General features: G+C 42.4%; 259 protein-coding genes and 1 other annotated feature (1 of these 260 cut by a window edge). Of the genes, 18 read left to right on the top strand and 241 right to left on the bottom strand.

Annotated features, from left to right (window positions below):
• From UFB30_RS06010 to UFB30_RS05515, 100 genes are all read right to left on the bottom strand, one after another.
• A protein-coding gene (locus tag UFB30_RS06010; protein ID WP_322420784.1) for a GntR family transcriptional regulator crosses the window boundary here: on the bottom strand, window positions 1–97 show its 5' portion. 629 nt of this gene lie to the left of the window's left edge; only the first 97 of its 726 coding nucleotides appear in the window; it begins with the start codon at window positions 95–97; the stop codon falls past the left edge of the window.
• A 402-nt stretch (window positions 98–499) separates the two neighbouring features.
• Window positions 500–2,842, bottom strand: a complete 2,343-nt coding sequence (locus tag UFB30_RS06005; protein ID WP_322420783.1) for an FtsK/SpoIIIE family DNA translocase — start codon at window positions 2,840–2,842, stop codon at window positions 500–502.
• Between the two features lie 83 nt (window positions 2,843–2,925).
• Window positions 2,926–4,593: a ribonuclease J gene (locus tag UFB30_RS06000; protein WP_322420782.1), complete on the bottom strand. Its 1,668-nt coding sequence runs from the start codon at window positions 4,591–4,593 to the stop codon at window positions 2,926–2,928.
• Window positions 4,594–4,741: 148 nt separating this feature from the next.
• Window positions 4,742–5,635 carry a 4-hydroxy-tetrahydrodipicolinate synthase gene (gene dapA / locus UFB30_RS05995; protein ID WP_322420781.1) on the bottom strand — a complete coding sequence of 298 codons (894 nt, stop codon included), beginning with the start codon at window positions 5,633–5,635 and terminating at the stop codon, window positions 4,742–4,744.
• Between the two features lie 5 nt (window positions 5,636–5,640).
• Entirely contained in the window at window positions 5,641–6,825 is a 1,185-nt protein-coding gene (locus tag UFB30_RS05990; protein ID WP_322420780.1) for an aspartate kinase, read from the bottom strand.
• Between the two features lie 27 nt (window positions 6,826–6,852).
• Window positions 6,853–7,896: an aspartate-semialdehyde dehydrogenase gene (locus UFB30_RS05985; RefSeq protein WP_322420779.1), complete on the bottom strand. Its 1,044-nt coding sequence runs from the start codon at window positions 7,894–7,896 to the stop codon at window positions 6,853–6,855.
• 100 nt (window positions 7,897–7,996) lie between these two features.
• Window positions 7,997–8,596, bottom strand: a complete 600-nt coding sequence (gene dpaB / locus UFB30_RS05980) for a dipicolinate synthase subunit B (RefSeq protein WP_322420778.1) — start codon at window positions 8,594–8,596, stop codon at window positions 7,997–7,999.
• Between the two features lie 4 nt (window positions 8,597–8,600).
• A complete protein-coding gene (gene dpsA / locus UFB30_RS05975) occupies window positions 8,601–9,485 on the bottom strand; it encodes a dipicolinate synthase subunit DpsA (protein ID WP_322420777.1) in 885 nt (294 codons plus the stop codon).
• 16 nt (window positions 9,486–9,501) lie between these two features.
• Entirely contained in the window at window positions 9,502–9,786 is a 285-nt protein-coding gene (locus tag UFB30_RS05970; protein WP_322420776.1) for a YlmC/YmxH family sporulation protein, read from the bottom strand.
• Between the two features lie 204 nt (window positions 9,787–9,990).
• Window positions 9,991–11,226: a M16 family metallopeptidase gene (locus UFB30_RS05965; protein ID WP_322420775.1), complete on the bottom strand. Its 1,236-nt coding sequence runs from the start codon at window positions 11,224–11,226 to the stop codon at window positions 9,991–9,993.
• A gap of 159 nt (window positions 11,227–11,385) precedes the next feature.
• Window positions 11,386–13,500: a polyribonucleotide nucleotidyltransferase gene (gene pnp / locus UFB30_RS05960; RefSeq protein WP_322420774.1), complete on the bottom strand. Its 2,115-nt coding sequence runs from the start codon at window positions 13,498–13,500 to the stop codon at window positions 11,386–11,388.
• 125 nt (window positions 13,501–13,625) lie between these two features.
• Window positions 13,626–13,895 (bottom strand): 30S ribosomal protein S15, encoded by a 270-nt coding sequence (gene rpsO, locus UFB30_RS05955; protein ID WP_322420773.1) that lies wholly within the window; start codon window positions 13,893–13,895, stop codon window positions 13,626–13,628.
• Window positions 13,896–14,037: 142 nt separating this feature from the next.
• On the bottom strand, window positions 14,038–14,979 hold the full coding sequence (gene ribF / locus UFB30_RS05950; RefSeq protein ID WP_322420772.1) for a bifunctional riboflavin kinase/FAD synthetase: 942 nt from the start codon (window positions 14,977–14,979) through the stop codon (window positions 14,038–14,040).
• Window positions 14,980–14,992: 13 nt separating this feature from the next.
• Complete coding sequence (gene truB / locus UFB30_RS05945) at window positions 14,993–15,904, bottom strand: tRNA pseudouridine(55) synthase TruB (protein ID WP_322420771.1); 912 nt, start codon at window positions 15,902–15,904, stop codon at window positions 14,993–14,995.
• 81 nt (window positions 15,905–15,985) lie between these two features.
• Entirely contained in the window at window positions 15,986–16,330 is a 345-nt protein-coding gene (gene rbfA / locus UFB30_RS05940) for a 30S ribosome-binding factor RbfA (protein ID WP_041122438.1), read from the bottom strand.
• Window positions 16,331–16,365: 35 nt separating this feature from the next.
• A complete protein-coding gene (locus UFB30_RS05935) occupies window positions 16,366–16,578 on the bottom strand; it encodes a DUF503 family protein (RefSeq protein WP_435390795.1) in 213 nt (70 codons plus the stop codon).
• A gap of 65 nt (window positions 16,579–16,643) precedes the next feature.
• Window positions 16,644–18,791, bottom strand: coding sequence for a translation initiation factor IF-2 (infB, locus tag UFB30_RS05930; RefSeq protein ID WP_322420769.1), 2,148 nt, complete (start codon window positions 18,789–18,791; stop codon window positions 16,644–16,646).
• A gap of 13 nt (window positions 18,792–18,804) precedes the next feature.
• Window positions 18,805–19,113 carry a YlxQ family RNA-binding protein gene (locus UFB30_RS05925; RefSeq protein ID WP_322420768.1) on the bottom strand — a complete coding sequence of 103 codons (309 nt, stop codon included), beginning with the start codon at window positions 19,111–19,113 and terminating at the stop codon, window positions 18,805–18,807.
• On the bottom strand, window positions 19,110–19,385 hold the full coding sequence (rnpM, locus tag UFB30_RS05920) for an RNase P modulator RnpM (RefSeq protein ID WP_322420767.1): 276 nt from the start codon (window positions 19,383–19,385) through the stop codon (window positions 19,110–19,112). The genes UFB30_RS05925 and rnpM overlap by 4 nt, the downstream gene beginning before the upstream one ends.
• Window positions 19,386–19,399: 14 nt before the next feature.
• Entirely contained in the window at window positions 19,400–20,524 is a 1,125-nt protein-coding gene (gene nusA, locus UFB30_RS05915; protein WP_322420766.1) for a transcription termination factor NusA, read from the bottom strand.
• A gap of 21 nt (window positions 20,525–20,545) precedes the next feature.
• Window positions 20,546–21,013, bottom strand: a complete 468-nt coding sequence (rimP, locus tag UFB30_RS05910; protein ID WP_322420765.1) for a ribosome maturation factor RimP — start codon at window positions 21,011–21,013, stop codon at window positions 20,546–20,548.
• Between the two features lie 136 nt (window positions 21,014–21,149).
• Window positions 21,150–25,457, bottom strand: a complete 4,308-nt coding sequence (locus UFB30_RS05905; protein ID WP_322420764.1) for a PolC-type DNA polymerase III — start codon at window positions 25,455–25,457, stop codon at window positions 21,150–21,152.
• A gap of 61 nt (window positions 25,458–25,518) precedes the next feature.
• Window positions 25,519–27,234, bottom strand: a complete 1,716-nt coding sequence (locus UFB30_RS05900) for a proline--tRNA ligase (RefSeq protein ID WP_322420763.1) — start codon at window positions 27,232–27,234, stop codon at window positions 25,519–25,521.
• Window positions 27,235–27,260: 26 nt separating this feature from the next.
• Window positions 27,261–28,535, bottom strand: coding sequence for an RIP metalloprotease RseP (gene rseP / locus UFB30_RS05895; RefSeq protein WP_322420762.1), 1,275 nt, complete (start codon window positions 28,533–28,535; stop codon window positions 27,261–27,263).
• 83 nt (window positions 28,536–28,618) lie between these two features.
• Window positions 28,619–29,770 (bottom strand): 1-deoxy-D-xylulose-5-phosphate reductoisomerase, encoded by a 1,152-nt coding sequence (gene dxr, locus UFB30_RS05890; RefSeq protein ID WP_322420761.1) that lies wholly within the window; start codon window positions 29,768–29,770, stop codon window positions 28,619–28,621.
• Between the two features lie 19 nt (window positions 29,771–29,789).
• Window positions 29,790–30,584 carry a phosphatidate cytidylyltransferase gene (locus UFB30_RS05885; protein WP_322420760.1) on the bottom strand — a complete coding sequence of 265 codons (795 nt, stop codon included), beginning with the start codon at window positions 30,582–30,584 and terminating at the stop codon, window positions 29,790–29,792.
• Complete coding sequence (uppS, locus tag UFB30_RS05880) at window positions 30,581–31,375, bottom strand: undecaprenyl pyrophosphate synthase (protein WP_322420759.1); 795 nt, start codon at window positions 31,373–31,375, stop codon at window positions 30,581–30,583. Before uppS ends, UFB30_RS05885 begins: the two co-directional genes overlap by 4 nt.
• A 143-nt stretch (window positions 31,376–31,518) precedes the next feature.
• Complete coding sequence (gene frr, locus UFB30_RS05875; RefSeq protein ID WP_322420758.1) at window positions 31,519–32,076, bottom strand: ribosome recycling factor; 558 nt, start codon at window positions 32,074–32,076, stop codon at window positions 31,519–31,521.
• Window positions 32,076–32,801 carry a UMP kinase gene (pyrH, locus tag UFB30_RS05870; RefSeq protein WP_322420757.1) on the bottom strand — a complete coding sequence of 242 codons (726 nt, stop codon included), beginning with the start codon at window positions 32,799–32,801 and terminating at the stop codon, window positions 32,076–32,078. Before pyrH ends, frr begins: the two co-directional genes overlap by 1 nt.
• Before the next feature lie 77 nt (window positions 32,802–32,878).
• Window positions 32,879–33,760 carry a translation elongation factor Ts gene (gene tsf / locus UFB30_RS05865; protein ID WP_322420756.1) on the bottom strand — a complete coding sequence of 294 codons (882 nt, stop codon included), beginning with the start codon at window positions 33,758–33,760 and terminating at the stop codon, window positions 32,879–32,881.
• A gap of 90 nt (window positions 33,761–33,850) precedes the next feature.
• Window positions 33,851–34,567, bottom strand: a complete 717-nt coding sequence (gene rpsB, locus UFB30_RS05860) for a 30S ribosomal protein S2 (RefSeq protein ID WP_039808933.1) — start codon at window positions 34,565–34,567, stop codon at window positions 33,851–33,853.
• Between the two features lie 179 nt (window positions 34,568–34,746).
• On the bottom strand, window positions 34,747–35,196 hold the full coding sequence (locus UFB30_RS05855) for a hypothetical protein (RefSeq protein WP_322420755.1): 450 nt from the start codon (window positions 35,194–35,196) through the stop codon (window positions 34,747–34,749).
• A gap of 12 nt (window positions 35,197–35,208) precedes the next feature.
• Complete coding sequence (locus UFB30_RS05850; RefSeq protein ID WP_322420754.1) at window positions 35,209–35,517, bottom strand: hypothetical protein; 309 nt, start codon at window positions 35,515–35,517, stop codon at window positions 35,209–35,211.
• A gap of 13 nt (window positions 35,518–35,530) precedes the next feature.
• Window positions 35,531–36,301 (bottom strand): FliA/WhiG family RNA polymerase sigma factor, encoded by a 771-nt coding sequence (locus UFB30_RS05845; RefSeq protein ID WP_322420753.1) that lies wholly within the window; start codon window positions 36,299–36,301, stop codon window positions 35,531–35,533.
• A gap of 153 nt (window positions 36,302–36,454) precedes the next feature.
• On the bottom strand, window positions 36,455–36,943 hold the full coding sequence (locus UFB30_RS05840) for a chemotaxis protein CheD (protein ID WP_322420752.1): 489 nt from the start codon (window positions 36,941–36,943) through the stop codon (window positions 36,455–36,457).
• A 1-nt stretch (window position 36,944) separates the two neighbouring features.
• On the bottom strand, window positions 36,945–37,574 hold the full coding sequence (locus UFB30_RS05835; RefSeq protein ID WP_322420751.1) for a chemotaxis protein CheC: 630 nt from the start codon (window positions 37,572–37,574) through the stop codon (window positions 36,945–36,947).
• A complete protein-coding gene (locus tag UFB30_RS05830) occupies window positions 37,571–38,011 on the bottom strand; it encodes a chemotaxis protein CheW (protein WP_322420750.1) in 441 nt (146 codons plus the stop codon). Before UFB30_RS05830 ends, UFB30_RS05835 begins: the two co-directional genes overlap by 4 nt.
• A 42-nt stretch (window positions 38,012–38,053) precedes the next feature.
• A complete protein-coding gene (locus UFB30_RS05825; RefSeq protein ID WP_322420749.1) occupies window positions 38,054–40,030 on the bottom strand; it encodes a chemotaxis protein CheA in 1,977 nt (658 codons plus the stop codon).
• Window positions 40,031–40,037: 7 nt separating this feature from the next.
• Window positions 40,038–41,111 carry a protein-glutamate methylesterase/protein-glutamine glutaminase gene (locus tag UFB30_RS05820; RefSeq protein WP_322420748.1) on the bottom strand — a complete coding sequence of 358 codons (1,074 nt, stop codon included), beginning with the start codon at window positions 41,109–41,111 and terminating at the stop codon, window positions 40,038–40,040.
• A 9-nt stretch (window positions 41,112–41,120) separates the two neighbouring features.
• Window positions 41,121–41,978, bottom strand: a complete 858-nt coding sequence (locus UFB30_RS05815; protein ID WP_322420747.1) for a MinD/ParA family protein — start codon at window positions 41,976–41,978, stop codon at window positions 41,121–41,123.
• Window positions 41,978–43,078 (bottom strand): flagellar biosynthesis GTPase FlhF, encoded by a 1,101-nt coding sequence (flhF, locus tag UFB30_RS05810; protein ID WP_322421524.1) that lies wholly within the window; start codon window positions 43,076–43,078, stop codon window positions 41,978–41,980. Before flhF ends, UFB30_RS05815 begins: the two co-directional genes overlap by 1 nt.
• Window positions 43,079–43,080: 2 nt before the next feature.
• Window positions 43,081–45,114, bottom strand: coding sequence for a flagellar biosynthesis protein FlhA (gene flhA, locus UFB30_RS05805; RefSeq protein WP_322420746.1), 2,034 nt, complete (start codon window positions 45,112–45,114; stop codon window positions 43,081–43,083).
• A gap of 19 nt (window positions 45,115–45,133) precedes the next feature.
• A complete protein-coding gene (gene flhB, locus UFB30_RS05800; protein ID WP_322420745.1) occupies window positions 45,134–46,213 on the bottom strand; it encodes a flagellar biosynthesis protein FlhB in 1,080 nt (359 codons plus the stop codon).
• A gap of 3 nt (window positions 46,214–46,216) precedes the next feature.
• On the bottom strand, window positions 46,217–46,993 hold the full coding sequence (fliR, locus tag UFB30_RS05795) for a flagellar biosynthetic protein FliR (RefSeq protein WP_322420744.1): 777 nt from the start codon (window positions 46,991–46,993) through the stop codon (window positions 46,217–46,219).
• A gap of 2 nt (window positions 46,994–46,995) precedes the next feature.
• Entirely contained in the window at window positions 46,996–47,265 is a 270-nt protein-coding gene (fliQ, locus tag UFB30_RS05790) for a flagellar biosynthesis protein FliQ (RefSeq protein ID WP_039808906.1), read from the bottom strand.
• Window positions 47,266–47,279: 14 nt separating this feature from the next.
• Entirely contained in the window at window positions 47,280–47,945 is a 666-nt protein-coding gene (gene fliP / locus UFB30_RS05785) for a flagellar type III secretion system pore protein FliP (protein ID WP_322420743.1), read from the bottom strand.
• Window positions 47,938–48,576 (bottom strand): flagellar biosynthetic protein FliO, encoded by a 639-nt coding sequence (locus UFB30_RS05780; RefSeq protein WP_322420742.1) that lies wholly within the window; start codon window positions 48,574–48,576, stop codon window positions 47,938–47,940. The genes fliP and UFB30_RS05780 overlap by 8 nt, the downstream gene beginning before the upstream one ends.
• Before the next feature lie 5 nt (window positions 48,577–48,581).
• Window positions 48,582–48,944 carry a chemotaxis protein CheY gene (gene cheY, locus UFB30_RS05775; protein WP_322420741.1) on the bottom strand — a complete coding sequence of 121 codons (363 nt, stop codon included), beginning with the start codon at window positions 48,942–48,944 and terminating at the stop codon, window positions 48,582–48,584.
• 21 nt (window positions 48,945–48,965) lie between these two features.
• Window positions 48,966–50,129 (bottom strand): flagellar motor switch phosphatase FliY, encoded by a 1,164-nt coding sequence (gene fliY, locus UFB30_RS05770; protein ID WP_322420740.1) that lies wholly within the window; start codon window positions 50,127–50,129, stop codon window positions 48,966–48,968.
• Window positions 50,119–51,117, bottom strand: a complete 999-nt coding sequence (fliM, locus tag UFB30_RS05765) for a flagellar motor switch protein FliM (protein ID WP_322420739.1) — start codon at window positions 51,115–51,117, stop codon at window positions 50,119–50,121. The genes fliY and fliM overlap by 11 nt, the downstream gene beginning before the upstream one ends.
• Before the next feature lie 32 nt (window positions 51,118–51,149).
• A complete protein-coding gene (gene fliL, locus UFB30_RS05760) occupies window positions 51,150–51,587 on the bottom strand; it encodes a flagellar basal body-associated protein FliL (RefSeq protein ID WP_322420738.1) in 438 nt (145 codons plus the stop codon).
• A complete protein-coding gene (locus UFB30_RS05755; protein WP_322421523.1) occupies window positions 51,577–51,801 on the bottom strand; it encodes a flagellar FlbD family protein in 225 nt (74 codons plus the stop codon). Before UFB30_RS05755 ends, fliL begins: the two co-directional genes overlap by 11 nt.
• Window positions 51,802–51,851: 50 nt before the next feature.
• Entirely contained in the window at window positions 51,852–53,087 is a 1,236-nt protein-coding gene (locus UFB30_RS05750) for a flagellar hook protein FlgE (RefSeq protein ID WP_322420737.1), read from the bottom strand.
• Between the two features lie 67 nt (window positions 53,088–53,154).
• On the bottom strand, window positions 53,155–53,517 hold the full coding sequence (locus tag UFB30_RS05745; RefSeq protein WP_322420736.1) for a TIGR02530 family flagellar biosynthesis protein: 363 nt from the start codon (window positions 53,515–53,517) through the stop codon (window positions 53,155–53,157).
• Window positions 53,518–53,530: 13 nt separating this feature from the next.
• Window positions 53,531–54,160, bottom strand: a complete 630-nt coding sequence (flgD, locus tag UFB30_RS05740; RefSeq protein WP_322420735.1) for a flagellar hook assembly protein FlgD — start codon at window positions 54,158–54,160, stop codon at window positions 53,531–53,533.
• 3 nt (window positions 54,161–54,163) lie between these two features.
• Window positions 54,164–55,411 carry a flagellar hook-length control protein FliK gene (locus UFB30_RS05735; protein WP_322420734.1) on the bottom strand — a complete coding sequence of 416 codons (1,248 nt, stop codon included), beginning with the start codon at window positions 55,409–55,411 and terminating at the stop codon, window positions 54,164–54,166.
• 24 nt (window positions 55,412–55,435) lie between these two features.
• Window positions 55,436–56,038: a MotE family protein gene (locus UFB30_RS05730; protein ID WP_322420733.1), complete on the bottom strand. Its 603-nt coding sequence runs from the start codon at window positions 56,036–56,038 to the stop codon at window positions 55,436–55,438.
• Between the two features lie 5 nt (window positions 56,039–56,043).
• Complete coding sequence (gene fliJ / locus UFB30_RS05725; protein WP_322420732.1) at window positions 56,044–56,490, bottom strand: flagellar export protein FliJ; 447 nt, start codon at window positions 56,488–56,490, stop codon at window positions 56,044–56,046.
• Window positions 56,490–57,818 (bottom strand): flagellar protein export ATPase FliI, encoded by a 1,329-nt coding sequence (gene fliI / locus UFB30_RS05720; RefSeq protein ID WP_322420731.1) that lies wholly within the window; start codon window positions 57,816–57,818, stop codon window positions 56,490–56,492. The genes fliJ and fliI overlap by 1 nt, the downstream gene beginning before the upstream one ends.
• The gene (gene fliH / locus UFB30_RS05715; RefSeq protein ID WP_322421521.1) at window positions 57,815–58,579 is read right to left on the bottom strand and encodes a flagellar assembly protein FliH; all 765 of its coding nucleotides are present in this window, start codon (window positions 58,577–58,579) and stop codon (window positions 57,815–57,817) included. Before fliH ends, fliI begins: the two co-directional genes overlap by 4 nt.
• A gap of 1 nt (window position 58,580) precedes the next feature.
• On the bottom strand, window positions 58,581–59,594 hold the full coding sequence (gene fliG, locus UFB30_RS05710; RefSeq protein ID WP_322420730.1) for a flagellar motor switch protein FliG: 1,014 nt from the start codon (window positions 59,592–59,594) through the stop codon (window positions 58,581–58,583).
• A gap of 11 nt (window positions 59,595–59,605) precedes the next feature.
• Window positions 59,606–61,195, bottom strand: coding sequence for a flagellar basal-body MS-ring/collar protein FliF (gene fliF, locus UFB30_RS05705; protein WP_322420729.1), 1,590 nt, complete (start codon window positions 61,193–61,195; stop codon window positions 59,606–59,608).
• 33 nt (window positions 61,196–61,228) lie between these two features.
• Window positions 61,229–61,501 carry a flagellar hook-basal body complex protein FliE gene (gene fliE, locus UFB30_RS05700; protein WP_322421520.1) on the bottom strand — a complete coding sequence of 91 codons (273 nt, stop codon included), beginning with the start codon at window positions 61,499–61,501 and terminating at the stop codon, window positions 61,229–61,231.
• Between the two features lie 61 nt (window positions 61,502–61,562).
• On the bottom strand, window positions 61,563–62,021 hold the full coding sequence (gene flgC, locus UFB30_RS05695; protein WP_322420728.1) for a flagellar basal body rod protein FlgC: 459 nt from the start codon (window positions 62,019–62,021) through the stop codon (window positions 61,563–61,565).
• A complete protein-coding gene (gene flgB, locus UFB30_RS05690; RefSeq protein ID WP_322420727.1) occupies window positions 62,021–62,410 on the bottom strand; it encodes a flagellar basal body rod protein FlgB in 390 nt (129 codons plus the stop codon). The genes flgC and flgB overlap by 1 nt, the downstream gene beginning before the upstream one ends.
• A gap of 467 nt (window positions 62,411–62,877) precedes the next feature.
• Window positions 62,878–63,657 carry a GTP-sensing pleiotropic transcriptional regulator CodY gene (gene codY / locus UFB30_RS05685; RefSeq protein WP_322420726.1) on the bottom strand — a complete coding sequence of 260 codons (780 nt, stop codon included), beginning with the start codon at window positions 63,655–63,657 and terminating at the stop codon, window positions 62,878–62,880.
• 70 nt (window positions 63,658–63,727) lie between these two features.
• On the bottom strand, window positions 63,728–65,140 hold the full coding sequence (gene hslU / locus UFB30_RS05680; protein WP_322420725.1) for an ATP-dependent protease ATPase subunit HslU: 1,413 nt from the start codon (window positions 65,138–65,140) through the stop codon (window positions 63,728–63,730).
• 12 nt (window positions 65,141–65,152) lie between these two features.
• The gene (gene hslV, locus UFB30_RS05675; protein ID WP_322420724.1) at window positions 65,153–65,695 is read right to left on the bottom strand and encodes an ATP-dependent protease subunit HslV; all 543 of its coding nucleotides are present in this window, start codon (window positions 65,693–65,695) and stop codon (window positions 65,153–65,155) included.
• Window positions 65,696–65,714: 19 nt separating this feature from the next.
• Window positions 65,715–66,611, bottom strand: coding sequence for a tyrosine recombinase XerC (gene xerC, locus UFB30_RS05670; RefSeq protein WP_322420723.1), 897 nt, complete (start codon window positions 66,609–66,611; stop codon window positions 65,715–65,717).
• Window positions 66,612–66,671: 60 nt separating this feature from the next.
• Window positions 66,672–67,976, bottom strand: coding sequence for an FADH(2)-oxidizing methylenetetrahydrofolate--tRNA-(uracil(54)-C(5))-methyltransferase TrmFO (gene trmFO, locus UFB30_RS05665; protein WP_322420722.1), 1,305 nt, complete (start codon window positions 67,974–67,976; stop codon window positions 66,672–66,674).
• 63 nt (window positions 67,977–68,039) lie between these two features.
• Window positions 68,040–70,121, bottom strand: a complete 2,082-nt coding sequence (gene topA, locus UFB30_RS05660) for a type I DNA topoisomerase (RefSeq protein WP_322420721.1) — start codon at window positions 70,119–70,121, stop codon at window positions 68,040–68,042.
• A gap of 355 nt (window positions 70,122–70,476) precedes the next feature.
• Window positions 70,477–71,343 carry a DNA-processing protein DprA gene (gene dprA / locus UFB30_RS05655; RefSeq protein ID WP_322420720.1) on the bottom strand — a complete coding sequence of 289 codons (867 nt, stop codon included), beginning with the start codon at window positions 71,341–71,343 and terminating at the stop codon, window positions 70,477–70,479.
• A 66-nt stretch (window positions 71,344–71,409) separates the two neighbouring features.
• Window positions 71,410–72,312: a succinate--CoA ligase subunit alpha gene (gene sucD / locus UFB30_RS05650; protein WP_322420719.1), complete on the bottom strand. Its 903-nt coding sequence runs from the start codon at window positions 72,310–72,312 to the stop codon at window positions 71,410–71,412.
• 18 nt (window positions 72,313–72,330) lie between these two features.
• Window positions 72,331–73,491: an ADP-forming succinate--CoA ligase subunit beta gene (gene sucC, locus UFB30_RS05645; RefSeq protein ID WP_322420718.1), complete on the bottom strand. Its 1,161-nt coding sequence runs from the start codon at window positions 73,489–73,491 to the stop codon at window positions 72,331–72,333.
• A gap of 120 nt (window positions 73,492–73,611) precedes the next feature.
• On the bottom strand, window positions 73,612–73,878 hold the full coding sequence (locus UFB30_RS05640; RefSeq protein WP_322420717.1) for an EscU/YscU/HrcU family type III secretion system export apparatus switch protein: 267 nt from the start codon (window positions 73,876–73,878) through the stop codon (window positions 73,612–73,614).
• A complete protein-coding gene (locus UFB30_RS05635) occupies window positions 73,875–75,563 on the bottom strand; it encodes a TP0910 N-terminal domain-containing protein (protein WP_322420716.1) in 1,689 nt (562 codons plus the stop codon). Before UFB30_RS05635 ends, UFB30_RS05640 begins: the two co-directional genes overlap by 4 nt.
• A 16-nt stretch (window positions 75,564–75,579) precedes the next feature.
• Window positions 75,580–76,338 (bottom strand): ribonuclease HII, encoded by a 759-nt coding sequence (gene rnhB / locus UFB30_RS05630; protein WP_322420715.1) that lies wholly within the window; start codon window positions 76,336–76,338, stop codon window positions 75,580–75,582.
• 72 nt (window positions 76,339–76,410) lie between these two features.
• Window positions 76,411–77,268, bottom strand: coding sequence for a ribosome biogenesis GTPase YlqF (ylqF, locus tag UFB30_RS05625; RefSeq protein WP_322420714.1), 858 nt, complete (start codon window positions 77,266–77,268; stop codon window positions 76,411–76,413).
• A 4-nt stretch (window positions 77,269–77,272) separates the two neighbouring features.
• Window positions 77,273–77,806, bottom strand: a complete 534-nt coding sequence (gene lepB, locus UFB30_RS05620; protein WP_322420713.1) for a signal peptidase I — start codon at window positions 77,804–77,806, stop codon at window positions 77,273–77,275.
• A gap of 107 nt (window positions 77,807–77,913) precedes the next feature.
• Entirely contained in the window at window positions 77,914–78,258 is a 345-nt protein-coding gene (gene rplS / locus UFB30_RS05615) for a 50S ribosomal protein L19 (protein WP_322420712.1), read from the bottom strand.
• Window positions 78,259–78,374: 116 nt separating this feature from the next.
• The gene (gene trmD / locus UFB30_RS05610; RefSeq protein WP_322420711.1) at window positions 78,375–79,112 is read right to left on the bottom strand and encodes a tRNA (guanosine(37)-N1)-methyltransferase TrmD; all 738 of its coding nucleotides are present in this window, start codon (window positions 79,110–79,112) and stop codon (window positions 78,375–78,377) included.
• On the bottom strand, window positions 79,109–79,621 hold the full coding sequence (rimM, locus tag UFB30_RS05605; RefSeq protein WP_322420710.1) for a ribosome maturation factor RimM: 513 nt from the start codon (window positions 79,619–79,621) through the stop codon (window positions 79,109–79,111). Before rimM ends, trmD begins: the two co-directional genes overlap by 4 nt.
• Window positions 79,622–79,623: 2 nt before the next feature.
• Window positions 79,624–80,016: a YlqD family protein gene (locus UFB30_RS05600; protein ID WP_322420709.1), complete on the bottom strand. Its 393-nt coding sequence runs from the start codon at window positions 80,014–80,016 to the stop codon at window positions 79,624–79,626.
• Between the two features lie 58 nt (window positions 80,017–80,074).
• Entirely contained in the window at window positions 80,075–80,308 is a 234-nt protein-coding gene (locus UFB30_RS05595; RefSeq protein ID WP_322420708.1) for a KH domain-containing protein, read from the bottom strand.
• A 5-nt stretch (window positions 80,309–80,313) separates the two neighbouring features.
• Window positions 80,314–80,586, bottom strand: a complete 273-nt coding sequence (gene rpsP, locus UFB30_RS05590) for a 30S ribosomal protein S16 (RefSeq protein WP_322420707.1) — start codon at window positions 80,584–80,586, stop codon at window positions 80,314–80,316.
• 107 nt (window positions 80,587–80,693) lie between these two features.
• The gene (gene ffh, locus UFB30_RS05585; protein ID WP_322420706.1) at window positions 80,694–82,043 is read right to left on the bottom strand and encodes a signal recognition particle protein; all 1,350 of its coding nucleotides are present in this window, start codon (window positions 82,041–82,043) and stop codon (window positions 80,694–80,696) included.
• Between the two features lie 14 nt (window positions 82,044–82,057).
• The gene (locus tag UFB30_RS05580; RefSeq protein WP_322420705.1) at window positions 82,058–82,378 is read right to left on the bottom strand and encodes a putative DNA-binding protein; all 321 of its coding nucleotides are present in this window, start codon (window positions 82,376–82,378) and stop codon (window positions 82,058–82,060) included.
• A gap of 84 nt (window positions 82,379–82,462) precedes the next feature.
• Window positions 82,463–83,467 carry a signal recognition particle-docking protein FtsY gene (gene ftsY / locus UFB30_RS05575; RefSeq protein ID WP_322420704.1) on the bottom strand — a complete coding sequence of 335 codons (1,005 nt, stop codon included), beginning with the start codon at window positions 83,465–83,467 and terminating at the stop codon, window positions 82,463–82,465.
• 12 nt (window positions 83,468–83,479) lie between these two features.
• Window positions 83,480–87,040, bottom strand: a complete 3,561-nt coding sequence (gene smc, locus UFB30_RS05570) for a chromosome segregation protein SMC (RefSeq protein ID WP_322420703.1) — start codon at window positions 87,038–87,040, stop codon at window positions 83,480–83,482.
• On the bottom strand, window positions 87,040–87,786 hold the full coding sequence (gene rnc, locus UFB30_RS05565; RefSeq protein WP_322420702.1) for a ribonuclease III: 747 nt from the start codon (window positions 87,784–87,786) through the stop codon (window positions 87,040–87,042). The genes smc and rnc overlap by 1 nt, the downstream gene beginning before the upstream one ends.
• Window positions 87,787–87,943: 157 nt before the next feature.
• Entirely contained in the window at window positions 87,944–88,177 is a 234-nt protein-coding gene (gene acpP / locus UFB30_RS05560; protein ID WP_039808828.1) for an acyl carrier protein, read from the bottom strand.
• Between the two features lie 59 nt (window positions 88,178–88,236).
• A complete protein-coding gene (fabG, locus tag UFB30_RS05555; protein ID WP_322420701.1) occupies window positions 88,237–88,980 on the bottom strand; it encodes a 3-oxoacyl-[acyl-carrier-protein] reductase in 744 nt (247 codons plus the stop codon).
• A 1-nt stretch (window position 88,981) separates the two neighbouring features.
• Window positions 88,982–89,923 (bottom strand): ACP S-malonyltransferase, encoded by a 942-nt coding sequence (gene fabD, locus UFB30_RS05550; RefSeq protein ID WP_322420700.1) that lies wholly within the window; start codon window positions 89,921–89,923, stop codon window positions 88,982–88,984.
• Window positions 89,924–89,938: 15 nt separating this feature from the next.
• A complete protein-coding gene (plsX, locus tag UFB30_RS05545) occupies window positions 89,939–90,919 on the bottom strand; it encodes a phosphate acyltransferase PlsX (RefSeq protein ID WP_322420699.1) in 981 nt (326 codons plus the stop codon).
• Window position 90,920: 1 nt separating this feature from the next.
• Window positions 90,921–91,493, bottom strand: coding sequence for a transcription factor FapR (gene fapR, locus UFB30_RS05540; RefSeq protein ID WP_322420698.1), 573 nt, complete (start codon window positions 91,491–91,493; stop codon window positions 90,921–90,923).
• Between the two features lie 363 nt (window positions 91,494–91,856).
• On the bottom strand, window positions 91,857–93,929 hold the full coding sequence (recG, locus tag UFB30_RS05535; RefSeq protein ID WP_322420697.1) for an ATP-dependent DNA helicase RecG: 2,073 nt from the start codon (window positions 93,927–93,929) through the stop codon (window positions 91,857–91,859).
• Entirely contained in the window at window positions 93,901–94,788 is an 888-nt protein-coding gene (gene sdaAA, locus UFB30_RS05530; protein ID WP_322420696.1) for an L-serine ammonia-lyase, iron-sulfur-dependent, subunit alpha, read from the bottom strand. Before sdaAA ends, recG begins: the two co-directional genes overlap by 29 nt.
• 35 nt (window positions 94,789–94,823) lie before the next feature.
• Complete coding sequence (sdaAB, locus tag UFB30_RS05525) at window positions 94,824–95,486, bottom strand: L-serine ammonia-lyase, iron-sulfur-dependent subunit beta (protein WP_322420695.1); 663 nt, start codon at window positions 95,484–95,486, stop codon at window positions 94,824–94,826.
• Window positions 95,487–95,586: 100 nt separating this feature from the next.
• A complete protein-coding gene (locus tag UFB30_RS05520) occupies window positions 95,587–97,221 on the bottom strand; it encodes a DAK2 domain-containing protein (RefSeq protein WP_322421519.1) in 1,635 nt (544 codons plus the stop codon).
• Between the two features lie 54 nt (window positions 97,222–97,275).
• Complete coding sequence (locus UFB30_RS05515) at window positions 97,276–97,638, bottom strand: Asp23/Gls24 family envelope stress response protein (RefSeq protein ID WP_039808812.1); 363 nt, start codon at window positions 97,636–97,638, stop codon at window positions 97,276–97,278.
• A gap of 236 nt (window positions 97,639–97,874) precedes the next feature.
• Here UFB30_RS05515 and rpmB point away from each other — a divergent pair, with 236 nt between their 5' ends.
• Window positions 97,875–98,063, top strand: a complete 189-nt coding sequence (rpmB, locus tag UFB30_RS05510; protein WP_039808810.1) for a 50S ribosomal protein L28 — start codon at window positions 97,875–97,877, stop codon at window positions 98,061–98,063.
• Between the two features lie 63 nt (window positions 98,064–98,126).
• Here the strand turns inward: rpmB and spoVM are convergent, their stop codons facing one another.
• The 5 genes from spoVM to UFB30_RS05490 all read right to left on the bottom strand — a co-directional run bounded on the left by spoVM (window position 98,127) and on the right by UFB30_RS05490 (window position 101,010).
• Window positions 98,127–98,213 carry a stage V sporulation protein SpoVM gene (spoVM, locus tag UFB30_RS16620; RefSeq protein WP_039808808.1) on the bottom strand — a complete coding sequence of 29 codons (87 nt, stop codon included), beginning with the start codon at window positions 98,211–98,213 and terminating at the stop codon, window positions 98,127–98,129.
• 15 nt (window positions 98,214–98,228) lie between these two features.
• Window positions 98,229–98,864, bottom strand: a complete 636-nt coding sequence (locus UFB30_RS05505; protein WP_322420694.1) for a thiamine diphosphokinase — start codon at window positions 98,862–98,864, stop codon at window positions 98,229–98,231.
• A 101-nt stretch (window positions 98,865–98,965) separates the two neighbouring features.
• Window positions 98,966–99,619, bottom strand: a complete 654-nt coding sequence (gene rpe, locus UFB30_RS05500) for a ribulose-phosphate 3-epimerase (RefSeq protein ID WP_322420693.1) — start codon at window positions 99,617–99,619, stop codon at window positions 98,966–98,968.
• 4 nt (window positions 99,620–99,623) lie between these two features.
• On the bottom strand, window positions 99,624–100,505 hold the full coding sequence (gene rsgA / locus UFB30_RS05495) for a ribosome small subunit-dependent GTPase A (protein WP_322420692.1): 882 nt from the start codon (window positions 100,503–100,505) through the stop codon (window positions 99,624–99,626).
• 211 nt (window positions 100,506–100,716) lie between these two features.
• A complete protein-coding gene (locus tag UFB30_RS05490) occupies window positions 100,717–101,010 on the bottom strand; it encodes a YolD-like family protein (protein ID WP_322420691.1) in 294 nt (97 codons plus the stop codon).
• A gap of 180 nt (window positions 101,011–101,190) precedes the next feature.
• Between UFB30_RS05490 and UFB30_RS05485 the strand changes: the two genes are divergently transcribed.
• Window positions 101,191–101,493 (top strand): hypothetical protein, encoded by a 303-nt coding sequence (locus UFB30_RS05485; protein WP_322420690.1) that lies wholly within the window; start codon window positions 101,191–101,193, stop codon window positions 101,491–101,493.
• 16 nt (window positions 101,494–101,509) lie between these two features.
• On the opposite strand, the gene UFB30_RS05480 is transcribed toward UFB30_RS05485, so the two are convergent.
• The 61 genes from UFB30_RS05480 to UFB30_RS05180 all read right to left on the bottom strand — a co-directional run bounded on the left by UFB30_RS05480 (window position 101,510) and on the right by UFB30_RS05180 (window position 138,853).
• On the bottom strand, window positions 101,510–102,478 hold the full coding sequence (locus UFB30_RS05480) for an N-acetylmuramoyl-L-alanine amidase (RefSeq protein WP_322420689.1): 969 nt from the start codon (window positions 102,476–102,478) through the stop codon (window positions 101,510–101,512).
• Window positions 102,475–102,906, bottom strand: coding sequence for a phage holin family protein (locus tag UFB30_RS05475; protein WP_322420688.1), 432 nt, complete (start codon window positions 102,904–102,906; stop codon window positions 102,475–102,477). Before UFB30_RS05475 ends, UFB30_RS05480 begins: the two co-directional genes overlap by 4 nt.
• A gap of 364 nt (window positions 102,907–103,270) precedes the next feature.
• Window positions 103,271–104,053, bottom strand: coding sequence for a S1 family peptidase (locus tag UFB30_RS05470; protein ID WP_435390864.1), 783 nt, complete (start codon window positions 104,051–104,053; stop codon window positions 103,271–103,273).
• Window positions 104,054–104,348: 295 nt separating this feature from the next.
• On the bottom strand, window positions 104,349–106,055 hold the full coding sequence (locus UFB30_RS05465) for a right-handed parallel beta-helix repeat-containing protein (protein WP_322420686.1): 1,707 nt from the start codon (window positions 106,053–106,055) through the stop codon (window positions 104,349–104,351).
• Between the two features lie 15 nt (window positions 106,056–106,070).
• Window positions 106,071–107,213, bottom strand: coding sequence for a siphovirus ReqiPepy6 Gp37-like family protein (locus UFB30_RS05460; protein ID WP_322420685.1), 1,143 nt, complete (start codon window positions 107,211–107,213; stop codon window positions 106,071–106,073).
• 9 nt (window positions 107,214–107,222) lie between these two features.
• Complete coding sequence (locus UFB30_RS05455) at window positions 107,223–108,230, bottom strand: hypothetical protein (protein ID WP_322420684.1); 1,008 nt, start codon at window positions 108,228–108,230, stop codon at window positions 107,223–107,225.
• Window positions 108,231–108,241: 11 nt separating this feature from the next.
• Entirely contained in the window at window positions 108,242–109,147 is a 906-nt protein-coding gene (locus UFB30_RS05450; RefSeq protein WP_322420683.1) for a phage distal tail protein, read from the bottom strand.
• A gap of 3 nt (window positions 109,148–109,150) precedes the next feature.
• Window positions 109,151–112,231: a hypothetical protein gene (locus tag UFB30_RS05445; protein ID WP_322420682.1), complete on the bottom strand. Its 3,081-nt coding sequence runs from the start codon at window positions 112,229–112,231 to the stop codon at window positions 109,151–109,153.
• On the bottom strand, window positions 112,221–112,469 hold the full coding sequence (locus UFB30_RS05440; protein WP_322420681.1) for a hypothetical protein: 249 nt from the start codon (window positions 112,467–112,469) through the stop codon (window positions 112,221–112,223). Before UFB30_RS05440 ends, UFB30_RS05445 begins: the two co-directional genes overlap by 11 nt.
• A gap of 116 nt (window positions 112,470–112,585) precedes the next feature.
• Window positions 112,586–113,068 (bottom strand): tail assembly chaperone, encoded by a 483-nt coding sequence (locus tag UFB30_RS05435; RefSeq protein ID WP_322420680.1) that lies wholly within the window; start codon window positions 113,066–113,068, stop codon window positions 112,586–112,588.
• Between the two features lie 65 nt (window positions 113,069–113,133).
• Window positions 113,134–113,661, bottom strand: a complete 528-nt coding sequence (locus UFB30_RS05430; RefSeq protein ID WP_322420679.1) for a phage major tail protein, TP901-1 family — start codon at window positions 113,659–113,661, stop codon at window positions 113,134–113,136.
• A gap of 12 nt (window positions 113,662–113,673) precedes the next feature.
• Window positions 113,674–114,078: a DUF3168 domain-containing protein gene (locus tag UFB30_RS05425; RefSeq protein ID WP_322420678.1), complete on the bottom strand. Its 405-nt coding sequence runs from the start codon at window positions 114,076–114,078 to the stop codon at window positions 113,674–113,676.
• 390 nt (window positions 114,079–114,468) lie between these two features.
• A complete protein-coding gene (locus UFB30_RS05420) occupies window positions 114,469–115,140 on the bottom strand; it encodes a hypothetical protein (RefSeq protein ID WP_322420677.1) in 672 nt (223 codons plus the stop codon).
• A gap of 89 nt (window positions 115,141–115,229) precedes the next feature.
• Window positions 115,230–115,508 carry a hypothetical protein gene (locus UFB30_RS05415; RefSeq protein WP_322420676.1) on the bottom strand — a complete coding sequence of 93 codons (279 nt, stop codon included), beginning with the start codon at window positions 115,506–115,508 and terminating at the stop codon, window positions 115,230–115,232.
• Window positions 115,501–115,836 carry a phage head closure protein gene (locus UFB30_RS05410; protein WP_322420675.1) on the bottom strand — a complete coding sequence of 112 codons (336 nt, stop codon included), beginning with the start codon at window positions 115,834–115,836 and terminating at the stop codon, window positions 115,501–115,503. The genes UFB30_RS05415 and UFB30_RS05410 overlap by 8 nt, the downstream gene beginning before the upstream one ends.
• Window positions 115,837–115,841: 5 nt before the next feature.
• On the bottom strand, window positions 115,842–116,129 hold the full coding sequence (locus tag UFB30_RS05405; protein WP_322420674.1) for a nuclear transport factor 2-like family protein: 288 nt from the start codon (window positions 116,127–116,129) through the stop codon (window positions 115,842–115,844).
• Between the two features lie 11 nt (window positions 116,130–116,140).
• On the bottom strand, window positions 116,141–116,467 hold the full coding sequence (locus tag UFB30_RS05400) for a phage head-tail connector protein (RefSeq protein WP_322420673.1): 327 nt from the start codon (window positions 116,465–116,467) through the stop codon (window positions 116,141–116,143).
• Between the two features lie 4 nt (window positions 116,468–116,471).
• Window positions 116,472–116,756 carry a hypothetical protein gene (locus tag UFB30_RS05395; RefSeq protein ID WP_322420672.1) on the bottom strand — a complete coding sequence of 95 codons (285 nt, stop codon included), beginning with the start codon at window positions 116,754–116,756 and terminating at the stop codon, window positions 116,472–116,474.
• Between the two features lie 54 nt (window positions 116,757–116,810).
• Window positions 116,811–117,833, bottom strand: a complete 1,023-nt coding sequence (locus UFB30_RS05390) for a major capsid protein (RefSeq protein WP_322420671.1) — start codon at window positions 117,831–117,833, stop codon at window positions 116,811–116,813.
• A 24-nt stretch (window positions 117,834–117,857) separates the two neighbouring features.
• Window positions 117,858–118,172, bottom strand: coding sequence for a hypothetical protein (locus UFB30_RS05385; RefSeq protein WP_322420670.1), 315 nt, complete (start codon window positions 118,170–118,172; stop codon window positions 117,858–117,860).
• A gap of 17 nt (window positions 118,173–118,189) precedes the next feature.
• Window positions 118,190–118,789: a DUF4355 domain-containing protein gene (locus tag UFB30_RS05380; protein ID WP_322420669.1), complete on the bottom strand. Its 600-nt coding sequence runs from the start codon at window positions 118,787–118,789 to the stop codon at window positions 118,190–118,192.
• 164 nt (window positions 118,790–118,953) lie between these two features.
• Window positions 118,954–119,184 (bottom strand): hypothetical protein, encoded by a 231-nt coding sequence (locus tag UFB30_RS05375; protein WP_322420668.1) that lies wholly within the window; start codon window positions 119,182–119,184, stop codon window positions 118,954–118,956.
• A gap of 48 nt (window positions 119,185–119,232) precedes the next feature.
• Entirely contained in the window at window positions 119,233–119,427 is a 195-nt protein-coding gene (locus UFB30_RS05370; RefSeq protein ID WP_322420667.1) for a hypothetical protein, read from the bottom strand.
• A 39-nt stretch (window positions 119,428–119,466) separates the two neighbouring features.
• Window positions 119,467–120,486: a phage minor head protein gene (locus UFB30_RS05365; RefSeq protein WP_322420666.1), complete on the bottom strand. Its 1,020-nt coding sequence runs from the start codon at window positions 120,484–120,486 to the stop codon at window positions 119,467–119,469.
• The gene (locus UFB30_RS05360) at window positions 120,467–121,840 is read right to left on the bottom strand and encodes a phage portal protein (RefSeq protein ID WP_322420665.1); all 1,374 of its coding nucleotides are present in this window, start codon (window positions 121,838–121,840) and stop codon (window positions 120,467–120,469) included. The genes UFB30_RS05365 and UFB30_RS05360 overlap by 20 nt, the downstream gene beginning before the upstream one ends.
• A 9-nt stretch (window positions 121,841–121,849) precedes the next feature.
• Window positions 121,850–123,052 (bottom strand): PBSX family phage terminase large subunit, encoded by a 1,203-nt coding sequence (locus tag UFB30_RS05355; protein WP_322420664.1) that lies wholly within the window; start codon window positions 123,050–123,052, stop codon window positions 121,850–121,852.
• A complete protein-coding gene (locus UFB30_RS05350) occupies window positions 123,045–123,782 on the bottom strand; it encodes a hypothetical protein (protein ID WP_322420663.1) in 738 nt (245 codons plus the stop codon). The genes UFB30_RS05355 and UFB30_RS05350 overlap by 8 nt, the downstream gene beginning before the upstream one ends.
• Window positions 123,783–123,823: 41 nt before the next feature.
• Entirely contained in the window at window positions 123,824–124,102 is a 279-nt protein-coding gene (locus UFB30_RS05345) for a hypothetical protein (RefSeq protein WP_322420662.1), read from the bottom strand.
• Between the two features lie 141 nt (window positions 124,103–124,243).
• Entirely contained in the window at window positions 124,244–124,702 is a 459-nt protein-coding gene (locus UFB30_RS05340) for a DUF5662 family protein (protein ID WP_322420661.1), read from the bottom strand.
• Window positions 124,703–124,945: 243 nt separating this feature from the next.
• Window positions 124,946–125,401: a helix-turn-helix transcriptional regulator gene (locus UFB30_RS05335; RefSeq protein ID WP_322420660.1), complete on the bottom strand. Its 456-nt coding sequence runs from the start codon at window positions 125,399–125,401 to the stop codon at window positions 124,946–124,948.
• 237 nt (window positions 125,402–125,638) lie between these two features.
• Window positions 125,639–125,809, bottom strand: a complete 171-nt coding sequence (locus UFB30_RS05330) for an XtrA/YqaO family protein (protein WP_322420659.1) — start codon at window positions 125,807–125,809, stop codon at window positions 125,639–125,641.
• A gap of 10 nt (window positions 125,810–125,819) precedes the next feature.
• Window positions 125,820–126,047, bottom strand: coding sequence for a hypothetical protein (locus UFB30_RS05325; protein ID WP_322420658.1), 228 nt, complete (start codon window positions 126,045–126,047; stop codon window positions 125,820–125,822).
• Entirely contained in the window at window positions 126,044–126,244 is a 201-nt protein-coding gene (locus UFB30_RS05320) for a hypothetical protein (RefSeq protein WP_322420657.1), read from the bottom strand. Before UFB30_RS05320 ends, UFB30_RS05325 begins: the two co-directional genes overlap by 4 nt.
• A 13-nt stretch (window positions 126,245–126,257) precedes the next feature.
• Window positions 126,258–126,572: a hypothetical protein gene (locus UFB30_RS05315; RefSeq protein ID WP_322420656.1), complete on the bottom strand. Its 315-nt coding sequence runs from the start codon at window positions 126,570–126,572 to the stop codon at window positions 126,258–126,260.
• Between the two features lie 4 nt (window positions 126,573–126,576).
• Complete coding sequence (locus UFB30_RS05310) at window positions 126,577–126,765, bottom strand: hypothetical protein (protein ID WP_322420655.1); 189 nt, start codon at window positions 126,763–126,765, stop codon at window positions 126,577–126,579.
• Window positions 126,766–126,769: 4 nt separating this feature from the next.
• Window positions 126,770–127,237 carry a DUF1064 domain-containing protein gene (locus UFB30_RS05305; RefSeq protein WP_322420654.1) on the bottom strand — a complete coding sequence of 156 codons (468 nt, stop codon included), beginning with the start codon at window positions 127,235–127,237 and terminating at the stop codon, window positions 126,770–126,772.
• Complete coding sequence (locus tag UFB30_RS05300) at window positions 127,234–127,392, bottom strand: hypothetical protein (RefSeq protein ID WP_322420653.1); 159 nt, start codon at window positions 127,390–127,392, stop codon at window positions 127,234–127,236. The genes UFB30_RS05305 and UFB30_RS05300 overlap by 4 nt, the downstream gene beginning before the upstream one ends.
• A complete protein-coding gene (locus UFB30_RS05295; protein WP_322420652.1) occupies window positions 127,389–127,706 on the bottom strand; it encodes a hypothetical protein in 318 nt (105 codons plus the stop codon). Before UFB30_RS05295 ends, UFB30_RS05300 begins: the two co-directional genes overlap by 4 nt.
• Before the next feature lie 10 nt (window positions 127,707–127,716).
• The gene (locus UFB30_RS05290; RefSeq protein WP_322420651.1) at window positions 127,717–128,625 is read right to left on the bottom strand and encodes a hypothetical protein; all 909 of its coding nucleotides are present in this window, start codon (window positions 128,623–128,625) and stop codon (window positions 127,717–127,719) included.
• Window positions 128,626–128,681: 56 nt separating this feature from the next.
• Entirely contained in the window at window positions 128,682–128,978 is a 297-nt protein-coding gene (locus tag UFB30_RS05285; RefSeq protein WP_322420650.1) for a nucleoside triphosphate pyrophosphohydrolase family protein, read from the bottom strand.
• Window positions 128,975–129,553 (bottom strand): hypothetical protein, encoded by a 579-nt coding sequence (locus UFB30_RS05280; protein ID WP_322420649.1) that lies wholly within the window; start codon window positions 129,551–129,553, stop codon window positions 128,975–128,977. Before UFB30_RS05280 ends, UFB30_RS05285 begins: the two co-directional genes overlap by 4 nt.
• A 24-nt stretch (window positions 129,554–129,577) precedes the next feature.
• A complete protein-coding gene (gene ssb / locus UFB30_RS05275) occupies window positions 129,578–130,030 on the bottom strand; it encodes a single-stranded DNA-binding protein (RefSeq protein ID WP_322420648.1) in 453 nt (150 codons plus the stop codon).
• Window positions 130,031–130,160: 130 nt separating this feature from the next.
• The gene (locus UFB30_RS05270) at window positions 130,161–130,451 is read right to left on the bottom strand and encodes a hypothetical protein (RefSeq protein ID WP_322420647.1); all 291 of its coding nucleotides are present in this window, start codon (window positions 130,449–130,451) and stop codon (window positions 130,161–130,163) included.
• 78 nt (window positions 130,452–130,529) lie between these two features.
• Entirely contained in the window at window positions 130,530–130,955 is a 426-nt protein-coding gene (locus UFB30_RS05265) for a hypothetical protein (protein WP_322420646.1), read from the bottom strand.
• Window positions 130,956–131,846, bottom strand: coding sequence for a DnaD domain protein (locus tag UFB30_RS05260; protein ID WP_322420645.1), 891 nt, complete (start codon window positions 131,844–131,846; stop codon window positions 130,956–130,958). It lies immediately after the preceding gene.
• Window positions 131,847–131,889: 43 nt separating this feature from the next.
• Window positions 131,890–132,246: a hypothetical protein gene (locus tag UFB30_RS05255; RefSeq protein WP_322420644.1), complete on the bottom strand. Its 357-nt coding sequence runs from the start codon at window positions 132,244–132,246 to the stop codon at window positions 131,890–131,892.
• Between the two features lie 38 nt (window positions 132,247–132,284).
• The gene (locus UFB30_RS05250; protein ID WP_322420643.1) at window positions 132,285–132,452 is read right to left on the bottom strand and encodes a hypothetical protein; all 168 of its coding nucleotides are present in this window, start codon (window positions 132,450–132,452) and stop codon (window positions 132,285–132,287) included.
• A complete protein-coding gene (locus UFB30_RS05245) occupies window positions 132,449–133,276 on the bottom strand; it encodes a recombinase RecT (RefSeq protein WP_322420642.1) in 828 nt (275 codons plus the stop codon). The genes UFB30_RS05250 and UFB30_RS05245 overlap by 4 nt, the downstream gene beginning before the upstream one ends.
• A 15-nt stretch (window positions 133,277–133,291) precedes the next feature.
• Complete coding sequence (locus tag UFB30_RS05240) at window positions 133,292–134,236, bottom strand: YqaJ viral recombinase family nuclease (RefSeq protein ID WP_322420641.1); 945 nt, start codon at window positions 134,234–134,236, stop codon at window positions 133,292–133,294.
• Between the two features lies 1 nt (window position 134,237).
• Entirely contained in the window at window positions 134,238–134,447 is a 210-nt protein-coding gene (locus UFB30_RS05235) for a hypothetical protein (RefSeq protein ID WP_322420640.1), read from the bottom strand.
• Window positions 134,444–134,872, bottom strand: coding sequence for a hypothetical protein (locus UFB30_RS05230; protein WP_322420639.1), 429 nt, complete (start codon window positions 134,870–134,872; stop codon window positions 134,444–134,446). The genes UFB30_RS05235 and UFB30_RS05230 overlap by 4 nt, the downstream gene beginning before the upstream one ends.
• A gap of 96 nt (window positions 134,873–134,968) precedes the next feature.
• On the bottom strand, window positions 134,969–135,259 hold the full coding sequence (locus tag UFB30_RS05225; protein ID WP_322420638.1) for a hypothetical protein: 291 nt from the start codon (window positions 135,257–135,259) through the stop codon (window positions 134,969–134,971).
• A gap of 12 nt (window positions 135,260–135,271) precedes the next feature.
• On the bottom strand, window positions 135,272–135,481 hold the full coding sequence (locus tag UFB30_RS05220) for a YqaI family protein (RefSeq protein ID WP_322420637.1): 210 nt from the start codon (window positions 135,479–135,481) through the stop codon (window positions 135,272–135,274).
• A gap of 191 nt (window positions 135,482–135,672) precedes the next feature.
• Window positions 135,673–136,188, bottom strand: a complete 516-nt coding sequence (locus UFB30_RS05215) for a hypothetical protein (protein ID WP_322420636.1) — start codon at window positions 136,186–136,188, stop codon at window positions 135,673–135,675.
• A gap of 49 nt (window positions 136,189–136,237) precedes the next feature.
• Window positions 136,238–136,537, bottom strand: coding sequence for a helix-turn-helix domain-containing protein (locus UFB30_RS05210; protein WP_322420635.1), 300 nt, complete (start codon window positions 136,535–136,537; stop codon window positions 136,238–136,240).
• 18 nt (window positions 136,538–136,555) lie between these two features.
• Window positions 136,556–137,338, bottom strand: a complete 783-nt coding sequence (locus tag UFB30_RS05205; protein WP_322420634.1) for an antA/AntB antirepressor family protein — start codon at window positions 137,336–137,338, stop codon at window positions 136,556–136,558.
• A gap of 11 nt (window positions 137,339–137,349) precedes the next feature.
• Window positions 137,350–137,583: a hypothetical protein gene (locus UFB30_RS05200; protein ID WP_322420633.1), complete on the bottom strand. Its 234-nt coding sequence runs from the start codon at window positions 137,581–137,583 to the stop codon at window positions 137,350–137,352.
• Between the two features lie 191 nt (window positions 137,584–137,774).
• Window positions 137,775–137,954, bottom strand: coding sequence for a hypothetical protein (locus UFB30_RS05195; protein WP_322420632.1), 180 nt, complete (start codon window positions 137,952–137,954; stop codon window positions 137,775–137,777).
• An 86-nt stretch (window positions 137,955–138,040) separates the two neighbouring features.
• Window positions 138,041–138,397, bottom strand: a complete 357-nt coding sequence (locus tag UFB30_RS05190) for a hypothetical protein (protein ID WP_322420631.1) — start codon at window positions 138,395–138,397, stop codon at window positions 138,041–138,043.
• A gap of 1 nt (window position 138,398) precedes the next feature.
• Window positions 138,399–138,608, bottom strand: coding sequence for a hypothetical protein (locus UFB30_RS05185; RefSeq protein ID WP_322420630.1), 210 nt, complete (start codon window positions 138,606–138,608; stop codon window positions 138,399–138,401).
• 11 nt (window positions 138,609–138,619) lie between these two features.
• Window positions 138,620–138,853, bottom strand: a complete 234-nt coding sequence (locus UFB30_RS05180; RefSeq protein WP_322420629.1) for a helix-turn-helix domain-containing protein — start codon at window positions 138,851–138,853, stop codon at window positions 138,620–138,622.
• Between the two features lie 153 nt (window positions 138,854–139,006).
• Between UFB30_RS05180 and UFB30_RS05175 the strand changes: the two genes are divergently transcribed.
• The 4 genes from UFB30_RS05175 to UFB30_RS05160 all read left to right on the top strand — a co-directional run bounded on the left by UFB30_RS05175 (window position 139,007) and on the right by UFB30_RS05160 (window position 142,310).
• Window positions 139,007–139,393 carry a helix-turn-helix domain-containing protein gene (locus UFB30_RS05175; protein WP_322420628.1) on the top strand — a complete coding sequence of 129 codons (387 nt, stop codon included), beginning with the start codon at window positions 139,007–139,009 and terminating at the stop codon, window positions 139,391–139,393.
• A 372-nt stretch (window positions 139,394–139,765) separates the two neighbouring features.
• Entirely contained in the window at window positions 139,766–140,419 is a 654-nt protein-coding gene (locus tag UFB30_RS05170; protein WP_322420627.1) for a DUF4352 domain-containing protein, read from the top strand.
• A 179-nt stretch (window positions 140,420–140,598) separates the two neighbouring features.
• Window positions 140,599–141,084, top strand: coding sequence for an ImmA/IrrE family metallo-endopeptidase (locus UFB30_RS05165; protein WP_322420626.1), 486 nt, complete (start codon window positions 140,599–140,601; stop codon window positions 141,082–141,084).
• Window positions 141,085–141,089: 5 nt separating this feature from the next.
• Window positions 141,090–142,310: a tyrosine-type recombinase/integrase gene (locus UFB30_RS05160; protein ID WP_322420625.1), complete on the top strand. Its 1,221-nt coding sequence runs from the start codon at window positions 141,090–141,092 to the stop codon at window positions 142,308–142,310.
• A gap of 72 nt (window positions 142,311–142,382) precedes the next feature.
• Here UFB30_RS05160 and pknB read toward each other — a convergent pair whose 3' ends face one another.
• From pknB to UFB30_RS05105, 11 genes are all read right to left on the bottom strand, one after another.
• Complete coding sequence (gene pknB / locus UFB30_RS05155) at window positions 142,383–144,344, bottom strand: Stk1 family PASTA domain-containing Ser/Thr kinase (protein ID WP_322420624.1); 1,962 nt, start codon at window positions 144,342–144,344, stop codon at window positions 142,383–142,385.
• Window positions 144,341–145,096, bottom strand: a complete 756-nt coding sequence (locus UFB30_RS05150; protein WP_322420623.1) for a Stp1/IreP family PP2C-type Ser/Thr phosphatase — start codon at window positions 145,094–145,096, stop codon at window positions 144,341–144,343. The genes pknB and UFB30_RS05150 overlap by 4 nt, the downstream gene beginning before the upstream one ends.
• 26 nt (window positions 145,097–145,122) lie before the next feature.
• Window positions 145,123–146,454, bottom strand: a complete 1,332-nt coding sequence (gene rsmB, locus UFB30_RS05145) for a 16S rRNA (cytosine(967)-C(5))-methyltransferase RsmB (protein WP_322420622.1) — start codon at window positions 146,452–146,454, stop codon at window positions 145,123–145,125.
• Entirely contained in the window at window positions 146,447–147,382 is a 936-nt protein-coding gene (gene fmt / locus UFB30_RS05140) for a methionyl-tRNA formyltransferase (RefSeq protein WP_322420621.1), read from the bottom strand. The genes rsmB and fmt overlap by 8 nt, the downstream gene beginning before the upstream one ends.
• Window positions 147,379–147,870 (bottom strand): peptide deformylase, encoded by a 492-nt coding sequence (gene def / locus UFB30_RS05135; protein WP_322420620.1) that lies wholly within the window; start codon window positions 147,868–147,870, stop codon window positions 147,379–147,381. The genes fmt and def overlap by 4 nt, the downstream gene beginning before the upstream one ends.
• Before the next feature lie 15 nt (window positions 147,871–147,885).
• Window positions 147,886–150,270: a primosomal protein N' gene (gene priA / locus UFB30_RS05130; protein ID WP_322420619.1), complete on the bottom strand. Its 2,385-nt coding sequence runs from the start codon at window positions 150,268–150,270 to the stop codon at window positions 147,886–147,888.
• The gene (coaBC, locus tag UFB30_RS05125; RefSeq protein ID WP_322420618.1) at window positions 150,267–151,475 is read right to left on the bottom strand and encodes a bifunctional phosphopantothenoylcysteine decarboxylase/phosphopantothenate--cysteine ligase CoaBC; all 1,209 of its coding nucleotides are present in this window, start codon (window positions 151,473–151,475) and stop codon (window positions 150,267–150,269) included. The genes priA and coaBC overlap by 4 nt, the downstream gene beginning before the upstream one ends.
• A 125-nt stretch (window positions 151,476–151,600) precedes the next feature.
• A complete protein-coding gene (rpoZ, locus tag UFB30_RS05120; RefSeq protein ID WP_039808788.1) occupies window positions 151,601–151,828 on the bottom strand; it encodes a DNA-directed RNA polymerase subunit omega in 228 nt (75 codons plus the stop codon).
• 1 nt (window position 151,829) lies between these two features.
• Window positions 151,830–152,444 carry a guanylate kinase gene (gmk, locus tag UFB30_RS05115; protein ID WP_322420617.1) on the bottom strand — a complete coding sequence of 205 codons (615 nt, stop codon included), beginning with the start codon at window positions 152,442–152,444 and terminating at the stop codon, window positions 151,830–151,832.
• Between the two features lie 2 nt (window positions 152,445–152,446).
• Entirely contained in the window at window positions 152,447–152,710 is a 264-nt protein-coding gene (gene remA / locus UFB30_RS05110; RefSeq protein ID WP_039808784.1) for an extracellular matrix/biofilm regulator RemA, read from the bottom strand.
• A gap of 21 nt (window positions 152,711–152,731) precedes the next feature.
• Entirely contained in the window at window positions 152,732–153,601 is an 870-nt protein-coding gene (locus UFB30_RS05105; protein WP_322420616.1) for a YicC/YloC family endoribonuclease, read from the bottom strand.
• A 114-nt stretch (window positions 153,602–153,715) separates the two neighbouring features.
• Here UFB30_RS05105 and UFB30_RS05100 point away from each other — a divergent pair, with 114 nt between their 5' ends.
• Window positions 153,716–155,425: an Rqc2 family fibronectin-binding protein gene (locus tag UFB30_RS05100; protein WP_322420615.1), complete on the top strand. Its 1,710-nt coding sequence runs from the start codon at window positions 153,716–153,718 to the stop codon at window positions 155,423–155,425.
• Window positions 155,426–155,626: 201 nt separating this feature from the next.
• On the opposite strand, the gene pyrE is transcribed toward UFB30_RS05100, so the two are convergent.
• The 41 genes from pyrE to UFB30_RS04895 all read right to left on the bottom strand — a co-directional run bounded on the left by pyrE (window position 155,627) and on the right by UFB30_RS04895 (window position 200,528).
• The gene (gene pyrE / locus UFB30_RS05095; protein ID WP_322420614.1) at window positions 155,627–156,235 is read right to left on the bottom strand and encodes an orotate phosphoribosyltransferase; all 609 of its coding nucleotides are present in this window, start codon (window positions 156,233–156,235) and stop codon (window positions 155,627–155,629) included.
• A complete protein-coding gene (gene pyrF, locus UFB30_RS05090) occupies window positions 156,228–156,935 on the bottom strand; it encodes an orotidine-5'-phosphate decarboxylase (protein WP_322420613.1) in 708 nt (235 codons plus the stop codon). The genes pyrE and pyrF overlap by 8 nt, the downstream gene beginning before the upstream one ends.
• Window positions 156,907–157,845 carry a dihydroorotate dehydrogenase gene (locus UFB30_RS05085; protein WP_322420612.1) on the bottom strand — a complete coding sequence of 313 codons (939 nt, stop codon included), beginning with the start codon at window positions 157,843–157,845 and terminating at the stop codon, window positions 156,907–156,909. The genes pyrF and UFB30_RS05085 overlap by 29 nt, the downstream gene beginning before the upstream one ends.
• Window positions 157,838–158,602 (bottom strand): dihydroorotate dehydrogenase electron transfer subunit, encoded by a 765-nt coding sequence (locus UFB30_RS05080; protein ID WP_322420611.1) that lies wholly within the window; start codon window positions 158,600–158,602, stop codon window positions 157,838–157,840. Before UFB30_RS05080 ends, UFB30_RS05085 begins: the two co-directional genes overlap by 8 nt.
• A complete protein-coding gene (carB, locus tag UFB30_RS05075; protein ID WP_322420610.1) occupies window positions 158,599–161,790 on the bottom strand; it encodes a carbamoyl-phosphate synthase large subunit in 3,192 nt (1,063 codons plus the stop codon). The genes UFB30_RS05080 and carB overlap by 4 nt, the downstream gene beginning before the upstream one ends.
• Window positions 161,783–162,868, bottom strand: a complete 1,086-nt coding sequence (locus UFB30_RS05070; protein ID WP_322420609.1) for a carbamoyl phosphate synthase small subunit — start codon at window positions 162,866–162,868, stop codon at window positions 161,783–161,785. The genes carB and UFB30_RS05070 overlap by 8 nt, the downstream gene beginning before the upstream one ends.
• Window positions 162,865–164,133: a dihydroorotase gene (pyrC, locus tag UFB30_RS05065; protein ID WP_322420608.1), complete on the bottom strand. Its 1,269-nt coding sequence runs from the start codon at window positions 164,131–164,133 to the stop codon at window positions 162,865–162,867. The genes UFB30_RS05070 and pyrC overlap by 4 nt, the downstream gene beginning before the upstream one ends.
• The gene (locus UFB30_RS05060) at window positions 164,117–165,022 is read right to left on the bottom strand and encodes an aspartate carbamoyltransferase catalytic subunit (protein WP_322420607.1); all 906 of its coding nucleotides are present in this window, start codon (window positions 165,020–165,022) and stop codon (window positions 164,117–164,119) included. Before UFB30_RS05060 ends, pyrC begins: the two co-directional genes overlap by 17 nt.
• 285 nt (window positions 165,023–165,307) lie before the next feature.
• Window positions 165,308–166,630, bottom strand: coding sequence for a uracil permease (gene uraA, locus UFB30_RS05055; protein WP_322420606.1), 1,323 nt, complete (start codon window positions 166,628–166,630; stop codon window positions 165,308–165,310).
• Between the two features lie 118 nt (window positions 166,631–166,748).
• Window positions 166,749–167,285 carry a bifunctional pyr operon transcriptional regulator/uracil phosphoribosyltransferase PyrR gene (pyrR, locus tag UFB30_RS05050; protein WP_322420605.1) on the bottom strand — a complete coding sequence of 179 codons (537 nt, stop codon included), beginning with the start codon at window positions 167,283–167,285 and terminating at the stop codon, window positions 166,749–166,751.
• Window positions 167,286–167,445: 160 nt separating this feature from the next.
• Window positions 167,446–168,357: an RluA family pseudouridine synthase gene (locus UFB30_RS05045; RefSeq protein WP_322420604.1), complete on the bottom strand. Its 912-nt coding sequence runs from the start codon at window positions 168,355–168,357 to the stop codon at window positions 167,446–167,448.
• A complete protein-coding gene (lspA, locus tag UFB30_RS05040) occupies window positions 168,323–168,811 on the bottom strand; it encodes a signal peptidase II (protein WP_322420603.1) in 489 nt (162 codons plus the stop codon). Before lspA ends, UFB30_RS05045 begins: the two co-directional genes overlap by 35 nt.
• A 336-nt stretch (window positions 168,812–169,147) precedes the next feature.
• Complete coding sequence (gene ileS / locus UFB30_RS05035; protein ID WP_322420602.1) at window positions 169,148–171,925, bottom strand: isoleucine--tRNA ligase; 2,778 nt, start codon at window positions 171,923–171,925, stop codon at window positions 169,148–169,150.
• A 229-nt stretch (window positions 171,926–172,154) separates the two neighbouring features.
• Window positions 172,155–172,381: a binding site (T-box leader), on the bottom strand.
• Window positions 172,382–172,459: 78 nt separating this feature from the next.
• Window positions 172,460–172,969 (bottom strand): DivIVA domain-containing protein, encoded by a 510-nt coding sequence (locus UFB30_RS05030; RefSeq protein WP_322420601.1) that lies wholly within the window; start codon window positions 172,967–172,969, stop codon window positions 172,460–172,462.
• Between the two features lie 85 nt (window positions 172,970–173,054).
• Window positions 173,055–173,831, bottom strand: a complete 777-nt coding sequence (locus UFB30_RS05025; protein ID WP_322420600.1) for a YlmH family RNA-binding protein — start codon at window positions 173,829–173,831, stop codon at window positions 173,055–173,057.
• A gap of 128 nt (window positions 173,832–173,959) precedes the next feature.
• A complete protein-coding gene (locus tag UFB30_RS05020; protein WP_322420599.1) occupies window positions 173,960–174,235 on the bottom strand; it encodes a YggT family protein in 276 nt (91 codons plus the stop codon).
• Window positions 174,236–174,258: 23 nt separating this feature from the next.
• Window positions 174,259–174,669, bottom strand: a complete 411-nt coding sequence (locus tag UFB30_RS05015; protein ID WP_322420598.1) for a cell division protein SepF — start codon at window positions 174,667–174,669, stop codon at window positions 174,259–174,261.
• A 17-nt stretch (window positions 174,670–174,686) separates the two neighbouring features.
• On the bottom strand, window positions 174,687–175,358 hold the full coding sequence (locus tag UFB30_RS05010) for a YggS family pyridoxal phosphate-dependent enzyme (RefSeq protein ID WP_322420597.1): 672 nt from the start codon (window positions 175,356–175,358) through the stop codon (window positions 174,687–174,689).
• Window positions 175,359–175,360: 2 nt separating this feature from the next.
• Window positions 175,361–176,212 carry a peptidoglycan editing factor PgeF gene (pgeF, locus tag UFB30_RS05005; protein ID WP_322420596.1) on the bottom strand — a complete coding sequence of 284 codons (852 nt, stop codon included), beginning with the start codon at window positions 176,210–176,212 and terminating at the stop codon, window positions 175,361–175,363.
• A gap of 29 nt (window positions 176,213–176,241) precedes the next feature.
• The gene (locus UFB30_RS05000) at window positions 176,242–176,487 is read right to left on the bottom strand and encodes a YlmC/YmxH family sporulation protein (RefSeq protein WP_322420595.1); all 246 of its coding nucleotides are present in this window, start codon (window positions 176,485–176,487) and stop codon (window positions 176,242–176,244) included.
• A gap of 86 nt (window positions 176,488–176,573) precedes the next feature.
• Window positions 176,574–177,347: an RNA polymerase sporulation sigma factor SigG gene (sigG, locus tag UFB30_RS04995; RefSeq protein WP_322420594.1), complete on the bottom strand. Its 774-nt coding sequence runs from the start codon at window positions 177,345–177,347 to the stop codon at window positions 176,574–176,576.
• A 94-nt stretch (window positions 177,348–177,441) separates the two neighbouring features.
• Entirely contained in the window at window positions 177,442–178,152 is a 711-nt protein-coding gene (gene sigE, locus UFB30_RS04990; protein WP_322421518.1) for an RNA polymerase sporulation sigma factor SigE, read from the bottom strand.
• Between the two features lie 22 nt (window positions 178,153–178,174).
• Entirely contained in the window at window positions 178,175–179,008 is an 834-nt protein-coding gene (locus UFB30_RS04985; protein ID WP_322420593.1) for a sigma-E processing peptidase SpoIIGA, read from the bottom strand.
• A 218-nt stretch (window positions 179,009–179,226) separates the two neighbouring features.
• The gene (gene ftsZ, locus UFB30_RS04980; protein WP_322420592.1) at window positions 179,227–180,396 is read right to left on the bottom strand and encodes a cell division protein FtsZ; all 1,170 of its coding nucleotides are present in this window, start codon (window positions 180,394–180,396) and stop codon (window positions 179,227–179,229) included.
• Window positions 180,397–180,432: 36 nt separating this feature from the next.
• Entirely contained in the window at window positions 180,433–181,725 is a 1,293-nt protein-coding gene (ftsA, locus tag UFB30_RS04975) for a cell division protein FtsA (RefSeq protein WP_322420591.1), read from the bottom strand.
• Between the two features lie 193 nt (window positions 181,726–181,918).
• Window positions 181,919–182,779, bottom strand: coding sequence for a cell division protein FtsQ/DivIB (locus tag UFB30_RS04970; protein ID WP_322420590.1), 861 nt, complete (start codon window positions 182,777–182,779; stop codon window positions 181,919–181,921).
• A gap of 126 nt (window positions 182,780–182,905) precedes the next feature.
• Window positions 182,906–183,976 (bottom strand): putative lipid II flippase FtsW, encoded by a 1,071-nt coding sequence (ftsW, locus tag UFB30_RS04965; protein ID WP_322420589.1) that lies wholly within the window; start codon window positions 183,974–183,976, stop codon window positions 182,906–182,908.
• Between the two features lie 22 nt (window positions 183,977–183,998).
• A complete protein-coding gene (gene murD / locus UFB30_RS04960) occupies window positions 183,999–185,351 on the bottom strand; it encodes a UDP-N-acetylmuramoyl-L-alanine--D-glutamate ligase (RefSeq protein WP_322420588.1) in 1,353 nt (450 codons plus the stop codon).
• Window positions 185,351–186,325, bottom strand: coding sequence for a phospho-N-acetylmuramoyl-pentapeptide-transferase (gene mraY, locus UFB30_RS04955; RefSeq protein WP_322420587.1), 975 nt, complete (start codon window positions 186,323–186,325; stop codon window positions 185,351–185,353). Before mraY ends, murD begins: the two co-directional genes overlap by 1 nt.
• Window positions 186,326–186,603: 278 nt before the next feature.
• Window positions 186,604–188,097 (bottom strand): UDP-N-acetylmuramoyl-L-alanyl-D-glutamate--2,6-diaminopimelate ligase, encoded by a 1,494-nt coding sequence (locus tag UFB30_RS04950; RefSeq protein WP_322420586.1) that lies wholly within the window; start codon window positions 188,095–188,097, stop codon window positions 186,604–186,606.
• A 59-nt stretch (window positions 188,098–188,156) separates the two neighbouring features.
• Window positions 188,157–190,076: a stage V sporulation protein D gene (locus UFB30_RS04945; RefSeq protein WP_322420585.1), complete on the bottom strand. Its 1,920-nt coding sequence runs from the start codon at window positions 190,074–190,076 to the stop codon at window positions 188,157–188,159.
• A 109-nt stretch (window positions 190,077–190,185) separates the two neighbouring features.
• On the bottom strand, window positions 190,186–192,372 hold the full coding sequence (locus tag UFB30_RS04940; RefSeq protein WP_322420584.1) for a penicillin-binding transpeptidase domain-containing protein: 2,187 nt from the start codon (window positions 192,370–192,372) through the stop codon (window positions 190,186–190,188).
• On the bottom strand, window positions 192,369–192,722 hold the full coding sequence (ftsL, locus tag UFB30_RS04935) for a cell division protein FtsL (protein ID WP_322420583.1): 354 nt from the start codon (window positions 192,720–192,722) through the stop codon (window positions 192,369–192,371). The genes UFB30_RS04940 and ftsL overlap by 4 nt, the downstream gene beginning before the upstream one ends.
• Window positions 192,723–192,753: 31 nt before the next feature.
• Window positions 192,754–193,689: a 16S rRNA (cytosine(1402)-N(4))-methyltransferase RsmH gene (gene rsmH / locus UFB30_RS04930; protein WP_322420582.1), complete on the bottom strand. Its 936-nt coding sequence runs from the start codon at window positions 193,687–193,689 to the stop codon at window positions 192,754–192,756.
• Window positions 193,690–193,714: 25 nt separating this feature from the next.
• Window positions 193,715–194,146, bottom strand: coding sequence for a division/cell wall cluster transcriptional repressor MraZ (gene mraZ / locus UFB30_RS04925; protein ID WP_322420581.1), 432 nt, complete (start codon window positions 194,144–194,146; stop codon window positions 193,715–193,717).
• Between the two features lie 198 nt (window positions 194,147–194,344).
• The gene (bshC, locus tag UFB30_RS04920) at window positions 194,345–195,955 is read right to left on the bottom strand and encodes a bacillithiol biosynthesis cysteine-adding enzyme BshC (RefSeq protein ID WP_322420580.1); all 1,611 of its coding nucleotides are present in this window, start codon (window positions 195,953–195,955) and stop codon (window positions 194,345–194,347) included.
• A 79-nt stretch (window positions 195,956–196,034) separates the two neighbouring features.
• Window positions 196,035–196,421: a DUF3397 family protein gene (locus UFB30_RS04915; protein ID WP_322420579.1), complete on the bottom strand. Its 387-nt coding sequence runs from the start codon at window positions 196,419–196,421 to the stop codon at window positions 196,035–196,037.
• Window positions 196,421–197,317: a ketopantoate reductase family protein gene (locus UFB30_RS04910; protein ID WP_322420578.1), complete on the bottom strand. Its 897-nt coding sequence runs from the start codon at window positions 197,315–197,317 to the stop codon at window positions 196,421–196,423. Before UFB30_RS04910 ends, UFB30_RS04915 begins: the two co-directional genes overlap by 1 nt.
• Before the next feature lie 91 nt (window positions 197,318–197,408).
• A complete protein-coding gene (locus tag UFB30_RS04905) occupies window positions 197,409–198,947 on the bottom strand; it encodes an acyl-CoA carboxylase subunit beta (RefSeq protein ID WP_322420577.1) in 1,539 nt (512 codons plus the stop codon).
• A gap of 22 nt (window positions 198,948–198,969) precedes the next feature.
• Window positions 198,970–199,182 (bottom strand): acetyl-CoA carboxylase biotin carboxyl carrier protein subunit, encoded by a 213-nt coding sequence (locus tag UFB30_RS04900; protein WP_322420576.1) that lies wholly within the window; start codon window positions 199,180–199,182, stop codon window positions 198,970–198,972.
• Window positions 199,183–199,187: 5 nt separating this feature from the next.
• Entirely contained in the window at window positions 199,188–200,528 is a 1,341-nt protein-coding gene (locus UFB30_RS04895) for an acetyl-CoA carboxylase biotin carboxylase subunit (protein WP_322420575.1), read from the bottom strand.
• Between the two features lie 163 nt (window positions 200,529–200,691).
• On the opposite strand from UFB30_RS04895, the gene UFB30_RS04890 reads away from it, so the two are divergent.
• Window positions 200,692–201,168, top strand: coding sequence for an N-acetyltransferase (locus tag UFB30_RS04890; RefSeq protein ID WP_322420574.1), 477 nt, complete (start codon window positions 200,692–200,694; stop codon window positions 201,166–201,168).
• A 214-nt stretch (window positions 201,169–201,382) separates the two neighbouring features.
• On the opposite strand, the gene UFB30_RS04885 is transcribed toward UFB30_RS04890, so the two are convergent.
• From UFB30_RS04885 to UFB30_RS04870, 4 genes are all read right to left on the bottom strand, one after another.
• Window positions 201,383–201,967, bottom strand: coding sequence for an RsfA family transcriptional regulator (locus tag UFB30_RS04885; protein WP_322420573.1), 585 nt, complete (start codon window positions 201,965–201,967; stop codon window positions 201,383–201,385).
• A 205-nt stretch (window positions 201,968–202,172) separates the two neighbouring features.
• Window positions 202,173–202,925 carry an enoyl-CoA hydratase/isomerase family protein gene (locus UFB30_RS04880; protein WP_322420572.1) on the bottom strand — a complete coding sequence of 251 codons (753 nt, stop codon included), beginning with the start codon at window positions 202,923–202,925 and terminating at the stop codon, window positions 202,173–202,175.
• Between the two features lie 140 nt (window positions 202,926–203,065).
• On the bottom strand, window positions 203,066–203,239 hold the full coding sequence (gene rpmF / locus UFB30_RS04875) for a 50S ribosomal protein L32 (RefSeq protein WP_039808711.1): 174 nt from the start codon (window positions 203,237–203,239) through the stop codon (window positions 203,066–203,068).
• 59 nt (window positions 203,240–203,298) lie between these two features.
• On the bottom strand, window positions 203,299–203,844 hold the full coding sequence (locus tag UFB30_RS04870; protein ID WP_322420571.1) for a YceD family protein: 546 nt from the start codon (window positions 203,842–203,844) through the stop codon (window positions 203,299–203,301).
• A 230-nt stretch (window positions 203,845–204,074) separates the two neighbouring features.
• Between UFB30_RS04870 and UFB30_RS04865 the strand changes: the two genes are divergently transcribed.
• Window positions 204,075–205,280 carry a nucleotidyltransferase gene (locus tag UFB30_RS04865; protein ID WP_322420570.1) on the top strand — a complete coding sequence of 402 codons (1,206 nt, stop codon included), beginning with the start codon at window positions 204,075–204,077 and terminating at the stop codon, window positions 205,278–205,280.
• A gap of 274 nt (window positions 205,281–205,554) precedes the next feature.
• Here the strand turns inward: UFB30_RS04865 and UFB30_RS04860 are convergent, their stop codons facing one another.
• Both UFB30_RS04860 and UFB30_RS04855 read right to left on the bottom strand, forming a co-directional pair.
• Window positions 205,555–206,589 carry a SepM family pheromone-processing serine protease gene (locus UFB30_RS04860; RefSeq protein ID WP_322420569.1) on the bottom strand — a complete coding sequence of 345 codons (1,035 nt, stop codon included), beginning with the start codon at window positions 206,587–206,589 and terminating at the stop codon, window positions 205,555–205,557.
• The gene (locus tag UFB30_RS04855) at window positions 206,582–207,373 is read right to left on the bottom strand and encodes a patatin-like phospholipase family protein (protein ID WP_322420568.1); all 792 of its coding nucleotides are present in this window, start codon (window positions 207,371–207,373) and stop codon (window positions 206,582–206,584) included. The genes UFB30_RS04860 and UFB30_RS04855 overlap by 8 nt, the downstream gene beginning before the upstream one ends.
• A gap of 120 nt (window positions 207,374–207,493) precedes the next feature.
• Between UFB30_RS04855 and UFB30_RS04850 the strand changes: the two genes are divergently transcribed.
• Complete coding sequence (locus UFB30_RS04850; protein ID WP_322420567.1) at window positions 207,494–208,582, top strand: hypothetical protein; 1,089 nt, start codon at window positions 207,494–207,496, stop codon at window positions 208,580–208,582.
• Window positions 208,583–208,597: 15 nt separating this feature from the next.
• Here UFB30_RS04850 and coaD read toward each other — a convergent pair whose 3' ends face one another.
• The 3 genes from coaD to UFB30_RS04835 all read right to left on the bottom strand — a co-directional run bounded on the left by coaD (window position 208,598) and on the right by UFB30_RS04835 (window position 210,148).
• Window positions 208,598–209,083, bottom strand: coding sequence for a pantetheine-phosphate adenylyltransferase (coaD, locus tag UFB30_RS04845; RefSeq protein ID WP_322420566.1), 486 nt, complete (start codon window positions 209,081–209,083; stop codon window positions 208,598–208,600).
• A complete protein-coding gene (rsmD, locus tag UFB30_RS04840; RefSeq protein ID WP_322420565.1) occupies window positions 209,073–209,642 on the bottom strand; it encodes a 16S rRNA (guanine(966)-N(2))-methyltransferase RsmD in 570 nt (189 codons plus the stop codon). Before rsmD ends, coaD begins: the two co-directional genes overlap by 11 nt.
• A 215-nt stretch (window positions 209,643–209,857) precedes the next feature.
• On the bottom strand, window positions 209,858–210,148 hold the full coding sequence (locus UFB30_RS04835; RefSeq protein ID WP_322420564.1) for a hypothetical protein: 291 nt from the start codon (window positions 210,146–210,148) through the stop codon (window positions 209,858–209,860).
• A gap of 103 nt (window positions 210,149–210,251) precedes the next feature.
• Between UFB30_RS04835 and UFB30_RS04830 the strand changes: the two genes are divergently transcribed.
• Window positions 210,252–210,647 carry a DUF7147 family protein gene (locus UFB30_RS04830; protein WP_322420563.1) on the top strand — a complete coding sequence of 132 codons (396 nt, stop codon included), beginning with the start codon at window positions 210,252–210,254 and terminating at the stop codon, window positions 210,645–210,647.
• Window positions 210,648–210,687: 40 nt separating this feature from the next.
• Here the strand turns inward: UFB30_RS04830 and UFB30_RS04825 are convergent, their stop codons facing one another.
• Window positions 210,688–210,963 carry a YlbG family protein gene (locus UFB30_RS04825; protein ID WP_204728594.1) on the bottom strand — a complete coding sequence of 92 codons (276 nt, stop codon included), beginning with the start codon at window positions 210,961–210,963 and terminating at the stop codon, window positions 210,688–210,690.
• A gap of 79 nt (window positions 210,964–211,042) precedes the next feature.
• On the opposite strand from UFB30_RS04825, the gene UFB30_RS04820 reads away from it, so the two are divergent.
• Both UFB30_RS04820 and UFB30_RS04815 read left to right on the top strand, forming a co-directional pair.
• The gene (locus UFB30_RS04820) at window positions 211,043–211,357 is read left to right on the top strand and encodes a hypothetical protein (protein ID WP_322420562.1); all 315 of its coding nucleotides are present in this window, start codon (window positions 211,043–211,045) and stop codon (window positions 211,355–211,357) included.
• Between the two features lie 73 nt (window positions 211,358–211,430).
• Window positions 211,431–212,333: a glycerophosphodiester phosphodiesterase family protein gene (locus UFB30_RS04815; RefSeq protein WP_322420561.1), complete on the top strand. Its 903-nt coding sequence runs from the start codon at window positions 211,431–211,433 to the stop codon at window positions 212,331–212,333.
• A gap of 59 nt (window positions 212,334–212,392) precedes the next feature.
• Here the strand turns inward: UFB30_RS04815 and UFB30_RS04810 are convergent, their stop codons facing one another.
• Together UFB30_RS04810 and ylbD are read right to left on the bottom strand one after the other, a co-directional pair.
• The gene (locus UFB30_RS04810; RefSeq protein WP_322420560.1) at window positions 212,393–212,839 is read right to left on the bottom strand and encodes a YlbF/YmcA family competence regulator; all 447 of its coding nucleotides are present in this window, start codon (window positions 212,837–212,839) and stop codon (window positions 212,393–212,395) included.
• Between the two features lie 50 nt (window positions 212,840–212,889).
• Window positions 212,890–213,213, bottom strand: a complete 324-nt coding sequence (gene ylbD / locus UFB30_RS04805) for a spore coat protein YlbD (RefSeq protein WP_322420559.1) — start codon at window positions 213,211–213,213, stop codon at window positions 212,890–212,892.
• A 72-nt stretch (window positions 213,214–213,285) separates the two neighbouring features.
• Between ylbD and UFB30_RS04800 the strand changes: the two genes are divergently transcribed.
• Window positions 213,286–213,759: a PaaI family thioesterase gene (locus tag UFB30_RS04800; protein WP_322420558.1), complete on the top strand. Its 474-nt coding sequence runs from the start codon at window positions 213,286–213,288 to the stop codon at window positions 213,757–213,759.
• A 260-nt stretch (window positions 213,760–214,019) separates the two neighbouring features.
• On the opposite strand, the gene UFB30_RS04795 is transcribed toward UFB30_RS04800, so the two are convergent.
• Entirely contained in the window at window positions 214,020–215,096 is a 1,077-nt protein-coding gene (locus tag UFB30_RS04795) for a CAP domain-containing protein (RefSeq protein ID WP_322420557.1), read from the bottom strand.
• A gap of 206 nt (window positions 215,097–215,302) precedes the next feature.
• On the opposite strand from UFB30_RS04795, the gene UFB30_RS04790 reads away from it, so the two are divergent.
• Together UFB30_RS04790 and ytvI are read left to right on the top strand one after the other, a co-directional pair.
• Complete coding sequence (locus UFB30_RS04790) at window positions 215,303–215,662, top strand: YugN family protein (RefSeq protein ID WP_322420556.1); 360 nt, start codon at window positions 215,303–215,305, stop codon at window positions 215,660–215,662.
• A gap of 116 nt (window positions 215,663–215,778) precedes the next feature.
• The gene (ytvI, locus tag UFB30_RS04785) at window positions 215,779–216,837 is read left to right on the top strand and encodes a sporulation integral membrane protein YtvI (RefSeq protein WP_322420555.1); all 1,059 of its coding nucleotides are present in this window, start codon (window positions 215,779–215,781) and stop codon (window positions 216,835–216,837) included.
• Between the two features lie 64 nt (window positions 216,838–216,901).
• Here the strand turns inward: ytvI and UFB30_RS04780 are convergent, their stop codons facing one another.
• The 7 genes from UFB30_RS04780 to cyoE form a co-directional block, all read right to left on the bottom strand.
• Window positions 216,902–217,363, bottom strand: a complete 462-nt coding sequence (locus UFB30_RS04780; RefSeq protein WP_322420554.1) for a DUF420 domain-containing protein — start codon at window positions 217,361–217,363, stop codon at window positions 216,902–216,904.
• A 24-nt stretch (window positions 217,364–217,387) separates the two neighbouring features.
• Window positions 217,388–218,308, bottom strand: coding sequence for a cytochrome c oxidase assembly factor CtaG (gene ctaG, locus UFB30_RS04775; protein ID WP_322420553.1), 921 nt, complete (start codon window positions 218,306–218,308; stop codon window positions 217,388–217,390).
• Window positions 218,309–218,447: 139 nt separating this feature from the next.
• Entirely contained in the window at window positions 218,448–218,777 is a 330-nt protein-coding gene (ctaF, locus tag UFB30_RS04770) for a cytochrome c oxidase subunit IVB (RefSeq protein ID WP_322420552.1), read from the bottom strand.
• A gap of 4 nt (window positions 218,778–218,781) precedes the next feature.
• On the bottom strand, window positions 218,782–219,411 hold the full coding sequence (locus UFB30_RS04765; protein ID WP_322420551.1) for a cytochrome (ubi)quinol oxidase subunit III: 630 nt from the start codon (window positions 219,409–219,411) through the stop codon (window positions 218,782–218,784).
• Window positions 219,411–221,303 carry a cytochrome c oxidase subunit I gene (gene ctaD / locus UFB30_RS04760; RefSeq protein ID WP_322420550.1) on the bottom strand — a complete coding sequence of 631 codons (1,893 nt, stop codon included), beginning with the start codon at window positions 221,301–221,303 and terminating at the stop codon, window positions 219,411–219,413. The genes UFB30_RS04765 and ctaD overlap by 1 nt, the downstream gene beginning before the upstream one ends.
• A gap of 26 nt (window positions 221,304–221,329) precedes the next feature.
• A complete protein-coding gene (gene coxB / locus UFB30_RS04755; protein WP_322420549.1) occupies window positions 221,330–222,442 on the bottom strand; it encodes a cytochrome c oxidase subunit II in 1,113 nt (370 codons plus the stop codon).
• Between the two features lie 81 nt (window positions 222,443–222,523).
• A complete protein-coding gene (gene cyoE, locus UFB30_RS04750) occupies window positions 222,524–223,438 on the bottom strand; it encodes a heme o synthase (protein WP_322420548.1) in 915 nt (304 codons plus the stop codon).
• Window positions 223,439–223,835: 397 nt separating this feature from the next.
• Between cyoE and UFB30_RS04745 the strand changes: the two genes are divergently transcribed.
• Complete coding sequence (locus tag UFB30_RS04745; protein WP_435390794.1) at window positions 223,836–224,759, top strand: COX15/CtaA family protein; 924 nt, start codon at window positions 223,836–223,838, stop codon at window positions 224,757–224,759.
• A 30-nt stretch (window positions 224,760–224,789) separates the two neighbouring features.
• Here the strand turns inward: UFB30_RS04745 and pyc are convergent, their stop codons facing one another.
• The 3 genes from pyc to UFB30_RS04730 all read right to left on the bottom strand — a co-directional run bounded on the left by pyc (window position 224,790) and on the right by UFB30_RS04730 (window position 229,903).
• On the bottom strand, window positions 224,790–228,233 hold the full coding sequence (gene pyc, locus UFB30_RS04740; RefSeq protein ID WP_322420547.1) for a pyruvate carboxylase: 3,444 nt from the start codon (window positions 228,231–228,233) through the stop codon (window positions 224,790–224,792).
• A gap of 28 nt (window positions 228,234–228,261) precedes the next feature.
• Window positions 228,262–229,503, bottom strand: coding sequence for an FtsW/RodA/SpoVE family cell cycle protein (locus UFB30_RS04735; RefSeq protein ID WP_435390862.1), 1,242 nt, complete (start codon window positions 229,501–229,503; stop codon window positions 228,262–228,264).
• A 118-nt stretch (window positions 229,504–229,621) separates the two neighbouring features.
• The gene (locus UFB30_RS04730; RefSeq protein WP_322420545.1) at window positions 229,622–229,903 is read right to left on the bottom strand and encodes an Fpa/YlaN family protein; all 282 of its coding nucleotides are present in this window, start codon (window positions 229,901–229,903) and stop codon (window positions 229,622–229,624) included.
• Window positions 229,904–230,082: 179 nt separating this feature from the next.
• On the opposite strand from UFB30_RS04730, the gene UFB30_RS04725 reads away from it, so the two are divergent.
• Complete coding sequence (locus tag UFB30_RS04725; RefSeq protein ID WP_322420544.1) at window positions 230,083–230,583, top strand: peptidyl-prolyl cis-trans isomerase; 501 nt, start codon at window positions 230,083–230,085, stop codon at window positions 230,581–230,583.
• Window positions 230,584–230,686: the final 103 nt, after the last annotated feature.

Raw genomic sequence — 230,686 nt, 5'->3', positions numbered from 1 at the left:
AGCGTTCTTTTTCCTTATAAACGCCTTTTTCGATATCTTTCTTCAGACGATCTATGACCTGAAGATACAGATGCCGATTATCTGATTTAATAGTCATATGAAGACACCACCAACTCTTTTGACATCAGACATCTGATGTATTTCATTCCTACTAATCGAAAATACTATAACACTTTTCTTTTATAAAAGGAATACAATTGTGTAGTTTTCACAAAAATTCTTTCTATTTGATTACATAATAATTACATTTGTTACAACATTATAAAGAACAGTGAAATGAAGCCCTTTTCATTGGTAATTAAAGGTATTTAAATAAATCTTTCTAACGTTATAGTATTTTTGAAAGCGGTAACAATAGTATATCCTATTCTATTAATTCTTGTATATAGGTCAGACCTCGAATGTCTGATTTTTTTTATAACTATGAATAAAATCACGAAACACTTATTTTTATAGATCAAAAGGGTGAGGCAAATGCGCCTCACCCTGCTTTAATTCTCTATTCCTCTTCAACTTTACCTTTTAATACTGTTCTGGGCTTACTGCCTTCATACGGTCCCACAACCCCCTGCTGCTCCATGGCATCGATTAATCTGGCAGCACGGGTGTAACCAATACGGAATCTCCTTTGCAGCATGGATACCGAAGCTGTCTGCATATCGACAACAAGATCCACTGCTTCGCCGTATAATTCATCATCAGATTCTTCAGGTTTGGTTTCATCTACTTCGTCAGGTATCATTTCTTCCTGATATTGTGCTTTCTGCTGTTCAATCACAGCATTTACCACTTTTTCAACTTCATCATCGCTCAAAAATGCACCTTGTACTCTTACAGGTTTGTTAGCGCCAACGGGCATAAACAGCATATCCCCCCGGCCGAGAAGTTTCTCAGCTCCACCGGTATCCAAAATCGTCCTTGAGTCAATCTGTGACGAGACTGCAAACGCAATTCTCGATGGGATATTAGCTTTAATCACCCCTGTGATGACATCTACAGATGGTCTTTGAGTGGCGATTATTAAGTGAATGCCTGCTGCACGTGCCATTTGTGCAAGTCTTGTAATGGAGTCTTCAACATCACTTGAAGCCACCATCATCAGATCTGCCAGCTCATCCACGATTACAACAATAAAAGGAAGCTGGGGCTGTTTTTCTTCATTTTTCTCGTTATGTTTCCTTACATACTCATTGTAGCCTTCAATATTTCTTGTGCCTGTATGAGAAAACAGATCATATCTTCGTTCCATTTCACTTACGACTTTTTTAAGTGCCTGAGATGCTTTTCTGGCGTCTGTTACAACAGGTGCCAGCAGATGAGGGATCCCGTTATAAACATTTAATTCGACCATCTTAGGGTCAATCATCATGAGCTTTACTTCATGCGGTTTTGCGCGCATCAGAATGGATACGATAATGCCATTAATACAGACTGATTTACCACTTCCTGTTGCTCCTGCCACAAGCATGTGAGGCATTTTATTCAGTTCAGCGGCAACAGCTTCACCGGTAATATCTCTACCAAGCCCAATCAGCAGCTTGGCATCATCTCGTTTACTTTTATTCGCTTCAAGCACTTCTCTTAACGATACCATTGCGACTTCAGTATTCGGTACTTCGATTCCGATTGCGGATTTACCTGGGATCGGAGCTTCGATACGGATATCTTTCGCTGCAAGCGCCAGTGCAAGGTCATCATTTAAATTAACGATTTTACTGACCTTAACGCCAACATCCGGATGTACTTCATACTTTGTTACAGCCGGACCAAGGTGAACCTGGGTCACTTTTGCTCTGACACCAAAGCTTTGAAAAGTCTTTTCAAGTTTTGAAGCATTTTTCTGTATTGCTTTGTATTCACTGCTCTGATCAGCATGCGGAGGTACAGCCAGAAGATCTAATGCAGGTATCTGATATTCCTTGTTCTCCACTTCTTCAACGCCCGGTGAAGAAGTAAACTCTTCAAGAGCAGGATCAGGCAGCTCTTCCTCAGAATCCATTTTATCATCAGGCTGATCTGTTGCTGTTACTGCATTCTGTACAGGAGCTGCTTTTTCGGCAAAACTGGATATTAACGGCTCAAAGCCCTCGGGCTCACTTTCTGTTTCTTCCGGTATTGCTTCAGGTTCTTTTGGTTTTCTCGAAGCAGTCCGCCTTGAAATTTGAGTCTGTTTTCGTTTTGCATGTTTTGCTTGCTGTTTTTCACTGAACCACTCTGTCACGATGGTTATTAACCCTTTCAGCTTTTCTGCGATCCAGCTGACAAACATTCTTCCCGTCTCTCCAATTGATTTACCGGACAACATGATCAGTCCAATAATCATCAGCGTAGCGGCTGCAACCTTTGAACCGGCAGATCCAAACAGCAGATTGAAAATAGCATAAATCAATGCACCAATCATACCTGCACCCGCATTTACATTAAATTCATCAGTCAGAATCGTATGTGTCTGAACCAGAACGCTATTGTTTGTCATGAGTTGATCACGTTCGAGCTGATCAAACAGTAATACATGGCTCAAGAGAAAAATGCTGATCAGGATGAACATGCTTCCCAGGATTCTGGATCCTTTAAATGAAGGAAACCCTCTGTATAAAATGGCGTAGACTGACAGCAGGATAATGGCTACCGGAAACAGCAGCTGAAAATTCCCGATCAGGTACGTAAAAATCAACGTAAGTATTTGACCGGCTGCACCCAGCTGAAAGGCAGCAATCAAAGCAAGCGCAATCATAACGATGCCTGTCAGTTCATATGTAAGGGGTGTATTTTTTTTACGCGTTCTTGCCTTTTTTCTGTCTTGAGGCTTTCTTTTAACTGGTTTTCTTTTGGCTTCAGCCATATGATCTTCCTCCTTTTCCGGCTGAAAAAAACAGACAGAAAAATTCTGCCTGTTTTTGATTAAATCGTTCAGTCATTTTCAGATTATACTTCCATAATGATCGGTAAAATCATCGGACGGCGTTTGGTACGAGTGTAAAGCAGATGATTCAATGAGTCTCTGATCTCCTGCTTGATACCAGACCAGTCAAATGTACGGTTTTCAACGTTTTTCTCAACAATATTTCTGACAGCAGTTACTGACTCTTCCATCAGCTTTTCTGATTCTCTGACATAGACAAATCCGCGTGAAATGACTTCAGGCCCTGCAGCAATTGTTTTTGTCTTGCGGTTCAGTGTGACAACAACCAGCAGAACGCCATCCTGAGACAACAGTCTTCTGTCACGCAGGACAATGTTTCCTACATCTCCTACACCTTTACCATCAATCAGCACATTGCCAGTCTGAATCCGGCCGCTCATCTTCATCTTACCTGACTGGTATTCAACAATGTCACCTTTATCAGCAATAAATATATTGGAACGCGGAATACCCATTTCTTCAGCAAGACGTCCATGAGTAATCAAATGACGATATTCTCCCTGAATCGGAATAAAATATTTAGGCTTCATTAAGTTCATCATCATTTTTAAGTCTTCCTGGCTGCCGTGGCCTGACACATGGACATTCTTACTTGATGTCAGAACGTTAGCCCCTGCTTTTGTCATTTCATTCACAGAACGATACAAATAGACTTCCATTCCCGGAGACGGCGTAAATGTAATTAATACTGTATCACCCTCCTGAATGTTCACAATCGGATGAGTCTGATTTGCCATAGATTCCATGACTTTAAAAGGTTCGTCATGCGTTCCGGATAAAATAATGACAATTTCATCATCATTGTACTGATCAATTTCATGCGGCTTAATGCGAGTTTCCTCTTCATATGATAAATGCTCAAGTCTTGAAGCAACATTCACTACACGTTCAGCCGCTTCTCCTATGACAGCGACTTTTCTTCCTGAAGCAGCTGCGGCATCAAAAATTTGCTGAATACGAATCAGGTTTGATGCATAACATGTGACAATCACTCTTCCATTTGCCTGACTGATACTGTTCGAAACATGCTTTTCAATGACAGCTTCAGATGTCGTATGTCCCGGCTTTTCAGCTTCAGTACTATCTGAAAGCAGCGCAAATACACCTTTATCTCCAAGCTTCGCCATTTTTCCGATATTCGAGGCATATCCACCCTTCGAAGCCTGGTCAAACTTGAATTCACCAGTATGTACAATCGCACCTTCTGACGTATGAATCGCAATACCGAGTGAATCAGGGATACTGTGCGTGGTATTAAAGAACGTCACATTAACAGAATCAAATTTCATATTACTTTTCTCATGAACAGTATAGAACTTCACGCGCTCTTTAAATCCATATTCTTTTAAAAGCGCTTTTGCAAGTGCAACTGTCAGTTTTGAGCCGTATACAGGCACTTTTACCTTTTCAAGTAAATAAGGAAGCGAGCCAATAGAATCATCATGACCGTGCGTCAGGAAGATCGCTTTTACCCGCTCTTTATTTGCTTCAATATATTGAAAGTCCGGAATGACAATATCGATACCGAACATCTCATCCTCAGGAAACATTAACCCTGAATCAATAATAAATAAATCTTCGTCCACTTCAATGACGTACATGTTTTTTCCTATCTCGCCTACACCGCCGAGAGGAATAATTTTTACCTTTTCGTTTTTATCTTTAGACAAACTGATTTCCTCCTACAAAAATGTTATCCGATCTTTTGAAACAGCTGTGTTCATTATACTGTAAGATTGGAAAACTGTACATGTATTTGTGATCCTTCAAAAATAGAAAGGTCTTTTTCCGGATCGGAAAAAGACCTTCTGATGATCTTTATGAAATACGGGACATTGCTGTTTGAAAATGACTGACTGCATTTAGCAGCTCGATTTCTTCATTTTGATCAAGCTCCACTAACGGCAGCCTTACACCTCCGCATAATATTCCCTGATGATTTAATGCTGACTTAACCGGTGAAGGACTCGGCTGAGCAAACAATGCTCTAGTTAAAGGCAGCAGCAGCTGGTGAATGGAAGCTGCTTTTGAAAGTTCTCCATTCAGAAAGCAACTGATCATCTTCTGCATTTCATTTCCTGCTACATGAGAGGTAACTGAAACAACGCCTGCTCCTCCAATTGATAGAAGTGGCAAAGTCAGTCCATCATCGCCGCTGTATACAGAAAATTGATCATCTGTACCTGCGATAATCTCTGTCATCTGGTCCAGGCTGCCACTTGCCTCTTTCACTGCAACAATATTAGGTACCTTAGATAGCTCAATGATTGTTTCCGGTTCAATATTGACAGCTGAACGCCCGGGGATATTATAAATCATGACAGGCAGCCCAGCATGATTTGCTATTTCTTCAAAGTGTTTTTTTAACCCCGCCTGACTCGGTTTGCTGTAATAAGGTGCCACAAGCATGATTGCGTCCACCCCAGCGTCTTTTGCAGCCAGTGACAGACTGATGCTGGATTCAGTGTTATTTGTACCTGTACCTGCTACAACCGGTACTCTGCCGTTGACAATGTCTACAGTTGCTTTAAATAGCTCGATTTTTTCTTTTGATGATAATGTTGGAGATTCTCCCGTTGTGCCTGCCACAACGAGCGAATCTGTTCCATTGTCTATCAGGTGATTAATAAGATTTTCCAATCTGCTGTAATCAATGTGATTGTACTGATCAAATGGGGTAGCCATTGCAGTGGAAACTCTGCCAAAATTCATCTTCTTCACTCCTGTATGGTTACTAGTTCATTTTTTATAAAAAACTGATGCAGCAGCTGCTGGGCCAATGCTGACTTGTCACTGTCAAGCAGGATCCAGAACGTTAAATGACTGTCAGCTGTCTGCCAGATACTGATTTGATTTTTTGTCAGCAGGGTTACGATTGAAGAAGCTACTCCTGGACGTCCTGCAATACTGCTTCCGATTAATGCAATCTTGGACACGTGCTCTCTGGATTTGAAGTATATTTGCTGGTTGTTCAAGATCATTTTCAAATCAGCATAATCTTCCTGCTGAATGGTAAACTTTACTTCAATCGGCTGAATTGAAATCAGATCTATACTGATCCCTTCTTCAGCAAGTAATCTGAAAATAGAATCACAGTCCTGTGCCTGCACAGATATCTGAACAAGGTTCTCAACAGCGGTTACAGAGTGGATGGAATCTGTTGAATCTTCAGATGAACCAATCCACGTTCCACCTTCCCCCGATAAATCACCTGTCCAGACAGGAATTCTTCCCTTCCTTGCCCATTCAACTGCTTTCGGGTGAATGATTTTAGCTCCCTGATGAGCAATATGAAAAGCCTCATCATAGGACAGGCGATTCACAACCGCGGCATGATCGACAATACGAGGATCCCCACTCATAATACCAGCCACATCCGTATACAGTCTACATACTGCAGCATTGATGCTTGCTGCGATTGCACATGCGGATGTATCACTACCGCCGCGACCGAGAGTAGAGGTTCTTCCTTTATCATCTTCCCCCTGGAAGCCTGGAACGATAATCACATCTGTATACTTTAATGCTTCTAGAAGAACCTGGATATTGACTGAGCTGATATCAGCGTTATATGTCTGCCGGGTTTTGATTCCCGCCTGTTTACCTGTCAGGATTTCACTGTTAACTCCTTCGTAGTGAAGAGCGGCAGAAAATACAGCCGCTGATATGAGTTCCCCGCATGACAGTAAAAGAGATTTCTGGTGGGACGGCAGATCACGTGAATCAGTCAGTGAGAGCAGGGTATCTGTGGCATACGGGTCTCCCATTCTGCCCATAGCTGATACAACGGCAATCACCTGGTGTTTACGCTCTAATTCACGTTTTACATTCAGAACTGCTGCTTCCCTTTTATATGATTCAGATAAAGAAGTACCACCGAATTTCAACACTGAAATTGGCAAAGTTACGCTCCTCTCTGAGAGTGCGCATTATACAAGTTTTAGTTTTATCAGACTTTCTGCGATTTGTACTGAATTCCACGCAGCTCCTTTTAATAGGTTATCTGACACAATCCACATATGGAATCCATGATCCTCATCGGGATCTTTTCTAACTCTGCCGACAAATACATCTGTTTTGCCTGCTGCTGTGCTAGGCATCGGGTATTCCTGCTGATCAGGGTTATCCTGCAGTGTAACGCCAGGAGCTTCTGACAGAATTCTGTGAATATCAGCCGTATTTTTCCCTTTTTCCGACACTTCAATATAAACAGATTCTGCATGCCCTGTTTCAACCGGGAGTCTTACACAGGTAGCTGAGACCTTAAGCTCCGGCATATGCATGATTTTCTTGGTTTCATTAATCATTTTCATTTCTTCAAATGTATAGCCGTTTGTATCAAATACATCAATTTGCGGAACAGCATTAAAAGCGATCTGATAATGCTTCTGATCACCTTTAACAGGTAAAACATTTGCTTCAGGCTCTTCACCATTCAGAATTGCCTGTGACTGTGTTTTCATTTCATCAATTGCCTGTACGCCTGCGCCCGAAACTGCCTGATACGTAGAAACAATCACTTTCGTCAGTCCAAGCTCTTTTCTGATCGGCTCAAGCGCCGCAACCATTTGAATCGTTGAACAATTCGGATTTGCAATAATACCTTTATGCTGCTGAAGATCCAATTCATTCACTTCAGGAACGACCAGCGGAACATCCGGGTCCATTCTGAATGCGCTTGTATTATCTATAACAATTGCGCCGCGTTTTGCCGCTTCAGGAGCAAGCTGTTTTGAAATGCTTCCTCCTGCAGAAAACAGGGCAATATCAATTCCTTCAAAGCTTTCTGGTGTTGCTTCTTCTACAGTTACCGGAGCACCTTTGAACTGTATCGTCTGACCTGCAGATCTGGCTGATGAAAGGAGTTTAATTGTTTCGACTGGAAAATCCCTCTGCTCAAGCATTGAAAGCATCTGAGTTCCGACTGCTCCTGTTGCACCTACTACTGCTACATTGTATCCTGTACCTTTCATAATAAAAACTCCCTTCTACTCTTTCCCTGTGATGCGTTAGACAGGTAAAGCGCTAATGTGTATTCATACAACACATTGTATCATTTATTCTTTCAATTTCTCAATCTCTTTTACTCAAAGAACGTAAGGTTATGACAGGCTGATGCTGCCTTCCTTTAATTGCCTGCACAACCGTCTCAGGAATTTCCTCCATATGTGCGACTAATGAGTTCGGTTTATTCTCTGGATCATCCTGACTGAATGGGACAAAAAATAAATTCTTTGCAGCCATCAGCTTCATCAGATTCATCCCGTTCAATCCAAGACCATCATTGGTTGATATTGCGGTGACGACCGGTTTATGATTACGCATAGTCGCTTTAGCTGCCATTAACACAGGTGAATCTGTCAACGCATTGGCGAGCTTGGCAAGAGAATTCCCTGTCAATGGTGCAATCACCATACAATCGAGTGGTGTAGCCGGTCCAAGCGGTTCAGCTTCTGCTATTGTTCTGATACATGGGTGACCGGCTGCCTTTTCAATTTTTTTGACCCATTCTTCACCCTCGCCGAATCTTGTATTAGTTGTCTGCATCGTGAAGCTGACAACAGGTATAATGTCAGCGCCCATTTCCTTCAGTTTTATTAATTGCGGTAATGCTAAATGATAAGTGCAGTGGGAGCCAGTAAATCCAAAACCAATTCTTTTTCCTTCCAGCATCTGCTTACTCTCCTTTTTCAATAATCTGATCGAGAATAGCCTTAGCCAGTATTTCACCGGCTGTCTTTGGTGCTATCAGTCCGGGAAGGCTTGGCGCTTCTAAGTAATTTATATTTTTCTGCCTGGCCAGTTCCTGCTGTCTGACAGCTGGATGAGAAGCAAGTTCGATAATAAAGATACCTGGATGACATGCAGATAAAGTTCTTTCATTGATCAAGTCCAGACCCGGGATTGTATTAATCCAAACATTGGTGTCAGTTAAGTATTCATCTAAGTTTTTTAATGACTCTGCACTAACACCCAGTTCATGCATTCTTGCAATCTCTGCTTTTACAACTGATAAAGCGGTGACATTCGCACCGAGCGCATGAAGGACCCTGGCAGCAGTTACTCCTACCCTTCCACATCCGGTAATGGTTATATTTGCACCATGAATTGTATAATCTGTATGCTGGATCATCAGCCAAAGTAATCCTTCAACGGTTGGAATTGAGTTTTGAATGGCAATATCATCCTGCTCAAACAGACAGATAAACTCTTTTGCACTTTCAGACGTCCATGGTGTTTGAATACCTGAAAATAATAAGCATTTTTCCGGTGTTCTTTTCAACAGATCGTGACTGATGGTGAGATTAGAGGCACTGAAAGAAGATTTAATTTCCCCGCTGGATGAAATCCCGCTGACCGGAAAAATCAGTGCATCAAGCGCTTCATAAGGGATCTCCCCAATCAGTACTTTCCTGTATCCCGGCTCAGTCAGATTTAACTGATCAAAGCCGCATAAAAAAACTTCGGCACCTTTTTTGCATAATGCTTCAGCGATCACAAGCTGTCTTGCGTCGCCTCCAATGACAGCTGTTTTCTTTCCGATTAAGCCCTCTCTATTCACCAAGCATCCACTCACTTCATTCTTCTTTATTCTCCGGTATATTATGTAATTGCTGCTCTACTTGTGATTGTTTTCCTTTAATAAGAATCAACTCTTTCCCTACTGCATGAACACTTTTCCACGGAATTGCATACTCATCTTTTGACCTGTTAAAAGGATTTGTTTTTCCAGCCGGAACCAGTATATTGATGATCTCTCCTGTTTCATCATTAAACTCAACATCAGCATTACCCAAAATCCCCATTCTTTCTGCCTGATCTATATTAATCATTTCTTTACGGTAAAGTTCACTCATTCTCATTATATTTCCTCCCCTGTTTTGAATGTCTTACATGATTAAGCAGACCGGTTTACTGGTCTCCACAATGCTATTCGCCGCAACTGACAGCCAGACAGAAACAATCATGGACTAACCGTCAATAAAGTTGCTGATCTTCAAATATATGCTTAACTTTAAGAAATATAAAAAAAGGATGAGACACATATGTCCCACCCTTAACAGCATTTATATTGAAACTTTTTCTCCCTGGGGTGATATAACGGATGAAGCAAAGCTGCCTCCGAGGATCTGATCCGCCACCCTTTTAACAGACGCCTGTGATACCTGATCAATTTTTTCAATCAGTTCATCCATTGAACGGTGTCTGCCAAGCATTAATTCATTTTTACCGTTTCGGCTCATTCTTGCATTTGTGCTCTCAAGGCCCAGTACCAGATTACCTTTTAACTGTTCTTTAGAAGAGTCAAGTTCATCATCTGTTAAGCCATCTGCCTTTAACTTTGCTGTTGTTGACTGGATCGTTTCGTAAAGGGCGTCCAGCTGCTCAGCTCCTGTGCCGGCATAAATTGTTAACAGACCGCTGTCACGATGGGCTGAATGGTAGGAAAAGACTGAATAAGCAAGTCCTTTATCTTCTCTGACATCCTGAAACAGTCTTGATGACATACTGCCGCCCAGCACGTTATTCATGACGATCAGGCTGTAAGTATCCTCATGCCCGATCGGAAGACCGTCGAACCCGAGACACAGGTGTGCCTGTTCAGTTTCTTTTCTTCTTGATAAATGGTGATTATAAAAGACAGGCTGTTCATTTTTATTTCTATCATTTAAAGAAGAAGTATAGTCACCGAATAACGCTTCGATCTCTTTTATAAATTCTGGACCAATATTTCCGGCAACGGAAACCACTACATCTTCAGGACGGTACATCTCGTACACATATTTCTTCAGGTCATCACTTGAAAATGACTTTAATGTAGACTCAGTTCCAAGGATCGGGAAACCAAGAGGATGGTTGCCGTAAACTGCTTCTCCAAGCAGATCATGCACGATATCATCAGGTGTGTCCTCATACATTTTAATTTCTTCAAGTACAACATTTTTTTCTTTTTCCAGCTCATCTGCATCATACACTGAGTTAAAGAACATGTCTGCAAGCACTTCTAATGCATGCTTCGCATGATTATCCAGTACTTTTGCGTAATAACATGTATATTCCTTGGATGTAAATGCATTGACATGTCCGCCAATTCTGTCAAATTCCTCTGCAATTTTTCTTGCAGAACGTTCTTTTGTGCCTTTGAACAGCATATGCTCTATAAAGTGGGAAATACCGTTATTATGCTGATTTTCATCCCTGGAGCCTGTACCGATCCAGATTCCTACTGCAGCAGATCTTACTGAAGGTATGTGCTCATATACAATTCTTAAACCATTTTTACAGGTGTGACGTGTAATCATAAAAACATCTCCTAAACTTATTGCACTTAATGAAACATTTTACTATGGTTATCGATTTTTTTCATCTGTGAAAGCTTTAAAACCGGTAAACTTAGTCTGTTTCATCTTTTTCACGATTAAATTGCATAGAAAAACCGGCTGAAGCAGCCGGTTTTTATCTTATTTCTGTTCTTCTCTTTCTTTCTGCTCTTTCAGAACAGCTTTTCGGGACAGGTTTACACGTCCCTGATTATCAATTTCTGTTACCTTCACTTCAATCTGGTCTCCAAGTGAAAGAACATCTTCCACTTTGTTCGTACGTTCTTCCTGAAGTTCAGAAATATGCACAAGCCCATCTTTACCACTGAAGATCTCAACGAAAGCACCGAACTTCTCAATGCGTTTCACTTTTCCAAGGTAGTTTTGCCCTACTTTTGCTTCTCTGACCATATCTTCGATGATTTGCTTCGCTTTCGCGTTCATTTCAGAGTCAGCTGAAGCAATGAAGACTGTGCCATCCTGCTCGATATCAATTTTAACGCCTGTTTCTTCAATAATCTTATTGATTGTTTTACCACTTGGTCCAATGACGTCGCGGATTTTGTCAGGATTAATTGATAGCTGAATAATTTTTGGTGCGTATTCAGAAAGTTCTTTTCTCGGTTCACTGATTGTAGCAAGCATCGAATCCAGAATGTGCATTCTGCCTTCTTTTGCCTGCATCAGTGCTTCTTCAAGAATTTCTTTTGTCAGACCTTCAATCTTAATATCCATTTGAAGTGCCGTTACACCTTTAGCTGTACCCGCTACTTTAAAGTCCATGTCACCAAGGAAATCTTCCATTCCCTGAATATCAGTAAGAATTGTATAATCCTCTCCTGATTTTACAAGACCCATCGCAATACCCGCTACAGGAGCTTTCAACGGTACACCTGCATCCATCATTGCAAGCGTACTTGCACAGATACTTGCCTGTGAAGTTGACCCGTTAGACTCAAGTACTTCTGATACAAGACGGATCGTGTAAGGGAAGTCCTTTTCATCAGGAAGAACTTTTTCAAGTGCACGTTCACCAAGTGCACCGTGACCGATTTCACGACGGCCCGGTCCGCGGATTGGACCTGTTTCCCCTACGCTGAATAACGGGAAGTTGTAATGGTGCATGAATCGCTTGGATTCTTCAAGACCAAGACCATCAATAATCTGAACATCACCCAGTGGTCCCAGTGTCGCAATACTAAGCGCCTGAGTCTGACCGCGGGTGAAAAGACCGGATCCGTGCGTTCTTGGCAGCGTTCCAACTTCTGATGACAGCGGTCTGATTTCATTTGGCTTACGGCCATCCGGACGAAGCTTGTCCTGTGTGATCTGGCGTCGGACTTCAGCTTTGACCATCTGATCAAGTGCTTTTTTCGCATCTTTCACGTAGTCCTCATCTGCTTCTTCCTCTTCAAGAACAGCAAGCACTTCATTTTTCACAGTGGAGATTGCTTCATCTCTCGCATGCTTTTCGTGTGTCTGTACAGCAGAGACCAGCTTTTCTCCGGCCATCTCCTGCATTCTGCCCACTACATCAGCATCAAGCTCTGCAAGCACGATCTCTCTTTTTTCTTTACCGCATGCTGCAACAATCTCTTCCTGGAATGCAATCAGCTTTTTAATTTCTTCGTGACCGAACATAATTGCTTCAAGCATCTTTTCTTCTGATACTTCAAAAGCGCCTGCCTCAACCATATTGATCGCATCTTTTGTACCTGCAACAATTAATTCCATTTCACTCTTGTGCTGCTGTTCAATTGTCGGATTGATAATAAACTCTCCATCAATTAATCCAACCATTACACCGGCGATCGGTCCGCCAAATGGAATATCAGAAACACAAAGTGAAAGTGAAGATCCAAACATTGCTGCCATTTCAGATGAGCAATCCTGATCTACACTCATAACCATACTCATAATCTGAACATCATTACGGAATCCATCCGGGAATAAAGGACGGATCGGACGGTCAATCAGACGGCTTGTTAATACAGCACGCTCACTTGGGCGTCCCTCACGCTTAATAAATCCACCCGGAATTTTACCGACTGAATACATTCTTTCTTCATAATTAACGGTTAATGGGAAGAAGTCGAGCGGCTTTGGCTCTTTAGAACCAACTGCCGTACTTAGTACAACTGTATCGCCATATCGGATAAGTGCAGCTCCACTTGCCTGCTTTGCGAGTTGACCAACTTCAACTGTAAGTTCTCTTCCTGCCCAGTTGGTTGTGAAAACCTGTTTCTTCTGATCCATCTAAAAACCCCTTTCTGTGTTAAACATAGGAAATCATTTTTGCTGCTCTTTTCACTATGTACAAAATGTATCATTTTTATCCTAATAAAAAAGCGGGACGAGGCCCGCTTTTCATCATTGCATTCTTATCGACGAAGACCAAGCTTGTTGATTAGTTCGCGGTAACGAGCTACGTCGTTATTACGAAGGTAAGCTAACAAGTTACGGCGACGTCCTACCATTTTGAATAGTCCGCGACGTGAATGGTGGTCTTTCTTATGAGTACGAAGGTGCTGGTTCAGGTTGTTGATATCTTCTGTAAGAATCGCAACCTGTACTTCTACAGATCCTGTATCTCCTTCGTGAGTGCGGAATTCCTGAATGATTTCGTTCTTGCGTTCTTGAGTAATAGCCATAGTAAATAGCCTCCTAAAATTTTTTTAAAATCCCCAGTTACCGAGCAGACGGCGGAGTAACCGCGATGCCAAGCAAAGGTTCATTCGTACATGATTATACTACCATAAGCAAAATGCTGTTGCAACCTGCAGTTACACAGGCTTACCGCTTAAGAATTTCTATTGCACTGTCTTTATCTTTTTCAATTTGCGCAATGAGTTCATCTATACCATTAAACTTCTTTTCACTCCTGATCCGCTCTATCCACTGCACCCGGACATTCTCACCGTAAATGCTGTCGTTAAACTCGAAAAGGTGCACTTCAACACTCAGCTGCGCCTGATCCGGATCATTAAATGTAGGTTTATATCCTACATTGCAGACACCATCATACCATGTATGATTTACATTCATTTTTACTGCATATACGCCTGGTGACGGGATCAGCAGTCCATTTTCAATGTCAATGTTAGCAGTGGGAAAGCCGATTTTGCGTCCGCGCTTTTCACCATGCACGACAAGCCCTTCTGTTTCGTGTGGCATCCCAAGCAGCCGCGCCGCTTTTCCGGGCTGCCCCTGCGATAACAGTTCACGTATTCTTGTTGAACTGATCTTTTCATTTTCATCTGTCTGTTTTTCAACTGTAGTGGATGTGAATTTTCCACGTGCATGAAACGGAAGAGTTTCCATTTTGCCTCGTCCAAACTTACCATAGGAATAATCAAACCCGGCTGTAACATGCACAGCATTTAATCCGATTAAGTACTGATCAACAAATTCCTGAGGCTCAAGCGACGCAAAGGCTGATGTAAATCGTACAACAAGTAAGTAATCAACACCTAAAGCTTCGATCTTTTTTATTTTTTGATCTAAAGACGATAAGTACTGCACACTGCTTTTTTTGGCACTCAGTACAACCGAAGGGTGAGGGTCAAAGGTCATCACAGCACTTTTAATTCCATTTTCTTTCGCATAATCGATTGCCTTCTGAATGACTTTACGGTGCCCGAGATGAACACCGTCAAAAAAGCCGAGTGCAATTGAGATCGGAGGAAAATCTTCCTGTTTCATTTCATGCGGATGGTGAAGCGTATATACTTTCATGACAATTCCTTTCTCATCCTGTCCAAATCACTTTTACTGGCTTCATCATTCCAGCCTTTTCCGGATGTAGGTGATAAATAGCCAAAACTTTCTGCTGATCAAATACAGCTACCGGCTCTCCCATTTCTGCGGGCCAATCGGGAGTCACTGGTAATACCGCACCATGTTTCACTTTACTAGCAACTGTATCACTTACTGAGATCTTCTTCAATCCGGATAAACCGAGTTCCATTGGTTTTAATACAGCCTGCTGATCAGAAAGTGCTGCCAGCTCTTCCAGTGTGACGCAGTCAGAGGCTGTAAATTGGGCAGAGGAAGTTCTTGTTAATTTTGACATATGCCCAGGGTATCCAAGGTATTCCCCGATCATTACAGCCAGCGTTCTGATATATGTACCTTTACCGCAGGAGATATCCGCTTCAAACATAAAAGTGTGATTGGATTCGTCAAAATGAAGAGAAGACTCATCGATCGCAATTTCATTAATACGCACGACTCTCGAGGGACGTTCGATTACTTTACCTTCTCTGGCATATTCGTACAGTCTTTTCCCATTTACTTTAACTGCAGAGTACATAGGAGGCGTCTGTTCAATATCCCCCCTAAGTTGTACTGCAGCTTTCTGCAGCTGTTCAAGCGTAAATGGTTGATCAACTGTTTTCTTTTCAATTACTTTCCCTGAAGCGTCTTCGGTTTCAGTTGATTCACCGATCACAATTTGTGCTCTGTAGGATTTTCCTGCTTCAGTTATGTATTCTGCGATTTTCGTGGCCCGGCCAATACAAATTGGCAGAACACCATCAACATCAGGGTCAAGTGTACCAGTGTGACCTACTTTTTTCGTTTTTAGAATTTTTCTGACTTTAAATACGCAGTCGTGGGAAGTCATACCGGGTTCTTTCCAGAGTGGTAGTATGCCGTTCATCATCATTACTCCTGTTCATTTTAGTTATCCGGATTTCCATTCAAAAAAAGCAGACAGAATGTAATCTGCCTGCCATTTTTCTTATTCACGTTCCTTTAAATCACGAATCAATGATTCAATCCGGTTACCCGTTTCAATTGATTCATCGAATTCAAATAACAGTTCAGGTGTCTTTCTCAGCCTGATTCTCTGTCCAATTTCAGAACGGATAAATCCTTTTGCTTTAGCAAGGCCGCGAAGTGTGTTTTCACGCTGTTCTTCATCACCAAGTACTGTAATGTATACAGTCGCCTGCTGAAGGTCACCTGTGACTTCAACATCGGTTACTGTTACAAAGCCGATTCTCGGATCTTTAATCTTACGGCCAATAATATCGCCAAGCTCTTTCTTCATTTGTTCTCCGACTCTGTTTGAGCGCAATGACATAACATGCCACCTCTTATCAAGAAGATTTGTTTCCGTTAAAGTCTTTCTATCTCGGCAGCAACGGGTTCCCACTCCGGAAAAGATTCCATCAGTGATATTGCCCGTTTAATTTCAATTTCAGCAGCTGCATAATCTGCAGCTGCTGAAACCAATTCAATTACTGTTCGCTGCCACTTATCCTGATAGTCTGTCTCAGCAGCGGAAACATTATACTTTTGCTTTACCCTCGTAAGGACCCGTTTTAACACAGATCTCTTATCTTTTAATGAGTGTGAAAGAGGCAAGTGAAATTCACATTCAGCTCTGACAATCATCAGCGTTTGATTTCTTCCATCACAAACGCTTCAAAAATGTCCCCTTCTTTTACATCATTATAGTTTTTAAGTGTAATACCACACTCGTAGCCTTTTGCTACTTCTTTGGCATCATCTTTATAACGTTTCAGCGTATCGAGTTCGCCTTCAAATACGACGATGCCGTCACGGATTAATCTGACGCCGCTATCACGCGTAATTTTACCTTCTGTTACATAACTTCCGGCAATTGTTCCAACTTTTGAAACTTTGAATGTCTGACGGACTTCAGCCTGACCGATCACTTTTTCTTCATATTCAGGGTCAAGGAGACCTGTCATTGCAGACTCAATCTCTTCAATGACCTTATAAATAATTCTATGAAGTCTCACGTCAACTTGTTCTGCATCTGCTGCACGTTTTGCATTTGCATCAGGACGGACGTTAAATCCGATTACAATTGCATTAGAAGCGGCAGCAAGCGTAATATCAGATTCTGTGATCGCACCAACTGCTGTGTGAATGATTTTAACATTAACACCTTCGACCTCAATCTTAAGCAGTGAAGCAGCTACTGCTTCTACAGAACCCTGAACGTCACCTTTAACAATTACATTCAGATCCTTCATCTCGCCCTGTTTCATTTGTTCGAACAGGTTATCAAGAGATACACGCGTCTTTTCTCCACGCTGGGCCTGAAGTGCCTGTTGAGCACGTGATTCACCGATAGAGCGTGCTGTTTTTTCGTCTTCAAATACAACAAAACGGTCACCGGCAAGCGGCACATCATTCAAACCTGTAATTTCAACAGGTGTTGATGGTCCAGCTTCTTTCACACGGCGGCCAACATCGTTGACCATCGCACGAACACGGCCGAACGTAGTACCCACAACAATCGGATCTCCAACGCGGAGTGTACCGTCCTGTACAAGAAGTGTGGCAACTGATCCACGGCCTTTGTCAAGCTCAGCTTCAATCACTGTACCCATTGCACGGCGAGTCGGATCTGCTTTTAATTCTTCAACTTCCGACACAAGAACGATCATTTCAAGCAGGCTGTCAATGCCATCGCCTGTCAACGCTGATACAGGAACGAAAATCGTATCCCCGCCCCATGCTTCCGGTACAAGACCATGTTCAGTCAGCTCCTGCATAACACGATCCGGGTTAGCTGAAGGCTTGTCCATTTTATTCACTGCAATAATGATTGGTACTTCTGCTGCTTTCGCATGATTGATTGCTTCAACAGTCTGAGGCATCACACCGTCATCAGCTGCAACAACAAGAATTGTAATATCCGTTACCTTTGCACCACGTGCACGCATTGTTGTAAAAGCAGCGTGTCCAGGTGTATCAAGGAAAGTGATTTTCTTGTCATCGTTTTCGATCTGGTAGGCACCGATATGCTGTGTAATACCACCAGCTTCGCCTTCAGTTACCTTTGTTTTACGGATTGAATCAAGAAGTGTAGTTTTACCGTGATCGACGTGTCCCATAATTGTTACAACTGATGGACGTTCTACCAGCTTATCAGCATCTGATTCTTCCTCGAAATATGTTTCCAGATCTGTTGAATCAACAAGAATTTCTTCTTCAACCTCAACACCGTAATCCTCACAGATCAGCTCAATTGCATCTTTATCAAGTTCCTGATTTACTGTTGCCATAACGCCAACCATGAAGAGCTTTTTAACAACTTCAGAAGGTTCTCTGTGAAGTTTTTTCGCAAGCTCTGCTACTGTAAGAGACTCCGTAAAAGTAATTTTTTCAGGAAGCTCTCTAGGCTTCATTGGCGTTGGAGTGAATGGCTGCTTGTTCTTTTGGTTACGGTTGTTCTTACCGCCTCTGTTTTGTCCCGGGCGCTGCTGGCCGCGGCCTTTGCCACCCTGCTGGCCGCCTTTACCGCCACGGTTACCCTGTGGTCCGCCACCCTGGCCTCCACGGTTTTGCTGACCGCCTGTGCGGTTTTGGTTTTGAGGCTTATTTTGAGGTTTGGCAGATTGACTCTGACCTCCTGTATAAGCTTTATCCAGTTTCGCTACAGCATCACTTTCCAACGCTGCCATGTGGTTTTTCACTTCAATATTCATCGTTTTTAATTTATCAATTACTTCTTTACTGGTGACATTCTGTTTTTTTGCGTATTCATATACACGTACCTTACTCATTCGTTCACCCCCGTTAAGATTCGTCGAGCAGTGAGATCAGTTTATCGGCGAAGCCTTTATCAAGAACAGCAACTGTTACTCTTGCGTCCTTGCCGATCAGTTGTCCAAGTGTATAACGGTCATTCACCATTCTGACTGGAACGTGGTAGTAAGATGCTTTATCCGTCACTTTTTTCTGCGTGTTGGCAGAGGCATCTTCTGACAGTAAAACAAGCTTTGCTTTACTGTTTCTGATCTCTTTTACTACTAATTCTTCGCCGGATATTACTTTTCCTGCCCGAGTCGCAAGACCCAATAATGACATCCATTGCGGCTGTCTCATTTGTGTCCCGCTTCCACATATGCAAGAAGCTCGTCATACAGTTCATCCGGTACTTCAGCTTCTAAGTGGCTTGCTAATACATTTTTCTTTCTGGCTTTCAATATTGCTTCTTTATCTTTAGATAAATATGCGCCGCGTCCTGATTTCTTTCCGGTAGGATCAATTGATACGATCCCTTCTTTTGAACGGACGATGCGGATCATTTCTTTTTTTTCTTTCATTTCATGCGTTGCAACACATTTCCGTAAAGGTATTTTACGTTTCTTTGTCACTGGAATGAACTCCTTTACTCGATGTCGTCATCCGGATATGAGAATGAATTTTCCATATCTTCATCTGAGAAAAGCGGCTGATCATCGCGTGGGAAAATACCCATCTCACGTGCATCTGTTTCACTCTTAATATCGATCTTCCAGCCTGTCAGCTTCGCTGCAAGTCTTGCGTTCTGTCCGCGCTTTCCGATTGCCAGTGAAAGTTGATAATCAGGCACAACTACAGTAGTTGCCTTATCTTCTTCGTTCACCTGTACATCTACAACCTTCGAAGGGCTGAGTGCATTCGCAACAAATACAGTCGGGTCTTCTGACCATTCAACAATATCAATCTTTTCACCCTTCAGTTCATTGACGACTGCCTGTACACGGCCACCCTTGGCACCGACACATGCACCAACTGCATCCACTTCTTCATTATCAGAGTGCACTGAAATTTTAGAGCGGTCTCCTGCTTCGCGTGATACTGATTTGATTTCTACTGTACCGTCAAAGATTTCAGGTACTTCAATTTCAAACAGACGCTTAAGCAGTCCCGGATGTGTTCTTGAAACAAAGATCTGAGGGCCCTTAGTTGTTCTCTCAACTTTTGTAATATAAACCTTAATCCGGTCATGCGGCTTATATGATTCATTCGGCATTTGCTCATTTAAAGGAAGCAATGCCTCAATTTTGCCTAGCGCCACATATATAAATCTGTGGTCCTGACGCTGAACAATACCAGTCATGATATCATCTTCACGGTCAACAAATTCAGTATAGATGATGCCTCTTTCTGCCTCTCTGACACGCTGTGTGACAACCTGCTTTGCAGTTTGTGCTGCAATACGGCCAAAGTCACGCGGTGTTACTTCAAGCTCAACAATATCTCCAACTTCATAAGCAGGATCAATTTCGTGTGCATCATCAATTGAAATTTCAAGTCGTGAATCAAATACTTCATCTACAACTTCTTTTCTGGCAAATACACGCATGGATCCGTTATCAAGGTTTAAATCAACACGGACATTCTGTGCCTGATTAAAGTTGCGCTTATAAGCAGATACAAGTGCTGCTTCAATTGCATCAATCAGTACATCGCGGTCAATACCTTTTTCTTTCTCAAGATATGTGAGCGCATCGAGTAATTCAGTACTCATTTTTTTCTCTCCTTTCACCGGTTAAAATGTAACGGCTAATCTTGCTTTAGCAACTTTTTCTTTCGGAACTGTGATTTCTTTTTTTCTCGTTTTGATGGTCACTGTGATATTCAGTGATTCTCCATCATAATTGTCCAGTACGCCTTCTATTTCTTTCATGCCATCGATTGGCTCATATGTTTTTACATATACCTGTTTGCCAATTGCATTGTGAAAGTCCTTTTCCTTTTTCAGAGGGCGCTCAGCACCTGGAGACGAGACTTCAAGAAAATAGTTCTGCTGAATTGGATCGAGCTCATCCAGTTTCTCACTTAAACGTTCACTCACAATCCCGCATTCTTCAATATCAACGCCGGACTCTTTATCGATGAACACACGAAGAAACCAGTTAGATCCTTCCTTCACAAACTCCACATCTACTAGTTCAAGGTTCATATCCTCTAGAATTGGGTTTACAAGTTCTTCAGTTAGTTCTGTAATTTTACTCATCTGTTTCCTCCATCATTCTCTGAAAAATGCCTGAAACAACACAAAAGAGCGGGCGGCACCCACTCTTTTGACGTCAGAGTTATCTAAAACATTTCCGTGAATATAATACCATATATTGCGAACCCGTGCAAATGGCTTAAAATAGCGATAATTGATTCTGATCAGGCAGACCGGCAAGGCACCCCTGAGAATCCAGATACTCAATAATTGTCTTAGAAACCTTCCCGCGCTTTTGAAGATCCTCTTTCGAAAGAAACTCCCCATTTTTTCTGGCTTCAACAATATTGATCGCGGCATTCGTTCCAAGACCGGGGATCGCATTGAATGGCGGAATTAATGAATTGCCTTCAATCTTAAACTCTTTGGCATCTGACTTATAAAGGTCCACTTGTTTAAAAGTATAACCTCTTTCAACCATTTCAAGACACAGTTCAAGCACTGTCAGCAAACTTTTTTCCTTCGGTGAAGCATCAAGGCCTTTTGCATTGATTCCTTCAATCTTCGCCTTGATCGCCTGGGACCCGGCTGCCATTGCTTCAAGATCGAAATCCTCTGCACGCACAGTAAAGTAAGCTGCATAGTATAAAATCGGATGATGCACTTTGAAATAGGCGATTCTAACAGCCATTAATACGTAGGCTGCTGCGTGAGCTTTTGGAAACATATATTTAATCTTTTTACATGAATCAATATACCAGTCAGGCACACCGTTATTTTTCATTTCCTCTTCCCACTCAGGTGATAGGCCTTTTCCTTTACGGACAAACTCCATAATTTTAAAAGCCAGTGAAGGTTCAAGTCCCTGATAGATCAGATACACCATAATATCATCACGGCAGCCGATTACATCTGACAGCTCACAGATCCCATTATGAATCAGTTCCTGAGCGTTACCGAGCCATACATCCGTTCCGTGTGAAAGTCCTGAAATCTGAACAAGCTCCGAGAATGTGGTCGGTTTTGTATCCTCAAGCATCTGTCTGACAAACCGCGTTCCAAACTCAGGAATGCCAAGTGTTCCGGTTTTACACATAATCTGTTCCTGAGTTACACCGAGTGACTCGGTTCCGCTGAATATTTTCATCACTTCAGGGTCATCAGTCGGGATGGTCTTCGGATCGATTCCGGACAGATCCTGCAGCATTCTGATCACTGTCGGATCATCGTGACCGAGTATATCCAGCTTCAAGAGGTTGTCGTGGATTGAATGGAAGTCAAAATGAGTTGTTTTCCATTCAGATTCACTTGAGTTTGCAGGAAACTGAATCGGTGTAAAATCGTAAATATCCATATAATCAGGAACAACGATTATACCGCCCGGGTGCTGACCGGTTGTCCGCTTAACCCCTGTGCATCCGCCAGCCAGCCTTTCAACCTCTGCTCCTCTGAAATGAAGGTTATTGTCACCCGCATATCCTTTTACATAACCGAAGGCCGTTTTATCAGCAACTGTACCGATTGTACCTGCACGGTAAACGTAGTCTTCACCAAAGAGTACTTTTGTGTAATTGTGCGCTACAGGCTGATATTCGCCACTGAAGTTCAAGTCAATATCAGGAACTTTGTCACCTTTAAAACCAAGGAAGGTTTCAAAAGGAATATCCTGACCGTCTTTTATATAAGGAACATGACACTCAGGACAGTCCTTATCATCAAGGTCAAAACCTGAACCTACAGAACCGTCATTAAAAAACTCGGACTGCTTACATTCAGGACAGACGTAATGAGGCGGCAGCGGGTTGACCTCTGTGATCTCTGTCATTGTTGCAACAAATGAGGATCCGACAGAACCCCGTGAACCTACCAGATACCCGTCGATCAGCGATTTTTTTACGAGTTTGTGAGAAATCAGATAGATAACCGCAAAGCCGTGACCAATAATACTTTTTAATTCTTTCTCAAGCCTTGCTTCTACAATTTCAGGCAGTTCATCGCCATAGATGCTTCTCGCCATCCCATAACTCATCTCACGCATTTCTTCATCTGCACCTTCAATTTTAGGTGTATAGAGTTCATCTTTGATTGGCGTGACTTCTTCAATCATGTCAGCAATTTTATTTGTGTTATCTATAACGATTTCTTTCGCTTTGTCTTTACCTACAAATGCAAACGCATCAAGCATTTCATTCGTTGTTCTGAAATGAACATCAGGCAGCTTGTGACGATTTAAAGGGTTCGCTCCGCCCTGGGAAGCAATTAGAATCTCTCTGTAAATTTTATCTTCCTGATTTACATAGTGAACGTTACCAGTTGCCACTGCCGGGATATTCATTTTATCTGCAAAACCTACAACCTTCTGAATGATCTCTTTCAGATTCTCTTCATCTCTGACTAACTCTAAGTCTATTAAATGCTGATAGGCTGCAGGAGGCTGCACTTCAATGTAATCATAAAAATCAGCTAGCTCTTCCACTTCTTCAGGTGATTTTTGCATCATCCCTTCGAAGATTTCACCTTTATCACAAGCTGATCCGATCAATAGACCTTCTCTGTGTTTATTCAAAAGTGACCTTGGAATCCGCGGCACCCGGTAAAAATACTCAAGGTGTGAGATCGATACAAGCTTAAACAAATTTTTAAGACCGGCCTGTGTTTTAGCTAAAATCGTAATGTGATTTGGTCTTGCACGTTTGAAGGCATCCCCTTCACCCATATAATCATTCAGCTGATTATGATTTGTAATGCCTTTTTCTTTAGCTTCTTTTAGCAGTCTGGCCAGAATATAGCCTGTTGCTTCCGCATCAAAAATGGCACGGTGATGCTGGGTAAGCTCCACGTCAAACTTCTTCGCAAGTGTATTCAATCTGTGATTCTTAAATTCCGGATGTAAAAATCGTGCAAGTTCAAGTGTATCAATGACCGGATTAGCTGCTTTCTCCATACCGGCACGCTTATATCCCACATTAAGAAAGCCCATATCAAAAGAAGCATTATGCGCAACTAGCGTATCATCCTGACACCATTCCTTAAAGTCAGCAAGTACTTCTTCTATTTCAGGTGCGTCCCTGACCATATCATCTGTAATTCCTGTAAGGTTGATCGTTGTAGCAGATAATGGGTGGTGAGGATTTGCAAATCGCTCAAATCTGTCCACGATTTCCCCTTCTTTTACTTTAACTGCAGCAAGTTCAATGATTTTATCGTAAACCGCTGATAATCCTGTTGTCTCAACGTCAAAGACAATATACGACTCTGTTTCGAGCTCTCTGTCAGATGTGTTATACGCAATCGGCACACCGTCGTCTACCAGATTTGCCTCAAGCCCGTACAGGATCTTAATATCATTTTTAGCACCTGCAGCATGCGCTTCAGGAAATGACTGTGCGACAGCATGATCAGTGATGGCTACTGCTTTATGACCCCATTTTTTTGCCTGGGATACAAGTGAAGACACTGAAGATACAGCATCCATCTGACTCATCGGCGTATGCAAATGAAGTTCTACACGCTTTTCATCAGAAGTATCCTGTCTGAGTGATGGTTCAATCTCCATCACATCCTGAGCGATCATCACCAGATCTCTTACAAATGTGTCATTTTGTATTGAGCCTTTTGCTCTGACCCACATTCCTTTTTTAAGCTGCTGCATAATAGCTGCATCTTCTTTGTCACGTGAGAACATTTTAACAAGAATAGAGTCTGTGTAGTCTGTCACTTTAAATGTTAGAAGTGATCTTCCACTTCTGAGTTCTTTTACTTCTGCATCAAATACAAGTCCCTGAATCGCAATTTTCCGCTCCTCTTCCTGGATCGTCTTAATCGCGACCGGTTCGTCAGGTTTAATTGAATACCCGATTGCAACCGGTCCGGTATGTGTATCTGCAGCATTTTTCTGTTCTTCAAGCTTCTGCATTTCAACAAGTGCCTGCTTTGCCCACTCTTCTTCTTCTTTCTTTTTAGACTCAACAAAGGCTTCATACTCTTCATTGGCCCCTTCCTGTGATACTTCAGTATGGAGGACAAATGGACCGAAACCCCATTTTTCAAATGCGCTGTTTAAAATGTCTGCGTATTTGTTTTTGATTTGCATACCTTCTGTTTCATTAGACACTTTTATCGTAATTTTGTTTCCATTTACTTCAGGTTTTTGTACAGTTAATAGTTTTAACAGAGGCGGTGCAATTCCCTGCAGCTCTTCAAGGCAGGTTTCCCAATAATCAAGAACTGTATCTGCAGACACATCTGCATCAGCCAGTCTGATCGTAAATGAAACCTGTGCAATATGCTGAAATGACTGATTGAGTCTTGCAGTGAAATCCTTCATCACCTGACAGGGAACCACTGACCTCAGCTGAAAAACAAAATGCCACTTTTTTTCTTTTTTATGGACAGCAAGCTTTTCTATTTCAGCTTCTTCAAAATGATCCGCATAAAGATCACCAGTCATATTTAATTGAGTCAATAACAGCCGGAACTTTTCCCTTTTTGACAAATCTGTACTCATAGTTCCTCCTTTTTGGGACAGCAAAGGCTGGTGCATGCACCAGCCTCAGGTTTTTAAATGTTTAAGCGTTAGAAGCCTGGCGAAAAATTTCCTGCAGCTTATCAGTCAATTCTTCTTTCTGCACTTCGTAAGACTCACCATTTTTTCTGATTTTAATTTCAACGATTCCTTCAGAAGCGCGTTTACCGACAGTGATACGCACCGGCAGCCCCATCAGGTCTGAATCGGCAAACTTCACACCGGCACGTTCTTTGCGGTCATCAAGCAACACATCATAGCGGTAATCAGTCAGCAGTTTGTATAGCTCTTCTGCTGTTTGAGACTGCGCTTCATCTTTCATATTTACCGCAATTAAATGAATATCGTAAGGCGCAATATTCGTTGGCCAGATCAATCCATTTTCATCATTGAACTGTTCCGCCATTGCTGCAAGTGTACGTGATACACCAATACCATAGCAGCCCATAATCATCGGGTTTGAACGGCCGTTTTCATCAAGGATTGTAGCATTCATCGGCTCACTGTATACTGTACCAAGTTTGAATACGTGACCCACCTCAATTCCACGTGCAAATTGAATTGTTCCGTTTCCATCCGGAGAAGGATCTCCTTCTACTACTACCCGGATATCGGCATATTGGGAAACTTCAAAATCTCTTCCTGTCTGCAAATGCTTATAATGTACGCCTTCTTTGTTTGCACCGGCAACAATATCACCCATTGCTTCCACGGCATGATCAGCAATCACAGTTACTTCTTCGGAAAGACCAACCGGTCCGATCGAACCAGGCTTGACACCTGTATACTGTATTGTCTCTTCCTCTGTTGCAAGCTCGGCAACGCGGCCGTTTACCGCATTTTTCACTTTTACATCATTTACTTCATGATCTCCGCGCACTAACACAAGTACCGGCTTTTCATCCACAATAAACAGCATGGACTTCACAGTGCTTTCTTTTTCAGCACCGAGAAAGTCAGCAACAGATTCAATTGACTTCTGTTCAGGAGTTTCAACTTCTTCTTTTTCTTTTCCACTGTGGCTCTGCTTTTCATATTGTTTATTGACTGCTGCCATTTCGAGATTCGCTGCATAATCTGATGAATCAGAGTATGCGATTGTGTCTTCACCAATTTCTGAAAGGACCATAAATTCATGATTATCCTTCCCGCCAATTGCACCGGAATCCGCCAGTACTGCACGGAAATTCAGGCCACATCTGCGGAAGATATTTTTATAAGCTTCAAACAGCCTGTCATATGCTTCATCAAGGCTTTCCTGTGATGCATGGAAAGAATAAGCATCCTTCATCAGGAATTCACGGCCACGCAGCAATCCGAATCTCGGACGCTTTTCATCGCGGTATTTTGTCTGGATCTGATAAAGCGTTAACGGGAGACGCTTGTAAGACTTCACTTCATCACGAAGGAGGCTTGTAATCATTTCCTCATGTGTTGCACCAAGAGCAAATTCCCGTTCATGACGGTCTTTCATCCTCATAAGTTCCGGACCATAAGTGAACCATCTTCCTGATTCTTCCCACAGTTCCGAAGGCTGAAGTGCAGGCATCAGCATTTCGACACCGCCTGCAGCATTCATTTCTTCGCGTATAATATCTTCTACTTTTTGAAGCACTTTTTTCCCGAGCGGTAAAAATGAATAAATACCGCTTGCATTTTGTCTGATATATCCCGCTCTCAGCAGAAGCTGATGACTTTTCACATCAGCTTCTGCTGGCGTTTCTTTTAATGTTGGAATTAACGTTTGACTTTGCCTCATTTATAGCACCTCTATTTTCTCTCTGCTTATAAGAAATACCGCTGAATATCGTTCCATGTGACAACGATCATGAGCAGCATTAATAATGCGAACCCTACAAAATGAACCATGCCTTCCTTTTGCCTGTCAATCGGTTTTCCACGCAGTGCTTCAAATCCGAAGAACAGCAGTCTCCCGCCATCTAATGCAGGAAGCGGAAGTAAGTTCATGATCCCAAGGTTAATACTTAATATTGCACCCCACTGCATCAGCTGATAAATCCCGGCTTTCGCCACTTCTTCAGTACTCTTATAAATACCGACAGGACCAGCCAATGCATCAATTGAAAATTGACCCGTAATCAGATCACCGAGAAGGTCAAAAATGGTGACTGTCCAGAAATAAGTCTGTTCAGCGCCGTATTGTATACTCTGGAAAATACTTGGCGATTCAATCCTCGGGTTGTAAACACCAATGATCCCCTGGGAAATGGTTTCTTCCCCCTGTTCAAACGTTCTTTCTTCAGGTGTGACATTAAAGGATAAAGATTCATCGCCTCTTTGCACATCGATTGTCAGTTCTTCACCAGGTGATTCACTGACAATACCTGTAAGATCCGCCCATGATGAAATTTCCTCACCTGATATAGCAATTACTTCGTCCCCTTTTTCAAGCCCGGCCTGATCTGCAGGGTCGTCAGGGACAATGTCACCCAGTACAGCTCTGTCTACAGGAATCCCTGCAGACATACCAATAATGGATAATACGATAAACGCCAGCACAAAGTTCATTGCAGGTCCTGCAAAAATTGTTAAGAAACGCTGATACAGTTTTTTCGAATTAAACTGCCGGTTCCAGGGTGCGATCTGTGTTTCCACACCATCTTCAATAAATACAGCCTTTTCAGAGAGCTCGAACCTTTGAAGGGTTTCTTCTCCCTCTTCGTAGCCTTTAATATAAAGTTCCTTCTCCAGATCAGCCTCAGCAACTTCAATGACCCGGAGATCAGGATAGCGGTCTTTATTATTCAGAACCACTTTTTCAACTTTTTCATCCTGACCCATAATAAGTCCTGCTCTGAAACCGGGTTTCAGTTCCATCAGTTCTGCATCTTCCCCTGCCATTCTGACATAGCCGCCAATCGGGAGCAGACGCAGCGTATACTGTGTTTCATTACGTTTGAAAGCTAACACTTTCGGTCCCATTCCTATTGCAAATTCACGGCAGAGTATACCCGCTCTTTTAGCAAACACAAAGTGCCCAAGCTCATGGAAAAATACAAGTGCACCGAAAATAACTATAAATGCGATGACTGAATTCATCGTCATACCACCTTTAACATAGTTGTGTCCGTAATATCAGACTTTAACCTATTGTAGCACGTTCCAAAAATGCGGGTGTACAATCAGCCTTTAAATTCCGCAAGAATTTTTGAACGTGTTTCCTGATCAACTGATGTAATCGTTCTAAGATCAGGGCTTTGTATCGCATGATGGAATGACATCGCTTTTTCAATGACATGTTCAATATCCAGAAAGCTGATTTTTTCTTTTAGAAATAGTGCAACTGCTGCTTCATTCGCTGCATTCAATACAGTAGGCATCGTACCGCCTGTCCGGCCTGCCTGATAGGCAAAATCCAGACATCTGAAGCGCTCGAGGTCCATTTTCTCAAAATGAAGCTTTCCAATTTCCTCAAGTCTCAGCCTGCGGTCTGTTTTATGAAGATAACGGTCAGGATAACTTAAAGCATATTGAATCGGCACTCTCATATCGGGTGTGCCAAGCTGTGCCATGACTGAACTGTCATGAAACTCTACCATTGAATGTATGATACTTTCTCTATGCTGCAGTACATCTATTTTTTCATAGGGTAAATCAAACAGCCATTTTGCTTCAATCACTTCAAGCCCTTTATTCATCATACTGGCTGAATCAATCGTAATTTTTGCACCCATAGACCAGTTGGGATGATTCAGTGCATCCTGAACAGTCACATTTTTAAGTTCAGCGCGCGACAGATCCCTGAAGCTTCCGCCTGAAGCGGTGATGACCAGGCGTTCAATATTTTTGTGACGTTCACCCTGAAGCGCCTGAAAAATGGCAGAATGCTCACTGTCTACAGGCAGAATTGTGACACCATGCTTTTCAGCTGCATCCATGACGAGATGCCCTGCTGTCACAAGCGTTTCTTTATTTGCAATGGCGATTATTTTTCCCGCCTCAATGGCCTGTAAAGTCGGCTCAAGACCTACACTTCCAAGAACCGCATTAACAAGAATATCCGTCTCAGGATGAATGGCTGTTTCTACAAGTCCTTCATGTCCTGACAACACCTTAACTTTACCTATGTATTCACCTGCTAATCGTTCTGCATCTTCTTTTGACTGGACAGAAACGAGAGAAGGGTTGAATTCTTCTATAATTTTTCTTGCCTGATCAATATTACGGCCCACAGAAAAAGCTTTAAGTGTAAAGCGGTCCTGATGGGCACGTAATACATCAAGCGTCTGAAGCCCGATGGATCCCGAAGCACCCAATAATGAAATCTTTTTCATAGAGTTAAAAGCTCCTTCATCAGATTAGTTGCAGAATATGCATCAGCGGCAGTACAAATAACAGACTGTCAAAGCGATCTAACAGACCACCGTGACCTGGCAGGATGTTTCCTGAATCTTTTACGCCATAATGTCTTTTTAATGCTGATTCTACAAGGTCGCCAATTTGCCCGAAAGCAGATAGAATGACACTTGCAATGAGCAGATACCAAAGTGTTGTATCGAGCGGTACGAGGAAGTAAAGAATCAGCACACCTGCAAGCGCACTTACGATCCCGCCGATAAAACCTTCTACTGTTTTATTCGGGCTGATATCCGGCCATAATTTTTTCCTGCCCATAGACTTGCCTATAAAATAAGCGCCGGAATCAGTGGACCAGATGATGACAAGCGCATAAACAACCCAGAAAATCCCTGAATCCGCATCTCTTGTCTCAATAAAATAGTAAAATCCAATTCCCACATACAGCATTGCAAAAACAGCAAATGCAGCATCATCAAATGTGAACCGGTTCTTTTTAAGCACGGTATACACAAGCAGAAGTAATACTGATAATAAAGCAGTTTCAATTTTTGAGTAGTTAAGCTGATTTAATAAGTCATAATATTCATTTGGTAATAGGAAAATCCAGAGTGTAATCATTGAGATAGCACCGGGAATGGAACGGAATTGTATAGACCGCATTCTTAACACTTCATATAATGCAACCGTTGCGATGAAGTACGTCCCAATCACAAACAGCAGTCCGCCAATCCAGACGACCGGTATAAATAACGCAGCCGCTAATACGCCTGTAATAATTCTCTGCTTCATTTCAAATCCTCACTTTTCAAGCCGCCATATCGTCTTGAGCGCTTTTGAAAGCCTTCTATCGCTTCAATTAAATGCTCTTCTTTAAAGTCCGGCCACAGTACATCAGTAAACCAGAACTCAGTGTATGCGAGCTGCCAGAGCATAAAGTTACTTAATCTGATCTCGCCGCTTGTTCTGATTAACAGGTCAGGATCTCCAAGTTGCGGTGTCATGAGATAAGAATCAAAGAGTTCATCTGTTAATTCCTCAGGTGACACTTTTCCGTCTTTTACGTCTGAAGAAAATGATTTTACTGCCTGAATAATTTCATTTCTGCTGCCGTAATTTAACGCGAAGTTTAAAACAAGACCATCGTTATGAGCGGTCTTCTCAATTGCCTGATCTACGGCTCTCAGTGTATGTGCAGGTACCTGGTCACGGTCCCCCATCATCTGTACCTGTACATTCTCCTCAATCAGTTCAGGTAAAAACGTGCCCAGAAATTCCTCAGGCAGTTTCATTAAAAATTCCACTTCTAACTTCGGTCTGACCCAGTTTTCCGTAGAAAAAGCATATAGTGTGAGGGCTTTAACCCCAAGCTCATTTGCAAGCCTTGTAATCGGCTTTACTGTTTTCATACCTTCATGATGTCCTGCCACCCGCGGCAGCGCTCTTTTATTTGCCCATCTGCCATTGCCATCCATGATAATCGCAATATGGTCAGGTATCTTGTAATTTTTACATTCGTTGATTCTTTGTGAAAGGGACTCCGGTTCTTTCAGGGATGTCCACCTTTTCATTTTCTCGAGCATTGTATTTCCCCCATCAGGTGATTGCATATTTTATGCTAGTCCTATCATATCAAATATATACTTGAAAATGTTGCCTTGTTTTGAAAAGGGGCCTTAACGAAGAAAACCCCCTACACAGTAGAGGGCTTTCTAAAAAGATTTGATTAAACCTCAAGGATTTCCTGTTCTTTTACTTTCGCAAGCTCATCAATTTTTGCAATGTGTTCATCAGTAAGCTTCTGAACATCATCGCTGTATCCACGCAGATCATCTTCAGTGATGTCCCCAGATTTTTCCTGCTTTTTAAGGTCATCATTCGCATCGCGTCGGATGTTTCGGATACCCACTTTCGCTTCTTCCGCTTCTTTTTTCACCTGTTTCGCAAGTTCGCGGCGTCGTTCTTCAGTAAGTGCCGGGATTGTGATACGGATCAGCGAACCATCATTAGAAGGATTTAATCCAAGATCTGATTTCTGAATTGCCTTTTCAATATCTCCAAGTGCAGTCTTATCATAAGGTGTGATCTGAAGCAGTCTTGCTTCAGGAACAGAGATAGAAGCTACCTGGTTAAGCGGTGTTGGTGCACCGTAATACTCCACCTGAATTTTATCAAGCAGAGAAGCGCTCGCACGACCTGCTCTGATACTTGCAAGATCCCGTGAAAAAGATTGGATTGCTTTAGACATTTTGTCTTTTGTTTCATTCATTGTCTGTTGAGCCATTATTTTTTCCCCCTGACAACTGTACCGATTGATTCACCAAGAGCGGCACGTTTAATATTTCCATTCTCCATAATTGAGAATACTATGAGCGGGATATCATTGTCCATACATAAGGATGAAGCTGTTGAATCCATTACAGCCAGACCATCTTTTAATACATCTAAAAATGACAGTTCATCGTATTTCACTGCGTCAGTATCTACTTTAGGATCTGCAGAATATACGCCGTCCACATTATTTTTAGCCATTAAAATGACTTCCGCTTCAATTTCAGCAGCTCTCAGTGCAGCAGTTGTGTCTGTTGAGAAATACGGATTACCTGTTCCTGCTGCAAAAATGACTACACGCTTCTTTTCAAGATGTCGAATGGCTTTTCTTCTGATATACGGTTCTGCTACCTGACGCATTTCAATAGAAGTCTGTACGCGGGTCTGTACCCCGGCATTTTCAAGACTGTCCTGTAATGCGAGTGAATTCATCACTGTAGCAAGCATTCCCATGTAATCAGCAGATGCACGGTCCATTCCCATTTCACTGCCGATCTTACCGCGCCAGATATTACCGCCACCTACGACGACAGCTACCTCGACACCAAGATCAGACAATTCTTTAATCTGTTCAGCTACTGACTTAATAATCGGTGGATGAATACCAAAACCTGCTTCTCCTGCGAGTGCTTCACCACTTAACTTTAATACCACTCGATTGTATCTTGATTTACTCATAGAGTCCTCCCGTATGGTTCATTTTTTCCAAAAAAGAGGGAACACAAAGTGTCCCCGCTTGTCGTTTCAATCAACGATTATTTTTTCACCTGGCTCATTACTTCATCAGCGAAGTTGTCCTGGCGCTTTTCAATACCTTCTCCAACTTCATAACGAACGAAGTCAGACAGCTGTGCGCTGTTAGAAGCAAGGAATTCTTTAACCTTTTGATCAGGGTTCTTTACGAATGGCTGATCTACGATGCAGATTTCCTCGAAGTATTTGTTCAGGCGGCCTTCTACCATTTTAGCAACGATATTTTCAGGCTTACCTTCTTCAAGTGCTTGCTTTGTAAGAATTTCACGCTCTCTGTCAGCTTCTTCCTGAGAAACCTGGTCACGAGAGATGAACTTAGGGTTAAGTGCAGCAGCGTGCATTGCAACGTCTTTTGCTACCTGCTCTTCAGTTGTACCTTCTACTACTGAAAGAACACCAATTCTTCCGCCCATGTGAAGGTATTCACCGAATACAGCGTTGTCTTCTTTTGTGCGGACAGCAAAACGGCGAAGACTGATCTTCTCACCGATCTTACCTACTGCAGCTGTAATGTAGTCTCCTACCTTCTGGCCGTTGCTCATTTCAGTTTCAAGAGCAGCGTCAACAGATTCCGGCTTAGTTGCTAGAAGGTGGTCTGCCAGCTCGTTACCAAGGTTTTGGAAACCTTCATTTTTCGCAACGAAGTCAGTTTCAGAGTTAAGCTCAAGAATAACTGCATCATTACCGTTACTCTTAATGAAAGTAAGACCTTCAGCAGCGATACGGTCAGCTTTTTTAGCAGCTTTTGCGATTCCTTTTTCACGAAGGAAGTCAATTGCCTGATCCATATCTCCATTTGTTTCCTGAAGTGCTTTTTTGCAGTCCATCATACCTGCACCAGTTTTTTCACGAAGTTCTTTAACCATTTGTGCTGTAATAGCCATGAAAATTCCTCCTCATATCTGTTAAAAATTCATTTTTATCCTTTAAAAAAGGTGATAAGGGATTTTCCCGCTTATCACCTTTTAAAATTATTACTCAGCAGCTACTGCTTCTTCTTCCTCTTCTTCAACCTGCTTAGATTCAAGAATAGCATCAGCCATTTTTGAAGTCAGAAGTTTAACCGCGCGGATCGCGTCGTCATTTGCAGGAATTACGTAGTCGATTTCGTCAGGATCACAGTTTGTATCAACGATTCCTACGATTGGAATATTCAGCTTACGAGCTTCAGCAACAGCGATACGCTCTTTACGAGGATCGATGATGAATAAAGCATCAGGAAGCTTCTTCATGTCTCTGATTCCGCCTAGGAATTTAACAAGACGCTCATATTCTTTTTTAAGCTGAACTACTTCTTTCTTTGGAAGTACTTCAAACGTGCCGTCTTCTTCCATCTTTTCGATTTTCTTAAGACGGTTGATACGAAGCTGGATTGTGTCAAAGTTTGTTAGCGTTCCACCTAACCAGCGCTGGTTGATGAAGTGCATACCTGCACGTTCTGCTTCATCTTTAACAGACTCCTGAGCCTGCTTCTTTGTACCAACGAAAAGAACTTCTCCTCCGTCAGCTGCAACTTCTTTCACGAACTTGTAAGCTTCTTCTACTTTTTTAACCGTCTTTTGAAGGTCGATAATGTAGATTCCGTTACGCTCCGTGAAAATGTACTTCTTCATTTTTGGGTTCCAGCGGCGTGTCTGGTGGCCGAAGTGAACACCTGCTTCTAGCAATTGTTTCATTGAAATTACTGACATAGTGTTATTTCCTCCTTGTGGTTATTCTCCTCCGCTCCGGTCATTTACAGGTCGGAAACTGCTTATCTTTTAAGCAGCACCATCCGCCCAATCACGAAGCGTGTGTATTAACACCGTTAACTACTATACCATATAAAAAAAAAGTCATCAAGTGCTTATTGATGACTCTTTTAAACGGATTATGACTGTCTGAATTTCAGCATCAGTTCAACTTCAGTTTTACCTTTTTTCAGTTCTCTGGCAACTTCTTCAACAGTGTAGCCCTGATGTGCAAGATGTCTCGCCCGGTCACTGATTGATTCAGGTTTATTTTTCTGTGGTTTTTTATAAGCTGCTGCCGCAAGATTTCTTGTGGTTTTTACGGTCATAACAGATTCTGAAGGCAGGTCATCAGGTTGTGCGGGAATACTTGCTGTCTGACTGATTTTCTCAAACTGCTTCAAAAACTGTTCGTTTTCGTCCTTCATTTCAAGCAGGTATCCTGTGAACGTCTGCTCGATCTCATTCAGCGTCTTTTCATGCTGTACTTCCTTACTGATTAATCTGTTCTGCCGTAAGAACAACAAGTAAATCGATAAAAAAGCAGCAATATTAAATATGATTGAAAGTATTAACAGAAATAATATCATGATAACTCCTTGTTAACCCGAAAAATCCACTCTTCTACCTTTAAAAGGGTGCCTCTCCCCTGATGAAGCAGACGGCATGTCTTCAGATCTTTTGTTTTCAGCACTGCTGTTATGTTCACGGTCTTTTTGGCGCTTTTGTTTCGTTTTTTCACTTTCTCCAAAACGGTTCACTGTTTCAAGTTTCTTCAGACGTTCTTTTTCTGCCAGCGCTGCCATCTGGCTCTGATTCACTGCATTTTGCTGCTGCTGTTGATCTGCCAGCTTTCCTGCATCAACAGTTTTAGGGATTGCCACCTGCAACTCTACAAGTTTAAGACTCATATGATCTTCCCCTTTATGACTGGCTGTATTCCGAAGCCAGCAGTTTGCGAAGCTTAAAAAGGCACTTGGAATGGATCTGCGAAATACGGGACGTCGATAAATTCATGACTTCCCCAATTTCAGTAAGCGTCAGTTCCTCAGTATAAAAAAGGCTGAGCACAAGCTGTTCTTTTTCATTCAGCTGAGAAATGACACCTGCTAAATCCTGATGCAGTTCATCTTTTACCAGCTGATCTTCCGGCAACGTTGCATGATGATCCTTTAATGTGAAGGCAGTTCCTTCGCTCTCATCTTGATCACCGGACTGATCATCCATTGATAAAACATTTGCATATAAATGTTCCTGTGTAATCTGATAAACTTCCTCAACGGGCATATCCAGCGCAACTGCGACTTCATAGGCTTCAACATGTCTAAGGGACTGCTGTTCAAGCTCTTCTATTTTCGCATCAACTTTTTTAGCTTTTTCTCTTGCAGACCGCGGCATCCAGTCTTCTTTTCTGAGCCCGTCTATAATTGCTCCGCGAACTCTGAATGATGCATATGTATCAAATTTCAAGTCTCTGTTGGGATCAAATTTCTGAAGCGCATCCAGAAGCCCCATGAGGCCCAGGCTTTTAATATCATCACGCGATACATTTTTAGGCAGACCGGCACTGATCCTCTGAACGTGATATTGCACCAGGGGCATATAGCGCTGTACAAGCATATCGCCTGCATGAGCATCTCTGGAGGCAGTCCACATCTGCCAATCATACTTTTCCTGCTCTTTTGACTCATCCATGGCATGGCGCCTCCTCTCTTTTTTGCTCCGCATTGAATTGGATCAAACTGAATGATGACCTGAATCTTTAGACGGATTATATATGATTCTTATTATATCAAAAGGAGGGACTTTTGTGTTTTCCAATTAAAAAAGAGCCCTAAAGGCTCAGCATTATATTACTTTTTCTCCTATATTTACTGTTCGGATATGAAGTAAGCAGGAAGCAGGATCAAACTCTATCGTTCTGCCGCTGCTGCCCCCTGTGTCTTCACTGATTATTTTTATTTTATAGCTGTTCAGTACTTTTTTTACAGCCTCAACATTTCGCGGTCCGATCCTCATCGTATCTTTCTGACCGGCAAATTGAAACATCTGGGCACCTCCCGCAAGCTTGGCTTTTAGCCTGGATGTTGGAATACTTAACATTTCTATTAAATATGAAATACCGGTATCCGCAAATTTTGCAGGGTTAATTTCTCCTGACCTTGCAAGAGATGAATCGGGCAGCATGATATGTACCAGCCCGGCCTTTTTGCTGCGCTCATCATAGAGTATAACCCCCACACAGGAGCCAAGACCTGATGTCCTGATCGTATCAGGGGATAAAACAGTATTAGCATCAGCAATACCAACCTTTATAATATTTCCTGTTTTTATCAAATCAATCTACTCCTAAAGATCGAAACAGGATCTTAAAAGACTCAGGATCCGGAAGAAGGAAAAATTGACCATTCGCTCCTGCCTGATGTTTACCTTCATCAGTAAGCTCTGTATCAATAACGATTACTTTATCTCCCGCCTGGGACAGTTCAACCAGTCCAAAGCTGATGATTGCCCCGGCCATATCGATGGCAATCGCAGGCACAGTAGGGTATAAATTCAAATTAGTAAAGTCCGATAAAGATGACAGGTAAGAGCCAGACAAAATATTGCCCATTTCCTGCAGAGCAGAAAGCCCGATTTCAGATTCACCGATTTCATCAAAACAGAATGAAGGGTTCTTCGTTAAAGTTCTGATAAAGCTTTCCGCCTGTTGGGTAGAAAGAATAAAAAACATACTCCCTGTCATTTCCCCCTCAATTCTGAGGAAAACACTGACTACAACATTTTCAGGACCTCCTGCAATATCCATCATCTCATCAAAAGATACTACTTTTACATGCGGAACAGCCATATCCACTTTGGTACTGAGTAAAGATGAAAGGGCAGTTGCTGCGTTACCTGCCCCAATGTTGCCGATCTCTTTTAATATATCCAGCTGATACGCTGTAATTTCCTCATCATAACTCATGCAGCGTTCTCCAGCACTTTGTCAAGCTGCAAAAGAATTAACAGCCTCCGGTCAATTTTCGCCACACCACTGATGAAATCATTTTCAATACTCCCTACAACATTCGGCTGCGGTTCAATTGAATCCGTGGACAGGTCCAATACATCATTCGCAGCATCCACAACCAGTCCAACTTCAAGACCGTTAACCGTAATAATAATGATTCTGGTATGTTCGCTTTCCTCAGCCTCTTCAAGTGAGAAGCGTTTTCTGAGGTCAATAATTGGTGTGACAACCCCGCGGAGATTAATTACACCTCTTACATAAGCAGGTACACCCGGCACTCTTGTAATGTGCATGACTTTTTCAATTGATTGAACATTATGGACAGGTACTGCATATTCTTTATTTACTAACTGAAACACGATGACTTTTAAATCATTTTCCTGATTTGTCATATCGCTGCACTCCTCACTGCTTTAGTATAAGCTTTCACTTCTTCACTGGATCAGTGCGTTGCAATCTACAATCAGTGCAACCTGACCATCACCTAATATCGTCGCTCCTGAAATCGCAAAGACGTCCCCCAGATAATCTCCGAGTGATTTTAATACAACTTCCTGCTGTCCAATAAATGAATCAACAACAAGACCAGCCATCTTTTCGCCTTTGCGTACGATAATAACTGAGTGAACCTCTTCATCATTACCTTTTTCTACGTCGAAGACTTCGTTTAAAAAGACAAGCGGTACAACTTTACCTCTGAAATCAATCACACGCTGATTGTGAGCATGCAGGATTTCATCGTTTTTCACAATGGCAGTTTCAATGATTGAAGATAAAGGTATGGCAAATTTCTCTGCTTCCACTTCTACCAGCATGACTGAAATAATTGACAATGTCAGAGGTAATTGTACTGAGAATACTGATCCCTGTCCTTCTTCTGAATGAATAGTAATTGATCCGCCCAGAGATTCAATTGTCGTTTTTACTACATCAAGTCCGACGCCACGACCGGAGATATCAGAAATCGTTTCTGCAGTAGAAAAACCTGATGCCATAATGAGCTCAAAAATTTGAGTGTCAGTCATTGCTTTAGCCTGCTCCTGTGTGACAATTCCTCTGGAGAGCGCTTTATTCAGCACTTTGTCTTTACTGATCCCTGCACCATCATCTTCTATTTCGATGAATACATGATTCCCGCTGTGATAAGCTCTCAGCTGTATTGTTCCTTCTTCGGGCTTTCCTTTTTCCCTGCGGAGTTCAGGTGATTCAACGCCATGATCAATTGCATTTCTCAGCAGATGAACAAGTGGGTCACCGATTTCGTCGATCACAGTTCGATCAAGCTCAGTATCCTGACCGCTGATTTCAAGATTGATCTGTTTGTTCAGATCACGGGCCAGCTGGCGGATCATTCTAGGGAAGCGGTTAAAAACAGTTTCAACGGGTACCATACGCATTGTCAGAATAATAGATTGCAGGTCGCCTGAAATACGTGACATCCGCTCAACCGTTTCATTTAATTCACCATGATTCAGTTCCTTTGAGATCTGTTCAAGCCGTCCTCTGTCAATAACCAGTTCTTCAAAAAGGTTCATCAGCACATCAAGCCTGTCGATATTTACACGGATTGTTTTATTTGAGACTGTGTTTTTCTGTGTTTCTCTTTCTTTCGTTTCTTCGGGCACCTCTTTAACTGCCTCTAACGTGACTGCTGCTTCCTCAGCAGCAGGTGAAGGTTCCTGCTCAAGATTAACTTCATTGACCTTAACTGTATCAACCTCTGATACTTTCATTACACTTTTCTCAAGAAAATCACTGTCTTCTTTAGAGGCAATTGTTACACAAAATTGCTGATCAAAATTTTCTTCTTCAAGCTGGTCAACTGTTGGAGAGGATTTGATGACTTCTCCTATTTTTTCAAGCACTTCAAAAACCATAAATACGCGTGCAGCTTTTAATAGACAGTCCTCTCTCAGACTGACCGTCATTTCAAATGCGTTGTAGCCCTGCTCTAATGATTGCAAAATAACAGTACGTTCAAATTCATCATACTGAACTGATGAATGACTTGCCTGCGCAGCTGCTGCAGGTTCACCCGTTAAGATTTCTTCAAGCATTTTTAATGAACGGCTGACATCTTTTTTCCCATCCCCGCCGGAAGCAATTGAGGCAATCATTTCCTCAAGATCATCAACCGCTGAAAAAAGTGCATCCATCACAGCTGTTGTTACACTTAATTTCCCATTTCTGATATCATCCAGAATGTTTTCCATGTGATGTGTAAGGCTGGCAAGGTCTTCATACCCCATCGTTGCAGACATTCCTTTCAGGGTATGCGCTGACCTGAAAATCTCATTAACGATGCTGAGATCTGCAGGGTTTTTCTCAAGTTCAAGCATCTGTGTATTGCAATTTTGCAAATGGTCTTTACTTTCCTCTATGAAAACCTCTAAATATTGGTTCATCTCCATATTGACCTCACCCTTCTGCTAATTTAACAATTCTTTTTGCAATTTCATCAAGCGGCTCATTATATGTAATCAGCCCGGTTGCGTGAGCGGCTTTAGGCATACCGTAAACCACACAAGTCTCTTTGGATTCTGCAATGGATTGAGTTTGTCCGTTGTGGTTTAATTGTACCAGACCTTTAGACCCATCAGCACCCATTCCAGTCATAATTACTGCAATTTTTTTTATATTTTTTAATTTTGATGCCGATTCAAACATAAAATCCACTGAAGGCCTGTGCCCGCTGATTGGCGGTTCCTTACTTAATGATAACGATAACCTCGTGCCCTGTATGATATTCAGATGAAAATCACCCGGCGCAACATATGCATGCCCATCCGCCAGCACATCACCTTCTTCCGCTTCTTTCACATGAAGCGCTGAAAGCTGATCCAGTCTCTGTGCCAGTGACTTTGTAAATCCGGGTGGCATATGCTGAACGATCAAAACAGGCGCTTTTAAATTTCCGGGTAAAGCTGAAAGCACTGATTGAAGTGCTCTCGGACCTCCTGTCGATGTACCAATTAAAATGATTGTCTGATTTGGTCTTCCAACCTTACTATCGGTTATTTCAGCTTTGTTTTTACTTGTATTAACAGGAATACGAGCGGGTGACCGTTCAGGCTGAGAAGGCAGGGACGCTTCAGCAGCATGCAGGACTTTTTGAATCAGCTCTTTCTTCACAAGATGCAGGTCTAGTGATATAGTCCCGGATGGTTTAGCGATAAAATCCACTGCTCCGTAATCCATGGCTAAAAGAGCATTCTCAGCTCCTTTTCTTGTCGTGCTGGATAGCATAATTACCGGCAGTGGATTTTCCTTCATCATATATTTCAGCGCTTCAAGTCCGCTCATTACAGGCATTTCAACGTCCATCGTAATGACATCCGGCTTAAGCAGCCGCACTTTTGCAATTGCATCTTCACCGTTACGAGCCGTCCCGACGACAGCAATTCTTTCATTTTCTGAGAGAAACTCCTGCACAAGCTTTCTCATAAAAGCAGAATCATCAACGACTAATACTTTGATTTTATGACGATGCATGATCTCACCTCACTTTTTTCGAAAAAATGCAGACAGTCTCTCTGTAAAACGAGTTTTCATATTATGGACCTCTCCATTGTTATGTTCTAAGTATGCATGCACCATATTTTTTAATGTCTTCGATGCAGGTGAATTTGGATATAATTTTGTGAATGGCGTCTGGTTGATAACAGACCTTCTGACATATGGATCTTCAGGCAGGCTCCCAAGAATGCGCACTTCTTTTTGAAGAAACTTATTCATAGCTGATGAGAGTCTGTTTAAAGCCAATTTTCCTTCTGCCGGATTCATTACCCGGTTACAGAGCAGTGCAAATGATTTCTCAGGATCCCTCATATGTATAAACTTCATCATGGAATAAGCATCCATGATTGAGGTCGGTTCACCTGTCGTAATGACAATGACTTCATCTGCAGACATGATCAGTTCAAGTCCATTTTCTGATGCGCCGGCACCCATATCAAATATCAGATAATCATAGGATTGCTGAAGTAACATGAAACCATCCATCAGCCGCTGAATTTCAATGTCTTTCCATTCGACCATTTTATTCAGCCCTGATCCACCGGAAATATAGGAGAACCCGCCTTCTACCTTCACAATGACGTCCTCGATCAGACCATCACCTTCAAGGTAATGAAGGATGTTTTTCTCTGAAGAGGCGCCAAGCAGGATATGAACATTTCCCATACCAATATCCATATCCATCAGCAATACACTGTTACCTTTTGCTGCAAGCTCTGAAGCAAAGTTGATTGAAAAGTTGGATTTCCCAACTCCGCCTTTTCCGCTTACAACTGCAATCGCTTTCGCCTGGGTTTTGTTCAAGTTCATCATTTTCTGTCTTAATGTTTCAGCCTGATCCATCAGCTTTTCACACCTTTAACTATCATGTCATTGACCTGTTTGAGAGAGCCTTCCTGAATATCCTCAGGAACTGCCTGTCCATTCGTCAGATATGCTGTGCCTATCTTACTTTCAACCATCATATGAAAAGCCGGACCGACTGTAATGCTTTCATCACACTTTGTAAATATCAGACCATCTATTTGCATATCATTGAAACGATCGAAAATCGCTTTCATTTCTTTGAATTTAGAGGTCATTGATAAAACAAGGAACGTCTGCATCTCTACATTAAAATCAATTGTATTCATCAGGTCTTCAACATATTGAACTTCACGGTAATTTCTCCCTGCAGTATCGATTAAGACATGATCATAATCCCTGAAACGATCAGCTGCAGTCTTAAAATCTTCACGGTTGTAAATGACTTCAACCGGTACATCCAATAGTTCTGCATAGGTTCTTAATTGTTCAATTGCACCGATTCTATAGGTGTCAGAGGTGATGAACCCTATTTTCTTTTTATCTTCCATGACAAGCTTCGCAGCCAATTTGGCAATTGTCGTTGTTTTCCCCACTCCAGTTGGTCCAATCAGACTGATGTATTTTTTAGAAGCATCTATCCCTTCATGGGCAAGCTGTTTCAAAGAGGACTGGATATGCTCCTTAGTCCAGGTTGGGATGTCATGCTTGTCAGATTGATTTTCCCATTTTGCATGCAGCATTCTGCCTGTTTCAAGCACCCAGCTTTCCTTAAAATCCTGCTCATGCAGGTTTTTAAGCATTGTGCGAATCGATACGGGAAAATCCTGATAGCCTGATTGATTAACTGAAAGTGCATGAACCATCTGTTTTAACTCTTTAATTTCATTCTCCAGCTTTAGATCACCCTTAACATCAGGTGCTTTAAACAAAGGTTTTTCTATTGCGGCAGCTGACATTTGTTCTACAGGGTCAGCTGAATCAACTCCTGCTACTACTTCAATCTGCTTCGTTTTAAATAAACCGAGAAATCCGCCTGTGTAAGTGACTTTGGAATTTAAAATCACTGCATCACTGCCTAATTCCTTTCGAACCTTCTTCATCGCTTCAGGCATTGTAGGTGCCGTAATTTTTTTCATCTTCAATCTATATTCACCACCCCAACGCTTTGAACTTCAACATTTGCTTCCAATTCGTTATATGACAGAATCGGTATTTGCGGGAAATACCTTTCTGTTAATTGTCGAATATACATTCTGACTGCCGGAGAGCATAGAACAATTGGTGTCTGCTCTGTCATTGACAGCTGCTCGATCTGTTGAGCCATTGCTTCGAGTATTCTCTGGGAGTCATTCGGATCAAGCGATAAATAATTACCGTGTTCTGTCTGCTGTACATTATCTGCAGTCATTTTTTCAACTCTTCCTGAAAGTGTGATTACTCTCAGAGTATCTCCAGGTTCTGCAAATTGACTTGTGATCTGTTTGGCAAGTGATTGCCTTACGTATTCTGCAAGTACATCTGTATCTGACGTCATACGTGCGTAATCTGCCAGGGTTTCAAAGATAATAGGCAGGTTACGGATTGACACGTTCTCACGAAGCAGCTTTGACAAAACTTTTTGAACATCTCCCACGCTTAGCGGAGAAGGCGTCACTTCTTCTACCAGAATCGGATATGACTCCTGAAGGTGATCTACAAGCTGCTTGGTCTCCTGTCTACCAAGCAGTTCATGCGCATGTCCTTTAATCATTTCAGTAATGTGTGTGGAGACAACTGATGGCGGGTCTACTACTGTATAACCGAGCATTTCTGCCTGATCCTTCACGGATTCATCAATCCATTTAGCCGGCAGACCAAATGATGGTTCGATCGTGTCAATCCCTTCGATTGAATCATCGTCTCCAGGACTCATCGCAAGATAATGATCGAGCAGAAGTTCACCTTTTGCTACTTCATTCCCCTTAATTTTCAGACGGTATTCATTTGGCTGCAGCTGGATGTTATCACGGATTCTGACAACCGGAATGACTAAGCCCAGTTCAAGTGCAAGCTGCCTTCTGATCATCACGATCCGGTCTAACAGGTCCCCACCCTGATTTGCATCAGCAAGCGGGATCAGGCCATAGCCAAATTCAAATTCAATCTGGTCCACATTCAGCAGACTGACAACACTCTCCGGGCTTTTCATCTCGTCAGTTGATGTATCTTCATCATGTTCAATGAATTCTTCAGCCTCGAGTTTTTTAGCTTTAGAGAGGGTGTACCCTCCAATCACGAGAATCAGTGCAATCGGAAGTGTGAGGAAATTGCTGATCGGCGTGAAAATACCTAGTAATGCAATGGTAGCCCCCGCCACGTACATAATCGGACCAAAAGAAAATAGCTGTGATGTGATATCCTGTCCGAGATTTCCGTCTGATGCAGCCCTTGTAACAACAATCCCTGTTGCTGTTGAGATCAGCAAAGCCGGGATTTGTGATACAATCCCGTCACCAACCGTTAATAAAGAAAACTGGTTGGCTGAATCAGCAAGAGACATGCCCATCTGCACAATTCCAATGATCATACCAAACGTTAAGTTGATCAATACAATAATAATACCGGCAATGGCATCACCTTTAACAAACTTAGTCGCACCGTCCATCGCACCATAAAAATCTGCTTCCCTGCCTACTTTTTCACGACGCTCTCTTGCTTCAGTTTCAGAGATCATGCCTGCATTAAGGTCAGCATCAATACTCATCTGTTTTCCTGGCATCGCATCAAGTGTGAAACGCGCAGCAACTTCAGAAACACGCTCTGCACCCTTGGTAATTACAATAAATTGAATAATAATCAGGATGATAAATACAACCATACCGACTAAAATATTGCCTCCGGTAACAAACGTTCCGAACGTCTCTACAACTCCTCCCGCTTCACCTCTACTTAAAATCGCTCTTGTAGTTGAGATGTTCAGACCAAGTCTGAATAATGTTAACAGCAGGATCAATGAAGGAAAAATTGCAAATTCAAGCGGCTCTTTCATATTCATTGATGTCAGTAAAACAATGAGCCCAAGAGTTATATTAATAATGATTAATACACTCAGCATCCATGATGGCAGCGGGATCACCAGCATGGCGATTATCAGAATCACACTGGCGAGTATAGCTAAATCTTTTCCTTTCATGCTGGTCCCCTTTCAAGCGTTACACTTTGTTTTTAATTCTGTATACATAGGCAAGAATTTCAGCAACTGCTTTAAAAAACTCTTCAGGTATCGGATCACCGATTTCAGCCTGGTCGTATAATGCCCGTGCTAATGGCCGGTTTTCAACTGCAACTACGTCATTTTCTTTGGCAATTGTTTTGATTTTCTGTGCCAGAAAATCAACACCTTTAGCCACAACAACCGGCGCATCAAATTCTCCATCTTTATATTTCAGAACAATGGCATAGTGAGTGGGATTCGTAATGACAACGTCTGCATCCGGAACCTCAGACATCATTCTTTTCATCGCCATTTCCCGTTGACGCTGCTTGATTTTTGATTTGATCAGCGGGTCACCTTCCGTGTTCTTATATTCATCTTTAAGGTCCTGCTTAGACATACGGATATTTTTCTCGAAATCATACTTCTGATAAAGGTAATCGAGTATTGCTAAGATAATCAGCAGACCTGAAGCAAAAAGTCCCATTTGAACAGTCAGGTTTCCTGCTGTCTGCAGTGTTGATTCCACTGGTAATAATGATAATTCCAATACATCTTCAATACTGAACCATAAAACCAGGAATGTGGTCATTCCAACTAATGAAATTTTCAAAACTGACTTAGCTAATTCAACAAGGGCCCGTGCAGAGAAAATTCTTTTTAATCCTTTAATCGGATCAAGCTTTGAAAGCTTAGGCTTCAGGGGATCTGCAGAGATTAAAAAACCGATTTGCAAATAGTTCCCGACAATACCGCCAAGCGCTGCGACTGCCATAATCGGCAGGACAATCCATGCAACCTGCGTGAGCATTTCACCATACACCAGGATAAGCGTGTCGGATGTAACAGGGCGCTTAATATAATCCATTAAAGGAACAGCCACCAGGTTCAACATTCTTTCCTCAAACCAGCCGCCTGCAAAAAATAAAAACAGAAATACACTGAACAGAATAAACGCTGTATTGATATCCTGACTCTTGGCTACCTCACCTTTTTTACGTGAATCAAGCCTTTTTTTCGGTGTTGCTTTCTCTGTTTTTTCACCGGCAAAATACTGAAGGTCCAACCTCAGCTTCATTCTTTAACCGCCCCCAAGCGTGATCATTAAATCCCGCATTACAACAAAAATTAAATCAAAAAGTCTTTGAATGACTTGAAATGTCACGCCCATCAAAACAATTAAAACGATAAAAGCAACTGTAATTTTGATCGGAAACCCGATTACAAAAATATTAAACTGCGGGGACGTTCTAGCAACAATCCCTAATGCAATATCAACCAGAAATAATGTTGCCACAACCGGCGCAGCCATCTGAAAAGCAATGACAAACGTAGCAGCAAATGCTTTTACAATTAATTCAGCTGTCATCGGATCACCAAACCCGAGCGATACCTGATCGAGCGGTATATACTGATAGCTAAAGAATATACCGTCTAAAATTAAATGATGTCCATTTAAGGCCAGTAACAGCAGGATGGCTAGCGTATAAAGGTATTGACCGATCAGCGGACTTTGTGCACCTGTCTGAGGATCAATCACATTCGCCATGGCAAATCCCATCTGGAAATCTATGAAGTTACCGCCAATTTGAATTGCTGATAGAATAATATAAGCAATCAGTCCAAGAAATAAGCCGACCGCTGCTTCTTTTATAATAAGCAGAATGTATTCACCATTAATGTCAAATGGCTCGGCATCAATCGTATAATACATCATCCAGGACAGCATGATGGCAATGCCGATTCTGTGCGTTGCAGGGATCGTTCTATGTGAGAACAAAGGCATCGTTACAAAAAATGCTGAGATCCTCACGATAATCAGTAATAAAATTGTCAGTCTGGGGTACAATTCTTCCATAACTAGCCGATATACCTTGTAAGATTAGTAAAAATATCAGATGCATAACTGACAAGCTGCGTCAGCATCCAGGGACCGAAAAAAATCAGTGCAACCATCACGGCAATTATTTTCGGAATAAAAGCAAGTGTCTGTTCCTGAATCTGTGTCGTTGCCTGAAATATACTTACAAGTAAACCTACGATTAATGCAACCAGCATCAGCGGCAGGCTGATAATCAGCGTAATCCATACGCCACGTTCTGCTATTGCAATGACCATTTCTCCATTCATTTCAATTCACCCACCTAAAAGCTCTGCAGCAGAGACTGCATGACGAGATACCAGCCATCTACTAAAATAAACAGCAGGATTTTAAACGGCAACGAAATCATAACAGGCGGAAGCATCATCATACCCATTGACATCAGTACGGAAGCTACAACCATGTCGATTACCAGAAACGGGATAAAAACCATAAATCCCATCTGGAAAGCAGTTTTAATTTCACTCAAAGCAAAAGCAGGAACCATCACTGTTAATGGAATATCCTGAATAGTTTCAGGCCGTTCTGCTTCTGTATAACTTAAAAACAGCTCAAGGTCTTTTTGTCTTGTATGCTGACTCATGAATTCTTTAAATGGCACTGAGGCCTCTTCATAAGCAGTCTCTAAATCTATTTCCTCATTAAATAACGGGGTTAATGCCCTGTCATTAACCTCACTGAGTACCGGTGCCATGATAAAGAAAGTTAAGAATAGTGCTAAACCCACAATCACCTGGTTAGGCGGCATCTGCTGCGTTGCAAGTGAGGTCCGCACAAATGATAAAACTATGACAATTCGCGTAAAGGAAGTCATCAGGATTAATATGCCCGGTGCAAGTGATAGAACCGTTAACAGCAGCAGTAACCTGACAGAGGTTGCTACATCATCCGGAGGACTGTCATTGAAAAACTGTATGAACTCATCCATCTTTATTACGCTCCTTGCCTTTTGCTTTTTCAAACATTTTCATCCGCTGTGCCTGATGCTCTTTCAGCTGCTCTTTAAAGAGGCTACCAAACGACTGGTCTTCCTTATTCACCACACTGGCTTTTCGTTCTTTTAATTTTTCAACCCACCCTGATACCGGACTTTGCTGAATACTTTCGCTTTGATCAAAGTATTCTTCAATCTCTTCAATTTCATCAGGTGAATTGATCTCTTTTATCAGATTGACATCTTCACCAACCCCGAGGATGTAATAGCTGTCAGCAATTTTTACAATCTGAACTGAGCGGTTACCACCAAGGGTTGTACCACCCATATTTTTAATAAGTCTGCTTTGCTGAAAGTTCTTTGTTTTACTGTTTACAAATTTTAATAATGCGTATAAAAGTATGACAACAAATGCAAGTGCTCCGATTAATCTCACAAAGGTCCAGAAGTTAATGCCTGATGGTTCACCTGAGTCACTGATTGCTGGCACATCCTGCTCTGCACACTCCTCAGACGGATTATCACCCATACAGTCTGATACATTGCCGGGACTCGCATATAAAACCTGTTCTCCTCCTGTGACTGCAGTCAACAGAAGGAGAACAATGAACAGCTTTTGAATCATTTTCATCAACCTATCGCTTTAGAGATTGCCTCAATCACACGGTCTGCCTGAAACGGCTTCACAATAAAATCTTTGGCACCTGCCTGTATTGCATCAATGACCATTGCCTGCTGACCCATTGCTGAACACATAATAATTTTGGCAGAACCATCAATTTGCTTGATTTCCTTCAATGCAGTAATACCATCCATCTCAGGCATTGTAATATCCATCGTGACAAGATCAGGTGAAGTTTCTTTGTATTTTTCCACTGCCTGAGCGCCGTCAGCAGCTTCTCCAACTACCTCAAATCCATTTTTTGTTAAAATGTCTTTAATCATCATGCGCATAAATGCCGCATCGTCAACTATCAGTATCTTCTTTGCCATGTTCAAAACCCCCAGCTATTATTAGCGTAATTTGTTTAATCGGTCTGACTTACTGATGATATCAGTCAGTCTCACTCCGAAGTTTTCCTCGATTACTACAACTTCACCCTTGGCAATCAACCGGTTATTCACCAGAATATCCACCGGTTCCCCAGCGAGTTTATCAAGTTCGATAATCGAACCTGAAGTTAATTCAAGTATTTCCTGAACAGACCGTTTTGTACGGCCTAACTCTACTGTTACCTGAAGTGGAATATCGAGCAGCAGATTAAGGTTCCTTGATTCTCCTGCACTTAGACCAGGGCTCTCAAATTGTGAAAACTGTGCGGGCTGAACATCAACCGCTTTAGAAAGTGCACGTTCTCTGTTTAATTGAACGCCATCTGTATGTACTTCTTCAGCGTGACGTGATTCAGCAGGCTGAACTGCTTCTGTTTCTTCATTCTGCACCGGTCTCTCTGCAACGGGTGCAGCAGCTGCAGCCTCACTTACTGCTTCAGCCTGTCCTGCGCCCATCAGCTGATCAACAAGCGCCTGCCCAAATTGAAGTGGGATCAGCTGCATAATATTTGAATCAATCAGTGAACCGATTTTCAAGTTAAATGAAATCTGAATCACTTCATCATCTTCAGGGAGATTTCCCATCCCTTCTTCATGTTCAAGGTCCATTAAATCAATACTTGGTGGTGAAATATCAACTTTTACCCCGAAAATAGTAGACATTGAAGTAGATGCAGAACCCATCATCTGATTCATTGCTTCCTGTACGGCACTCAATTGAATCTCCCCAAGGTCACCTGAAGGGTCAGTCCCATCTCCACCAAGCATAAGATCTGCAATCACTGCAGCATCAGACTGTTTGATGACAAGCAGGTTATTTCCTTTCAGACCTTCAGTATAGTGAACATTGATGGCTACTGAAGGGTGAGGAAATGAATTAGATATTTCTTTTGTTTTTACTACATTAACCGATGGTGTTGTAATATCCACTTTTTGATTAAGCAGGGTTGATAATGCAGTGGCAGAGCTGCCAAATGAAATATTCCCAATCTCCCCTAATGCATCGATCGCCACCTCATCCAATTTTCCGGACGGTTCAGGTATCGTTTCCTGCGGTTCTTCATCTGCAGTGCCTTTCAGCAAAGCATCAATTTCATCCTGGGAGAGCATGTCATCACTCATCATCGTCCTCTCCTCCTTTCACTTCTTCAATAATCTGAACACCAATTTTCTTACCCAGCTGTCCAGGCTGTGCAATGAATTTTGGTATCTCCCCAATCTTCAGTACAACCGGTTCATCAAAGCGATGATTCAATTCAAGTACATCTCCGACTTCAAGCATCAGAAACTCCTCAATCGCAAGCATGGACGTGCCCAGTTCAGCAGATATTTGTAAATCGGCTTTCTTTACACGCTTTTCAAGCTGAAGCTGTTCCTCAGGCTTTAATTCTTTCTTCTGAGACTGCATCCAGTGCTTGATTGATAGATTTGGCATAATCGGCTCAAGCACAACGTGTGGAAGACAAATATTCATCATTCCTGTCGTCTCACCTACTACTGTATTCAGTGAGATCACAACGACTGTTTCATTAGGTGAAATCACCTGAAGAAACTGTGGGTTCACTTCAAAATCAGTCAGGATCGGATCAATGTCAGCTACATTCCCCCATGCTTCACGTAAATTATCAAACGCTCTTTCAAAAAGCGTTGACATAATTTTCGTTTCGATTTCTGTCAAGTTATCAATCTTACTCACACTCGAGCCGTGACCTCCAAGCACTCTGTCCATCATGGCATAGGCCACATTTGGATTGATCTCCATCAGAATTTTCCCGTCAAGCGGCGGTACCTCATAAACATTCAAAATCGTCATTTTCGGTACAGACCTTATGAATTCCTCATAAGGTATCTGATCCACAGATGCTACATTTATTTGAACATATGTCCGGAGCTGGGCAGAGAAAAATGTTGTGAGCAGTCTGGCAAAGTTTTCATGGATTCTCGAAATACTTCTGATCTGATCCTTTGAGAATCTTAGTGCTCTTTTAAAATCGTAAACTTTAACCTTCTTTTCCTGCTCTTCTTTTTTGATCTCTTCCGCTGACATTTCACCAGTTGATATGGCTGATAATAGTGCATCGATTTCATTTTGCGAGAGTATATCTCCAGCCACTTAAGTTCACCTCCGTCCATCTGCTTCTTTCATTATTGAACGACAATTGATGTCGTATAAACCTGAATGACTTCACCCTCCTGAAGCAATTCATTCACCCGGTTTGCCACAATTTCTTCAAGCGCATCTTTTCCTGCACTACCTTCAAGGTCAGATTTATCCATTTCAAGCAGTTCATCAATCAGGATGTCTTTAACCTGAAATTCAAGCTGAATTAATTCCTCAGCGGCTTCCTTACTGTCTGTCTGTATTGACATTGATACTCTTGCGAAATTATTGCTGCCAATATTGGTTGTGACTTCCGGCACTTCAACAGTTGCTTCTACAATTTCTGCAGCAGAGAGTCTGACCTCTTCCTTCTCGCCGCCTTCAGCAAGCTGATTGGACACAACCAGCACGATCACACCAACTAGCGTGATTGATACGAGAATGATCAGCATGGTAATCAGTAATCTATTTTTACTCCTCATCAGCTTCATCCTCCTTCAGATGCGTCATGTTAAGTACATGAATTGCACGGTAAAAGTCTGTTATTTTACCTTTGACATCTAACATGGAATCTTTCACAATATATTTCTTACCATTTGTCAGCGTAATCGTGGTGTCAGGAAATGCTTCAACTGTTTCAATATAAATTGCATTAATCATAAATTCTTTGCCATTCAGCCTTTTTAACTGGATCATAAAAGCCGGTGTCTTCATTTATCTGAAGACACCGTCACCTCCTCACCGGATTATCGCTTCAGATTAACTAATTCTTCTAAAATTTGATCAGACGTTGTAATGATTCGCGTATTTGCCTGGAAACCACGCTGCGCTGTAATCATTTCAGTGAACTCTTCTGAGAGGTCAACGTTAGACATCTCAAGCGCACCTGATGAAATTGTGCCGCCTGAATCAGCAGTTGTACCGATATTGGCAACCCCTGAGTTTACTGATTCCTGGAACACATTGTTACCGATTTTCACAAGTCCAGAAGGGTTATTAAAACGTGCAATTGACAAGGTTGCCATTTCACGTACCTGGCCGTTAGAGTATACTGCATTGATTTCACCGCCTGCTGATACACTAAAGCTTTCGAGTGTACCTTCGAGGTTACCGTTAGAAGCCATTTGTGCAGATACTTCACCAGGGTTGTTTGTAAGACCTTCTAAGTTTATATTATCAATATTGTAAGCGTTATATCCGGTTCCTGCGGCATTAACACTTACCGGTAGATTAATTGGATCCAGATCAAAAGTAGGAACTCCCTCATCATCAAAAGATAAAGTGCCATTCACAAATTTATCTACTCCATCAATATCTTCAAGGGCATGATTAGTAAAAGTCACATCCCATTCATTATCATTTCCAACTACCTTTTCCATTTTGACTTCAACCGTGTGTTCAGTACCCTGATCATCTACTACTTTCATTTGCTGGGTTTTGACAAAAGGATTATCTGCGCTTACAACCACGTTTGATGCCAAGTTTCCTGATAATGATAGTGCATCAGTGACCTGTGCGGGAATAACCCCGCTGCTGTTGACTACAATATCCTGCTGTACGCCATCAACAAACTGCTGTACCCTATAACCTTCACCAGTCACGAGAAGTCCGCTTTCATCAAGATAAAAGTTACCACCACGTGTATACAGATCCTGTCCACCAGGAGCAGATACAACAAAGAATCCGTCTCCATTAATCGCCAGGTCAAGTGAACGGCCAGTGTTTTGCAATGAGGCCTGTGTCTGTACACTGTCAATAGTTGCTGTGACAGATCCAAGTCCGACCTGAAGTGCGTTTCTGCCTCCACGCCCTTCCTGTGCTGCAGATGCTCCCTGAATTGTCTGGTTCATCGCCTCCTGGAACGTCACACGGCCTTTTTTGAAACCAAACGTGTTCACATTCGCGATATTATTACCGATTACATCAAGCTTTGTCTGAAAGTTTTTAAGTCCTGCAATACCTGAATACATTGAACGAATCATTGTTTTTTCCCCTTTCATGAGCCGCTTCTGTCGGTCAGCTGGCTCTTAGGCCCCTTTTCAGGTCCACCTATTCTAAAATAATCGTTCCATCAATACCTGTGAAGATCTGGTCATTTAAGTCTTTTTTATCCATGGCTGTTACTACAGTACGATTTTGAATACTGACAATCAGCGCTGCCTGATCGAGTAGGACGAGAGAGTCTTTTACACCTTTACCTTCAGCTTCATTGACTTTATCGGATACTCTTTGCCACTGGGCAGGTGTAATCTGTATATTTCTTGAGGAGAGCCGTTCATTCGCATGTCTGCTGAATTTCAGTTCTTCTCCCATCACCTGCTGCAATTTGTCACCGAAACCGGTTTGCTTCGTCTGTTTCTTTACTGGAGCAGCCGGTGGTGTGTGAATCGGGTTAAATCGGATATGCTCCATTTTCTCAAATCCTTTACTGAGCAATTTTAATCAGTTCATCTGCTGCGATACGCTGCTGATCTGACGTGTGAAGCCAGATTGCACCATCTTTTCTCGAGACAGAAACAACTGTACTTTCAATTTCTTTATCATCTTTCATCCAGCTGACTTTTTTACCAATTATCATACTTGCCTGCTGAAGTGAATCCTGCAATTCACCTTTATTCACCTCTGAAATATTTCCCGGTGTCAGTGATGTGCCGTCTTCAAGTGTAAATTCAACTGAGCCGCCCTTGAATTTAACAGTTTCAACGATCCCTTTACCGTTTATTGCAACCTGTTCACCGTCTACAGACTCCATCTTGTCCCACTTTACTTCTTTGCCAACAAATTCGTTGTATTGAATCAGCGCTGTCTGTTCCTGCATTGTAGCGAATTTTTCAAATGAATTTGCCATGTTTGTCATTTGTTCAAGGCTTGAGAAGTTTGCCATTTGGGAAATGAATTCTTTATCTTCCATAGGCTGTGTTGGATCCTGATTTTGCAGTTGTGCAATCAGTAATTTTAAAAACTGATCTTTACCCATTGACTGGTCTTTCGGCTCAAGCTTTTTATTTTCCAATGACGAAAGATACAAACTTTCATTAATACTGGTAGGGTTCAATCGTTACACCTCAATGTTTAAGAATATGTCGTGGAATGAAAGCTGCTCATCTTCATGTTCACGTTCGTTCTGCTGCTGATTTTCCCTGTCTCTGTGCTGATGATTCTGATCACGCTCTTTATCCAGCCTGCTTTCAGCTGTCTGAGCCTGACTGATCTCAACTTTTTCAACCTGCAGATTCTGCGCAGTAAATGATTGTCTTAACTGATTCAGCTGAGAGTCAATCATTTCTTTTGCAACTGCCGATGAAGCAATGATTCTTGCAGTCAGCATTCCGTCTTTTTGAAGCAGTTCAATTTTCAAAGTGCCAAGATGTTCCGGCTGAAGACGAATCATCAGCTTTTCTGTTCCATTCACTTTTCCAAATTTTGCTTTTTGCATGATGTTTTGGAATTGTTCCATTAATTGCTGTGCTGAATCCGGCTGCCTGAATGACTGATTTAATGACCATTTAACCGGTCCTGACTGCAGCTGCAATGTTTGCAGGTTCAGCATCCCCTGATCGGTTTTTAGGACTTCAGGAGAAATGGATTGCTTAAAGCCTTCTTGCTTTATCGGGGCTTCAATATCCCTTACAGCTGATTTAAAGACCTTCTCAATGGATTCCATCACTTCAGTCATGTTTTGTATGAAATTACTTTTTTCTGATGCAGCTGTCTTTTTTGGATCAATCAATGAAAGTCCTTTTATCAACAAAACCAATTTTGCAAGGTCTTCTTGAACAGCAGGCAGTTTACTATTTTGAGGGTCAGTTTGGAGACCTTCATTTTGCAGGACGATTTGATGGTTCAGTACCTGTAAGTTCAGCAGAGAGAATGTATGCTCTTCCTCAGACTGCTCACCACCATCAGACGTCAGAATACCTGTTAATAACTGCTCCGGATCAGTCATTTCTGCACTGGCTGCTTTTTCAACCAGCTCTTCACTGACTCCTGCAGCAAGTAAGAGCTCAGCCAAGGTAAGATCCATTAGTTCTTTTTCATCAAACATCATGAACATCTGCTTTATTTCAGGAACCGCTTCATCTGCTGCTTTTATGAATGATGGAAGATCTTCAGTTTCAAGTGCTGCCATTAGTTGCTCTAAAAGCATGTCCAAATCAGACATCTCTCTATCATTCGTCTGAAGCGTTTCTCCGCCTGCATTGAAAAGCAGGGTGCTGAATAATTCATTTGAGTTGTTTATTTTCATTTTTTCACTGCCAAGCTGCTGAGGAGCCTGCACTGTCTGTACCGTAATTTGTCCGATCAATTCTGTTTCACCCCCTTTCAATTTTTATTGTGTACGGGTAGATATTAATTCTGTATAACGTGCTGCTTCTGCCGGCGGCATGCTTGCAAAGATTTCTGACACCATCTCAGCTGACAGATTTGAAAGCAGACGGATCGCATCTTCATCATTCAGATCCATAATAATCGGTGCTGCTTCTTTTCCTTTCATGTCTTCATAAACTGAAACAACCTCTGCAAATTCCCTTCCTGCTGCATCACGTTCATTTTGCAGCCTTTCAATATCTGCCTGAAGTCTTTCCTGATCTCCTATTAACTGGTCATTCTCATCTTCAAGGCTCACCATTTCCTGTTCGAGCTGACCGATATACATATCTTTTTCTTCAATCTGTGCCTGCAGACTGACAATACGTTCTTCAGGGTTTACAGGTGTATCGGCCGCTTCTTCCTCTTCACCGAAAAAAGGTATCGTGATACCTGCTTCTTCAGCTTTTTCGACAATATTATAATCAAGGATCGTTAGCACAATTAGCGCTACAAAGATCAAAAAGAGGACTGGTACAAAAATCAGCAGAAAAAATACCTGTATTTTCCCTGGAGACTTTACTTCTTCAGCCTCATCACGGATCGACTGTTTTTGTTGCTTCATCTATATCACCTGCTTCTGCGGTTCATAAATTGCGCAATTGACAATTCATTCATCTGCTCTCTGTCAGCCTGTTCCTGTTCTGCGACATACCGCTTTTTGTCATGTTCACGTATTTTTTCATATTTCCGGACTTCTATATTGCGTTCCATCAGCCGGTGCTCATGACGCTGCATATTGGACCTGGCGTCCATCACCAGTTTCTGCTGGTAAGATATGCTCTTTTCAATATTGGTTAAAAACTGCTGACCGTGTCTGAGTAACTGCACAGGAATACCGGTCTGCATTTGATTCGCCTGGGAATCCTCCATTAATTCCTTCTTCTTTAATAGCTCATAAAGCTTTTGAGCCATTTTTTCAAAAGAATCAACTGCGTCTCTGTAACGGTCTTCTGCTTCTTTTTGCTCCCGTTCTTTTACTGTCAGCACACGTTCAAACCGATATTGATAAGCCATTATCCCTCACCCTTTTCAGATAACTGAACCAGCTGTCTCGCACTTTCAGCCAGCTGCACTTTTTCATCAGTGGATTGTTTTAAAAATTGTTTGATTACTGGCTGATATTGTATTGCCTGATCAATCTCTTTTGAAGAACCTCTTTTATAAGCGCCGATATTAATGAGGTCTTCAGCCTGCTCATATGTACTCATCAGTTCTCTCATTTTTTCAGCAGCTCTTAAATGACCTTTATCAACAAGGTGGTTCATAAGACGGCTGACGCTTTTTAGAATATTGATCGCCGGATAATGACCCTTATTGGCAATGGAGCGGTCAAGAACGATATGCCCATCCAGTATTCCGCGAACGGTATCTGCGATGGGTTCATTCATATCGTCTCCATCAACAAGTACGGTATAAAAAGCAGTGATACTGCCATTTTCATTTGTTCCCGTGCGCTCAAGCAGCTTTGGTAATAATCCGAACACGGATGGTGTATAACCTTTTGTCGCCGGAGGTTCTCCAACTGCCAGCCCGATTTCTCGCTGTGCCATCGCGACTCGTGTAACAGAATCCATCATGAGCATGACATTCAATCCCCGGTCCCTGAAATACTCCGCAATCGCAGTTGCTGTGAAAGCCCCTTTAATTCTCATCAGAGCGGGCTGATCAGAAGTTGCAGCAATAATAATGCTTTTTTTAACACCTTCCGGGCCCAGGTCACGTTCAATAAATTCCCTGACTTCCCGGCCGCGCTCACCAATTAATGCGATGATATTCAAATCAGCTTCAGTATTCCTTGCAATCATCCCAAGCAGTGTACTTTTACCGACTCCGCTCCCTGCAAAAATACCAATCCGCTGTCCTTTACCGACTGTCAGCATTCCGTCAATCGCTTTAACACCGACTTCCATTACTTCATTAATCGGAGGTCTTGTTAAAGGATTGGGAGGTTCCTGTTCTGTTGGTACTTGCTTCATCCCCACCGGAAGTTTGCTGTCGTCGATTGGGTGTCCGAGCGGATCAACAATTTTCCCGATCAGTGCTTCTCCTACACGAATTTCAAGAGGTGCACCGCTTGCTTCCACTATGCACCCGGGTGCAATATCCTGGACGTGAGTGAATGGCATCAGCACAACCATTTCATCTTTAAAACCAACTACTTCAGCTTTTATCCGTATCGTCTGTTTTCTGGAACTGGAATGTACATGTATGTAACATACTTCCCCAATCGAGCTCTCAGGTCCCTGTGATTCAATCATGAGCCCGATCACTCTCTTAACTTTTCCGTAATGTCTGACGGTTTTGATCGACTGGATATGCTGGATTAGATCTGCTGCCTTCATGTTGTACTCCTCAGAATTTCAGCAAGACCGGCTTTCAATTCTGAAAGCTGTGTATCAATACTGATATCAATTCTTCCGTTTGCTGTTTCAATAAAACATTTATACGGCTCTAATTCTTCTTCAGGGTAAATATACAGCCTGATATCTGTCGGGAAGATTGCAAGGAGCTCCTCCCTTTCACTCTGCAGATAGGTATATTGCTGAACAGCGATATAGATTTTTACTTCTTTCATTTCTCTTGCTTCTTTTATTCCTTTTTTAACGACCGGAAGATATTTTTCTGGTGAATTCTCAAGCTGCTGGGATATGATTTTCTCTGATGCTTTCATAGCCAGTTCGAGAATCACCATTTCATTTTCTTCTATCTGAGCCTGCAGTGTAGCTTTTGACGCTGCAACGATTTCCTGTGCTTCATTAATAAGATGGGAGACTTCATGATAACCCTTGTTTCGTCCTTCTTCGTACCCCTGTGCAAAAGCTTCTTCGTATGCTTTTTTCTGAAGTTCTTCTTTTTCAGTGTTCCACTGATTTTTCTTTGCATCAATTTGCAGGAGAAGCTGTTCAGTCTGCTGTTGAGCATCCTCGAGTAATTTCTGGGCCTGCTCATTCGCATCCAGTACCAGCTGGTTAGATTCTCTTCTGGCCTGTTCCACTGTCCACGATAATGTATCATCAGAATGATCAGCGCCGGGCAAAATCTGTCTGAACGGAATTGCTTTGCCGCGGGATTGAGTTTCACCTACAAACCCTGATTTAATCACCCTAGACAATGACATCATCTCCTCCGCCACGTGCAACGATGATTTCTCCTGCTTCTTCAAGTCTTCTGATTACGGCAACAATTCTGCTCTGTGCCTCTTCGACATCACGTAATCTGACTGGGCCCATATATTCCATTTCTTCCTTAAAATTCTCAGCCATCCGCTGTGACATGTTTTTAAATAACACGTTTTTCACATCGTCTGCTGAGACCTTCATTGCCAGAAGAAGATCTTCATTTTCACAGTCTCTGATGACTCTCTGGATTGAACGGTTATCAAGCGTGACGATATCTTCAAATACAAACATTCTCTTTTTAATCTCTTCAGCAAGCTCCGGATCCTGAATTTCAAGAGAGTCAAGAATGGTTTTCTCAGTCGCCCTGTCAACACCGTTTAATACCTCTACGACAGATTCAATGCCGCCGGTTTCAGTGTGATCCTGCTGGACAGTACTTGACAGTTTTCGTTCGAGCACTGATTCAATTTCACTTATGACTTCAGGACTTGTACTATCCATTACTGCAATTCTTTTCGCAATATCAGCCTGCACGTCCTGCGGGAGACTGGATAAAATCTGTCCTGCCTGCTGTGGATTCAGATAAGACAAAATGAGCGCAATCGTCTGTGGATGCTCATTCTGTATAAAGTTAAAGATCTGCATCGGGTCAGCACGCTTTGCAAAATCGAATGGTCTCACCTGAAGCGATGAAGTGAGCCTGTTAATCACAGCGCTCGCCTGTTCAGCTCCCAGTGCTTTTTCTAAAACCGATTTTGCATATCCGATCCCGCCCTGAGAAATATAGTCCTGCGCGAGAGCGATATGGTGAAATTCCTCAAGAATCTCTTCTTTAACCTCTGATTCAACTTTTTTAACACCGGAAATTTCAAGTGTCAGACGCTCGATCTCTTCCTCATCCAAATGCTTGTAAACAGAAGATGCTACATCAGGGCCGAGTGAGATGAGCAATATTGCTGCCTTTTGCTTCCCGCTTAATTCTTTTTCTCTTCTAGCCACCTAAAACACTCCTATTCATCAGCAATCCATGATCTGAGAAGCTTTGCGAATTCTTCCGGCTTTTCTTTCGCCATTTTCTCGAGCTGCTTTCTTTTGAGCGTACCTTCAGTTTCTTTTTCATTGTTCACATCAGGTACATCAATTGGTTCTTCAACTTCCATAAAGATCTCTTCTTCTTCAGCAGCCTGTCTGCGGGAGCGGATAATAAAGAAGATTAATCCAATAATGACAAGTAATAATACACCGCCGACAATATATGCCCATAATGGAATAACCGGTGCTGTTTCAGTCTCTCCGAAATCGGCTCTTCCATTAAATACCTGAGCAGAAACCACAACTTTATCCGCAATTTCTTCAGGTGTCATATCAGCTGCCACATCAGCATCGATTGACGTACTGATAATCGTTTCAAGCATTGATTCAATCTCAGCGACACTTTGTGCCGGGAGAGATGCAGGATCATCCGGATCTGGCGGTTCAACCATGACCTGGAATCCAATATCCCGGATCCGGTAAGGGCTCTCCACAATCTCTCTTCTGATTCTGTTCACTTCGTAGTTGACTGTTTCTTCTTCACGCTCATAGTCACCTGATCCATTTGCACCTTCCACAAACCCTGTCAGGTTATCAGCAGGGTCCTCGCCTTCAGGAACCCCACCTGCTTCGTCAGTACCTTCAAATGTTTCAGTGATACGCCTTGCACTGACTTCTATTCCTTCCATATTCTCTTCATCTACTGGCGTAACTTCATTGACTTCCCGGTTTTCCTGATCAAAGTCGATATCTGTTGAAACACTGACAACAACTTTATCCTGACCCACAAGTGTGCCAAGCAGCATCTGAACCTGACGCTGAAGGTCTCTTTCAATTGTCTGCTTTAAAGCCATCTGCTCAGTTAAATTAACGCCTGCAAAAGATGAACTCTGATCCTGCATGTCAAAGTATTCAAAAAACTGATTCATAATGACGATATTCTCTGTTGGAAGATCAGGTACACTTTTTGATACTAAATGATAAAGTGATTGCACCTGTCCCTCATCAAATTGATAACCCGGCTGTGTATTCAGCACAACAGATGCTGATGACTGTTCCGGATTATCATTCAAGAAGACACCCTGCTCAGGAATCGTGATCATGACTCTCGCGTCCTGAACACCATCAATTCCTTTTAGCAACGTAGCAATCTCTGTTTGCATCGCATCTACGTGCATTACTTTAAACTCATTATCTGTCATACCAAAACCGGCATTTTCACTAAAAAACGAGTAATCAATGTTACCTGTGTTTGGTATTCCTTCTGCAGCAAGCTCCACCATTAAAGTTTCAGCCTGAATATCCGGTACAAGGATTGCAGTTCCCCCTTCAGTGATCTCTGAAGGAATCCCCCGGCCATCAAGTGTTTCTTTAATCATGCCTGTCTCTGAAGGAGTGAGATTGCTATACAGCGGCACCATAGTCTGTCTTGTCGTAAAAAAGGCGATAAAGACAATTAAAAAAATAGCAATAACTGTGATCCCACTGAATAAATACCATTGTTTTTTAGATCTTGTGCCGGCGAATGTCTTTACGTTTGTAAATAGCTGATTAAATCTTTCGTTCATGACAATCCTCCGGTTCCCCATTTAAAAATATTGTTATACAGGCATTCTCATAATTTCCTGATACGCTTCAACAGCTTTATTTCTCATTTCCATTGTCAGGTTCAGGGACACAGATGCCTTTTGGGAAGCAATCATGACGTCATGGAGTTCTACATTTTCTCCATTGATCATCCGGGTTGTCATCTTGTCACTTTCAATTTGTGCAGCATTTACTTCATTAATTGAGTCTTTTAACATCGCTGCAAAATTCTGCTGTGCATTATATGGTGAAATTTTATTTGAGTTTTGTTCAGCAGACGGACTTATAAGATTTAATCCCGCCGTATTAATCTGTTGTATCGCCACTTAGCTATCTTCCTTTCGGATTTTAAGATCGCCCAATCTGAAGGGCCTGCATCATCATTGACTTGTTTGCATTAAAAACGGTTACGTTTCCTTCATAAGAACGCGTCGCAGACATCAGATCCACCATCTCTCTCAGCGGATCAACATTTGGCATTTCAACGTACCCTTCTGCATTTGCATCAGGGTGCTCAGGGTCATATAAAAGTTCACCCGGTGTTTCATTATCCTCTATAATCCTGGATACTGTGACACCTTGTCCGGCATTTGAAGGTTTATACATGGCTGTATGTAAGAAGGATGAAAAATGTTCACCCTGCGGTTTCAGCACAACCGATTTTCTTTTATAAGGCTGCCATTCACCATTCTCAAATGTTGCTCTTGTAGTATCAACATTCGCCATATTAGATGAAATGACATCCATCCGGAGACGCTGCGCTGTTAATGCTGAGGTAGTTGTATTCATGGAATGAAACATCGTCATTACTGACCTCCTCCTTTAATCACACTATTCAGCGAACCAAACTTTCCGCCGATTCTTTCAATTAACGAATTATAATAAATCTGATTAGTAGCAAGATCCGCCATTTCCTTATCCATATCAACACCATTCCCATTTTCACGGATGCTGTATGGTCGGCGTGTAATTGCCGGCGCATCATTTTGAGTATTCGAAAGATCAAAATGTCTTGGGTCAGCAGGGTTAGATGACAATTGTATTTCATTCTGTAATATTGACTTAAAGCTTACATCTTTCGACTTATAACCCGGTGTATCCACGTTTGCCACGTTGTTTGCAATGACTTTTTGCTTAACCGCAGAATAATCAAGCCCTCTTTCCAGCGAAGTAATTGTGCCTGAAAATAAGTTCATCAAAACACCTCATTTCGTTATATATCGACTGATTATTGTAATTTCAGCCGATATAAAAAATCACTTATACATCATTTTAATGGCAGGACCTGTTATAGTCTATACTTTCTCCCTAAAGTTTTATAGGTCTAAAGATATATTTTAAAAAATCAATACTTTAATATCAGTTTATTTCTTAATAATGATTTCCTTGAAATGATCTGTACAATTTATGGAATGACTATTACAAAGGTGTTTTTAGCGTTATTGTTTTGAAATGATTAAACCATTTTTATCCATAAAAATAAACTTATACGTTTTTTATGTTCACATTTTAGACATATTTTATTTCCGCTGTTTTAAGACAAAAAAAGACAGCAGATTTTTCTGCTGTCCTAATCCTGATACATGTAAATTTCTCAACCGATTTATGTAAATTTATGATGTGCTTTCAAAAGAAAAAGCCGGCGGATCCGCCGGCTTTTGTATTAGTTTCTTTTCAGATTTTCAAGTTCAAGCAGGAATTTATCATTTAATACTTTAATATAAGTACCTTTCATTCCCAGTGATCGGGATTCAATTACACCGGCACTTTCAAGCTTTCTCAGTGCATTAACAATTACTGAGCGTGTAATTCCAACGCGGTCTGCAATTTTAGAAGCGACAAGTAATCCTTCTTTCCCATCAAGCTCTTCAAAGATATGTTCAATTGCTTCAAGTTCACTGTAAGAAAGTGAACTGATCGCCATTTGAACAACTGCTTTGCTTCTTGCTTCTTCTTCGATTTCATCCGCTTTTTCACGCAGAATTTCCATTCCAACTACTGTAGCACCATATTCTCCAAGAATCAGATCGTCATCTTCAAACGTCTGCTCAACACGTGCAAGAATCAAAGTACCAAGACGGTCTCCGCCTCCAATAATCGGAACGATTGTTGTAAGTCCTTTAGCGAAAAGGTCTTTATTTTCAACCGGGAATGCAGTGTATTCACTGTCAATATCAAGGTTTGGTGATGTCTCCGTAATGTTAAACAGATTTTTTGTGTACTGTTCAGGGAATTGACGGTCTTCAAGCATTTGCTTCATACGCTCATTTTCAATCTGCTGGTTAACAGCAAACCCTAACAGTTTACCTTTTCTGCTTAAAATAAATACGTTTGCTTCAATCACACCGCTCAGTGTTTCAGCCATTTCCTTAAAGTTTACCGGTTTACCGGCTGATTGTTGCAGCATCGAGTTAATTTCTCTTGTTTTTCCTAGTAAATTCATATCCTGAATTCCTCCTGCGATTATCTATTTTTTCTTATCATCTTTCCCTTAATCAAAAATCTCAAAACATTTATAAGATGAACTCACTTAAATCTCTATTACCTGCGATCTTGCCTAATTTTTCATCGACATATGCCGGTGTAATTGAGATTGTCCCAAGCGCAATATCAGAAGCTTCAAAGGATAAATCCTCTAGCAGCTTTTCCATAATGGTGTGCAGTCTTCTGGCCCCAATATTATCAGTTTCCTGATTGACCTGATATGCGATTTCAGCGAGCCTTCTTACAGCATCTTCAGTAAAGTCAACTTCTATTCCTTCAGTTGCCATCAGTGCAGTATACTGCTTCAATAATGCATGATCCGGTTCTGTTAAAATCCTTACAAAGTCTTCAACAGCAAGCTTTTGCAGTTCAACACGAATCGGGAATCTTCCCTGAAGTTCAGGTATCAGATCCGAAGGCTTGGCTGTATGGAATGCACCTGCAGCTACAAAAAGTACATGGTCTGTTTTGACAGGCCCATATTTTGTACTGACAGTTGATCCCTCCACAATTGGTAGAATATCTCTTTGAACACCTTCTCTTGAGACGTCCTGAGAACTTGAGCCTGATGATTTTGAAGCGATTTTATCGATTTCATCGATAAAAATGATACCCGTCTGTTCTGCACGGTAAAGTGCTTCCTGCGATACCTCATCCATATCAATCAGCTTTTGTGCTTCATCATGCGTCAGAACTTTCCTGGCGTCTTTAACTGACAGTTTGCGCTTCTTTTTCTTTTTAGGCATCATATTACTTAGCGCGTCCTGAAAGTTCATCCCCATCTGCTCCATCCCTGATCCCTGGAGCATATCAAACATGGAAGCTGACTGACTTTCATCTACTTCAACCGTTACAATCCGGTCTTCAAGCTCACCGGCCTTTAATTTCTGGGCAATTTCTCTGCGCTTTTCTCTGAGTGAAGACTCGTCTTCCTGTGATTCAGACTGAGACTCCTGATTCTGTTCATTTCCGCCAAACATCATCTCAAAAGGATTTTTAAAACTTTGAGTTTTCTTAGCAGAAGGAACAATCAGTTTCACAAGTCTCTTGTTTGCATTTTCTTCTGCTTTCCCCTGAACTGATTCCATTTTTTCTTCTTTAACGATTCTGACTGCAGTCTCCATCAGATCACGGACCATTGATTCAACGTCCCTGCCGACATACCCGACTTCTGTAAATTTGGTTGCTTCCACTTTAATAAACGGTGCACCGACAAGCTTGGCAATTCTTCGTGCAATCTCTGTCTTACCAACACCTGTCGGACCCATCATCAGAATATTTTTAGGAATGATTTCATTTCTCATCGATTCATCAAGCAGGTTTCTTCTGTAACGGTTTCTCAGCGCTACAGCAACCGCTCTTTTGGCATCACGCTGACCTACAATATACTGGTCAAGCTTTTCAACAATCTGTTTTGGTGTTAATTCTGTTGACTGTCTCATTCGACCGCCTCCTTAAAGCTCTTCAACAATAATATTATGGTTCGTGTATACACAAATATCAGCAGCTGTCTGAAGAGAAGCACTTGCAATCTCTTTAGCAGTCATATGTGCCCCGGCGTGCTGCATTAACGCTCTGCCGGCTGAAAGTGCATAATTTCCGCCAGACCCGATCGCAAGAATTCCATCATCCGGTTCAATTACTTCCCCGGTACCTGAAATAAGAAGCAAACCATCTTTATTCATCACAATCAGCAAGGCTTCAAGACGTCTGAGAACCTTATCACTTCTCCATTGTTTCGCAACTTCCACTGCTGCTCTCTGAAGGTTGCCGTTATACTCCTGCAGTTTTCCTTCAAACATTTCAAACAATGTGAATGCATCAGCCACTGAACCGGCAAATCCGGCAATTACCTGACCATTGAAAATTTTCCTTACCTTCCTTGCAGTATTCTTCATGATTACTGCATTTCCAACTGTCACCTGACCATCTCCGGCCATCGCAGCGCCATCTTTATGTTTAATCGCAAATATCGTTGTTGCATGAAATTGTTCCATAAACACCCTTCTCTCTGATTTAGGCTCTCGGATGAAATGATTGATAAGTATTTTTTAAATGTTCTTTTGTTACATGCGTATATAGTTGGGTTGAAGACAAATGCGCATGACCAAGCAGTTCCTGCACAGTTCTAAGATCCGCTCCGCTGTTTAACATATGCGTTGCGAAAGTATGTCTGAGCATGTGCGGATGAATAGAATGCGTCAGGGCGGTCTGCTCAACAAGTTTAGTTAATATATGCCGGACCCCTCTTGAAGTAAGCGGACTCCCTCTATGATTCACAAATAAGAAATGATGATGATCTTTCATGAGGTCTGCTCTTGCGTGATCAATGTAGTCCCTTAATGCTTTTTCAGCAAAATGTCCAAATGGAACATACCTCTCTTTACTGCCTTTTCCCTTGATCAATACCGTACCTATTGAAAGATCGAGATCCTTCAATTGAATACCTGTGCATTCAGATACACGGATACCGGTCGCATAAAGTAATTCAAGCAGTGCTTTATTCCTTTTAGACAGAGAATCCTCTCCATTGCACGCTAAAAAAAGCTGCTCCATTTCATTCTCATAAAAAAAATGAGGCAGCCTGCCTTCTTTTTTTGGATGGATCACATAAGACATCGGATTAATAAATGCCGGGTTCTCTCTATTTAAATAGCTGAAAAAAGTTTTCAGGCTCGAGATCTTACGTGATACAGATGCACGAGAATAAGACTGTTCATGCAAACTGACCAGATATCCCCTCGCGAGCAGATCGTCCGTTTCATTAATATGCCCTACACCTTCACGGTTCAGGAACTCAAAAAAATGATCCAGGTCATGAATGTAATGCTCTACAGTCAAAGATGAGTAATTCTTTTCAGTTTGTAAAAATTGAATAAAAGAATGTTTCGCTTCATCAGAATATTGAATCATTTTTTCACCTCACAAAAGCCTCTAAATCTTATCATGATTTAGAGGCTTTTGCAATTAATATTACACTTTTTTCACAAAGTTCTGAATTGTTTCGATTGCGCGTTCAGCGTGTTTCTCAGCGCGCTCCTTCTTGTTTTTGATTCTTTCTCCAAGGTCAGGAAATAACCCAAAATTTGCATTCATCGGCTGGAAGTTTTTCGTGTCTGCCTGGGTGATATAACGGGCCATGCTTCCCATTGCAGTTTCTGCAGGGAATAACAGCGGTTCTTCACCTTTCACAAGACGTGCAGCATTAATACCTGCTACCAGACCACTCGCCGCTGACTCTACATAACCTTCAACACCTGTCATTTGACCGGCAAAGAAAAGATCTTCTCTTGCTTTTAGCTGATAGGTGGATTTCAGAACGCTTGGTGAATTAATAAATGTATTTCTATGCATCACACCATATCGTACGATCTCTGCATTTTCAAGACCTGGAATCATCCGGACAACCTCTTTTTGCGGTCCCCACTTAAGATGTGTCTGGAAACCGACAATATTATAAAGCGTACCTGCAGCATCATCCTGTCTCAATTGTACAACTGCGTATGGACGTTTTCCTGTCTTAGGATCTTCAAGTCCCACCGGCTTCATTGGTCCGAACAGCAATGTCTTTCTTCCGCGGGCAGCCATGACTTCAACCGGCATACACCCTTCAAAATAGATTTCTTTTTCAAATTCTTTCAGCGGAACGACTTCCGCTTCAATCAGTGCATCATAGAACCGGTTGAATTCTTCTTCTGTCATAGGGCAGTTCAGGTATGCCGCTTCCCCTTTATCATAGCGGGATTTCAAATACACCTTATCCATGTCGATACTGTCTTTTTCTAAAATCGGTGCAGCTGCATCATAGAAATAAAGATACTCTTCCCCAGTCATTTTTTTAATGCTTTCAGCAAGCCCTTCAGTCGTAAGGGGGCCTGTTGCAATAATGGTTGGGCCTTCCGGAATCTCAGTGATCTCCTCTGAGTACACTGTTACATTCGGATGATTCTTCACCTTTTCTGTTACGTAGCCGGCAAACTCATGACGGTCTACTGCCAGCGCGCCACCTGCAGGAACAGAGCTTGCATCTGCTGCTGAAATAATAACTGAATCAAGTGTACGCATTTCTTCTTTTAATACACCGACAGCATTAGTCAGGCTGTTAGCTCGAAGAGAGTTACTGCATACGAGCTCAGCAAATTTATCCGTATGGTGAGCAGGTGTCTGTCTCACAGGTCTCATCTCATAAAGGTTAACCGGAATTCCTCTTTCAGCAATCTGCCATGCAGCTTCACTTCCCGCTAGTCCTGCTCCAATTACATTTACACTTTGTGTCATGTTAATTCCTCCATTCAGAAAAATCACAAGAAAGAGCCTGGCGGAGAAAACCGCCAGGACCAATTATACCTGCTGTTCTTCTTTATAATCACAGTTCGGGCACTGAATCTGATTGCCCTTTTTAAGTTTCTTCTCAATTAATGTTGTGTCACACTTCGGACACTGTCTGTCAACCGGTTTATCCCATGAGAGATATTCACATTCCGGATAACGGTCACAGCCATAGAATATGCGGTTTTTCTTACTTTTACGCTCAATGACATTTCCTTCTTTACATGTCGGGCATTTCACACCGATTTCTTTTACGATCGGTTTCGTGTTTCTGCAATCCGGGAAATTACTGCAGGCCATGAAACGTCCATAACGTCCCATTTTAATCACCATTGCATTCCCGCATTCTTCACAGTCTTCACCGGCGTATTCATCTTTGATTTCAACCTTTTCCATTTCCTGCTCGGCTTTTTCAAGGTGTCCTTCAAAGTCTTTATAAAATTCATCGATGATCTTTACCCATTGTATCTGACCTTCTTCTACATCATCAAGCTCTTTCTCCATTTTTGCTGTGAATTCCACATCAATAATTTCAGGGAAGAACTCAACGATCAGTTCAAGTACAATTTCACCCAGTTCAGTTGGGACAAAGCGTTTATTATCTAAAGAAACGTATCCTCTTTTTTGAATCGTATCCAGTGTAGGAGCATAAGTGGAAGGTCTCCCTATCCCAAGCTCTTCAAGTGTTTTTACCAGTCTCGCTTCAGTATATCTCGGCGGCGGCTGAGTAAAGTGCTGTTTTGGTTCAATTTCATCAGAAGATACTGTTTCACCTTCTTTTAAATCAGGTAAATAATTCTCTTTATCATCTGACTTGTCATCACTGCCTTCGATGTACACTTTCATAAACCCTGAGAATTTAACTTTTGAACCGCTTGCTCTGAATTGCACATCACCATTCATCAGATCAACACTCATTGTATCCATGACTGCAGGTGCCATCTGGCTGGCAACAAATCTTTCCCAGACAAGTTTATAAAGTCTGTACTGATCTCTGCTCAGATATTGTTTGACTGAAAGAGGTGTTCTGAGTGCACTTGTTGGACGGATTGCTTCATGGGCATCCTGCGCATTGCTGTTTTTCTTCGCAGCTTTCGGCGTATCTGATGCCAGAAACTCTTTACCGTACTGCTCCTCAATTACATTTGCTGCTTCAGTTTTCGCAACATCTGACACACGGGTGGAGTCTGTTCTCATATAGGTGATCAGACCGACTGTGCCTTCTTTTTTACCAAGATCAATCCCTTCATACAGCTGCTGTGCAAGCATCATTGTTTTTCTTGCTCTGAAGTTTAACTTTCTGGCAGCTTCCTGCTGAAGGGATGAAGTAATAAATGATGGAGCAGGATTTCGTTTGCGTTCTTTCTTTGTCACATTTTGAACTTCAAACTTTTTCCCCTTCATCTGACTTAACACTTCTTTGACATCTGCTTCATTTTCAAGCTTTTTCTTTTTACCATTTAAACCATAAAATGAAGCCTGGAAGTCCTTGGTGCCTTTTTTAAACTGACCATCAATCGTCCAGTATTCTTCAGGCTGGAAGTTTTTGATTTCATTTTCACGGTCAATAATCAGTCTAACAGCGACAGATTGTACTCTGCCGGCGCTGAGTCCTTTTTTAACCTTTTTCCATAAAATCGGACTGATATTGTAACCTACGAGGCGGTCAAGTATTCTTCTGGCCTGCTGAGCGTCCACACGGTCCATATCAATTTTTCGCGGATGCTTAAAGGATTCTTTGATTGCGTCTTTTGTAATTTCATTAAATACGACCCGGCACTCTGAATCCAGATCAAGATCAAGACTGTGTGCTAAATGCCACGCGATTGCTTCCCCTTCTCTGTCGGGGTCAGCTGCGAGAAAAACGCGTTTTGCTTTTTTAGCTGCTGTTTTAAGTTCTTTCAGTACTGGACCTTTACCTCTGATCGTAATATATTTCGGTTCGAATTCCTTTTCAACATCTACACCCATTTGGCTTTTAGGGAGGTCTCTTACATGTCCCATAGATGCTTTTACTTTATACTTTTTTCCTAAATACCGCTCAATCGTTTTAGCTTTGGCGGGTGATTCAACAATTACTAAAAAATCTGCCATTCTTAATCCTCCCTGGAGGTTTACTTAACCTTCTTATGCGTAACTATATGTGCAACATTTTCCATTTGTCAATTATTTTTTAATCATTTTACTGTTAAACAATTGCGTATTAATGCAGGATATTCAATTTTAAAGCTATTTTACTGAAATGCGTGCTGTATTCATTTTGATAACGGTTTCAGCTAAAGAAATCGAAAAAATCTCTTCTTATGTGCATTTTACGGTCTGAGACACAATGTAAACCATATTTTTTTAAAATGCAACTTTTTTATTTTCATTTTTCATTTTCAAAAAATGATATACAGGTTTCAACTATCGCTTTTTCACCGTTTCGCCATCACTTAAGCGGTTGCATTTAGATAAGGTTCCATTCATTTAATATGTCAGCCGCACATACAGTACACCTTGCACCCTGACCGATCAGCAAATTGGTTCCCTCGCTCAATGGATGTCCAGCCGGACCAGGTACTGCAAATACATCTCTTCCTTCTTCAAGCGCCCTGTCCACCGTTATCATCGTACCGCTTTTTGCTTCAGCCTGAGTGATTAAAAGACCTCTTGAACAGCCTGCTATAATTCTGTTTCTCATGGGGAAATGATGTTTTTGTGGTTTTACATATGGAGGGTATTCTGAAATAAGAAGCTGCGAGTGCTCCATTTGACGGTATAGCGTGTGATTTGAAGCCGGATACTGATGCTGAAAACCACTCCCTGTGACACCGATTGTTCTGCCGTGGAGAGCGATTTCATGTGCGATTCCATCAGCACCTTTTGCCATTCCGCTGATAATTCCAATGTCTTTACTTAGCAGCTCAGGTATGATGGATTGCAAAACGGTTCTGGTGTATAGATCAGCTTTTCTGGATCCGATCACGGCCAGCTGGTTCGGTACTGCAAGGTATTCAGTATTACCTTTTGTATATAATAAAACCGGGGGATCATATATCTCCCGTAATGGCTCCGGATAAAGCTCATGAAAAATCGTAATATAGGATGTATAGGCTGCTGTCATGTGGGAGAAGATTTCATTTTGAGTTGTTGCAGAGATGTAAGAGGTGAGCTTATGATTTTGATGAGGTGTGAGTTTAATAGATGGCGGAGGGCTGCTCAGAGGTCTCTCAAGAAACGGATCAGCCCGGAGCCATAGCAGAAGCTGTTTATTGGTTAAAACATTCATATAATGCAAATAAAGCAGTTTCTGATCGCGTTGTTCAATGATCATCTTTTATCTCCTTCTATTTAAAGTAGAAAAAGAGCTGCCTGAACACAGACAGCTCATCATTTTCACTTAGTGCGTTTTGCACTTATCGTATAAACCCTTTTCTTTTAATACTTTGATTAGTGTCTCTCCCATTACAGATGGTGTTTCTGCAACAGCGATACCACACTCATTCATCACACGGATCTTTTCTTCAGCAGTACCTTTACCGCCTGAAATAATTGCACCCGCGTGGCCCATACGTTTTCCTGGAGGCGCAGTCGCACCGCCAATGAAACCGACTACAGGCTTTTTCATGTTTGCTTTAACCCACTCTGCAGCTTCTTCTTCAGCAGTACCGCCGATTTCACCGATCATGATAACAGCTTCAGTTTCAGGGTCATTATTAAATGCTTCAAGTGTATCGATGAAGTTTGTTCCGTTAACAGGATCTCCACCGATTCCAACAGCAGTTGACTGTCCGATGCCTTCCTGTGAAAGCTGGTGAACCGCTTCATACGTCAGTGTCCCTGAACGGGATACAACGCCGACATGTCCCTTAGTATGGATATATCCAGGCATGATACCGATTTTACATTCGTCAGGCGTGATAACACCAGGGCAGTTAGGACCGACAAGACGTGTCTTTTTGCCTTCCATGTAACGTTTTACCTTTACCATATCCACTACCGGAATATGCTCAGTAATACAGATCGCCATATCAAGCTCTGCATCCACACACTCCAGAATTGCGTCAGCAGCAAATGGAGCCGGTACATAAATAACTGATACGTTAGCACCTGTTGCTTTAACCGCTTCTTCTACTGTATTGAATACAGGAACGCCTTCAACCTCAGAGCCACCTTTACCAGGTGTTACACCTGCTACGATCTGTGTGCCGTATTCAAGCATCTGTTTTGTATGGAATAAGGCTGTAGAGCCTGTGATTCCCTGAACTAATACTTTTGTATTCTTATCAATAAAAACACTCATTTATGCTCCCTGCCTTTCTCAGCCTACAAGTTCCACGATCTTTTGTGCGCCGTCAGCCATAGTACCTGCTGCAACGATATCAAGATCTGACTCATTTAGAATTTTCTTACCCAGTTCTACGTTTGTTCCTTCAAGACGCACAACAAGCGGTACTTTCAGACCAACCTGTTTCGCTGCTTCAACCACACCTTCAGCAATAATGTCACACTTCATGATTCCTCCGAAAATGTTAACGAAAATACCTTTTACATTTTCATCTGAAAGGATAATCTTGAATGCTTCAGTTACTTTTTCAGCTGTCGCGCCGCCCCCAACGTCAAGGAAGTTAGCCGGGTCTCCGCCATAATGCTTGATAATATCCATTGTTGCCATCGCAAGACCGGCACCGTTAACCATACAGCCAATGTTTCCATCAAGTGAAATGTAGCTAAGGTCATATTTAGATGCTTCGATTTCCTTTGGATCCTCTTCATCAAGGTCACGGAATTCCATTACATCTTTTTGACGGTACAATGCGTTTGCATCAAAGTTTAATTTTGCATCAAGCGCCATTACGTTTCCGTCTCCAGTCGTAACAAGCGGGTTGATCTCAGCAATTGAACAATCTTTTTCAACAAACATTTTGTAAAGTCCAAGCATAAAGCGCACAGCTTTATTAACCATTTCCTTAGGGATGTTAATGTTAAACGCGATACGGCGTGCCTGGAATGCTGTCAGACCGACAACCGGATCAATTGTTTCGCGGAAGATTTTTTCAGGTGTTGCTTCAGCAACCTCTTCAATTTCCGTTCCGCCCTCTTCAGACGCCATCAGTGTAATACGTGAAGTTGCACGGTCAAGTACAAGCCCTACGTAATATTCTTTTTGAATGTCACAGCCCTCTTCGATAAGTAAGCGCTTAATTTCCTTACCTTCCGGACCTGTCTGATGTGTCACAAGTGTTTTTCCAAGTAATTCTTTTGCATATGTACGGACTTCATCAAGACTTTTCGCGATTTTTACTCCGCCCGCTTTACCGCGGCCACCCGCATGGATCTGAGCTTTAACAACCGTTACTGCTGATCCGAGTTCTTTTGCTGCTTCTACAGCTTCTTTTGGCGTGAAAGCCACATAACCGCGGGGTACAGTTACTCCATATTTTCTAAGGAGTTCCTTTCCCTGATACTCATGGATATTCATGTTCCATCCTCCTATCAAACTCTTTTGAAAATAGACTGCGCTTTCATTGTATAGAATGAAAGCGGTGCTGTCTACTATTTGAGGCGATATTGTGAAAATTCGATCATTGTCTGAATACTCTTATTTTTTCTCCCGGTCAAGCCGGTAAATAAATGCGAACACCTCTGCTACAGCCTGATATAATTCATCCGGAATGGTTTCATTCAAATCAAGCTGACCTAAAAGCTCAACAAGAGACTCATCCTGCTGGATCGGAACATGATGAGCCTTTGCCTGTTCTATTATTGATTCAGCAATTTTGCCTTTCCCTTTTGCTGATACAACCGGAGCCGGAGAATCGTTTGTATAGGTAAGAGCTACTGCTTCAAGCCTTTTATGCTGTTTCATATTTTTATATCCACCTTATGATAGGTTGAAGACAATGCATCCTCTGCAGGATTCATAATTGGAGGATCCAATTCACCGGTAGAGTGAAATTTCACACCTGAAAAAATGTAACCTGCCTGTTCAAGCGCGGCTTCCAATGTAGGAATCAGAGGTTTCGCCAGCTGATCAAGCCCTTTATTCTCATTATAGATATCAAGTGAAACTACTCTATTCTGTACATTCATGTCTATAATACTTTCATTTAATTCTGCCAGCGTAATATAGAACAGCACTCTGACGTGGGCCAGGTCAAGGGATCCGTCATTCTTTTTTCTGCCATTCATTTTCATCATGACATCTGTCTGGTTCGTCCCGAGCTGCAGCGGGAATTGCATGATTAACTGCTGCTGAGGACCATTATCAGCTGACAGCAGCTGCATTCCGTTCAACCGGTTCAGCATCTGTTCAGCTGTATCTCTGGTCTGCGGATTCATGCCCGGGGTCTCCAATAAGTTTACGAGCTGTGCTTTTAACGTATGGGCAGGGCTGCCTGCATTCATCATTCTGGCTTCATAATCCTGACCCATTCTGTGAATGATTTCTTTCAGCATGACCTGGATAGATGCAGCGCTGTTTTGCGGACCAATCATTTGCTGCACTTCATTTAGTGCCTGGGAAAAACCTTGCGGCTGTGCAGCAGTATTTGCTGTTGGCAGCTGTAAGACCTGAAGACTGTGCAGCTGTGATGGAGGCTTTGCACGCAGCAGCACTCCCTGTCCCTGAACAACTGCTTCAGCAAGCTGTTGAACCGCTCCTGTCTGCTGATAGGCTTTTAATGCCTGTTGAAGCTGAACCTGCTGCTCTCTTCCCTGACTTTGAGGAAGCGTACCGAGGGCCTTTATCAGATTTTCAATCCCTTTACCCATGGACTCCGTATGAAGCGATATTGTCCAGTTAGATAAAGTAGCGTTTTTAGGCAGAATTTGCACCTCTTTAAGAGCTTCGAGTGACTGATTTCTCTCAATGGATGAGCCGGTCATCATTTTTTCAAATAACCGCTGTACGGCATAATCCTGCGTTACTTTTAAATAAGGTTCTTCAACCTGTTGCAATACCTGGCTGACAGAGGACAAATTCGCCGGAGATAATTGATTTTTAAGCTGATTAAATAACCCGGATAGAGGTTTAGTCACCCCTTTATTTGCTGTGAGTATCGGCTGAAAGAGCGCTTCCTTCAGGGGGATATCTTTTGAGAACATCCATTTAATAACAGACAATCCTTCTGTTTTGTCTGCTGTGCCTGAAAGCAGGTTCGCTGCTGCAGTTAACTTATCAGCTGATACAGGGATCTGCTGCCTAATCATTGAAGAAACCAGTTCCCTGATCTCTTTATTGCCTCCAAGTCCGGCTGATTGCAAAATCTGCTGGATATCAGGTTTGCCGGTGCTGTCAGTTTTGACCGGCTTTAATACAGGCGGGTTCCCGTTACTCTCCACCTGAAACCATCTCGCTTCACCTTCTGATATTGCTCCGGAGACGACTGCTGTCAGGATCCTTCCGCCAAGTATCACTTCCATTTGCTGATTCCCAAGACTGCTGATGACCTTCCCATGTATCACCTGACCGGTTTTGAGTGACAGCAGCTGCCGTTCAGGCTGCTGTGTACTGCCTACTGGACGCTGCTGACCCTGTATATACGAAGACATCCCCTTTCACCTCCAATTATGACTGAAACATTGATTTGACCGGTTCAAATGAACGCCTGTGCTCACCTGTTAAACCGAGCTTTTTAATCGCCTCAATATGATCTTTCGTACCATATCCGGCATTTTTCTCTAAATCGTAACCCGGATATTTTTCTGCGGCTTCTTTCATCAGCCTGTCACGTGTCACTTTTGCAATAACGGATGCGGCGGCAATACTTACACTTTTCGCATCCCCTTTTATAATAGACTTCTGGGGGATCTGGATATCGAGTGTAACTGCATCTGCCAATACATATTCAGGCTGCTGCTTTAACTGCCTGATTGCTTTTATCATCGCCTGTTTGGATGCATTCAGTATATTGATCCGGTCAATTTCTGCCGCCTCGATGATCCCGACTCCCACATCCGCTGAAGTCATGATTTCTTCAAAAAAAAGTTCTCTTTTCTGTTCACTCAGCTTTTTGGAATCATTCAGACCGGCCAGATAAAATCCTTCAGGGAGGATGACTGCTGCTGCAACGACAGGTCCTGCCAGCGGACCTCTCCCCGCTTCATCGGTCCCCGCAATCAGGCTATACCCTTTCAGTAATGCAGCCTTTTCATATGCCTGCATATCCTTAAACTGCTGAGCCAGCATTTGATCTTTCTCAATTTTTTTTTGATAAGACTTGAGCAGTTTTTGTACCCCTTTTCGATCATCTGATTTCAATTGATTAATCAATTCTTCATCCGGGGACTCTGTCAGCATTTCTTTTATTTGACTAATTTTCAACATAAGTTCACCTGTCCTGTATATCGGTCTATTTAATAAAAATTAAAGACTTCCACGTATGCGGAAGTCTTATCTTTACTCTTCTTCTAAATGTTCAAGGTCAAATGTCAGGGCACCAAATTGTACATTTCTTATATCTCTGACAATGATATCAGCCGTTTTATCGTAATCAATTTCTCCACCTGACATAAGACAGCCGCGTTTGCGCCCAATATGATCAAAAAGGGCTGCCGGATCCTGCGGGATTTCATCCATACTGTATCTTTCTTTCAGACGCGCCGGATAATAGGTTTCAAGAAAGCGCAGTGCATAAAGTGCGATATCCTGAAGGTTTAAGATATTGTCCTTAATTGCGCCTGTCAGTGCCAGTCTGTATCCAACTTCAGGGTCTTCAAACTTCGGCCATAGAATCCCCGGTGTATCAAGCAGTTCCATCTCTTTCCCTGCTTTAATCCACTGCTGGGCTTTTGTAACACCGGGACGATTACCGGTTTGGGCAATATTTTTCTTTGCAAGCCGGTTGATCAGCGTAGACTTGCCGACGTTTGGAATCCCGACAATCATTGCTCTTACTGCACGCGGCCTGATTCCTCTCGACTTCATGCGCTCCCATTTTTCACTTAAAATATTCATTGTTTCTTTTTGTATCTGCTGCAACCCTGACCCTTTTTCAGAATTTATCGCAACAGCACGGATGCCTTTTCTTTCAAAGTAAGCAATCCATTCTTTTGTTTTATTCGGATCCGCCATGTCTGCTTTATTAATTAAAATCAGTCTCGGTTTTTTTCCGATAATCTCTTCAATCATCGGGTTTCTTGATGAAAGGGGAATTCTTGCATCAACAAGTTCAAATACAATGTCTACAAGCTTCAGTTTTTCTGTCACCTGTCTCCTTGCTTTAGCCATATGCCCCGGAAACCACTGGATACTCATTTCATCACTCCTTATTAAACACTTTTATATCTTCAAACGGCCAGTAGATCAAAGGTGTTTCACCAACTACCTCTTCAATCGGTACAGGCCCTATATGGCGGCTGTCTTTACTGAACTGCCGGTTATCACCCATGACAAACAGATGTCCTTCAGGAACCTCTTCATACCCTGTCAGATCGTACAGGTTAAAATCCTCAGTAAACGTGCCGCTTTCACGGAAATCCTCATCAACCGCTTCGCCGTCTATGTATAGTTGATCATCCGAAAAGGCAACAGATTCGCCTGGGAGACCAATCACTCTCTTTATATAATCCTCTTTATCCGAGACATGGAAAACAACAATATCAAAACGTTCAGGGGTGGTCACTTTATATTGAAATTTATTGACGATCATGCGGTCACCATCCTGCAATGTCGGCACCATCGAACTGCCGTCCACGACAACCGGTGAAAAGAAAAACAAACGGATTACACCTGCAATAATGACAGCTGCAAAAAGTGTTTTTGCCCACTCCCACCATTCATTTCTAATCTCCATCCCAATGCCCCCAATCCGGCTCAGATGAACATATTGTAACATAGAACGGCCCCGCCTATTCAGACATCTGAACATAAAAAAAGAGCCCGCAGGCTCTTTTTTTACAATTAGCGAATTTCTTTAATTCTAGCCGCTTTACCGCGCAGGTTACGCAGGTAGTAAAGTTTCGCACGACGAACTTTACCGCGACGCACAACTTCAAGTTTCGCAATTTTAGGTGTGTGAATTGGGAATGTACGCTCAACTCCAACGCCGTAAGAAATCTTACGTACTGTGAAAGTTTCACTTACACCACCACCACGGCGCTTAATTACAACACCTTCAAACACCTGAACACGTTCGCGAGTTCCCTCAACAACCTTAACGTGTACCTTTACAGTATCACCAGGCTTGAATGTAGGAAGATCAGAACGAAGCTGTTCTTTAGTAATTTCCTGAATCAGGTTATGCATCATTTTCAACTCCTTCCAACAAATGCTCTTGCTTCTTTTGCAGCGGAACATTGTGTTCAAGGCTTATCCACATTCGTGAACTAAGCACAAAAACTATAATACCACATAGAAGCAGGCTATTCAACGTTATTTTTAAATTCTTTCAGCCATTTAAGCTGTTGATCACTGAGTTCCATCTGTTCCAGCAAATCAGGCCGTCTAGTATAGGTTCTGCGCAGAGATTCTTTCATTCTCCACTCTTCAATTCTGGCATGATTGCCAGACAGCAGAACCTCTGGAACCTTCATTCCTTCATAATCTGCAGGACGGGTATAATGAGGGTGTTCAAGTAATCCGCTTGAAAATGAATCCTTTACTGCAGATTCATCGTTACCCAGCACTTCCGGGAGCAGCCTTACGACACTGTCAGTCACAACCATTGCACCAAGTTCTCCACCGGTCAGGACAAAGTCCCCGATTGAGATTTCATCTGTAATCAGATGTTCTCTGATCCGCTCATCATAGCCTTCATAGTGACCGCAAATGAAAATGATATGTTCTTCCTTTGAAAGCTCTTCAGCTTTTTTCTGATTGAATCTTTCTCCCTGCGGACACATCAGGACGACACGGGGTGAAGAATCTGTCTTTTCAGTCAGGTGCTGAACGGCACGAAAGATCGGCTCCGGCTTCAGCACCATGCCTGCACCACCGCCATAAGGATAATCATCCACTGAATTATGTTTGTTATTAGCAAACTGACGGAAGTCTGTGACAGTATATTTGACTGCCCCTTTTTCTGCTGCTTTTTTTAAGATTGATTCTCCAAAAACCCCGTCAAACATTGCCGGGAATAATGACAGAATGTCAATTTTCATTCCAGCAGCCCTTCCATCTTATGAATGATTACTTTTTTTTCTGTAACATTTACTTCTTTTACAACAGACTCAATATAGGGAATGAGTACATCTTTTCCTGTGTCAGGCTTGATGACCCACACATCGTTTGCTCCCGGTGAAAGAATTTCAGTAATTGAACCGATCCGTTCTCCTTCTTCAGAAAAAACCTCACAGCCAATAATTTCATGATAGTAATACTCATCCTCACCAAGCTCATTCTGCTGATCAGCAGACACTTTAAGCTGTGCATCTCTAAAAGGTTCAACCAGATTTACATTGTCATAACCTTCAAAAGTCAGCAGATCAAAGTTTTTATGTCTGCGGTAGCCGGAGACTGATAATTCCAGAGGGTCTTTACCTGATTGGAACAAGTAAAGCTTATTGCCTTTTTTATATCTTTCTTCCGGAAAATCAGTGCTCGAGATCACTCTGACTTCCCCTTTGATCCCATGGGTATTTACAATCTTGCCCACGTCAAACCATTCCATCTTTACCACCCCTGACGGATTTCTTTAACCATACCGTCTTCTAATACAATGACAGGCTTCTGATCAGGGTGCCAGATGCTTCCCTGGTCCAGTTCAACAAGCATGTCTGTTTCTCTTAATGTATATTCTGTACCCATTGGCATCTCATCAATCGTTTTCTGCTGAGCTTCTGTCTGGGCTAATAATTGTTTTCTTTTATTAATTTCCTGATTAATCCGGTTTTTCACAGCATCAGAAGATTGTTCAAACTGCTTTTCAAGTTTTTTCTGCTGGAAAATCAGCTGTTCAATCTCTTTTTGAGCACGCTCAGATTTTTGTGTAAGAGAATCCTTTAAACGCTTTTTAGAAGAGTTCGTCATAATTTCCTTCACAATTACCTTTTGAGTTACCTGCATGATCTGCACCCCTTTTTAATTTCATGATACAGCAAAAGGGAGGACATCAGCCTCCCTTTTACTTATCAACTATTTCAATCACGGTCTTTTTCTTTTGCGAGCTTTCACCCGCAAAAGAAACAGTTCTTATAGCTTTCGCAACTCTGCCTTGCTTGCCAATGACTTTACCCATATCATCCGGATGGACGGAGAGCTTGTAAGTGATTGTTCTGTCAGTTTCCTGCGTCTCAATACTTACTGCCTCAGGGTAATCAACGAGAGGCTTGACAATCGTTTCGATAAGCTCTTTCACAACTATTATTTACCGTTCTTTGAATTATGGAATTTCTCCATAATGCCTTCGTTTGAAAGAAGGTTACGTACTGTATCAGATGGCTTAGCGCCATTGCCCATCCACTTAAGGACTGCTTCTTCATTGATATCTACAACAGCAGGGTTTGCAACCGGGTTGTAAGTTCCTACTGTTTCAATGAAACGTCCATCACGTGGTGAACGAGAATCTGCTACTACAATACGATAGAAAGGAGACTTTTTAGCTCCCATACGCTTTAAACGAATTTTTACTGCCATGTTATTGCACCTCCGAATAGTTTCACACAAGATAGTATAATACCAAGGGTTTCTCCCTTTGTAAAGTCTTTTTTCTTAACACACTAATTTTTTCTTAAAAAATGCTGTTATTGCATAAATGGGAAGTTGAATCCGCCGCGTTTTTTGCCCTTACCCTGGGCATTTGTCATCTGCTTCATCATTTTTTTCATCTCTTCAAACTGCTTCAGCAGACGGTTAATTTCCTGGATCGGCCTGCCGCTTCCCCGCGCAATTCTTTTTCTTCTGCTGGCATTAATGATTTCAGGCTGTTCTTTTTCTTTAGCCGTCATTGACTGGATGATCGCTTCGACATGTCCAAGCTGTTTGCCATCCACATCAATATTATCCAGCCCTTTCATTTTATTGGCGCCAGGAATCATTTTCAGTAATTCATCCAGTGGCCCCATCTGTTTTACCTGACCGAGCTGCTCAAGAAAGTCATCGAGTGTAAATGAAGCGGTACGGAGTTTTTGCTCCATTTCTTTGGCTTTATCTTCATCCACGTTCGTCTGAGCTTTTTCGATCAGAGACAGCATATCTCCCATTCCGAGAATTCTTGAAGCCATTCTTTCAGGGTGGAACGGTTCAAGCGCATCCATTTTTTCACCCATTCCGGCAAACTTAATCGGTTTACCTGTAACTGAACGGATTGAAAGAGCAGCCCCACCACGTGTATCACCATCAAGCTTTGTTAAAACAACCCCTGTTACACCAAGCGCTTCATCAAAGTTTTGAGCAACAGTGACAGCATCCTGACCGGTCATGGAGTCTACAACGAGGAAGATCTCATCTGGAGAAGAAAGCTCTTTAATCTGCTTCAGTTCATCCATGAGGGTTTCATCAACATGAAGACGTCCCGCTGTATCAATCAGCACATAATCATGATGTTCTTCCTTCGCTTTTTCAATACCGGCTTTTGCAATGTCAACAGGACTCACCTGATCCCCCATCGAGAATACAGGAAGGCTTAATTGCTTACCGATTGTTTCAAGCTGCTTGATTGCAGCAGGACGGTAGATATCTGCTGCAACAAGAAGTGGTTTACGGTTATGCTTTTTGCGCAGAAGACTGGCAAGTTTCCCTGCAGTTGTCGTTTTACCGGCACCCTGCAATCCGACCATCATGATGACAGTCGGCGGCTTTTTGGCGACAGCGATCTGGCTCTGCTCTCCGCCCATCAATTCTGTCAGCTCTTCTTTTACAACCTTTATAACCTGCTGGCCGGGCGTAAGACTCTTCATGACTTCCTGTCCGACAGCACGTTCACTTACCTGTTTTACAAAGCTTTTAACAACTTTAAAGTTAACGTCGGCTTCTAACAGCGCAAGGCGCACCTCACGCATCATCTCTTTTACATCTGCTTCGCTAACTTTGCCTTTTCCGCGGATCTTTTGGATGGAACCCTGCAGACGTTCGGCTAATCCCTCAAATGCCATAAATGCAAAGCCTCCTATTCCAATTCCTCAAGCGTTTCAATAATAGAAAGCAGCTCCGTCTGCTCTTTTGCTGCAGCTTTGAGCTCTTCTATCACTTTTGTCCGCTCCTGGAACTTTTGAAATAACAATAATTTAGACTCATACTCCTCAAGCATTGCTTCAGTTCTTCTGATATTGTCATACACCGCCTGGCGGCTGACATCATACTCTTCAGCAATTTCGCCGAGTGAGTAATCATCAAGATAATATAGAGACATGTAGCTCCGCTGTTTAGGCGTCAACAACATCTGATAAAAATCATAGAGAAAGTTTACTCTAGTTGTTTTTTCGAGCATCACATATCCCCCTTTGTTAAGTGAAAAGCCTTTACACTGAAATCATACAGATTTAAGTGCTTTGTGTCAACCCGAAAAGCTCTTTCACTCATCCTCTTCATCAATCAGTTCTTCTTTATCAACGAGATCAGAGAAGAGGCCATATACATACTTTTCTGCGTTGAACGGCTGCAGGTCATCCATTTTCTCACCCAGACCTACAAACTTTACAGGAATACCGAGTTCTTTTTTAATCGCAAGCACAATGCCGCCTTTCGCTGTTCCATCAAGCTTGGTTAACACGATACCTGATACATTTGTTGCTTCCTTGAAAATCTTTGCCTGGGTCATTGCATTTTGACCTGTCGTTGCATCAAGCGCCAGAAGCACTTCGTGCGGCGCACCTGGGATCTCACGTTCAATGACGCGCTTGACTTTTTCAAGCTCCTTCATCAAGTTTACTTTATTCTGAAGGCGCCCTGCTGTATCACAGATCAATACATCAGCTTTCTTTGCACGTGCCGAATGAACAGCATCATACATAACAGCTGCAGGATCAGAGCCTTCGCTGTGCTTGATGACGTCAACACCAACACGGTCTCCCCAGACTTCAAGCTGCTCGATTGCGCCTGCACGGAAAGTGTCCCCTGCTGCGAGCACAACTTTTTTATCTTCTGATTTGAATTGATGAGCAAGCTTCCCAATTGTTGTTGTTTTACCAACACCATTCACCCCTACAAACAGGATGACAGTCAGTTCATCCTCCTGCATATTCAGCAGCTCATCTGGCTCTTCACCATCATAATAGATCTCAACAAGTTTTTGTGAAATCACACTGCGGATGCCTTCAGTATCTTTAATATTTTGACGTTTCACTTCCATCTTCAGTTCCTCAACAAGCTCCATCACGGTATCAAAGCCTACATCTGCCTGAATCATAATTTCTTCAAGCTCTTCAAAGAAATCTTCATCTACCGTTCTGTAACTTGCAACAAGGTCATTCAGTCTTGAAGTAAAGCTGTTTCGTGTTTTCGATAAACCATCTTTATATTTGTCAGTTGCAGTATCCTGCGTCGTAAATTTTTCTTTCAGTTTCTTAAAAAAACTCATGCCCTGTCCCCTTTAATTCATATTTATTTGCTCTTCAAGCTTAACAGATACAAGCTTGGATACACCTGACTCCTGCATAGTAACACCGTATAATACGTCCGCACCCTCCATTGTTCCTTTACGGTGAGTGATCACGATAAATTGAGACTGCTCACTGAACTGATGCAGGTAATCGCTGAATCGCTGAACATTTGCTTCATCAAGTGCGGCCTCTACTTCATCAAGGATACAAAACGGCACAGGCCGTACATGCAGAATTGAAAACAGCAGTGCAATCGCTGTTAAGGCACGCTCTCCTCCTGATAACAGACTTAAGTTCTGGAGCTTTTTGCCAGGAGGCTGCGCTACAATATCAATACCTGTTGACAACATATCATCCGGGTTTGTCAGCTTCAGTTCAGCATGTCCTCCGCCAAAGAGCTTCTGAAAGACACTTGAAAAGTGCTCCTTCACCTGATGGAACGTATCACTGAATCTTCTCGACATCTCTGCATCCATTTCCTCAATCACAGAAAGCAAATTCTCTTTTGCTTCCTGAAGGTCGTTCTGCTGGTCGAGCAGAAACTCATATCGTTCGGACACACGGTCATATTCTTCGATTGCGCCAATATTGACGTGGCCAAGCTCTGAAATTGACAGCTTGATCAGCTTCACTTTTGATCTGGCATCAGCCGGTTCCATTTGTAGAGGGTACTCTTCTTTTGCGGCGTGGAAGGATAATTCATATTCTTCCTGCAGCTTATTTAATCTGTAATCTATATCAGATGACAGCTTTCCGGCACTCAGTTTTAATTCATTGATCTGTTCAAGCAGACCATGATGGATTCTGCTTGATTCTTTATAGGAGGCTGTCAGTTCCTGAAGTTCTATTTCAAGTGCTTCACGCTGCTGCTTAATGTCATTGAGCTTTTTAGATAGCGCCAGGCTTTCATCCTGCTTCGTCTGGATCTGACTGTGAAGCTGATCTGCCTGTCCTTCTCCTGATGACATCTCTTCAGTCAGCCATTTCAGATCTTCCTTGGACCGTTCATATTTTTCGTTTATTTCTGTTTTCAGCAGTTCAGATTCTCTCAACTCACGTCTAATTTGAGAGGCTTTCTCTTCTGCAACAGCCAGTCTCGCCTGAAGACCGGATTTCACCTCAACCATTTCATCCTTTGAAGACTGCTGTGTTTCTCTTTGCTTCGTCAGGTTTTTAATCATCTGATCCAGCTCAGCAAGCTGCATTTCCGCTTCTGCGGCATGCCTCTGCAGTTCAACTGCTTTATCCTCAAATGAACCCTTTGAATGAGTGAATTCAGCCATTTCGAGGTCATACAGCTTCAATTGCTCATCAGCCTGTCTGATCGCAGTTTCCACTTCACGGAGATCTGCTTTCAGCTCTGCTTCCTTCACCCTTAGCTGCTCACCTTTCATCCGGTGAGTATCCATCTCGTGCTCAAATTCAGCAGCCTGATTTTTCAGACTTTGGACTTTCTGCTCGAGCTTCACAGCAGTTTCTTCGTAATTTGGAATCTGACTGCTCAGCTGATCCAGTTCGTTTTTCCTCGAGAAGATCGAAGAAGTCTTTTTAGCCTGAGAGCCACCGCTCATTGAACCTCCCGGATTAACGATATCTCCCTCAAGTGTGACAATGCGGTATCTGTACTGCAGTATTTTCGCAAGTTCATTTGCACCCTTTAAAGATTTAACAACTACTACGTGACCCAGCAGATTTTCAATCACCTGCTTATACTTGCTGTCAAACGCTACAAGATCAGAAGCAGCACTGATAAAATCATCATGCTCTGACGCTCTTGTAATCAGAGATTCCGGTAAAGTTCTTGATTTTATAACCGACATCGGAAGGAAGGTCGCACGTCCTGCACGACTTTGCTTCAGGAATTGAATTGCCTGCCTGGCATCCGCTTCATTTCCTGTAACAATACTTTGCATGGAAGCACCCAGTGCTGTTTCAACTGCCGTTTCATATTCTTTAGGGACATCAATCAGCTCAGCGACAGCACCTTCAATCCCTTTTAATTTGCCGCCACGGTTTTTAAGTACTTCTTTAACTCCCTGATAAAAGCCTGAAAACTCTTCTTCCATCGATTCCAGCATGGATTTTCGGGACTTCGCCTCACTGACAAACTGATAAGCTTTATAAAGATTCTTTTCTAAATCAGCCAGTTCCGCTCTGATGTCATCTCTTTTTTTCACAGCAGTTTTATAATCCGCCGCAGTTGCAGTCAGTTCATCCGTTATTTCTTCAGCTTTAGCGTTCAGCTTTTCATGCTTCTCATTCCATTTTTCACGCTCTTCAATGTAGCGCGCATTAGTCCCGGTCAGCTTTTCAGCTCTTTTATGCTCCTGGTCACGCTGCTGATTCAGATAATTTAATTCATTTTGAATGGTTGTTTTGTTATTCAGCGTTTCAAAGTAATCGTTTTTTGCCCTTTCAAGGTCCTGTTCAATTTGATCTATTGATGTGCCAAGAACGCTGTCTGTTTCAGCGATCTGTTTTTTAATTTGGGCAATGTCTTTTTTAACTTCTTCAGCAACCTGCTCTTTTTGAGTGATTCTTTCTGTCACTTTGATGAGCTGATCATTTAAATCTTTAACTTTCTGTTTTAACTGATCTTCATTCTGATCAGCATTTTTCTGTCTTTCAATTAATACCTGGCGACGGCCCTCCAGCTGCTCTGCTTCTTTTGTAACAGTCAGCAGAGTGGATTGAAGCTCTTCAATGCTTTTTTCGCAGACTGAACGTTCTTTCTGCTTTGCATTCAGTGCTTCATCGTCCTCATCGAGTTTCAGCCTGAGCTTTTGTTCGTGTTCTTTGACTCTGATCAGTTCAGCTTCCTTGGATTCCCACTCAGCTGTCATCTCTTCCGCTTCATAAGCGAGCAGCCCGGATTCAGTCTTTTTAAGATCATCTTTATAAGCCAGATATTCCCGCGCCAAAGAAGCCTGCTGTTTCAGAGGCTCTACCTGGGCACTTAATTCATGAAGAATATCCTGCACACGGTACAGGTTGTCCTGCGTTTCATCAAGACGCTGGTCGGCTTTTTTTCTCCGGCCTTTATATTTTAATACGCCTGCTGCTTCTTCTAAAATGACTCTTCTCTCTTCAGGTTTACTGTTCAGAATCTGATCCACTCTGCCCTGTCCAATGATTGAAAAAGCTTCTTTTCCTAATCCTGAGTCAATGAAGAGCTCTGTAATATCTTTTAATCTGCAGGCAGAACCATTTAATAAATACTCACTGTCACCTGTACGGAAAACACGGCGTGTAACGCTTACCTCTGCATAATCAAGCGGCAGTGCTCCATCCGTGTTATCAAGTACAAGTGATACTTCAGCAAAATTCAGCTGTTTTCTCGAATCACTTCCTGAGAAAATGACATCTTCCATTTTCCCGCCGCGCAATGATTTGGCAGATTGTTCTCCAAGTACCCATCTGATTGCCTCAGTAATATTACTTTTTCCACTGCCGTTAGGTCCAACAACAGCTGTAACACCTGGCACAAAGTCGATCTGTACTTTCTCGGCAAAAGATTTAAAGCCGAGCACTTCAAGCTGTTTTACATACATTATTTATTCTCCCGGCTTCCTGACTTTTTTAAATATACAAGCGCCTGCTCGGCCGCATGCTGTTCTGCCTCTTTTTTAGAGCGCCCGGTTCCTGTACCAAGTTCTTCATCTCCAAGCTTTACTCTTGAGACGAATTCACGGTTATGGGCAGGTCCTTTTTCTTTTAATATTTCATATTGAAGCGTACCTGAATGATTACGCTGAATAAACTCCTGAAGCTGACTCTTATAATCCATCACATGCGAAAAAGCACCGGTATCTACTTTAGGGAATACAACTTTTTCAAGGATCTGCCTCACTGGCTCCATTCCCTGATCAAGATATAACGCACCAATAAATGCTTCAAACACGTCAGCAAGTAATGCTGGTCGCATTCTGCCGCCTGTCTGTTCTTCCCCTTTACCAAGCAGAATTAAATTACCAAAGTCCATTTCGTTCGCAAAAATGACCAATGAAGGTTCGCATACGATGGCCGCCCGTAATTTCGTCATCTCCCCTTCACTCATAGAAGGATATTTGTTAAACAGATAATGAGAAACTGATAATTCAAGTACAGCATCACCCAGAAACTCCAGTCTTTCATTATCCTCATAAGGCTTTTTACGGTGTTCATTCACATATGATGAATGAGTAAATGCCGTCATGATTAATTTCTGATTCTGAAACTGGATTTGATGTTTCTCTTGAAATTCTTTGAACTTTTGTTCTAATCCTCTTGAGTATTGCTCTCTTTTATATTTACCCACTCCGACTTCACCTTGCCATTCATATTCATTTTCATTTTCATTTCAACATGATCCTGCTGTACGTTTTTTGCCGCAGTCCTTATGAACACCATTTTAAATACAAAAGCTTGGCATGAAGGAATCATGCCAAGCGTGTAGAATGGTTCGTCCCGGCTGATTACATTTTGCTTTCTATGTAACTCACTGCGTCTCCAACGGTACCAATCTTTTCTGCATCTTCATCAGAAATTTCCATATCAAATTCATCTTCAAGCTCCATTACTAATTCTACTACATCAAGAGAATCAGCACCAAGATCTTCCTTGAAAGAAGCTTCAAGCTTAACTTCAGATTCATCCACACCTAAACGGTCAACGATGATTTTCGTTACGCGGTCTAATACTTCTGCCATGTTCGTTCACCTCCCTTCAAGTATTATAGTGTAAAACAGCGCTGATTAAAACAGGCTTTTTACATCACCATTCCACCATCTATATGAATCGTCTGGCCTGTAATATAATCCGAATCTTCTGATGCTAAAAAGACAACTGCTTTTGCGATATCCTCAGGCTTGCCAAAACGGTCAAGCGGGATCATCTGTTTCATTGATGCCTGGACATCTTCAGCAAGTTCACCGGTCATATCTGTTTCAATAAAACCAGGTGCAACAGCATTCACGTTAATCCCTCTTGCAGCAAGCTCTTTAGCAGATGTCTTTGTAAGACCAATCACGCCCGCTTTCGAAGCAACATAATTTGCCTGTCCTGCGTTACCCATCACACCGACAATAGATGACACATTGATAATTTTCCCTTTACGCTGCTTCATCATCGGACGTGCAGCTGCTTTTGTTGTCAGGAAAACACTTTTCAGGTTAATATCCATCACCTGATCCCAGTCTTCTTCCTTCATTCTCATCAGCAGGTTATCTTTTGTAATCCCTGCATTGTTCACCAGAATATCAATACTGCCGAATGTGCTGACAGTCTCTTTCAGCATCGCCTGAACATCATCAGCGTTTGATACATCTGCTTTAAATACAAGCGCCTTCGTTCCGGCCGCTTCAACCTCTTTAGCTGTTTCCTTTGCTTTTTCTTCACTGCCGCTATAGTTCACGACTACATTTGCTCCGTTTTTAGCGAGCTCAATCGCAATCGAGCGGCCAATCCCCCGTGAAGCACCTGTTACGACGGCTGTTTTGCCTTCTAATTTCATGTTATTCTCCTCCAAGCTTCTGCAGTGCCAGTTCAAGTGTTTCCTGATCATACACCGGATACACTGTCGCTCTGCGATTTATTTTTTTCACAAGACCGGATAATACTTTTCCCGGACCCGCTTCAATAAATGTATCTACACCAAGATCAATCAGCTTTTCAACTGTATCTTCCCATAGAACAGGTGAATAAAGCTGTGTCACTAAAAGCTTTTGGATTTTATCCGCTTCAAATACTGCATCAGCTGTAACATTTGCGATAACAGGAACTGAAGCATCTGAAATTGTGATGTTTTGCAGTTCACCTTCAAACTTTGCAGCAGCAGGTTTCATTAACGAAGAATGGAAAGGTCCGCTTACATTTAACGGAAGGCACCTTTTAGCGCCGCGCTCTTTTGCAAGTGCCGATGCCTGCTCAACACCTTTTGCAGTGCCTGAAATAACGATTTGCCCGGGACAGTTCAGATTAGCCAGCTGAACAGCCTCACCATTTCCTGTTACTTCATCCGTTACCGATTTCAGTGCATCACGGTCCATCCCAAGCACGGCCGCCATGCCGCCTGCTCCATTTGGTACAGCTTCTTCCATTAATTCACCGCGTTTTCTTACAGTCTTCAATGCGTCCTGAAAAGATACAGCATCCGCTGCAACAAGTGCGGAATATTCACCTAAGCTGTGCCCGGCGACATAATCCATATGAATGCCTTTTTCCTTCAATACATTTAAGATCGCAATGCTCGCAGTCAAAAGAGCAGGCTGCGCATTTGTTGTTTTTGTTAAATCTTCCTGGGGACCTTCCTTCATCAGTGTGACAAATTCTTCACCAAGGATAGCTGAAGCCTGATTAAAAATCTCTCCCGCCGCATCATAGCTTTGCGCGATTTCATTCCCCATTCCAACTGTCTGGGCGCCCTGGCCCGGAAATAATACTGCAATTTTCGCCATCAGAAAAACCTCTCTTTATTGATTTAATGATGCGGATATCTTTCCGCTTACATCATTTTCAGCCATTGTATGGGCCTGCTTGATTGCATTATATACAGCTGTTGCATTGGAAGAACCATGCGCTTTTATGACAGGCGCATTCAATCCGAACAACCCTGCACCGCCGTATTCAGTATAATCAAGCTTCCCTTTTAACTGTCTTAAATCATTTTTAACAAGGCCTGCTGCAAGCTTGGTTTTGACTGATGATGTAAATGTCTCCTTCAGCATGCCAAAGAGTGCCTGCGCAGTCCCTTCAATCGTTTTTAACACCATATTCCCAGTAAAGCCGTCTGTAACAACAACGTCACTTACACCGTTCAGCAGATCACGTGATTCCACATTCCCGACAAAATTCAGGCCTGATTCCTGAAGCAGTGCGTATGCCTGTTTCGTCAGGTCATTACCTTTACCTTCTTCAGTACCGATATTCAGCAGACCGACTGTCGGGTTTTTAATTCCCCTGACCTGTTCAGCGTAAATACTGCCCATAATTGCATATTGAAGAATATGTTCAGGCTTCGCATCTGCATTTGCTCCGAGATCCAGCATAACAAAACCCTGACCGTCGATTGTAGGGAGTGTAGGTGAGAGCGCAGGACGGTCGATCCCTTTTATTCTTCCTACGACGAAGAGCCCGGCAGCCATTAATGCACCGGTGTTACCCGCTGATACACAGGCATCTGCTTCTTTATCCTTTACAGCCTGCGCCATCAGGACCATTGAAGCATTTTTCTTTCTTCTGACCGCTCTGACAGGTTCATCCGTTGAGAGTATGACTTCATCTGTATGTATGACTTCAATATTTTTTTCATTACCCAATAAAGGCTGAATTTGTTTTTCATCTCCATAAAGCCTGATGGTTAAAGACGAATTTCCGGCTGCAGCCTTAACAACCCCCTTTACAATTTCTCCGGGAGCGTGATCCCCGCCCATAGCGTCTACTGCAATAATCAATTTAATCTTCCTCCTTTTCAGCAGATGAACGGTACATCTCAAATTCACCTTTGAATACAATTTCCTTGCCGACTGAGGACTTCACCTCAACAATTGTTCTGCGTCCATCATTCCTGATGGCTTTTGCTTTTGAAATTACCCGTTCACCGGAACGTACAGGCTTGCAAAATTCAATGGACGCCTTAGCAGTCAGTGCAAGGTCGTCATTGATCAGGGCAACAGCAAGTGAGTTTGCCTGCGCAAACAGGTGGTGTCCCCTTGCAATATTGTTTCTCTGGAAGACATGCTCTTTTTGCACATCCAAAATAGAGATGGCGTGATCATCAAGCTCCACGTCAATAATTTCCCCGATTACTTCATCAATCGGTAATGACCTTACTTCATCTTCAAAGGTCTGTTCAGCTACATGCTTGATACGCTCTCTCAGTTCCGGAATTGACAATTCCATACGGTCGAGCCGGATCGTCTGAACGCTGACATCAAAAAACCTGGCAAGCTCATCATCCGTTACAAATGGTGTTTCCTCGATTTTATTCGTCAGTTCCGCCTGACGCTCTTTTTTTGTGCGTTTCATTTCCTCACCGTCCGATACTAACACTTGGTACTAATAGTAGTATATAAATAAATAGTCCTTTTTGCAAAGAATATTGGAGAGACGGTGTTAAGGATTTAATTTATCTATAAAAAAGAACCTGGGACAAATCAGTCTCAGGTTCTCTAATTCTAATCGTTCCACTTCACTTCAGGCGGACGCTTTCCGGACGGTTGTTGCTGAGCCTCCTCGGCTGCGCCTGCGGGGTCTCAGCTTCCAACTAATCGTCCCGGAGTCGCCGCCTTACGCTCCGCTACACTCAGAATTCATATAACATAGTTATGCCATCTACAAACGTTATATAAATCTATTCATTATTCATATATATACGTATTAATTTAAAAATTAATCCAGCTTTCCGCCGCTGATGACTCCTTCTGCCTGGAGGTAGCTTCGCAATGGTTCGTATTCTTCGTTGTGCCAGAATGCATCGCTTTCGATCAGCTGGTGTGCGTCATCTCTTGCGGTTTCGAGTGCTCTGTAATCATGTACCATGTCCGCTACTCTGAATTCAGGCATTCCGCTTTGTTTGCGTCCGAAGAAGTCGCCGGGGCCTCTTAGCTCAAGATCTTTTTCACTGAGTACGAATCCATCATTTGTCTCAGTCATGATTTTCATCCGTTCTTTACCGACTTCGTTCTTTGGATCCGCCATCAGAATGCAGTATGACTGATCACTTCCCCGCCCGACACGTCCTCTCAGCTGATGCAGCTGGGAGAGTCCGAATCGTTCTGCATCATAGATCAGCATCACAGAAGCGTTAGGCACATTAACCCCTACTTCTACTACTGTCGTGGAGACGAGGATATGCGTTTTATTTTCAGCAAACTGCTTCATGATTGCCTCTTTTTCTTCAGGGTGGAGCCGGCCGTGCATTAATCCCGCTACATATCTGCCTGCATAATATTGAGTGAGCTGCGCGTGGACGTCGATCGCGTTCTGAACATCCAGCTTGTCAGACTCTTCGATTAATGGACAGATCACGTAAGCCTGCCTGCCCTGAGCCAGCTCTTTTTCGATAAAACTCAATATCCGGTTCATCATGTTTTCTTTTACCCAATATGTTTCGATCGGCTTTCGGCCTGCGGGCATCTCATCGATGATTGATACATCCATTTCACCGAACACTGTGATTGCAAGCGTTCGAGGTATCGGTGTAGCTGTCATAAATAACACATCAGGACTTTCACCTTTTTCACGGAGTACCCGCCTTTGCTGAACACCAAACCGGTGCTGTTCGTCTGTAATTACCAGTCCAAGGTTCTGAAAATCCACCTCATCCTGAATCAATGCATGCGTACCGACGAGCAGATCAATTTCTCCCTGTTTCAGCTGTTCAAGTAAAAGCTTTCTTTTCTTTCCTTTAACTGAGCTTGTCAAAAGGGCAACATTTACATCTGTCTCAGCAAACAACGCTGAAAGTGACTCAGCGTGCTGTTCAGCCAGAATTTCTGTTGGCACCATCAGCGCTCCCTGATACCCTGCTGTAATGACAGCATAAAGAGCGATTGCCGCTACAACTGTTTTACCTGACCCAACGTCACCCTGGAGCAGACGGTTCATTCTAAATAGTGAAGTGAGATCTGTAAATATTTCCTTCAGCACTCTTTTCTGTGCGCCTGTCAGCGGGAAGGGTAGCTGATCTGTAAACTCCCTCAGCTTATCAGCGTCATATTGAAAGCGGACACCTTCCGACTGTTCCCTTTCAACTTTTCTTAAGCCCTGCATTTTCAACTGAAAATAAAAGAATTCTTCATAAACGAACCTTCTTCTCGCCTGCTTCATACTTTCAGGTGAAGAAGGAAAATGCATTGCATGAAGCGCTTCTTTCCGATTAACTAATTTATATTTCATCAACAGCGGTTCTGGTAACGTCTCTGTCAGGGAATCACTGTAAAGCTCAAGTGCCTGCTTAATAAACTTTCTCAATGTCCTGTTAGTCATATTACCTTTGAGGGGGTAAACAGGCGCGAACAGCTCTTCCTGAACACCTTCTCCGAGCTTATAAGTCTGTGCTGTAATCAACTGTCGCTGTCTGTCCCACTTACCTGTGACCGTAATTTTATCGTGCAGATTTACTTTCTTTTTAAGATAGGGCTGGTTGAAGAAAGTCACTTTTACACTATGAGGTCCGGTCAGCAGCCTGAATGTCAGCCTCGATTTTTTACGCCCATAAAATTGAAGGGCAGGTTCACTATGAACACTGCCTTCAACGGTTACGCGCTCCTCATGAGCAGCTTCTGATAAGTCTTTCAGCCTGAAATCATCATACCGGTAAGGCAGATAATTAATCAGGTCTGATACTGTATGAATACCCATATCAGCCAATTGAGATCCTGTTTCTTCACCGACTCCCTGCAGCACCGAAACTGGTTTCAACAATGGATGATCAGGATTTTTTATCAAGAGAGAATCCAAAAATTTTCGCCTCCAGCTCCCGGCCGGTAGGTGTCGCTGCCAATCCGCCCTGAGCTGTTTCACGTAAGGCTACCGGCATTGTCTGGCCGATTTTATACATTGCGTCAATGACTTCATCACACGGAATTCTGCTTGTCACACCGGCGAGCGCCATATCCGCTGCTACCATTGCATTTGCTGCTCCCATTGCATTTCTCTTCACACACGGAACTTCAACAAGACCTGCAACCGGATCACAAACAAGTCCAAGCATATTTTTCAGCGTAATCGCCATCGCTTCAGCGCATTGCGCAGGTGTTCCGCCCGCCATTTCAGTAATTGCTGCTGCCGCCATTCCTGCTGCAGAACCAACTTCTGCCTGACATCCCCCGGCTGCACCTGAAATGGATGCATTATTTGCCACTACAAAACCGAACGCGCCTGAAGTGAAAAGAAATCTGAGCTTTTCTTCACGCGTAGGATTCAGTTTGTTCTGAACAGCAAAAAGCGTGCCCGGCACAACACCGGCAGATCCGGCAGTCGGTGTTGCACAGATTGTACCCATCGCCGCATTCACTTCATTCGTAGCAACCGCTTTACTGACTGCATCAAGCAGCAGTTCTCCTGAAAGTGATTTACCGGATGCAATATAATTCTGGATCAATACTGCATCGCCGCCGGTTAAACCTGAATGTGATTTAACCCCTTTAAGCCCGCGTTCGACTGCTTCTTCCATAACAGTCAGGTTTCGATCCATCGTATCGAAGACTTCTTCACGCGTCTTGTTACGCACTTCCATTTCCTGTTCAATCATAATGTCTGAGATTTTTTTGTTATGTGTTTCAGCCAGTTCAACCAGCTCTGCAACATTTCTAAACATGTTAACCCTCCTAGATTGTAAGCGCTATCACTTTTTTAATCAGCAATTTTCGTTACCTGTGTAACTTCAGGCAGCGCTTTTAGCTCCTCAAGCAATGCATCTTCGATATGCTGATCCACTTCAATTGTCATTAATGCCATTTTGCCGACATCCTGTCTTGAAACATCCATTTTCCCGATGTTCATTTTATGTCTCGCTAACACAGTTGAAACTGCTGCTACAGCGCCAAAGCGGTCTTCATGCACAACGAGAATAGCCGGATGGTGTCCTGTGAGACTCAGTTCAAATCCGTTTAATTCGATGATTTCAATTTTCCCTCCACCGATTGAGATCCCGACAAGCTCCATTTCACCGTTCTTATCCCCAAGCTTAATTCTTGCAGTGTTTGGGTGGTCAGTCAGCGCTTCTTCTTCGCGTATTTTAATTCTGATACCTTTTTCTCTGGCAATTCTTTTTGCTTCAATAATTCGCTCATCATCTGTTTCAAAGTCCATGATTCCGCCAATAATCGCAACGTCTGTTCCATGACCTTTATAGGTTTTGGCAAAAGATCCGTAAAAAGAAATGTTTGCCCATTCAGGATCCCTCCCAAAAAGCTCCCTGGCCATTTTTCCGATTCTTGCTGCTCCGGCAGTATGAGAAGATGAAGGTCCAATCATGACAGGACCAATAATATCGAATACACTTTTGTATTTCATTGCTGTTCCCTCTTTCATACAAACAATTTTTGACACTTCAAAAAAATAGAAGGGCCCTGCCCTTCTATTTTCTCTTGTTTCATCTTAATTTTCAATGACCTTATTCAATTGAAAGGATATAAGAGTAAAGCGGCTGTCTACCGTTATGAATTTCAATTTCAACGTCCGGATACTGCTCTTCAATGTAAGCTTCAATTTCTGAAACTTCCTCTTCGGGTGAATCTTCACCGTATAGGACTGTAATGATTTCTGACTCATCGTCAACCATGTGCTCAAGAAGCTGTTTTACTGTTTCAAAACGGCTGCTTCCTGATGTAACGATTTTACTTTCAGCAATGCCCATGTGATCATCTTTTTTAATAGTAATCCCATCGATGGAAGTATCACGGACAGCGAATGTTACCTGTCCTGTTTTTACGTGCTGAAGTGCTTCAGTCATAGTTTCCGCATTTTCCGCAAGTTCTCCGGATGGGTTAAACGCAAGAATAGATGCCATTCCCTGAGGCACTGTTTTAGTCGGAATTACGACTGCTTCCATCTCAACTACTTCTGCAGCCTGTTCAGCAGCCATGATAATATTTTTGTTATTTGGCAGGATGATGACGCGGTCTGCATTGGATTCTTCGATCGCTTTTACAATATCCTCCGTACTCGGATTCATTGTCTGACCGCCTTCAATTACACCTGTCGCACCGATGCTCTTGAATAGCTCAGAAATCCCTTCACCCATTGCAACTGTAATGATTGCATAGGGCTGTTTTTCTGCCGGCTTGGACGGCTTTTCAGCGGCACGATGACCTTCTCCAACAATTTCTGTATGCTGTTCACGCATATTTTCGATTTTCATTTTGATCAGGCTTCCATACAACTGCCCCTGCGAAAGTGCTTTCCCAGGCTCTTCAGTGTGTATATGTACCTTAGCCACTTCATCATCTGAAATAACCAGCAGCGAATCTCCAAGCTCACTCAAATCTTCACGGAATTTCATTTCATCGTAAGGATTTTCTGACAGCTTTTTCTCTTCGAATTTGACCATAAATTCAGTACAGTATCCAAACTCTATGTCTTCAGTGTTCATAAAGCCCTGCACACCGATGTGGTGCTCTGCACTTACAAGCTCGTCCATTGAAGGAGCTGAAGGAGAGTCAGAAATCTTTTCACCTCTTAATTCTGCAAGGAAGCCTTCATATACATGAACCAGCCCCTGGCCGCCGCTATCTACAACGCCAACTTCTTTTAAGACAGGAAGCAGATCCGGCGTGCGCTTGAGTGATGCTTTTGCTTCTTCAAGCGTGATTTCCATCAGCTTCGTTATGTCTTCTTCTGTTTCAGCTGTTTCAACTGCCTTTTTAGCAGCATCTTTTGCAACAGTCAGAATGGTTCCTTCAACCGGCTTCATCACTGCTTTATAAGCAGAAGCAACACCTGCGTCCAGTGCCTCTGCAAAGTCCTTTGCAGTTAGCACCGATTTGGATTCAACAGATTTACCAAAACCTCTGAACAGCTGGGATAAGATTACACCTGAGTTACCGCGCGCACCCATTAATAAACCTTTTGAAAGTGCAGTTGAAACCTTCCCAAGGTGGTCTCCTGTATTGTTTTTAACCTCTTTTGACCCTGAAGTCATTGAAAGGTTCATATTTGTTCCTGTGTCTCCATCAGGTACAGGAAAAACGTTCAGTGCATCCACTTTATCTGCATTATTTGAGAGGCAGGCTGCCCCCTGAAGTACCATTCCAGCAAACGTATTGCCGTCTATTTCTTTTCTAATCACAAAACTTTCCTCCTATCACAGGTTCGTCACCCTGACTCCCTGAACAAAAATATTGACTGCTTCTACTGAAAGCCCAACAGTTTTATCAAGTGTGTATTTTACTGATGACTGAACGTTGTGAGCAACTTCTGAAATTTTTGTTCCATATCCCACAATTATATACATATCAATCGTTACTTTATCGCCATCCTGACGTACGATAACGCCACGGGTAAAATTTTCACGTCTTAAAATATCGGTGAGCCCATCGCGGATCTGATGCTTGGATGCCATCCCGACGATCCCGTAACATTCGATCGCTGCTCCACCGGCAACCATTGCTATGACGTCATTTGAGATATCGATCTGACCATATTTGGTAGTTAATTCAATCGACATGTAGTGCTCCCCCTTTGAATACTGTTTTGGCTACAGATATTTTACTATACTACAGCTTTGAATGAAAGATAAACAGTATTTATCACGTTTCTTGACGTGTAAAGCAAAAAAACTTGATAGAAGTAATTATTTTTATTGCATAATGTATGTCCTTATGATAAATTAGTTAAAGTGTGATTGACTAAGTGAAAGATTGAAACAATGTTTTCAGCTTCATTTGTTAGGAGGGGAATAGAATGGCAAAACAATGTGTTGTAACAGGTCGTAAAACACGTTCTGGTAACGCTCGTTCCCACGCAATGAACGCTAACAAGCGTACATGGGGCGCTAACCTTCAAAAAGTTCGTATTCTTGTTGATGGTAAGCCTAAGCGTGTTTGGGTTTCTGCTCGTGCTCTGAAATCAGGCAAAGTAGAACGCGTGTAATAAATGATTAACGTAAAAAGGCCTGAAGATCATTATGATCTTCAGGCCTTTTTTATCTATGTGCTATGCTGTTCTCCTTCTGAATAGACTTAATACCCCTCTTACCATTCCTCCGAGCATTCTCGGCAGCTTGATTGAATAGAAGCGCATATGACTCCCTCCCTGCTAATCTCTGCTTCTTATCATCATTAATATGCCGTCTTCAAATGAAATAGAAGCAAAGTCATCAACAATTTCATTGCTGAGTGTCAATGTCATACCATATGTAATGTGACGCCGGCTGAGCGGGTACTTGACACCGGAAAGCGTTAATCCCTTTACGTTTGTTGTAAAAGGGATAAATGACAGGTAAGGGTACAGTTCATTTTTCTCTGCTCTAAATCTTCCAGGAAAATGACAGCTTATCAGGTTTTTTTCGTCTTCTATTACAATTGTATAAGGATGTTCCAATGCCTGCTGTGATAACAGCAGCTGAATATTTCCAAAAAAATGATCCAGCCTTCCACCCGTGACACCAATCACTCTGACCGGCTGATCCTGTTTAAGCGCCCAGTTTAGTGCAATTTCCATATCCGTCATATCTTTTTCCGGCGGTTCATCATGAATATGTTCAACTTTTTCTCTGATCATCATGAATTCTTCAGGTGAAACTGAATCAAAGTCACCGAATGCATGGTTAAATTGGATATTTTTCTGCAGTAGATAGTGAGCACCTCTGTCCACGCCTACCCACTGACCGCTTTTGTCCAACGTCTCAAACCATTTTTCATTTATGGGCCCTCCGCCAACTAAATTAATCATATAACCACCTCTTTGTTAACATAATAAAAATATGATAAACTAATTGATTAAAGAATAAACGTACAGAGAATGTATATAACTCCTCTGTACGTTTATCCCAGTTATTTTGCAGCTTTCTTCAGTGATTGAATCGCAGCCCCGCGGTCATTTTTTCCGTATACATAAGAACCGGCCACTGCAACATCTGCTCCTGCATTTGTACACAGCGCGATCGTTTCGTCTGTTACGCCTCCATCAACTTCAATTTCATAGCTGTAGCGTTCATGATTTCTTAATTCATTCAGCTCTTTGATTTTGGTTACTGTTTCCTTAATAAATGACTGGCCGCCGAATCCCGGGTTTACAGTCATCACGAGTACAAGATCCGCTTCACTCAGACAATGTCTGATCGCTTCAACCGGCGTGTGCGGATTCAGTACAATCCCTGCTTTCACACCAGTTGATTTAATTAATTGAATGGTTCTGTGAAGATGTTTAGTTGCTTCTACATGGACTGAAATGATATCAGCACCTGCTTTAGCAAATGATTCCACATAACGTTCGGGCTGTTCAATCATTAAGTGAACATCCAGTGTAAGAGAAGTGACTGGACGAATCGCCTCAACTACTAAAGCGCCCATTGTAATGTTTGGCACAAACATGCCATCCATCACATCAATATGGATGTAGTCAGCGCCTCCTTTTTCTACTTCACGGACTTCATCACCAAGCTTTGAAAAGTCTGCTGATAAGATGGATGGTGCAATTTTAACCATAGATCTAATACCTCGGCTTTCTGGATTTTATTTCTTCATAAAATTGCTGATAGTGGTCATACCGGTATTGCTTTATATCATCTGTTTCAACGGCTGACTTCACCGCACATTTAGGTTCATTCATATGAAGACAGCCTCTGAACTTGCAGTGCGCTGAAGCTTCTGCCATCTCGGGGAAACAGTCTGATAATGCTTCAAGCTCAAGCTCTGAGAATTCGAGCGCACTAAAGCCCGGTGTGTCAGCGACGAACCCTTCTCCGATCTCGATCAGTTCAACATGACGCGTTGTATGCTTCCCTCTTCCAAGAGAGCTTGAAATTTCGTCTGTTTTTAATTCAAGATCAGGTCTTAATGCATTTAAAATAGATGATTTCCCGACTCCTGACTGACCTGCAAATACTGTCACATGATCATCTAAAACAGGCTTTAAAAGCGCCATGCTTTCTTCCCACTTAGCTGAAGTTAAAATAACCTCATAGCCAATTTTTTTATAATCTTCGGCATAATGCTGAATCATTTTTTCCTGTTCTTCATCCAGAAGATCAATTTTTGAGATACAAATGACAGGTCTGATGTCATGGCTCTCAACAAGTACGAGAAACCTGTCCAGTAAAGAAGTACTGAAATCCGGTTCAACTGCCGAGAAAACAAGAACCGCCTGATCAACATTCGCAATTGGCGGACGCACCAGTTCATTTTTTCTGCTCTGGATATCAAGAAGGTAACCTTCCTGATCATTCTCTGCCTGGTACTCTACATAATCACCAACGAGAGGCGTGATTTTATTCTTACGGAATATCCCGCGTCCTCTGCACTGGATGACTGCGTCCTGATCTTTTACGTAATAAAAACCGCTGAGGGCTTTCATGATTTTTCCTTCGGGCATACACACGCTCCTTTAGTCATTTTCCTGATAGGAGATTGTATCTTCAAGATACATCAACATCATTTTTAGGTGTATTCAGGAGTATTTATAATGAAGTTTCTCAACAAAGATTATAACACTGATTTCAAAATTGTATGTGAGAGTACGCAGAAGTTTTTTATCTTGTGATATTTTTGTGATATGATCCCCTGCTTTTTAAAGTGGGGGATTTTTATGCGTGATTTACACCGACCACTTCATCAAATTTTATTTTCTTTTCCTGACCATTCTCTTCTATTAATATGTAACGTTGCTGATATTCAATCATTTTCACATGGCCGGACACTAATTCTTTTTTATGGCCTTTAAATATTTTTAACTCTACTTGCTGACCAAACTCCATTGATTCCTGGATCGTGAGGAAGATCAATTCCATCATATTTTCATCCATGATTGGCTGCTTCTCTGCATCATATTCATATTCAAAGAAATCACGCAGCTTTTCAACGTGTTCAGGCAGCATCATTGAAGTCCACTTGATTGTTCCTCTGTCCCTGTTTTGATCTTCGATAGCAATCGCCCCTTTTCGATTATTATAAGAACATTTGTTCCACAGGGCAATGCTTATTTATTAAATAACTCAAAAGTTATTATTTATATTAATGGATTTAATGTAATATTATAGAAAAACGAATGGGGATTAAAAATGAAGAAATACAACCCAGTTGCAAATTGGCCAGCAACAATGATGCTTCTAACTGCTCTTGATGAATACCGTGTATCCTTTTTAGAGGAGAAGGATGAGGGTAAGATTTATTTTAAAGTAAAAAAGGAATACTACGAAAACTTTGTTTTTGAATTTAACAACAATACTGATGGTTCGCCTAGTGATAACATGTACGATTTATGTGAATACATTGAAAACAAAGAGCTGTGCGTTCAAAGCTGGGTAGAAAGAAGATTTGATTTTGTAAGATGCCATAAATCTAGTAAGACCCCTGCCGGTTAAAGCAGGGATCTTTCCTTTACACCTTTTCGATCTTGATGTTTTTCTTACCTGCAGCAATTGCCTTTCTTGCTTCACTTAGTGCGTTATCATCTTCTGAATAAGCACCTACCTGAATGCCATCGATAATGACACGATAGATATCCTTTTTCGGCTTCGGTGGATACTTTTTGACTGTTGCATACTTGCCATCAGCATTGCTAATCCATCCCGCTCCAAGGCGGATCCAGTCACCCTTTTCTTCATATATGTGAACAGTCTTTTTTCCTGATCCATGACCTGCAGGAAGTACACGAATAACAGGAGCATCGAGTGATGGCTCAGTCCGGTAGTTCATCGCCTGTTTACCGATCATAACTGTGCCGATTCGGTCAGCTGGATTCGTTGTATACTTCGGATTAATCTTCACGCTTGGCTTTGGCTTACGCTTCAGACCATAGTGATTTACTACACCTTTGGCGATTGCTTCACCTGCAGCTTTTAACACGGTATCAGAACGCATGCGCTTTATATCAATCGAACTGTCCATATACCCGCCTTCAGTAAGAATGGCTGCCATATTCGTCTCACGGAGCACGTGGAAGTTAGCTGCTTTAATCCCACGATCAGACAGTCCCATTGCTTTCACAAGCCCAGGATGCACTGCACTGGCAAGTGCCATAGACTTTGGATTTGCAGAAGCTGGCTCCATGACATATGTTTCTGTGCCGGTATGCGTGCCCCATACACCTTCATAAGCATTATGGTGCGCACTAATGTATGCATCAGCACCAAAGTCATTCGCTCTCTTAACCCGGATAGATAAAGCCACATCTACCCGGCCAGTCGGATCATCCACCCGAATCTGATCTACATCCTGATACTGTTCAAGATAATCCATTGCGGCTCGAATCACTTTATTATTAAATGACCATTCTCGTTCGCCCGATGGTGTTCGTTTGCCAGATGTATTCAATCCGTGTCCTGCATCCCATGCGATTTTAGTCATGATGCGTCATCCTCTCTTTTCTTTTCCGGCTCTTCTCTTAATTGAGCGAATCTTTCGCTTATAATTGCCGGCAACTTGATACCAAGATGGCCCATATTCTCAACAATACTGATACCTTCCATCCCGATTAAAAACATGATGAGTGTGTATCTGATGAAATATCCCTCACCGTCTCCTGTGATCGAATCCAATTGAACCGCAACAATAATCGCTAAAAACATAGCAGCCTTTTTCATAATGCCTTTAAAGGCAATTTTGCTGTTCAATTTACGGTCATTGATGCCGATCATAATGCCGGTGATATAATCCACGATCATAAAAATGGATAGGGCTACAATCAAGTTGTCCCATCCTCCAATTAAATAAGAGACTACTGAAAAACCGCCTCCCCAGAAAAATGCATATGCTGTATCTGTACTGTGCTGCATAGTTGGCCTCCTTGTAATATTCATATTTGTCATGATGCCCTCTTCCTCTCCTGATGAAATAAACCCCTTCTCTCTAAATTTCAATGTATATAAAAAGCACCCTCAATTGAGAGTGCTTATGCGTGCCGTTTATTAAATTTTTGCAATAGAAAAACACGCCTATTGGACGTGTTTAACTTTTAAAAAACATCTCATTTTCAATATGCTCATTTATTTCATGCAAAGCTTTGCCGTTTTTTAAATCGTATCCTTGACTTCCGCATTTACGACATTTCCACATATATCTCGGCGGGAAAGAAGGCAATATAACGTCGTTTCTGTAAACTTTTTCATGTTTGCACATTTTACCACCTCCTCTTTACCGCTATTCGATATGCGCTCTTATTAAATCTTCAAAAACATCTAATTTGTGCGCTTTAATAGCAATACCTATATGAAGCATTTCTTCGGTTGTTATATTTTCAGAATGCCTTTGACTTCTTGAGTGGGCCTGTTTGATAACGCCAACGAAAATTATTCTTTGTCCGAATTTTGCTTGACCATTTTCAATATAGGCACCCTTATCGTAGATAAAAACTGGCGATCCGCTAGAACCTTTATATGTAGCTATGTCTACAGCGAAAGAATCTTCACCTAGATAATTTTCATACAAAGGGGTTGCGTTAATACCAGTTCTCATTATAGGAAGATTGTTTTCGTGATCCCAAATAGCATTAGGGTAGCCTATCATCAGAAGGTTTTGTATAGTTCCTAATTGCTCGACTTGGTTTTCTGGCAATCTTATATTTTTTCTAACTGGATAAAGGTGGATTTTTTTATTCTTTTCTCTCAGTAAATTTATAATTTCATAAGCGAGAATTACACATAAATCCACATTATCTTCTGGATGATCAATAACCGTGTTACTATCAAGAGAGAGTGTCAACATCTCTTTTTCTCTTTCACTTCCATCTTCATTAGTTACATTGAAATAAAATGTTACTTGATCCATTCCGGCTATAACATGTTTATTTGTAACAATACATAGTTGGGCAGAACCACCATCATTAACATTCCCATCATCATCAGTAAGACTGTCATTAAACAAATAATAAAATCCAGTTCCGTAAGATGCTACTTGTCCATTGATAATTCCGTTTAATCTCACAGTACAATGCGGCAAAAGATAATCAAAAGTTCTCAATAAATTCTCTCCTTCATAAAATAAATAATTTTATGATATAATAGGAGATAACAAGACCTATTATATCTAGAGTTCACAGGGTAGCCGCCCTTATGTGAACTCTTTTTTTATTGTAAATGTTTTCTAAGATTAATCAAATAAACGTTTGATTATAAAAAAGAGCACTCGGAGTTCAGTGATCGGCGGCTCTTTCTTTTAGTACTTTTTCAATTGTCAGGTTACCGACCTGTTTGGTCCGATTGCGAAGTTATACTAAAGACTAAATTGGCACTCCTGCTAAATTACCTGTTATAGAATTTTGTGTTCCGGTAGATGTGTTACTGACTGCTATCGTTGAAGACAATGCGATATTATTCACAATTAAATTGTAGTCTGCAACAGATGTTCCGTTGTCTTGTAGTATTACTGCCGGATCAGCGGAAGCACCCGCCCACAATCTGTTATTAGAGATCAGATTCCCTTTAGAACCTAACACTCTAATAGGAACTTTGCCGGGGTAAACTGCTAAAATTTCATTTCCTGTAATATTGTTCCCATGCTGTCCTGTACCAAATGTTGAAGTTATTTTGATACCGTCGTTATAAGTGTGATTCAATGTATTTCCTTCAATCAAAGTCTTCCCGCTGTTTTGTGCAGGGCAAGTTATATCAATCACACCATACGCTCCACCTCCGCATTTTAAGAATGTGTTACCTCGAATTTGATTGTTTGCCGCTTGATACAGACGTATTCCACATTTCAAAGAATGGAACGAATTACTGTGAACCATCCCATATTCAGCTTCCGCATCTAAGAAAATTCCAATAGCTTCCCATCGGTCGCTCCGAAATACATTATTGTATATCATGAAGCTGTGCGGCTCAGTCGCATTGCCGTCAATGTCTCGTGCGTAAATTGCGTGTGTATTGAAATCTTTGAATTCGTTATTATGAATTTGCACACGTTTCGTATAATCAATCGCGATAAAAACCCCTGCATAACCAACTCGATTATGGTCAATTCGGTTAATAAACGATAGTCCGCAAATTTCAATATTCTCTTTAAGTGATGTTGAGTTGCCTTTGCAGTCGAATAAAGCTCCTGTTGGTGAGCTGATAAATTTCAAATTGCTTATACCTTTACCAGCACCCATTATTTTTGTGCTCGAATCAACAATCAATGAATCAACAATGTAAGTACCTTTAGGAATAAACACTCCACCTGTTAAATTCAAACACGCTTGAATGGCGGCTGTATCATCCGTTACGCCATCACCTTTTGCACCAGCCATTGGAGGCGGTGGATATTTAACATTGACCCATTCAGAATTTTTTAACTGCGTTTTCTGTTCCAACTGGACGTTAACTTTTTGAAAGTCTGAGCGCAATCTCGCATCCGGACTCGGGAAAACTGTCCCTTCTGTATCGACTTTCATCTGCTCTACAGCAGGGTCGATTGTAGAAGCACCAGTCACCTGATCTACTTGATTTTGCAGGATTTGCGCCAGCGTCATTGCCTGATTCGCTTCAAGTGATGCTGCATAACTGACGTCTGCTACTTCATCAACAAACCCCTTCAGCTCACCAACCTGTGTATTAAAAAATTGTACGTTTGCCATGGCAATCGGTGTGCCATTGATATTTTCAAGCGTCGGCTCGATCAGCAGCGCAAGCCAGCTCTCAGCCGGAAACTTCTGAACAGATGACTCACGTGTGACGATAATCTCAACGCGCATATTACCTGACGTCACCTGGTCATCTGCGTCAAGCTGGAATTTAATGACGCCCGGCTCAGACTCAATTTCTGCTGCTTTCGTGAACAGCAGCCCGTTTGAATTTGCCAGTGCCCATTCAACAGTAGCACCAGTTAAATCTACCGGCTCACCACTTGCATTTAACAGCCTCACTCTGAAGGGCGTGTACGTATCACCGTGCTTGATCACATTACCTTCTGATAAGATTTCTACATAATTGACCGGTTTTCTCATGATTTGTCTGACCTCCTATAAAATCGATACCTGCGCACGCACTTTACTGTTCTCAAGCACATTTAAGCGTGTTTCTGTTCGTTTAATTTTTTTAATGACATTAGGCTTTTCTGCACCAAACATAATGTCCTGACGATACCCGATATCTTCCCATACGTGCAGGACGCTCGTAACGCGATCTTTCTTTGCAAGACCCCAACGGTTGAGCTGGATCATGACGATGTCACCTAAATAAAAATCCCTCCCGTATTGGAAGGGTGCGCCCTCAGTATTAGCAAGTGTTTTAATGCTTAAAAATTCCTGCATCTGATGCTCTGCCAGTCGCTCATAGCCTCTGCTTTGTAAGATGCTTAGATATTGTGCTTCTGTAAGTTCTTCCTCTTCTGACTGCAGGTCTCGTGCATCAATCGTCAGCTCGTGGCGGTTCCAGCCGGTAGCATTACCGATCAGCACTCTTTTTCTTACAGCACCTTCACCTTCTCCATAGACATAAGCAACGTTTTTATAATCTTCCATCGTGTCGGTATAAGAAGCTGACAAAATATTATCAATGCCGTATTCATCTTCAAAAAGCACCTCGTCCGAACGGTCTGTACCTGAAAACACTTGAAATAAATATTGTACAGCTTCTAAATCCGGTGTGATGCGCCAGCCGATGTCGTGAATTTTGCTGATCTCAGTGAGCACTTCGTTGACAGGTTTGTTTGTCTGCTGCACTCTGGTCTTCGGGCCTGCATCTTTAAAAATGCCTAACTGCAAAAACGGAAAAAGCCTTGCTGGATCTTCAGGTTGAATGAAGTGGTCTAGCATCACCTTCCGCATAACCCATTCAACCGTTCCGTTATAAACTGTATAGTCAGCACCTTCAGGCGGTATCGTTGTACGCTGTCTTGTGATAATTTTTAACTCATGCCCTTTCACAATAATCATGTCCTGATCCTCATCATCTTTGCCGAGATCTGTAATCAGGCCGCATTTGTTCAGGTCACCATCAATAATGACCAGCCTGCCCTTTTGCAGTTCCTCAGCACCTTCAATACTTGCGTTCACGTGTATCTCTAAATGACCAGGCTCATTCATCGACTCTTCAAATTGAATGCTCGTATAATTGACGATTGTTCCGTACTTAATGAAGTCGTGCCCCATAATATCAATCATGCTCGCACCTCAATTCAGTTTCGCAACAGAAACACGATGATAGGCTGTTGCGATCGGTACCGTAATGTTATTTGTCGCAATCCTCATTTCAACAACATCACCCGCGTTCAGATATTTGACATTTGACCCGAAAAAGTTATTGTCAATCGAGCTGATGCCTGGACGCGAGAACAGGTACACACGGTCACTGATCTCTGTCTGATTATTGATAACCAGATAGACTTCAAGCTCCTGTGTATCAACCAGACCGCCAAGCAGCGATACAAGGCATGAGAAGAAATAAGTACCTGACGCTTTCGGTGTGAAACGGTCTGCTGCTACTTCGTTCTGGCGGTCAATGATCGGATTTAATGCAAGTGTCTGAGATAAACGACCTTCTCCTGCAGGCGTGTTAAACGAGTCCTGATCATTCACTTCTACGTATGACTGATTCGGCAGCGTGACAATCCCCCGGCTGTCGATCTTCTGTCCTCTGTAAAAGTTGTGCAGAGGCAGGTAACCGCATACCGTTTCATCTGCACGTGTATCAGTCACTGATCCTGAAGCAATAAACGAAACGCCGGCAGATATCCGGACCTGTGCGATCTGTATTTCTTTAATCGTGTCATTAACAGTAATGCCTGGTGGATTTGGACTTGCTGCCGGCACACCCTTTTTCACAAACGCTCTGATGTATCGTGCATTCACTGATAGATCCAGTCTGAGTACAATCGTATCAATCCGGTCGTTCGTAGGATCTGCCACATCATGTGTGAGTGATAGAGGGTCTGTATTCTTATAAAATCGACCATTGATAAACGCAGCACCTGCCCCAACGATGCTATTCATATTTGATCCGGACACGCTGACTAACAGGTTATTTACTCCTTCATAGCCGTAACGCGAAACGCCAGTTCCGATCGCATCCCTTGCTTCTAATCCCCCAATGACCTGCTGCATATATTCAGCCCAGTCTGCAGATTGATAAATCCTCTGATCTTCTGCTGTGCTGTCAAAAAACGCACTATATTCAGCCATTGCTGCACCTCCTATATGCCGACTAATCGGTCATAATAAAATACCGTCGCGGTCCCGCCTGAGGAACCTGCAACGGCTGTGTATTGTATGTCGTTCTCTCCAAGCTGCACGGTTATCCATCTGCTGTCGAAGGTTTTCCACCTGGCAGCGTTAACGGAACCGTCATCAGAGAGGATACGCACTGATTTATTCTGATTATCAATCACAAGTGTTTCTCCGGTTTGGATTGCCCGGTTCAGCGTAAATTTCTCACCTGTTGAAAGGTTTTCAATCGACGGTCGATCAACTGGACCTTCTATTTCAATCCTCGGCATTGATACCTCATGTCCGTTATTCTCAATCGAGACCAGTTGACCCTGCGTCCCGAATTCAACCGGGAAAGTGAATGGGAAGCTAAAGGCCTCATCATATGCCGTCATAACATGCTCCTGCATCTCAGAGCGCCAATATGGATCGTTTGCTGTAAAGTTCACTCCTGATCGTTGTGTATGAAACCCTTGTGCCTGAGCAGAGGAGAAGGACGGCGAACCGTCGCAACTGGCTTCAATCCACATCGCAGGCATGCCCGGTTCTTTATACTTGATGATAAAGGGACTCAGGCGTGGGTTGATCACCCTTGAAACTTCTCTCCTTAACTCAGGTATCTTTGAGAGGAAATCAGACTTCAGATTAAAAATGATTTGAATGGGTCTTGGCAGCAGGCGGTTAGTGATGAATCGATCGCCATCTGACCGCGACGTCTTAACTGTTTGAGATTCAGCACCAACTTCCCCTAAACCATCAAAAAACAACAGTTGGTAGTTCGCATTAATGCGTGACTCAACCTTCACTGTCTGCCCTAATCTATTCGTTATCTCGCACCACATCTCGCTGTAAGGGGCGTCTGTTGTGGTACCCGGATATTCAAATGCGTACATACCTTACACCCCCCATGCCAGTTCTTGTGATACTTTTTTGATTTGCTGAGCCTGTTCGGATGGTGATTTGACAGGCTGATTAAAGATGATCGTCTGGTTCCCTGAAGTGTTCGACGTTTGTTCAGTACCAGGCTTGCCGTTGTGATTAATATCGATCGTGAGATCAAGTTCCTGCTTGATTTGCTTCTTCAATGTGTCAAGCTCGTTCGTCACATCAAGAGAACTCCAAGTGAGCGTGCCTGCCATGTCTTTCTTTAATTCAGGTGCAAAAGCACTTGCCATCGCACTGGATAGTCCAGTCACAGCAGAAACAGCCTTTCCTGAAGTCTTTTTCACGCCTTTTGCAACACCCGGTGGAATCCACTTAGCGATTGCAGCAAACTTTCTGGATGGTGATTTCACCAGTAAAGAGTTTTTGAAATTGGTTAAAAGGTTGCTACCAAATGACTTTACTGCACTGTAAGCTTCCCCTACCTTGCCGGAAATTCCGGAAATGACTCCGCCTATTAAATCACCGCCGGCCGAGACCATATCAGAGACAAATGCAGTCACTTTCCCTGGCATTTCTGAAACGAAATCTGATACTTTTTGTACAGCTTCAGACATTTTTTCACGTATTTTACCGACAACCTGAGTAAAGGAAGTCGCGACAGTTCGAATCAAAGCTGCTAATTTTTCAGCAGCTGCAGATTTCGCTTCATCCCATTTTCGCGAAATGTAATCCTTCACAGCAGACATTTTTTCCGAAACGTTTGAAAGGATATCGGTAAATTTAGAAATAGCCCATTTAACAAGCATTGATAGTGCTGCGGATGTGGCGGATTTAATCATAGACCAAACTTCAGAAATCTTGGAACCTAAAGAATTCCATATATTCACTGTTATTGTGAGCAGTAACTGGAAGCCTGTACTTAGGATTCCCTTCACAAAATCAATTCCAACTTTAACCAAATCTTTAATTAAACTCCATGTTACAGAGAGAATGTTTAAAATTTCAGACCATAAACGGGACCAGTCTCCTCCGAGTATCGCCATAAAAGCATTCACAATCGAGAGTACAATATCTACCCCAGCAGATACCACCGTAGTAATGAAAGACCAGGCTGTGGACACGCTATTTACTATTAAAGACCAAGCCGCGGCGATAAATGGCTGCAAATAAGAGTAAGCATCAACAAGATAATCCCAAACTCCCTTCATCCCAGCAACGACTACCGTATAGATGAAATCCCAGGCGTTTTTCGCACTGGATTTGAAAAACTCTTGATTTTCCTGCCACCATGTGACGAGTTTGCCGATAATTTCAACGACAAAATCATAAACAGCCATTGCCATTGTAGAAATAACGCCGTAAATCGCATTCCAGACCGAGGTCACATTATTTCTGAAGGTCTCATTTTCTTTCCAGAGTCGCACAAATACAGCAATCAGCGTGCCAATGACGGCAACGACTGCTACTATAACTGCAATCACCGGGAGAAGCGCCCCCTTACCTAAAATCATCAGTGCTAAAACAACATTTCTGACCGGTGACAAAATTGCAAAAAAGGCTTTTTTGAGTAAGCCGAACGCACCCTTTGCTAATCCTGCGATTAGTGGACCAATCCCTGAGAACAAGGTCATAAGCGCTACTAGGGTCGGCAGCACCGCAAGGAACATTCCTCCTAGCACAAGACCTATCCCAACAAGCGAGCCAATCCATTTATGCGTGTTCATCATCTCGTTTGTCCATTCAAGGAATCGGTTGATTAAATCCAATATTTTAGAACCTAAAGGCGCAAGACCAACTCCGAGATTGACAATGAAACCCGTCAGGTTACCAATCAGATCAAGCACTTTCGGCGCATTGTCTGAAACATACTGCAGGAACGTCTGGAAGCCTTGATTATTACCGAGCTCTGACGCCCAGTTTTTATATCTGCTCATCATGTCAACGAGTCCATCCATCATGCCGGATGCCGAATCACCGAATCCCGCGAAAAGATGAATAGTGCCGGCGATCGCATCTCTAAAGATTGACCTGATCTTAGGCATATTCGTATTGACATAATCGACGAACTTATTAAAGCCTTTCGAATTACTAAGATTAGATGACCATTCTTCAAAACGCTCAGTCATTGCAAGGAAGCCCTCAGAAGTTGTTCTGGCTAATGGTGCAAAAGCGACTGTCATGTTCATAAGGCCTTTAATGACATTGCCTGTTGCCTTACCAAACGTTTCAAATAGTGTGCCGCCTGTTTCGTTCAGTGTATCGAAAAACGCTAAAACACCCTCTGAATTCATTGCTTTTTCAAGCCCACCCATCAGACGATCAGCAGCTTTAAAAGTGCCTTCAAATAGGGGTTTAAGTCGTTTTATTGTCGTGCTTAAAATTTCAAGTGAGCGCGCAAACAAATCAACTGATTGACCTTCAAACTGTTTTTTTGTTTTTGACCACACATCACTTAATTTAGTCATAGAGTTTAAAGCTTTGGTTTGATTCTTATTGAGATTGCCTTGTATCTGAGCCATCTCTTCAAGAATCTTATTACGCTTTTCTCCGTCGGTCTCCATGTCCAGCTTTTCCTGTAGCTTCTTTAAATCTTCAGATGCCGCGAACACATTATTCAGGTTGCCGACCATGATGGATCCGAAACCAATACCTGCAGTCCCGGCTACACCAAGAGCAGATGCCAACGCAAAGGAGGATCCTGCAATTGTGCCAAGCATCGGACCTATATTACCAAGCGCCCCAGTTAAGGCAGCGATGATCGGAACAATTGAAGGACTGATCGCTAGAAAAGCCCCACCGATCTGATTAGTGATTACTGTGCTAAGAGAACGGATTGAATTAGCAATCCTGTCCATTTTGCTTTGAAAGTCATTAATACGAGCTTCAATGGGCACGATGACTTTATCTCGTGCCAGCGTTCGTGAAACAACAGCCACTTCTGCTGCTTTTCTAAGGAATCTCGAAATATCAGCACCAATCGGCTTATCGGTACCCATCGCTGTTTTTCTGACTGCTGCATCAACTTGCTTCATCTTACGAGTGAATTCATTGATACGAGCACCAATTTTCGCAACGAAGTTTTCAGGCCTCATCCGCTTTTCCCTCCTTACTGATTGATTTCATGTATTTGTCCATCGCTTCTTTTGCTTTTCGGTATTTATCAATGGATACTGAAGGCTTACGAGAGTCTTTCCAATCCTCCGACCCTGCATCTAATCGTTTACGGGCCTTATCAGCATCAAAGAGCTTCTTCTCTTTCGCGTTCTTTGCATTCATGGCGTAACGGTGATAGAAGGCTGACTTTGCCATCTTTTCATAATCGTCAATCATTCGATGCTGAGCACCTTTGATGAAGTTCTTAAACTCTCTCGGTGTCCAGGAGTAAATCAACTCAGGATCATATATCTGAAGATAATGAGCTGCATCTACCATCAACTGATCATGGTCTATTCCGTCTGATCTTCGTGGTCCTGGACGTTGCCCTTCATTTCGTTTCGTGCTTGAATCATTCGATCGTACATCTGCTTGTGCTGTTCCTTCTCTTCGTCCGTATCTCCAGCGTTCTTCATGAGCTCTAAGTCTTTCCAGAAGTTCTGAGCTCGTTTCTTGAAAAAAGCCGCATCGTCAATCGCGTTATACGCATCTCTGAATACGCGGTCAGTGTCACCATCTTCTTCAATGACTTTTTCAAGCGCTGCTTCGATCTGATTAGTCGTGATTTTATCTTTCGAATGAGCAAGCGCGCATTCCCAGAAAGCCACAAGGTGCTTCGTAGAGATTTCAAGCAGATTCATATAAATGGTTCTGAAGCCGCCCATATCTTCACCGTCATCAGTCTTTTGTGAGTGTTTCGCATCTGCAAGTTTTTCAAAGGCAAAGCTCAGTTTCGCTTCGTATTCTCTTCCGTCAATGTTTAAGTATGCTGGCATGTCAATTCCTCCTGAGTTTTAAAATTAAGTATGAAAAAAGAGCAAGGTCTCCCTCGCTCTCGTGATTATTCTGCTGGCACTGCGTCCTGCTGATTAGGGAATTCCCCGGTTGTCTCGCCCGGCGTTTCAAAACCGTACTGAGCGAATTCAATAACTTCTGGCGGCAGTGGATCCAGCTCGCCTTTCTGCGACTTACCATAAACCTGCAGCGTCGAAGTTAGTTCTTCAAATCCATCAGTTGGTGATGATTTTTCAGTATTTTCAACAAGGCAATAAGCAAATAAGGCATCGTGTTTACCGTTTTCATTAAGTTCAGTGTTAATTTCCCACAGCTTAATTTGCTCTTCGTTGTCAAGCGCTTCCACAACAGCATTCTGCCCCGCGTCCGATGTCTCGTGATAAGCTGTAATGTCAAATGACTCTGAGCTGTTACCGTAAACAACAATGCGGCCGAACTTCGTCTGCTCTGACTGTAGTTCGTTTTCCTTCGAGTGAGAGTGCTCGGTAAGGTGTCCGAGAAGTGAACCAGCAGCGCCTTCAGCAGCGCTTGTGCGTTGAACCATGAGGATTGATTTTTTACCTGATTTCGGCATGTTGTTGCCTCCTTATTTTAGATAGAATTTTAATCTGATAATCCCGTGTCTTTTAACTCCGTCGATGTCATCAATGACGTCAAAAGAAGGATCATCCATTTTGACAATAGAAAAACCACCCGACAATTCGAGTGGTTGACCAAATAATGATTTAATGACTGCGTTGATAATGAGATATGACTCTCTATTTCCGTAAGCTGTTGACCATGTGTGGATGATCAGTGATAACTCTTCACCATAGGATGACTTATCAGCAAACGGCGCCTGACGTGGTTCTCCGATCTGAATATAAGGGAATGCGGTGTCAGATGGAACATAGTCATATACACCTAAAATTAAACTGTTCAGAGGCGCGTCAGTGTTTAACCGACCGAATAAAGCCTGCTGCAGTTCCCATATCGCTGTCTGTATTGCCATCTAATCACCCCAATCCTTTCATCCGTTTAGAGAAATGTCTGCGCCCGGCATCAATAGCAGGCTCCCAGAAGGGTTGAGCTTTCATTCCGTACGTTAAAACAAAACGGTTTAACTTCTCAGAGAAATACACCCACGGTATTTCCTCAGCTCTACTTCCTCCGGGTCCCTCTGCATGAACGCCTGTTCCGTAATTCACGTATCAAATTTGTTATCGCAGTGGCTTTTTATCCTCTGCTTCTTACTGTCGCCAGCAAGTTCGGCGTACATTTTCAACCAATAAAAAAGACAACCTGATTGGTTGTCGGGGACTCTTGCCGGGATTATATTTATTCACCCGGTACGCTCTACGGTGCTGAATAGCCTTTCGCGATCTATTCAGTTACCTCGGTGTTATCTTTTAACCGGATAAAACAACTCTGGGGGTCTCATTCCACTCCTATTATATCTTGAAGCCAATGTGCCATAGTTAATTCCCAGCTTTTTAGACCATTGCATCAAGTTCAACCTTTCTCCTTGAAATTCCACCCATACAGTCGTTCTCCTATTGTTAGCTTGTTCACTATGCTCTATCCAAGAACAATTTTCAGGGGTATAGTTTCCGTTAACGTCATTTCTCTCAATAGAGAGACCTTCTTTGTATCCGTTTTCGAGAGCCCAATTTTTAAAGACTTCATAGCTGTTTCTCCATTCTTCACAAACAGAAATACCTCTACCTCCGTAGTCCTCGAAACGCTTAGTTTTAGGATTATAACATCTTTGTTTCATTCTTATCCAAAGATAATGTAAATGCGAACCGGAATCTTTGTGTTTGTGGTTTTTCACAACATTCAATGCAGCTTTTTCGTCTCTTAAACACCCACATGATTTGGTTGAGCTTTGCAAACTGTCGCTGCGTAAAGTCTTCTTATTACCACATTCACATATTACATCCCAATAAGTTTTCCTGCCTACACGCTTCTCGGATAGCCCTAAAACCGTCAACCTTCCGAATTTTTTCCCCGTTAAATCTTTCAAACTTTCCCCTTTTATAAATTGTCCTTTTTCATTGCGTTTCTCAGCCATATAATACCACCCCTTTGTGATATTATACCCTGTTCCGCAATCAATAAACAAGTTTACAAATAAAGACTTTCACCGATTTTCCCCGATTCTTAAACATTCATTGTTACCAATGAAGGCGGCATACGTTTTACCGCATAATGTGCTGTTATTTCCACCTTTCCACTTAAACCATCTGCAGATATCTCAAATGTTGTTGATTGCTTCAGGTTACCGTCATCTTCCTGCATAAGTGAAATAACTTGGTTATAAATTATTTCGGTTGTTTCAACTACAATTTTCTTAACCTCGTCAATGATGTCATCACCATACTGCCTGAGAGCTCTTTCAAGCAATCGATTTCCGACTGATACCTGTGCTCTCCTAGCCACCAGCCTTCACCAACCTCAGAGGCACCTTCATGATCTCATTCTGACCGCCCTGATCCATCGGCTTACTCACAAGCTCATACGTTTCACCCTCGCATACGACACGCATATTCGGCGTAATGTCGGTTCTGTAAGGGTAGTAGAGATTGCGGTCAAATGGATGCTGCAGCTGATGAGCTTCGTAGATTTCTTTTGACGTTGGAGTGTCTAAAAATCCATAAAAGTCATCTGTATCAACGTTCACCCAACCGCCCGGAATATAACCGCCACCGCCGTCTGAAACAGGCTCTGTATGCACTTGAAAGATGACTTCATGTGGAAATTCTTCCAAATCAATCACCCCTTAATCAGTTGGATCAGATCCTTTTTGGTGGCATCATCTGAATATTGAACGCCCTTTTCTTTTAGATAAGCAGTTAACATCTCATTTTTCACACGTCTGAGCGCGGCAGGTGTTTGCCGTGAATAATCAGTACTTTCCTCTGCCTCAGATTCAGCCTGTATGACCTCTTTTTCAGACGGTTTATCACCGACTGACTTATACCCCTGATCTTTGTAAATCTCTTGATACGCACGATCTGTGACCCTCAGGCGCTGTCCTTTTGGACCGACAATGTTGATCATCGTTCACCCTCCTATCTTTGTCTGACAAACTTCAGCTTTCGATAAGGTCTGAGATACATTTTCAAGCTATCCGGAAACTCTAAATCATACGAATATGACACTGTTCCCATCGACCTTGACGATAAACCAGCCTTTGTCATGTTGTGTTCGCAGGCTTTTGCAATAAAGATTTTGACGCCGCCGGGGTACTTTGTTTCTCCGTTTGGCAGCTTGTCAAATTCGTTATTGCAATATTCTTTAATCCAATCTTCAAGAGCCGGCACCATGAACGCTAAAAACTCATCATGTTTACCGTTAGAGAAAGCAGGTAGTGTTTTAATTTCATCCAGAAGAGGCATAAGATCACTCTCCTACGATCAGATTGATAAAGTCCTCTTTCTTATCAGATGATTTATACTCGATGCCTTCCTTATCCAAGAAAGCCTTGAGCTTATCGTTACTCACCTTTTCAAGCTGTTCAGCAGTTAAGCCGTAGTAATCCGCCTCTTCATCATTAGACGACGTTGCAGATTCAGACTTTGCGAATAGGTTTTCATTAAAGTGCTTATCAGCGATATCAAGGCTTGCTTTCGGTTCGTATCTTTCGCCGTTATATACAACAGCTGTATCTTTTACTGTGACTTTCATATGCGTAACCTCCAATAAAGTAGGGCCGCATAAAAGCGACCCTCAGATTTTTTATTATGCGATTGGCTGAGCCTGGAACACTTCATCAGCAGCAGGGAATGAAGGAAGCGCAGTAGCTACTGCCTTTGTCCATGTGCTTACTGGATCAACGTTCTCTTCATAAACCATAGCCAGGACGTTGCCGACCATGTTTACATCAATTGAAGGATCACGAACAAGGCGGATTTCTTCAGCAGTCGGACCGTAAATTGTTTCACCCATCGTACCTTCACCGAACATAACAAACTTGTTGTTAGGGAAGTAACGGTGCTGCGTGTACGTTCCGTTTGCTGCTTGCTTGCGGAATACGTGGTCATATACAGCAACCTGAGGCAGTTCCTGTTGAACAAGGAATGCGTTGAAATCAGCACGTGTTGGAATTCTTCCAGAACCTGAACCAAAGATTGCAGCAACCACTTTTGGGTGACGCAGAAGCGCATTCAGTACGGTTTTAGAAGTAAGTGCACGAGTTGCTGACCCATTAAGAACAGAAGCCCAACGCTCTAAATCGGCGATTGGATCAGATGATTCATCAGTCCATGCTGAAGTACCAGCAAGCGCCTCTTTATTTTCGGCAGGCACGCCGTAATTAATAACAGCACTCAGTCCGTTCTCTTCGAGCGTAACCGTACCTGAAGAAAGAGCTTCCATACGCATCTGCTCAACGCGAGATTTAACACCGGCAACAAGTCTGTCAACATCATTGAATACCTGTGACATCAGATATTGCTGCTCGGCATCGTTACGTGGATTTTCAAGCGCGATGATCTCCTTTTCTTTCAGTTGAATCTTACGCTTAATCAGCGCAAGCTCAAGTGCCTGTTTAGTTGCTTCGCGGCTGCCGATCTCTGCCTCTGTATCAAAAGCATGAACGCTTGCAGTGACCGGAATCATGCTGCCTCCTTTGATCTGATCAAATTCAAGGCTCTGGCGTTTTACCTCAGGGAAGAGTGTTTCACCAAGCAGTGCAGGGAATTGACGGTTTTGAAGGTAAGTAAGAACCTCTCTTTGATTGAATAATTCTAAAACGTTTGGCATGTGATCGTCTCCTTTTTTATCGAATTATCGGTATTTGATTTCAGTCATTGCTGTTTTTGCTTCTGCTGTTGGTGCTGCTGGCAGGCGTGCTTCAATTACATAACCTTCGACCATTACTGAACCCGGCTGAGGACCTTCAGTAACATCTACATCATGGAATAGGATTCCTTTTGCTGTTGCGTCGTTCGCAGGATATACAGTTCCAGCAGGAACCACTTTGCGGCCGTGTTCATTAGCGGTTACGCCTGAATCGCTCACCTCTTCTGTGAATGCGATGAATTTAGCGCTTGCCAGAAAGTTAATGTCTTCTGTTTTACCGTAATTTTTTACGTATGGCATGATTTATTTCTCCTCTCTTAATCCCATAGTCCAGCTGATGCTGGCTTGCTTTGCTCATTGGCTGACTTAGCGAAATTTGAACCAACACTGTTATCCTCATTCGGATCGCCTGAAGGAATCTTTCGGCCGCCCTTCTGGAATCGTTCATCAACAGCTTTTTGAAGGTCTGCTGAATACGTTTCTTCCAAGCGCTTCAGATTCGCAAGCGTGGTTTCTTCATCACTTGTTACAAATAGGTCGAGGAAACCAGTAGGCAATCCTTTTGTTGAAGCTTCTTTCATCGCTGAAGACATCAGCTTTTCACGCTTCGCTTCATTCTTCTGGTCTTCAAGCTCTTTTCTCAGGTTCTCAAGCTCGATTTGTTCCGGCGTTTTGTCCGGATTGCGCTTCTTCACTTCTTCCTCAATGAGCTTGTCCAGGTTCTTATCCTTCCAGGTGTTTAAACCCTTCGTGAAATTGCTGTCCAAGCGAGGTTGAAGTAATTTGCGTCCTGCATCTGTATCCAAGAATCCTTCCACTCCTTCAACCGTAGGCGTTGAAAGTTCTCCTAAATAAGCAGATACCTCTGAATCGTTTCTATTGGCTTCTAGCCATGCTCTCACTTCTTCTAAATTCATTGTTTGTTCCTCCTTGTGCCCTCCACAGTACGAGCCTGAGAGTGCAAAATAAATAAGCCTTTTACGCTGTGCTTAAAGCGACTATTTAACGCATAGCTGCGAGATGTGGATCACCTTACCTTCCTCGGATTTGACTTAGCGAGTATTGCAAATGATCCACCTCCTTAATCCTTTAGCTCATCTAACGCCATGACCTTACCAGCTTCAAGCAGTCCGATCATTGTTAAAAGGCTGATTTCAGACCATCCAGTACCAATCACACCATCAGTGCCCTTAGAAACAAAAACAACCTCTTCAACTTCGCCACGATCAATGGCTTCTAAAAGGTTTTTAATCACTTCTTTTGGTGTGATCTTGCCTTCTTTCTTTAAGCGATATTCGTTTAACTCGTTCAAAGTGACCACTCCTTTGACCATATAAAAAAGCACTCAATTTGTGAGTGCTTAACCGTGATGGATGTATTTGCTTATTAAAGTGGTTTTATCTGTGTCAAACACTTTCTCTACTACCCATCTCACATTACGTTGCTCTTGGGCTATCTTGATAGCTTCCTCTTTATTCTCAGCCAGAACTACTGCATCGTCGATTTCATCATAGTCAAAATCATCCTCATGAACTACTAAAACGTAAATTTTCATTTCAATCACCTCGAAATAATTTTACTACACATGAAAATATTATGATGCTTTCGGCTGTCTTTCCTTCCACTTCTCAAACGGCTCGTAATCCATAACCTTTGATGGTGGCAAAATCTCCTTCTGCGCCTGCTTGAGAGCCTTCTTATATGTCAGTGACTCATCACCCATATACTTTTCAATGCGATCGGCAAGCTTCTGCTGGTAAATAGGATCAGCGTAATTGCGACCTCTGCGCACTTCAGGAATCATGCCATTAACAAGTCTGAGCTTCACGCAGCGACACTGAATATCCATCGAAGCAACATTCCACTGATGCGGACCTTTTGCTTTTAGCTTCATGTAATGGAAATAACCTTCTTTATCTGTTTTTTGACCATCGAGTATGCGGTGAGACTTTCTGACTCTAAAGTCCAACGCACTCATCCATAGCCCTGTGATCTCAACAAACTTTGCAGCCTGTTCCTCCGCCTTCTCACCTGAGAGGGAACGAACACGGCCAGACTCAGTACGAGCAACCAGCCGAGCCTTGTTTTTCGAGAAGCCCACTGTTTTCTCAAGCCTTTTAGCGATCTGAGAATATCCCTCGCCAGCCTGGATGCCTTGTGCAATCTCAATATTCACATTTCGCACTATTTCATTCCGGTGCTGCTGCATGACAGCTGATAAGGTCAGTTCAGCGATTGGATTGAGCAATACACTTTTGATCATCTCGACTGAAGGAACCGTAAAGCCCATCTCTGAGCCTGCAAAGTTTTCTAACAGGTACGCTGTTCTCAAATACCCTTCAACATACTGATATTCAAGGGATTTTTGAAGCTCACGAATGATCATTCTGTAATCACCGGTTAGCTCTTTAGCGATATTCGCCATTTCTTTTCCGAACCGGTCATACTTGTTCACCTCAGTCCATCCGAGCTCTCCATCCTTCTCATACTTCCTGTACATTTCAGAAACTTGAAACTGAATGCTTCTGAGTCGTTTGTTGAATACCTTCTCGAGATCGTCCTCTGATTGCTTCAGGAGTTTATCCAGGAGCTCCTCAATCTGTAACTGGTTCATCCTCTTCATCCTCCTCTAAATCCGGCAATCGCTCACCGAACCTCTGAAGGTCGTTCTCCATTTCCTGAATCTCATAATCAACATCATCAACAAAGGTTAGCAATGATAGGCGTGTGCGTTCGCTAATGTTGCCTTTAAGCTGAGCAGTTGATTGCGCTTCATCCAAAAGCATCGGTGGCAGATTGCGCTTAAAACCGAACCACACCTTCAAATAATCCTCTTTCGCAAATCCTCTACGCTTCGCCCATGCGCTAAATAGCACCTTAAACTGATATCTGAGTGCTGCTGAGAACTTTCTTTCCATCGTGATGCATTTATTTTCAAGTGCGATTAGCTTGTATCTGGCTCCTGGACCTGTGATCGTTCCGCCGAATGACTCATCTGAGAAATTAACCGACTTGGCAAATCTAAGAATATTCTCTTCCAGTCGATCAAGGTGATTCTCGATCATCTGATCGTTGATATCCTTTGTCAGATACCTTGCGTCATCATCCTTCTCGAACATCTCTAAAATTCCGGATTCCTTCATTTCAGCTAAGGTATCTTCATCAGCTCCGATACCTTTAAGGATCAGGTAAGCCAGGCGATACTGCTCAATCTCATTCGATTCATCAGACATTGTTCTATCATACGCGTCAATGAGCGCCAGCACCTTCTCAGCGTCAGCTTTCATCTCTTTATTGTTGGCAATGCCGAATAAAGGGTTATGCTCGAATAGATGATCTTCTATTTCAACCAGGTCATACGTATTGCCGCCTCTTTTTGAGAACAGATATACATATGAATCATCATAAAATTCAGCGTAGGTTTGTCCATTGAGTGTGTAATATCTGATAGAGTAATCAGGCTCATGGATCTCTTCACCTATAAAGATCGTTTCCCACGGCTCGATGTTCTTAATTCTTTCGAATCCGTCAGTGTCGATATAAACAAGCCTTGCAGAGTAACCGCAGATCGCAGCCATCTTTCCGCATTCAGAATCAGCATCAGCAACACTGTTTCGCAGAATAAACTCTTCTAACACTGTTTTTAACGACTGATTCTCTTTATCTGCTTCATAACTGATCGGATGACCGAACATATAACCAACCTTGGTATCAACGATATCTGCATCAAACGAGTTATTCAGGCGGTTATTAACCTTGTCATCTAATCGTTTAACTGCATTCGACTTACCAAATCCATCATAAGCAGCTGCAGATCGTTTGAATATCTTCGGCCCGTTTTCATCTGCTTTATAGCGTTGGTATAAATTCTTCATACGATCGCGCTCTGTGCTGTGAGCTGATATGATTTCCTGAATCAATTCTTCGTTAATACCATTTTCATCAATTTGCTTCTTGAATTTTAACAATGAACTCACCTACCTCGTTTTACGTCGTTTTGGTTTTAATTCTGTATATATGGCATAACGAACAGCATCGAGTACGTCATCCCAAAGTTTCACTGGCTCGCCAGTCTTTTCATTCCATACATACAGGTTGATTTCTTCGTTGAAGCGCTCAACCCGATCTTTCACCACTTTTAATTTCTGCAGCTTAAAGAGCCTGGCCACTTCTTCAATACCAGAAACAACAGCTTTATCTGCGTTTCTTGCTTTAATTCGCTCTCGTCTGAATCTGACAACGTGCTCAGGTCTTGCTGTATCGCAATAGAAGTTAATATTGCCGTAACGCTCTTTGACACCATTAGCAACCTCAACCCAATAGTCAATCTCTTCATGCTGCTTGGCGTGCTCCTCTAAAAGGTAAATGTCCTCTTTATCATCTATACCGAGAACAACAATTGAACCATGGTGTTCATAACCCCAGTCAACGCCAGCAAAATATTTAACGAAATTCTTCGTTTCTGCTTCTTCAGATGTAATGTAATGAACGTGCTGGTTAAAATCTTTGTAAATAACACCTTCAGCAGCTACCCATTGACCGTGAATATCTCGATCTGTAAACATGCCTGATGGCGTGCTGGCTACAATCGACTCAACGTACTCCGGATCCAGTTGATCATTGTCAAACAGTGAGAAGTGAAATGCTTTTATGTTCAACTTTCCATTCTTCAGTCGCTGGCCGTCTTTATCAATGTAATCCGTTTTAACCGTATGAGCTGGATTCTCAGGGTTAGTATCAAGAAATGTCGCTGCACCTGGATATGAGCAACGTGAGATGACTTCTTTCACAAACATGTTGTGAAGTGCCGTTCCCTCATTGAGCAGTGCGCCTGCTGATGTAAAACCACGCGCTTTCTTCCAGGCGTCTGCATTGGATCCATCGAAGCAATATACTTTATTGCCGAATATACGAATGGCGTTCGTTTTATCCAGCTTCAGCTCTTTGCCAAGTATCGCTTCCATATCATCAAGCACGTTACGTCTGATTGATGCCTGAGTCGCACCGCCGATGATGAATGAGAGCCCTTGATTCTCATACTTGGCAATGTGCATCAAAAAAAGCAAGATGAATACGAACGTCTTTCCAGCACGTTTCGCTCCACTTGCTACAAGTATTTTAGGTGATTCTTCTATATAACAGTTCCAGACCTCCTGCTGCTTTTTGGTCAGGTTACTCATCCTTAACACCTGCCATCTTACGCAGCATTTTAGCCACTTCGCTTTCCTGACTGCCTTCTCCATCTGAATCCAATTTAGATATTACTGCGCGGTTCTTATCAATAGAGGTTTGCATCTGCTCAAGCTTCAGCTTTCGCTCATCTTCATCGTGCGCCATATCAACGAAGTGTTTAACCAAATTGCGATATTCAGCCATTGCTCTTGCTTGCGCCTTGATATATGACTCGTATTGCTCGAAAGCATATACGACCTTATAAGCAGTTGAATCTCCACCTTCTCCACTTGACACCATTGATTCTTCATTCAATGTTTGGTCAGCGTATTCGACCCACATGACCTTTTGCAACTGGATGATAGCAGAGAACTTAATCTCTATCTGAATCCACAACTGATCAGCGATTGAAAACTCTTCAAAGTCCTCCATAATCTCTTTTTGAGAGGCTGAAAAATACTTTGATCTCAATCCGTGCTTCCTAGCAGCAGTGTTCCGTTTGGCAAACTGGTTATTCGGATTAGGGTTTCCACTTCGATTCTTCTGTTTCTTCTTAGTTGCATCTTTATTCTTTGTGGATGCAACCTTACCTCTTTTGGTTGCATCCTTTTTACCTCCCCAACCTTCACGGCTTTTACGACTCTTTAATGTGCCAATCTTAATATCATGCTTATCAGCGAGAGCCTGTAATGTAATGCCGCCAGCTTCATATTCTTTTCTGATTTCTTCCCAGTCCATCACATCACGCCCTCATCTCCCATCATGAATTTATGTACTGCTCAACTAATCGTTATATCATTCTCATCCACGCACACCTGAAGCCACTCAAGCAATGAATTGAATAGCTCACTGTCATCTAATCCAACAAGCAGACCATCAGCAGGAGAATGCCCAAACGTCACGATGTTCTTTCCACCCTCTTCGCCGGTGATAACATAAATATCAGTTTCTAAACCTTCACCATCAATCTTATAGCGAGCTTTAAAATCATTATCGAGTACCAGCGTCTGATCTAATTCCCACAATCGCTTATTATCTCTAACTGCCATTAAATCCACCGCATTCACTCCTTTACTTCAGCTTCCCGGTAAAACACCTGCTATAAGGACAAACCCTCTTACTCGTACCTGCTTTCGTCATCCATACACAAGTCTTGCAGTTGGCTTCATATTGTTTGTCTGTGATTTTCATGTAATCACCTATTCAAAAATCTTTACTGAGTTTTTAAATATTTGAGCGAGATCATTTGAATATCCGAATCTCTTCTGATTAATTTCAATAGACTTATTGAGATTACCATCAGCATGACGTAATGTTGCTGCTTTCCAGTCGCAAAACATTTCAATGATGTCCAGCAAATCCATTCCTTTAATGCCGTCCTCATAATGTTCTGGATGATGACTGTTACTCTCATAATGATGTTGTAAAGCTACCTGCATACCTGCGAGGTTTTCCTTATATTCATCAGAACCATAAGTGCTTTCGCGTAATTTGGGTGTATATTCAGTAAACACTTCCAGTTCAGGACTTTTAAGCTTAGAAAGATCATGCACCCTGCCTCTTTCTGTAAGATCAACGATCACTCTGCTTAATTGTTTTCTAACCTCGTGAATATGCTGTGTGGTATCTCTAATGCAATCTTCTTCTGTGTATCTCATCATTTCACCTCATTTGGGCATAATAAAAAGAGGCAGCTTAAACCGCCTCTCAACTTCGACCCAAGTAGACCTGGATCTATCAACTCATATAGAGTTTTTCCTTAAACCATCGGCCAGTCGAATCTGTAAGAGTATTATTCTCTGTTCACGATATGACCAGCGTCAATTAGATCTGTTCAGATCTTAGGTTTCTCGTATCCGTTCAACGCATTGATATGTGCGCTTCACTTCAGACCGTCCGACCTACCCACATTTTACAGATGTTTTTTCGCCCTTGTCGACGTTGGGGGAATTGTGGGAATCGTGGTGTTCTGATATTGCTTTAATAATCCTCTTGCGGCACCATCTGACTTCATCCTTGCTCAGATCAAGCCTGATGGCTATCTCCATGTAGCTCTTACCTAACAGCAGATAATGTAGCACCGCCTGATCTTTAGGATTATCAATCTCTTCTACCGCCTGCTGAATATACAGCACCTTCTCCTCTAACTGACGAGTGAACTTATTCTGCTTCTCCCTGCGCGTCACCTCGTTGAACACCGGGTCGCTATGTTGGCCTTGTCCTGAAGGTAAAGACGATTCAATCCCACCTTTAGCAACCAGTCCTGCACTGGTGATCATCATATTGCGTTTATCAGCCAATGTAGCAACCATCCAGTGGTAATCTTTCAGTGTATTTGCAATCTGCTCTTTATTCATCAACAATTCCCCCTTAAAATGAGAAAAGGAGCCAAAAGCAAAGAGCGCCTCTCTCACAAGGTCTTTGCTTCAAGCTCCTCAGTTTTTCTGATGGAGTTATTTAGTTTTTGGGTTCTTACTTTTTGTAATAGTACTTTGCTTTGCAGTGATCCAATTCTGCAACTCGACAAAGGTTTTCAAAAGTACAATTTATGCATAATTTGTTTAGTTTTTTCTTAATCCTTTTGTTCAATTACCTCACCGCCCCTTAAACTTCATACTCACATTACTCTCAATCCTGTCCACCTTACCCTGATGCGTGATGATCGTCGTCTTGCTGTGCGGCTCAAGTGGATAAACCTCCTGTTTGCCATCGCTGCACACAATCACGTAAGGAATCCCCTTTTCCACAAGCTCTTTTTCAGTCATGCTGACACCCCTAACGCCTTTTTACTTTCAGTTTTACCTCAACAACCTCATAATCTGGTCCGCACCTGCGATCTATCAGATCATCTTCAGCTTTAGATTCATAAGCGTATAAGCAAGGAGGTTGCCAGCCGTATGTTAATTGAGTCCATGGCTCAGTTCTGTAATCAGTTCCTGTCAAAAACATCCCTGTGCGCTTATTAATGATTGCGTATGTTCCTGGCTTTTCATTTAGCTTCATTCGTGATCCCCCTTGAGACCATCCATCATCTTTCGTTTGCGAGCCTCTGTATCTTTCATATGCTGATATTCGTATTTAGTCATGACTTCACGAAATGCTACCATCTTGAAGAATTCAGCCTTATCACTGGTCACAAGTCCATTAGAAGCATCTTTGACAGCTTTTAAATACGCTTCGTACAATTCTTCAACAGTCATTTCCTCACCCCCATCAAATAATCTTTCTCACCTGATGCCTCGGCTTATTCTCGATCACCTGACTTTTAAGCCTGGTATCTGTATCGACTGACCATGTGCGGCGGATCTGGTTATCTTGCTCGATCTGCTTATTCGTTTCAACTATGCCCTCAAGCATCTGCACAAATGAACTAACAATTTCATGAACAGCTTCAGCAAAACTTGCCACGAAATCCGTGATCCATTCTTCAATTCTCCTAATCTGCAGATAAACATAATCAACATTAGTGATCACTTCAAGAGTATCTGATCTGTATATCGTTCCTGACTGCCCGATTACTGGTTGCATTAAATCACCTCTTATAATCCAAGAATTTAACTAACTCAGCCTGCGTTTTCTTCGTAGGTATGACCGTTTCTGTTGCTGATCTGATCAACATTGATACAGCATCAAGCCTCTCCTGTTCCATTGCCACCAGATGCACAATACCGTCAATCTCCATTGTTATATTGATCTGAGCTTTACTGATGTTCTTCTCCATCTCATCACTTCCTCACAAACTGATTATTCTTTTTCTCAACAACGATCAGCTCGACACCCTTTAACACTTCAAACAGCTTCTTTCTCAGTGGGAACCCTTCATTCACTGGTCCGCCCTTCACATCAATGTATTCGGTGTAGCCATCCTGGTAAGTAACTTTGAAGTCTGCTGTGTAAACTGAGCCTGCTTTCTGTCTGCTGCCTTTACCCTTGCACTGAGCGCATTTATTAAGATTCAGTGTTCTATTATTGAGTATTCGTCCGGCACCTTTACACTTTTTACACTCAACCTCGTAAGCTGGCAATATATTAAACTTAGGGTGACATTCAATATCCAACACATCCGGATCACGCTTCAACTGCTTGTAATAAGCTGCTTCAGTTGCTGAGTCAAACTCAATGCCGTCTATCTCAACCTTATGCGAGATCCACTGGCGCTGCTGGCGTTTTTGTCGTGGTCTTTTGCCTTTCATCGTTTCACCCTCTTAATGAGCTTATCAATCTCTTCTTTAGACGTTTTATAGCATTCATCAAAACCATCATCATACCCATTGGCATAACCCATAACGTACCCAATCACAGCGCCACTTAGCACTGAGACAGAGACCATTATTGCATCCATAATCATTTGGTTGCCTCTTTATATTCTGGCAGCACTTCTTTAAGTGATCCGATGATGTAAGGAACCGGATAAGGCGTTGATCTGATATGAGTGTCAATATCCCTTAAAGCTTCCTCGTACTTCTCTGACTGGACTTGAAAGTAATGCGCTCTCCCTTGTTGCTCAACTGCATATTTCACGTTTGTTGATTTCGTTGATCTCAGAACCTTCAATTCTTCTTTCATCTCAGCATTCTGTTCCGTCGCAATTTTGTGAAAGTGCTTCAGCGAATCATAATCAGCTTTTAATTCCTGGTATCGTGAATTCTTATGACGTTTCATCTAACCCCTCCTACAAAATAGCTTTCAACAATCCTTTAGCATGCTTCAACTGCTCAGTAACCAACACCAATTCAGCAGCCTGATCATTCGCTCTGAAACGCTCGTTTTCAAGAGTTCTATCTGTCTCTTGAGCTAAATGATTCAGACGGTGGTTCTCTTCCTCTAACTGCTCAATTTTGGATTTCAATCGTTTATTATCTTCGTCAACTTCCTTGTACTTCGATTGTGTGACCCAGCCCTCTGAGTAATCTACCTTTTGATTCAGCTTTACTTCTAACTCAGCGATCTTTTCATCTTTCGCCTTCATCCGCGCTTCCATCTGCTTTAATGGTGCATCATGCGAAACTGATTCATCTTTTACCACTTTTAACGGCATTGTTTTCTCCTTTACTGGTGCCGGAATGGAGGCAACTGATTTCTCCTGCACCTTTTTCTTTCGTGGGGCAGATGGCAGGTTGTTGTATGACTTAAAGTTATAAATCTGCTGCGGCTTTAAGCCTTTTCGTTCAGCCATTTCATTGATCGAGAGCCCTTCATCTATAAAACTCATGTATTCATCAGTGGTTAGATTGATTGTCGGCATTTCTTCATCTCCCCTTACACTTATATTGTTGTTATTCAATATGTCCCTTATAACGACATCACCCATTTTCAATATCTTTTTCAGACTCTTTATGTCATAACTCTTATTGACCAGGTATTTCATTTCACTGACCGACATGTCCCTGCCTTTAGAGACAATTTTATCTATCTTTGGATTAATCAGCAGTTGCTTGCCGATCTGCTGCAACTCAGCCTGGACAGGACACTTGCTGCATATCGGGTTATTTGGTGATGATGCCGGTGGTACCAGTTCACAAGTAGCACATATATCATGCAAATCCTCTGTGCGGTGGATCAGCTGCAGTTTGGATGTCATAACACTTCCCTCCTTTTTGATCCGATAAATCGGACCATGACCCGATACTGAGCTGATTAAAGTTCCTGGTTAATCGGATCATTCATTTTCGCTTTATTCTGAGCCTCTTCTTTCAATTGTTCTGCAATGGCTGCCGCAACAGCCGATATTTGCACTGCCTCTGTATAGCTGTTATCAGCATCTGAAGATTTGCCCCAGTGATTATCTCTTTGGATTGCCTGCGCTAACTCTCCAACTTCTTCAACCAGAATGACTAACCATGTAGCCATATCATGTCTCTGAACGCCCCATTTTTGATCTTGACGCTCTCTTTCAATGCAGACATCTTGTAAGACTGATAGTTTCAAACTCATGCTTCCAGTACCCCTCTCGCATTAATCTCAGCTTGCTTTGCCTCTTTCTCTGTATCAAAACGCCCGATCTCAATCTTCCTGCGCCCGACGCATGTATAAGCCGGGTAATTTCCTTTCAGTGGATTCTTATACACTTTCGGCTGCTCTTTCAGCTCTTCTTTATATAGCTCAAGCAACACTTTTCTCAGCGCGTCATTCTCCATCTGCAGCGCTTCATTTTTACGTCTCTCACGCTCAATGTCTGTCCAGAGCTTGTCAGCCTCATGTATAGCTGCCTCTTCAATTCTCAGCGCTTCTTTAAACAGGCTGATGATGTCATGCTGATGAATTTCAAGTTTCTGAGTAAGCTCCGACTTCTTCACATCTGATCGAGTTTTAACCATCTTGACCCGGTACATCACGCACTGATCATTCTCCTCAAACTTGAAACGCTTCTTCTGGGCCGAGCTAAAACGTTTTGGCGCTGAAAACTCTCTGACGATCTCACCCTGTTGTTCAAACCCTCTGTCTTTAAGATCCTGGACTGCCTGCAATAGCTCTTCTTCTCTGATTCTCGAGATAACTGTTGTTAGCATCGATCTTCCACCTTTCTGAATTCTCTAAAATGGCAAATCATCATCACTGATATCAATCGGCTGACCATCATTAGCAAACGGATCCTTCAATGCATCTGGTTGCTTATTTTCCTGCGGCTTCTGCTCTTTCTGTTGGTCCTGCTGTTCCTGACCACTACCTTTAGGCTCCATGAACTGAACCGACTCAGCATTTACTTCAGTCACATATACACGCTTGCCTTCCTGATTCTCATAACTCCGCGTCTGTAATCTGCCATCTACACCTGCCAGACTACCTTTCTTCAAGAAGTTGGCTGCATTCTCTGCTGGGCGGCGCCATACAACGCAATTGATGAAGTCAGCCTCTTGATCACCCGTCTGATTCTTAAACGGTCTGTTGACTGCGAGCGTGAAAGTCGCTACTGCAACGCCTGATGGTGTATAGCGCAAGTCCGGATCTTTAGTCAGCCTGCCTACCAAAACAACTCTATTTAACATCTTTTATCCTCCAAGTCGTATGTCTTAAATCCACAATGCCTGCATGTTTTCCATGACCAGTGATAATCAACTGTCTTTTCCTCTTTTGTGACCAGGTAGTCATGACCGTCTATGCTGCATCTGCGCCTTTTCATTTGGATTCAACCTCTTCGATCTCGACCTCTACGAATTCGAAGTTTTTCATCATGTGTGTGTAACCGGCATTCAACACAGCATCTGTGCCGAACATCGAAAGCATTCCTTTTTCGTATTCTTTCATGCTCTCAATTTCCTTATATTTATCAGGGAAGATAGTAGCTTCATTAAGGTCTTGTGTAAGAAAGTCATTCTCTCCACCGTCCTCATCACAGAAGTAAAAAACGCCTTCCATGCCATCTTCTTTGGACTCTTCCTTCAACTTCAAAACCCACGCATCCCTCATCACTTACACCCCTCAAAAATAATATAATCAGCACCCTCAACCTTGCTGTTAAACACCTCAATCGTCACCAGCTTCTCTTTATCCACTGACTTTCTGCGCTTGACCCTCACATATCGCTTCATGGCGCTTCCCCCTTTCGATCTCCCTGGTCGCTTTGCGATAGTACACCTTCTCTATTGCTTTTAATCTCTCAAGCTCGCTCAAGCAATCTTCATGCTCGCAAACCCAGCGCTTGCGGTTGCCTCTTGTGTATCTATAAATCCATGATCCGCACACTTCGCATTCAGCCATGTCCTCATCGTTCTTCGCGCGCCCGGCTTCGTACATCTTTACAAACATGTCAAACCCTACCTGCGGCATTTTCAGCGCTTCTCTGACTCTGCTTCGGGCAACCCCTTGATCGAGCAGGTGAAACATCTGTCCGGTCGTCATATCCTGGCCGAGATTAAGAATCTTCATGTTTTCTTTCATTTTTCTACGCTGCGTAATAGATAAGTTCGCCATTTAACTGCCTCCTGTTCTTTCTGCCCTCTGGCGCTTATATGCTTCCATCTGAATGATCTCTTCCTGCGTCATCTCGGGTTCTTCATCCGGCTTATTAAACCACTCGGGCACAAGTTCCTTGCGCTGCGGCTTCTTGCTGTAACCCTTGTACTGCGGTTTCTGCTGCTTGCTTTGCTGAATCTCATTTTCATGCTTCCTTGTAAATGCTCTTGCCTGCTCAACTGTCAGCACATTTGCGTTGCGCCATTTCAGCAAGACGCCTTTAGCGAATCGCCATTGAGCCTGTGCGACAACAGCCACTTTAATCGCCGCACATACAAGCCCATCCCCATCACCGCCAGTCTGGTCGATCTCATCTATCTCGTGACCAACTTCCTCGATTAGCAATGGCGGCATCATGCCCCAGTTCTCTTCAAATACTCTAAAGGCGTTTTTAGGATTCTCAGGCTCTCTCTCCGGTTCCTGCACTGGCTCCTGCATCTGCTCAGGCTCACTTTCTTCCAACGGCTCAAGCGTAAACTCAAGATCATCCTCAATCGGTTCGTCTATATTATCGAGATCCAGCACTGTGACGATGGAGAACAGCCTCTGATGACTGTCCAGCTTAATGAATCCCTTCTCCTCCAACTGCTTCACCTTGCGCCATATTCGCTGTGCATCTGACCTTGAAGCATCTTCACCCTCTATATGTCTTGCGAGTGAAGGAGCGCCTGTGATGACCTGTTCAGGCTCCAATACGATCGTTCCATTCTTTAGCCTGGCTGTTTGTGCATAGTGCTTCTTTTCTTTCAAAAAGTAAGTATAGATTCTGAAGGAGAGGGAATCCGACCACAGCTCCTTCAGTGCTCTTGAATAAAGTTTGACGAAATGTTCTTTGCTGGCGGATCCCACTGGATTGCTCCTTTCTAGTGACGTTCAATGTTCGGAATGTGCTTTACGGTAAGTCGATATAAACCGTAATGACTTTTTCCCACTGTACTTCTTTTGCTTTTATCTCAGCTTGTTCTTGTAGGTATGTGTCAGACCAGGATGGATTTAATACTTCCAACTGATTGAAAAACATTTCTTCAACCTCTTCTTCATCAATAGATCGGAAATAAATTCTTTCTTCACTATGGAAAACCTCATCAATTTTCGCAGAACCCCACGACCCCATCCATGAAGTGAAATCATCACTGGCACATACATCTGTAGCGATCATTGGAACGATTTCTAATTCTGGATTTTCCTTTATAAGCGTTAAGAGGTTTTCAATATTTGATTGCTGTTTTGTAGTCTTTGTTAAGTTCATTTTGCATCCTCCTTTAGTTCGCATAATGTGTCAAAACCTCAATACTCATCTGCCAGCCAAACCCTCTTAAACAACCTCTGAAAGTCCGTTTTCGGCACCGGGATCAGTACGCCATCCTCTGACTGCTTGATAAACACGTTTTCGCCTTTTGCGGCGACTAATCTGACTGTTTTTGATGAGTTGACGTGTTTGTATTTTCCGATCACGATTCTTTCACTTCCTCAGCAGAAGAAATCTCCGGCTGATCATCGAATACAGTGTAATCAGTCGCATCAATCACGTTGCTCATATCCTCATTGATCTCAGTCTTGATGGTACTGTCAGCTTCAACTGACTTCTGCAGTTCAATTGACTTAGGAGCATACTTCAGAACCTCTTTCAGCACTGTTTTCTTTGCCATAGCGTCATAGTTTGTTTTCCATGGACTTGTCCAACCTTTTTGAACTGCCATAGAGAACTTCTTAGCGTGCTGATCCACTCGTTCTCTCGTCCAGTACACAAAGTCATAACCGCCGTTCTTTAAGTGATAGACTGCATAATATCCAATCGGCTCACCGTCAGGATCAGGCGCCGGCACATGAACCAAGTCTTTATTCAATCCATATTGGAAGTTGAATTCATCGTTTGGATAAACCTCATGAGCATAGATCGCCTTAAACTGTCCTGAGCGTGTCGCCAGATCGATAAGGCCTTTATAAGAAAGTTGAAATTGCACTTGATTTCCGTAAGGGATCAGGTATGCCTGCCCTAGCCCGGTGTTCGGCTCGATACCCAACTGAGCTGACTGCATTAATGCTGCAAGAAAACTTTTCTGATCACATTCAAGCAGTTTAGGTGTGGTTCTGACGGCTGTTAATGCGATTCGAGCCATACGGTCTGCATCCATATGCTTCGGCAGCGCTCTTTGAATCTCTGGTGACATAACCTTTAGAGTGTGATTAAGCATCTGCTCAGGTGATAGCTGTTTTTTCGCTACACCCTGCTGCTGTTTGTTTGCCAGTTCGTTTTTCAATGAATCGTTTGTCGCCATAATAAATGCCCCCTGTTAGTTGACGCTGAAGCGCCTTGAATTTGATTCCTTCGTGTACTGCTGATAAATGTCCGGTCTTTCTGCTTTCAGCTTCTTAGAGTCTACTGTCTTGCGCGCTACTGACTTCCAGCTGACTTTATGACTGAATGTATGCGCCTCTTCGTAATCACCCAGAAGTGACTTGATTTGATTCTCATAATGCTTCACATTTTCTGCTGCCTTTCTGGCATCTCCTTTGGCATCGAGATACGTTTCAATCAGCTTATCTTTCTCGGCCGACCAGTTGATCTGCTCACCATTTGAATCAGGATGCATTTTACTAAGTAACTTTTCGCTTGCCTCTGATCCATCGAATTCAGGCGCTACACCTGCCTGCACATGATTGATCCAGAAGTCTTTAACCTGCTGCCTGATGATCTCGATCAGCTCATCATCTCGGTCAACCATTTTGTATCTGAATTTATTGCCGCCAATCAGAACGGCGAATGCACCCCATTTATAACCTGTGACGTACAAGTACCACTGCAACTGCACAAGATAGCTTGATGGGATTTCATCATCTTCCCACTGGTTACGGACATACTCTGATGCTGTTTTGACTTCCAGCACGCCCGGTCCACGTTCATCTACTGCATTGATCAGCCGGTCCACGTTCGCAAGTGCCCACGGTTCATCTGGATGCTGCAGCACTGCATTTTTCTTTCGGATCTTATATCCGGTCTTTTTCGCGAACTGTTCAGCAACGACTGACTCAAGAATGTTGCCCCATTCAACTGCTTCATTATCGACTTCCTCTGAATACTCACCGATCTTTTCAAAGTAGACCTGAATCGGTGATTTCCATTTGTTGATTCCGAGGATGGCACCTACATCTGATCCGCCGATCCCCTTTTTACGTTGTTGCAGCCATTCTTCCCGAGTCATATCGTTAGTTGATTCCACTACCTGAAGCTGTCTCATGTTATGCCTCCTTCAGTAATTTAAGTGGTGCTGATCTCTGCATCTCCCACTCAGTCCGGCTCGTCTGATACTCCTCAAGCACCTGCTCATATGCTGCCGATCCACCGAGTGACTTTTCATGATCCTTCAGCCATTCGTAAAGGAAGTGGATCGTATCGCTGTCATCTTGGTGCGGCTGATAGATGGCTTGTCCTTTGTATGTGAAGTTCATTTTGTCGCCTCCAGTAGATTTTGATTTTGAAATACATTTCCTACTACATACAAATCGTTTCCTACCTCTACATCGAACTCTTCAAAATTCCTATCTAAAGGACTTTTACTGTTACCGTGTAAGAATTTGAGGAAAAACATTGCATAATTTTCATCAAAATCTACTCTGTAAAAATCTCCTGCGAAAACGTCGTATAAAATGTCATTGACATGGATTTCTAAAGATCCGCCTGTCTTAGAATCATCTGGACTTGAATCCTTCAATCCTGTATACATATCCCTTGAAAGTATCTCGTAATCGGCATGGAAAGCAGGAGATAGGATATACAACCCACCTTGCTCGATCTGATAAAGTGAATAATGTTTGATCTCGATGTTGCCTGATGCTTTATGGCGTGTTACATATCTGAATTTAATCGGTTCCAAGAATAACGCCTCCTTGTATTTTCCGGCGCTGCTATGTATAATTGAATTAGCGATATAGCAACGCCAGACCGTTTCAGTGCCCTCTGTACGGTCTTTTTATTTGTCTTCTGATTCACACTTCTCAACTAAATTCTCCAGTTCCTCAATACGCTGTTGCAACTCTTCATTTTTATCTGACAAACCAGCGATTGTGCTGTCTTTACTTTCGATAGTGTCTTTGTCGATCAACTCAAGACCATAAAATTTCAAATCCACGTAAACCTTGTTTGATGAAAATGCTGGATATGATATTTCAAACTCGTCAGCGTCGTCAGTGCCTATGCTGAAATCAATATAGGCTTCTTGCTTGTATTCCAATAACTCAATAATCAGCTCTTTAACTGTCATCCCATTCGCCCCCTAAAGTGTCTTAAAACTAAATCCCTTATGATCCTCTAAAAACCGTTCCAGATTGTCGATGTGAATCGTCTCATTGCCGATCTCCGCAATATCATCACCTGGGAACAGCTCAGTTCCGTAGAAATCAAAACCCTGTGATTCTTCACTGTCCAGATACTCAACCGGATAACCGTGTCTCTCGATCTCTTCGATCATTGGATGATCTCTCATTGTTCTGTGCCCCCCTTATTTGCTTGAATACTTCCACCAACTGATTTACGTGTATACTTACTTGACCGTTTACTGTCTGCCCTGGCTGACTAATCATGATGCGTTTGCTATCTAACGCAACCAGTGATGTATCACCGAATAACTCATCCTTGTATTGCTCTCGGATGTTATATCCTCTGTTGACCTGCACGTTATCCCTCCTTGTAATAACCCCGAGCAATCAACTTGCGCTCGTTATCCTTATACGCCTTGACCACATCCAGCTTCGATGATTCAGCCAGTACTGCGATCAGCTTACCTGCTGCATACTGTGCATCTATCGCCTGATCTGCGACTCTCTGAAGGTCCTCATACTGCCAGTTCTCAATGCTTTCAAGTGGTTGCGCAAAGTTGAAGCTGTTTAATGATTCAATCGCTTCCTGCATTTCTCTGACTGCAATCTCTTTCCATGCTGATGGATGCAAGATCGCTTTCCTGCCGTCTGGCTTCTTTGGCCCGAATCCTGTGTACTCTCTTGCGATATTGAAGTGGAACCACGGATCACGCGCCTTTTCTGAAATCATTCTGCTAATGTCAGCTGGCATTTCTGTTCTGTTATTTTCGTATTGAGATAAGCTCTCTCTTGAGATCGGAAGCTCCAATTCAAGCACCATTTGTTGTTGAGATCGGTTGCCCCGTTCCGTTCTCAGCACGCTACCAATTGTCATTTTTCAACGCCCTCTTTCTACCGCGATATAGTTTGTTTATGACTTATAATTAAATTACTCGGTTGAGATATTTCGTTTCTCGCTTCACCCATTTAGTATTCAGGTCGATCCATTCAAACAGCTGCTTCGTTGGCACTCTTGGATGACCAGCTTCTCTAAATACCGGGAAGTCACCGCGCTTCATCAGCTCAACTGCCTTTGAGTGACTGATGCCGAGAAATTCTTGAAACTGAGTTTTAGATAACACTGGCGGCAATTCGTTTTTGACTGCATGTTCTTTCATTGCCTGGTCAATCGCGTCTTTGATAACCGCCTGCAGCTGATCGAGATCCAGTTCTACTTTCAGCATTGCGCCTCTCTCCTTTCGTTATAAAACACTTCGCTGGCTCGGATTTAACAGCTTGTCCGCTACTCTGAGCCCGTCTTGCAACTGTCCAGTAAGTGATAGGTACTGCGGCAGTGTCATATCTTTAAATCCGTGCTTCATCTTATAATTTTCGATCAGCATTGTGATATTGGTTCTGTAAGCCGTGTTATAAGCTGATCGGAATTCCCTCCAAGCTTGATCAAAGCGAATGCCGTTTACCCCGGCATATTTTTGAATCATCTTAACCAGGCGTTGCTTTTCATCGCCGTGTGGATCAATACGATCGAATGTATCAATGCGGTGTTTTAGTGTTTCACTTTCTTGTTGCAATGAATGTTGTTGCTGCTCGATGCGGTCAATCTTTTCTTGCTGAGCCACTAACTGGTTAACAGCTACCTGCAACACTTCTAATTGACTTGTAGGCTTTTTGTTTTCTTCACGCAATCTCTTTTCGATCGCAATGAACTTTCGTCTTACTGCTCGACCCATTTCGTTGTTTTCGACCATTGCGATCTCTTTGGCTGTATCTAAAATCAGGATGTAATCAATCTTAGGTCTGCCTTTAGTCGCTCCAAGTGGCGTGGTTGAGCCATTCCCCGAAACGGGGGAAAAATCTTCACCTTCGATAAAGCCGTATCTGCTGATTCTTTCTTTAATCCAGGTACTGAAATCCCTTTGAACAAAAAGCAATTCATGAAGCTCTCTGGCGAAAACAACCTTTTCACCTTTATCCGTTTCATACACTGGCAGCATTTCATCATCAATTAATTTAAGTCCGTTCATGTCGGCACCTCCTAGATGTGTAAGCTTGTCTGCTCTCTAACTTTCAAGGCAACCAAAGTACTGCAAACCTCTGTATCCCAATCCGGATGTTCATGAACCAGCTTTTGCAATGTTTTGATCTCATTTAAGTGACTAATTCTCAACATGAGATCAGCAACGTCGTTATAGTTATATTTGTTTTTGTAAAACAGTCCTACATGAAGCTCTACAATTCGATTAAGAACAAATTCTTTAAATTCATTCATCCCTGCACCTCCTAAAAGTTAACCGCCAGCCATGCCTGCATCTGCTTCAACCGTTCTTCCGTGTCTGCTTTGTTCCAGTGTCGATCTCTGATGCGCTGTTTAATGTTTTTCATACTTATCACCTTCATAGACCCTGCCGAGAATGAATGCTGCAAAGACTGAGAATGATAATACTAATGCGGTTAGTGCTGTCATTGGGAGTCCTCCTTTTTGATAAACGATACTGAGATATTGACCTGCTTTTCATCTGAATCAGATTTATATCCGTTTGATACGGTACAACTGAATACTGCAGGCGAATTCAATACTTCCTGTTTCAACATTTCGATTTGAGCTAGTACTTCTGCTCGCTCACCTTTTGTCAATGCCATTTACTGCACCTCCCACCAAATCGAAAGTATGACCAGCAACACGATGATGACCGATACGACTATTTTTTCTGAGCGTGTGAGTGATCTCATGGCTTTTGCCGGCGGAATGTTCTGGATTTATCTTGAAACATTATTGGTGCGTGATCATTTGTGAATTGATACCAAGCACCCTTTTGAGACTTAAACTCAATCACGTGCTTATCAGCCCAAGCTAAAGCTGCTTCTCTGTTACTGAGTTGTTCATACTCTGGCTCGATTTCGCAGTGGTCCGGGAAGTAGTAGGCTGCAGTAATCTGTTCTTCAGTCATTCCGTTAATTTCTGTTAAACAATGACTGCCGTGTGATGCAGCGAACAAAATTTCTTGAAGCTTCCAAGGTTTGGTCAAATCTTTCCTAAGCTTCACCGCATTCATTTGCTCTTGCGTCATCTTCACCTTGTTCATGTCAGTCCTCCTTATCCTGTTTGCGGTTTTCAATTATGGAATCAAGCACTTCTTGAGAACCTTCACACTCCGGATTTCCGAGGCATCTTAGTATCCAAGTGGCACCTTCACGTTCTGGCGTTCCATCGAATACAGCCATTTCGTAATAACGGTAATCATTCAATCCGCCACTGCCTTCGAGCTTTTCTTTAATCCAGTCGTTTATGTCCATTCCAGCACCTCCTAATTAGCGACTTTTTGTTTATTCTCCGATTCGTTTAAGTTTTCTTCAAAAAAACTCTGAATCGGTTCCTGTAATACCTCAGCAATCTTTTTCAGGCGGTAAGGATCAGGCGTTCTCAGCCCGGTTTCGTAATGGCTATACGTTACAGCACTAACGCCAATACGCTCTGCAACGGCTTTTTGCTTCAAACCGCGAGCTTCACGAATCGCTCTCATGTTTTCGTTGATTTTCATTTTCTTAGCACCTCCTGTTATGCGTTTCGTTTAAGCTGTACCCTAATAATAATTCTACATTACGTTTAAGTCAAGCGTTTTTATAAACTTTTCGTATATTTTTTTAAACCGCAGCGTATAACCATATACAATACGCATATAGGAGGCGATGTTATGAGCATTGGCGACAGATTAAGGGACCTGCGTGAAAAGCGCGGAATCAGCCAATTAGAATTATCAAGACGATTAGATATCCCGAACCAAAACATATCGAATTATGAACGTGGATATAGAACACCTGATTATGAGGCATTAAAAAAGTTTGCTGACTTCTACGAGGTGAGCACAGATTACATTCTGGGCCGAGACTTTAAGCAGGTGACAGATAAACCTCTCACCGATCGCCAGAAATATCTCATGGACTGGTTCATGCAAAAGGAACATCTGTTTTTTCAGGATGGCGGAAGTATTGAGGATGCAATTGACGATTTAGAAATTATGTTTGAGGCTTATCAAAAAATGCGTAAGCGTTTTGATGAGGATCAGAAAAAGAAAAAGTAACGCGTGCGTGTATATAACAACTACAACTAATAATTATTTATCTAAAGATCTAAACATCTATATATCTATAAATACATCACGCAACTCGTATCAACAGTTAACGAGGTATTATTCAAAGGTGCGTCAACGCAAATGTATAAGAGTGTATAAACGTTGATTTAACAACATTTAAAAATGTATACGTTCATCAACAGTTAACGTTGTATGCACGGGGTCTGCACGTTTCGTTCATCGAAATACTTTTTAGCTGAATTCATTTTTGCTATTACAATGAAGAAAGTCTGTAATTATTTTGTCAAAAAATGAATCTTTTTTACCCGAAATGTAGTATAGTGGGTATGTAATTATCTTACTAAACAGGGGGCAATAACTATGGCAAAGAAAGACAAAGTAAAGAAGCCAATCTATAAGCGCTGGTGGTTTATCGCATTAGCTGTGATCGTTGTAATCGGCGTGATCGGCAACTTAGGCGAAGACACTGAAGTCGCTGAAGAACCGGAAACTGAGGCTACTTCTGCTGATACAGAATCTGCTGCAAGTGAAGAAGAAGCAACTGAGGAAACCGAAGCGCCTGAAGAGGAAGCTGCTGAAGAAGAGCCAGCCGAGGAAGAAAATGCTGAAGAAACAGCTGGGATCGGAACACCTCTTGATGTTGAAGGCGTAGAGTTCACAATCAACAGCGTTTCAACAGCAACTGAAGTTGGAGACGAATTCCTTGGCGCTACTGCTAAAGGTGAATACTTAATCCTTGACGTAACAGTCATGAACAATAAAAACGAAGCAATCACAACTGATTCATCATTCTTTAAATTGCTTGCTAATGATGCTACATACGAAGCTGATTCAGAGGCTTCTATCTATGCGAACACTGATAACAATTTCTTCTTAGAAGAAGTGAATCCAGGTCTTTCTAACACCGGACTCGTCGTATTTGATGCACCGGCAGGACTGGATCTGTCAGCTGCTACAATTCAGGTACAGACTGGTTTCTTTGGCACAGAGACAGGCGAAATCAGCTTACAATAGTTTTGAGTTAAGCCCTCTCGATGAGGGTTTTTCTTACACCTAATAACCGAACATACGTTTGTTTTATATGTAATATATATGCTAAGTTTCCATCAATCATCACCTGTTTAAATAATGGATGAATTGGTAGAATTTAACCAATATTAGTAGTTTTATATCAAATTATGAGGAGTGATGTCATGGAGTATTGCCAGACACTGATGGAGGATAAAGTACAAGAAATTTATGAAGGGATTGACATCTATCATCCGCATCAAATTGATATTGAGAAAATAGCATCAAGACTCGGGCATTACGTTGAGTTTGCTGAATGCAAGTCATACAGCACACTTGAGACAGAGCGTTCAGGCTTCATCGTGCTGGACAGCCGAGAGGATGAACGCAGTCAGTGGGAAGCATTCGCGCATGAGCTATGCCATATCATGACGCACGCCGGCAATCAGTTCGGGATCACTGAGAGCTTCAGAGAATACCAGGAGGATCGCGCTCGGCTCTTTACACTCAAATTTTGCCTGCCGGTGCATATGTTTGCCAAATACATAGATTCTCTTCCTACACGTACCGAAAGAATCTATACTATGTATAACCTCTTTCCGGTGTCGCCTGAGCTGGCTGAGAGGCGTTTAAATAGTTATGAGAGTCATCATTATCTGAAGAAAGGGTGAATGACATGCAGGTCAAAAAAGTAATGGAAGGCAAGAAAGTTTTGTACTATGAAGCTGTTGCTGATGGTCCGAGGGATCCGTTGACAGGTAAGCGTAATCAGATCAGGCGCCGGGCAAAAGGTAAGGCTGAAGTGCAGCGCAAGGTCGATATGGCGATTAAGAAGCTTGAAGAAAAGCACATGCGGATGATTCAGGGGATCAGAGATCCGGCCGAGGTCCAGCAGCTGACATTTAGTGATGTGGCTGACATGTGGTATGAGGAGTATCGGAGGAGTGGAGTCAAGAAGAATACGCATTTGCACAGAAAAGATCGGCTGAAACAGGTCAATAAAATGATTGGTGATAAAAAGCTGATCGACATCAATCGAGAGGTTTTTCAGAACGTCATATTTGAGCTGTCTGATCGCTATGAGCGTAATACTGTCATGGCATACATCAGCACCGCAAAACTTGTATTTAAGTATGCGAAGAAATCTAAGCTCATTAATGAAATGCCATCGGAGGATACATTTATCCCTAAAAAGCAGTTGACGGTTGAGGAGATCGAGCATTCGAATCAGGATGAAAAATACTTTACACATGATGAGATCAAATTATTTCTGGACACCGTAAATGATAAAGGTTTGGAACTGGATAAAGAGCGTTTCTTTCTGCTGCTGTTTACTGGATTGAGATCTGGTGAGATGTCTGCGCTAAAATGGTCAGACATTGATTTTAATACTCAGATGATCAGGGTGACGAAAACACTTTATAACGCCAAGGGTCGTATGGAGGATTATGAGCTAACCTCCCCAAAAACGCATGGATCCGTCCGCGTCGTGCCGATCAATGATGAAATTGCTGAGATGTTGAGAGAGCACCGCAGGAACCAGTTTAAGATGATGGATATATTTTCAGGTTTTGGCGGTAAGGTTGAGTCGGAAAACTTTGTATTTGCCCGGGAGAACGGTCTGCCTTTTAGAACGTATTTCACCTGGAAGCGTATGAATCGAATCATGAAGCTCTCAGGCATAAAAAAAGAAGCCTCGCCACACATGCTGAGACATACATTCATCAGCATGATGACGGAGGCTGGTGTTGATCTTGCGACGATCATGAACCGGGTGGGCCATGAGGACGCAAAAACAACACTTAAAATTTATACACATGTCACTGAAAAGATGCAAACAGATGCAACAGAAAAGATGGGTCAGTTTTACAGCAACATGTTAAAAATCATCCAATAATTTTTGATTCTGTGATATTTCTGTGATATTTCGGTTTTCGCTCTTGAAAAAATCGCTACAAACCCTTATATATCAACCTTCTTGCTCGTAGGGAAACGTATCTTCAAGATAGGTTTCTCCATTTCTTTCAATACGGTATGAACCGCTGCTTCCTTCTTCAATTGTCAGCCTGATGTTACGTTCCGTATCCTCAGTAATCGTGAATTCTTCAACAGGTTCATCCATTGTATTATTTTTATCCTCAATATAAATCGTAACGACCTGCTCAGGTAATTCAGGAGGATCTTCACCTTCCTCCGGCGGTTCTTCTTCCTGAAGATACTCAATTGTTACAGGAATGACGACGTTATTAACCGGTACTGGCGGTGCACCGAGTGAAGTCACGACATTAATGTTCCCTCCAACTTCCACCATGGTACCTGCTTCAGGGTTTTGTGAAATCACAGTGCCAGCAGCATACTCACCGGAATATTCTTCTCTTGTAATTGTTACACTGATACCTGTCTCCTGTTCATATGCAGCAATTTCCTCCGCCGTATACCCTGTCAGATCCGGAACTTCAGATTGCTCGGGACCCTGACTGATCACAAGTCTCATCACAGTATCACCAGGCACTACCTCTTCACCTTCACGGGGATCCTGTTCTAGAATTGTACCTGCAGCTGAATCGTCATAACGCTCTTCAGGTTCGATATCAGTAAAACCGGCTTCTCGGATCAGTTCTTCAGAATTATCAAAGTTCCTGCCGACATAACCATCCACTTCAATCGTTTCTTTCCCACTGCTGACTGTAAGGTTAATCCGTTCACCTTCATCGACTGACCTTGTCGCTTTTGGTGAGCTCCTCAAAACAATGTCTTCTTCAACCTGTTCATTAGGTTCATATACGATATCACCGACCGTCAGTCCGGCCTCTGTAATAACCTCTTCAGCGTCCTCTATATTTTCGCCGGTTACATCCGGTACCTGAATCTGCGCAGGTCCGAACATGCCCATCGCAGCCATTAAGCCTCCGCCAAGCAAAAGAATAAAGATCAGTGCAAGAATCCACGGCCATTTCTTTTTCTTCTTCTTTACAGGCTTGTCGTCCTTTTTCTCCGGCTCATGAATTTTTGTTTCATCTGATGTCATTACGTCCATTCGGTCTCTGATAATCGGAATGGCTTTTGTTGCTTCAAGGTCCGGTGCCGGTGCAAATACAGGCTCAGAAGCCCGTTCTGGATTCAACACAGTTTTGAGATCATCTGTCATTTCATCTGCACTCGAATAGCGGTAGTGAGGATCTTTTGCAGCAGCCTTTAAAATAACATTTTCCAGACTTTGCGGAAGATCTTTGACTACTTCAGAAGGTCTTGGCAGATCACTTTGCAGATGCTTTAAAGCAATCGAAATTGGTGTCTCGCCTTCATATGGGAGCGTTCCTGTAATCAGCTCATACATGACAATGCCTAGCGAGTAAATATCTGATTTCTTTGAAGCAGTTCCACCTCTTGCCTGCTCAGGAGATAGGTAATGAACCGTCCCCATCACAGAATTAGTCTGGGTAATCGCTGTTGCACTCAGCGCCATCGCAATACCGAAATCGGTGATTTTGATGTTACCTTCCTGATCAATTAGTATATTTTGCGGTTTAATATCTCTGTGAATAATGCCATTGTGATGAGCGTGTGCAATCGCAGAAGTCAGCTGCAGCATAATATCAATAGCGTCTTCAAGTGCAAGCGGTGACTGCTCCTGAATGTATTGCTTCAGTGTCATTCCTTCCACATATTCCATTACGAGGAAATAGTAATCCTCTTCATCACCCACATCATACATACTCACAATGTTTGGATGGGTCAGACTTGTGGCTGATTGAGCCTCTCTCTGAAACCGCTTTAGCATATTGCCATCACCGACATAATCCATTCTGAGGACTTTTACAGCTACATCCCTGTCAAGAATCATATCTCTGGCAAGATATACATTCGCCATACCACCGCTACCGATGGATCTCAGTACTTTGTATCTCCCGCTTAATCTTTTACCAATCATAAGGATTCACCACCCTCATCCTGCAAAGAAATCCTTACAGCCGCAAGTGTGATGTTGTCTTCTCCCCCGTAGTCATTTGCCAGACTGATCAGGCGGTCTGCCATCTGATCTAAAGAAAGATCATTTTCAGCAAGCGCACTGATTTCACCTTCAGACACTTTATTAGAAAGACCATCGGAGCATAATAATATGAGTGTTCCATGATCCGGAACGATTGTTTTAATGGAGGGGTCTGCTTTTCCCTGAGTACCCAATGCCTTTAACAGCAGATTTTTCTTAGGATGATGTTCGGCATCTTCTTTTGAAATCTCACCTGACTGTACAAGCGCATTGACAAAAGAATCATCTTCTGTCATTTGAATCACTTTCGACTGATTAATTACATACCCTCTGCTGTCACCAATATTTGCAATCGAGATAAAATCCTCGGTACATATGGCAGCGACAAGTGTCGTACCCATCCCGTTACATTCAGGATTTTTTTCTGCATACTGAAAAAGTTCAGTGTTCACTTCTTCTATTGTCTGACTGAGCCAGTCCTCTGCAGCGCCCGCTCTAAGCTCACTGTTCAGCTCATGCCATTTGCTCTCTATCAGGTCAACCGTCATCTTACTTGCCACGTCACCTGCGCGGTGGCCTCCCATGCCGTCTGCCACTAAAGCAAGAACGGCAAAATGATTTTTAAAAATGCCACCGGAATCTTCGTTCAGCTTTCGTATTTTTCCACGATCGCTTTTAAAAACGGCTTCCATCCATCCACCTCGTTCATGATCTGCTTTTAATCGCTCTTTTTAAACACTGCGATAAAAAACCCGTCCCCATCAAAGTCCTGGGGGAAAATCTGCAGCATATTGTTTTCTGCAAGGCCTGCAATACGCTCCGGCAGGTGTTCAGGTGCTGTCAGAGACATCTCAGGGTGATCACCCAAAAATCTTTTAACTGTCCCTTCATTTTCCTCTTTATCAACGGTACATGTACTGTATACAAGCGTTCCGCCTTTTTTCAGACTGTTAACTGCTGAATGCAGCAGCTCCTGCTGGATACTTGAAAGAGATTCAAGATCCTGCTCCCTTTTGGCGTACTTTATGTCCGGTTTCCTGCGCAGGACACCCAGCCCACTGCAGGGCGCATCGACAAGAATTCTGTCAAACTCTTTATCAGGATAACGTTCTTTCAATTTGCGGCCGTCGAGCGCTTCACCTTTTACGTTCTTCAGCTTCAGACGGTCTGCATTTTCTTTGATGAGTTTGATTTTATGTTCATGAAGGTCAAATGCGAGCACTTCCCCCTCATTATTTAAACATTCGGCAATATGTGTGGTTTTTCCTCCCGGAGCGGCACACATATCCAGAACTGATTCACCGGGAACAGGTGCGAGTGCATATGCGACTAGCATTGAGCTTTCATCCTGAACAGTAATAAAACCATCAGTATATGCTGAAGTATGTGCAATATTTCCTTTTTTGACACGTATCCCTGATGGTACAATCGGGCTTTCAGAAGCTTCTACACCCTCTTGTTCCAGAAGCGCTAATGCCTCCTGACGGCTGATACGGCTCGTATTAACCCTGGCAGTTTGTACAGGTGCAATCAGGTTTTTTTCACACATTTCTTTCGTCTTCTCAAGTCCGAAATGTGCTGTCCACCTTTTTACCAGCCACTCAGGGTGACTTGTCTCAATCGAGATTCTGATAACCGGATCCTGTATCTCCTCAACAGACCTCACACCTTCACGCTGAATAGAACGTAACACCCCGTTAACCATGCCTGAGATGCCTTTATGTCCTTTTTTCTTGGCAATTTCAACTGCTTCGTGAATCGCTGCTCGTTCGGGCACCCGGTCTAAATAAAGCATCTGATATAGACTTAACCTGAGCAGGTTACGAACCCACCCTTCGACTTTCTTTTTCAGAAAGGGTTCCAGGTAATAATCAAGCGTCATTTTCCGCTGGATTGTACCATAGGTAATTTCAGTCAGAAGACCGGTATCTTTCTTACTGATCTCAAATTTTTTGATCGCATGATTCAGCAGAAGATTACTATACGACTGGTTTTTATCAATCTGATCCAGAATATGAAGGGCAGCTTCTCTTAATGAAAACTTACTCATACTGAGCCTTCTCTCCAATCCCGATATTTGAGCCTCTCAGAAAATCAGCAGCGGGCATTTTCTTTTTCCCTGACGGCTGAAGTTCGGTGACTAATACAGCTTCATCATCCGCTGCAGCAAATAAAATGCCTTCATCTGAAACATGAATAATTTCACCTGGCGCTCCGCTTCCTTTTGAAAGTCTTGCCTGCTGAATCTTTAGCGGCTTATCTCTGAATATTGTATAGGCAGTTGGCCACGGGTAAAGACCTCTGATCTGGTTGAACACGTCTCTGCCCGGACGGTTCCAGTCGATTTTTTCTTCTTCTCTTTTAATATTCCATGCATATGTGGCCTGTTCATGGTTTTGTTCTGTGCGTTCTGCTTTGCCTTCGATCAGTAAAGGCAGTGTCTCAGATAAGAGGTCTGCACCTGTTTCACTTAACTTATCGTGCAGCGTTCCAACATGATCCTCATCGGTAATGCTCACTTCACGCTGACTGATGATATCACCCGCATCCAGCTTTTCAGCCATATACATAATGGTAATACCCGTTCTATCGTATCCTCTTATAATCGCGTGATGAATTGGTGCGCCTCCTCTCAGCTCAGGGAGAAGTGAAGCATGAACATTGATACAGCCAAGCTTCGGTGCTTCAAGTAATTTCTTGGGCAGCAGCTGTCCAAATGCAGCTGTAATAATCAAATCAGCATCCAGCGCAATAATTTCATCAAGCTCTGCAGATCCTGAAAGTTTTTCAGGCTGGATGACTTTCAGGTCAGATTTAAGCGCTTCTTTTTTGACCGGAGGCGGTGTTAATATCTTCTTTCTGCCAACAGGTCTGTCAGGCTGCGTGACAACTGCCTTTACTTCGTACCCGTCAGCGATCACTCTTTGTAAAACCGGTACTGAGAAATCTGGTGTACCCATAAAGATGACTGAAGTCATTCTGCTCCCTCCTCTAACGCTTTTAATTCTTCTTCTGTGACATAGCGCGTTACTTTAGAAGTGAACAAAATGCCGTCTAAATGATCAGCCTCGTGCTGAATCGCTCTTGACAGGTAGCCGTCTGCTTCCATAACAAACGTTTTTCCGTTACGGTCCTGAGCTGTAAGTACAATCTGATCAGTTCTATTAACTTCTCCGAAAATGCCAGGGAAACTCAGGCACCCTTCAACATCTTTTTCTTCACCGGAAATATATTTTATTTCAGGGTTAATCATTTCAATCACACCTGTTTCATCATCCAGATAGACAATGGCAATTCTTTCAGTAATTCCTGCCTGAGGAGCTGCAATACCAATTCCATCGTGCTCCATCATCAGATCAAACAGCTGATCTAACTTTTCATGCAGCTTCCGGTCAAATACAGTCACTTTACTGCATTCTTGTTCTAATCTTGTATCAGGGTGTGTGACAATTTCAAATTTCTTCATATTTTCCTCCATTGTTTACATCATAATATAAGGCTGAACGTCAATGTGAATCGTTACAGCATCTTTTCCTGTATCACTGTATTGATCGAGTATTTTCTTCAGCAGGTTTTTAAGTTCCGGTTCCCGCTTGTATTTGATGATACATTGATACCTGTATTTATCCTGAATTCTTGCGATCGGGGATGCGACCGGACCAAGGATAATTGACTGATCAGACAGTCGGCTCTTCAAAATATCAGCAATCTCATTACACACGCCTGCTGCTTTATTTACGTTTTCATGGCTGAGCGTGATGAGAGAAAGATAGTAAAACGGCGGGTATTGAGCCGCTTTTCTCATCATCATTTCTTTTTGATAAAACCATTCATAATTTTGTGATTTAGCAAGTTCGATCGAAAAGTGTTCCGGTGTGTACGTCTGAATGATTACTTCACCAGGCTTTTCATGTCTGCCTGCTCTTCCACTCACCTGCGTTAACAGCTGAAAGGTTTTTTCTGATGCCCTGAAGTCAGGCAGATGAAGCATGGTGTCAGCGCTCAGCACACCGACTAGTGTAATATTCGGGAAATCCAGCCCTTTTGCGATCATCTGCGTCCCAAGCAGAATATCAGCTTCTCCCCGGCCGAATACATCTAACAATTTTTCATGTGAGCCTTTTTTAGAGGTGGTGTCCACATCCATACGGATTGTTTTGACGTGCGGCATCAGCTTGAACAGTTCTTCTTCTACTTTTTGCGTACCTGTTCCAAAGTACCGGATATGCTCACTTTCACATTCGGGACAGGTATTTGGTACGTATTCTTCATGTCCGCAATAATGACACTTCATACTCTCTTTGGATCTGTGATAAGTCAAAGAGACTTCACAGTGAGGACACTGCATAACCGTTCCGCAGTCTCTGCACATAATAAAGGAGGAATATCCCCTTCTGTTTAAAAAGAGAACAACCTGTTCCTTCTTTTCAATCCGTTTCTCTATTTCTGTCAGGAGGTCCCGGGAAAACATAGATCTGTTCCCTTCACGCAGTTCTTCCCGCATATCAATGACTCTGACTTCAGGTAAATCCTGCTGATTCATTCTGTATTCAAGCTCCAGCAGTTGATAATTACCTTTTTTGGCTCTCGCGAAGCTTTCAAGTGAAGGTGTTGCACTCCCGAGAATAACAGGGCAGCCATGTCTGTTACTTCTTTCAATCGCAACATCTCTGGCATGATATCTTGGTGAATCCTCCTGTTTATAGCTTGTCTCGTGTTCTTCATCAATAATAATTACGCCGAGTTTTTTAAACGGTGCAAAAATAGCTGAACGTGCGCCGACAACCACATTCACTTCACCGCGGTGAATCTTTCTCCACTCATCATACTTCTCCCCGACTGAAAGCCCGCTGTGCATCACAGCAACCTGATTACCGAAACGCCCTTTAAAGCGCTGAACCATTTGTGGTGTGAGGGAAATTTCAGGCACAAGCATAATTGCCTGACGGTTTTGCTTCAGCACCTGATCAATCGTCTGCAGATAAATCTCAGTTTTTCCGCTGCCTGTTACTCCGTGCAGAAGAAAAGTCTGCTGTTCATACTGATTGACTTTTTCAAGAATTGGTGTAATCGCATTCTTCTGATCTGGCGTAAGTGTAAAGTGCTCAGTTTTTTCAAAAGTCCGCTCAGCAAACGGATCTCTGTATTGCTCACTGAAAAACTCTTTTAAATATCCGTTATCAATCATAGTTTTAATGACAGCACTGGTAGTACCTGCAGCCTCTTTCAGTTCTGCAACGGACATTTTCCCATCGTGCCGGTTAAGATGCTCCATGATCAGCTTTTGTTTTTTTGCGTTTGCAGGGATATCATCCACCGTAAGCTGACCGTTTATTTCAACAAATCTTTTTTTCTTAACATTGCCTGATTGTCTGACCACATATTTCACTTCTACTTTCCGCTGCTTAATCAGCTCCTGCAGATCCTTCAGCGCATGTTGTTCATCAGCTGTTTTCCAGGTTAAAGGTGATTCTTTTTGAAATAGTTCTCTAATATGAGAAGGGATGTCTACATCTTCGAGCAAATGAAAGAACTTATTATATTTAGCTTTCATCGCTGCCGGCAGCATTACCTGTAAGGCGGATATTCTATAGCAAAGCGTCTGTTCAGTAAGCCACTCAGATAATGACATTAACTCTTCATTTAATACCGGTTCAATATCCACGACCTCTTCAATCAACTTCAGTTTTTTAACGGATGATTCTTCTTTAATCCCTAAAATAAAGCCCTGAATCTTTCGCGGTCCAAAGGGTACAACGACTCTGATCCCTCTTTGAACGACTGATTGCAGGTTTTCAGGTACCTGATAGTCAAACGTTCTGTCAATCTGTTTTGCAGGAACATCAACGATAACTGAAGCGATCATAAGGATCTTTCCCTCAGCAGACGGTCAATTTCACTGATGAGTTCATGTGCAACCTGTTCTTTTGATTGCAGTGGAAGCTCGGTTACTGTTCCGTCTTTTCTGAAAAACGTTACAGCATTTGTATCCGTTCCAAATCCCGCACCTTCAATCAGAATATTATTCCCTACGATTAAATCAGCATTTTTAGTTTCCAGCTTGCGGGCTGCATAGGTCTCAAGCATTTCTGTTTCCGCTGCAAACCCGATTAAGATCTGGTGCTTTTTCTTCTGACCTAACGTTTTCAGAATATCTTTTGTCCGTTCAAAATCAATTGTCAGCGTGCCGTCTTTCTTTTTCATTTTCTGATCACTGGTTTGTGCAGGTCTGTAATCTGCAACTGCTGCGCTTTTTATCACGACATCCGCATGTTCAAAATTGGTCAGTACCTGTTCATACATTTCTTCAGCTGTTTCAACTTTGATGGTGTGAACGCCTTGTGGCGGTGTAATAGAAACCGGACCCGACACCAGGGTCACTTCCGCTCCGGCTTCAGCAGCTGCTTTTGCAATCGCATAGCCCATTTTACCGGACGAATGATTGGTAAAGAAACGGACGGGGTCGATCTTTTCACGTGTCGGACCGGCAGTAATGATCAGCTTCTTCCCCCTCAGCGGCTGAGCGTTTTTTTTACTAAAAAATTGTGAGATAATTTCTGTAATTTTTTCCGGCTCCTCCAGTCTGCCTTTTCCTACGTAACCGCAGGCCAGGAAACCTTCGGATGGCTCTATGAAACGGACGCCCCGTTCATGCAGCGTATCAATATTTTTTAACACAGCTGGATGGCTGTACATATGTACATTCATAGCAGGAGCTGCCCACACAGGTGCAGTTGTTGCCAGTAATGTGGTGGTGATCATATCATCAGCAATTCCGTTGGCCAATTTGCCGAGAACATTCGCTGTTGCAGGTGCAATCAGAACGAGATCTGCCCAATCCGCAAGATCAATGTGCGCAATCTTAGCTGAATCTTTCTCATCGAATGTATCGTAGTATACGTCATTTCGTGACATTGCCTGGAAGGTCAGCGGCGTAACGAATTCCATCGCGCTTTCTGTCATAATTACTTTTACATTGAAGCCTGCCTGACTTAATTTACTGGTCAGTGCAACAGCTTTATATACAGCAATTCCCCCTGAAACACAAAGGAGTATATTTTTATTTACCAATGCAGCCATCTCCCCATTAAATAGATACTTCCATTATGAACGAAAAAACAACATTTTTCACTCAACAGGCATGAATCTTTAAAAAAAGAAAAAACAACCGGCAGCGGCTGTTTTTTCTGTTCATATTATTTTTCGTCTTCGTATAGAATGCCTTCCTGAGGCTTCTTCATAACAAGCTGACCTGCTGCGATCTCTTCAAGTGCCTGCCCGACGAATTTTACTGAGTGATAAGATTCAAGTGAACCTTTATCTCCTTTTTCCTGCATATTACGTGCACGCTTTGCAGCCACACTTACTAATGAATACTTTGAGTCGATATTTTTTCTTAACGCGTCAGATGATGGGTATAACATATTATTCTACCTCCAGCATTTTTTTATAGCGGGCTTCAACCCGTTCTCTTTTAAGATGTTCTGCCATAACGATTGCATTGATCCGCTCACATGCGTTTACAACATGATCATTTTCTACAACATAGTCATACAGGTTCATCATAGATAATTCTCTTCTCGCAGCTTCCACACGGGTTTTAATGACATCGTCACTCTCAGTCCCGCGTGTAACCAGGCGTGTTTCAAGCTCTGAAAGGCTTGGCGGCGCAAGGAAGATGAAAAGCCCTTCAGGAAACTTCTCTCTCACCTGTTTTGCACCTTCTACTTCAATTTCAAGAAACACATCCTTACCATTATCCAGTGTCTCTCTTACATAATCAACCGGTGTTCCGTAATAGTTGCCTACATATTCTGCATATTCAAGAAGTTTGTCGCGTTCGATTAAGGCTTCAAATTCTTCTCTTGTCTTAAAGAAGTAATCTTTTCCGTCAACTTCTCCTTCACGCGGAAGTCTCGTTGTCATGGAAACAGAATATTCATATGCTGTGTTTTCTGCTGAAAATAACTCTTTTCTGACTGTTCCTTTTCCTACACCTGATGGTCCTGAAAGAACAATCAGTACACCTTTTTCAATCATTTTTACCCTTCTTCCTGACTATCATCTTTATCTGTAAAACGGGATGCCACAGTTTCAGGCTGGACTGCAACCAGGATGACGTGATCACTATCCATAATCATCACTGCTCTGGTTCTGCGTCCATATGTTGCATCGATCAGTGTTCCTCTTTCACGTGCATCCTGTACGAGTCTTTTAACAGGTGCAGATTCAGGACTGATAATTGTGATAATGCGATTGGCAGACACAATGTTCCCAAATCCAATATTTATTAACTTTATTGACATCCTGACACCCCTTAATCAATTTCACTCAATGTTCTGAACCTGTTCACGGATTTTCTCAAGAATTGACTTCATATCAATCACCGCAGCAGCTACCCGCTCATCGCCTGCTTTAGATCCAACCGTATTGACTTCTCGGTGCATCTCCTGAGTCAGAAAATCAAGTCTTCTGCCGATCGGTTCATTTTTTTTAAGTGCATTTTCGAATTGTTTAATATGACTGAGCAATCTTGTAAATTCCTCTGTCACATCTGCTTTGTCAGCAAAGATCGCCACTTCTGTCAGCAGTCTGCTCTCATCAACCCCATTTGTATACTCTCTGATCGATTTTTCAAGACGATCTTTATACTTCTTTGAGACTTCGGGGGATCGTTTTATTGCGAACTCGACATTTTGCTTTAATGATTGTACTTGATAAAGCAGCTCATTTTCAAGCTCTTTTCCTTCATTTGTCCGCATATCTGAAAGCTTTTCGCACGCTTCTCTAAGCGCGGCAAAAATAACTTCGTCTGCTGAATGTTCTTCCTTTATTTCCACAGTAGTAAAAGCATCTGTCTGTCTCAGCAGATCTCTGACACGCAGGTCCTCTTCAACGCCATATCTGTCAGCGGCATCTTTCACAAACTGCGCGTATGCATCAAGCAGCTCCCAGTCAACCAGCAACTTATGACTGTTCGGCTTCTCGCTTTCTACTGATATATAAACATCTACTTTACCACGCTTTATGTAAGAAGAGATTACTTTTTTTATTTTATCTTCCGTTTCTGCATACATTCTTGGCATCTTAACCGTGCATTCATGAAAACGGTGATTAACTGATTTGATCTCTACCGTTACGGCAAGAAGTTCCTGCCTTGCTGTTCCTCTTCCAAATCCGGTCATACTTTTTGTCATCTCGTAAATCACCTGCTTATCTCTTTCAATGTACTTCATTATAGCATACAGACTGCCTGAAAAGATGATAAGATGGGACAGAAGATATAAAGAAAGACAGAAAGAGGGATTTGTATGTCATTTGATGGATTATTCACCAGAGCCATCACCAAGGAACTAACTGATCAATTGGACGGCGGCCGGATCAGCCGTATTCACCAGCCCTATCAGAATGAATTAATCATGGTTATCCGGGCAAAGGGTAAAAACCACAAATTACTTCTCTCAGCCCATCCTTCTTATTCAAGAATCCAGGTAACTGAAGAGCAGTATGATAACCCGTCAGAACCGCCAATGTTCTGTATGCTTCTTCGTAAGCATCTGGAAGGGGCAATCATCGAATCCATTACCCAGAAAGAGATGGAACGGATTATTGTGTTTGAAGTGAAAGGACGCAATGAAATCGGGGATATTTCATATAAACAGTTGATTGTAGAAATTATGGGAAGACACTCTAATATTATTTTAGTAGATAAAGACCGCAGCATGATTTTAGACAGTATTAAGCACTTAAACCCATCTGTGAACCGTGCGAGAACGATTCTGCCCGGAGCTGATTTTGAATGGCCCCCGGAACAGAATAAATTAAATCCGTTTGAAGTAAATGAGGACATTTTTCTGCGGACAATTGACTGGAACAGCGGGAAGCTTGATAAACAGCTTGTACAGCATTTTGCCGGACTGTCTCCCCTGTTTGCCAAAGAAGTAATCGAACGCGCAGGGTTGACTGAGAAAAAGCGTGTATATGAAGCGTTCAGTCAGCTGCTTAAAAGAGTAAAAGCGCATGACTATGAGCCCACTTTTATGCAGCATAACGGAAAAGACTATTTCTACCTTTATCCGCTTCAGCAACTAAAAGATGCACAAACGGAATCACATCCGACAATCAGCCAGCTGCTTGACCGCTATTATTTCGGAAAAGCTGAACGTGATCGTGTCAGACAGCAGGGACATGACCTTGAACGATTTATTAAAAATGAAAAAGATAAGAACGTACTGAAAATAAAAAAACTCAACAAAACGCTGGATCAGGCAGCAGAAGCGGGAAAATATCAGCTGAGCGGTGAATTGCTGACAGCTAACATTTATGCTGTGGAACGCGGCATGCCTGAAGTGGAAGTGCTGAATTACTATGAAGAAGACTCTCCCGCAGTCACAATCAAACTGGACCCGCGTAAAACACCTTCAGAAAACGCGCAGTGGTATTTCACTAAATACCAGAAAGCAAAAAATGCTGTGGAAGTCGTGAAGGAACAGATTGCGATTGCTGAAAAGGAAATTGAGTATTTTGATCAGCTGATGCAGCAGCTTGATTCTGCATCACCATCTGACCTCGAGGAAATCAGAGAAGAACTGGCTGAAGAAGGCTATATGAAAGCAAAGAAACAAAAGAAGAAAAAATCAAAACCTCAAAAGCCTGTACTCGAAGAATATATTGCAAGCAATGGCACTTTAATTCTTGTCGGAAAAAATAATAAACAAAATGATTACCTGACAAATAAGGCTGCGGGAAAAGATGAAATCTGGCTTCATACAAAGGACATTCCAGGTTCACATGTGGTCATCAGGGATAAAGAGCCGGATGAAGAGACAATTCTGGAGGCTGCTAAGATTGCTGCATATTTCAGTAAGGCCCGGGCATCAAGTTCAGTACCTGTTGATTTCACAAAAATCCGTCATGTTAAAAAGCCGAGCGGATCGAAGCCCGGCTATGTGATTTATGAGCAGCAGGAGACTGTGTATGTTACACCGGATGATGAATTAATCAGGCGATTAAAAAAATAATAGTTTCTTTATAACCGCCGAACCTTTCCGTGTGGGACTGCGCTTTCCTGCCCCCGGGCGGTGAGCCCCCTATGCTTCGCATAGATGGTCTCACCTGTCCCTTCCTGGGGCGGGAGTCTCCGTCCCACACTACAAGGTTCAGCTGATTATGGTATCTCCAGATTAATCCTCTATCTAAAATTACTTAATAACCACTTCTAACTAAAACTCGCTCTTCCACTTCGCTAATTCATTTACCTGGTCCTGACTGATATAGTTCAGTACGCTGGCTTGTTCGATCAGTGTGTCGAAATTGGTGACTGTATAGTAAGGAACACCTGCTTCTTTGAATTGCTGTTCTGCTTTTTTGAAGCCGTATGTAAATAGTGCGGCAACCCCTAGTACTTTGATCCCCTGCTCTTCAAGCGCTTTTACAGCGTCAATGCTGCTTCCGCCGGTTGAGATTAAATCCTCAATAACGACTGCTTTTTTACCAGGCGTTACTTTCCCTTCAATCTGGTTCGTTTTTCCATGCTTTTTAGCTGAAGAACGTACATAATTCATCGGCAGATTCAGTCTTTCACTGACCCAGGCAGCATGAGGAATTCCGGCTGTTGCCGTGCCTGCAATGATTTCCGCTTCAGCAAAATTTGTTTTGATCAGTTCTGTCAGCTGGTCTGCAGCGTAAGATCTGATTTCCGGATATGACATGATTAACCGGTTGTCACAGTAGATTGGTGATTTGATACCGGATGCCCATGTAAATGGGTTCTCCGGATTTAATTCCACTGCCTTTATTTCAAGGAGGTATGCAGCCATTTTTTTATTCATCAGTCCCGCTCCATTCTTTTTTTATTTGACGATAGCTTCCGGTAGGATCTTCGCTCCCTGTAATGGCTCTGCCTACCACGATTGCTGAGGCTCCGAGCTGTGCTGCTTCTGCAGGTGTAGCCGTCCGCACCTGATCGTTTGCATCTGTTCCTTTTGGCCGGATACCCGGAGTAATATATTTAAAATCAGAACCAAGCTCACTGATTAAGTGACGACAATCAGTTGCTGCACATACAATCCCGTCCAGGCCTGCCTGTTTTGCAAGACCCGCATAATGTTGAACGGATTGAATGAGGTTCAACTGTATCTGCTGTTCATTTTGCATCTGTTGTTCTGAAGTTGATGTGAGCTGAGTCACAGCAATAATCTCAGGGCGCTTTCCATTTATACAACCTTCATTCAGCCCTTTTACAGCAGCCTTCATCATATTCACTCCGCCTGCTGCATGGACATTCACAAGGTCTACATCCAGTGCTGCTAGCTGCTTCATTGCTTTTTGAACAGTTGTCGGTATATCGTGCAGTTTCAGATCCAGGAAAACTTTATGTCCCATTGCTTTGATATCTTGGATAATGGGCGGGCCGCTTTCATAAAAGAGTTCCATTCCCACTTTCACAAACAGATGTTCATCAAACTGTTTCAAAAACTGTTTTGCTTCTGCTCCGGTAAAATCAAGCGCGATGATTGGCAATTTCTCCAACTTTCCAAGCCCTCCCTTTCAGATCATGAATATGATCTGCTCCAAGTTCATCCAGGATTCCTGGCAATTCTTCAATAATTTCTTTACAGACAAACGGATTAACAAAGTTCGCAGTGCCTACTGCTGCGGCACTTGCACCCGCTGAGATGAAGTCAATGACATCCCATGCTGAACTGATGCCGCCCATAGCAATGATCGGAAGGTTTGACACCTGGCTTACTTCGTACACCATCCGGAGTGCAACCGGCTTGATCGCAGGACCTGAAAGTCCGCCTGTTTTATTCGCAATCACAGGCTTACCTGTTTTGTGGTCAAGACGCATCCCAACCAGCGTGTTAATCATGGTCAGTCCGTCCGCCCCGCCTTCTTCCACTGCGAGTGCCATTTCGGAAATGTTTGCGACGTTTGGTGACATTTTGACATATACAGGGACTGAAGAAACTTCTTTGACCCTGGCAGTGAGATCTTTAGCAATTTCCGGATCAGTACCAAATGCGATGCCACCTTCTTTCACATTCGGACAGGAAATGTTGAGCTCAAGTGCCTTCACGTTTTCAACCCGGGAAATTTTCTCCGCTACCGCAACATAATCTTCAGTCATTGACCCGGCAACGTTTGCGATCACCGGCAGATCATATTGCGCAAGCCATGGGAGCTCTGTGCTGATGACTTTTTCCAGACCTGGATTTTGCAGCCCGATTGCATTCAGCATACCAGACGATGTCTCTGCTACACGGGGGACCGGGTTACCCAGTCTCTGTTCAAGCGTTGTCGCTTTTACCATAATAGACCCGAGCAGGCTTAAATCGTAAAATTGGCTGTATTCCCGGCCAAATCCGAAACAGCCTGATGCCGGCATGACAGGGTTTTTCAAATCAAGACCTGGCAGTTTGATGCTGAGCTTATCCATAAACTAACTCCCCCTTTCTGAAAACCGGTCCATCAGTACATACTTTTTTATAAAGCTCCGGACCGTTCACAGTGCATACACACGCAAGGCAGGCTCCGATCCCGCACCCCATCCTCTGCTCCATCGAAATGTATCCGGGAATATGATTCAGCTGCTTTTCAACTGCACCAAGCATCGGGACAGGACCACATGCAAAAAACACATCTGCCTTCAGGTCAAATTCAGTAATGGCATCAGTGACAAATCCTTTTGTCCCATAGGAGCCATCTGCAGTTGTGATGTACACCGGACCCAGCTCCTTAAACGCTGATTCGTAAAAGACTGTATCCTTTGTTTCAAAACCGAGGACATGAATCACATTAAACCCCTTATTTTTTAACTGCTTTGAACATTCATAGAGAGGCGGGACTCCGATCCCGCCTCCAATCAATATCGCAGTTTGTCCTTCTGCCTGTTCAATCGGGAACCCGCTGCCAAGCGGCCCCATTACATCTATTTCTTCTGACTGATTTGCAAGCTCCCGGGTTCCGAGCCCGGAAGCTCTGTAAATCAGGGTCATTATCTGATTTTTTTTGTCATACGATGAAATACTGATTGGCCTTCTTAACAGCGGATCATTTGCAGTATTCACCTTGATATGGACAAATTGCCCCGGCATTGAGATTTCATTGACTAGTGACCCTTTCAGACTGATTTTAAAAATATTTTCAGCAATCTCAGTCTGCTGTATAATTTTCATTTTTTCGACTTTAATCATACAAGTGCCGCCTTTTTCACAGGGCTCATTGGTGCCATTGTAAAGTTCATTGACTCCAGTACACGCAGCATGGCTTCTGCTGTATCGAGTGATGTCAGACATGGTACTCCGTTTTCAACTGACTCACGACGGATTCTGAAACCGTCTCTTGCAGGCTGCTTGCCTTTTGTCAGCGTATTGACAACGAGCTGGATTTCGCCTGACTGAATGCCATCAATCAGCGTCTTGCCCTGCTCACCGATTTTATTAATTGGCTCAGCCGGAATTCCCGCTTCTTTAAATGACTGTGCGGTTCCTTCAGTTGCAAGAATGTGATAGCCAAGGCGGTGGAATCTTTCAGCAAGCATTGTACCCGCTTCCTTGTCTTTATCTGCTACCGTTAACAGAACAGAGCCATGATGTTTAATATTCATTCCTGCTGCAGTAAGCCCTTTATACAATGCTTTTTCTAATGTTTCATCTTTACCGATCACTTCACCTGTGGACTTCATTTCCGGTCCAAGCGTAATATCAACACGCTTCAGTTTCGCAAATGAGAAGACTGGAACTTTTACGTATACACCTTCTTTTTGCGGAACGAGTCCTGTACTATAGCCAAACGAACTGATTTTTTCACCGAGTATTGCTTTCATCGCCATATTAGCCATTGGAATACCTGTAATTTTACTCATAAACGGAACGGTACGGCTTGATCTCGGATTGACCTCAAGTACAAAAATTTCACCTTTAGAGATGACGTATTGAATATTAATTAATCCTTTAATATTCAGTCCTTTTGCCAGGCGGATCGTATAGTCTTCCAGCGTTGCAACATGCTCTTCAGTCAGGGACTGCGGAGGGTATACAGCAATTGAATCCCCTGAGTGAACGCCTGCGCGCTCAATATGCTCCATGATCCCCGGAATACATACTGTTTCTCCGTCACTGATCGCATCTACCTCAATCTCTTTACCAGTCAGATAGCGGTCGATTAACACAGGGTGTTCCGGACTGGCTTTTACTGCTGTATTCATGTATTGACGAAGTTCCTCTTCATGATAGACGATTTCCATTGCACGGCCGCCCAGTACATACGATGGACGGACAAGTACCGGATATCCGATTTCACCCGCAATAACGACTGCCTGCTCTTCTGATACAGCTGTTTTTCCTTCAGGCTGCGGGATACTAAGCGTTTTCAGAGCTTTTTCAAATTCATCTCTGTTTTCTGCACGATCCACATCTTCAAGCGATGTGCCAAGAATTTTCACGCCTCTTTTAGAAAGACCATCTGCCAGGTTAATCGCAGTCTGTCCGCCAAACTGTACAACGACTCCCTCCGGCTTTTCAAGGTCAATGACATGCATGACGTCTTCCAGTGTTAACGGCTCAAAGTAGAGCTTGTCCGAAATTGAGAAGTCCGTCGATACGGTTTCAGGGTTACTATTGATGACGATCGCTTCATAGCCGGCTTCTTTAATTGCCCATACTGAGTGAACAGTAGCATAGTCAAACTCCACACCCTGTCCGATTCTGATTGGACCTGATCCTAATACAATGACTTTCTTACGGCTGCTGACGACAGACTCATTTTCATCTTCATAAGTACCGTAAAAGTATGGTGTTTCAGATTCAAATTCAGCTGCACAAGTATCAACCATCTTGTAGACCGGCATTAACCCTTCTGCTTTTCTTCTGTTATAGACGTCTTCTTCAGACATGTTCCACAAAGCAGCAATTGTTTTATCACTGAAGCCCATTCTTTTCGCTTTATATAATGCTTCATATGACTGGTCTTCACGAAGCACTTTTTCAAATTGAACGATGTTGTTCATCTTATTCAGGAAGAAGAAATCAATTTTACTCCAGTCATGGATCTCTTTTATTGAAACGCCCATACGGAGTGCTTCACCGATATAAAACAAACGTTCATCCCCTGCTTTTCTGATTCTGCGTTCGACCCACTCAGCATCATTCTGCTCAATTTCCAGGTGGTAGACGTTGTTCTCAAGTGAACGGACTGCCTTCAGAAGAGATTCTTCAAGCGTACGCCCGATTGCCATCACTTCACCTGTTGCTTTCATTTGAGTACCAAGATTACGCTTTGCCGACTCAAACTTATCAAATGGCCATCTTGGAATCTTAGTAACTACATAGTCCAGTGCCGGTTCAAAGCATGCGTATGATGTACCTGTTACCGGGTTAATCATCTCATTAAGTGTAAGGCCTGTAGCAATTTTTGCTGCAAGCTTAGCAATCGGGTAGCCGGTTGCTTTAGATGCAAGTGCTGAAGATCTGCTGACCCGCGGGTTCACTTCAATAATATAGTATTGAAAGCTGTCAGGATCGAGTGCAAGCTGAACGTTACAGCCGCCTTCAATTCCGAGCGCGCGTATAATTTTGAGCGAGCAGTTTCTAAGCATCTGATATTCTCTGTCGCTCAGCGTCTGGGAAGGTGCTACAACGATTGAATCACCTGTGTGAATACCGACCGGATCTATATTTTCCATGTTACATACGACAATTGCATGATCATCTTTATCACGCATCACTTCATATTCAATTTCCTTGAACCCGGCGATGCTTTTTTCAAGTAGACATTGCGTCACGGGGCTGTATTTTAAACCGGAAGTGACAACTTCAATCAGTTCTTCTTCATTATTGCAGATTCCCCCGCCGGTACCGCCAAGGGTAAATGCCGGACGGACAATGACCGGATAACCTATTTCCTGAACAAAAGCGAAAGCTTCATCAAGATTATGGATAATTTCACTTTCAGGCACCGGCTCGTTTAACTCATTCATCAGCTTTCTGAAAAGATCACGGTCCTCCGCCTGCTGAATGGCATCCAGTTTTGTACCGAGGATTTCTACATTGCACTCCTCAAGAATGCCGCTTTCAGATAACTCAACTGCCAGGTTCAGTGCAGTCTGTCCGCCAAGCGTCGGAAGCAGTGCATCGGGTCTTTCCATTCTGATGATTCTGCTGATAAACTCTACTGTTAAAGGCTCCATATATACTTTGTCTGCAATTTCAGTATCAGTCATGATGGTTGCAGGATTTGAATTCACCAGCACTACACGGTATCCTTCTTCTTTCAGTGCCAGACAGGCCTGTGTGCCTGCATAATCAAACTCAGCTGCCTGTCCGATGATAATCGGGCCGGACCCGATCACTAAAATGGTTTTAATATCAGTACGTTTAGGCATATTGAATTTCCTCCTTCTCCATCATCTGAATAAAACGGTCAAATAATTCATTTGCATCCTCCGGACCAGGTGAAGCTTCCGGGTGATACTGTACAGAAAATGCGGCGTTTGTTCTATGAGCAATTCCTTCAACTGTTCCGTCGTTCAATGCTTTATGTGTGACAATAAAATCTGTTGTTAGCAGTGACTGTTCATCTACTGCATATCCGTGATTTTGTGCAGTAATCGCAACTTTCCCTGTAGCCAGATCCTTAACCGGATGATTTGATCCACGGTGACCGAATTTCAACTTAAATGTATCTGCTCCTCCGGCAAGCGCCAGCAGCTGGTGACCAAGGCAGATTCCAAAAATCGGCACAGCGCCGACAAGTTCTTTTACTGCCTGGACAGATTCAGGTACTGATTTTGGATCCCCAGGTCCATTAGATAACACAACGCCATCAGGATGAAGTCTCAGGATTTCTTTTGCTGAAGTGTGATATGGCACAACAATGACATCACATTGTCTGCGATTAAGTTCTCTCAGAATTCCGTGTTTCATCCCGTAGTCTACAACGACTACGCGCTTCCCTCTCCCGGGACTCGGATAAGAGGATTTAGTCGAGACGCGGCTTACCTGATCAGTGGCAAGATCGGATGATTTCAGCTCTGATACTACCTGGTCAACATCTGCAGATTCAGCACAGATTCTTCCTTTCATCGTCCCGTAGCTTCTGATCAGTCTTGTCAGCCTTCTCGTGTCGATGCCTGCGAGACCCGGAATTTTCTTTTCCTTCAGCAGATCATCAATGCTTGCTTCACTTCTGAAGTTAGCAGGCAGATCACACGCTTCTCTTACGATCAATGCCTTTATATATGGATGGATTGATTCAAAATCATCTCTGTTAATTCCGTAATTTCCGATCAGTGGATAAGTCAGAACAACCATCTGCGCACAGTAGGATGGGTCTGAAAGAATTTCCTGATAGCCGGTCATTCCTGTGTTAAAAACAACTTCGCCTTCAGCATCACCCATCCAGCCGAAACCTTCTCCTTTAAATACTGAACCATCTTCTAAAATTAGCAGCTTGTTAGTCATACGAGTTCCTCCTGAAATACGATTTTTCCTTTACTGATTGTCATGACGACTTTTCCGGTTACCTGCTGACCGCTAAAAGGTGTATTTTTCCCTTTTGACCGAAACTGTTCAGGATTGATCCTGCTCTTTTCAGTCAGATCTAATAATACAAGGTCTGCATCAACACCCTCAGAGAGCTTTCCTGCATCCAGTCCAAAAACAGCTGCCGGCTTTACTGCGAGCCACTCAATCAGCTGATCCAGTGTCCATTTCCCTGTTTCAACAAACGCTGTATTCAGCAGTTCAAATGCTGTTTCAAGTCCTGTTATGCCAAATGGTGCCCTTAGCATTCCTTCTGCTTTTTCTTTACTTGCATGAGGTGCATGGTCTGTTGCAATGAAATCAATTGTTCCGTCTTCAAGTCCCTCGATCAGTGCCTGCTGGTCTTCTTTCGAGCGGAGCGGCGGGTTCATTTTAAAATTGGCATCATCACCCGGGATCGCTTCTTCATTCAATAACAGGTGATGTGGTGTTACTTCAGCCGTTACTTTTACTCCTGCCTTTTTTGCATCCCGGATCACTCTCACTGATTCTTTCGTAGATACGTGACAAACGTGATAGTGGCAGTCAGCAGCTTCAGCCAGCAGCACATCACGGGCAATCTGCACTGATTCACACACAGATGGAATACCGGGCAGACCGAGTTCCTCTGAGCGCTTTCCTTCATGCATACATCCGCCATGAATCAGACTGTTATCTTCACAATGTGCCACAACCGCCTTCCCAAGCTTTGCTGCTCTTTCCATCACCTGCAGCATCTGGTCAGCACTTTGAATTCCGACCCCGTCATCTGTGAAGGCAAATGCCCCCTGCTTTGCAAGTGCTTCTAAATCGTTAATTTCTTTTCCCGCAAGGTTTTGTGTAATAGAAGCATATGGCAGTACCGGTACCACCGCGTCTTCTTTTATTTTTCTTTGAATGTTTCCAAGCGTTTCTATGTCATCTGGTACCGGTCTTGTATTCGGCATCGCACATACAAGCGTATATCCTCCGCGTGCTGCTGCCTGCGTACCTGTTTTAATTGTTTCCTTGTGCTCTCCACCCGGCTCCCTCAAGTGAATGTGTACATCGGTGAAGCCTGGAGAAAGCACCTTTCCTGAGGCCTCAATGACTTCCTCATTATGTAAAGGTGATAACTCACCAATTGACTGAATACTGCCATCAGAAATTCTGACATCTGTTACTCCATATCCGAATACATCTGCACCTTTAATTAATAAGTTCATGTTTTGTCTCCTCTCTTTTTGCCAGTACATATTGAAGCATCGCCATTCTTGTGAACACACCATTTTTCATTTGTTTGAAAATGCGTGATCTTTCGCATTCCACCAGTTCATCTGCAATTTCAACTCCACGATTCACAGGCGCAGGATGCATGATAATACTGTTCTTTTTCATTTTTTTCTCTCTTTCAAGTGTCAGCCCATACTGATTGTGATATTCCTGCTTTGTGAAGTTCTCACCGAATGCATGTCTTTCATGCTGAACCCGCAGCAGCATCACAACATCACTTTCTTTTACAGCCTGATCCATTTCAATGAAGGAGATCTCCTCCATATCCGGGTCACGCCAAGCTGTTGGACCTGAAAAGTTAACATTTGCACCGAGTCTTTTCAGTGCGTAAGTGTTTGACCGCGCAACCCGGCTGTGTCTGATATCGCCTGCTATCGTGATATTCAAGCCTTTAAAACGGCCAAACTCCTGATAGATCGTGAGGAGGTCAAGCATACATTGAGAAGGATGATGCCCCATACCATCGCCACCATTGATGAGTGAAATTGAAACTTTACCTTTCAGCGCATCAAAATATCTTTCTTCACTATGACGGATCACTGCTACGTCTACTCCAATCGCCTCAAGGGTTTTTACAGTGTCATAAAGTGACTCGCCCTTACTGATTGAAGCGGTGCCTGCTTCAAATGACAGAACGTTCATCCCAAGCTTTCTCTGTGCCATTTCAAAACTGCATTTTGTTCTTGTGCTGTTTTCAAAAAACAGGTTCACTGCATAAAGATCCGGTCTTGGCAGCGGCTTATGATTTTTAAGCGCTTCAGCCTGGTGAAGTACCTCATAAATATCTTCAACTGTCAGTTCATCAAGTGTAAGAAAATGCATGTTTGAACCTCCTTGTTTAATCTCCTGTCATAACCGCGGATGCTTTCCGCGGCCGGGCGGTGAGCCCGCAGGCTTCGCCATGCCAGGTCTCAGCTGTCCCTTCCTGCCGCAGGAGTCACCGCCTTCCACTCCAATCATCAGCTCTATTAATTTATTAATCGTTTGTATAACCGCTTTCCAATAAAAAACCGCTTTTTGAGAGCAGGCTCAAAAAGCGGTTTTAGACAGACTGGTACTGTCAGAAACCCTTTTGAAAGCCTCTCTGGACTTCATTTAAAAGGATTGTTATGCGGCTTTATTTTCATTAAATAGTGTTTCCTCTTCCGGCTTGCGGCCGGGTAAAATCAGGTTCAGTGCAATGCCGATGATTGCTGCAAGTGCCATCCCCGGAAGGATAAATGAGTCTGTAAATTGTACGTACGCTCCGCCAACTCCGATGATCATGATAACTGACGCGATGATCAGGTTGCGTTTGTAAGAAAAGTCCACTTTTGCTTCAATCAGCATTCTGAGTCCGCTTGAAGCAATGATTCCAAAGAGCAGAATTGATACGCCGCCCATAACTGGTGTTGGGATCGAACTAATCAGTGCGGATACTTTACCAACAAATCCGAAGAAGATTGCAAGGACTGCTGCGCCCCCGATCACAAATACGCTGAAGATTCTTGTGATTGCAAGTACCCCAATGTTTTCACCGTAAGTTGTGTTTGGCGGTCCACCGATCATTGAAGCGATCATTGTGGCAACACCATCACCCAGCAGTGATCTGTGTAACCCCGGCTTTTCCAAAAAGTTTCTTCCTACTACTTTACTGACAACCATCTGATGACCTGTATGCTCCGAAAGCGTTACGATTGCTACCGGTACCATGATCGCAATGGCCGTCCAGGAGAAGCCCGGTGTGTAATCGACAAATGGCATATAAAGATCCGGTACTGCAAACCATGGTGCGTCAATGACCTGCTGGAAATTAACAAGACCTGCAAACAACGCTGCAATGTATCCACCTGTGATTCCTACAAGAACCGGGATCAGTCCGAAAAACCCTTTAAAATAGATTGAAGCGATAATCGTAATTGCAAGTGTAATCAGAGCGACTGTAATGTGTGTTCCGCTGTAGACGAATTCAGCCGGGTCTGCAAGTGGATTTTCGTACATTGCCATATTGACAGCTGTTCCGGCCAGACTGAGTCCGATGACTATGATTACAGGTCCAACTACCACCGGAGGGAGGATTCTCATCAGCCAGTTTACTCCGAATTTGTAGATCAGCATGGCAACTGCACCGTATGCAAGTCCTGCAAAAAATGCCCCTAGCATGGCTGCCTGCGGACCGCCTATTTCAGTTGCTGTGATAATTGGTGCGATGAACGCGAATGAAGATCCGAGGTATGCCGGTATCTGACCTTTTGTGATGATCAGGTATGCAATGGTACCCAGACCGCTTGATAATAGTGCTGTCCCCGGGCTTAATCCTACCAGCATCGGCACCAGGACAGTTGCACCAAACATCGCGAAAAGGTGCTGCAGGCTGAGTGTCAGCCACTGATTTAATTTTGGTTTTTCTTCTACATCCAGAATTGGTTTTGCTGTTTGTGTATTTGTCATTGACGTTTCCTCCTCATAAAAAAGCCTCTTTGCCGGGAGCATGGCAAAGAGGCTCTTGAGGATATACTGATCCCCCATCGTCTCCTTTGCCAGCCTCTCCGGACTGCATTAAAGGATTTTATTTGTGTATGGTTACCTGTTCATTTTGATCTGTTTCATTTAATTCGACGCTGATCTTCTCAGTGCTGGAAGTCGGAATATTTTTTCCTACAAAATCAGCTCTGATCGGAAGCTCTCTGTGTCCCCGGTCAATTAAAACGGCAAGCTGTATCTGTGTTGGTCTGCCGTTATCCATAATCGCATCCATTGCTGCTCTGACGGTTCTTCCTGTGTAGAGCACATCATCAACCACGATCACTTTTTTATTGTTAATTTCTAATGAGATGTTTTTACTGTGTACAACCGGCTCGCCGGAAGTATGCTTTTTCTCCAGGTCGTCTCGATACATGGTAATGTCCAGCTCACCGACTGGTACACTGACCTGCTCGATCGACTCTATTCTCTCCTTCAGGCGTTCTGCTAAATGTATGCCTCTGGTTTTGATCCCAACCAGTACACAGTCATCGACACCTTTATTGCGCTCGATAATTTCGTGAGCAATTCTTGTGAGCGCCCGTTTCATCATCTGCTCATCCATCACGACAGTTGCAGACATCTGATCATTCCTTTCGATATAAAAAGCCCTCCCGGCTGAAGGCAGACGGAAGGGCAGAAATATACTGGTAACATTCGCTAAGCCTTCCCTGTCTCTCTGGACCGGATTAAAGGTTTCAGTTATTAAGTTGTTCTCAGTTTAAACTTTAAAGTACTGATTGTCAACGTTCGTTCTTAAGTTTTTCAATAAACTCATTTAAGCTTTCCGGAGCAGGCGCTGAAAATTCCATATATTCTCCTGTTGAAGGGTGAACAAATCCAAGCACGCCTGCATGAAGCGCCTGGCCATTCAGATCAGGTGTTTTACGCGGACCATATTTCGGATCACCTGCAAGCGGGAAACCGATATGCTTCATGTGAACGCGGATCTGATGCGTACGTCCAGTTTCAAGAATACATTCTACAAGCGTAAAATCCTTAAAGCGGTCAATCACATTAAAGTGTGTAATCGCCTGTTTCCCTCCGTCTACTACAGTCATACTCTGACGGTCTTTTTTATCGCGGCCAATCGGTGCATCAATTGTACCTGCATCATGCGTAATAAGACCATGAACGACAGCAGTATATTTTCTTGTCACGCTTTTATCGACCAACTGCTGCACAAGTTTCTCATGAGCTGAATCATTCTTTGCAACCATCAGTAATCCTGATGTATCTTTATCTATTCTGTGTACAATTCCAGGACGCAGTACACCGTTAATGCCTGAAAGGTCATTACAGTGCGCCATCAGACCGTTCACAAGTGTCCCTGTCAGATGTCCCGGGGCAGGATGAACGACCATGCCTTTTGGTTTATTCACAACTAATACATCAGCGTCTTCATAATAAATATCAAGATTCATTTCTTCAGCTTCTACATCAAGTGGTTCCGGATCAGGAATTTCAATCTGTACTTCAGCACCAGGCACGCATTTGTAATTCGGCTTAGTTGTAGAACCGTTCACTGTTACATTGCCCTCTTTAATCCACTGCTGCACCTGGGTTCTTGACCAGTTATATTCAAGCCCTGCCAAAACCGCATCAAGGCGTTTTCCTTTTTCATTTTCCTGTATTGAGTGTTGAATGTTTTCCATTTTTCTTCCTCTTTTCCTGCACTTCTTCCAAAATCATTTGAAGAAACAACATGATTACGCCAATTGTCAGTGCCGCATCTGCAATATTAAAAATAAAATTGAAGAATGTAAACTGTAGAAAGTCTACAACTTCCTGTCTGAAAATACGGTCAATAAAGTTTCCGACTGCTCCGCCCAGTAACACCATCAGGCTTGCACTGAATAATTTATTTCCTTTAGCATGTTTGTGATAGTAAAAAAGAATTCCTGCAATGACAATCAGTGTGACAATATAAAACAGCCACATCTGTCCTTCAAGCATCCCCCATGCTGCACCTGTATTACGATGCGAGGTCAGGTAGAAAAAACCATCAATCACATTGATCGATTCCCCTACTTCCATATTCCTTACCACCAGCCACTTTGTCAGCTGGTCCACTGCGATAATAAATAAAGCCAGCAAATAATAGATCACTTGTCTACCTCCGTTATCTCGTTGCAAACCCTTAAAGTATTGTAGCATAATTCAGGACTTCAGGCATGATAACAGCAGATGTTTTGCAAATAGTTTATGGGAATATGAACAATTAAAATTTTTTATGTATAACTTCGTTCGATTTTGGCTCATTTACCGAATAAGAAAAGAAAGCTGAAATCAAGCGAGCTTGAATTTCAGCTTTCTTTTCTTATTCGGTACTTTTCAAGTTCTGCTTGAAAAGCCATGCCTGCAAGCAGGCATGGAATGAGCCAAAATCTATGCACTCTTAAAGTAAAAAAGCTGCCGGTATTATAACCGGCAGCTCAAAGGGATTTATTCTGCAGCAACGTCTGCGTAGTTCTCTTTTACAACAGTCGCACATCTTGTGCAAAGCGTTGGATGATCGCTGTCTTTACCAACGTCTGTTGTGACCGTCCAGCATCTATCACACGTTTCACCCTCAGCTTTTTCAACTGCAACAGTATGTCCGTCAAACTTGATTGCCTGTTCCGGAACATTGTCAGATGAAGCTGCAAGCTCAAAGTCAGAAACGATGAACAGCTGCTTGAGATCCTCTTTTACAGAAGAAAGTAATTCATGCGTCTTTTCATCCGCATAAAGCGTTACCTTCGCTGCAAGAGATTTACCAATCAGCTTCGTGCTTCTTGCTTCCTCAAGTGCTTTCAACACATCATCTCTTACATCAAGGAACGCATTCCACTTATCAAGCAGCGCTGTCTCATTATCATAAGATGCTGCCTCAGGCATATCTGTCAGCTGAACACTTTCTTCTTCAACACCAGGAATGAACGCCCATACTTCGTCAGCTGTATGAGAAAGAATTGGGGATAACAGCTTAACCAGTGATACAAGTGACTCATACATCACCGTCTGCATTGCGCGGCGATCCTGATGATTTTCAGCCTCGATATACAGAATGTCTTTTGCAAAGTCAAGGTAGAATGAACTCAGGTCAGTTGTACAGAAATTGTTGATCGTATGATAGATTGATGCAAACTCATAGTTTTCATATGCATTTGTAACTGATTTCACGACCTGATTCAGTCTCACCATCATAAACTGGTCGACTTCTCTCAAATCTTCAAATGATACTGCATCTTTTGACGGATCAAAATCAGCAAGGTTTGCCAGAAGGAAGCGCAGTGTATTACGCATTTTACGGTAAACTTCAGCAACCTGCTTTAAGATCGGATCAGATACACGAACATCTGCCTGATAGTCAACAGAAGCAACCCACAGTCTCAGAATATCCGCTCCAAGCTGATTCATAACCTTGGATGGCAGGACAACGTTACCAAGAGATTTACTCATCTTACGGCCATTACCATCAAGAGCAAATCCATGGCTTAACACACCTTTATAAGGTGCCTTGCCAGTAACAGCTACACCCGTTGTCAGTGAAGAGTTAAACCATCCTCTGTACTGGTCACTTCCTTCAAGATAAAGATCAGCAGGGCGCTGAAGCTCATCGCGGACCTTAAGTACAGATTGATGCGATGAACCGCTGTCGAACCATACATCCATAATATCCGTTTCTTTTGTGAAGCGTCCGTTCGGGCTTCCTTCATGTGTAAACCCTTCAGGAAGTAAATCATTTGCGTCGCGCTCAAACCAGATATTTGAACCGTGCTCAGCGAACAGGCTGGATACATGATCGATTGTTTCTTCAGTAATGATCGCTTCTCCATTCTCTGCATAGAAAACCGGAATCGGCACACCCCATGCACGCTGTCTTGAAATACACCAGTCTCCGCGGTCACGGACCATGTTAAAGAGTCTTGTTTCACCCCAGCCAGGAATCCACTTTGTATCTTTAACTGCCTGCATCAGCTCTTCTCTGAACTTATCGATTGAAGCAAACCACTGTGCAGTTGCACGGAAGATAATCGGCTTCTTCGTTCTCCAGTCATGCGGATAACTGTGCGTGAAGAATTCAAGCTTTAATAGTGCACCTGCTTCTTCAAGCTTTTCAGTGATCGGCTTGTTTGCCTTATCATAGAACAATCCTTCAAATCCAGGCGCTTCATCTGTAAACACACCGCGGTCATCAACCGGGCAAAGCACGTCAAGTCCGTACTGTTTACCAACGATAAAGTCATCTTCACCATGTCCAGGTGCTGTATGAACACAGCCGGTACCTGCATCAGTCGTTACGTGCTCACCAAGTACAACTAGTGATTCACGATCATATAAAGGGTGGCCGGCTGTTACGTGCTCAAGCTCTGACCCTTTAAAAGTCGCAGCCACTTCAGCTTTTTCCCAGCCCATTGTTTCCTGTACTGTTTCAAGCAGTTCTTTTGCGACAACAAATTTTTTGCTACCTGTATCTGCAACTACATATTCCAGTTCAGGATGAAGTGCGATTGCCAGGTTTGCAGGAATTGTCCACGGCGTTGTTGTCCAGATCACAAACGAAGTATTCTCATCCAGCTTACCCTTACCGTCTTTCACATCAAAAGATACATAAATAGATGCTGAGCGCTTATCCTGATACTCAATTTCAGCTTCTGCTAATGCAGATTCACTTGAAGGAGACCAGTAAACAGGCTTTTTCCCTTTATAGATATAGCCTTTTTTCGCCATTTCACCGAATACACGGATCTGTTCAGCTTCGTATTCAGGGTTCAGTGTGATGTAAGGGTTATCCCAGTCACCCCGGACACCGATACGCTTGAACTGCGTGCGCTGATTATCAATCTGCTGAAGTGCATACTCAGCACACTTTTCACGGAATTCTGCAACTGTCATCTCTTTACGCTTTACACCCTTATTTGTCAGTGCCTGTTCAATTGGCAGACCATGTGTATCCCAGCCTGGTACGTACGGAGCCTGGAATCCGCTCATTGATTTATAGCGCACGATAAAGTCTTTTAATACTTTGTTCAGTGCATGACCCATGTGGAGGTCTCCGTTTGCATATGGTGGTCCATCATGCAGGACGAAAAGCGGACGTCCGGCTGTTCTTTCCTGTACTTTTTTATAGATATCCATTTCTGCCCATTTTTCCTGCATTTCAGGTTCACGATTTGGCAGGTTGCCACGCATCGGGAATGCAGTTTTCGGCATCAATAAGGTATTTTTGTATTCCATGATTACTCCTCCTGTGTATTAGAAAATGTCTTTGTTAAATTGGCTGTTGACTTTCGCTCCAGGGGGACGCTTTCCGCGGCCGGGCGGTGAGCCCGCAGGCTTCGCCATGGCCTCACAAGTCCCTTCCTGCCGCAGGAGTCGCCCCCTTACGCTCCAATCAACAGCTGTGCAAATACCACATTGGACTATAACAAAAAGATTAAAAATAAAAAAAGCCCCCCATCCCTGGTAAAGGGACGAGAGAGCCTGTGCTTCACGCGGTACCACCCTTATAGAAAAAGATCACACTTCTTCCACTTAAGTAACGGTTAACGCTGTCACACGTTCAGGCTTACTTCGTTCGGCCTGAAAACTCCGGGATGATGTTCCTCTGACTTTCCGCTCCGGGCTTTCACCACCCCCGGATCGCTATTAGCCGGTTATCAGTCAGCGTACTGTTCCCTTCAAAGTTGATTCAATGTATAAGTGCATAGAGATTGAATTTCATTTTAACAGTTTAATTATAGTAACATAAGTATGATACGTCAATATTTCTTATTCGTGTTCCGGTGACAGGCTTTTCAGCTCTTCTGTATCAAGATCATATTCCATCAGCTCGTCCCAGTCATCATGGCTGATTAAATCCAGCTGTGCTTCGATCAGCATTTTAAAGCGCGTACGGAAAACTTTTGACTGCTTCTTCAGATCTTCAATCTCGAGCGCAATTTTACGCGCTTTAGTTAATGATTCGTTTACGATGCGATCAGCATTTTTTTCTGCTTCTTTTACAATCAGTTTTGCTTCTTTTGTTGCATTTCGTTTCACTTCTTCAGCTGCTTCCTGAGCGACAACGATTGATTTATTGAGTGTTTCTTCAATTGTTGTGAAATGACCAAGTCTTTCAGTATGATTGTTCAGCTTTTCCTCAAGCTCTTTCTTTTCACGTAACACAAGCTCATAATCTCTCATGACGTGATCGAGGAATTCATTTACTTCATCTTCATCGTAGCCTCTGAACCCCCGGCTGAAATCTTTATTATGTATATCGAGTGGCGATAATGGCATAATGTGCACCTCCATGTCGTTATGATCTAAATTCCATTATACTGATGATTCGACGTTTTGTGTAAAAATCCTTTTAATTCTTGTATTAAGATTGCAGAAAATAAAAATTAAGTCGGATCTTATCTTTCTTTGTTATCCCGCTTTGCTCACCTACACGCATTCTCCCGTAGCCTCTGACAGAAATCATATCTCCCTGATCCAGTTCAAATGAAGTTTTCTCTTCCTGCCTGAAGTTCACCTTTACTTTTCCACCCTGAATCAAAAGCTGTGCTTTTTGTCTTGAAATATTTACTGCCCCGGCCAGCACTGTATCAAGCCTCATTGACGAGACAAGTACATTTTTTTCTGTCCATTTATTTTCAGGCTCGATGATGCTCTCCCATTTTTCTTCTGTTACCTGCACTTTTGCTTTCCCAGCCTGCACCAGATTCATGATCAGAAAATCCTTCATTTCTTTTGTTGAAATCAGCTGAATCCGATCCCTGGAAGTCAGAATGTCCCCCAGTGCTTCTCTTTTTATTCCAAGCCCCATCAGCGAGCCTAATATATCACCGTGTGTGAGCTGAACAAATTTAGATGGAAATCCCACATCGAGCAGTGCCAGCTCAAAGTCATCTTTGACAGGCTCTAAATAATCCGGGTAAAGCAGCGCTCTTTTTCGTTCACTATCTTCTGCGCCACCTTCAAAAGCAACTTTAATATCCGCGGCTGAACCGATAATTGACTGCATAATATGCTGCTGACGCGGGTCGAGAAAAGCGGTAAGTCTTGGTGCATATTTTAATTCCACATCCTGCTTCCAGTCCAGGACCTGATCGATAAAGCCTTTTTCTTCATCACGAAAATGCTGATAAACTGACATATGTTCACACCCTTTATAAAAATGCTCTGTTTAAATGGTACATGCTTTGCAGATGAGTACCCGATTTATTTTCAAGCTATGTCATTGATACTAAAAAAGAAAACCCGGTGATTGCCACCGGGCTGATTTTAATAAAGTAATCGAATTATTTGAGTCAGGCCTGACACAGCTAAGTTCAATGATATAATTGCAACCAGCGGCGAGATATCAATCATGCCAAGCGGTGGAATAATTCTGCGGAACGGCTCCAGGTAAGGTTCACAGATTCTCCCCAGGATCTGGCCAAAGCTGCTTTCTCTGGCGTTTGGAAACCACGAAAGTAAAATGTAAATAATTAGTGCATAGCTGTAAAAGACCATCAGCTGCTGTAACAGCTGGATAATCGTTATTAAAACACTTTGCATGCTGCTTTTAACCACCCATCATCTTAATCTTCTTGGATCAGGTCAGTTATATTTCCGCTGACCTCTATATTATCAGGTGTACATAAGAAGATGTCTGTACCTACACGCTGAATGTCACCGCCAATTGCGTAAACCGTCCCGCTGAGGAAATCAACAATCCGCTTTGCCTGATCTTTGCTGATTCTCTGTAGATTCACCACTACCGCACGGTGACTTTTCAGATGATCAGCGATTTCCTGAGCTTCAGCATACATCCTGGGTTCCATCAATACCATTTTGGATGATTGCTGAACGCTCTGGAGACTGACGACATTCTGCTTTTGGGCAGGTTTTCTGACGCTTCTTACTTCCTCAGGAGTTTCTTCAGTCATTTCCTCAAAATACTCCTCTTCTTCACCAAAGAAAAAATCTTTAAATTTCGTTTTCATCCCCATAACACGGATTTCCTCCTTTATTCTCCGACGAGCGAAGATCCGATTCTTATGTAGGTAGCTCCTTCTTCAATGGCAATGGTAAAGTCATTTGACATGCCCATTGACAACTCAGTGCACGGTGCATGCTGCAGGTTTTTTGCAGCAATGGAGTCTCTCAGCACTGCCAGCTGTTTAAAACAGCTGCGGATCACCTCTTCATCTTCAGTCAGCGGCGCCATTGTCATTAATCCAATTACATTTATTTTATCATAGTTTGCCAGTTCTTCGACAAATTGAGCCGCATTTTCTGGAGAAAGTCCATGTTTTTGTTCTTCTCCTGACACATTTACCTGCAAAAAACAATCAATTTTTTGATCTGCACGCTTTTGAATTTCTTTTGCAAGTGACATTCTATCCAGTGAATGAAGAACATCAATCTCATTAATGACATTTTTCACTTTTCTTGATTGCAGTGAACCGATAAAGTGCCATTTAACGTTTCCTGACACAGCATCTCTTTTTTCTTTAAAACCTTCAGGACGATTCTCTCCAAGATGAATCAGTCCTGCATCTACGGCTTCCTGTGTACGTTCATTACTCACATATTTGGTGACAGCAACGATTTTAACTGAATCAGCCTGTCTGCCCACACGTTCACAGGCTGTGAAAATTTCTTTATTAATCAGATTAAGTTTTTCAGATACCTTCAATGTTATGATTCCCTCCATCCAATGACTGCAGACATCCTGCCGGTTTTCCCCTGATCTCTTCTGTGTGAAAAAAACAGCTGATCATAACAGCCTGTACACATCCCGCTGATTTCAATGTGATGCTCTTTAACCCCGGCTTTTAATAAAAGCTGCTTATTCAGTTCCTGCAAATTGAGTTTATACTGACCTTCAGCCACTGTTTCATAAATGCCTTTGCCTGAAATATCTTCGGGAATCTGATCAATTACTCTCTGATCCACCTGGTAACAGCATTCACCGATAGACGGCCCGATCATCACGTAAACCTTTTCTGCACATACGCCAGCTTCGGCAGCCTGTCTGATCATCTCACCTGCTATATTACCAACGGATCCTTTCCATCCTGCATGAGCCACACCGGCATATCCGGTTTCAGGCTCAGCAAAATAGATTGGAACACAATCAGCAAAACCTAGTGACAGACCAACTCCCTGATCAAAAGTCCAGAGGCCGTCAGCTGCTTTGACGGCACCACTGTAGTTTTCAGTTCCCATGCCGGCATGACGTGATGTCACCTGTACGACACGGGTTCCGTGAACCTGATCTGCAAATATCCATTTATTCAATTCCCACCCGCTGTTCCGGGCAACTGTATGACGATTATGAATGACATCAAGACGCTGATCATTAACATGCAATCCTGTATTTAATGACGAAAAATACCCTTGACTGACTCCGCCGTGTTTTGTTGTAAAGAGCGCAGTCAGACCCGGGAATCTTTTTTTCCATGAAGAAGATTCCAGAAACGTATTTGTTTGGTCAACCATCATTCCCATTGCGATCAAACCTTTCTGTGCAAGCAGAGATTCTCTCAAAAGTGTATCATAAAACCGTAAAAATCTCTTTAATTGATTAGCCCGTCAGCTTTATCAATATTTTTAACAAGAATTACATCATTCCCGATCTTTGCAACGTCTTTCCATTTGATCCTGACTTCTTCACCCCGGTTGAACCAGCCCCCTGAGGATTGCAAAACAAATGAGTCAATCATACCGGTATAGACGTTCAGGTCGATATCAGCGATCAGCCCAAGCTTTTTACCATCCGTGATTGAAACAACATCTTTTGATTGCAGATCAGAAATTCTCATCGTGTATCTCCTCCTTACACTATTCTATGCAAAGAACCCTGTTTTACGAAGCAATGTAAAAAAGAGAAGAATTCTACATTCTTCTCTCATGAAAAATACTTATTCATCTGTTTGATGGCTCCTTTTTCAAGGCGGGATACCTGTGCCTGTGAGATGCCGATTTCTTCAGCGACTTCCATCTGTGTCTTTCCATTGAAGAATCTGTTTTTTACGATCAGGCGCTCCCTTTCTTCGAGGTCAAGCATACCCTCTCTGATAGACAGCTCTTCAATCCAGCGCTCATCGCTGACACGTGTGTCTTTTACCTGATCCATTACATATACCGGGTCACCGCCATCCTGATAGACAGGCTCAAATAATGATACAGGTTCCTGAATCGCGTCAAGAGCAAATACAATGTCTTCTTCAGGAATTTCAGCGCGTTTGGCTATTTCACTGATTGTCGGTTCTTTTGATGTTTCAGTCATTAGTTCTTCTTTGGCTTTTAAAGATTTATAAGCAATGTCACGAAGCGATCTTGACACTCTAATCGGGTTATTATCTCGGAGATGACGTCTGATTTCTCCGATAATCATCGGCACAGCATAAGTTGAAAAGCGTACATTCTGACTTAAATCAAAGTTGTCAATTGATTTTAACAAACCAATACAGCCTACCTGAAACAGATCATCAGGATTTTCACTCCTGTGGCTGAAACGCTGAATGACACTCAGCACAAGTCTCAGATTTCCGTATACAAGTTTTTCTCTCGCTTCACGATCTCCATTTTGAAAAGCAGAGAAATACCGTCTCATTTCTTCGTTTTTATAAATTGGGAGTGAAGAAGTATCTACACCGCAAATTTCAACTTTCCGGGACATGAGATTTTCCTCCAGTCGGGAGTAATTGTTCTCGTTCAGTATGTCCCTGCAGAAAAAAAATATGCGGTTAACCACTAAAGGAAAAGAATGGCTGTTATACCAATTTTGCTACCTCACGCTGCAGCCTTTTAATAATCCGTTTTTCAAGTCTGGATATGTAGGACTGCGAGATGCCCATCATATCTGCAACATCTTTTTGAGTGTGTTCTTTTCTGCCATTAAGACCGAACCTTGATTCAATAATAAATGATTCTTTTTCATCCAGAATGTTTAGCGCCTGGTATAACAGCACTCTATCCATCTTTTCTTCAATTCCCTTAACAATCAGGTCATTTTCAGTACCGAGCACATCGGACAGCAGCAGCTCATTTCCATCCCAGTCTGTATTTAACGGTTCATCAAATGATACTTCCGACCTTAATTTGCTGGTTCTCCTCAGATACATCAGGATCTCATTTTCAATACATCTTGAGGCATAAGTGGCCAGTTTAATATTTTTCTCAATATTGAATGTATTAATCGCTTTAATAAGTCCAATCGTACCAATACTAATCAGGTCTTCAAGGTTAATACCGGTATTTTCAAACTTTCTGGATATATACACGACAAGTCTTAAATTTCTCTCGATCAATAAGGACCTTGCCTGCTCGTCTCCCTGGGCCAGCCGTGCCAGTACTTTTGCTTCCTCCGGCCTTTCAAGTGGAGACGGGAGTGCTTCACTTCCACCAATGTAATGAATTTCTTTTGCTTTAAATTTCCCGGCAACCTGAACGAGCCATAATTGAACTTTCTTCTTCGCATCCAGTAAATTCAATTCTCAGCACTCCTTATTTTTGATAACAATTCAGCATTTGTAATGGACTTAGGAGACAATGACAGGATTGCTCCACATAATACTGCTCTTTACTGAAAATCACAGGTATTCTCTCAAATATAAATGTCTGTCCTTCTGACTCAACCTCTACACTGTCACATTCAATGCCAAGCAGGATTTTACAATCCTTGTGAACTGATTTGGACGGGATAAATGATATTCTTTGCTTCCATTGTTCAGGACACGCTGACTGTCCGTTAATATAAGCCACTACCTCCGCAGGCAGTAACCGGGATGCTACCTGGGCATCTGCAAACATGACAGGTTTTCCGCTAAATGGCGCTGATAGAGCATTACCTGAGTCAAGGTATCCTTTACCCGTCCATTTTGATTGACCCTGTTTTAGTGTAACCTCACAAATAAAAGATGCTTGTACAGATGAATAGCTAATCCATTCAGATGCTTTCCCGGATAAAATAAACTGACCCGATAAAAGAATAAATAATATCATTACACACCATAAATAAGACTGAAAATTCAGTAAATTAACTGTGTAAAGGGTCATGGATCCTGTTGAAAAAATAAAAAGTAATATAAGTGCTACATGTAAAACCAATTGTCCCCTGACAGTATATTTACTGAGTACAAGAATAGACACTGTTGCTAAAAAACCTGACAGTTGAGGAATGTAGACCATTGCCAGCCATTCAATCACCGTATAAAGAAATAAAATGATACATGCTGACCTGATGTTTATTTCGGTTCTCAGACACTTGCTTACAGCGAACATGACCAGCAGTCCCCCACAAATATTTACGAGGAGTAAATACTCGATATACAATGTCATCAATCCCGTCCTCCCAATAACCACATTCTACAAATAGATGAGAACGAAACTTGTCAATTTCTCTATTAAAATCAATAATTCGTTGGATAAATTACGCCATCATGCCACAAAAAAAAGCCTGAGACCAAAATTGTCTCAGGCTTTGTAACCGTTTCGTTTCACATTTATTAATAAATCAAAGGATTAGATTTATCAAAGATTTTAATATAAATAGCCCATTACCCTCTGCGTCTGTTGCGGTTGCGCAGGAATGTCGGGATATCAAGTGTATCCTCTACAGGCTGCTGATTGCGCTGTTCAGCCTGAGGAGCTTCTTCACGTTCACGGTGATGCTGTTCACGTACAGGTTCTCTTTCTCTTTCGCGCTTTGGCTGTTGAGGCTGCTGTCTAACCTGGCCACCCATTTGAGGACGTGCAGGCTTTGCCTGATTCAGTGTTTCACTAAAGCCAGTCGCGATTACTGTAACAAGAATTTCATCTTTCAGATCCTCGTCAATGACAGAACCAAAAATCATGTTTACTTCCTGATCAGAAGCACTTGCAACGATATCAGCTGCTTCCTGAACTTCATAAAGGCTTAGGTTTGTACCACCTGTAATGTTCATCAGGACGCCTTGTGCACCGTCAATTGATGTTTCAAGTAATGGACTTGAAATTGCCTTTTTCGCAGCTTCTGATGCACGGTTTTCACCTGAAGCAATACCGATTCCCATTAGTGCAGAACCTTTGTTTGACATAATTGTTTTAACATCTGCAAAGTCAAGGTTGATCAGACCAGGTACTGCGATCAAGTCTGAGATACCCTGAACACCCTGGCGTAGTACATTATCCGCTTCGCGGAACGCTTCAAGCATCGGCGTACTCTTATCTACGATTTCAAGAAGTCTGTCATTTGGAATCACAATCAGTGTGTCCACTGCTTCCTTCATAGAGCTGATACCGCCTGCAGCCTGCGTTGCACGCTTGCGTCCTTCAAATGTGAATGGACGTGTAACGACTCCGACAGTCAGACTGCCGAGTTCTCTTGCAATCTGAGCAATAACTGGTGCAGCACCAGTTCCTGTTCCGCCACCCATTCCGGCTGTGACGAATACCATATCTGCGCCTTTAATTGCTTCTTCAATCTGTTCACGGCTTTCTTCAGCTGCTTTTTTACCAACTTCAGGATTAGCACCTGCACCAAGTCCGCGCGTAAGCTTACCGCCGATTTGCATCTTAATCTCTGCTTTTGAAAGATTAAGTGCCTGAGCATCTGTATTTACTGCTATAAATTCTACTCCCTGAACACCGTGCTCGATCATACGGTTCACAGCATTATTTCCGCCGCCGCCTACACCGATGACTTTTATGGTTGCCAGGGAATCAACATTCGTATCGAAATCTAACATCGCAAATCCTCCTAATTCAAATGTCTTACGGATCCTCTATTCAAAGAAGTATCCAAACAGTTTTTTAAATCTTCCCTCTTCATTTTTCTGCTTTGGCTTTTGCTGCTTTTGCCCTGTTTCATTGTTTCTTGGCTTTTTCTGAGCATATTCCTGATGATCCAACTCTGAAGCTGAAGGCTGCTTATCGGCCTGTCCCTGCAGTTTGGCATGTTTATATGCATATTTGATTAATCCTACTGCTGTAGTATATTGCGGTTCTCTTACACCGATATAATCAGGCACAGCGACCCGGACCTGGTTTTGAAGAACTGCCTGGCCAAGCTCCAATACACCAGGCATTGCAGCAGATCCGCCAGTCAGAACATAACCTCCCGGCAAATCGTGGATGTTAAGCCTTTTTAATTCATTCAATACAAGTTCAAACATTTCTTCCATTCTAACTTCAATAATATCAGAGATTTCCAGCTGATTAAATTGCTGATGCTGATCGCTTCCGATAATCGGTACGCTGAACACTTCATCTTCAGATGCATAGTCATAAAAAGCGTGACCATGTTTGCGTTTAATCTTCTCTGCATCATCTGTGGTCGTTCTCAGCCCGATTGAAAGGTCTTTTGTAATATGTTCCCCACCTGCAGGCACGGTAGATGCTGCTATGAGATGACCATGTTCAAATACGGCGATGCTGGTAGATCCTCCACCGATATCAATAATTGCAGTGCCCAGATCCTGCTCGTCTTTAGAAAGAGCGATGGTGCCTGCTGCAAGCGGCTGCAGGAAGATATCTGCTACTTCAAGCCCTGCTTTTTCCACACAGCGTAAAATGTTATGCAGCATCGTTTTTGATCCGGTTACTACCGTTCCTTCAAGCTCTAATCTTACACCGATCATACCGCGTGGATCCTTAATCTCATCCAGACCGTCCACAATGAACTGACGTGGAATCACATTGATTAATTCTCTGTCCGGAGACATCGGCATTACCTGCGCAGCATCAAGTACGCGCGCAATATCTTCATCGCGGATTTCTTTATCTTCTTTAGAAACTGCCACTACTCCATGGCATGGCTGCAGGGCTACATGATTAGCTGGTATTCCGACAATTACATTATGTATTGAAAGACCCGTCATCCGTTCAGCCTGATCTACTGCTTTCTGGATAGATTGTACGGTTTCATCAATATCTACAATGGACCCTTTACGGATTCCCTCAGACTCTACATTTCCGACCCCTATAATATTTACTGAATCATGGACCAATTCTGCAATCACAACTTTTACAGAAGAGGATCCAATGTCAAGACTGACATAATACTCGTTATTGCTCACGTGTGGCACCTCCTTCAAACCTTGTACACATTCATTTTTAATGAGTTAATTTTTAATTTTATCTGCTATTTGTTAAAAGCTTTTTTTCCAAGTTTCATGTTTGAAACCTCAATAGGTATAGTCTACACCAATTAAGATACTCAGAAAAGTAATAAATGACCGATATTACTGACAAATTCATACTTTAACAGTTTTACCCTTCTGAGTTTTCCTCAATGGTTGGAACATCATTATCAGGTAATCCTTCTGCAGCTTCCTCAATCTGTTCTTCCAGTGCTTCTTCTGTATCCCCATTTGCTGTTTCGCCGGCATTATAAGCTCTGAAGTAGGACCCTACTTCAAGATCAATAACCCCTTTTACCTCAGGGTCAAGCTGACTCACAATTGAAGGGTAGTGCGTCATTTTCTCAACAAGGGTGGGAATGACTGCATGAACTTCAAAACCATCGTTCATATACAATACGATTCTATTGGAATCAACTTCAGAAGGAGAATAATGCACTTCAGAAATGGAGTTTAAGACATTTCCCGGAAGGTTTGACAGAGCGGATGCGAGATCACTTAATACTTGTCCCTGCTGAAAGCCGTTCAGTACCGGAGCACTGAAGTTAATATCCTGCACTGGCTGAGGTTCACTGATAAAGCCGTTTTCATATACAGCTTTATACTGCTGTCCTTCTCTGCTAAGTGCCACCTTGTCATATTCTTCAATGCTCACTTCTACGTTTAAGGGTAAATCCCTCTTTATTTCTGCATTTTTAATCATATTATTATCTTTTAGTCTGATTTCAGCTTCTTCAATATCTAAAGTCCAGTAAGGGTCTCCGGTTGAAATTCCACTTAATTGAATGGCCAGTTCCTCAGAGATCCCACTATTTCCTGATATTTGAATGTTCTGTACCTTACTGTAAGGAGACTGAAAGTACAGGACGATAATAATCATGAAAACGAATAGTAAAACCACTCCAACTAAGCGCCTGTTCGCTCTTTTACGCCGGCGCTGTCTTAATTGCGGCACTCTGTCTTCAAGCGAGACAACCGGCTTGCGTTTCATTCTTTTCACTCCAGTCATGTGGTTAAACCACAATCACATTACTCTTTATAAATCTACCTTAATACTACACTATTGAACGCTTAGAACATACAGAAACTTGTTGATCGTCATGAAAATGTAAAATAGCTACTTTGCATGACGGCTGATATTTAATAATATCCCGCTCATACTCAGCACAACCATTAATGATGAGCCTCCATAACTGAAAAACGGCAGTGTAATACCCGTAACAGGAATTAATCCGATCACCACTGATATATTCATCACCGCCTGTAAACCAAGCGAAATCGTAATCCCTCCTGCAAGCAGCTTACTGAAGCTGTCCGGTGCATGAAGTGCAATCAGAATTCCCCTCCAGATCACGACTGAAAAAAGAAAAACAATCATCATGCTGCCCGCCAGCCCAAGCTCTTCAGCTGCTATCGCAAAAATAAAATCATTCTGAGGCTCCGGAAGATAGAAATGTTTCTGTCTGCTTTCAAAAAAACCTGCACCAAACAGGCCACCCGGTCCTGCTGCATAAAGTGACTGGATAATTTGAAAGCCTGCTCCGAGCGGATCCTGCCATGGATCTATAAAAGAATAGATTCTCTGCATTCTGTATGGCGCAGCAATGACTAATGCGGCAAACCCTGCCACACCTGTGCCGAACAGACATAAAAAAAACCGTATACTGACACCAGCTAAAAACAATAGCGATAAGCCACTCCCGGCAAGTACAGTACCTGTTCCCAAATCAGGCTGCAGCATTACGATGCCAAATGGAAATAAGACAACGAGCATCAGGAAGAACGTCTGTTTCAACGTTAGTTTTTTTCTATTAGAACTGATAAGTCCCGCGGTCAGCATCAATACTCCTGTTTTAGCAAGTTCCGCCGGCTGAACTGAAAGAGGTCCGACGCCAATCCAGCTTTGGGAACCGTTTCTTTCGAGGCCTATACCTGGAATTAACACAATAACAAGTAAAATGACTGTAGTTATGTAAATCATTTTTGCGTGCCTATACCAGAATAGATAATCAATTCTTGATACTACCAGCATCACAACAAGACCTGCCACCAGGTAAATAGCCTGTCTGGCCGAAAAAAAATGGGCATCACCGAAACGGTCTAATGCCCATACACTGCTTGCACTATCAATTAACATTACACCAAATATTGAGCAGATCAGTACGAAAGAAAATAGCAGACGATCCATCCCATTCGTCCCTTCAACGTATTTACTTCAGCTTATTCACCGCATCAATAAATATGTCTCCACGCACTTCAAATGTCGGGTACTGATCCCAGCTTGCACAGGCAGGTGACAGCAATACAATGTCACCGCTTTGTGCAGCCTCAGCCGCCGCAAATACTGCCTCTTCAACATCCTTAACGTTTATAATATGTTCAACACCTGCATGCTTCGCTGTATCTGCCATTTTATCTGCTGTTTCACCAAATACAACCGCAGTTTTCACATTGGACATTGATTCAGCAAGCTCATCAAAGCTATTGCCCCGGTCAAGCCCGCCACATAAAAGGATAGTAGGCGAACTAAATGCATCAAGCGCACTTTGGGTCGCAAGAATGTTTGTCGCTTTTGAATCATTATAGAACTTAATATTATTCCATTCTCTTACAAATTGTGTGCGGTGTTTTACGCCTGAGAACTCGGTCAGCACTTGTCTAATGCTTTCATCTGATACACCATATAATTTGGCAGCACCGATCGCTGCCATAATATTCTCCAAGTTATGTCGTCCTGGAAGCACAATATCCTTCATTGCCACAATGGCTTCACCATTCATAAAGATCTTCTCTCCATCAGTGGAAATACCCTTATCAAGAAATCTCTTTGTAGAAAATGGGTTCAACTGTGCTTTACTGTGTTTCACAGCTGCCATTAATTCCTCCTGATCAGCGTTTACGATCAAATAATCTTCAGCTGTCTGATTTCTTGTGATAGCAGCTTTAGCATCTACATATTCCTTTTTGGAAGCATGATAATCCAGGTGGGCATCATATATATTGGTGATAATCGAAATGGATGGCGCAAATTGTCTGATACCCATCAGCTGAAAGGATGAAAGTTCAATAACCATCGCTTCACCGGGCTGTGCAATCTGAGCGACTTCACATGCAACCGTTCCAATATTACCAGCTGCATAAGATTTCTTTTGATCCTTTGTAATCATTTCATGAATCAGTGTGGTTGTAGTCGTTTTACCGTTTGTTCCGGTTACACCAATGATATCTGCTTCACTGATGTGATATGCAAGCTCGACTTCAGTCAGAACCGGCAGACCTTTGGCAATCGCCCCTTTAATTAAAGGGTTATTATATGGAATGCCGGGATTTTTGACAATCAGCTCAAAGCCTTCATCAAGTAATTCTACAGGATGACTTCCGCAAATCACTTTAATCCCCTGATCTAGCAGCTGCTGGGCATCTTTATTTTCCGATAGAGGCTTCCAGTCATTTACTGTAACGAAAGCACCAAGTCTGTGGAGAAGCAATGATGCTGCAACCCCGCTTTTAGCCAGCCCAACAACTAACACTTTTTTGTTTTGATAACCTTTATAATCAATCATCAGCCGTACACTCCTATCAGAACGCCCAGAACGCCTGCCGCAAGACCGACTGTCCAGAAGACAGTGACAACTTTCCACTCTGACCAGCCAGTCAGTTCAAAGTGGTGATGAAGCGGACTCATTTTGAACACTCTTTTTCCTGTAGTTTTAAAAGAAGTTACCTGTATCATGACAGATAGTGTTTCAAGTACAAATACAATCCCGATTAATAAAAGCAGTACTTCCTGCTTCGCAAGTAGCGAAACCGTACCAATCGCCCCACCAAGAGCAAGGGATCCTGTGTCTCCCATAAATACCTTTGCAGGATGCGCATTAAATAGCAGGAATCCAAGCAGTGCTCCAACAGCTGCCATACAGAAAATCGCCAGGGCAAGCTGTTCCTGCTGCCATGCAATCAGCGCAAATGCACCAAAAGCAATTACAGCTGTTCCTGATACCAGTCCGTCAAGTCCATCAGTCAGATTAACTGCATTTGAGAAACCGACTAACCAGAAGATCACGAACGCGACATAAACAATTCCCAGATTCAATTCAATCGATGTAAATGGAATCGAAATAATTGAAGAAAAATCATTCGCGCTGAAAATAATATAAAAGATAATGGCAATCACGATTTGACCAAGTAGCTTCTGTTTAGACGTCAATCCGAGGTTCCTTTTCTTCGCTACCTTAATAAAGTCATCCAGGAATCCGAGAATACCAAAAGTAATTGTAACCATTAATAATAGTAATGTCGTAACAGAAAGAACACCGTAAATGGCACTGACAATAACGGTTGCAAGTGTCATTGCACTCAGAATAATCAGACCACCCATTGTAGGCGTTCCCGACTTTTTCTGATGAGACTCCGGTCCCTCTTCCCTGATACTCTGTCCAAACTTTAATCTTCTTAAATAAGGAATAAATACCGGAGCTGCAGCTGCGGAAATTCCAAATCCAAATATTGCTGCTAATATTACAGCGAATACTGACATCTTGCTTCCTCCTAACAATTTGTTCCAGTTTATTGTACTTTTTATGTTGTATGCTGACAATCTCTCATTTTACCATAATTGCAGTGATTGTAGCGCGAAAGTTTTTTACATTTACATTTCAGGAAGGAATCAAACGCTGACATAATCCTTGATTAATCATTTCCGTTTTCCTGTGGAGGACGTTGAATGCAACACTAAAAGAGCCAGCAACTGTGAAGCCACTGGCTCTTGCATGAAATGATGTTAAAAAATAATTCGACGAGAAAACAAAAGTGTATTTAATTTGGCAGGTCTACCCCGTTTTCAAGCTGAGACTTATTCAGAAAGCTCTCCGCTACAGATTTATCGTCAAACGGAATTTTTTCGTTTTTGATGATTTGATATTTTTCGTGACCTTTTCCTGCAATAATAATGATTTCACCTGCTGACGCATTGTTGATTGCATATCTGATTGCAGCCCGCCTGTCTTCTATCGATGTATATTGTTGTCCGTGAACGCCCTTTTCCATATCTCTCAGGATTTTCTTCGGGTCCTCACTTCTTGGATTATCTGAAGTGAAAATGGCATGATCGGCGAACTGACATGCGATCCTTGCCATGACCGGTCTTTTCGCACGGTCCCTGTCACCACCACACCCAACGATTACAGTCAGCTTCTCGGGATTCATTTTATTTGCGGCCTGTAAAATATTCTGGAGGCTGTCAGGCGTATGTGCATAATCAACAATTACCGTGAAGGATCCGTCATGTTTTACAATTTCAAAACGGCCAGGAACACCTGTGAGGTTTTCCAGCCCTTTTACAATGAACTCAATCGGGATTCTTTTTACAAACCCGGCAGCAGCTGCTGCCAGTGCGTTGTACACGTTAAATAAGCCCGCAAGCTTTAATTGAATGTCTGCTTTTCCATAAGGTGTGCATAATGTAAATGATGTTGATTCCTTATACTGGATTATGTTTTCTGCGTAAATATCAGCTTCAGGTGTTAAACCATACGTAATGATATGGGCTGACGTTGCTGCTGCAATTTCTCCGGAAAAAGGATCATCATGATTTAACACGGCGAACTTCGGCAAATTTTTCATATGTGCATGACCAAGCTGGGAAAACAGCAGCGTTTTTGACCATTTATAGTGCTCCATTGTTTCATGGTAATCCAGGTGATCCTGCGTTAAATTAGTAAAAATCGCAATATCGACATCACAGCCGTACATTCTGCCCTGGGCTAATCCATGGGAGGATGCTTCAAGGACGGCAGCCTGAACGCCTTCTGCCCTGAAATCAGAGAGCGTCTGCTGAAGGAGGAGACTGTCAGGTGTAGTATTCTCAGCTTTCATCACCCGGTCACCCTGCTTCATATAAAGCGTGCCAATAATTCCTGTTTTCAGCCCCTGTGATTCTAAAATACTCTGAACCATATGTGTGACAGTCGTTTTGCCATTTGTACCTGTTACGCCAATCACATTTAAATCAAAGCTCGGATAATCATAAAAGTGATTGGCAATATAGGCAAGTGCGTGGCGCGGCTGTCTTACGATAATCAGCGGGACCGACAAGTCATATTCAGTATCAGAAAGGACAGCAGCTGCACCTTTCTCAATCGCTTTATCAATATAAAACCTGCCATCAGATTTTTCACCTTTAATTGCTGTAAAAAGCGATCCGGGTTCCACATCCTGATGGTGATGACAAACCTTAAGGATCTCAGGGTCTGATTCAGGGCCTTTTATCTCATAAAAGGGCAGGCAGCCTGTCAGCTCTGAAAGTCTCATACATCCAACTCCTCGAACATTTCTTATATTGCTATCTTAACTGATAGGTCGAAAGAATGCTATTGACCTATAAATATTCGAAGCGTTCCGCCTTCTGAAATGACTGTCCCGGGTTCCGGTGACTGCCTGATTACTTTTTTCCCTTCTCCTTTAATATCGAGTTTCACAGGCAAATGCATCTCCAGTAATTCACTCTTTGTTTTCCCTGTGACATCAGGTACTTTTACTTCAGGCGGATCTGTCCATCTGATTTCTTTTTCAATTTGATCTTTCCTTTTTTCCACACCCATCACATTTAATGATTCTTCGATAATATTACCGACAATCGGGGCAGCCACCACACCACCAAATTGAATCGTATTTTTCGGGTGGTCCACTGCAAGATAGACAAGGATTTCAGGGTCATCACTTGGCGCAAAACCGATAAACGACACAATATAGCTGTCTTTCATATATTGACCATTCTCCACTTTTTGCGCAGTACCAGTCTTTCCTCCTACCCTGTAGCCCTCAGCGAATGCGCCACGCCCTGTCCCTTGAGCCACTACCGATTCCAGCGCTTCCCTCATTTCAGCTGAAACATCTTCAGAGATAACCTTCTTTTTCATTTTTACCGGTACTTCTTTAACTGTTTCTCCTGTTTCTGGATCGGTCCATTTTTTTGTGATCGTCGGAGTCGGCAGAGATCCCCCATTGATAACAGCTGAAACCGCTGCTGCCTGCTGAATAGGTGTAACTGAAACCCCCTGACCAAAAGCAGTCGTCGCCTGTTCAACCGGCCCCATATTTTCAGGCTTGAATAATATACCGCTCGCTTCTCCCGTCAGGTCGATCCCGGTCTTTTGACCGAAACCGAAATCATGAATGTAAGAAAGCAGTCTGTCTTTTCCGAGTCTGTTACCAAGCTCGATAAAACCCGGGTTACATGAATTCTGAACCACCTCAAGGAACGTCTGACTGCCATGCCCCTCCCGCTGCCAGCAGTGAAGATGAGCCCCTCCCACTTCAACATGTCCACTGTCGTAAAAGCTTTCATTTTCGAGATCAACGAGCCCTTCTTCGAGTGCAGCTGCAAGTGTAATAATCTTAAACGTCGAGCCCGGTTCATAGGTTCTCCAGATCGGTAATACCCTGTTATAAATATCGGGTGAAAACTTCTGATAATTGGCAGGGTCAAAATCAGGTCTTGATGCCATCCCGAGGATTTCACCTGTTTTCGGGTTCATTGCAATCGCTAAAATCTGATCAGCCTCATACTTCTCCTGGGCATTTGTCAGCTCTCTTTCAAGCACATTCTGTACATCCAAATCAATTGTCAGATGCAGATCCATTCCATGGGCAGGATCTTTATGATAAGAACCGGCCTTTTCCATCTCTTTTCCTTTGGCATCCGTAAATAAGCCTTCTGCCCCCTGTGTCCCGTAAAGCTGCTGATCATACAAGAGTTCCAGACCAGATAACCCTCTATTATCTACTCCTATAAAGCCGAGTACATGTGACAGCATCCTCCCATGCGGATAAGAACGCTTATAATCATCCGCAATATATACGCCAGGCAGTGCAGCACCTTCAAGTGCACGCACCTGATCGTAGCTAAGTTTTCTCCCTTCAGGATGCAGCTTCTCAATGGATCCTTTTCTGGATACAAACTCCCCTGCCTTTTTTAGCGGCATTTTTAAAATGTCACTTAATTCAGCAGCTGTATGATCGCGGTCTTCAATTTGTTTGGGAATGATAAACAGACTTGGTGCTGATTCATTTAATACGATGGGCTTACCGTTACGGTCATAGATCGTGCCTCTTTTCGGCTCGAGCGGCAATTCTCTCGTCCAGCTTTCGATCGCTTTATCGTAAAGCTGTTCATGGGATACAACCTGGACGTAGAAAAGTCTGACGATTACAACAAACAACAGGATCAGAAATAATAAAAAGACAACGACTAACCTTTTTTTCAACAACCTTTCTGAAAAATGCTGCACACTGCTCCTCCTGTCTCATGCATCTCTATTTCATCGTATGTTGAGATATGATTCATATGCAAAAAAGCCTTTTCTGATTAGTTATCAGAAAAGGCTTTTAGTTTAAAGGTTAGTCCTGCGGAAGTTCATTTTCTTCTTCCGGCTGACTTAATCTCGTTTGTGTTTCTACAGGTGTTTCAAACTTCACGCTCAGGGGCTGGTCAGGGCTGATCACTGTATCTGCCGTCAGGTTTTGTGATACTGCATAACCGGTTCCTGTTGCGTTTAATTCAAGGTCTGCTGCGGCAGCTGCTCTTACAACATCCCTGTAAGACCAGCCGGTGAAATCAGGAATTGTTAAGTCCCCATCGGTTACTAAAATGAACTTTTCACCGGCAATCAGTTCTTCGTTGATTGCTGACTGATGCTGAATGGTCTCTCCATTTCCAATCAATTCAACTGTCAGTCCTTTACTTTCAAGCTCTTCTTTTACAGAAGATGCTGACTGCCCGGTATAGTCATCTACTGGTACACTTTCTTTCATAGGAGCTTCTGCAGGCTGGATGTTACGGTATTTCAAACTATTTAACATCACCGGATTAAATACTTTCGAAACCGGGATGGAACTGATTTCATCCTCAGGCAGATCAGGCTGCTGGATACCGATGTAAACAATCAGTTCAGGATCATCAGCCGGTGCCATTCCTAAGAAGGAGAAAAGATAATTGTCTCGCCCTGTCATATACTTACCAGTCTGTGGATCTGGAATTTCTGCTGTGCCGGATTTCCCTGACACTTCATACCCCGGAATACCGAAAGGCTGACCAGTTCCTACTTCACTAGTAACAGTCGAAGCAAGATATTCTCTTACTTTAGCAGCCGTATCTGCAGAAATCGGTTGTCCACTCACTTCAGCTTCACCTTCATAAACTGCTTCCCCTGTTTCTGGATCAACTACTTTTGACAGAACATAAGGTCTTTTCATCTTTCCATCCCCTGCGATAGCAGTCTCTGCCTGTATCATTTGAAGAGGGGTTACAGTACTGCCCTGCCCAAAAATCGTTGTAACTTTTTCAAGTGGATAATTATATAATATTGTGCCCGGCGCTTCGTTAGGTAAGTCAATTTCAGTTTTTTGACCAAAACCAAAATCGTCTAGGTATTTCCTATATACATCATCACCCATCTGCTCAAGCAGCTTGGCGAAAGCGGTGTTTGAAGATCGCTGAACACCCTCTAAATAACTGATTGTTCCCCAGCCGCTGACGTTATGGTCGTTGATTTTCTGTCCAAGTACATCATAAGATCCGGATTGATAAGTAGCATTTGGATTAAAGACGCCTTCTTCCACTGCAGCTGCAAGTGAGAATGTCTTAAATGTCGAACCCGGCTCAAAGGTACTTTCAACGATCTGGTTATACCAGTTGTCACTCAACCCGACCCTCGTATCAGGATCAAATGTCGGGCGCTGACTCATGGCCAGGATTTCTCCTGTTTTTGCATCTGCGACCACACCAAACATTTTTTCAGGATTATACTCATCCGATACCTGACTCAACGCATCCTCAAGAAATGTCTGGATTTTTTTATCAATTGTGAGATAAACGTCATGACCGTCTTTGGCTTTTTTGATTGCCTCTTCTCCACCAGGAAGCAGGAATCCTCTAGCATCTGTCTCAAAAGACAGTTCTCCATTTTCACCTTCAAGATATTTGTTCAGGTTTCTTTCAATCCCCATCTGGCCAACTGTTTTGACCATTCCGTCTTCAGTTGTTTCCGGCTGTGCATAGCCAATCAGATGCGATGCAAAAGTGCCGTTTGGATAGAATCTTTTCAGGTCCTGAAGGAAAAAGATTCCTGGAAGCTCAGCATCTTCTATCTGCTGTTTCACTTCCAGTGGAATATCTTTACCTTCTGTACCGAATTCAACCTGCTTGCGCTCCTGCGTTAAAATATCCAGGATCTCCGCTTCAGTTAAATCAAGATACTCAGCAAGTGTTGAGGCCGTTTTTTCGGGATCTGTCACGTGTCTGGGATTCTCTTCGTTCGTTGTCAGATTCTCATCTAAAACCGCTACAATTTTATATGTCTGGGTATCCTCAGCGATGACTTCCCCGTTACGATCAAGAATCTTTCCTCTTTCCGCTTCAAGGATCTGACTTCTTGCGTACTGTGCCTGCGCCTGAGCCGCTAAGTCTCTTCCCTCAGCTTCCCCTGTAATCTGCAGTGTCAAGAACCGTGTGATTAATAAAAAAAAGAGAGCGCTAAATACTGTAAACAGCAGGTAGGCTCCCCAATTCTTTTTCAATTTCCTCATGGCTGCTGCACAACCTTAACATTTGAATCATTCAGTGAGAGTCCAAGCTCTTTCGCTTTTTCCCACACCCGCTCGTATGTACTCATCTGGCTCACCTGAATGGTTAAGTCATTATTCACATTTTCCATGGCCACAATGTCTGATTCCAATTGTTGAATTTCTTTATTCGTACTGTAGATCTCAGCCTGCGCAGTGATAATATGAAGACTCGCAAAGCATACAAATGCAGCAAATACAGCAGCGATTACTTTTTCACCAAGTGTAAATGCAGAAGATCTCTTTCTCAGTACTTTTTTAGGCATGGTTTGAATGGACGGCTTTTGTTCGACCTTCCTTGCAGTGTTCATCATTCTATTTCCCCCATTTCATTTATCTCTGTTTTTATTTGTTTTTCTCTGCAATTCTAAGTTTTGCAGATCTCGACCTGTTATTATGTTCTAATTCTTCTTCACTTGCAGTAATCGGTTTTCTCGTGATGAGCTTTAGTACAGGTTCGTATCCTTCCGGAATGACAGGCATTCCCGGTGGCAGTTCCGGTCCTTTAGAAGCTTCTTTGAACATCGTCTTACAGATTCTGTCCTCTAAAGAATGGAAAGTAATGACGCTGATCCTTCCCCCGGGATTCAGCATGTCTATTGCCTGTTCCAAAGATTCTTCGATTACGCCAAGTTCATCATTTACAGCAATCCTGATTGCCTGAAAAATACGTTTTGCAGGATGACCGCCTTTTCTTCTTGCCGGTGCCGGAATGCCATCTTTAATCAGCTCAACAAGTTCAGCAGTTGTCTCAATCGGATTTTTTTCTCTTGCTGCTTCAATTTTGCGGGCAATCTGCTTCGAAAATTTTTCTTCCCCATATCGAAAAAAGATTCTGACCAGATCTTCATACGCCCATTCATTCACAACTTCTCTTGCCGTCAGTTCAGCAGTCTGATCCATTCTCATATCAAGAGGTGCATCATGATGATAGCTGAACCCTCTTTCAGGTGTATCAAGCTGTGGCGATGATACGCCAAGGTCATATAAAATACCGTCAACTTTTTCCACACCAAGTTCATTTAATTCAGTTTTCAAATGTCTGAAATTAGACTGGATAAAAGTAACCTGTCCATCATAAGACTTCAATTTTTCTCTTGCATGTTCAATTGCGGTTTCATCCTGGTCAAAACAATAAAGATGACCTTCATGCGATAACTGGGATAATAAGTACTCACTGTGTCCTGCCCCACCAAGCGTACAGTCCACATAAATACCGTCCTTTTTTATATTTAGTCCATCAACTGTTTCTTTAAGAAGGACAGTAGTATGATCAAACATTCTTGCCACCTCAACACATTAAATTCTATAAGTCGAAATCGATCAGGTTTTCTGCTATTTCTGCGAATGACTCTTCTGATTCAGTAAGGTAATCATTCCACACTGCTTTATCCCAGATTTCAATTCTTGATGATACACCAATGATCATGCATTCTTTTTCAATTTTCGCATAGTCAATTAAGTTTTTTGGAAGATTGATTCTTCCCTGCTTGTCAATTTCACATTCAACTGCTCCTGAGAAGAAGAACCGCGCAAACGCTCTGGCATCTTTTTTCGTTACAGGAAGTGACCGTACTTTTTCTTCAAGGCGTCGCCATTCATCCATAGGATAACCAAATAAACACTGATCAAGACCTCTCGTTATCACAAAAAGATCTTTCACATGTTCACGGTATTTTGCAGGGACAATGATTCTCCCTTTTGTATCGATTGAATGCTGATACTCCCCCATGAACATCCGGCTTCCCACCTCTCAAAATAAATGTACCACAGTCCCCCACTTTGTACCACTCGTTTCTCACATTCTAACACAACTGTAATATTAAAAAGCATCTAATGAATGAATTTTCTAAAAATATATCTTTGTTATATAGCTGATTGCTTTTTACAACAACAAAAAAAGCCGCCCAGATACAAGATCTGAACGGCAGTTATATTAGACATGAATGATGTTGTGTTTGTGATTAAATTCAACCTCTGCATGGAGCAAGTCTTTTATAAAAGTATCTCCATAGCGGTTAAGATAATAATAGATGTTCCACATTCTCTCCTGCGGACCGCCCGCAGGTCTCAGTGCGTTTTCCACACGGTCATATTTCCTTAAAATATTGTCATGCTTCAGCTTCAGTGCATCATCCGACTTCATCTGCAGATAAGAAAGCTGCTTTAAATGAAAGCCGAGATTCTTTTCTACAATTTGATTGAAATTCGGGTCATACTTGTCAGACAGCTCTTTGATGTGCCTGTATTGTTTTTTAAGCTGATTTTCAGTTTCTTCTATTAATGATTTGAGTGACTGATCTTTTACCTGATCCCAGAAAGCTGATCTTTCCTTTTGAACACCCTCGGCAATCACACGGTCAATAGAGAGATCCAGCTCTTTTGTATCCTGTTCAATGTTCCGTTCTACGATTGAATAAGTAAGCCTCGGCACAACAGGTGGCATGTAAAACCCGGCTTTTTCAAATCCGGATTTTAATTCAGCCCAGTAGGCGATTTCTCCCGGTCCTCCAATGAATGCAAGCGTCGGAATCAGCCACTCCTGCATGAGTGGTCTGGTTACAACATTATTGCTGAGGTTTTCCGGATGATGTTCCGCTTCATTCATTAATTCACTCAATGAGTAGGCGCGCCCAGCTTTATCATAAAACGCTCCACCCTTATAAAAGAGCAACTGCCTTTCCTCATCCACTCTGATAAATAGATTGGCGGCATCATGTTCAAGCTCAATCATCGGCTTGAAGCCGTCATTTTTTAACACTTCCTGCTGAGCTAATACAGCCCGGTTGATCTCTTCATGCTGTTCAATCAGCTGTTTGAAAAAAGCTGATTCCAGTCTTCTCAGGTCAGGATCTGCCGCATCAAGCACAATGAGCCCCGAATCCTTGAAAAGGTCCATGACAAGCCATGCAAACATTTTTGTGATATTTTCATTCTCTGCTGCAGCCTGATACAGCTTCTCCCTCAATGCTGCTGTATGATTCGTCTCACCAAATTCAGTCAAAATCTCATCAATCCAGTGTCGCATCTCAGCCTGGTCATATTGAATATCTGAAGCCATCTTTTTTGTAATCACTCTTTCAGGGTAACCTTTCTTTTTCAGTTTCCCGTCAGATTCAGTATAGACGTGATTAATCTCCAGAAAATCATGATCTTCCCCGGCGATCCAGAAGATCGGGATCACTTTTCTTCCCAGTTCATCTGTCTGCTGCTCAGCAAGCTTAATAATGGAGATCACTTTATGTATTGAATAAAGCGGTCCTGTTAAAAGCCCTGCCTGCTGACCTCCAACAACCGCAACTGCATCTTCCTTTAATGCAGTAAGCGAACTTTTTGTCTGTTCAGAGGAAGGCAACCCGTCCATAAACTTCTCTATACAGGAAAAAAGCTCATCACGAAGAAACGTTCTCTGATCAAGGTCAGCCAGTCTTCTTTTGAAATCTCCTTTGTAGGAATAATGGAAATGTTTCATTGCCTGAGTTGATTCTTTTATATAAGCTGACGCAAAAGGCTGAATCGCCGGAAGGTCCAATTGTTTTACGAGCATCTTTAAAAACTCCTTTAATCCGCATTAGTCCATTGTCAGTATACCATCTGATTTTCGAAAGCCGAAAGAATATTGCTCGTTAAATAACAGAATGATAGATCGCAAGTGCTGTCCCGGCAATGACTAATGAAATATGCAGAATGACGAAGATTAAAAAAGACAGTCTCCACGTGCTTTTTAAAATATGTGCAAATGTGAAATCATCTTTCTTACTTCTTATGTAAATTGCAGACAAAATACCGGTTGCTGCAATAATCAGACAGAGCAGCCAGAATACTGAAAGATCCCAGATAGAAAGTATCAGAAAATAGACTGAACCGATAAGAAAAGGGTTTGTTGCATGTATGCCGGTAGAGACCGCTGTCCTGTGTCTGGATGATATTTTTTTAACCGCAATAAATACAATCAGATAAATCAGGTAGGGTGCATACAGCAGTATACTGATCAAGATCGCAGCAGCTTCCACTATCCCGTTCCCCTTTCACGCTGAATTGCCAGAATACCCTGTTCAAGAAATGGCAGAATCTCCGGTTTTATGTCTTTCTGTTCAGCAATCTTCATTGCGTAACCTGTCATGGATTCGACTTCTGTCTTACGGCCTGCTTTAATGTCACTCAACATGGAAGACTCATTCTCCGCCGTTTTAACGCAAAGATCAAGAATCGCTTCAAAAGGACATTGTGCAGCTGCATCCGGGAAGATTAAAGCCAGTTCTTCATACAAGGAGTGCATCATCTTCCTGAAGTGCTGATTTTCAGCTAATACACCATTTCTCACCTGGAATACCGCTGTTATTGGATTAATCATCAGGTTTTTAATTAATTTGATTGTTAACAGGCTCAAATATTCCGCTTCAAAAGCGATTGGAAAATCCGGATGATCACAGGATATGATCTGTTTCACTTTTTCATTGTCACCTTTAAAACATGCAATTCTCCACCAGCCGACTCCATTATGCTGAACGGAATAAGCATTCAGTTTTTTAGCACCATGCTCAACCGTACTGACAAAAATATGCTGGTGAGGAAGTGTTGATAAAAGCTCAAGATGTGACATCCCATTTTGTAAAAAGATGACTGGCACATGTTCAGGTATCCGTTGAATATCAGACGCAATTGCATTCAGGTGGTACTGTTTGACAGCGATGATCACTGCATCTGTTTTTTCAAATGTAGTATGTTCAAGCTTTCCTGCTGAAACTTTTTGCTCTGTGCCATTTAACACACCATGCCGGTTTAGCAGCCCGGCCTGCTCATCTGTTCTTGTTGCGATATGTATTGTATGTCCGCACATACTCAGGCGGTGCGCAAATAATAATCCGATAGAACCCGCGCCTATCATATGAATTCGTATGATGATCACCCCTTTTTAACTAGTTTATCAAAATTAAGGCGATGAAAACTCATCATTTTCAGAAAAATTACCGCCAGAAGCATCTTCTGGCGGCGATTCATTACACCGGATAGACCGGGTGTTTTTTTGGCGGCAGCGGAATGTGCTTTGATGCGTAATAGTCAAAGCGGCTGATGAGTACATCTCTTAATTCATCCGGTTCAACAATATCATCAATAATTAATTCCGATGCGAGCCTGTAAAGGTCAATCTCTTCCTGGTATTCTTTATGTTTCTCCTGCACAAAAGCAAGCTTTTCTTTAGGGTCTTCAATTTCCTGAATCTTATTGGAATAAACAGCATTAACAGCTGCTTCAGGTCCCATCACTGCAATTTGAGCGGAAGGAAGTGCAATACAGCAATCCGGTTCAAATGCCGGTCCAGCCATTGCATAAAGACCCGCGCCATACGCTTTCCTTACAACCACTGATATTTTCGGAACCGTAGCAGCGCTCATTGCTGAAATCAGCTTGGCACCGTGACGGATAATTCCTGCACGCTCAACCTTCGTTCCGATCATAAAGCCCGGCACGTCAGCCAGGAACAGTAATGGAATATTGAATGCGTCACACAGCTGAATAAACTTTGCGCCTTTATCAGCTGAATCCACAAACAATACTCCGCCCTTGGCTTTTGGCTGATTTGCAATGATTCCTACAGGCTTTCCATTCATACGTGCAATACCTGTGATCAGTTCAGGCGCAAACAATTTTTTGATTTCAAAAAAGCTGTCCGCGTCAATCAGCGTATCAATTGCGTCATACATATTAAAAGGTGCATTCTGATTCTGTGGAATCAGTCCGGATAAAACGGCATCACTTTGAGCAGGTGCAGGTTCTTTTACCGGCACTTCACCTTCAAAGTTTGAAGGGAAATAACTCAAATACTTAATTGCATGATTGATTGCTTCTTCCTCATCTTTTGCCAGCACATCACCACATCCGCTGACAGTACAGTGCATTCTTGCACCACCCATTTCTTCAAGCGTGACCTTCTCACCGATTACCTTCTCTGCCATTCTTGGTGAGCCAAGGTACATCGATGCATTTCCTTCAACCATGATGACAATATCACAAAAGGCAGGGATATATGCACCACCTGCAGCAGATGGACCAAACAACAGGCAGATCTGCGGAATGTTTCCTGACAGTCTTACCTGATTATGAAAGATTCTCCCTGCTCCGCGGCGGTTTGGAAACATGTCAAGCTGATCGGTGATGCGGGCACCTGCTGAATCTACCAGGTAAAGCAGCGGCACATGCAGTTTTTCAGCTGTTTCCTGAATACGGATAATCTTTTCAACGGTTCTCGCACCCCATGAACCTGCTTTAATAGTAGAGTCGTTTGCCATAATACAAACCGGTCTTCCATCTACAAGCCCTGTACCGGTCACAACTCCGTCAGCCGGCAGATCTCCGGCGTTAAAGTTTGCAAACATCGCATCCTCTTTAAAAGATCCTTCATCAACTAACAGATCAATTCTTGTGCGGGCAAACATTTTCCCCTGCTCATTCAGCTTTTCGTGATATTTAGGCTTTCCACCTTTTTTTATTTCTTCACGGGCTTCTCTCAGCCTGGTCTGCATTGTTTCAGATTGCATGTTCAGATCTCCCTTCCAGTGATTATTCAAGAATCAGAAGTGTGTCTCCTTCATTAACAAAATCTCCTGCATTTACTTTTACTTCACTTACTTTACCTGCAATTTCTGCTTCAACCGGAATTTCCATTTTCATTGATTCAAGCATCATGACTGCCTGTCCGCCTTCAACCTCATCCCCAGTATTCACAAGCACCTGCAAAACTGTACCGGCCATTGTAGAAGTAATCTGTTTCATATTCATCATTCTCCTTTGATTTTCATTAAAGTTTGTGTGTGATATTTTCCGTCCATAAATTCAGCTGAGTCCAGCACGATTTTATGTAGCGGAATATTCGTTTTGACACCTTCGATTTTTACTGAATCAAACGCCTGTCTTGCAGCTTTAATACAGGCCTGGCGTGAAGCAGCCGTGACGATGAACTTGGCAATCATCGGATCGTAATAAGGGGTTACTTTATTCTGTTCTTCGTACCCTGTATCCACCCTGATTCCTTCACCTTCCGGAAACTGAATTTCCTGAAGTGTGCCTGGTGAAGGATAAAATGTTTTAGGGTCTTCGGCATAAATTCTGAACTCAATTGAATGCCCCGATGACTCGATATCCTCCTGAACTTTAACCGGCAGGTCCTCGTCAAATGCTGTTTTAATCTGCCATTCTACAAGATCATATCCGGTCACCTGTTCTGTGACAGGATGCTCTACCTGTAATCTTGTATTCATTTCAAGAAAGTACGGATTCTCATCGATATCCAGGATACATTCAATAGTTCCGGCATTTTTATAGCCAACTGCTTTCGCTGCCTGAATCGCTAAATGATAAAGCTTTTCCTTAGCCGGTTCAGAAAGAGATGGAGATGGAGATTCTTCAATTACTTTTTGATTTCTTCTCTGAATTGAGCAGTTCCGTTCAAACAGGTGGAATACTTCACCTTTAGCGTTCCCGAAGATCTGAACCTCAATATGACGTGCATTCGGGATATACTTTTCAATAAACAGCTTCCCTGATCCGAAATAGGTCTGTGAACGTTTAATTGTGGGTTCAAAATGCTGAGTGAGCGCTTGTTCATTCTCACACAGAACCATTCCGACTCCCCCACCGCCACTGCTTGCTTTCAGCATCACCGGATAACCGATTTTCCCTGCTTCCCTGCATGCTTCTTCAATGGTCATATTTTCACTTTCATATCCAGGGACAACCGGAACACCTGCTTCAACCATTGTTTTTCGCGCTTCAATTTTATCTCCCATTTTTCTCATAACGGATGAAGCCGGTCCGATAAAGATCAAACCCTGACCTTCCACCCGCTCAGCAAATTCAGCATTCTCTGACAGGAGACCATAACCCGGATGAATGGCATCTGCCTTTTCTTCCGCTGCAATTTCCAGCAGCCTGTCAATATGTAAGTAGGACTGAGCTACCGGTGGCGGACCAATCAATTTTGCAGTATCCGCTTCTTTAACATAAGGCAGTTCCTGATCCGCCTCAGAATAAATGGCGACTGTTTCAATATTCATTTTCTTACACGTTTTAATAATACGGAGGGCAATTTCCCCGCGGTTCGCTACGAGTATTTTCCTCACAAAAATCCCCCTTCTGTTGAATAGCTTTCCATCCCCACCTTCTATTGTAAACGCTTTCTAAGTAAATGTGCAGAATTTTTTGACCTGTTGCGCTATAATATATGTAAATACCGTATAAAGCGGTTACAAGAGAAAGCCATTATATAAACAGGGAGTGTCCGGAATGTCTTTTAAAGTGGAAAATTTAAAAATTAATTACAAAACTCTTGAAGAGTTTAATAAGTTTCGGGAAGTTGGCGTGCAGGAGCTGTCAATGAAGGAAGAACTCGAAACAAATATGGTGGAAAACGACAGTGAATCACCTTTTTATGGTATCTACTTAGGAAACAAGCTTGTTGCAAGAATGAACTTGTATAAAAGAGATGCAAGGTTTGATCAGTATTTTGAACCGCCTCAGAACTATCTTGAACTCTGGAAAGTTGAAGTACTGCCCGGCTATCAGAAAAAAGGCTATGGATCAGCAATGGTAGAGTTCGCAAAAAGCTTCGGCCTGCCAATTAAAACGAACCCAAGAGTCAATTCTACCGAGTTCTGGGAGAAGATGGGCTTTGAACGTGTCACGTATGATCTGGAAAGAGACCTTGGTGAGAATCCGATGGTATGGTATCCGGAGGGTGTGACTGAGCAGGTACATGAGTAATTAAATTGGACATAAAGTGTAAAGAGCCTGGGACAACATGTGTCTCAGGCTTTTAAAATCGTTCCGCTGTGCTTCACCTTGATTTCATTAATAAATAGTTAAATTAATATTATTTATTGCATTTGTCACAGCTTCTATAATAACCGCATTACATTAATAGCAATTAAATGCGTTCATTCAATTGAACATGAATTGGATTGGAATTTTTGAAAGGTTAAAACTGATCTGATGATTCATTTACAGCTTTTTTATCCATTCTGAACAGATTGCCATTGGGTTCCATTTTAAACACGCTTGATGTTCGGTCATGGTCGTCTGTTCCAAGCTTTCTTGCTTTTTCAATCAAATATAATAATGCATGATAGTCTTCCTTTAATTCTGTAATCTGCTCTTTTAGAAACTGGTTATCTTTTTCGAGCCGCTCCCGCTCTTTTTCAGCTTCTTGTGCCTTAAAAGCTAAGTCCTCTGCAGGCTGTTTTTGTTCGAGTCTTGCGATCCAGTGATTCATTTTCTGGATGAGCTGTTCAGCATTCCAATCACTGCTTTTTTCAGCTGTCTTCTTTTCTTCTTCTCTTCTTTTTGCGTATCTCAGACGTTTTGCTTCAGAAATCTGTTTCTGGCATTCTTTTCTTAAGGATGAATTCCAGCGAAACCCGCATGCTGCCGGTGTCCTGTTCAGCTCAAGCGCTACTTCTTCAAATGCATTAAGCTGAGTGCTTCCCTGCTCAATGTGTGATAACACCTTTTCTTTTAACAATTGATCTTCACGTGATGTCCAGCCATCCTGTCTCAGTTTCATACTGATTCCCCCACTCCTCATAGTAGACTTCTAACCTGCAGTTTCTGAATCTATTGATATCTTATGCTTGAAAATAAAAAAATAGACATAAAAAATACGAATATCGTATTTTTTATGTCTATTTTTTTAAAACTGCTGATGATCATTGCTTCGGATTACTGATTAAGCCCAGCATCAGCACCGGATATACTTTAATAACGTCGAATTATTTTTTTAAGAACCTGTCCACTGCCTCATGGTGATCTTCTTTTTCCCATAGAACAGAGCATTCATACATTTCGCTCTCCATCCGCTCTTTTAGGTCGCTTGCAATCCATTTTCTCGTAAGCATCTTTTTATATGCTGATAATACCGGTGCCGTTTTTTCAATTACAGCTCCAAACATCTCGATTAATTCGTCAGCAGATTCTGCCTCGACGATCTGATCAATAAAGCCTAATTCACTTAAAGTCTGTCCCGGAAGGATATTCGCTTCAGTTAATAGACGAAAAGCCTGATTTGCAGGCAGTCTCTCATATAATAAAGTTCCGCCTCCCCAACCGGTTGTAATGGCGAGGCTCCCCTGGACAAAGCCCATTTTAACACCCTGCCGTGCAAATCTGTAATCACAGGCTGCAGCGATTTCACATCCTCCTCCGACAGCAGTGCCATTAATAAAAGCAACTGTTACTTTATCGAGCGTTGCAAGCCGGTAGAGAATTGCCCCCATTTTTGAGAGCATGCTGTAAGATTCCTGCTGAGTCTTTAAGCCGTGAAATTCCTGAAGGTCTCCTCCTGCACAAAATGCTGCAGACCCTTCTCCTGTAATCATAAATATTTTGATACTGTCATCATTTTCAGCCTTCGTTACTGCTTCATTAAGACCATCCATCACTTCATAATTAATGGCGTTTCTGCGCTCAGGTCTGGCGATTGTAAAGACCAGTACATTGTTCTTTTGATGTAGGTGATACCCCATTTCTAACAGTCCCCTTTTCCCTTATGTCTGCAAATTATTGTAACATGAGATTTTCAGGAGCTGAATTATTAAATGAAAGATCAATACAAAAAAACCTGCAAAGGGCCATGGTCCCTGTTGCAGGTTTTCAGCAGAAGACATTATTTGCCTACTACTTCTTTTCCTTTATAAGTTCCGCACGCTTTACACACGCGGTGAGAAAGCTTCATTTCTCCACAGTTAGAGCACTCTACCATACCTGGTACAGATAGCTTGAAATGCGTACGACGCTTTCTTTTAGCGGTTTTCGATGTTCTTCTAAATGGTACTGCCATGTTTCCCACCTCCTTAAAGAGAGTGATTGTAAAATGAACCAGAGGTCCAGTTTTTACGGTTATTTTTTTTCGTCGAAAAATTTCGCAAGATCAGCAAGTCTCGGGTCTGCTGCAGGTTCTTCCTGCTGCTCCTCAATTCTTGCCTCTTCAAGTTCTTCTTCGGATAACACTTCCCAGCCATTTCCGCTGTCCATACCTTCTTCTTCAAGTGCTTTATCACTAAAGACCTGAAGCGGTACCTGAAGCAGCAGAATCTCTTCGATCACCGGGCGCAGGTTAATGACTTCACCCTCCGGTTGATGTACTTCTTCATTTAGTTCTTCATCTATATAAGATGAATTCAAAATGAAAGTTTCCACCGTATCAAGAGAAACCGGATACTCAACATCTGCAAGCGTTCTTGCACATGGCAAAGTCAGTGTTGTTTCAATCTGAAGGTGAAACGTAATTTTTGAAGAGCTGATATCACCACGTCCGGTAATATGGACAGGTCCAACCTGTCTGATATCACGGTGCCGTTCTGTCAGTTCATTCATTTCTACCGTTTCATCGATCTTGAAGTCCTCATTGCGATATTTCTGCAGCTGAATGATTGACCATTTCATCTGTCATCACCTCAAGGCACAAAGTAGATTATATTCCCTGTATAAAGGAATGTCAAGATTTTTTCTTTACAACTAAAAGTACTGACCTGAAAGTATTTAAGCTTTAGCCTGCACAATAAAAGACCGGTTGCTGTGTCCGGTCGAAACTACACCCTATTATAACGTAAATGAGTTAAAATATAAAGGTATTGTTCAATTAACCATCCGACTTTATCTAAGGAGTGAGATAAATGAGAGCTTGTGGATTGGTAGTAGAATACAATCCTTTTCATAACGGGCACGAACTTCATGCTACACAGTCACGTGCTGTGACAGATTGTGATGTGGTCATTGCTGTCATGAGCGGGAACTTTCTTCAAAGAGGTGAACCTGCTCTGTGTCCAAAGCATGAACGTGCTGAGATGGCACTGCGGTCAGGTGTGGATATTGTATTCGAACTGCCGTACCATTTTGCAGTACAGCACGCTACCATATTCGCTGAAGGGGCTGTAAAACTGCTGAACGCCGCAGGGTGTGATTCATTTTGTTTCGGCAGCGAAAATGGACAGATTGAACCTTTTCTGAATCAGCTGGAGCTGGAAAAAGCACATCACGACAAATTACAGCAGACCATCCGTGAACAGATGAAGCTTGGTAAAAGCTATCCCGCTGCTGCAGCAGAGGGTTACAGGTTACTTTTTAATCAGGGATCGGGTCTCGATTTATCAAAACCGAATAACATGCTCGGGTATCAGTACATAACAGCAGCAGACAAATTCACGAATATGAAGCCTTTTACAATCCGCAGAACTTCTTCTGATTATCATGATGAGGCACTACATCAGTCATATATATCCAGCGCTACTTCAATAAGAAAAAAGATTTTTGAAGAAGGTATGCACGGGGTTTTGCAGCATGTTCCTGAATCTTCATATCAGATCATGGAAAAATATACTCAGAACCATGGCCAGTTGATGAACTGGAATCACTTCTGGCCTTTTCTACAGCACATGCTGATTACATCGTCTCCTTCCGCAATTAAGACGTATTATGAAGTAGAGGAAGGCATTGAATACAGGTTAATTGATGCTGCCATGACGAGCACTTCCTATGAAGCATTCATGCAGCAGGTCAAAACGAAAAGATATACATGGACCAGAATCCAGCGAATGTTGACTCACCTGATTACAAAAACGCAAAAAGAAGAGATTCAGCAAAACACCTCTCCTGCCTATCTGCGGATGCTCGGTATGACCGCCAAAGGAAGAGAATACATGAATACGTATAAAAAAGATTCTACACTTCCGGTTATCAGTAACCTGAATCAGCAGCATCATGAACTTTGCGCGATCGATATCAGGGCCTCAAAAGCTTATGCAATGGGCTTTTCTAATCCTGTTAAGCGAAAAGAAATGCTGTCGAGAGATTTCACAGCCCCTCCGGTAATGATCAAGTAAAAACATAATGAAACCTGTGAGGATCAACGTCACCTTACAGAAAACATACTTCCGGAGCGACCTTAAACGAAATCGGGACAAAAGTTAAAATATGATTGTCTATCCTCTCTTAATATTGAAATGAAACTTAGTGCAGCTTCGCTGAAGGCGGCGACTCCGGGACGATTTGAGGTCTAATGGAGCCATAAAACGGCTCATCCAGGAAAGCGTCCGCCTAAAGCGCAGCGAAACGACTTTAAAAGGCTGAGACATTTTTATGTCCCAGCCTTTATCTTTAAAGTGAATTCAAATATTCAAGGGCATCTTCAAACTCTTTAACAGGTACGATTTCCATATCGGTTCCGATACTTTCAGCGGTCTGTACAGCCGCTTCATAATTCGTCTGAAGGTCTGGATTATTTTCCAGTGCACTCTCAGGCAGCTCATCATCCGGTGCAAAGAAGACTTCTATCCCCTGCCGGTCTGCTGCTACCACCTTTTGTTCGATCCCGCCGATCCTGCCCACAATGCCTTGAGAAGAGATGGTGCCTGTTCCGGCTACCATTTTACCTGAAGTGAGATCTTCCTCTACAAGCTGATCATAAATTTCCAGGGCATACATCAGTCCTGCAGATGGACCTCCTATGTCGCCTGAATCTATCTCAACTTCCGGGTTGGTCTCGAGTTCAATATCATCAACCAGAGAAATACCCATCCCTACCTGATTATCATTTTCAGGAAATGTCTCAAGCGTTATCTCGTCAGTTCTTTCTTCGCCTTCCCGGTCGTATACAAGTGTTACTGTGTCTCCTGCTTCCATTTCAGATACATAATCAATAAACTGCTCAGATGATTCGAGTTCAATCTCATCCACTTGTTTAATCCGGTCTCCTGCCTGCAGGATATCGTCTGCCGGCATACCCGGAAATACATTAAGTATATAAATGCCATTATAAATATACTCAAATTCTGCTCCCGCTTCACGAAACGCAACTTCTATTGCATTAGCGGCAGAGTTATCCATTAAATAAAGCTGCCTGACTGAGTATTCATCCTCACTCTCATGAGGGTTTCTTACTTGTTCCACCGGGAAAATTTCCTGATAGTCGCTAAAATATGCCCAGGCGTATGCAAACACGTTGGCCTTTACCTGGGACACGGTCATTAAAGAAAAATCCCCTTCACTTTCTGTTCCGTCCGCCACTTCAACGATATCGTCGAGTGCAAAAGCGCTGCCCGGTTTTTGTACATAGTATGGCAGCGAATAAAAGCTGAGAAACACTGAAACAAGCATAATGATTGTCAGTGTCAGCATCATTTTTTTATTCATCTTTATGAAGCTCCTTCCAGCGTTCAATTTCCCTTAAAATACTTGGTAACGCCGCTTCAGCAGCCTCTTCTCCAAGCTGGATAATTTCTTTGGCGTTTTGAAAAGATTTGCTGCTGAATTTTTCCACCCTTGGAGAAATCAGCACATCCGCTCCCGTCATTTTCAAATGCACGATTTCAGTCTGCAGGATATCTATACTTTGTGTAATGACATCGTAAATTGTTGTAATCTCAGCATTTTTCTTGACCTGGGACACGTCAACACCGATCACAATATCTGCACCCATATCCTTCGCAACAGAAGCAGGCACTCTATCAATCACCCCTCCATCGACGAGCAGTTTCCCATTAATTTTCTCCGGGACAAAAATACCCGGTATTGCAGTGCTTGCCCTGACCGCCCGATCAACCGGACCGCTTGTAAAAATAACTTTTTCAGCGTTAATCAGATCTGTTGCAATGATTGAAAGTGGAATATTTAAATCTTCAATATTTTTATTATGAGTAAACAGTTTCACAAACTGTCTGAATTTATCTCCTGAGATAAATCCCATTTTTGGAACAGTGAGATCCATAAAGTATTTACTTCTGAATGTCACTGCCACTCTTTCCATATCAGCAACAGATTGACCTGCGCTGTATAACGCGCCTACTAATGAACCCATGCTGCTGCCGGATATATAATCAATTGCTATTTTTTCACGCTCCAGTACTTTTAATACGCCCAGATGAGCAAACCCTCTTGAGCCGCCTGAACCCAGCGCAAGGCCTATTTTCGGATCCATCCAAACCACCCCTAACCGGCAGTTCTAATATGCCGGAAATCTCATACAATTCTCTTATAGTTAATTTTAGCATTGCTGATCCTGAAAAAGAACTAATCACACTGCAATGGAGCCGATTCAATGAAATATAAAGAGCATATTGTGTCTTTCATGTTTTTACTGTTTTTTATATTTATGCTCTATTCCCCCGCATCGACAATTGATGCTGCGTTGAACGGGATGACATTATTCGCTGATATTATCTTCCCATCACTTTTCCCGTTTTTTGTATTGACCGCAATGCTTCCGGCTATTTCCTGGGTTAATATGCTTGCCGGTCTTTTTGGGTACATTATGAAACCGTTATTTAATGTCTCAGGTCAGGGTGCGCTCGTTTTTATAGCCGGATCTTTATCAGGTTTTCCAATTGGTGCAAAAATGACCGCTGATTTACTTAAAAACAATAAAATCAGTATCCCGGATGCCCAGCGGCTGATTTGCTATACAAATGGTGCAAGTCCGATGTTTTTAATCGGTGCAGTAGCCGGTGGACTGATGAACCGCCCATCCCTGGGGATTACCCTTTTTTTATGTCATCTGAGTGGAAATATCCTGATCGGGATTGCAGCTGGAAGGCTGATCAAAGGCTCTTCTTTGGAAAGAAATCCCCCTGTTAATCAGCAAGCTGATTATCTTGCTCTTTTCAGGGATTCAGTTACAGTTTCAGTGAAACAGCTTATGATTATTGGCGGGTTGATTACTTTCTTCTCGGTATGTATTCAATTAATTGAACAACTGTTAAGTTCATTTTCAGGTGGATGGCATGCTGAAAAGCTGCAGGTTCTCATTTCAGGCATTCTTGAGCTTTCTAATGGCGTTGATGCAGCCGTTCGGTACCTGGAGCCCGCCACAGCATCGTTAATCGTTCTCGCTATGGTTTCATTCAGCGGGTTATGTATACATATGCAGGTCATGACGTTTATTGATCAGATTCCAATTTCCTATAAACCTTATCTGGTCTCCAGACTGTTTCATATGGTGCTGTCACCTATTATTTTTTTGATTTATCAATTTTTCTTTCCACTGCAGGATCAAAAGGTTCCGGCAGAAGATGTCATGGCCCCCCTCAATCACGGTATTAATATTACTCAATCGGTCACGGTGATTGTTCTATTCATTTGTATTTTCATTTTGTTACAGTTCCAATATAAGCAAAAGCCCCGGTGCTAATAACCGGGACTTTTCTTATTTCACCATATACTTTTGTTTAAGTGCTTCTTCAACTTCTTCCGGAACAAGTTCTGAAATATCGCCGCCATAGCGGGCCACTTCTTTTACGATACTCGAGCTCAGGAACGAGTACTGGTTATTGGTCATAATAAAAAACGTTTCCAGATCATTATGTAACACCCTGTTCATTGAAGTGATCTGCATTTCATACTCAAAGTCAGAAACCGCCCGTAATCCGCGAATGATGACGTTCGCACCGACCTCTCTTGCATAATCAACGAGTAAACCCTGATAGGAATCTACTTTAATATTTGGTATATCCTTTGTTACGGATCTGATTAGCTGCATTCTTTCTTCCACTGAAAATGCAGGCTTTTTTGATGAGTTATTTAAAACAACAATGTGCAATTCATCAAAATTTTTGGCTCCGCGTGAAATAATATCTAAATGCCCCAATGTAATCGGGTCAAAGCTTCCCGGGCATACTGCTTTACGCTTCATGAGTTTCTTCCTCTCTTTTATAAATAGAAATACCGGTGGTCCCGTACAGTTCGTGTTTTAATCTGACCAGACTGCCGGATCTCTCAGGTACTTCTGTATTCGAATCATGCTCACACATCACGACTCCTGCCTCTGAAAGCATCCGGTGTTCATCAATAAAGGCAAGGTATGCATCAAGCTGTTTATTTTTATAAGGCGGATCTAAAAAGATACATTCAAATTGAAGACCTCTTTTCGCAACCGCTTTCAAAGCTCTCTCTGCCTCATTGCGGTATACTTCTGAATGGTCTTCATAACCACACTTTTTAATGTTATCCTTCACTGTCTGAAAAGCTTTGCGGTCTTTATCCACAAATATCATATGATCAAGACCTCTGCTTAACGCTTCAAGACCAAGGTTCCCGCTCCCCGCAAATAAATCAAGCCCGTTTCCTCCATCAAAATATGGACCGATCATATTAAAAATGGCTTCTTTTACTTTATCAGTGGTTGGTCTTGTATTCGTGCCCGGGACAGCCTGGAGTTGAATACCTCTTTTATCTCCGGATATAATTCTCATCTTCTCACCACAATCTCTCAAGTCAATTTGTCAATTATTGATAAAGTTTCTCACTTTTCGTACCTATGCTACCATAATTGACTGAGGACCGCCATGAGATACGTTATTTTTTCAAAAAAGAGCCTGAGACATCATCATCTGTCTCAGGCTTTTGTAATCGTTACGCTGCGCTGCACTTAAATTACAGGTCAGCAATCTTATAATTTTTTTAACCTTTAACCCGAATCAGGCAGATCAGATATGAAGTCTCCTGCTCCCATCTCATGAACAATCTGTTCAAGTTCCGGCAGGTCTCCGTTTTCTGCTAACGTGTCTTTAAGCTCCTGTAATGTCATTTCCTTCATCTCTTCTTCTTTTGCAAGTTCGATGAATCCATAGGTAACTAAAGCTGTGACAATCGCTGCGACAATCCAGCTTTCGTCATTTAATGCTGTTTCATTTTTACTGTCAGGAAGAAAATAAATGATAACCAAAAAAAGTACAATGATGATTGCAACAATATGCATTGTGATCACCCCGGATTTAGATTCTTTTACTGAAAGCATATTTCTGAAACATATGATACATTTAGAACGTGAACTTTTTAAAATTGATTAAGCAGGTGAAATGATGATTCAACGTTTTATTGAACTTGGTGAAGGTTATGCAGATGTGTATGAATTACTCGATTTAATTAAATATAATAAAGAGCGTGCTTTGCGGCTGGCAGTTTTCCACACTGAAATGAATGGCAAAAAGGTCGTCTCGCCGGCACTGATTATGAAAAAAACTGAAATCGGCAGTTTTCAGGCGATCTATATTTCGACTGAAGGTATACCTGATCTGGAGCAGCCTTCCGAGAGACTGAAATTGATTGAAACCGCTGCTGAACGTTCAGGTATTCCAATCGTTCATTTAGAGGTACAGCCTTCGATTGCTTTTGGGGAAAAGCAGCTGTATTTCCAGCACCTGATCGGTATTTTGAGAATGAACCATTTCATTGCCCCTCTTTCATCATCATATTGAGACACAAAAAGGCGGAGCATATGCCCGCCTTTTTAAATTGTCAAAGACCCATTTTATAGTCGTACTCTTTTGCTTTATCCGGTCTTGCATTCTCATATTCTGTTTTCACAAAAGGCCGTAATGATACATCAACCTTTTTAACGTAAGAGTAATTGGAAAGTTTTTCTGTCAGTTTTTCAATTTCACTCTGGTTGCAGTATAATAATACATACTTCATTTTTCTTGATACGTAATGCACATTCCCAAAGCGCCTTAGCGTTTTAGCGTGCTTTAAGCTGTGCAGCCATACGATTAATCCTTGACGCTCTGTCAGCATAGTCATTACCTCACTCGTTTTTCTTACACAAAATTGTAGCACATAGTATGCCTTTCCGGCAACGAAAGGAAGCGCTTATATGGATATAAATGAGATTTGGCAGCGGTTTATTTCATTATTGGATGAAGAGCCGGGAATTGTGACAGCAGAATGGAGGATATCTGCGGGAATCCCCTTTTTATATCTGCATTCAATCACGTCAGACCGTCAGGAAATTGAGCAAAAGATCAAAAGATGTGCGGTCCGTGCGATGAGAGGCAAGCGGCTGAATGCTGAGACGATTTTTGTAAGAGCTGAAAATGAACAGTGGGTTTACCGGCACCGCTTTTACGTTCCACAGGAAAAAATGTTCTGCTGCGGAAACCTTTGCAGTGATTGTATCCGTTTCAGGTAAGCTAATGTTTGTGAACCAAACGGCTGCGTGCTAACATTAAAATGTGAAATATTTGTATAAGGGAGGATTTGAATTGGGAAAGAAGACGAATATCGGACTTGCTCTTGCTGCTTCTGGTGCAGCGATCTGGGCGGGAACTAAAATGACATCAAAACCAGCTAAAAGACCAACAAAAAAGTTTTTTGAAGGTGAAAAACCACGTGTATTTGCTCATAGAGGCGGCGCAGCGCTTGCACCGGAAAGTTCACTTGCAGCATTTAAACAGGCTGCTGAGCTCGGGGTTGATGGATTTGAGATTGATATCCGCATGACAAAAGATGAGGAATTAGTGATCTTCCATGACCAGTTTATCGATCGTACTACAAATGGGGCTGGCAGAGTCGCTGATTACACTCTTTCTGAGCTCAAAGAATTTGATCTCGGTTATCATTTCAGAGACCTTCAGGGAGATCAGACCTTCAGAGGAAAAGGTGAACAGGTTCTGAGCCTGAAGGAAGCGCTTGAAGCGTTCCCGGACAAGCTGTTCAATATTGATATGAAAGAGGACCCTGATACTTATGAAGGAAGCCTGATGCCTTCAAAGCTATGGCGCCTGATCGAGAAGCTTGGCGTTGAGGACAGAGTGCTTGTCACAAGCTTTTATGATGAGCAGATTGACCGTTTCTCCCTATACTCTCAGGACCGCGTTGCCATTGGTGCAGGGGAAAATGAAGCGAGAAAAGCGTTCTCATTATACCGCAGTGGATTTGGACACCTTTATCATCCAAACACGGATGCAATCCAGATTCCAACCAAACATAAATCAATTCCGCTTGATTCTAAAGGGTTTATTGAGTTTCTGACGTCACTTAACATTCAGGTTGAATACTGGACAGTGAATGATGTTGAAACAATGGACCGCCTGCTGAGACTCGGCGCTGACGGTATTATCACGGACCGTCCTGATATTGCGATGCAATTGATTAAAAACGATTAAAAAAACTGACGGAATGTGATAAGCATTCCGTCAGTTTTTTATTTTTTAATTTTTTCCTGTTATGCCGAGCACGAGCAGCCCCCGCCAGAGCCGCAGCCTCCGCTGCAACCGGACTGGGAATCAAAGAATGGGTTGCCGGTTGGAATTTTTACATTTTCAGAAACAGCATGACCGATCAGGGAGCTTACTTCATCAAGTAATTGCTGCAATTCATTTTCTGCCACTCTGAACTGAGCCACGTTCGGATCCATGTCCATCTCTCTCTTTGTTTCACGTATTTCCTTCATCACTCTGCTGTAATCAGGGTGATATCTGCCAAAACGCTGTACTTCTTCATACAGTTCCTTTAATGAGTTAAACTTATATATTTTATCCATCGACGTGCTGGACGATTTTAATGTGCGGTACTTCTCGTAATAATTATCTAATGTTTCTGAGTGCAGGATTGCTTCAGACAATTCATCTGACGCATCAAGCAGCTGGATTCTTTCCATAGTAGCTAACATATTCGCACCTCCACATTTATCATAACACGAAATACATGAAATGAATCCCCTTATTGCTTCCATTGTTTCATTAAAATATCGTCTTCCTTATCGTTTTGCTTGTTAAAGTGGTTCAGCATTTCCTGAAAGAAGTCCAGGCCTGACTGAAGACGCTTCGAATATTCTTCAATTTGTGCCGGATCAAAATGCTGAATCTTTTCCTTCACACTGGAAAAAATCTGATCAAATTCAATCCCGGAACCTTTGTCATCCCCAAGCAACAGCCACTCCTCATATAATTCCTGCCATGTGAGCTCCTGTCGTCTGACCTTTTGCACGAGCTCAGGATGTTTTTTCAGATACACCTTGAACTCATCTAAACGCTGTGTACTCATATGCGCCCTCCTCTTCATTACTATCTTTTATTTTATGGTAAAATGAAATGAATGGTTAAAGGGGGTTACATCATGAATACAATCAATCAACTAAGCATTGATCAGTTAAATGATGATGAAAAAAACATCATAGAACAGGTTTTAAAAGGCTTTGAATCAAAGAGGCAGGGCTTGACAACCTCTTATGTCAGTGCGATGTATGCAATGGAGCATCAATTTGATGGGGAAATTCTTAATATTTCCATGCCGGTTACGCCGATCGTCTATAACTCATTAGGCATGATGCACGGAGGCATTACTGCTACAGCAATTGATACAGCGATGGGTGTACTGGCGAATAAAATTTCACCACCTGATAAAGCTGCTGTTACAAATCAGCTTAACCTGCATTACACAGCACCGATTCACACGGGCTCAATTCAGGCATTTGCAAAAGTTATTCATCATGGGAGCAAAAGCATGGTGATTGAGGGCTGGGTGGAAACGGCTGAAGGAAAAAGAGCTGCACATGCTACAGGTTCTTTCTTTATCATTGACCGTAAATAAAAAGAGTCAAGGACATCACTTTGATATGTCCTTGACTCTTTAATCGGTTCGCTCCGCTTCAGGGGGACGCTTTCCGGACGGTTGTTGCTAAGCCTCCTCGCCTACGGCTGCGGGGTCTCAGCTTCCCTATTCGTCCCGGAGTCGCCCCCTTAAGCTCCGCTGCACTAAATATAATTTCAATAAGGAGAAATTAGAATCTAATATTTTATCATTTTGTCCCAACTTCTTTAAAATTTGGTTCGCTGGAATTTCTAAAAGCTTTATTCTTCATGCTGTAAAGATAAGCCGTCTTCCTCTTCCTCCGGCGTATCAAATTGTACAAAATCCTGTGTAAAGTAACTTCCGTACACGCCGGATCCGGTATGGGTGAATGTATCGTCAAGCATCGTGCTCCGATGACTTTCTGAATTCAGCCATCCATGAACCACTGCAGGTGTCAGATAATATTGCGAGGCAGTGTTTTCAGCAGCTGACTTGTAATCCCTGTCTAAGATCTCCAGCCTGTCTGATAAACCCGCCTGTTCTCCAGATGACTCGATCGACATCTGCTCACGTGTCCGGCTTAACTCTCTTGCCGCTTCCGCCAGCTGATCATCCCAGATTAATTCATCCAATCCATTTGCCGATCTGATAAAATTAACAATATCAAACATCTGACGTTCATTTGCTTCATTCACTTCGTCTAATACTAATTGATCCTGATCTGCTAACGGGCCACCTTCTACTGAACCTTCATACGGCTGCTGATCGAGCAATGTTTCTTTATCCAGATAATATACGCCCATCAGGTTGTTTGATACAGAATCAATCATTAACTGGGCATAAATGTCCTCAAATTGCACAAGTAATCGTGTATGAAGATCCTGCTCACTCAATTCCAGCTGATAAACCCGACCATTATCTTCAACAATGATTTCGCTATTAATCATTGTAAATTGATAAATATCCTGAACAGACTGGCCTGAGAAATATGGCGTACTGTCATAAGCATTTCCCATTACAAACAATGCTTTAACTTCATCATTTTTTACCGCAGCCTGCATATATCCGTTTTCGACCTTATAAATATACCAGGTCAGTCCATTTCTGCCCGGATCCATTCTTTCAGGATTCCCATATTCCTCAATCAGAAGTTCCACATTTTGGCCTATATAGACAGAGACACCGGATTTTGGTCTGGTCAGTCCATCTGATGAAGGAATCTCTGCATTTTCATTGGAATCAACACTGAACGGCTCGTTTTCAATCTCTTCATTTTCCTGAAAAGAAGGACCATTGTAAAAGCCAATGAGGAATATGACTAATATCACTACGCCTATTCTGATCATTGCCTTCATCTGTGTCCCCCCTTTTTATCTATTATCTATATTATACATATGATCAGGATATAATAATAGCAATTGGCCGTATATGAACTGTCATCTTTTCGCCACAAAAAACATGATTTTAATGAATGACATAATTGCAACTTCTTACTGTTTCGACTATTATTAAGCATGAGACGACTTATTTTTAAAACTGGTTTACAGGAGGAGATTTTCAAATGCGCTTTGAAAATACGGGATTAGAATCTCTATTAATTGAATTTGATCCATTAGAAGATGTAATGAATGAACATGGCATGGTTCGTGCAGGCCAATGGGACTGGGAACGTGTTACATACGACAGAAAGTTTGAAATCCGTGAAGGTACTTTTTACCTTCGAATTTTCGGATACACTGAAAATGGCGATATCGGTGCAAGTGATGCTGATGTTAAGCTTCTTACACCGTTACTTGGCAAACATTATTATCCACATGGTGTTGAATATGGTGAAGGCGAAGAATTCCCTGAGCACCTTGTACAAACTTGTGAAAAAATCTTAATTGCCATTTATGAGGATCTAGCAAAGATCGCCATATAATGGTCAGGAGCCATGGTATAATGGCTCTTTATTTTATATATAACCTCTTATTTTCTGCGCCTTTTAGGCGATTCACTATCCTCTATATTAACAAACGATTTGAAAGGGGACCGGCGTTGAACAAGTTATTTACAAAAAAGAATGTAATTACGACACTCGTCGTCATTATTTCATTATTGCTGATTTACTTCATTTTACCCGTTTCAGTACCTTTGATTGCCGCTCTCATTACAGCTCTTATTTTAGATCCGCTTGTTAAGCTGATAGAAAATAAAACAAAATTTAACAGGAAGCTCTCTGTCGGCACAGTATTTATACTCTTTCTCGGCACAATCGGACTTCTCCTGTACATAGCTGTTACAAAACTGATTGGACAGGCAATTCAATTTGTTGAAAACACACCTGACTATGTAAATGAGCTTGCCCTCTGGTGGAAATCAGTCGAAACTGACATGGCAATCACATTCGCACAGGTACCTCAGCAGGTAATGACTCAGACAAGTGCTGAAATTAATAACTTCATCAATGATTTCAGAACAAGTATCACTAATTCAATTAATGCTGAAAGTGTAACCGGAATGATTACAAATATTCCTGATTACCTGGTCAGCTTCCTTGTTTACCTGATCGCATTATTCCTCATTATGCTCGATCTGCCGACGATCAGAAAAAATATCTACAAACACCTGAAAGAGCAGACTGCTGAAAAAGTGCGGTTCATGACTGCAAGACTTTCAAAAGTAATCTGGGGATTTGCAAAAGCACAATTCCTTGTAAGTTTATTAATACTTGCAGGTTCTTTAATCGGTCTTTATATTATTGCGCCTGAGGTTGCACTTGTAATGGCAATCATCATCTGGCTGATTGATTTAATTCCGATTATCGGATCAATTGTTGTATTAGCTCCCTGGGCAATCTTCCAGCTGATTACGGGTGATATAGAACAGGGTACTCAACTGGCGATCCTTGCAGCCATTCTTCTAATCATCAGAAGAACGGTAGAACCAAAAGTAATGGGTACTCATATTGGACTATCACCACTGGCGACACTGATCGCGATGTTTATCGGGTTGAAACTGTTTGGTATCCTCGGTTTTATTATTGGTCCGCTGATCCTGATTATTTTCAATTCAGCTAAAGAAGCAGGTATTATTAAAATGGACTTTAAGTTTTAATTGTCAGATAGCATATATAAAAAAGCGCGCCGTAATTGGCACGCTTTTTTGCTTATTCTATTGATTAAGTTCCAAGAATCGCTTTAATAACAGAAGTCGTCTCCCCGCCTTCATACAGTACGTATAGAAGCAGATAAACCATTACACCGGTAATAGCGGTTGCAAACCAGATCACTGAAGTGACAGGACCGATTTTACGGTGTTTCTTGATTCTGTTTTTATAGCCGAGCCAGATTGTTACAAGTCCGAATACAGCACCTGTTGTGGCAAGAATAATATGAAAGATCAGGAAAAGAGTATAATAGATCTTCATTTCATCCGGTCCGCCAAATGCAGTATTCCCTGCAAAAATCGTTCTGCTCATATAAATAATAAAAAAAGTCAGTGCTGCAATCGCTGCAGCAAACATCGTTTTCTTATGCGCTTCGATTTTTCTTTTTCTGACAAGTGCCCAGCCAATTGCCACCAGCACAGCACTCACTACGATAAAAAAAGTACTTAACGTCGGTAATAACGGTAATGTCATGGTCTGTGTCCTCTTTCTATATCATCATGATAACGTTTTTGGTTCTCTTGCAGCATACAATGATGCATTCAATGCATCTTCTTCAGATTTTTCTTTTCTGTACCATTCAAAGAATACCTGGGCCAGAATCACACCATAGATGATTTCCTGAATGATTTTCATAATCACGCCGCCTACCTGCTGATCTTCAAGCGGCTGCATATTTGTAAACAGTTCCGGACCTGTAATGCCAAGTCCCTGTAAGCTTTGAAGCGTTCCAGCCGGCACACACAGCGCCATTGCTTCAAGCCAAGCGCCTCCATTGAAAAACGTTTCATACATTGGATTGTTTGCAAAAATAATCAGTGCACAGGCAGGAGTTAAAAGAATCCCGTCAGCAAAAATATAACCAATTTTCTTTACACCGCTCAACTTATATTCTCCTTCAAGTGTGTTGACAAGAGGCCACCACATAAAGAATGAAAATATGAAAATGGTACCTGTTACGATTGAATGCAGCAGCATATCAACTTTGATCGTATCGAAAATCAAAGGGATATGATAGAAGGAAAACGCACCATTAAATACAATCAGTGCAATCAATGGTTTTGTAAAGAATGAAAAAAGCGGTTTAATCACCGGTAGATTCAAAAGTGCTTTCCACATATAATTCGGTACACCCGCAATTAATAATGGCGGAATTAATAAATAAAAAATACCCATTTGAATCATATGAACAGAAAATAAAATATGTCCCCATACATCGACGGGTGAACCTTTAATAATATAAATAATAAGTACTGCACTTAGCACCAGAGCTGATTCTTTTCTGGTGATCGGCCTGGAATCCTGAATTCTATGTCTCCATTTCGTCGCTGCTAAAAAGAAGAGGACGGTTAACACTGTCAGGCTGATAAAAAAGTAAGGACTCCATAAAGCCTGGAATCCGAATATACTAATCGACATCAGGCACCTTCCTTTCCAAATAATCCTGTCTCATCTCTTTCATTATAAGCCTCTCGACTCTTTACTTCAATGCGCCCAGATGACAAGTTCATGAACGATCTCATAGAAAAAGGGCCGGCATATGCCGGCCCTTCATCTGTTACCACCAGACGATCGTCAGGAACGTCAGGATTGTAACGAATGCAATCAGTGCACCAGAGTACAGGAATAGCGCTGCTGTTCCGTGTCCCTTGTGACTCATATGCATGAAGTAATAAAGCTGTAACACAACCTGTGCTGCTGCAAGAACCAGCAGTACTGGAAATGCATAAAACTTATCAAAGTCTGCAATAACAATGATAAACGCAATAAACGTCATAAAGATCATCATTGCAAAAGATGTTACCTGTCCGCGCATTTCATCGCGTGCTTTTCTGCGGCGGTATTCATAATTGACTTTAGGGTTCGCTGAAGATGATTCGTGTGCCATCAGTTTATCCCACCATTCCCATTAAGTATACAACCGTGAAGATGAATACCCATACAACGTCGATGAAGTGCCAGTATAAAGAAGCAACAAAGAACTTCGGCGCGTTATAAAGGTTCAGTCCACGCTTGGCGTTACGAACAAGCAGAAGTGTAAACCATCCAAGCCCGACTACAACGTGGGCTCCGTGGAAGCCTACCAGTGTATAGAATGCTGATCCAAAGGCACTGCTTGTGAATGTGTGATGAAATTCATGAACATAATGGTTAAACTCATAAATTTCAAAGCCAAGGAATGCAAGGCCAAGCAGTACTGTAATCAGCAACCATGTCTGCATTTTCTGGTAGTTATGGTTTTTCATATGATACATCGCATACACACTTGTCAGTGATGATGTTAAAAGAAGCATCGTCATGATGAAGACAAGTGGAAGCTCAAACATATCTGCTGCCAGATAATGATCATTACCCGGAACTTTATCTTTTAAAGCCAGGTAAGTTGCAAATAAAGAAGCAAATAAAACTGTTTCTCCACCAAGGAAGAGCCAGAATCCTAAAAATTTGTTTTTACCTTCAAGGGTAGTTTTTTCAGGAGATTCAGGCCACGTGCGAGCCGTGTATTTTTGGTTCATATCCATTACTCCCTACCCCCTTTATCATGATCATCCATCAGTTCTTCTTTATGAATATGGTACCCGTGATCATCCTTCAATGAACGGACTGCCATAGAACCGATTGTAATTAACATACCGATGATTAATACCGGAATTGACCATACGTAATCTGCACCGTCAGAAGCTCTCCAGTCAATCTGGTACATCGCACCAAATGCTGCAATGAATAGACCAAGCGACATAACAAACGGAATGAACGAGTTGTTAGGCATATGAATGTCACCAAGCGGTTCTGCAGGCGTCATTTCAGTACGGCCTTCCATCTTTTCAATCCAAAGCGGATCAAGTCCACGTACAAGTGGAAGCTGCTTAAAGTTATAGTACGGCGGTGGTGATGAAATTGCCCATTCAAGCGTACGTCCATCTCCCCAAGGGTCGTTACCAACACGAACGTTTTTGATCTGAGTAATCACAACATTGTAAAGAAGTACAATGACACCAAGTGCCATGAAGAATGCACCGATTGTACTGATCATGTTGAATAGATCAAGCCCCTGACCAGGAAGGAACTTCCAGATACGACGTGGCATACCCATTAATCCAAGGAAATGCTGGATAAAGAATGTTCCGTGGAAACCAATCAGGAATAACCAGAATGTGATCTTCCCAAGCGTTTCATTTAGCATTGTACCGAACATTTTCGGCCAGTAGAAATGTGTACCTGCAAGTAATCCAAGTACTACCCCACCAATAATTACATAGTGGAAGTGAGCAACTACGAAATAAGAATCGTGGTACTGATAGTCAGCTGCAGCTGATGCAAGCATAACCCCTGTAACACCACCGGCAACGAATGAAGGAATGAACGCTACTGCGTATAGCATTGGCGTTGTAAAGCGGATACTTCCTCCCCACATTGTAAGAAGCCAGTTAAAGATCTTAACCCCTGTAGGCACGGCAATCGCCATTGTCGCTACAGCAAAGATTGCGTTCGCAGTTGGCCCAAGACCAGTTGTGAACATATGGTGCGCCCATACCATGAATCCAAGGAAACCGATCAGTACTGTTGCGAATACCATCGCAGCATAACCGAACAGACGCTTTTTAGAGAATGTAGAAATAATATCAGAGAAAATACCGAACGCCGGAAGAATCAGAATGTATACTTCCGGGTGACCGAAGATCCAGAATAAGTGCTCCCAGATAATCGTGTTTCCTCCCATTGTTACATCAAAGAAGTTTGCCCCGAACATTCTGTCAAACAGCATCAGGAACAGTCCCACAGTCAGTGGAGGGAATGCAAACAGAATCAGTGCTGATGCAACGAATGTTGACCATGTAAATAGCGGCATACGCATATAAGTCATACCAGGCGCACGCATGTTAATAATCGTTACAAGGAAGTTAATCCCCGCAATCAATGTACCGGCCCCTGATATCTGAAGACCTAAAACATAAAAGTCAATACCATGACCCGGTGATGCAAGTGATAGTGAAGCATATGAAGTCCACCCTGCATCAGGTGCTCCCCCAAGGAACCATGAAAGGTTAAGGAAAATTCCACCGAAGAAGAATAACCAGAACCCAAGTGAGTTCAGAAAAGGAAATGCAACGTCACGTGCACCAATTTGTAATGGTACAACGGCATTCATAAAAGCAAATAATAGCGGCATGGCTGCTAAGAAAATCATTGTTGTTCCATGCATGGTAAGTAATTCATTGTATAGTCCTGCTGACACAAAATCATTATCAGGAACCGCAAGCTGAATACGGATCAGCATTGCTTCTATACCGCCAACCAGGAAGAAAAATCCGCCGGAAACCAGATAAAGTATCGCGATTTTCTTATGGTCGACCGTTGTGAGGTAGTCCCATAGGACTGCTAAGAAACCTCTTTTTTCAGCAACGGTACTCACTAAGTATACCTCCCTTAAAAATCAAATTATTCAGAGAAAACCTTTAAGCTCATTAAGTATTCAGTTAACGCGTCAAGATCCTCATCTGAAAGATCGTCTTCGTTATAAACCGGCATTTGATTACCAGGCTTCAATTCAGCAGAATTACGGATCCAGTTTTTGATATTTTCTTCACGCACTTCGTCAGAATCCTCATTATCCAGGATACCGGCAGTGTAAGAACGTTCACCGAAGTTCGCCATGTTAGGTCCACGTGAAGTTCCAATCTGTTGTGTAGGATCTACAGCGTGACATCCAATACACCCAAGCTGGTTATCATTATATAATTCAGCTCCGCGGGCAATTGTTTCATTTTCAAACTCCTGCTCAGCTTCAGCTACTTCCTGCATGGATGCAACCCAGCTGTCAAAGTCCTCCTGAGACATTGTTTGTACTTTAAAGTCCATTAAAGCGTGAGAAGGACCACAAAGCTCAGCACATTTACCATAGAACAGGTTATTTGCTTCCTCTGCTTTTTCCCCGTCAAAGTTCAGGTAGAATGTGTTCATATTGTCAACGTTCGTATCAATCTTTCCTCCTACTGCAGGAATCCAGAATGAGTGCTTAACGTCAGAAGCGATTACATTAAAGTAAACGTTTTGATCTGTTGGTACAACAAGATCCTGTGCAGTAACAATTCCCTGATCAGGATAAGCAAACTCCCACCAGTAAAGATTTGCACGCACATCAACTACAAGTGCTTCTCTGTTTCCTTCTTCATCTTCTGCTTCCATTCCCGACTGGTCACCAAGTTCAAAAGTCAATGCAACAGTAGGTACTGCAAGGATAAGAAGAAGGATAATTGGAATAACAGTCCAGATTACTTCCAGTCTGTGACTTCCTTCCACCTGTTTCGGAATAAAGTCTTCACCCAGCTTCGAGCGGCGGAACTTAGTAACAGCGATAACATAAACGATTGCTACAACGATAATTACAAGTACCATGATTGCCACACTCAGCATCATCAGGTTGAATTGCTTCTGTGCTACTTCACCCGCAGGCTGAAGCGTTGACAGAAACGGCTCTCCACAGCCGGAAAGAATAAACGCCATTGCCGCTACAAGCGGCAGAAAACGCCATTTCTTAAGCCCATTTTTCATAGCTTTGTTAAACCCCTCTTTCATTCGAATATTCTTGTTGATGGAGACTGTTTATATGGATTTCTCTAAAGAAAGAATTCCCTAAATGAATGTTAGGATGACCATACCTGTAAACATAATTGTCAGGTAATTTAATGAATAGACAAACATCATCGTTGCCCATTTATGGTCATTTTTTGTTTTGTAGCCTTTAAGCGCAAGCACAAGCCAGCCAATATTCAGCACGGTTGCGAGTACGATAAAAGCGGTACCAAGTGAAGGCAATAAAAATGGCAGCGGGAACAAGGCAATGACCCATAGAAGCATTGACAGCTTCGTTCTCGCAAACCCTTTTACTACAGGCAGCATTGGAACTCCTGCAGCGCGGTATTCTTCTACTCTTCTCATGGCAATTGCATAGAAATGAGGCGGCTGCCAGACAAACATAATCAGGAATAAAGCCAGTGGTATTGCACCAAGACCCGGATCAATTGCTGCCCATCCAATTAATGGAGGAACTGCTCCTGAAATACTCCCTACGATTGTATTGCTGGCATATTTTCTCTTCGTCCACATTGAATACAGAACGACATAACTGAAAACACCAAACAATCCGATCAGACCGGCCATTGGCGTTGTCATGAACAGCATGATTTCCCCAAAAATCACAAAGCCTATACCAAGGCCAAGCGCTCTTGAAGGTGAGACACGCCCAGTTACAGTTGGACGATTTTTTGTTCTTTCCATTAATGGATCGATATCACGGTCTATGTAATTGTTGATACTGCATGAGCCCGCAACAACTAACGATGATCCGATTAATGTGAGAAGCATAATATCAATTGACCCTAAAAAATAAGTATCGGTAAAATAGAGCGCAAGCCACAACCCGGTAAACGCTGTAATAAAGTTTGAATTCACAATACCGATTTTAATCAGAGCGAGGAAATCTTTCCAAGCAGTTGTTCCAGAAAAATCTGCCTCTTTTACAGCCGACACAACTCGACTATTTGACACACTTTCCCCTCCTCTCCAAACTTGCTAATACATTATACTACATCTACTATAAAGGATAGCGAACATGATTTCTATATTTAAAATGAAATTCAGACAACTTCTGAAATAATGCATTTAAATAAATGTAACAATTCCTTCACATCTTTTACGTCCTCACCTGATATGAATTATTTTTATATAGTTTTGCTATGTGAAAATTATTTGTCTTTCACCTTGAACAATATTAGTTTTTTACACAAAAAAGGTACACCTGAAGTTTAATCTGTACCATAATAGACATTACGAGTATTTCAAATAGTACAAAGTACTTTTTTAATAAGCTTTGTTAAAATCCAATTGATTTATACACACCGGAATAAACAAAGCCTAAAGATCATTGAATGAGAAGGTGAAACTTTTGCAATCTAAGGGATTAAAACTTTTAGGGGTCGTAACCACGCTTGTCATGCTGCTTGTGCTGCTTGGCGGAGCGCTGGTAACCAAAACAGATTCAGGGCAGGGGTGCGGACAGTCATTCCCTCTGTGCCATGGACAGATCATCCCTGATCAGTTAGAGATAGAAACGATTATTGAGCTTTCCCACAGGGTGGTTTCTGCCGGCGCCGGATTTCTGGTTCTCGCATTGTCTATCTGGTCATGGCGGGCTATGGGGCATATCAGAGAAACAAATTTCCTTGCTATTCTTGCTTTCTTCTTTCTAATGCTTCAGGCACTTCTTGGTGCAGGAGCTGTTGTCTGGGGGCATTCTGATATCATACTGGCTGCACACTTCGGCATTTCGCTGATTTCATTTGCAGCAGTTCTGCTTCTGACACTGCTCATATTTGAAGTCGACAAGAAGTTTGATGCTTATAAGCTGGTTATTGACCGCAGAATAAAACGCCATACTTACGGATTGATGATTTATATTTTTGCAGTCGTTTACTCAGGCGCATTTGTCAGACATACAGAAGCGAGTCTGGCCTGTCCTGACTGGCCGTTTTGTGTAAACGCTTCTCCGGGTGACCTTTCATTGAACTCCATTCAGTGGATTCAGATGGGACACCGTATGGCAGCTGCATTTATTTTCATCTGGATTATCTATGTAGCAATCATCGCGATAAAGAATTACAAGCATCAGAAGATCGTCTATTACGGCTGGATCATTGCACTGGCGCTTGTTACGGGTCAGGTCATCACAGGTGCACTTGTTGTAGTAACCAGACTGAACCTGCTGATCGCATTATCCCATGCACTGATTATTTCTCTTTTATTCGGTTTACTGAGTTACTTTATCCTTCTGATCTCAAGAAGCAAATTAAACAGCAAAAAAGAAAGTTGAGCCGCGGCTCAACTTTCTTTTTTTGTTTGTTTAGTTGTCTCTTTTCAGTCTGATCATCAGGTCTCCCGGAGATAATGATTCTCCGCTCTCCACACAGACTTCTTCAACTGTTCCGTCAAATGGCGCCTGGACAGTTGTCTCCATCTTCATTGCTTCAGTAATAATCAGATGTTCACCCTTTTCAACCTGATCACCGACTGAAACCACTACCTGAATAACGGTACCCGGCATCGTTGCACCAAGTTCCTCAGGGTTGGACGGATCTACTTTTTGCTTAACTGCTACTGTTGATTTAATGCTTTCATCTTTAATGACAATCTCACGCTGCTGACCATTCAGATCAAAGTAAAGTACTCTTGTTCCATCCGCTCTTGCTTCCCCAATAGAAACCAGCTTCAGAATCAGGGTTTTACCCGTTTCAATTTCAACTTCAATCTCTTCATTCAGTTTCATACCGTAGAAGAAGGTTGGTGTGTCGATCACTGATACATCTCCGAATTGTGAGGCCATGTCCGTGAATTCCTTAAAGACTTTAGGATAAAGCGCATGTGCAAGTGCATCAAAGCTTGTCACCGGTCTGCCAAGTTCATGGAACAGCTCTTCTTTCAGCTTTTCAAAATCAACCGGCTCCATCAGTTCACCAGGACGTACTGTAATCGGCTCTTTTCCTTTCAGAATCACTTTCTGCAGATCTTCCGGGAAGCCGCCATGCGGTTGTCCAAGGTAACCTGAGAATAGCTCAATGACTGAATCAGGGAAGTCAATTGAATACCCCTTGTCAATGACTGACTGTTCATCAAGATCGTTTTGAACCATGAATAATGCCATGTCCCCTACAACTTTAGATGACGGTGTTACTTTGACGATATCACCAAACATCTGGTTCACCCGTGCATACATCTCTTTTACTTCTTCCCAGCGTGCGCCAAGACCAACTGCCTTCGCCTGCTGTTGAAGGTTCGAGTACTGGCCGCCCGGCATTTCATGCTTATATATCTCAGAATGCGGAGAATTCATCCCGCTCTCAAATGGCGCATAGTATTTACGTACATCTTCCCAGTAATGAGAAAGTGTTTCAGAATGATCAACATCCAGTTTCAGCTGTCTTGTGTTACCCTTCATTGCATAGGCAAGTGAGCTTGCACTTGGCTGTGAAGTCAGGCCGCTCATTGATCCAAGCGCAGTATCTACAATATCCACGCCCGCTTCAATCGCACGTGCATATTGGAAGATTCCATTACCGCTTGTATCATGCGTGTGCAGATGAATTGGAAGATCCACAGTGTCCTTCAGTTCTGAAATCAGTCGATATGCAGCTTCCGGCTTCAGTAAGCCTGCCATATCCTTAATCGCCAGAATATGAGCACCCTGATTTTCAAGCTCTTTTGCAAGTGACTTATAATAATCCGTATCATATTTCGTACGAGTCGGATCAAGAATGTCGCCAGTGTAACAGATTGCTGCTTCCGCCACTTTACCAGAGTCACGGACTGCTGTAATTGCCGTTTCCATACCTTCAACCCAGTTCAGGCTGTCGAAAATTCTGAAGACGTCAATTCCTGCATAAGCAGAACGCTTAACAAATTCCTGAATGACATTATCAGGATAGTTCTTATAACCGACTGCATTAGATGCGCGAAGAAGCATCTGGAACATGACATTTGGAATTTTCTCTCTGAGTGTCAGCAGTCTCATCCATGGATCTTCTTTCAGGAAGCGGTATGCCACATCAAACGTCGCGCCGCCCCACATTTCAAATGAGAATAGCTCATTTTGCATTCGGGCTGAAGCATCTGCAATATTTTTCAGGTCTACTGTTCTGACACGTGTAGCAAGAAGTGACTGGTGTGCATCACGGAATGTTGTATCTGTAACAAGAACATCATCCTGTTCCTTTACCCACTCTTTCAGTCCATCAGCACCTCTTTCATCAAGGATCTGCTTCGTTCCTGCCGGCGGATCTTCAAGCAGGTTGACTTTCGGAATTCTCGGCTTGCCGAAGTCAGGCTTTTCACCTTTATCAATACCAGGGAAACCGTTCACTGTGACGTTTCCAATATAAGCCAGCATTTTTGTTCCTCTATCTTTTCGCTTAGGGAAAAGGAAAAGTTCAGGTGTATGATCAATAAACGAAGTATCATACTCCCCGCTTAAAAACTTCTCATGCTTTACTACATTTTCAAGGAACGGAATGTTTGTTTTGATTCCTCGAATACGGAATTCTTGTAAATTTCTGACCATTTTAGCTGCAGCTTGTTCAAAAGTCAGCGCCCATGTTGACACCTTTACTAAAAGTGAATCATAGTGAGCGGAAATCTCTGCACCCTGATAGCCGTTACCTGCATCAAGACGGACACCAAATCCTCCGCCAGAACGGTATGCCATAATTCTTCCTGAGTCAGGCATGAATCCATTAAGTGGATCTTCTGTTGTTACACGTGACTGAATCGCAAATCCATTCAGCTGGATCTCATCCTGCTTTGGAATACCAATTTCACGGCTGTGCAGTGTATGACCTTCTGCAATTTTTAACTGTGACTGAACAATATCAACACCTGTAATCATTTCAGTAATCGTATGCTCAACCTGTACACGCGGGTTTACTTCAATGAAGAAAAATTCGTTATTGGCAACCAGGAATTCCACTGTACCAGCATTTACATATGAAACATTATTGGCAAGCTTTACTGCTGCATCACAAATCTCATCACGTAATCCTTCAGGAAGTGACACAGACGGTGCAACCTCTACTACTTTCTGGTGTCTTCTCTGAATCGAGCAGTCACGCTCATACAGGTGAATGATTTCACCTTCGTGATCTCCTAAAATCTGAACTTCAATATGTTTTGGATTCTCGATGAACTTCTCAACGTATACTTCATCATTACCAAAAGCTGCTTTTGCTTCAGATTTTGCACGGTTGTAGGACTCTTTAACATCGCTTGCTGAACGGACAATTCTCATACCGCGTCCGCCACCGCCAAGTGAAGCTTTTATAATGAAAGGAAATCCATACTGCTCTCCAAACTTTTCTACTTCTTCAAGACTTTCAACAGGTCCATCACTGCCCGGAATTACCGGAATACCTGCATTAATCGCCTGCTGTCTTGCTTTTACCTTATCACCGAACATATCCAGATGCTCTGAAGTCGGTCCTACAAATGTAATGCCTTCTTCTTCACAGCGCTTTGCAAAGCGGATATTTTCTGAAAGGAAACCATATCCCGGATGAATCGCATCAACATTTGCACGTTTTGCAATCTCGATAATACCTTCAATATCAAGGTAAGCATCGATCGGCTTTTTTCCTTCACCTACAAGATAAGCCTCATCTGCTTTAAAACGGTGGAACGAACCACTGTCTTCTTTTGAATATACAGCGACTGTACGGATATTTAATTCCGTACAGGCACGAAACACCCGGATTGCAATTTCTCCACGATTGGCTACTAATACTTTGTTAATCTTTTTCATAATGATCCTCCTCCATGATGTCAAACTTCTAGCGATATAATCTTGCTGTGTTTTTCTCATTCATTGAAGATGCTTTATTTTTCTTTTGCGGTACACTCTGCTTCTCTTTCGCAAAGTATTTTTCTTCATATCTCACAAACATGGATACATTCACAAGCAGTCCCATTGAAAGTGAGAGAAGAATCAGTGAAGATCCGCCGTAGCTGATAAATGGCAATGGCACACCCGTAATTGGAATCAACCCTGACATCCCGCCAAGATTAATAAATGTCTGAATGCCGACCATACTGGCAATTCCGATCGCGAGCATTTTACCGAATTGATTTCTGCATCTGAGACCAATCATGATCCCTTTCAGCACGATATAAGCAAGTCCCAAAAGTACAAAGCTTACACCGAAAATCCCCAGCTCCTCTGCGATAATCGCCATAATGAAATCTGTATGAGGCTCCGGCAGGAATCCGAGCTTCTGAATACTCTGTCCAAGCCCGCTGCCCCACAATCCTCCGTTGCCAATCGCATAATAAGAACCGACCAGCTGCCAGCCATTATCACTGATATGTGCAAAAGGATCCTGATAAGCAGCAATTCTTCCAAGTCTTTCTTCAGAAAAAATACTTTGAAATGTATTTCTGTTAAACAGGAATAAGATTCCTGAAAACAAACTGATTACTCCACCAGCCAGTGCCGCAAGCTTCAGCATGCTCTTTACTTTCATACCTGAAGCCACAATCACACTCATTCCAATTGCAAACACAATTGCTGCTGTTCCAAAATCAGGCTCAGCTGCAATTAGAAAGCATGCAAATACCAGTATGATGATTGGCGGCATTACTCCTTTATTAAACTCGTTAATGTAGGATTGTTTTTTTGCATAGACTGCTGATAAATACACAATCATCCCGAGTTTTGCGAATTCAGCAGGCTGCAGCTGGAATCCGGGCAGCATAATCCAGCTTTGCGCATTATTTACTTCAGATCCGATTATATGTACTGCAATTAGGAGTCCAAACATCAGCCCGAATATTAATTTAAGCATAAACCCTTCCTGGTATAGCTTATATGGAATTAAAGCCATTGCAATGAAGCCTACGATTCCGATTATTAAATTTCTGAGCTGTTTGGTATAAAAGTAATCAGGGCTCTGGTCAAGGATTTCTACTGCGTACACCATTCCTGCACTGTAGACCATGACTACCCCGAAAATTCCTAAGAGTATGTATACAGCCATCAATGAATAATCGTAAGACCTGAACATTCTTTTCAGAATGATCGACATTCTTATCAGTCCCATCTGTATATTTATTCAACAGGAAATGTGTAAAATCCTCTTTTTTTGATATAAAAAAACTCAAACAATCTGAAAAGTTTGTTTGAGCGGGAGTTAGTTATTTATTGGTAAAAGCATCATGGAGCACCGACATTTCTTTCTCAAGTGAGTCTATTAATGTCTTTCCATCCGCTTCATCCACAAGCCCGAGCCTCACGGCGAATTCTATTTCACGGGATAACCCAAACATTTGCGTATCTAATACCTCTTCATACAATGGACACTGGGGCATCGTTAAGTTATCCATTTGAACTTTGATTAGCTGCGCTATTTTTTCGGCATCTTTGCGTAAAAGCTCATAGGCTTTTTCACGATGGTCAATCTTCATTTCTGATGTCACACTGATCCCCCCAATCCATTCAGTTTTCATGCGATACATCATATCTGCTTAACCTAAAGTGTAGCGTTTTATCGAAGAAATTGCAAGCAGTGACTTGTTCAAATCACGTGTTTTTCAAATGTGACACATTTGAAAATCCAATGTATACTCAGGAGACAGACATAAAGGGGGATTAAGGAATGAACGATATCATACCGATTACCGGGCGGGTCAAATTTCAGCTTACAATTGATCCGAGTGTGTGGATCTTTGATGAAAGAAAGATAGATTTGACTACTTACTTTGACGAAGAACGTGTAGAAATTGATGAAATTGAGCAGTACTCAAAAGCCGTGGCAGAACATTTTTCGAAAGAAATAAAGGAAGGTGCAGAGATTCCGAAGCCCGCATCGAAGTCAAAGAAACGCTACGAGAAAGAAAAGTTACTGAATGGTACTTTCGGTATTAAAATGAAGCCGTTTATTCAGAATGCTGAACCTGAAGCTGATGCCCGGAAAGTGATGATTTCAACCACTGAGGGTGTTCATTCGTTTACAATCGAAGAAGCAGGTGAATTGATTATGGCTTTTTCAAAAGATGGCCAGCCGCTCCGTGAAGACGGTCCGGTTCACATATTATTTGAAGACGGTTCAAACAGGGACAATCCGATAATAAACGTACGCAAAATTACATTATCCTAATTAAAAAGCACTGATTCGTGAACTGAACCCAAAAAGTTAGACACAAAATATTAGGCAGCCTGCTGGGCAAGAATTCGGTATTGTACCGGACTCTTGCCTTTTA

It is taken from the genome of Jeotgalibacillus haloalkalitolerans (assembly GCF_034427455.1).
GTDB lineage: Bacteria > Bacillota > Bacilli > Bacillales > Jeotgalibacillaceae > Jeotgalibacillus > Jeotgalibacillus haloalkalitolerans.
This window is presented reverse-complemented; position numbering and strand designations above follow the sequence as displayed.

Coding starts and splice junctions, on each gene's coding strand:
- UFB30_RS06005 (WP_322420783.1), bottom strand. CDS start 2,842: ATGGCTGAAGCCAAAAGAAAACCAGTTAAAAGAAAGCCTCAAGACAGA.
- dapA (WP_322420781.1), bottom strand. CDS start 5,635: ATGAATTTTGGCAGAGTTTCCACTGCAATGGCTACCCCATTTGATCAG.
- UFB30_RS05985 (WP_322420779.1), bottom strand. CDS start 7,896: ATGAAAGGTACAGGATACAATGTAGCAGTAGTAGGTGCAACAGGAGCA.
- dpaB (WP_322420778.1), bottom strand. CDS start 8,596: ATGCTGGAAGGAAAAAGAATTGGTTTTGGATTTACTGGCTCCCACTGC.
- UFB30_RS05970 (WP_322420776.1), bottom strand. CDS start 9,786: ATGAGAATGAGTGAACTTTACCGTAAAGAAATGATTAATATAGATCAG.
- UFB30_RS05965 (WP_322420775.1), bottom strand. CDS start 11,226: ATGATTACACGTCACACCTGTAAAAATGGTTTAAGAATTGTATATGAG.
- pnp (WP_322420774.1), bottom strand. CDS start 13,500: ATGGATCAGAAGAAACAGGTTTTCACAACCAACTGGGCAGGAAGAGAA.
- rpsO (WP_322420773.1), bottom strand. CDS start 13,895: ATGGCTATTACTCAAGAACGCAAGAACGAAATCATTCAGGAATTCCGC.
- ribF (WP_322420772.1), bottom strand. CDS start 14,979: ATGAAAGTATATACGCTTCACCATCCGCATGAAATGAAACAGGAAGAT.
- truB (WP_322420771.1), bottom strand. CDS start 15,904: ATGAACGGCATACTACCACTCTGGAAAGAACCCGGTATGACTTCCCAC.
- rbfA (WP_041122438.1), bottom strand. CDS start 16,330: ATGTCATTGCGCTCAAACAGAGTCGGAGAACAAATGAAGAAAGAGCTT.
- infB (WP_322420769.1), bottom strand. CDS start 18,791: ATGAGTAAGGTACGTGTATATGAATACGCAAAAAAACAGAATGTCACC.
- UFB30_RS05925 (WP_322420768.1), bottom strand. CDS start 19,113: ATGAGACAGCCGCAATGGATGTCATTATTGGGTCTTGCGACTCGGGCA.
- nusA (WP_322420766.1), bottom strand. CDS start 20,524: ATGAGTACTGAATTACTCGATGCGCTCACATATCTTGAGAAAGAAAAA.
- rimP (WP_322420765.1), bottom strand. CDS start 21,013: ATGAGTAAAATTACAGAACTAACTGAAGAACTTGTAAACCCAATTCTA.
- UFB30_RS05905 (WP_322420764.1), bottom strand. CDS start 25,457: ATGAGTACAGATTTGTCAAAAAGGGAAAAGTTCCGGCTGTTATTGACT.
- UFB30_RS05900 (WP_322420763.1), bottom strand. CDS start 27,234: ATGAGGCAAAGTCAAACGTTAATTCCAACATTAAAAGAAACGCCAGCA.
- rseP (WP_322420762.1), bottom strand. CDS start 28,535: ATGAATTCAGTCATCGCATTTATAGTTATTTTCGGTGCACTTGTATTT.
- dxr (WP_322420761.1), bottom strand. CDS start 29,770: ATGAAAAAGATTTCATTATTGGGTGCTTCGGGATCCATCGGGCTTCAG.
- UFB30_RS05885 (WP_322420760.1), bottom strand. CDS start 30,584: ATGAAGCAGAGAATTATTACAGGCGTATTAGCGGCTGCGTTATTTATA.
- uppS (WP_322420759.1), bottom strand. CDS start 31,375: ATGCTCGAGAAAATGAAAAGGTGGACATCCCTGAAAGAACCGGAGTCC.
- frr (WP_322420758.1), bottom strand. CDS start 32,076: ATGGCTCAACAGACAATGAATGAAACAAAAGACAAAATGTCTAAAGCA.
- pyrH (WP_322420757.1), bottom strand. CDS start 32,801: ATGAGTAAATCAAGATACAATCGAGTGGTATTAAAGTTAAGTGGTGAA.
- tsf (WP_322420756.1), bottom strand. CDS start 33,760: ATGGCTATTACAGCACAAATGGTTAAAGAACTTCGTGAAAAAACTGGT.
- rpsB (WP_039808933.1), bottom strand. CDS start 34,567: ATGTCAGTAATTTCAATGAAACAATTGCTAGAAGCAGGTGTTCACTTC.
- UFB30_RS05855 (WP_322420755.1), bottom strand. CDS start 35,196: ATGATATTATTTCTGTTAATACTTTCAATCATATTTAATATTGCTGCT.
- UFB30_RS05850 (WP_322420754.1), bottom strand. CDS start 35,517: ATGAGTCTTAAACTTGTAGAGTTGCAGGTGGCAATCCCTAAAACTGTT.
- UFB30_RS05845 (WP_322420753.1), bottom strand. CDS start 36,301: ATGGATGAGTCAAAAGAGCAGGAAAAGTATGATTGGCAGATGTGGACT.
- UFB30_RS05835 (WP_322420751.1), bottom strand. CDS start 37,574: ATGAGTTATGATGAGGAAATTACAGCGTATCAGCTGGATATATTAAAA.
- UFB30_RS05830 (WP_322420750.1), bottom strand. CDS start 38,011: ATGACAAATCAGGAAAATGATTTAAAAGTCATCGTGTTTCAGTTAGTA.
- UFB30_RS05825 (WP_322420749.1), bottom strand. CDS start 40,030: ATGGAGATGAACCAATATTTAGAGGTTTTCATAGAGGAAAGTAAAGAC.
- UFB30_RS05820 (WP_322420748.1), bottom strand. CDS start 41,111: ATGCATCGTCATAAAATCAAAGTATTAGTCGTTGATGATTCTGCTTTT.
- UFB30_RS05815 (WP_322420747.1), bottom strand. CDS start 41,978: ATGGATCAGGCTGAAACATTAAGACAGAAAATGATGAACTTGAACAAA.
- flhF (WP_322421524.1), bottom strand. CDS start 43,078: ATGAAAAAAATTACGGCACCTACAATGCCTGAAGCGATGAAGAAGGTT.
- flhA (WP_322420746.1), bottom strand. CDS start 45,114: ATGAAAGGAAAAGATTTAGCTATACTCGCCAGTGTGATTCTGATAATC.
- flhB (WP_322420745.1), bottom strand. CDS start 46,213: ATGAAGCTGAGGTTGGACCTTCAGTATTTTGCCGGTGAAAAAACAGAG.
- fliR (WP_322420744.1), bottom strand. CDS start 46,993: ATGGAAGAATTGTACCCCAGACTGACAATTTTATTACTGATTATCGTG.
- fliQ (WP_039808906.1), bottom strand. CDS start 47,265: ATGAATGGAGAAATGGTCATTGCAATAGCAGAACGTGGCGTATGGATT.
- fliP (WP_322420743.1), bottom strand. CDS start 47,945: ATGGATGAGTTCATACAGTTTTTCAATGACAGTCCTCCGGATGATGTA.
- UFB30_RS05780 (WP_322420742.1), bottom strand. CDS start 48,576: ATGATTCAAAAGCTGTTCATTGTTCTCCTTCTGTTGACTGCAGTCACA.
- cheY (WP_322420741.1), bottom strand. CDS start 48,944: ATGGCAAAGAAGATACTGATAGTTGACGATGCGGCATTTATGCGCATG.
- fliY (WP_322420740.1), bottom strand. CDS start 50,129: ATGATGAGTGATGACATGCTCTCCCAGGATGAAATTGATGCTTTGCTG.
- fliL (WP_322420738.1), bottom strand. CDS start 51,587: ATGAGGAGTAAAAATAGATTACTGATTACCATGCTGATCATTCTCGTA.
- UFB30_RS05755 (WP_322421523.1), bottom strand. CDS start 51,801: ATGATCCAGTTAAAAAGGCTGAATGGCAAAGAATTTATGATTAATGCA.
- UFB30_RS05750 (WP_322420737.1), bottom strand. CDS start 53,087: ATGATTCGTTCAATGTATTCAGGTATTGCAGGACTTAAAAACTTTCAG.
- UFB30_RS05745 (WP_322420736.1), bottom strand. CDS start 53,517: ATGGAGCATATCCGATTTAACCCGATTCACACACCACCGGCTGCTCCA.
- UFB30_RS05730 (WP_322420733.1), bottom strand. CDS start 56,038: ATGAAGCAACAAAAACAGTCGATCCGTGATGAGGCTGAAGAAGTAAAG.
- fliJ (WP_322420732.1), bottom strand. CDS start 56,490: ATGGCTTATCAATATCGGTTTGAACGTGTGCTGACAGTAAAAGAACGG.
- fliI (WP_322420731.1), bottom strand. CDS start 57,818: ATGAAGGCAGCAGATCTAATCCAGCATATCCAGTCGATCAAAACCGTC.
- fliF (WP_322420729.1), bottom strand. CDS start 61,195: ATGAACGAAAGATTTAATCAGCTATTTACAAACGTAAAGACATTCGCC.
- flgC (WP_322420728.1), bottom strand. CDS start 62,021: ATGACGATGTTTCATTCCATGAATACAACTACCTCAGCATTAACAGCG.
- flgB (WP_322420727.1), bottom strand. CDS start 62,410: ATGAACTTATTTTCAGGCACAATTACTTCGCTGGAAAGAGGGCTTGAT.
- codY (WP_322420726.1), bottom strand. CDS start 63,657: ATGAATTTACTAGGAAAAACAAGAGAAATTAACTCGATGCTGCAACAA.
- hslU (WP_322420725.1), bottom strand. CDS start 65,140: ATGAGACAGTCAACAGAATTAACACCAAAACAGATTGTTGAAAAGCTT.
- hslV (WP_322420724.1), bottom strand. CDS start 65,695: ATGGAACAATTTCATGCAACAACGATATTTGCGATTAAACATAAAGAT.
- xerC (WP_322420723.1), bottom strand. CDS start 66,611: ATGATTCAATATTCTGATGAAGCGAAACATTCTTTTATTCAATTTTTA.
- trmFO (WP_322420722.1), bottom strand. CDS start 67,976: ATGACACAAAGTGTAAATGTAATTGGAGCAGGACTAGCGGGAAGTGAA.
- topA (WP_322420721.1), bottom strand. CDS start 70,121: ATGGCAGATTTTTTAGTAATTGTTGAATCACCCGCCAAAGCTAAAACG.
- dprA (WP_322420720.1), bottom strand. CDS start 71,343: ATGATCATTGAACAACGCGATCAGAAACTGCTTTATTTGCATTATATG.
- sucD (WP_322420719.1), bottom strand. CDS start 72,312: ATGAGTGTTTTTATTGATAAGAATACAAAAGTATTAGTTCAGGGAATC.
- sucC (WP_322420718.1), bottom strand. CDS start 73,491: ATGAATATCCATGAGTATCAGGGAAAGGAACTCCTTAGAAAATATGGA.
- UFB30_RS05640 (WP_322420717.1), bottom strand. CDS start 73,878: ATGAAACAGCATAAAAGGCTTGAAGCAGTAGCTCTTACCTATACAAAC.
- UFB30_RS05635 (WP_322420716.1), bottom strand. CDS start 75,563: ATGTCTTCGTATATACAGGGTCAGCAGCGTCCAGTAGGCAGTACACAG.
- rnhB (WP_322420715.1), bottom strand. CDS start 76,338: ATGTTGAAAATTAGTCAAATAAAAGAAATGCTGACAGAGTCCCCGGAT.
- ylqF (WP_322420714.1), bottom strand. CDS start 77,268: ATGAGTATCCAGTGGTTTCCGGGGCATATGGCTAAAGCAAGGAGACAG.
- lepB (WP_322420713.1), bottom strand. CDS start 77,806: ATGGAGATTAGAAATGAATGGTGGGAGTGGGCAAAAACACTTTTTGCA.
- rplS (WP_322420712.1), bottom strand. CDS start 78,258: ATGCATAACCTGATTCAGGAAATTACTAAAGAACAGCTTCGTTCTGAT.
- trmD (WP_322420711.1), bottom strand. CDS start 79,112: ATGAAAATTGACATTCTGTCATTATTCCCGGCAATGTTTGACGGGGTT.
- rimM (WP_322420710.1), bottom strand. CDS start 79,621: ATGGAATGGTTTGACGTGGGCAAGATTGTAAATACCCATGGGATCAAA.
- UFB30_RS05600 (WP_322420709.1), bottom strand. CDS start 80,016: ATGCAGGTAACTCAAAAGGTAATTGTGAAGGAAATTATGACGAACTCT.
- rpsP (WP_322420707.1), bottom strand. CDS start 80,586: ATGGCAGTAAAAATTCGTTTAAAGCGTATGGGAGCTAAAAAGTCTCCT.
- ffh (WP_322420706.1), bottom strand. CDS start 82,043: ATGGCATTTGAGGGATTAGCCGAACGTCTGCAGGGTTCCATCCAAAAG.
- UFB30_RS05580 (WP_322420705.1), bottom strand. CDS start 82,378: ATGCTCGAAAAAACAACTAGAGTAAACTTTCTCTATGATTTTTATCAG.
- ftsY (WP_322420704.1), bottom strand. CDS start 83,467: ATGAGTTTTTTTAAGAAACTGAAAGAAAAATTTACGACGCAGGATACT.
- smc (WP_322420703.1), bottom strand. CDS start 87,040: ATGTATGTAAAACAGCTTGAAGTGCTCGGCTTTAAATCTTTTGCCGAG.
- acpP (WP_039808828.1), bottom strand. CDS start 88,177: ATGGCAGAAGTATTAGACCGCGTAACGAAAATCATCGTTGACCGTTTA.
- fabG (WP_322420701.1), bottom strand. CDS start 88,980: ATGAAATTAGAAGGCAAAACAGCCGTCGTAACAGGTGCTTCACGGGGG.
- fabD (WP_322420700.1), bottom strand. CDS start 89,923: ATGGCGAAAATTGCAGTATTATTTCCGGGCCAGGGCGCCCAGACAGTT.
- fapR (WP_322420698.1), bottom strand. CDS start 91,493: ATGAAACGCACAAAAAAAGAGCGTCAGGCGGAACTGACGAATAAAATC.
- sdaAA (WP_322420696.1), bottom strand. CDS start 94,788: ATGTTTAGAAATGTTGCAGAGCTGGTTGAACTGGCTGAAACACATAAC.
- sdaAB (WP_322420695.1), bottom strand. CDS start 95,486: ATGAAATACAAAAGTGTATTCGATATTATTGGTCCTGTCATGATTGGA.
- UFB30_RS05520 (WP_322421519.1), bottom strand. CDS start 97,221: ATGGTACTTCAGGGGGCAGCCTGCCTCTCAAATAATGCAGATAAAGTG.
- UFB30_RS05515 (WP_039808812.1), bottom strand. CDS start 97,638: ATGTCGATTGAATTAACTACCAAATATGGTCAGATCGATATCTCAAAT.
- rpmB (WP_039808810.1), top strand. CDS start 97,875: ATGGCAAAACAATGTGTTGTAACAGGTCGTAAAACACGTTCTGGTAAC.
- spoVM (WP_039808808.1), bottom strand. CDS start 98,213: ATGCGCTTCTATTCAATCAAGCTGCCGAGAATGCTCGGAGGAATGGTA.
- UFB30_RS05505 (WP_322420694.1), bottom strand. CDS start 98,864: ATGATTAATTTAGTTGGCGGAGGGCCCATAAATGAAAAATGGTTTGAG.
- rpe (WP_322420693.1), bottom strand. CDS start 99,619: ATGGTTAAAATTGCACCATCCATCTTATCAGCAGACTTTTCAAAGCTT.
- rsgA (WP_322420692.1), bottom strand. CDS start 100,505: ATGCCCGAAGGAAAAATCATGAAAGCCCTCAGCGGTTTTTATTACGTA.
- UFB30_RS05490 (WP_322420691.1), bottom strand. CDS start 101,010: ATGATGCTGCCTGAACACGTTGAAAAGCTGCGTGATTTCTTTGAATAT.
- UFB30_RS05485 (WP_322420690.1), top strand. CDS start 101,191: ATGAAGAAATACAACCCAGTTGCAAATTGGCCAGCAACAATGATGCTT.
- UFB30_RS05480 (WP_322420689.1), bottom strand. CDS start 102,478: ATGACTAAAATCGCATGGGATGCAGGACACGGATTGAATACATCTGGC.
- UFB30_RS05475 (WP_322420688.1), bottom strand. CDS start 102,906: ATGCAGCACAGTACAGATACAGCATATGCATTTTTCTGGGGAGGCGGT.
- UFB30_RS05465 (WP_322420686.1), bottom strand. CDS start 106,055: ATGAGAAAACCGGTCAATTATGTAGAAATCTTATCAGAAGGTAATGTG.
- UFB30_RS05460 (WP_322420685.1), bottom strand. CDS start 107,213: ATGATTGATATTATGGGGCACGACTTCATTAAGTACGGAACAATCGTC.
- UFB30_RS05455 (WP_322420684.1), bottom strand. CDS start 108,230: ATGGCTGAATATAGTGCGTTTTTTGACAGCACAGCAGAAGATCAGAGG.
- UFB30_RS05450 (WP_322420683.1), bottom strand. CDS start 109,147: ATGTACGCATTTGAATATCCGGGTACCACAACAGACGCCCCTTACAGC.
- UFB30_RS05445 (WP_322420682.1), bottom strand. CDS start 112,231: ATGAGGCCTGAAAACTTCGTTGCGAAAATTGGTGCTCGTATCAATGAA.
- UFB30_RS05440 (WP_322420681.1), bottom strand. CDS start 112,469: ATGATTGACGATTATGAAAAGATGGCAAAGTCAGCCTTCTATCACCGT.
- UFB30_RS05435 (WP_322420680.1), bottom strand. CDS start 113,068: ATGCCAGCATACTTAAACATTGACGGAAGAGAATACGAAGCGAAACTG.
- UFB30_RS05430 (WP_322420679.1), bottom strand. CDS start 113,661: ATGCCGAAATCAGGTAAAAAATCAATCCTCATGGTTCAACGCACAAGC.
- UFB30_RS05425 (WP_322420678.1), bottom strand. CDS start 114,078: ATGGCAATACAGACAGCGATATGGGAACTGCAGCAGGCTTTATTCGGT.
- UFB30_RS05420 (WP_322420677.1), bottom strand. CDS start 115,140: ATGGCTGAGAAACGCAATGAAAAAGGACAATTTATAAAAGGGGAAAGT.
- UFB30_RS05405 (WP_322420674.1), bottom strand. CDS start 116,129: ATGATCAACATTGTCGGTCCAAAAGGACAGCGCCTGAGGGTCACAGAT.
- UFB30_RS05400 (WP_322420673.1), bottom strand. CDS start 116,467: ATGCCTCTTCTGGATGAAATTAAAACACTACCTGCTTTCTCTAACGGT.
- UFB30_RS05395 (WP_322420672.1), bottom strand. CDS start 116,756: ATGAAAGTCACAGTAAAAGATACAGCTGTTGTATATAACGGCGAAAGA.
- UFB30_RS05390 (WP_322420671.1), bottom strand. CDS start 117,833: ATGCCAAACGTTTTAGAATTATTCAATCAAAGAGAGGTTCTTACTTAC.
- UFB30_RS05385 (WP_322420670.1), bottom strand. CDS start 118,172: ATGCCATACGTAAAAAATTACGGTAAAACAGAAGACATTAACTTTCTG.
- UFB30_RS05380 (WP_322420669.1), bottom strand. CDS start 118,789: ATGAATTTAGAAGAAGTGAGAGCATGGCTAGAAGCCAATAGAAACGAT.
- UFB30_RS05370 (WP_322420667.1), bottom strand. CDS start 119,427: ATGAAAATTTACGTTTTAGTAGTTCATGAGGATGATTTTGACTATGAT.
- UFB30_RS05365 (WP_322420666.1), bottom strand. CDS start 120,486: ATGAACCAGTTACAGATTGAGGAGCTCCTGGATAAACTCCTGAAGCAA.
- UFB30_RS05355 (WP_322420664.1), bottom strand. CDS start 123,052: ATGAGTAACCTGACCAAAAAGCAGCAGGAGGTCTGGAACTGTTATATA.
- UFB30_RS05350 (WP_322420663.1), bottom strand. CDS start 123,782: ATGGACTGGGAAGAAATCAGAAAAGAATATGAAGCTGGCGGCATTACA.
- UFB30_RS05340 (WP_322420661.1), bottom strand. CDS start 124,702: ATGAGATACACAGAAGAAGATTGCATTAGAGATACCACACAGCATATT.
- UFB30_RS05335 (WP_322420660.1), bottom strand. CDS start 125,401: ATGAATAAAGAGCAGATTGCAAATACACTGAAAGATTACCACTGGATG.
- UFB30_RS05330 (WP_322420659.1), bottom strand. CDS start 125,809: ATGACTGAAAAAGAGCTTGTGGAAAAGGGGATTCCTTACGTGATTGTG.
- UFB30_RS05325 (WP_322420658.1), bottom strand. CDS start 126,047: ATGAAGCTAAATGAAAAGCCAGGAACATACGCAATCATTAATAAGCGC.
- UFB30_RS05320 (WP_322420657.1), bottom strand. CDS start 126,244: ATGACTGTTGAAGAATTGTACGAAGCGTATTTAAAAGCTGTCAAAGAT.
- UFB30_RS05315 (WP_322420656.1), bottom strand. CDS start 126,572: ATGCAACCAGTAATCGGGCAGTCAGGAACGATATACAGATCAGATACT.
- UFB30_RS05310 (WP_322420655.1), bottom strand. CDS start 126,765: ATGGAGAAGAACATCAGTAAAGCTCAGATCAATATAACAATGGAGATT.
- UFB30_RS05305 (WP_322420654.1), bottom strand. CDS start 127,237: ATGAAAGGCAAAAGACCACGACAAAAACGCCAGCAGCGCCAGTGGATC.
- UFB30_RS05300 (WP_322420653.1), bottom strand. CDS start 127,392: ATGATTATGGATGCAATAATGGTCTCTGTCTCAGTGCTAAGTGGCGCT.
- UFB30_RS05295 (WP_322420652.1), bottom strand. CDS start 127,706: ATGAAACGTCATAAGAATTCACGATACCAGGAATTAAAAGCTGATTAT.
- UFB30_RS05290 (WP_322420651.1), bottom strand. CDS start 128,625: ATGACATCCAAACTGCAGCTGATCCACCGCACAGAGGATTTGCATGAT.
- UFB30_RS05285 (WP_322420650.1), bottom strand. CDS start 128,978: ATGAGTTTGAAACTATCAGTCTTACAAGATGTCTGCATTGAAAGAGAG.
- UFB30_RS05280 (WP_322420649.1), bottom strand. CDS start 129,553: ATGCTAACAACAGTTATCTCGAGAATCAGAGAAGAAGAGCTATTGCAG.
- ssb (WP_322420648.1), bottom strand. CDS start 130,030: ATGTTAAATAGAGTTGTTTTGGTAGGCAGGCTGACTAAAGATCCGGAC.
- UFB30_RS05270 (WP_322420647.1), bottom strand. CDS start 130,451: ATGAGGGATGCGTGGGTTTTGAAGTTGAAGGAAGAGTCCAAAGAAGAT.
- UFB30_RS05265 (WP_322420646.1), bottom strand. CDS start 130,955: ATGGCGAACTTATCTATTACGCAGCGTAGAAAAATGAAAGAAAACATG.
- UFB30_RS05255 (WP_322420644.1), bottom strand. CDS start 132,246: ATGAACTTAACAAAGACTACAAAACAGCAATCAAATATTGAAAACCTC.
- UFB30_RS05245 (WP_322420642.1), bottom strand. CDS start 133,276: ATGGCGACAAACGATTCATTGAAAAACGAACTGGCAAACAAACAGCAG.
- UFB30_RS05240 (WP_322420641.1), bottom strand. CDS start 134,236: ATGAGACAGCTTCAGGTAGTGGAATCAACTAACGATATGACTCGGGAA.
- UFB30_RS05235 (WP_322420640.1), bottom strand. CDS start 134,447: ATGAACTTCACATACAAAGGACAAGCCATCTATCAGCCGCACCAAGAT.
- UFB30_RS05225 (WP_322420638.1), bottom strand. CDS start 135,259: ATGACAGTTAAAGAGCTGATTATTGAGTTATTGGAATACAAGCAAGAA.
- UFB30_RS05220 (WP_322420637.1), bottom strand. CDS start 135,481: ATGAGAGATCATCCAATGATCGAAGAGATCGAGAGACACGGTTATCCG.
- UFB30_RS05215 (WP_322420636.1), bottom strand. CDS start 136,188: ATGACAATTGGTAGCGTGCTGAGAACGGAACGGGGCAACCGATCTCAA.
- UFB30_RS05210 (WP_322420635.1), bottom strand. CDS start 136,537: ATGCTGAAAGTAGAACTGGATCTCGATCAGCTGCAGGCGGTTATCAAA.
- UFB30_RS05205 (WP_322420634.1), bottom strand. CDS start 137,338: ATGAACGGACTTAAATTAATTGATGATGAAATGCTGCCAGTGTATGAA.
- UFB30_RS05200 (WP_322420633.1), bottom strand. CDS start 137,583: ATGAATGAATTTAAAGAATTTGTTCTTAATCGAATTGTAGAGCTTCAT.
- UFB30_RS05195 (WP_322420632.1), bottom strand. CDS start 137,954: ATGGCATTGACAAAAGGTGAGCGAGCAGAAGTACTAGCTCAAATCGAA.
- UFB30_RS05190 (WP_322420631.1), bottom strand. CDS start 138,397: ATGAACAAGGTGAAGATGACGCAAGAGCAAATGAATGCGGTGAAGCTT.
- UFB30_RS05185 (WP_322420630.1), bottom strand. CDS start 138,608: ATGGACATAAACGACTGGATTAAAGAAAAGCTCGAAGGCAGTGGCGGA.
- UFB30_RS05180 (WP_322420629.1), bottom strand. CDS start 138,853: ATGAAAATCAACGAAAACATGAGAGCGATTCGTGAAGCTCGCGGTTTG.
- UFB30_RS05175 (WP_322420628.1), top strand. CDS start 139,007: ATGAGCATTGGCGACAGATTAAGGGACCTGCGTGAAAAGCGCGGAATC.
- UFB30_RS05170 (WP_322420627.1), top strand. CDS start 139,766: ATGGCAAAGAAAGACAAAGTAAAGAAGCCAATCTATAAGCGCTGGTGG.
- UFB30_RS05165 (WP_322420626.1), top strand. CDS start 140,599: ATGGAGTATTGCCAGACACTGATGGAGGATAAAGTACAAGAAATTTAT.
- UFB30_RS05160 (WP_322420625.1), top strand. CDS start 141,090: ATGCAGGTCAAAAAAGTAATGGAAGGCAAGAAAGTTTTGTACTATGAA.
- pknB (WP_322420624.1), bottom strand. CDS start 144,344: ATGATTGGTAAAAGATTAAGCGGGAGATACAAAGTACTGAGATCCATC.
- UFB30_RS05150 (WP_322420623.1), bottom strand. CDS start 145,096: ATGGAAGCCGTTTTTAAAAGCGATCGTGGAAAAATACGAAAGCTGAAC.
- rsmB (WP_322420622.1), bottom strand. CDS start 146,454: ATGAGTAAGTTTTCATTAAGAGAAGCTGCCCTTCATATTCTGGATCAG.
- fmt (WP_322420621.1), bottom strand. CDS start 147,382: ATGACTTCAGTCATCTTTATGGGTACACCAGATTTCTCAGTACCGGTT.
- def (WP_322420620.1), bottom strand. CDS start 147,870: ATGAAGAAATTTGAAATTGTCACACACCCTGATACAAGATTAGAACAA.
- priA (WP_322420619.1), bottom strand. CDS start 150,270: ATGATCGCTTCAGTTATCGTTGATGTTCCTGCAAAACAGATTGACAGA.
- rpoZ (WP_039808788.1), bottom strand. CDS start 151,828: ATGTTATACCCATCATCTGACGCGTTAAGAAAAAATATCGACTCAAAG.
- gmk (WP_322420617.1), bottom strand. CDS start 152,444: ATGATTGAAAAAGGTGTACTGATTGTTCTTTCAGGACCATCAGGTGTA.
- remA (WP_039808784.1), bottom strand. CDS start 152,710: ATGTCAATAAAGTTAATAAATATTGGATTTGGGAACATTGTGTCTGCC.
- UFB30_RS05105 (WP_322420616.1), bottom strand. CDS start 153,601: ATGACAAAAAGTATGACCGGATTTGGAAGAGGAACAGCAAGGCAGGAA.
- UFB30_RS05100 (WP_322420615.1), top strand. CDS start 153,716: ATGTCATTTGATGGATTATTCACCAGAGCCATCACCAAGGAACTAACT.
- pyrE (WP_322420614.1), bottom strand. CDS start 156,235: ATGAATAAAAAAATGGCTGCATACCTCCTTGAAATAAAGGCAGTGGAA.
- UFB30_RS05085 (WP_322420612.1), bottom strand. CDS start 157,845: ATGGATAAGCTCAGCATCAAACTGCCAGGTCTTGATTTGAAAAACCCT.
- UFB30_RS05080 (WP_322420611.1), bottom strand. CDS start 158,602: ATGATTAAAGTCGAAAAAATGAAAATTATACAGCAGACTGAGATTGCT.
- carB (WP_322420610.1), bottom strand. CDS start 161,790: ATGCCTAAACGTACTGATATTAAAACCATTTTAGTGATCGGGTCCGGC.
- UFB30_RS05070 (WP_322420609.1), bottom strand. CDS start 162,868: ATGACTAACAAGCTGCTAATTTTAGAAGATGGTTCAGTATTTAAAGGA.
- pyrC (WP_322420608.1), bottom strand. CDS start 164,133: ATGAACTTATTAATTAAAGGTGCAGATGTATTCGGATATGGAGTAACA.
- UFB30_RS05060 (WP_322420607.1), bottom strand. CDS start 165,022: ATGCATTTTCTTACACTTGATGAACTGACAGTTGAAGATATTTATGAG.
- uraA (WP_322420606.1), bottom strand. CDS start 166,630: ATGACAAATACACAAACAGCAAAACCAATTCTGGATGTAGAAGAAAAA.
- pyrR (WP_322420605.1), bottom strand. CDS start 167,285: ATGTCTGCAACTGTCGTGATGGATGAGCAGATGATGAAACGGGCGCTC.
- UFB30_RS05045 (WP_322420604.1), bottom strand. CDS start 168,357: ATGGAAAACATTCAACACTCAATACAGGAAAATGAAAAAGGAAAACGC.
- ileS (WP_322420602.1), bottom strand. CDS start 171,925: ATGGAATACAAAAATACCTTATTGATGCCGAAAACTGCATTCCCGATG.
- UFB30_RS05030 (WP_322420601.1), bottom strand. CDS start 172,969: ATGCCATTATCGCCACTCGATATACATAATAAAGATTTCAGCCGGGGG.
- UFB30_RS05025 (WP_322420600.1), bottom strand. CDS start 173,831: ATGTCAGTTTATCAGCATTTTCGTGATGAAGAAAAAGGCTTTATCGAT.
- UFB30_RS05020 (WP_322420599.1), bottom strand. CDS start 174,235: ATGCAAAGTGTTTTAATAACGATTATCCAGCTGTTACAGCAGCTGATG.
- UFB30_RS05015 (WP_322420598.1), bottom strand. CDS start 174,669: ATGGGGATGAAAACGAAATTTAAAGATTTTTTCTTTGGTGAAGAAGAG.
- UFB30_RS05000 (WP_322420595.1), bottom strand. CDS start 176,487: ATGAGAATTTCTGATCTGCAATCAAAAGATGTTGTTTCAATCACGGAT.
- sigG (WP_322420594.1), bottom strand. CDS start 177,347: ATGTCCCGGAAAGTTGAAATTTGCGGTGTAGATACTTCTTCACTCCCA.
- UFB30_RS04985 (WP_322420593.1), bottom strand. CDS start 179,008: ATGACATTGTATATCGAGTATTTACTCCTCGTAAATATTTGTGGGGGA.
- ftsZ (WP_322420592.1), bottom strand. CDS start 180,396: ATGTTAGATTTCGATACGAATGTTGATTCCCTGGCAACCATAAAAGTC.
- UFB30_RS04970 (WP_322420590.1), bottom strand. CDS start 182,779: ATGAAACGCAAGCCGGTTGTCTCGCTTGAAGACAGAGTGCCGCAATTA.
- ftsW (WP_322420589.1), bottom strand. CDS start 183,976: ATGGATCGTCTGCTATTTTCTTTCGTACTGATCTGCTCAATATTTGGT.
- murD (WP_322420588.1), bottom strand. CDS start 185,351: ATGATTGATTATAAAGGTTATCAAAACAAAAAAGTGTTAGTTGTTGGG.
- mraY (WP_322420587.1), bottom strand. CDS start 186,325: ATGTCAGTATTCGCTGTAATATTAGCAGCAATATTTGGATTTGGAATT.
- UFB30_RS04950 (WP_322420586.1), bottom strand. CDS start 188,097: ATGAGACTTTCAGAGCTGACAGGCTGCCTGCCCTTTTATGAGATAAAA.
- UFB30_RS04940 (WP_322420584.1), bottom strand. CDS start 192,372: ATGAGGAAATTGAAAAAGAATTGGGGAGCCTACCTGCTGTTTACAGTA.
- ftsL (WP_322420583.1), bottom strand. CDS start 192,722: ATGATGAACACTGCAAGGAAGGTCGAACAAAAGCCGTCCATTCAAACC.
- rsmH (WP_322420582.1), bottom strand. CDS start 193,689: ATGTTTGATCATACTACTGTCCTTCTTAAAGAAACAGTTGATGGACTA.
- mraZ (WP_322420581.1), bottom strand. CDS start 194,146: ATGTTCATGGGGGAGTATCAGCATTCAATCGATACAAAAGGGAGAATC.
- bshC (WP_322420580.1), bottom strand. CDS start 195,955: ATGCTCGTAAAACAATTGGACCTTCCGGCGATTCAGCCTTTTGCGTCA.
- UFB30_RS04905 (WP_322420577.1), bottom strand. CDS start 198,947: ATGCAATCTGAAACAATGCAGACCAGGCTGAGAGAAGCCCGTGAAGAA.
- UFB30_RS04900 (WP_322420576.1), bottom strand. CDS start 199,182: ATGAAACAGATTACTTCTACAATGGCCGGTACAGTTTTGCAGGTGCTT.
- UFB30_RS04890 (WP_322420574.1), top strand. CDS start 200,692: ATGTCTTTTAAAGTGGAAAATTTAAAAATTAATTACAAAACTCTTGAA.
- UFB30_RS04885 (WP_322420573.1), bottom strand. CDS start 201,967: ATGAAACTGAGACAGGATGGCTGGACATCACGTGAAGATCAATTGTTA.
- UFB30_RS04880 (WP_322420572.1), bottom strand. CDS start 202,925: ATGGGGTATCACCTACATCAAAAGAACAATGTACTGGTCTTTACAATC.
- rpmF (WP_039808711.1), bottom strand. CDS start 203,239: ATGGCAGTACCATTTAGAAGAACATCGAAAACCGCTAAAAGAAAGCGT.
- UFB30_RS04870 (WP_322420571.1), bottom strand. CDS start 203,844: ATGAAATGGTCAATCATTCAGCTGCAGAAATATCGCAATGAGGACTTC.
- UFB30_RS04865 (WP_322420570.1), top strand. CDS start 204,075: ATGAGAGCTTGTGGATTGGTAGTAGAATACAATCCTTTTCATAACGGG.
- UFB30_RS04860 (WP_322420569.1), bottom strand. CDS start 206,589: ATGAATAAAAAAATGATGCTGACACTGACAATCATTATGCTTGTTTCA.
- UFB30_RS04855 (WP_322420568.1), bottom strand. CDS start 207,373: ATGGATCCGAAAATAGGCCTTGCGCTGGGTTCAGGCGGCTCAAGAGGG.
- UFB30_RS04850 (WP_322420567.1), top strand. CDS start 207,494: ATGAAATATAAAGAGCATATTGTGTCTTTCATGTTTTTACTGTTTTTT.
- coaD (WP_322420566.1), bottom strand. CDS start 209,083: ATGAAGCGTAAAGCAGTATGCCCGGGAAGCTTTGACCCGATTACATTG.
- rsmD (WP_322420565.1), bottom strand. CDS start 209,642: ATGAGAATTATATCCGGAGATAAAAGAGGTATTCAACTCCAGGCTGTC.
- UFB30_RS04835 (WP_322420564.1), bottom strand. CDS start 210,148: ATGCATATTGTTGCAATCATCATTGTACTTTTTTTGGTTATCATTTAT.
- UFB30_RS04830 (WP_322420563.1), top strand. CDS start 210,252: ATGATTCAACGTTTTATTGAACTTGGTGAAGGTTATGCAGATGTGTAT.
- UFB30_RS04825 (WP_204728594.1), bottom strand. CDS start 210,963: ATGCTGACAGAGCGTCAAGGATTAATCGTATGGCTGCACAGCTTAAAG.
- UFB30_RS04820 (WP_322420562.1), top strand. CDS start 211,043: ATGGATATAAATGAGATTTGGCAGCGGTTTATTTCATTATTGGATGAA.
- UFB30_RS04810 (WP_322420560.1), bottom strand. CDS start 212,839: ATGTTAGCTACTATGGAAAGAATCCAGCTGCTTGATGCGTCAGATGAA.
- ylbD (WP_322420559.1), bottom strand. CDS start 213,213: ATGAGTACACAGCGTTTAGATGAGTTCAAGGTGTATCTGAAAAAACAT.
- UFB30_RS04800 (WP_322420558.1), top strand. CDS start 213,286: ATGAATACAATCAATCAACTAAGCATTGATCAGTTAAATGATGATGAA.
- UFB30_RS04795 (WP_322420557.1), bottom strand. CDS start 215,096: ATGAAGGCAATGATCAGAATAGGCGTAGTGATATTAGTCATATTCCTC.
- UFB30_RS04790 (WP_322420556.1), top strand. CDS start 215,303: ATGCGCTTTGAAAATACGGGATTAGAATCTCTATTAATTGAATTTGAT.
- UFB30_RS04780 (WP_322420554.1), bottom strand. CDS start 217,363: ATGACATTACCGTTATTACCGACGTTAAGTACTTTTTTTATCGTAGTG.
- ctaG (WP_322420553.1), bottom strand. CDS start 218,308: ATGTCGATTAGTATATTCGGATTCCAGGCTTTATGGAGTCCTTACTTT.
- ctaF (WP_322420552.1), bottom strand. CDS start 218,777: ATGGCACACGAATCATCTTCAGCGAACCCTAAAGTCAATTATGAATAC.
- UFB30_RS04765 (WP_322420551.1), bottom strand. CDS start 219,411: ATGGATATGAACCAAAAATACACGGCTCGCACGTGGCCTGAATCTCCT.
- coxB (WP_322420549.1), bottom strand. CDS start 222,442: ATGAAAAATGGGCTTAAGAAATGGCGTTTTCTGCCGCTTGTAGCGGCA.
- pyc (WP_322420547.1), bottom strand. CDS start 228,233: ATGAAAAAGATTAACAAAGTATTAGTAGCCAATCGTGGAGAAATTGCA.
- UFB30_RS04725 (WP_322420544.1), top strand. CDS start 230,083: ATGAACGATATCATACCGATTACCGGGCGGGTCAAATTTCAGCTTACA.